Here is a 230,686-nt window from a genome sequence, read left to right as displayed (position 1 = left end):
GCGGTACGTGGTTTCCGAGTTCGGTGCCATCCACGCGGTTTCGCCAAAGGGGTAATAGCCTTCCTGGCTGATCATGACGGCGTCTTGACCCAGTTCCATCACGCTGGAACCGAGATGATCTTCGAGGTTGTAACGCATTTGGTCATTGGCGATTTCATCGATTTTTTTCGCTGCCCAATGCAGGCAGCGGGCGTTGCCGAGCGTGATGACGTGCAGTTCTTCACCGTTGTCGCGGGTGCGGATTTCAAGCCCGGGCAGATAGCGCACCTGGTGGAAATGTTCGGCGTTGGCAGCGAAGGTTTCGTGACGTTTGAACACGCGCGTACCCTGGCTGTAACGGTAGTACTCGGCATCATTGGAACCGCCATCGCGCTGGACCAGGATCACGCTTTCCAGCTCATCGCGGGCATTCCAGAGCAGCGGTTGGCCCGGTTGCACGGTCAGTTGATTGCCATGGCGATCGAACAAAGTGTCGAAATCCGGCGGCTCGTCGCCGGTTTTCCAGCGTACCCCGCGATTGCTCTTCAGATCGATGAACATTTGCCGGGTCGAGTTGTTGCCGGCGCGTACGTGACACAGTTCGATCAGGTTGCCACCGTTGTCGTACTGGTAGGTTTGGGTGTAGTTGAGGCGATTGTTCGGGTCGCCCGGTTGCGGCAGGCCGGGAATGTCCGGCGGTGGGGCGTCGTCGTAGCCGGTGGCGCTGGTCAACCGATAGAGCGAGTCGTAGGTAAAGTCGCGTTGGCCATCGATCAACTGATTGGCGAAGTAACGTGGTTGAAAGGCGTGGTCTTCGATGCGGGTGATATTGCCGACGGGATCGTAGAAATATTCGAGGTTCTGTAGCACAGCTCCGGTGTCTTTGCGACTGGACTGAGTGTGCAGACGACTGTCTGCAGGGTCGTACGTCCAGCGACAGAGGACAAGATTACCGGCCTGCTGCTCGATGATCTGGTCGGCGGCGTTGTACTGCGCATCAAGCAACACGGGCTGCCATTGGCTCTGGCCGCTGATCAACAGTTGTACCTGCCGAAGGTGCCCGGCCAGGCCGTAGCGCGAGCGTCGCCGATGGCCGCCGGCGTCGGTCTGCTCGAGCAGCGCGCCGAGCGGGCTGAACGCATGGTGAGTGGTGAACGGCTCACCGTCGTGGAACGTGCGGGTTTCCCGCAGCGGCTGGCCGGTCAGGGAAAAGCTGTCCGTGAGCAACGAACCGGAACGGTCTTTCTGTTCCTGCAACTGGCCGCGACGGTTGTACCCGGCTTCGGCCGAGGCATCGGCGTAAATGAAAACATCGACATCGGGTTGGCCATTTTCCTCGACCGCGACCACCCGCAGCTGCTCATCGAAGCTCGTGCGCCAATGGTTGTCGCGCTGATCCCAGCGTTGCAATGGCTCGCCGGCCAGACCCGGCAGAGTCAGGCGCCAGCCGGCGTCGACGCTGTCGGATTTCAATACCGTGCCGTCCAGCCTGTAAACCGTGGTCAGGCAGGGTGCCGACAAGCGCGAATCCCATTGCTCGTTCAGACGGCCGGCGTAGTCATGCTGCTGACGGGTTACCAGCGCTACGGGGCTGTCGGCCGTCACACTGCGCAAGTACCCGACCTGCCGCACTGGCAAGCCACGCGCATCGCTTACCGCCAGCGCAGGTGTACGGCGATGCACGTTGGCAATCATGGCTGCGATGCCTTGGTTGGCGATGACGGCTCGGCGGTGTCGTTGAAGTCTTCGCTGGTGTGATACCAAGGGTGGTACGTCTCTCGGGAAAAGTCGCCCTTGGCATTGACCATTCCGACCTGCCGGCTCTTGACGTCATAGCGAAGCTGATCGTGATGACTCTGTGTGCGCAGGGACTGATCGTTGACGTAGGTATAGGTGTTGGCGAAAAACGCGCGGTACTGACGAACGGGCAAGCCTTTGTTGTTGTATTCGACCCGCTCGCTGATGCGCCAGCGCGGGTTGGCATCGACCACTTTGATCTGGCCATCCTCGACGATCAGCGAGCCGTCGGCGTCCACGGCATACGCCTTGCCCGGGTCGACCAATTGCTGGGTTTGCAGAGCCCGGCCAAAACCGTCGACGCAGGCTTTGGTGATCTGGATCTGCGCATCCACCTCGTCATCAGGGTAGCGGTCGGCACTGAGGATCACACTGTGCACCGGTTCGCGACGCACTGTTGCGATGGCGTCTTGCAGCGCCTGTTCATCAGGCGTCAAGGCGCCGCTGCGCCGGGTCAGTTGGCGGCGTGTACTGGCCCTGATGTGGCCGCTGGGCAGCAGATAACCCTGAGCGATCCATGCCAGGGTGGCGCGGGTGTCGTTGGCCATCTGCCCCATCCAGCTGAACAGATCCTTGCGCAGGGTACTCGCGGCTTTTTGCACGGCATCGGTCGGGTTGGCAATTGCCGTAGCCGGGCTCCGGTCCTCCGGAAGTCTGTATTCGCTCAGTGGCCTGAAACCCGCTTCCCTGTTGTTCTCTGAGCCAAAAAAACTGGTGGCCAAGGGCTGATTGGAGGGTTCATACAACGCCTGATGAGTGTTCAGGTTGGCATCGATGATTTTCAGCGGTTGCAGCGCGTGGTAGTCGTACTCGATGCAGGTGGTACAGCCATCCGGCAGTTCCACGAGGGTGACAGCCAGCGCATACGCGTCGTATACGGCGTGAGTGAAGCCATGGCTGAGGGTCTCGCGATAGCGGCGCACCTTGTAGAAACCGTCGAGGCCGGCGTATTCGGCGTAGCCGAAATTCGCCGACCACAGGTCATGCTCCGTGCTGCCCAAGGGATTTATCCAGAACAGAAACGGCATGGGCAGATAGCCGATCTTCTTCAGTTCGTCGCGCACGTTGAAAGGCGCAGGCAGCACGCTGTAAGCGTCCAGCGCCGTCTTGTCCAGTTGTGCCACTTCCAGTGGACCGACCAGGGCCTCGAATCCGGCAACGCCGTCGTCCAGCCGTTGGCCATCGGTACTCAAGTAGCGCTGTACAGACTGCGTGGTCAGCACCCGTTCAGCGTTCCAGTGCGCCGAATCCTCATGTGCCTTCAGGCACTCATAGGACACTTGCGCGGCTTCAAGCCCGGTGGGCAGGGTGCCTTTGGGCAAGACCAGTGCATTGCCACGCTGTTGATAGGGCAAACCAAGACGCCAATGCTGCGGATCCTTGTCCAGATCGATGAACACAGAACGGCTTTCATTGAGGTAGAACGACCGTTGTGCCGGGTCATGGGCGTCGCACCACCACTGCCGTTGATCAAGATCGTCGAACGGTGGCGTATCGGTTTCGGTGAGCCGCCGGGCGTAGCTCACTGAGATTGAATGCGTCGGTTGGCCGTAAGTGTTGTAGCGCAGGACCACATCGTTGCGACACATGGGGTCATCGACGAAACCGTCGTACTGGTAGCTGATCCTTTCCACCGCCAGCGGCAGCAAGACTGCGGCGGCATAGACGCCTTGCTCGCGCACTTGACGCACCCGATAACGCATTTCTTCGACCGTATAAGGCGTGGTGATCCGCGGAACATCCTCGCCAGTATCGGCATAGGTCTCGATGCGCGTGACCGAGCCGACCAGCGCCCGGCAGATCTGGTAGCGAGTGTCGGCGTCAGAAGAATCCAGCTCTTCCTCGCAATCGTCCGCCTCGTGATATCGGCTGAACAGCGTATCGCCCAGTGGCACCGAATGTGCGTCGTGATTGAAATAGTCGTCACGCGACCGGTCCATCGATTGCCCGGTATGAAACCAGGTGAAGACCCGCATCGGCTCGCTGAAGCCTTCTCCCTCATCGTTGCTGGCGCTCTCACTGTCGGTTTGCTGCAGCAAGCCGAAACCGCGGAACTCGCGCTCAACGCGGTCGTAAAAACCCTCGCACCAGGTGAAGCGCTGCGTCAGGCAGTTGCCGGTGATTTCATCCAGTTGCTGCTGTTTTTTGACCACCGCCACCGGGAACGGCAGATGGCAAGCCGGAAAGCGTCTAAGGCTTGGCAAGCGGCGTTTTTCATCCAGCCATTCCTGCGCCGAGCTGCGGTAGACCACGCTGGCACTGCAACCCATGTTGTTGTTACTGCTGGTCAACAGATACGGCTTGGCCGAAACGAAATCGTAGCGCCAATGCTGCGGCTGCATGTGCGTCACCGTCAGGATCAGACTGGCGCAGCCCAGGCCTTGCAGGTCGGCGAAACTCACCTGACAGAGGCGATCGTAGCGCACGCCTTCGGGCCACGGCACGCTGATCGGTATTTGCTCCAGACCATTGCCGCCGCGATTCAGGTAGATCTCGAAGGATTCTGACATCAGATAAATCAGCGATGCGGCACCGGAACCGTCGAGATCGGCCAGACGTACGCGGGATGAATCGAATTGCTCGTAGCTGAAAGGCAACGCGCTGATCTTGCGGCCTGTGCCAAACCGGCCGTGGCCCAGGTTCGGCCAGCAGCGGATTTCGTCATGGCGTATCCGGCACAGCTCGGGCATGTCGCTACCCAGCAGGTTGCCCAACAGCACTAGTTCTGTGCGCGAATTGCTGAACAGTGGCAAGCGGTCGTCGTCGGGCTGGTGAAGCACCTCTTCAGGCGCGGCAAAGCCCTGTTCGCGCTCGTTGGCATAGAGCCGCACCGAGTTTGGCCCGATCAATGCCAGGCTTCTCAAACCATCGCCGCTAAAATCGCCGAGTGTCGAGAGGGTTTTGAAAAACTCCGGCGGAAATTTGCTGAAGGGGACGAAGTCGGCAAACTCGCGTTGTTCTGTCAGGGTGCGAAAACCACTGATACCCGGTTGCGCGGTGACCCAGTCGAGCCGACCGTCACCGGTCAGATCGGTCAGCAGTTGCTGTACCGGACGGTTGCGATCGGCGAGCGGAATCTTTTCCAGTGCGGTCCATGGCCCATAGCCGATTTCATCGGTGCCCTTGGTCGCACGCAATGGTTCGCGGTAGTACCAGGCCTGGTCATAACGGCAGAGGAAACCCGGCACACCTTCGCCATAAAGATCCACACACTGGTAAAAACCACCGTCCTCGATACTCGGCTGGACATCGGGTTCGAAGAAGCGCGCCGGGGTTTTATTGATGTCGAAGGGGGCATAGTCGAACTCGACCGGCGGCGTGTTTTCGACAATGCCGCTCGCATCGAATGCCTGATAGTGCGCCGCGCTGATCTGGCTGTAGGCCCACTGCGCGATATTTTGCGGTTGGTGATATTCCAACAGCAGGCGGCGTACCAGTTTCGGTTGGTCGGTCGATTGCTCGGGAAAATGATGAAACAGCAATGCCTGCTGGCAGAGTCTGCGAGTGCCCAGTTCAAAACCCTGACCGTGGGTTGAAAAGCTGTCTGGGCGAACGATCCAGGGTTTGAGGGGGGCACCGTCATATGCCGGAATATCGGTCAGTGACGTGCTGCGTTCGCCGTAATCGAACAGCAGATGAAAGTGCCAGTCCAGTTCGGTCGGATTGTCCGTGGTCCAGCTGTACAGATTGCTGCTGGCCGTGAAGTTGCCGTAGCACACGCGGCGCAGATAGCGCTGGGAGCGGTAGTCATGCAGCGGGTCGGGATCCTGATTATCGGCCTTATATTCGAAACAGATGTGTTCGCCGCGCGCGTTCATGCTTTCGCACAGCAGCCAGGTGGCGATGTGTCCGGGAGCCTCGGGATCGGCGACGCGTGTCGCTTCGGTCTTGCCGTAAAGGTGCAGCGAACCGTCGGCGCCATGGATCAGCCAGAACACCGCTGGATCGGCTTCCCGGGTTTGCCGCTGCCAGCACTCGCGCAAGGCAAAGTCGCTTTCGATATGCGGCCAGTAACGCACCACTCTGTGCGGGCCGATGTCGACGCCGTTGTAGGTGTTTTCTTCACGGAATTTGATTTCACCGTTTTCATCCAGCTCCGGCATCCACACTTCGCCATCGGCACCGACGATCTCGTCGTGATCGGTATAACGTGGCACGCCTTTGTTGGTTCTGCGATTGATCTGACCCACGCCGGCCAGGTGCCAGGAAAGGCCGAATGGACCATTGCCACTCTGACTGCTGTAACTCAGCGAGAACCGAGGATCCCAGCCCCGCCCGGCAGACGTCGGAATCGGCAACTCGAACGAGGCGGCTCCGGTCGGGCCCACAGCGCCCCAACTTTTGCCGATGGTGGCGATCGATGCGCTTTTGGCGATGGAGGGGGTGGTGATGCTCAATTCTTGCTGATCAGGCATGGTCGAATCCATTGCGCACGGGGAGGGCGTGAATGGGCTGACGCTAACAAGAAAGGCATTGAAATGAACCTGTCAGATCTGACAGGTGCGCAAGATCATTTTGTATGCATTGACGGAGTTTTTATCGCGTTCGGTTTGCACAAACAAAAAACGGCCGGATCATCCATGGGATGAACCGGCCGTTTTCATCGAGGCGAAGCGCTTACTGCACTTCTACCGCCAGGCTTTCGCTGATCTTCTGTTGCCAGATCGCAGGGCCGGTGATGTGCACCGACTCACCTTTGCTGTCCACCGCAACGGTGACCGGCATGTCCTTGACCTCGAACTCGTAGATCGCTTCCATGCCCAGTTCGGCAAACGCCAGCACTTTCGACTTCTTGATCGCCTGAGCCACCAGGTAAGCAGCGCCGCCAACGGCCATCAGGTACACGGCTTTGTTGTCCTTGATCGCTTCGATGGCGGTCGGGCCGCGCTCGGATTTACCGATCATGCCCAACAGGCCGGTCTGCTCGAGGATCTGCCGGGTGAACTTGTCCATCCGCGTCGCGGTGGTCGGACCAGCCGGACCAACCACTTCGTCACCGACCGGATCAACCGGGCCGACGTAGTAGATGAAGCGACCTTTCAGATCGACCGGCAGGGTTTCACCCTTGTTGAGCATCTCGACCATGCGCTTGTGCGCGGCGTCGCGACCGGTAAGCATTTTGCCGTTGAGCAGGACGGTTTCGCCCGGCTTCCAGCTCTGCACGTCTTCCGGGGTCAGGGTGTCGAGGTTGACACGGCGAGCCGATGGGCCGGCTTCCCAGACGATTTCCGGGTAGGCGTCCAGCGGTGGCGCTTCCAGCGAGGCCGGGCCGGAGCCGTCGAGCACGAAGTGTGCGTGACGGGTGGCGGCGCAGTTCGGGATCATGCACACCGGCAGCGAGGCTGCGTGGGTCGGGTAGTCCATGATCTTCACGTCGAGCACGGTGGTCAGGCCACCGAGGCCCTGGGCGCCGATGCCCAGCTGGTTGACCTTCTCGAACAGCTCCAGGCGCATTTCTTCGATGCGGTTCTGTGGGCCACGGGCCTTCAGTTCGTGGATGTCGATGGATTCCATCAACACTTCCTTGGCCATGACCGCAGCTTTCTCGGCGGTGCCGCCGATGCCGATGCCGAGCATGCCCGGTGGGCACCAGCCGGCGCCCATGGTCGGAACGGTCTTCAATACCCAGTCAACGATCGAGTCGGACGGGTTGAGCATGGCCATTTTCGACTTGTTCTCGGAACCGCCGCCCTTGGCCGCCACGTCCACTTCCACGGTGTTGCCCGGGACGATGGAGTAGTGAATCACCGCAGGGGTGTTGTCCTTGGTGTTTTTCCGAGCGCCCGCCGGGTCGGCGAGGATCGAGGCACGCAGGACGTTTTCCGGCAGGTTGTAGGCGCGACGTACGCCTTCGTTGATCATGTCGTCCAGGCCCATGGTGGCGCCATCCCAACGTACGTCCATGCCGACGCGCACGAACACGGTGACGATACCGGTGTCCTGGCAGATCGGGCGATGGCCGGTGGCGCACATGCGCGAGTTGATCAGGATCTGCGCCATCGAGTCACGGGCCGCTGGCGATTCTTCGCGCAGGTAGGCTTCGTGCATCGCCTGGATGAAATCCACGGGGTGGTAATAGGAAATGAACTGCAGGGCGTCGGCAACGCTCTGAATCAGGTCGTCTTGCTTGATCACGGTCATGAGTCGCGCTCCTCTAAAAGACGGGAACATTCAATAAGGTGCCTGCGGCTTGGGTGCATCGGTCGGTCGCAAGCACCTTTCAAGGCACGCCGGGGCTGCTGGCGCGACGCTAAAAAGGCGCGGCAGTATAACGCGCCTCGGTGGGGCGTACACGCGCCGGCAGTCATTCGTTGGTCGCATGGGTGGGCGAATATCGGACAGCGGGTTTGCACTTCAAGATTCCCCCCCTCACCCCAGCCCTCTCCCCAGGGGGGCGAGGGGGGAAAGGGAGCCGATCTTCATGCTGTTCAGACCTGTGCTCGACTCAAGAAAGGGAGCCGAACTTCATGCTGTTCAAACCTGAGTTCGACTCGGGAAAGGGGGGGCGATGTTAATGCTGTTCAAATCTGAGTTCGACTCGGTATTTCAGGTCGGCGTATCGCCAACAACCGACTCGGTCAGTCCCCTCTCCCTTTGGGAGAGGGCTAGGGTGAGGGGCTTTTGGCGGTATACGCAGGCCACACTTTTGACGTCAAATTTCGAGCCCGAAAATCGGTGGTCATTTATCGACTACGCCTCTAAAGTGGCAGCCGGTCTGTAGAGTAGGACACTCGGTCAGCCTCTTATCGCACGGTGAGTCAACGATTGACCCATAACGCCATTCAACGTCTTTTGCTCAAACGCTTTGCCCTCGCTGCGGCCACCTATGGATTGGCTTTGCTGCTGCTGTGGCTGGCGTTTTTCACGGGGCATTACGAGCAATCCCTGACTTCTGTGACCGTCGGCAGTGCGCTGGTGGTGATCAGCCAGTCGGTGCTGTTCGCACTGTTCTGGAGTGGGCGCAACCTGCGCTTTGCCGATCCCAGCCTGACCGAAGCGCAGGTGTTGATCGGTCTCGGCTGGCAGACCTGGCTGATCGCCCATCTGGATGAAGCCCGCGGCGCCTTTCTGGTGTTCTACGTGCTGATCCTGCTGTTCGGCCTGTTCCATCTCAGTCGACGGGCGTTCATCCGCTGCGCATTGCTGGTGTTCTTCAGTTTCTGTGCCATCACGCTGTGGGACGGTTACCACTTCCGCTTGCGCGAGCCGGCGCTTGCCGCTTTGCAGGTGTGCATTCTGGCAATGGTGCTGGCGTGGCTGGTGCTTTACGCGCGCTTCGTCCAGGTTTCGCGGCAACGCCAGCGCCAGCGCCGGTTTGCCTTGCAGGCGCATCAGGACACTCTGCGCGGGATGATGCGGCAGCTGGAAGATCTGGTCGCCACCGATGAATTGACCGGGTTGTTCAATCGTCGGCATTTCCTGCGTCTGGCTACGCGAGAGCTGAATGAAATGGACGACGATGTCGTGCACGGTCTGGCGCTGATCGACCTCGATCATTTCAAACGCATCAACGACCTGCACGGCCATGCCGCCGGCGATCAGGTGTTGCAGGCCTTCGCCGGCGTTGCCCAGGCGTGTCTGCGCGACGGCGATGTGCTGGCGCGATATGGTGGTGAGGAATTCGTTGTGTTGTTGCCCGATTGCGACGCCGAACGGCTGACTGCTTGCTGTGAACGTCTGCGTATTGCCTTTACTGACGTTGAACTGGTCGGCCTGAATGTGCGCAACCTCAGCCTGTCGGCCGGCATGACGCTGTTGGCGTTGGGCGATGATCTGGACGACGCCTTGCAGCGCGCTGATCAGGCCTTGTATCGGGCCAAGCGTGACGGGCGCAATCGTTGTGCGGCCGCGTGGGAGAACGTCGATGCCTGAACTTCGCGTCGGTGAACGACAATGGTCAGTGGCCGCGGGCTGCAATCTGCTCGATGCCCTCAATCAGAATGGCGTCGCCGTGCCTTACAGTTGCCGCGCCGGCAGTTGCCATGCCTGTCTGGTGCAATGTGTGCAAGGCCTGCCCGCCGACAATCGGCCGGACGCCTTGAGCGCCGAACAGCGTCAGCAAGGCTGGCGCCTGGCCTGTCAGTGTCAGGTCGTCGAAGACTTGCAGGTGCACACCTTCGACCCGATCACCGATGGTCGCCCGGCAGTGGTCGAAGCGCTGGACTGGCTCAGCGACAGCGTCCTGCGCTTGCGTCTGACCCCGCAACGGCCGTTGCGCTACAGCGCCGGGCAACATCTGGTGTTGTGGATCGGGCACATTGCGCGGCCGTATTCGCTGGCGAGTCTGCCGGAAGAAGACCGCTTTCTCGAATTCCATCTCGATTGCCGCCAGCCTGGTGAATTCAGCGATGGCGCACGAAAATTGCAGATCGGCGATCCGATCCGTCTCGGCGAACTGCGCGGCGGTGCTTTGCATTACGATCCCGACTGGCACAGTCGCCCCGTGTGGCTGCTGGCCGCTGGCACCGGTCTGGGCCCTTTGTTCGGCGTGCTGCGCGAAGCCTTGCGCCAGGATCACCAAGGCCTGATCCGCGTCATTCACGTGGCTCATGACGATCGCGAGCACTATCTGGCCAAACCCCTGGCGGCATTGGCTGCGCAGCGGGAAAACCTCAGTGTCGAGCTGTGGACGGCGGCCGAGTCAGCCGCCGCTTTGGCGCAACTGCGCCTTGTCTCCCGGCAAACCCTGGCCTTAGTCTGCGGTTCGACGGCCAGCGTCGACGCCTTCGCCCGGCGTCTGTACCTGGCCGGATTGCCGCGCAATCAACTGCTGGCCGACGTGTTCCTGTCCCGTGGTTGAGCGCTGATATTTCAGACGCGAGACACATCATGACCGAAGCCATCCTGCTGGAACGCGAACGCGGTTTGCTGACCCTGCGCTTGAACCGCCCGGACAAGAAAAACGCCCTGACCCGTGCCATGTACAGCCGCCTCGCCGAGGCGCTGAAACAGGCCGATGGCGACCCGGCGATCAACGCCGTGCTGATTACCGGCAGCGCCGAATGCTTCACCGCCGGCAACGACATCGCCGACTTCATCCAGCAACCGCCGAGTGACCTCGACAGCCCGGTGTTTCATTTCATGCTCAACCTGCTTGAGTGCCGCAAACCGGTGATTGCCGCTGTAGCCGGCGCGGCGGTGGGCATTGGCACCACATTGTTGCTGCACTGCGATCTGGTTTATGTGGCCCGCGATGCGCGGTTGCGTATGCCATTCGTCAACCTGGGTTTGTGCCCGGAGTTCGGCTCCAGCCTGATCCTTCCACGTTTGCTTGGGCGGGCCAAAGCGGCAGAGTTGTTGTTACTGGGCGAAGGCTTCAGCGGTGAACAGGCGGCGCAGTGGGGGATTGCGACCGAAGCATTGGGTAGCGGCGCTGCGGCGCTAAGCAAGGCGCGGGAAATGGCGCTGCGTTTCGATGAACTGCCGGCCGAAGCGGTGCGTATCAGCAAGCAATTGATGCGAGCGCCGGATCGCGAGTTGATTCGTAAGGTGATCGAGGAGGAGGGCGCATTGTTCACCCAGCGCCTTCGTTCGCCAGAAGCAATGGTGGCGTTGACCGGATTTATCAAACGACATTGAGATTGTCGCTGACTGTGCCGGCCTCTTCGCGAGCAAGCTCGCTCCCACATTGGAATGCGTTCCCTGTGGGAGCGAGCTTGCTCGCGAAGAGGCCGGATCAATCGGCACATTTTCCAGAGCAGAAAACAAAAAGCCCCGGCACTCACATGCCGGGGCTCTTGTTTTTCAGCGCGTCACTCAGACCTGCGGGTCGCCCACGTGCAGGATCTTCATGCCGTTGGTGCCGCCGGTGGTGTGGTAGCTGTCGCCCTTGGTCAGGATGACCCAGTCGCCTTTTTCCACAACGCCGCGTTTGGTCAGCTCGTCGATGGCCTTCTGGCTGACTTCGTGCGGTTCCAGCGAAGCCGGATCGAACGGAATGGTGTACACGCCACGGAACATTGCCGCGCGGGCCCGGGCTTCGCGGTGCGGGGTGAAGGCGTAGATCGGCACCGAGGAGCGGATACGCGACATGATCAGCGGAGTGAAGCCACTTTCGGTCAGTGCGATGATCGCTTTGACGCCCGGGAAGTGGTTGGCGGTGTACATGGTCGCCAGCGCGATGCTTTCGTCGCAACGGCTGAATTCCTTGCCGATACGGTGGCTGGAGGTCTTGCCGGTCGGGTGCTTCTCGGCGCCGACGCAGATGCGCGCCATTGCCTGCACGGCCTCCAGCGGGTACAGACCAGCGGCGGATTCGGCGGACAGCATCACGGCGTCGGTGTAGTCGAGTACGGCGTTGGCTACGTCGGACACTTCAGCGCGGGTCGGCATCGGATTCTGGATCATCGACTCCATCATCTGGGTCGCGACGATCACCGCCTTGTTGTGGCGGCGTGCGTGCAGAATGATTTTCTTCTGAATGCCGACCAGTTCGGCGTCGCCGATTTCCACACCGAGGTCACCACGGGCAACCATCACCGCGTCGGATGCCTTGATCAGGCCGTCGAGGGTTTCGTCGTCCGCTACGGCTTCAGCGCGTTCGATCTTCGCCACCAGCCAGGCAGTGCCGCCGGCTTCGTCGCGCAGTTGACGGGCGTATTCCATGTCGGCAGCGTCACGCGGGAAGGACACCGCGAGGTAGTCGACTTCCATTTCTGCAGCGAGCTTGATGTCGGCCTTGTCTTTTTCAGTCAGGGCCGGCGCGGTCAGGCCGCCACCGCGACGGTTGATGCCTTTGTGGTCGGACAGCGGGCCGCCGATGGTCACGGTGCAATGCAATTCTGTTGCGGTGGCGGTATCCACGCGCATTACCACGCGGCCGTCGTCGAGCAGCAGCTCGTCGCCCACGCCGCAGTCCTTGACCAGATCCGGGTAGTCGATGCCGACCACTTGCTGGTTGCCTTCGGTCAACGGATGGCTGGTGGAGAAGGTGAACTTGTCACCGATCTTCAGCTCGATCTTCTTGTTGGCGAATTTGGCGATACGGATTTTCGGGCCTTGCAGGTCGCCGAGCAGGGCGACGAAACGGCCGTGCTTGGCGGCGAGGTCACGCACCAGCTTCGCGCGAGCCTTGTGCTCGTCGGGGGTGCCGTGGGAGAAGTTCAGACGGGCAACGTCCAGACCAGCCAGAATCAGCTGTTCAAGAACTTCCGGCGAGTTACTGGCCGGGCCAAGGGTAGCGACGATTTTGGTACGACGGACGGACATGCAAAGACTCCTGAGTTCAAGCGCTAGCGAAGGCTACTATGCTCTTGGGGTGTAGTCATTGTTCGTTTGCACTACTTATCGTTTTCTTTATTGAACGCAGCGTTTTTCAATTCGACGTTCCAGGCAATACACCGTTCATCGGAACTGGTATTTCTTACAGGTGTCACCCGGTTTTCCTGTCGGTATAAAAAATCGCATCTCGCCAATGGTTGGCGAGGTGAAGAGGCTGCCGACATGACCGTAAAAAAAGACGCATCTGAAGCACTCGAGCCACCAGTGATTACTTCACCGCAAAATGGGGATAGACCAGGTGCAAGGTTTGTCGTGAAGGGGACCGCTACTCCTGGCAGTACCGTGCGCGCTTACAGCACCAAGGATTCTTTGAGTCCGCTTTTCAGTCAAGATGTTGGCCCTGGTAACAACTGGTCGAGTTTGATAGACCTGCGGCAGTTCGGATTCTACGTTGTCGAGGTTGCACCCAACGGCGAAGTCTCGCCACGTTCACCCGTCGTCACAATCCATCTCGCGTCCGAGCTGTCCGCGCCGCACAACGATGCCGTTGAATCCTGACGACTCGATTCACTGCAGCGTGCAAGGCGGCATTGAAGATTTCCAGTCGCGGGTCGATAAAGAGCACAAGACAGGAGAACCCCCATGCGATTGTTGCCCATTGCCGCCCTTGCCCTCAGCGTCCTCGCCGTTTCGGGCTGCACCCGTTGGTCGATGAACCACCATTTGAACAACGCCTACAGCGCCTACGATCGTGGCAACTGCGAGCAGGTCATGCTCGAACTGTCCAAGGTCGAACGCGCCAGCCGTGCCCGCCCGTACGTGTGGCCGGAAGTGTCGATGATGCGCGGCCAGTGCCTGGAACGGCAGAAAATGTTTGTCGACGCGGCGCAGACCTATCAGTTCATCATCGCCTCGTACCCGAACAGCGAATACGCCTATCGCGCCCGTGCCCGTCTGGAAACCTTGCAGAGCCTGGGCCATTACCCGACGCGCAGTGCCGCTGCCGTGGTGCGCCCGACCCGTTTCTGATGACAGTTGTCATACAAAATCTGGCCGTGTGTACAAGCTGAGCTATAGTCGAATAACCCGGATTCGGCACCGCGTTCTGAATCCGGAGCAACACCTGCGACTGGCAGTTGTAAGGTGACGGCGACGTAGCGACCGTCACACCGGAAGCGGGGAGAGCGAGCCTGCGATGCAGGCACGTTCCGAAGCAAGGTGCGGCTCTGTGACGGAGCCTTGCATGGCGAACTGCGCATGTTTACCGAACGGATCGAACGGCATCAGTTGCCGTATTTCCTCAGAGTGTTCAACAGCGTCACCGAAAAGCCCATCGGTTTTCTCGGCAACCTCTCCGAAGACGGGCTGATGCTCATCAGCCAATTGCCCATGATGGTCGGCGTGGACTTTCAGTTACGCCTGAAAATCCCCGCCAGCGATGGCTGCCAACAGGTGATCGACTTCACCGCGTGCTGCGTGTGGTGCCATGAAGACGCCACGCCGCTGCACTACGACGCCGGCTTCGTCCTGCAACGCGCCCCGCCGGAATTTGGGCAGCTGGTGCAGGCGTTGCAGCGTTATTTCAGTTTTCAGCCGTTGCCGGCTTCGGCCTGATTCAAACTGTCAGACGTTTCGCGTGCACTCGCTTCACCTTCGATCTATGACGTGCAGGTATCCGTAGGAGCAGCTTTGTGTTCCGGGCCAAGGGTGCTAGCCGGCAGGCGGTGGTCTGCCGCTTTTGGAAGAATTACCGTTGGTCGGGACTGTCAGGTTTTACAGGTGCCCGCATTGTGAGAGCAGCCGTAGTCTGAGCAATCGTCATTTTTTGGAAAATGACTGCCGACTGTGGAGCGCGACAGATGACATCTGACGAAGAAAAGGATATCGGACACAAGCCAGAGTTTAAAAAGGATGAACTCCGGCCGTCAGTGTCAGACGCGGGTTCATTATCTAACGCTGGGAATATCGAATCGGGTGGCCATGAACTCCGTAAGCCGGATACGGTACAGGTCGTTAAACCGGATAACCTTGCTTGGGTCGAGAAGTCATTCAATTTGCGTTTTATATTGCCGATGGTTGATGGGGTTCATCAAGTCTGGATATATGTCCATGTTGTTAATGAATGGGCGTATGAATTGTCCGGTGAATGGTTTAACGCTGAGGGGTTTCATGATTGGGAGATTTCTTCAACTTTGTCTGGGATCGCTCAACTGAGTATTCGATGGAGGTATGGATCCGAGTTTTCAGACTACACCACTCGAAATTATTTCATTACTTCCGAACCTATAGCTGAAAATATTCAAGGAACCGTGTTGAGCGGGTCGGGTGGTGAGCTTGGCGAATGCGTTCCGGTACTCGTCGATGGAGACGATACTACTGTTATCGGTCAGAAATTTTCTGGCGGTGGGAACTGGAGAGTCAATGTTTCCCAGAATTTACCTATCGGCTATATAAACGTCTTTATTCGGCAATCCGTTAGTCACAATGCTCAAAATCATTCTAGAGACGGGAAGACCAAAAGGATCCTTAATCTCACTGTGCCAAAGCTGACTTCACCCTCTGTCAATGAGACCGTGGGGGCGGGGACGTTATTGTTTAAAGGTACTGGGCATCCTGGCTTGACTCTTCAGATTGTCAGGGCAGATAACCACTCTGTAATTTTGAGTGATCCGCTTGAAACGACGACGGTGTTGTGGGAGATGCCTAGGGTGATGTCGGATATCAACAGCGGTGAATTGAGCGTAAAAGTCAAATATCAGCACCTCGCTATTGGGGTTGGTTACACCGATCCCAGTACCTTTATGGTTGTTGGTTGGCCGCGCATCCCGAAACCTGTATTTGCGCAAGATCAGTCATTTGTTCTTGAGGGCGATAACGGTCTGCGCGATGCAACGATTGTAGTGTACCTGGACCTGACAACTTCCCTGGTGGGAGTGGGCAGGGTGTCGAACGTTAACGGTAGTTGGAGCGTGTCTGTCGCCGAGTTGCCGCCGGGGCCGGTCAGCCTGGTGGCTGAACAGGTTTTTCAAAACGTCCCTTCCGGTCGCGGCGAGCCGCGTGCTTTCCGGATCCGCCCTCCACAACTGGAAATACCTGAGGTCGTCTTTCTCCCTGATACGACTGTGAAGTTCTCCGGCAACGGCCATTTCGATCAAAACCTCAGGACCGAAATCCAGTTCTCTGCCAGCGACGGCTCGCTGCCTTTGCCTCCCAACGTCCGCGTCAATGCCCAAGGCCAGTGGGAAACTGCCCCCGTTGTCTGGCCTCTGGGCAGCTACGATGTGACGGTGATTCAAAAGATCGCCGACAACGCCAATGGCTGGATCGAATCGCAGCCTCTCGAGTTCAAAGTCCACAACGACATGCCGGATATCACCGAGGCGAGCTACACCGAGGAGTATCTACCCGTCTTCAGCGGCAAAGGTTACACAGGCGCCACCGTCTCGCTCAGGTTTCCCGATACAACCGAGGCTGCACGAAGTGTAGTGGTCGCGAATGGCCAATGGTCGACTCCGGCATTGGTGGAGTGGGGGCCAACCAAAACGCGGGAAGTGCGCATTACACAGCATCTGGGAAATCATCCTTCGCAACGTCCTTTCATCCTGGACGTCACGATTCCACCGCTGGCGCCAGGCCTGGATGATCCTTCCGGGGAGGGGCTGGAGCCGATTTTCAGTGGCACTTGTTGGTCTGGAGCGGTGGTAAAGCTCCGGTTCAGCGACGACGGCTTGGACTACGAAGCGGATGTGCAGGGTGAGCGCTGGGCATTTCAGCGAACCAAAGCATTTGAACCTGGAGTCCTCCACCGCGTCACCGTTACCCAGATCGTTGTCGATCTCCCTTCAGTGCCGGCATCGAAAACCTTCACTGTCCACAGAGTCATGTTGCAACCGCTCATCGTCGCGCCGGTATCCGGCACAGAAGTGGGGTACGACGTCACCATTGAAGGTGATAACGGCATGCAGGGCGCGATGATGCAATTGCATGACAGCCAGATGGGAAGAGCGCTGGGTGCTCCGCTCGAATTGCTTGAGGAGGGGAAATGGTCGATCGAACTACGCGATCTGGAGCTGAGGCCTTACTTCCTCCACGCGCAACAGATACTTAACGGGCAAGAGTCGACCAACAGCGCTGTGCACGAACTCAAGGTGGTGGTGCCGCCGCCTCGATTCACGACGCCGATCCCTGGCGGGAAAGCGCCGCGCACCTCGAAGATTGCTGGCACTGGCCGACCTGGCGCGCGGGTGGAGGTCTGGCTGGAAGGCGCTACTGAGCCACTGCTGACGGATATTGAGGTGAACGCGTCAGACAACTGGGAAGCCGAAGTGAGTTTGCCGGTGGGAATCACAACCATCTGGGCTTTTCAAACCTTCGTCCACAATGGCACTCCACAACGCTCTCAGCCCAATGAGCGTTTGCGTTACAAGGTCGTGCCGGCGGCTCCGTTTATCGAAACCCCGACTGCCGATGACCATGTCGGCCGACGGGTCGTGGTGTCGGGTTTCGCGACGCCCGGCGACACCGTGACCGTGACGCTGGGTAGCGACCAGGCAAGCGCCGAGGTGCGGGAAAACCGGACGTGGTCGGTAACGCTGAAGCCTGGGCAAAACGAAGGCAATCATGAGCTGGAAGTTGTGGCGGCTTACGAAGGGTTTGAATCCGATAGCGCGAAACGCACGGTTCAGCTGGCAACTTATCTGCCCACCATTGAGATACCCGCGCCGGGACGCTGGGTCAGCAACCCGGTGCTGTTTGCCGGCACGGGCCGTCAAGGTGTCGGTGTTCTGGTCGACCCGTTCAACCCGGACAAGACATGGGCAGCGTCGATTCAGGTCGACTCTGACTGGCAAGGCCTGTCTGACCAAGCGCTACCGTTGGGTGGCAACTGGTGCCGTTTCAAGCTGCAACCAAGCGATAGCGATCCGCTGGGTTCCGACTGGATCGCCAGTGAGCGGTTTGAAATCGAATCAGCACCGACGGATAAATCACGCTTGTAAATTTCCGATGAACGGGCATTAAACCTGTCACTTCTGACAGTTGGCGGCTGCTGCGTTCAAGCGCTAAATCCTTATGGAAAGCTAGGTCCGCCTGACAAGACAGTCAGGCGGACCGGGCCCGTTATCGACTCAAGGAATGTGACCATGGCTGATTCACTCCGTCCCGCTGCGCAGTTGTTCATTCAGCTGTTTGGTCAGCAAACGTCCACTGCGCAAAACCGGCTTTCGAAACTCTGGAGTTACGTTGAGGAGGGGGGGATCGTTTTTCCCACTGGTCGAAAAGGGTATTCCGTTGCTGGTCGGCGAGTACGGACTTGAGCAGGAAGAGGCGCGACGCTTTTTGCGCCGGGCCAACAGCCTGGCGAGCTATGTGCGGCGTCGGTTTATTGAACATCCTGTGAAGAGGGACAACGCCGGGTCGACAGGACCGTCCAGTGGTTTGATGTCGCTCGTTGATGACGGGCCGCAACTGGAGCGAATATTCGATCTGCAATTGAGAGCCAAGTGCCCCTCGGATTCTCTGGAGTCCATGTTCGGGCCTTCGGCGTATCTGGTCTTCTTGTATCGCTTGATTCGCGACTTGATCGAATCCGTTGGTGACGACAGCAAGCTGCCGTTGCATGAGCGTCGCACGGATTTGATGACGTTGACGGTCGACAGTAAAGCGGTGAACGCGCCGGAGTCATCAGTCGACGTGATCGTACGCGTGCTACAGGCGTTCATCGCTGCGAACACGGTGGTTCCAATTGAACAGGCATTGATCACAGCACGCTATCCCAACGGTCTGCCGTATTACCAGCATTGGGTCACGGTTGATGGGGTTGCGGGTTTCAGCGGACGATCAGTGGGGGATTTTGCCAACATCGTTGACGGCAAATTCCCCAACTTCTTGCACTCCGCGCCCCTGACCAGGCTTGCCGCTGCTGCTCTGGCGCATGCCTCTCGGCTGGGCCCTTACCAGCAGCGGCTGCTTACTGAGGAATACACATATCCCGAAGATATGCATCAGTTCTATCTGGAGAACTTTGGCACAGAAGACACTGAGTATCTGAATCTCAATCAGATATTTTATCTGGCTCAACGTACGAATCTTGTTGCCGAGGAGATTACAAGTCTTTTTTCGGTCGGGGACTACGCGCCGCGACGTTCGGCCAATGTGAAATACTCCAGTGAGCCCGATGTCCCGGAAGGCGGCCGATCCGGCTCGGTTTACATCAATGATAATGCTCACCCCGCTATCGGTATCACCACGCAGTCAGGGAAAAATTTTCATCGGATAATCGTTAATCCCAATACCCCAAGAGGCTTGAATACATTTGATCGACTCAACCGCAAGTTGCGCCTGGACAAATGGCTGAATCTGTCCCCTGAGCAGACTGACGCTCTGTTGGTGGCAGCAATCAGGGCGCAAGCGCGTGGAGCCGAAAAGCCTGAGGTGTGGGCGATTTCGGTCAACGTGATCCATGCATTGGGTCTGTTTCAGCGACTGCGTGAACGCTACAACTGCACGGCAGCGGATTTCGCCGTGTTTCTCGATGAACTGTCACTGTACGGTCGCGGTGATGCCCTGTCGCAGTTCGATCAGGTCTTCAACAATCAGGACAATTATCGCGAGCCGCTGAGACTCGACGGCACACCGTTTGCGCTGATACCGACATCAGACCAAGACAATCTGACGGTCAGCCAGCTATGCAGTGGTTTGGGGATCGATCTTCAGACTTACCACTACCTGGCGCTGGCCATAGCCCAGGCTCATGATCTTACCGATAATCTGGTGCGCAGTTCGGCGGTCATCTCCAGTTTTTACCGTTTGGTAAAACTGCCCCGGCTGTTGAATATCACGCCGGTCGAAGGCGTGTTGATGCTCAGTGTGCTGGGGGGAGAAACCTGGCTCAAAGGGCTGGCTGGCAAGCCGCGTATTGTCGACGTGGCGGTTGATGACAGCCGCATTGACGTCACGTCTGGCGATCCGGGTGTGCTGAGCCTGATCGAAGCCATGCAGGCCTGCGTGCAATGGTGCGAGCAAAGCAACATGTCGGTGCTGTGGATGTTGCAGCACGTGAGTGCACCACTGCGTCTGAGCGATTTCTCCCAGCAGGACCAGCAGTTCTTCGACAAGATCGGCACCCTCCTGCCCAGCGCGCGGTTATCCAATAATTCTTTTCTCGTAGCCGGTATTCCGCCGGCCGGAGAAAGCGACTGGCTGGATTTACTGTCGATTGACAGTGAGGAGCTGGCGCCGGTTGTCGATGCCAATGGCCTGATACTGGCCACTGCCATGACGCCGGAGGATTATTCGGCCTTTGCCCGCGAGAAGCTCGAATGGGCCGTCAGGAACGGCCTGGACATTGAGGAAGCCCAGGTCAGCGTCTTGGCCGAGATCATGCTCACCGTTCTTCTGCAGGCCAGAGACGCTCAAGTGTCGCTGGTCAGGGAGTCGCTGGCAGTCTACGCCGGCATCGAGGGCGAATTGGCCGTTCTGGTGCTGAACTGGGTCGATGCTTCGGTGTACCAACTGTTGCGCCAAGTGTATGACCGCACTGACCTCGAACCGCCAGCGACGCAGCGCAGGCGCGACGAACCTTCAGATCCTTTACTCGAATTGCTGGCTGTTGTGCGCCAGCGCGCCGAAGTCGTTTCAATGCTGGGTTTGAGTGCGGCCCTGCTCCGGGATTATCTGGATTATGGATATGAGGCGTGGGTCGACCAAAGCATCATCATCATCGATCCCTCTCAAAAATATGTGTTCTCGGTGCGCGTACTTTACGCGATGACCACGCTGACCCGCGCGTTCAGCATGAGTGCACAGCCGGAACAGAAATTGCTGGACTATCTGCGTCAGGTCCATTCGCTTCCTGCCCGACCCAGCGAGGATGCATTGCGGGTGGTGCAGCAGGCAGCAGCCATCAAACTGGCTGAATTCTTTGCCTGGAGCGCGCAGGAAGTCAGCGAATGTGTTCGCCATATCGATCCTGAAACCCAAGTGTTGAAAACCCTGGAACAACTGGATCTGCTGATACGCGTTTACCAGTTGTCGATGCAGACCGGTATGGATGCCCGGACCATTTTGCGGATCGGTACCTTGCCGGAGACAACCGATGCCAGCGAGGCCTATGCCCAGGCAGCTGAACTGGCTTTGCTCAGTCAGACCCAGACGCGTGTGCCTGTCGTGCAAGCACCGGGCGAACTGAAGCAGTTGGTCAGGATGACTTGCGCAGTAGAACCGACGGAAGTCTTCGCTAGTAAAAAAGATGAGAAAGCGATCATTACGATGACGCTCACCGACGCCCGAGGCGCAGCGTTGAAAGGCATCGCTGTTGATTGGCACTCCGAGCTAGGGACCATCAGATCAGGCATCACCGATCCCGACGGAGTCCTCACGGCTGAGTATTTTCCGGGCACAGTCCTGGGCACGGACAGCCTTTATTTTTCCCTGAGCCTGCTCGAGCCTGAGTGGGCAGTGAGCATCGACGTCATCGCCCACGCCGAGAGCATGAATTTCCCGACCGGGCTTATGTCTCCGGTGCCAACGGAGGTCGTGCCGCTTGGTCAGGAAATCACACTCTACGCCACGATGGTGGACCAGTACGGAAACCTTGGGGCCAACATGCTGGTGGACTGGGCCTGGGAGGTAGAAACAGATCCCGAAGAAAGGCCAACGATCCGTCCGGCACAGGGTTTCACCAATCAGCAAGGTCAAACCACGGTTTATATCACCAGCGATTTCAGCGGTGAATTCGAAGTCGGTATACGCAGCCTGGCAAGCGGCTTGGGGACACTCTTCGAACCCATCAGGTTTGGGGTGACGCAAGGCCGCAGCCACTCGCTTGAACAAGCGTCAACGCCTTCCGCCAGTGACTCGGGAACCTCTTCCACGGAGCAAGGATCATGACATCGAACAACATTGGCCTGTTGCAGGAAAAACGTCGTACCGCGTTGCTTGAGTATTGCATCGGGCAAGTAAAGGCGGAGCGTTACCCGCCTTTGCGGACCCCGGAGGACGTGTTCGAATTGCTGCGCATCGACCCGTTGGACAGTGCTCGTGTGCAGACGTCGGGGGTTGCCGAAGCGATCAGTTGTGCGCAGCAATATATCAGTGCGGTGTACAACAAAATGGAGCCCGGTTTCGAAAACCACGAGTTTCCCTCTGAGCAGCTGGAAAACTGGGCGCTGTACAACAACTACTCGGACTGGGCCGCAGTGCAGATGATCGCGCTCTACCCGGAAAACTACATCAATCCGTTCGTCCGTCAGCGTAAGACGGATCTGTTCAAGGCCCTTGAAAACAACCTCAACCAGGCCCGTTTGAACAGCGATTCGGTTCAAGCCGCGCTACAGGATTACTTGCAAGCCTTCGAACAGATCTGCGATCTGGATGTTGTCAGTGGCTACATGGACGGCACGACCCCGGAGCGCGCCGATTATTACTTTGTCGGGCGTCAGCGGGTGCCGCCGTTCCAGTACTTCTGGCGCAAGGCGCAAATCGAGATCACGCCCACGTGTGTGGCCGTCAACCCGGCGGCGTGGAGTGAATGGAAAGCGGTGGATATTCAACCTGCCGGGCGGGTGCTGGACATGCGTCCGGTGGTCTGGAATGGCCGGCTGTGTCTGGTCTGGGCGGAGTGGCGGGACAAGGTCGGCGAGATCATCAAAGCCGTCCCCGCGGATCCCTCAAAGGACGACAGATCCCGATTCGTGCCCCATCAGCTGGATATCAATGTGGCCTTCATGAGGCAGAACGGCCAGTGGTCGGCGCCTTTGAATTTACACCATGGCGAGTTTGATGAGGATCTTTCTGCGGGTGCCTGGCTGATTGCAACCGTGTGGGTCGACTCTCAGAATCCCAAAGGCAAGCTCGGGGTATTGCTGGACAATGATAAAACCGGCACAGCTGCCTTGAACGAGACTGCGATCATCGATGTGCTGATGCGCCCCGTTGTTGAAGACGGTGGTACCTGGCTGGAGCTGGCCAAGAATGAGCGATTTGTTTCTGCCTTGACGGTTCAGCACCCCTTGGGTCTTGAGGTTACTGTGGTCCCAAGTGAGTCACCGTCAGGCTCCATGGCAGCTTTTCTGGGGCTGAACGTCTTCGCCATGCGATCGGGTAATAATGATGTGCTGACGGTTGAGGGTTTTTGCCGGCCCACAGGTTTGTCAGAGCAGAATACAAACTTTACCTTGCAGTTGGAAAATCCCGCCAATGGCGACCCAGCGCCGGTGACGCGTGCGGTGTCGACAGCCGGCGGTTGGACAATGAATTTTTTGGGTACCTTCACTCGACCAAAGGGGATGTGGAGCAACGTCAGGTTCACTCTAAAGAACGATACTGACGGCTTTGGCGGTAAACAGTTTGCCCTGACGATTGTCGATCTTCCGTATTTCCGCGCGCCAACGCTGCTTAAAAACACCACGGATGCCGCCCAGTTCCTCGACTTTCAACTCGGTGATGACTGGGCGTTGCGCTACGTTCGGCTCAATTCGCTGTTCGGCCCCGAGTTGGTCACGCGCTCCACTGCCTCTCCAGCGACGCTGATTAATTTGGACTCCCAGCATCTGCCAGAGCCGCCGCCCACCAATGTTGATTTCGAGGAGCGCAACGGCGCTTTCGACGGTGCCAACGGGCTGTTTTTCTGGGAGCTGTTTTTCCATCTGCCGCATTTGATCGCGACACGCTTGCGTGATGAAGAGCGGTTTGCCGAAGCCCAGACGTGGTTGCATTTCATTTTCGATCCCCGGGCCCCTGCCGATAGCAACTCGGTACCCGAGAAACCACGTTTCTGGCGCTGCCGCCCCTTGATCAACGATCTGGGGCATGCCGGTTGTGAAGCCGCAGCGCCCGCCGACCCGGATGCGATTGGATATTCGGCGCCTGTGCATTTGAGGCTGCTGATGTTCATCGAATATGTGAAGAACCTCATGGCCTGGGGGGACTGGCATTACCGCCAACTGACCCGCGAAAGCCTGGTGGCGGCAAAGCTGTGCTATGTACAAGCGGGATCATTGATGGGCAAACCGCCTCTGACTCAAACGGTGAACTTGTGGCAGACCGCGACGCTGGAGAACCTTCTGGCCCAAAGTTGCACGCGTACGGCACTGGAAGCTTTCGAGCAGACATTGAATTACAGCCTGGCAGATGTTCCGGGCGGCTCCGATACGGCTCCCATGCTGGGCATGTTGGGGTGTCCGCCGTTCAGGGCACCCATCAATGATGAGTTGCTCGCGCGGTTCAACGAGCCGCAGTACCGCATGAACAACTTGCGCAACAATTTGACCATTGATGGCAAGCCCATGCTCCTGCCGTTGTTCAACCCACCGACTGACCCGAACCAATTGCTGCGCGCTCTGGCCGCAGGTGGTGTCGGTGGCGCCAGACCGATGGGCGGACGGCTGGTGGTGATTGCGTTTCGCTGGCGCACGATCTTCGAGGTTGCCTTGCGTGCGGTGCAGGCCTTGCAGGATTACGGCAGCCAGGTACTCAATCTGCTTGAGCGGCGTGATCGTGCCGAGCAGGAAGAGCTGCAGCAAAACCATCTGGTGGAGTTGGGTAACTACGCCAAAACCATGCAGGAGCAATCCATCGCTCAGTTGGAGGCGAGCATGACGGCGCTTGAGCAGAGCCGGACAGTGGCTCGGGAACGGGCTGCTGCTTACGCAGCTCGCTATGACGAAAACGTGTCGGCTGTCGAATATCAGGTCATGGCAAACCTGGACCAGTCCAAAGAGCTGGCGCTGACTGCCAAAATCCTCAAACCGGTAGGCGCGGCCTTGGCGGCCGCGCCCAATATCTTCGGTATGGCGAACGGCGGGTTTCGTATCGACAAAGTTACCGATGCCATCTGCTTTGGCCTGGAGATAGCTTCGTCGATGCTGCAAATCGATGCCGACAAGCAAGCTACCACCGAAGGCTATCGCCGTCGCCGCAATGAATGGGGGCTGCAACGCGATCAGGCGCTGGCAGAAATTGCGGCCATCGATGCGCAAATCGTCGCGCAGAACCATGCGATTGATGCGGCCAGAACCAACCTCGCGCAAACGCTACGAGCTAACGCTCAGGCGTTGACGATGTACAACTATCTGAAAAAACGCGCGACCAATGCCGAATTGTTCGGCTGGATGCTGGGCCAGCTCAAGGCCTTGCACTATCAGGCTTACGACGCAGTAGTCAGTCTGTGCCTTAGCGCACAAGCGGCGATGAGCGCCGAAACCGGCGATTACGACTCACATATTCCCTTGCCGCAGGTCTGGCAGGATCAACGCCACGGTTTGACTGCTGGCGAGCATCTGCGCGCGTACCTGCTGCGTATGGAACGTGAGTACTTGCAACGCACCGAGCGGCGTCTGGAACTGGTGAAAACCATCTCGTTGCGTCGCCTGTTCAATGACGCAACTGACCCTCAGGGCGTTGGTAGTTGGGAGGCTGCATTGGCGCAATTGCAGACGAACGGCTCGCTGGAATTCAAACTCACCCAACTGCTGTTCGATCGGGACTATCCGGGACATTTCTGCCGGCAGATCAGTTCGGTGGAAGTCGACTTGCCAGTGCTGACGGGGCCTTTCGAGGACGTGCGCGCGACCTTGCTGCAGGTCGGCAGCATGACCGCCAGCCGGGCTTCGGTGCAGTCAGTGCAGTACTTGCACAATCCTGGTCCTGGGGTAGTGGCCCCTTCTGATGTGCTGTTCAACTTGCGTCCGGGCCAGCAGATCGCCCTGTCGGTGGGTATTGCCGACAACGGCATGGAGGCGGCGAAGCCAGACGAAGGTTTGCTCTATCCATTTGAAAATACCGGTGTGGTGTCCGCCTGGGAGCTGAAATGGCCATGGCATAAAGAACCGCCGCAGGAGGCCACGCTGCGCTCGATGAACGATTTCATTTTGCGCATTCGCTACACGTGCAAGAGCGGAGATCAGTCGTTTACCGATTCGGTGAAGGAGTTGGTCAATGCAGCACAAGAGGGCCTGGCCGGCAAGGGCAAGGGAGTGCGCAGTCATGAATAATCCTATCGTTCAGGTGAATGAAAACCTGGTGTGCAACGGTGATTTCGAAGAAAGGTTCGATTGTTGGGCAAAAACGGGGGCGGTTGCCATAGGCCTGGCGTATTACGACAACACGCCTGTCAAGCACATCAAAGCGCCGAAGGGCGCGGGTGTCACGCAGGACGTCACACTTCCCAGAGATCCTGATAGCAATGGTGCTTATTGGCTGAGTTTTCTTTGGGAAAGCAGTTTCAGCCAATCAGGCTGGGTGAGGATTTCTCAGGGAGAAATCGAGCATTACCGCATCGAACTCAAACCCGTGGGTAAACCTGATCAGGCACAACAGCGCGAGGGTTTCGGATCAGGGCCAGAGAGGCGTTTCAGTCCGACCCTGCATGAAGTGGAACTGACATCGGACATCTCAAGCTCAAAGCCGCTGCGCATCGAAATATACAGCTCGACAGAGTCTTCAAGTCCATTTGGCGAACTCTGGGTTACGCGCGTCAAAGTCGAGTTGAAACTCGCGCCACTTGAGTTGCAGGAAGTTGAGCTGGACGGCATGTCGTTCCCGCCCTTGCGCAAAATGTACCTGTGTCAGGGCGCCAGCAGGGGCGGAGCTTTTGGCAGCGACGCATTGATCACACCCCACGTACTCGGTTTTGTACCTGTGCCGGATAACCCTTGGGACGGCACCCCGGTTGCATTGAGCATCGACAATAACCCGCAGGGCGCGATTGTCGCGACGCCTGCTTGGGACACCCCGCAATCGCTGGATGTGCCATGGACGCTCGATTGCCCGTTAATCGATGATCAGGACTACGAATTCACCCTGAGCTTGCGCAACCGTTACACCGCGCAGGCCTACGAGATCCCCGTATCGCTGGGGCATCATCGACTGATTTTTCGTGAGGTGGTCGAGGCCGCTTACTACCCGTTGATTGAGCAAAGTGTCCGTTTGGGTGTGCAAGTAGCGTCGTATTACACCGGCCAGCCATTTGCCGGGCTTACGGTGAACTGGGCGACCGCCGAGCACGGGGTGTTGGCGGCCACCGTTACTGATGAACAAGGTTGGGCTTACTTCGATTATGAGGCGAAGGCAGCAGGGGACTTCGTTATTGAAGCCTCTGTGGTCAGCCTTTATTACGAGCAGGGTGTGTGGACTCAGACGTTTGACGTACTGGTACTGGGCGAGGATCCGTGGGCACGGTTGACTGTCCGTGAAAACAACGAAATCAGGGACTGGATTGATAACAGTTATCCGAACCGGGGTTCTACCCATTTCATTGATGTAATGCTGGCGGCCAACAGTCGTCTGCGAGGCAGCGACTTCTATCTGCATTGGCACGGTGACAAGCCTGGGCAACTGGGTGTCGTGGTCAGTCCGCCACTGGAAACATCGGTGCCCATGCCGATCGATGGAGGGGGCACTGCATCCTGGACGCTGAACTGCGAAGACCGGCGCGACGGGATATTCGAGTTGTCACTGGTCTGCTCGAAGCTGTTGTTGCCGTCGCCCAGAAAACGTATGTCGCTGGCGCGCAACAGGATCAGGATCAAAGAGGTGCGTCAGGCCGAGAATAGTCCGGTGGTGGAGGAACACGAAAGTGCGTACCTGCGCTTGCAAGTGGTGCATGTTACTGATCAGGGCGACGGCGAACCGGTGATCGGTGCGCTGGTCGAGTGGCAAATGGCCGAAAGCGTCGTGCAGAGCCAAACGGGAAGCGGTGGTTGGGGGAGCCTGAAGTTTTACACCAGAGAACACGGGATTCATGCGATCACCGCGGCGGTGCGAGCGCATGAATCGGCCGAGTCGCATGAGTGCGAATTTAGCGTGACCGCGATTGCCAGGAGTTCATGGAAAGACAAAGTCAACATCACGTTTGATCGCGGCTACATCGACAATGTTTGGGGGCTTTTCTGCCGACGAGGCCAATCCCATTCCCTGCAGGTCACGGCGCTTGCCGACAGTCCTCTTATCGGCCAGGAAATCACGTTGGCATGGGGCATTGACGACCCAGGCATCGGGCTGGTGGTGAGTGAACTTGGCGAGCCCAGGGTATTGCGGGCAGATGAACCGCTGATCTGGACCCTGAGCTCTGAGTTCATAACGAGCCGCAGCAGTATGTTCGGACTCCGGTTGTTGACCGATTCACTTGAGGATCGGGAGTTGCTCGGTCGCTTGATATCACCGGATATTTACGATGAGTTCACGCTCGTTCTGGATCAAATGCGCACCGACAAAGGTCAGTCGCTGTATCCCTGCATTGGCGCTGTGCACCGATATATTTTCAGAACGAATGCGTTGAGCCCAATGGTGGGTATTCACATGGAACTGAACTGGTACGGCAGCACGGCGGAAGAGCTGGGAATCGTGCGTAATCCTCCAGAGAAAAGCACCAATTATATTGATGAAAGTGGCATGACCTGGACACTGGATTGTTCAGCTAGCCGTGGGGCCGGGGAGTTCGGTCTACGATTCTTGACTGGGGCTGGCGCGATTGATGTCACCAGAATGCACTTGGGCCACAACAAACTCAGCATTGAAACCGTACGTGAGTCTGCCGTTTTCCCGATCGTGGGTCAGGACCCAGCATGGATGTGGGCGAAAGTACGTTCGGATTTCTCGGAAGCTGCCATGGTTCAAGTGCCAACGCAGTGGAAGGTGGATGGTCATTCTGAAGAACATGTGACTGCTGACGATGGCTGGGCAGGCTTTGCGTATGGGGCAACCACAGGCGGATCGGCAATGGTTGAAGTGTCGGTCACCAGTCCGTATGACAATGCTACAGATACACGATCGATGGAGATCTGTTCGCTGGCCGACGATCCGTGGGCTCGATTGCAGTTCAGTATGGACAACGGACCTGCACAGCCTTTCGGCCAGGACACTGGTTTTGCGCGTCGCAAACTGACCCATAGAATCGATGTAACTGCCCCGCAAGACACCTTCTTGTCCGGTCGAAAGTTGACGTTGGGTATGGTCGGCGCAGGGCCTGAGGCACTCGGCATTCGTTTTACTCAGCCCGTACTCGGTTTGCCAAGAGTTTTCAGCCGCGAGGCGGGATTCACCGATTCCTTCATGGTCGATGACCAGCGTAACGGCAGTTTCGGCTTGTTTCTGGCCTGCGAAAGCCTGGCTCGATGGTCACCTGTCAATGCAATGTCGGTGGGCGAAGGCGCCCAAGTGGTGAAAATCGCCGAGCGTTCGCGGGTTAGCGAGACGCTGTACTGGGGCGAGGCTGTGTCCGAGCAGATCACCGTTGTTTCGGCCATCAGTGGCAGGCCGATGGCGGGGATGAACGTTGTCTGGCGCAGTGCGGATCTTGGCGAGGTGACGACGACCACCAACTTCTATGGCGAGGCGCGGATCCGCTTTGTGCCCAAGGCGCCCGGAGCGGCGCAACTGACCGCGACGGTGGGGGACACGCAGTATTCGGAATCGATTTCGTTGCCGTATTTCCTGCATGAACCTCGACAGATCAAGGAACTGTTCAGCGATGATCTGACCGGTTATCCGGGGCAAGAAATTTCAGCTCAGGCTTTGGTGGTTTCAGCCAATACCGGCGAGCCTTTGGCTAATGTCGAAGTGATGTGGGAATACAACAACACATCTTTACCGGCAACACTGACGGGTACCGATGGGATGGCAACGGTGCGCTTTGTCTTGGGCACTGCAGGTGAGGCAGCGTTGTGGGCGTCGGTAAAGGGCGGCTTGGCTGGCTGGGATGTGGAAACGCTGCGGTTGACTGTCACTGAACGCCCTGCAGTTGTGAAGTCCGTCGTCGCTGCGCCGAATCCGGCTTTCGTGAACGACTGGGTAACCATGACTGCGTTGATCGTAGACAAGGCTTCTGGAGAACCGATGCCGAAAAGGAAAATTCTTGTCTCCATTAACGGCAGGCCATTCATTGATTACAGTACAAATGGCAACGGTAAATACGAAACCTCTTGGAGGGTGATGGATCTGTCGGAAACCGTTTCCCTTGACGTCAAAGTCGAGAATCCTGACGGTACCTCGAGCAGCGGATCTGTGCACGTGCGGATCGAGAGATGATCAAAGCGCCGCACTTCTTTTCCAACTGAGATACCGCGTCACCAGTTCGGCCCCCAGTTCTGCGGGCCGGACATCCACCACCGGAACGCCATGAGCGCTCAACCGCTCATGGAGTTCTGCCCGCTCATTCAGGTAACTCACCGTGCCGCAGTAAGCCAGCGCTTCGGGCAGCGTTTGCACCGTGGTCTGGCGTAACGTGTCCAGCGCTTCTTCGCGCAGACTGGCCACCAACACCCGATGTTGTGCGCTCAGGCGTTTGACCGCGCTCAGCAGTTCCTCATCGTCCTCATCGCGCAGGTTGGTTACCAGCACCACCAAGGCCCGGCGCTTCTGTCGCGTCAGCAGTTGATTGGCGGCGGCCTGATAATCGGCAGGGCGCTGCGTGCTGTCGAGGTCATAAACCGTGTTGAGCAGCACGTTCAATTGGCCGCTGCCTTTGACCGGCGCGAGATGGCGTGGGTGTTCGCTAGCGAAGGTACTCAAACCCACCGCATCGCCCTGACGCAAGGCTACATAACTGAGCAACAGGCAGGCATTGAGCGCGTGGTCGAAGTGCGACAGTTCATCGTCCTGGCTGCGCATGCGTCGGCCACAGTCGAGCAGGAATATGATCTGCTGATCGCGCTCGTCCTGATATTCACGGGCAATCGGTGAGCGCTGGCGCGCGGTGGCTTTCCAGTCGATCTGGCGCAGGCTGTCGCCTTCTCGAAACTCGCGCAATTGATGGAATTCCAGGCCCTGACCGCGCCGTTGCCGTTGGCGCACGCCGAGCTGGCTGAGCCAATTGTCCACCGCCAGCAACTCACCGCCGTAGAGCCGGGCGAAGTCGGGGTAGACGCGGGTCTGGTCGCTGACCCTGAGCAAGCGTTTGCCTGACCATAATCCCAAGGGGCTGGGCAGGTTGACTTCGCAGTGGGCGAAGCTGAAATGTCCGCGTTTCAGTGGGCGCAGACGGTAGCCGAGCAGGCTGCGCTGGCCGGGTTGCAATTCAATCGACAGCGGCAGGTTTTCGAAGCTCAGGCCTTCTGGCGGGTGGTCGAAGAGTCGAATGTGCATCGGCTCGCTGAAGTCGTGTTCGACTTCCGGGCGCACCTCACTCCATCGGCCGAGCGCCAGACTGCCGGGCATCTGCCGGGTGATGCGCGGTGTTGGCAAACGGTGCAGACGCAACGCATCCAGCGCCGCCAGAGCCAGCAGCGCGAGCAGCAAACCCCAGTTGATCGATATCAGGCTCGCCGGAGTGTCGATCAGCAGTGCGCGCAACGTGCCCAGCACAATGCCGATGAGCAGCAGCAAGGCCAGCCAGATCAACAGCAGGCGCGAGGGTTTCACAGGCGCGGCGCCGGAACTTGGTCGAGTAATTGTGCGAGCACTTGATCGACCTGCAGGCCTTCGATGTCCAGCTCCGGCGCGATGCGTACGCGGTGGCGCAGCACGGCCAGCGCGCAGCCCTTGATGTCGTCGGGAATCACGAACTCGCCGCCACGCAACAAGGCGCGGGCACGGGCGCAACGCACCAGAGCAATCGAGGCGCGCGGCCCGGCGCCGAGGGTCAGCCCCGGCCAGGTGCGCGTGGCGCGCGCCAGGCGCACGGCGTAATCGAGAACCTGATCGTCCAGTGGCAAATCACTGGCAATCCGTTGCAGGGCTTGCACATCCTTGGCCTGCAACACGGTGCGCAGCGGTTGCACATCGAGCATGTCGGCGCGGGTCGAGCGGCAGACCTGGCGCACCATGTTCAGCTCCTGATCGGCGTCGGGGTAGTCCATGCGCACCTTGAGCATGAACCGGTCGAGCTCGGCTTCCGGCAGGGGATAAGTGCCTTCCTGTTCGATCGGGTTCTGCGTGGCGAGGACCATGAACGGTTGCGCGATCGGCAGGGCGCGACCCTCGAGCGTGACCTGGCGCTCCTGCATCGCTTCGAGCAAGGCGGCCTGGGTTTTCGCCGGGGCGCGGTTGATCTCGTCGGCCAGCAGCAGATTGGTGAACAGCGGGCCTTTGCGCAGCTTGAACTGCTCGGTTTGCAGGTCGTACACGGCATGGCCGGTGACGTCGCTGGGCATCAGGTCCGGGGTGAATTGAATCCGCGCAAACTCGCCGCCGAAACAACGGGCCAATGCGCGCACCAGCAGGGTTTTGCCCAGTCCCGGCACGCCTTCGAGCAGCACGTGACCGCCGGCGATAAGCGCCGTCAGCACGTCATCGATCACCTGGTTCTGGCCGATCAACGCTTTTTGCAATTCGCCACGTACTGCTTGCGCCAACTGGCTGGCACGCTGGCGTTGCTGGGCGGCGTGGCTGGCGCTGCCGGGCTCGATCTGTTCAGTCATAGCGTGTTCCTCAAAGTTTGCAGGTGGGCGACCTGGCGGCAGAAATCGGCGTTGGACAGGCGCCGATCCGGCACCGGGCTCAGGGCCTGGCTGATGGCGCGGGTGGGTTGTCGGGTCAGGCGTGACAATGCCAGCCACTGTTCGGCAACGTTCAATTGGTCAAAGCCGGGGTGACGGCGACGGGCACGGCGCAGAACGTCCTGTTGCAGTGCTTGCAGCAACGCCTGCTGGCCGTTGTGGCGCAACAGGAAATCGGCGCTGGCGCGCAGGTGTTCCTGCAATTGCCGGCGTCCACTCGGGGCGGGTAATTGCAGTGGGCCGTGACGTACGCCGACGTGCCAGAGCCACAGGCCGATCAACGCGAGCAAAGCGACGATGGCTTGCGGGAAGTAGCGCCAGAGCAAGGTCAGCAGGCCATCGTGCTCGGTGTTGTAGATCAACGTGACGTCGGTGTCGGCGCTCAAATACCAGAGCAGCCAGGCGTTGTCGTATTGGCTGATGGTCTTGTTCTTCCACAACTCGGCGTCGGTGACCACGGTGATCGTGCCCAGGCTGTAGGGCAACTGCATCATGTGCGTGGCCTTGGCGCTGTTGGCCCAGGCTTGCGCCAGATTCTGCGGGTCGTCGAGGTGGAAGTCGGTGTCGAAGCCAGCGTAGGCCGGTGCGTCTTCGTCTTCCAGATAAAGTCTGGTCAGTTGCGGGAAGCGCTCTGGTTCAGTGTCTGCGGGTAAGTCTTTCAGATCCTTGCTCAGGGATTGATGCAGTTGCACGCGATCGAGCAACAGATCGTTGCTTTGTTTGCTCTGCTCATCCCACAGCGACTCGGCGACGAACACCAGTCGCCCACCGGCCCGGGTCCAGTTCAACACTTGGTCAACCTGACGCGGGGTCATGCGTGAGCGGTCGTTGAACAACAGCAACGTGTGGCTGCGTGGGTCAATTTCCGGGAGTACCGCGAGGCTTTCGGCATGGCTGACGTTGAGCCCGCGTTCACGTAAAAACAGCTCGGCGGCCAGATACGGATTGGCTTGCGCGGCGGGCGAGGGGCCGTGATCGACTTCTTCCTGATAAGGCGTGGCGTTGAGGTAGAGGAACACGCTCAGCGTGCCGATTAACAGGGCTATCAACGCAGCCACCCACCACAGTGTCCGGCGACTCAACGGGCGGCTCCGGGACCAAACAAGGCGCGCCAGCCATCGCACAGCTCCTGCTTCAGGGAAGCTGCCGGGACGCGATGCCCATAGGCCATGTTCTGCCAATGGGTGGTCAGGCTGCGGCTGAAGGCGAGTAGTTCCGGGCGTTGCAATTGTTCAACGTGCGCGAGTACCTGAAGTTCGGTATCGGCGGGTTTCAGGGTCATGTCGAAGTCGTCGAGCAGATGGCTGAGCAGCCCTCGATACAGCAGGCCCAGCGCTGCACGGGGTTGGCTTTGCCAGAGGTGTTCGGCGCTGCCTGCAATGTCGTCAGGCAAGGTGTCGCGGTTCAAGTCCAGACCGAAGGCTTGTTGCGGCAGCGCGCGTTTCGGTTTGGCAGGCAGTCTCGGACGGCGGCTGACGAACGCTTGGAGATAGTCGCGATAACGCCAGATCAGCCAGCCGAACGCAGCAATCACCGTGCCCCACAACAGCACTTCAATAATCTTCGCCAGTCCATTCAAGTGTTGCCCGTCGAGCCAGTCCAGCAGGGTTTTCAGCCACTGTGGCGCTTCACCCGGCTTCTGCGCTTCGGCAGGTTTCGCCGGGTCGTCGCCAAAGCGATAGCGGGTGACGACTTCCTTGTTCTTGAACGGCGGCTGTTCAAGCAATGCCTTGATGCTGTCCCGTGAGGCCTGGCTGGTGAGTGGTTGATTCAACAAACGCGGTGCCTGCGGACTGTCATCAGGCTCGGCCGCCCACGCCGAAGGCACATTCGGCAGCACCAGAAAGACCGCCAGCAGCACTCCCAATACACCGTTGTTCAGGCGCTGTCGCAAGCGGCGAAACACCAGTTCGATATCCCATGCTTCCAGTTGTGTGCGCCGGTTCAGATAAAGGCTGAACCCGCAGGCGACATAGATCGGCTCCCACACCACCAGCACCAGCGCGTAGAAAGCATTGGTCAGGTGTTCGAGCCAGTGCCAGTCTTGATCCGCCGCGAGAATCAGTGACTGCCAGCTCCAATCCGTTTCGATTTGCTCCGGAAGCAACATATAGAACAGCACCATCAAGCCGATCCACAGCGCGGATTCCAGGTGCACGCCAATGATGGTCAGCCACTGCGCGGCGCCAGCGTTGCGTTGCAGGAGCACGTGCAAGCGTTGTTGCCTGGCGCTGCCATCGAGGCCTTCGAGTTGCACCACCGGCAGCAGAAAACTGCGGCTGAAACTCAGGCGGCGCCAAGTCAGGCTGGCCAGCAGTTGCGGTTTGAGCAGGCGCGGCCATTCGCGCAGAGCTTGCTTGAGTGTCGGCGTTTCGCCAAACAGCGCTTTCGACAGGATGTACAGCGGCAGACGTTCGTACGCCGGTTTCAGCCACCAGAAGATAAACACCGCCAGCGACGGCGAGTCCCATAGCAACAGGCTGAGCAAAGCGAACAGCGGCAGGGTGACGATCGCCCAACTGGTCATCAGCAGACGCCGATGTTGCTGGCTCATCAGCACGCCGAGGTCCATGGCTTCCCAGGTCGTGCGCGGGCGGATCACCACGGTGGCGTCACTCAGGCGCATGGCGGGTCCTTCCGGCGAACAACAGATAGACCGCGACCAACGTCCAAAGCCCGGCGCCGACCAGATACTTGGTCAGTGGTGTGACGCTGGTTTTCGACGACCAATAAGCTTCGATAAACGCGGCAATCAACAGGAACAACATCACCCCGCAGACCAGCAACACGCTTTTGCGTGCGGCGCGTTTCAGCGCTTCGCTGCGGGTCAGCCGCCCGGGTGCGATCAACGCCCAGCCGAGTTCCAGGCCGGCGGCCCCGGCGAGGGCGATGGCGCTGAGTTCAAAGGCGCCGTGGGCGATGACGAATGACCAGAAAGTCTGGCCGAAACCGATCTCGCTGAGATGCCCGGCGACCGCGCCGATGACCATGCCGTTGTAGAACAGAAAGAACGCACTGCCGACGCCTAGCAACAAGCCACTGGCGAAAGTCTGAAAGGCAATGCCGATGTTGTGCATCACGTAGTAACCGAACATTACCCAGTCTTCGCTGGCCGCACGTTCGGCGGGGCGTCCGAGGTGGCCGGCGACCGGGTCGTACATGCCTTGCATCTCGCGCACCTGATCGGCAGGGATCAGGTTGTAGACCAGTTCGGGAAATACATACACCAACACGCCGACGCCGATCAGACTGCCGAAGAACAGCAGGCTGGCGACCAGCACAAACGGCCATTCGGCACGGACCAGGCGGGGGAAGTCGGCGAGGATGAAACTCAGCAGATTGGCGCCGAGTCGACTGCGGTGACGGTAAAGCTGTTGATGTCCGCGCAGCACTTGTTGTTGCAGCGAATCAATGAGGAAACTGCTGTAGCCGCGATCCTGCGCCAACGCCAGATGCTGGCAAAGCCGGCGGTAGGCTTTGGGGAAACCGGCGACTTGCGAGGTCTCCTTGCCGCGCTCAAGGCGTTCAAGGGCTAGCGCAAAACGCTCCCATTCGGCCTTGTGCCGCGTTTCGAAAAGACTTTGCTTCATGTCGGACCCAACAAGCCGCGAGCGATGCCATTGAGTTCAGCCACAGCCTTGGGCGCAGAAATGTGCAATGGCTGGGCGAGCAGGGCTGCCAGTTCATTGACCCGTGCAGGCGATAATTCTCTTTGGCGCTCGGCAAAGCCCAGCACGGCGCGTTGTTCGGCGAGTGTCAGGGGCACCGGTGAGCGTCGAGGTTCGGCTTCAGGCAGTTGCGGACGACTGAGCGGGCGTTCGCTGTAGACCACCAATGTGCCGGCGGCGATGTCGCCAAGGCGTTTGAAGGTCGGGTGTTGCAGGCAACTGAGGGTGCCGAGGAAGTAGCCGAAGGGCAGCAGATCGACAAAACGCAGCAGATTGCGCAGCAACGAGGCCGACCAGCCAACCGGGGTGCCGTCATCGTGCACCACGCGCAACCCCATCCATTGTTTACCCGGCGAGCGGCCCTGACGCAGCACTTCGAACAGCACCATGTACCACCAACTGATCGCAAACAGCAGTAGCGAGCCGAGGCCGATGCCGAGCTTGCCGAGAAACGCCAGGGCGATGAACAGCACCCCCATGATCACGCCGCGCAGGGCCAGATCGATCGCAAAGGCTACGGCACGCACCATTAACCCGGCGGGACGCAACGGCAGGTCGATGCCTTCCGGCGTTTCGACCTGATGCCGCGTATCCAGCGGCGGGGCCAGCGGTGCTTTCCTTGGCGGTGCTGTGGTCTCGAGCATGGGCTACCCGGTGTTCGCCTGTTCGGGGTGCAAGTGAGGTCGATGCTAGCAGCCTCTCGGGGGAAAACGACATAACTATGTATTGCACATCGTGAAGTCCGAAGTGTTTGAATGACGCGAGGCTGGCCGCGAGCGCGGTCGAGCGCCTAGACTTTGCCGATCTTCAGTTCAGGAACCGCCCGTGACTTCAATCTTCTGGTACGACTACGAAACCACTGGCATCAATCCGCGTAACGACCGCCCGTTGCAGGTGGCCGGGATCCGCACCGACCATGCGCTCAACGAAATCGACGAGCCGGTCAATCTTTATTGCCAGCCCAGCGAAGACATACTGCCGCATCCGGCGGCTTGCGCGATTACCGGCATCACCCCGAGCCAGCTCGCCGAAAAGGGCTTGAGCGAAGCTGATTTCATGACGCGGGTGCATGCCCAGCTGGCGGCCCCCGGCACCTGTGGCGCCGGTTACAACACCCTGCGTTTCGACGACGAGATGACCCGTTACAGCCTGTATCGCAATTTTTTCGACCCGTACGCCCGGGAGTGGCAGGGCGGCAACAGCCGTTGGGATCTGATTGATGTGGTGCGCGCTGCTTATGCGCTGCGTCCCGACGGACTGGTCTGGCCGAGCGATGACGAAGGTCGGGTGACGCTCAAGCTAGAACGCCTGACCGCCGCGAACAATATCGATCATGGCCACGCCCACGAAGCCTTGTCAGACGTTCGCGCCACCATCGCATTGGCCCGGCTGATCCGCGAGAAACAGCCAAAACTGTATGACTGGCTGTTCCAGTTGCGCAGCAAGCAAAAGGTCATGGATCAGATTCGTCTGCTGCAGCCACTGGTGCATATTTCCGGGCGTTTCTCGGCCGCGCGCAGTTATGTCGGTGTGGTGCTGCCATTAGCCTGGCATCCAAAAAACCGTAACGCCTTGATCGTCTGCGATCTGCACCTCGACCCGCAGGGGTTGCTCGATCTGGACGCGCAGACCCTGCGCCAGCGTTTGTACACGCGTCGTGATGATTTGCTGGAAGGTGAGTTGCCGGTGCCGCTCAAGCTGATTCACATCAACCGTTGTCCGGTGGTGGCGCCGCTTGCGGTTTTGCGCGCGCAGGATCAGCAACGTCTGGGGCTGGACATGGCGCTTTATCAACAGCGAGCACTGCGGCTAACTGACGCACAGCAAGTTTGGAAAGATAAAGTTGCAGAGATTTATGTCAGCGAAGATTTCATTCCGAGCGAGGATCCGGAACAACAGTTGTACGACGGATTTATCGGTGACCGTGACCGACGTCTATGTGAGCAAGTGAGGAGCGCTGACCCGGCACAACTAGCGCAAGAGCAATGGCCTTTCGATGACGAACGTTTGCCTGAATTACTCTTTCGATATCGCGCACGCAACTTTCCCGAGACGTTGAATTTCGAAGAGCAAGAACGCTGGAGAATATTCTGTCAGCAGCGTTTGTCCACGCCTGAGTGCGGCGCACCGAATACCTTGAAATCTTTTACCGAGGCGGCCGAGCAATGGTCGATTAATGCCACGCCGATGCAGAGTGAGGTGCTCAATGAATGGCAGAATTATGTCCAGGCATTGCGCAAACGTTTGAATCTTTGAAATCGAACATGACCGGGCTTAAATCCCGGGCATAAAAAAACGCCAGCATTCGCTGGCGTTTGTTTTTTCGCGGATCGCTCTGCGAAGACGTTGCGGCTTAGCCCAGCAGGGTAGCCCAGCCTTCAACCACGTCACCGCCCCACTTGGCTTTCCACTCTTTCAGAGTTTTGTGGTTGCCACCTTTGGTTTCGATGACTTCGCCGTTGTGCGGGTTTTTGTATTGTTTAACTTTGCGAGCACGCTTGGTGCCGGTAGTTTTTACTGCGCCGCCGCGTACTGCTTTGGTTTTAGCTTCCGGATCCAGCAGCGCGATAATGTCACGCAGGGATTTGGAGTATTCGCCCATCAGGGTGCGCAGTTTGCCTTCGAATTCCAGCTCGGCTTGCAGTTTGTCGTCTTGGGACAGGTTCTTCAAACGGGCTTGCAGCTCTTTGATGGCTTCTTCGGTGGCGCGATATTCGTTGATCAAGGACATGATTACTACCTTAGTAGAGTGCGGGATGGCAGGGGGACAGTGCCGCAATAATAGTCAGGCTGTTTCATCAAGTAAACATTTAACCGGGGTTTTTATTTAAATTAGTTACGAGAAACTGCTCTCTATTGAATATTCAGTTAAATAGTGTGATCGAGTCATCACAGATATTCACAGTTGTCTGATCAAGCGATCCCGCAGGATCAGCACCAGTCTGTCGGTTACTCATCAAGAATCCGTAGCACTGAGCCTGGCGCCTCCCGTTGCTGATCAATACTGCAGTTTTCCTGCGCAGCCGCTAGAATGGCGGCCTTTGCGAAGTTCTGGAGTTTCCCCCTCATGCGCACTTTTCGGCTGGTGATATCTTGCCCGGACCGCGTTGGCATTGTTGCCAAAGTCAGTAATTTTCTGGCAGCCCACAACGGCTGGATCACCGAAGCGAGCCACCACTCGGACAACCAGGTGGGCTGGTTCTTCATGCGTCACGAAATTCGTGCCGATTCGCTGCCTTTCGGTATTGAAGTGCTGCGCGAGAAGTTTGCGCCGATCGCCGAAGAGTTCTCGATGGACTGGCGCATCACCGACACCGAGCAGAAAAAACGCGTTGTGCTGATGGCCAGCCGCGAATCGCACTGTCTCGCGGACTTGCTGCACCGCTGGCACAGCGATGAACTGGACTGCGAAATCTCCTGCGTGATTTCCAACCACGACGACCTGCGCAGCATGGTCGAGTGGCACGGCATTCCTTATTACCACGTCCCGGTCAATCCGCAGGACAAGCAACCGGCCTTCGACGAAGTGTCGCGTCTGGTCAAACAGCACGATGCCGAAGTGGTGGTCCTGGCGCGTTACATGCAGATCCTGCCGCCAGACATGTGCCGCGAATACGCGCACAAGGTCATCAACATTCACCACAGCTTCCTGCCGTCGTTCGTGGGTGCCAAGCCGTATCACCAGGCGTCGCTGCGTGGCGTGAAGCTGATCGGCGCGACCTGTCACTACGTGACCGAAGAGCTGGACGCTGGCCCGATCATCGAGCAGGACGTGGTGCGTGTCAGCCACAGTGACAGTATCGAAGACATGGTGCGTTTCGGTCGTGATGTCGAGAAAATGGTCCTGGCTCGTGGCCTGCGTTATCACCTCGAAGACCGCGTGCTGGTGCACGGCAACAAGACTGTGGTGTTCTGATCTCAACCCCACAGGCTTGAAAAACCAAGGGTCTGGGCGTTCAATCGTCCAGACCCTTTTTCATTTCAGCTGTGAGGAAAAGCCATGACCGATCCACTGGACAAAGCCACTTCCAAAGCGCCGGCGACGTTGGGCGAAGGGTGTTTGAGTCGATATGATCCCGAGGACATGAGCCCGGAGGATGGCACCGAGTTTCCCGGCGCTGCGGAGTTGTGGGAACAATTGCAAGAGAAGTCCGACGACAACAAAGACGATGCCTGAGGCGCGATCATTTAGGCGCAGCCAAAGGCACGGGGTGCGACCGGACGATCAAGCCTGCCCCACCTTCATCAGTTTCCTCAACAGCGGTCGGCCCAGCATCAACAAAAACACCGGCCCCCCGACCAGCAGATAAAAGTAATACGTCACCACCCGCCAAATCAGAATCGCCGCCGCTGCAGTGGATTTCCCCACCATCGGCGCCAGCAACGCTGCCGACGTCAACTCCGCCGCCCCCGCGCCGCCCGGCAGCAGGCTGAATTGCCCGGCGCCCAGCGAAAGCATCTGCACCAGAAAACTCCACGCCCACTGCAAGTCCGCGCCCAGGCCGCGTAGCGCCAGATACAGCACGCTGTAGCGCAGCAACCAATGCACACACGTCAGGGCGAATACTTTTATCAATGTTTGCCAGGGCAACTTCAATGTATCGGTAAACGCCGCGAGAAAATGCAGCAACTTGCGCGCCCAGCGACGGCGGGTAATGGCCTTGACGTTCATCCTTGCCAGCAGGCGACCGCTCAGGCGAATCAGGGTGCGGTGATAGCGCGCGACCAGCACACAACTGAATAAACCGCCGAACAGCGAAATCGCACTGACGGTCAGCAACCACTCGAGGCGATCGCTGAGGTGCTGGAACAGCGCATAAATCAAAATGCCGCTGAGGGCGCAGAGAAAGAACAGCAAATCGCTGAGCTGATCCATGGCAAACACCGCGCTGCCCCGCGCCGGCCGCACGCCGGAGCGGGCCAACAGGGCCATGATCGTCAACGGCCCGCCGCTGCCACCGGGAGTCGCGCAGTAGGCGAATTCGGCGGCCATCACTACACCAAGGCTTTGCAGCGGCGTGACGCGCTCGCGCTGATCACCGAGTAGCAGGCGCAGACGCAAGGTATTGATGCCCCAGCAAAGCAGGATCATGCCGAACATGATCAACAGCCAGTGCAGCGGGAAACTCTGCAGCCGCGCCCAGGTGTCGCCGCCACCCAGCACAACCGGAATCAGCACCGCCGCGAGCAGGCCGATCAGCAAGAGAATGCCGCGACTCATGCGGCGCTTCCCAGTTGACCGCGCTGTTGGGCGAGCCAGTGGATTTTGGTCATCGGTACGCGTCCTTCGCTCAGCAGTCGTTCAAGGGTGTGCAGCCAGTAATCACGGGAAAAACCGTGGCGCATGTCCACGGGATGCAAGCCTAGACGAATCACCGACGCCCGACGCCAACGCTGTTGACGCTGCTCGCTGACAATCTTCGACAGGCCCCTTCGCCAAGCGCTGCGAGCGCTCCAGACCAGACCCGGCGCATCGATCGCGGTGAAATCCGGCAACCGATACAGATGCTGCGGATCGCTGGTGTAGCACAGGGGCAGATCGCGCAGGGCCTGGCGGGTGCCGTCGCTCATCAACCACGCCGGGGCAACGAAACCGTGCAGCGGCCAGTCGTGGCGCTGGAAGACTTCGATGCCGGTGCGCAGGCGGGCGAGGGCGGTTTCCCGGGACAAACGGTAAAACTCGCCTTCATGGGTGTAAACGCGGCGCATGAACCAGTCGTGAGGCGTCGTCGGGCCAGGCGCCTGGTCGTCGTGGAAATAACCGTGCAACGCCAACTCATCGCCACGGGCGACGCGCTCATCGAGCCGTCGGCAAAATGCCGGGTGATCGTCGAGGGCGTTGTGCCGGTGGAAATTCGGAACGACCAGCCACGTGATCGGTACGTTGCCCAAGGCGTCGACGGCCTCGACAAACGGCTGGTAATCCGCCCACGTCGACGGAGCGACGTCGTGCAGCACCAGCAAGACGGCGCGGTCGTTCATCGATTCAACCATTGGCCACCTTGGGCAGCGTATGTCCGAGTACGGCGTGATAGTGGCCCAACAAACTGTCGACCACCGTATCCCACGCATAGTGGGTTTCGACATGCTGGCGCGCCAGTGTGCCAAGTTTGCTACCGCCGCGACTGAACAGTTCGCGCACGGCATTGGCCATTGCTTGCGGGTTGTTCGGTGCGCACAGGAGGCCGCAGGAATCAGTGACGATCTCTTCGAAAGCCCCGGCGGCAACGGCCACCACGGGAATGCCGCAGGCCATGGCTTCGAGGATCACCAGGCCGAAGGTTTCCTGGTCGCCGGCATGCAGCAAGGCATCCGCACTGGCCATCAACTGCGCGACGCGTGGCGCGGGGCAGAATTCGTCGATCACACTGACGTTTTCCGGCACCGCGGTGGGCATCGACGAACCGACCAGTAGCAGGTGATAGCGCGGGCCGAGGCGTTGCATGCATTTGAGCAATACCGGCAGGTTTTTCTCTTTCGAGCCGCGTCCGGCAAAAATCAGCAGCCGGGTGTCTTCGGCGATGCCCAGTTCTGCACGCAGTTGCGGGTCGCGGGCTTTGGGGTGAAAGGTCTGCAGGTCGACGCCCAGCGGTTGCACGAACACATTGCGTACACCGAGGCCGCTGAGCTTGTCGGCCATGATCTGACTGGGTGCCAGAACCCGATCGAAGTTGCCGTAAAGCCTGGTGACATACGCCTCGATATTCGGTGTGACCCAATGGCCCATGCGATTGCCGATCAGCAAGGGCAGATCGGAGTGATAGAAACCGATTACCGGCACATCCAGCTGTCGTCGCGCATCAAGGGCGGCCCAGGCGGTCAGATAAGGGTCGCCGACTTCGATCAGATCGGGCTGTAAATCCTGCAGGACATTTCGCCATGGCGCGAGGCGAAGGGGGAATCGATAGCCTTTGCCGAAGGGCAGGGCGGGGGCGGGAACCGTGTAAACGCCGTCGTGTTCGCCGAAATGGGCACCGGGAATCAGCAGGCTGTGGCGGGTGCCGGATTTGACTCCGAGCCGGCGGTGTTTGGCATCCAGATAAGTACGCACGCCGCCGCTGGCCGGGGCGTAGAACATGGTGATGTCGGCGATATGCACGGTGATCAACCCTCCGTTGCGTAGTTCTCCCTTGGTTGACCTTTATCAAGAATAGATGTTCGGTCGGGATTGCGCGGTGGAGCTGAAGAGCGCCCTCACCCTAACCCTCTCCCGGAGGGAGAGGGGACTGACCGAAGTGGATGTTGGAGTTACACCGACTTGAGAGACCTGAGTCGAACTCAGGTCTGGAAAATCCCCCGATCGGCTTCCTTTCCCCCTCGCCCCTCTGGGGGAGAGGGCTGGGGTGAGGGGTAGGCTTTTGATCTCAGATGCGGAAACTGCCAACCAGTTGTTTCAGACGCGAAGCCTGCTGCTCCAGGTCCGAACACGCGCGCAACGTCGCCTGCAAGTTCTCCACGCCTTCCTGGTTCAGCGTGTTGATCTCGGTGATATCGACGTTGATCGACTCCACCACTGCCGTCTGCTCTTCGGTCGCGGTGGCCACCGACTGGTTCATCCCGTCGATCTCGCCAATGCGCTGGGTCACGCTGTTCAAGCGCTCCCCGGCAAGGTTGGCAATCTCGACGCTGTCCTGGCTGTGACGCTGACTGTCGCTCATGGTGCTCACCGACTCACGGGCGCCGACTTGCAGCTCCTCGATCATGGTCTGCACCTGTTGCGCCGATTCCTGGGTGCGGTGCGCCAGATTGCGCACTTCATCCGCCACCACGGCAAAACCCCGGCCGGCTTCACCGGCACGTGCCGCTTCAATGGCCGCGTTGAGCGCCAACAGGTTGGTCTGTTGGGAAATGCTGGTGATCACTTCGAGAATCTGGCCGATGTTCACGGTTTTGCTATTCAGCGACTCGATGTTGCTGCTCGACGCGCTGAGCATGCTCGACAGTTGATTCATCGCCTTGATGCTGCGATCCACCACTTGCTGGCCGTCTTCAGCCAGACCGCGCGCGTCGCTGGCCTGATTCGAAGCCTGGGCGGCGTTGCGGGCGATTTCCTGCGCCGCGGCACCGAGCTGGTTGATCGCCGCGGCGACACTGCTGGTGCGCGAGGCTTGCTGATCAGAGTTGTACATCGACGAGTTCGATGCCGCGACCACGCGCAGGGCGACTTCGTTAACCTGGCCGGTGGCCGACGACACTTCGCGGATCGAGCCGTGAATGCGCTCGACGAAACGGTTGAATGCGGTACCGAGCACGCCAAATTCATCGTTATTGACGATGGTCAGGCGTTTGGTCAGGTCGCCTTCGCCATCGGCGATGTCCTCCATGGCGCGGGTCATCACGTGCAGCGGCTGGATCAGAATACGGATCAGCATGCCGAGCAGGGCAATGATGATTGCCACGGCAATCACGGTCGCGATCACTGCCGAGGTGCGGAATTCGCTGAGCATCGCAAAGGCCTGATCCTTGTCCACCGACAGGCCGATGTACCAGTTCACCGACGGCAGGCCTTTGATCGGCGCGAAGGTGACGATGCGGGTCTTGCCGTCGACGTTGACTTCGCTGAAGTCGCTGCTGATGCGCGGGGTGTCCTGCGGATAGGCTTCCTTCAGTGATTTCATCACCAACGCCTTGTCCGGGTGCACGAGGATCTTGCCGTCGGCGCTGACCAGGAACACATAACCCATGCCGTCGAAATCCCGGGCGGCGAGGGTGTCGACCAGCGATTGCAGGCTCAGGTCGCCGCCAACCACACCCACACTCTGGCCGGCCTTTTTCGAGGCAGTGGCGATGGAAATGATCAACTGGCCGGTAGCGGCGTCGATGTACGGTTCGGTCAGGGTTGAGGTGCTGCTGCCCTCGGCACCTTTATACCAAGCGCGCACGCGCGGATCGAAACCGTCGGGCATCTTGGTGTCCGGACGGATGGTGAAGTGCCCGGTGGCATCGCCCAGGTAGGTCGCCATGAACGTCGAGGTCAGGCTTTTCTGTTCCAACAGACTGGCGACGTTGGCGGGCTCGGGGTTGATGGCGATGTTTTGGGCGGCGTTCTCGATCAGTAGAATGCGGCCGCTGAGCCAGGTCTGGATATTGCCGGCAGTGACCTCGCCCATCTCGTTGAGATAGTTGTTCAGGTCATCGCGGATCGCGTTGCGCTGCAACCAGTCGTTGTACAAGGTAAACGAGGCGAAGGCGGCGATGACGATGAGGGCGGCGGCAAGCAAAATTTTATGGCTGAAGCGCAGATTTTTGTTCATGGCTTGGGGTTCCGCTAAGGTCTTAATGTCCAGGGCGTGCTTTTATAGAAGCGCGCAAAATGGGCAAGGGTGAAAACAAGCTGATATTTCCGTCTCTCCTTAGGGAAATGTCCGGCCTGACTTGTGGTCGGGTCTCTCACTCTTCTTTATCGGCCATGCAGAATCAAAGATTAACCATTGGGTGACAAAATGCCTGACTCCTCGCAACTCGTAATCGGCGCCGACCTCGCAGGCCAACAGATCGCTCAGGCCATGCGCCTGGCCAACCGCCACGGACTGGTCGCCGGCGCCACCGGTACCGGTAAAACCGTCACCTTGCAGCGTTTGGCCGAGGCGTTCAGCGACGCCGGGGTCGCGGTATTTGCCGCTGACATAAAGGGTGATCTGTGTGGCCTCGGTGCGGCGGGCAATCCGCAGGGCAAGGTGGCCGAGCGCATTGCCGGGATGCCGTGGCTCAACCACAAGCCGCAGGCCTATCCGGTGACCTTGTGGGACATCCACGGCGAGTCCGGTCATCCGTTGCGCACCACGTTGAGCGAAATGGGTCCGTTGCTGATCGGAAGCCTGCTGGAACTGACCGATAGCCAGCAATCGGCGCTTTACGCCGCCTTCAAGGTGGCCGATCGCGAGGGCCTGTTGCTGCTGGACTTGAAGGATCTGAAAGCGCTGCTCAATCACCTCAAGGAAAACCCGCAGCTGTTGGGCGAAGACGCGGCGCTGATGACCACAGGTTCCAGTCAGGCGCTGTTGCGTCGCTTGGCGACGCTGGAGCAGCAGGGCGCCGAAGCCTTGTTCGGCGAACCGGCACTGCAACTTGAAGACATTCTGCAACCGACCGCCGATGGTCGCGGGCGCATTCATTTGCTCGATGCCAGCCGACTGGTACACGAGGCGCCGAAGGTCTATGCGACATTCCTGTTGTGGCTGCTGGCTGAACTGTTCGAGCAATTGCCCGAGCGCGGCGATGCCGACAAACCGCTGCTGGCGCTGTTTTTTGATGAGGCGCACTTGTTGTTCGGCGATACACCGAAGGCCTTGCAGGAGCGACTTGAGCAAGTGGTACGGCTGATCCGTTCCAAAGGCGTTGGCGTGTACTTCGTTACGCAATCGCCGGCGGACTTGCCCGATGACGTGCTGGCGCAACTTGGCTTACGCATTCAACACGGTTTGCGCGCCTTTACCGCCAAAGAGCAGAAATCCCTGCGCGCGGTGGCGGACGGCTTCCGACCGAATCCGGCGTTCGACAGCTTGTCGGTGTTGACTGAACTGGGAATTGGCGAGGCCTTGGTCGGCACGCTGACCGAGAAAGGCACGCCGGAAATGGTGCAGCGCGTACTGGTCGCACCGCCGCAGTCGCGGATCGGGCCGTTGACCGAAACCGAACGCACGCTGTTGATTGCGGGCTCGCCGTTCAAGGGCCGCTATGACAAGCCGATCGATCGTGAGTCGGCGTATGAAATTCTGATGGGGCGTAAAGGGCTGGCGCCGGAGGCTGAAGCGCCAGCGGCTTCACAAGAGCCGAGTCTGGCGGACAGGGCTGGAGAGTTCCTGGGTACGGCAGCAGGGCAGGCCTTGAAGTCAGCCATGCGTCAGGCTGCCAATAACCTCGGCAAACAACTGGTACGCGGCTTGATGGGCTCTTTACTCGGTGGCAGCAAACGCCGCTGAAACCTGTGGGAGCGAGCTTGCTCGCGAAGGCGCCGTGTCAGGCAACACATAGGTTGAATGACAGTCCGCATTCGCGAGCAAGCTCGCTCCCACAGGGAATTTGTCAGGTCTTGGCTTTGGCGTGCGCCGCCAGTCGTTCCAGTGCCGCGCGCAAACCCGGATCAGTGATCCCGTCCGCCGTGGCCTGAATCGTCGCCGCTGCATCCGTCGACAAATCCATCGTGTGTCCGGCCGCTCCGCGTTGAACGGTCGGCGGCTGCACCTTGAACAGAATCCGCGTCAAACTGGCGAACTCATCAAACATCTGCAGTTGCCTCTGCAAGCGTTTTTGCTGATAGCGCAGACGTGTGGCCCAATGGCCATCGGTGACAATCAGCAACAGACTGCCCTCACGCCACGACGCTACATGGCAATGTTCACGGGCGGCGGGTTGCAGTTGGCTTTCGAGCAGACGCTGCAAATGCCCCAGTCGTTGGGCATGGCCGAGGATGGCTTTGAGCGGCTTGGCTTCGCGCAGGAGAACGGCGGGTGCTCTGGCCGTAAGAGGGCGAAATGCCATGATCGAACACCTGAAGTAACAGAAACGCCATGGTAGCAGAAAGGCCGAAATCACTCGCCCATTGCTTTTGCCCTCGCTTTGCCCATTAAATCAACGACTAACTTCTGCCTTGTATGACTTGAAGTTGAGCAAAACGCCCCTATTTTAAGTGAGCCCCGTCAAAGCGCAGTGCCAGCATCGTGGAACATCGCCACTTTCCTCACTTCCGTTTCCGGGTAGAATGCTCGTTCGCATGCGGCCATGAGGGCTGCACGGGCGACGCTCACGGGGCCGCCCTCCATCCCTTTAGTGTGGAAGATCCTGCCGATATGTTTGCGCCTTTGTTAAAGAAACTTTTTGGAAGCAAGAACGAGCGTGAAGTCAAACGCATGCTCAAGACGGTGCAGCTCGTCAATGCCTTCGAAGAGCAAATGGTGGCCCTTTCGGACGATCAATTGCGCGCCAAGACCGCTGAGTTCAAGGCCCGCATCGCCAAAGGGGAAACCCTCGACAAGCTGTTGCCAGAAGCCTTTGCGGTCGCCCGCGAAGCCGGCAAGCGCATCATGGGTATGCGCCACTTCGACGTACAGCTCGTCGGTGGCATGACCTTGCACGAAGGCAAGATCGCCGAAATGCGCACCGGTGAGGGTAAAACCCTCGTAGCGACCCTGGGTGTTTACCTCAACGCATTGTCCGGCAAGGGCGTGCACGTTGTGACGGTGAACGACTACCTGGCGCGTCGTGACGCCAACTGGATGCGCCCGCTGTATGAATTCCTCGGCCTGACCGTCGGCGTCGTGACGCCGTTCCAGCCGCCGGAAGAGAAGCGTCTGGCCTACGCCGCCGACATCACCTACGGCACCAACAACGAATTCGGTTTCGACTACCTGCGCGACAACATGGCGTTCAGCATGGAAGAAAAATTCCAGCGCGAACTCAACTTTGCCGTGATCGACGAAGTCGACTCCATCCTCATCGACGAAGCGCGTACCCCGCTGATCATTTCCGGTCAGGCCGAGGACAGCTCCAAGCTGTACATGGAGATCAATAAACTGATCCCGCAGCTGGAACTGCACGTTGAAGAAGTCGAAGGCGAAGTCACCAAGGCTGGCCACTACACCGTTGACGAGAAGACCCGTCAGGTTGAACTCAACGAAGCCGGTCACCAGTTCATCGAAGACATGCTCACCCGCGTCGGCCTGCTGGCTGAAGGCGAGAGCCTGTACTCGGCACACAATTTGGGCCTGCTGACCCACGTGTATGCCGGTCTGCGTGCGCACAAGCTGTTCAATCGCAACATTGAATACATCGTGCAGGATGGTCAGGTCGTACTGGTCGACGAACACACCGGTCGTACCATGCCGGGTCGTCGTTTGTCCGAAGGCCTGCACCAGGCCATCGAAGCCAAGGAAGGCCTGAACATTCAGGCCGAGAGCCAGACGCTGGCCTCGACCACCTTCCAGAACTACTTCCGTCTGTACACCAAGCTGTCCGGCATGACCGGTACCGCCGACACCGAAGCGTTCGAATTCCACCAGATCTATGGTCTGGAAGTCATGGTCATTCCGCCGAACAAACCGTTGGCGCGTAAAGACTTCAACGACCTGGTGTTCCTGACCGCCGAAGAGAAGTACGCGGCCATTGTTGCGGACATCAAGGAAAGCATGGCGGCCGGCCGTCCGGTGCTGGTGGGTACTGCCACCATCGAAACCTCCGAGCACATGTCCGCATTGCTCGTGAAGGAAGGCATCGAACACAAGGTTCTTAACGCCAAGTTCCACGAAAAAGAAGCCGAGATCATCGCGCAGGCCGGTCGTCCGGGCGCCCTGACTATCGCCACCAACATGGCCGGTCGTGGTACCGACATCCTGTTGGGCGGCAACTGGGAAGTTGAAGTCGCGTCGCTGGAAGACCCGACCCCTGAGCAGATTGCCCAGATCAAGGCCGACTGGCAGAAGCGCCACCAGCAAGTGCTGGAATCCGGCGGTTTGCAGGTGATTGCCTCCGAGCGTCACGAATCCCGTCGTATCGACAACCAGCTGCGTGGCCGTGCCGGCCGTCAGGGTGACGCCGGTTCCAGCCGCTTTTACCTGTCGCTGGAAGACAGCCTGATGCGCATCTTCGCTTCTGATCGAGTGAAGAACTTCATGAAAGCCCTGGGCATGCAGCCGGGCGAAGCGATCGAACACCGCATGGTGACCAACGCGATCGAGAAGGCGCAGCGCAAGGTTGAAGGCCGCAACTTCGATATCCGTAAGCAACTGCTCGAGTTCGATGACGTCAACAACGAACAGCGTAAAGTGATCTATCACATGCGTAACACGTTGCTGGCCGCCGACAACATCGGTGAAACCATCGCCGATTTCCGTCAGGACGTGCTCAACGCCACCGTCAGCGCGCACATTCCGCCGCAATCGCTGCCAGAGCAGTGGGACGTGGCCGGTCTGGAAGCCTCGATTGCCAGCGACTTCGGCGTGACACTGCCGATCCAGCAGTGGCTCGACGAAGACGATCACCTGTACGAAGAAACCCTGCGCGAGAAGCTCATGACCGAGCTGATGGCGGCGTACAACGAGAAAGAAGACCAGGCCGGTGCCGACGCACTGCGCTCGTTCGAGAAGCAAATCGTACTGCGCGTGCTGGACGACCTGTGGAAAGACCACCTGTCGACCATGGATCACCTGCGTCACGGTATCCACCTGCGTGGTTACGCGCAGAAGAACCCGAAGCAGGAATACAAGCGCGAGTCGTTCACGCTGTTCTCCGAACTGCTCGACTCGATCAAGCGCGACTCGATCCGTGTGCTGTCGCACGTTCAGGTGCGCCGCGAAGATCCGGAAGCCGAAGAGCAACGTCTGCGTCAGGAAGCCGAAGCACTGGCCGCCCGCATGCAGTTCGAACACGCCGAGGCCCCCGGTCTGGAGCAACCGGAAGTACTGGGTGAAGAGGTCGATGTGGCCCTCGCCACCGCGCCGGTTCGCAACGAGCAGAAGCTGGGCCGCAACGAGCTGTGCTACTGCGGTTCGGGCAAGAAATTCAAGCATTGCCACGGGCAGATCCAGTAAACCCCGTTTCAACTGCTGAAATACCCGCGCCGCGACCGGCTCCTGCCGTCGCGGCGTTTTGCCATTTAAACCACCGTCGCTGCGAGTGACGGTGCTGACATCATTGAGTAAGGAGCGCATTCATGGCTGTTGGTCTTGGTCCTTTGCCAACGTTGCACCCGGTTGCCGGTTTTGAACTCGGTATCGCCTCGGCCGGCATCAAGCGCCCCGGGCGCAAAGATGTCGTTGTGATGCGTTGCGCCGAAGGCTCGACCGTGGCGGGCGTGTTCACCTTGAACGCATTTTGCGCGGCTCCGGTGATCCTGGCGAAAAAACGCGTGCAGAACGCCGTGCGTTATCTGCTGACCAACACTGGCAACGCCAACGCTGGCACCGGTGAGCCGGGCCTGGCCGCCGCTGAACGTACCACTGCCAAATTGGCCGAGTTGACTGGCGTTGATGCCAGCCAGATTCTGCCGTACTCCACCGGTGTGATCGGCGAGCCGCTGCCGGTCGAGAAGATCGAAGGCGCGCTGCAAGCCGCACTGGATGATCTGTCGGAAAACAACTGGGAAGCCGCTGCCACCGGGATCATGACCACCGACACCCTGCCGAAGGGCGCCAGCCGCCAGTTCGAGCACGACGGCGTGACCATCACCGTGACCGGCATCAGCAAAGGCGCGGGCATGATCCGTCCGAACATGGCGACCATGCTCGGTTACATCGCCACTGACGCCAAAGTCTCCCGCGACGTCCTGCACAGCTTGATGCTCGATGGTGCGAACAAGTCGTTCAACCGCATCACCATCGACGGCGACACTTCGACCAACGACTGCTGCATGCTGATTGCCACCGGCAAGGCTGCACTGCCGGAAATCACCCGTGCCGAAGGCGAGCTGTTTGCCAAACTCAAGCTAGCGGTGTTCGAAGTGTGCATGGACGTGGCCCAGGCCATCGTGCGTGACGGCGAAGGCGCGACCAAGTTTGTCACCGTGGAAGTGAATGGCGGCGGCAACCATCAGGAGTGCCTGGACGTTGGCTACACCGTGGCGCACTCGCCGCTGATCAAGACCGCGCTGTTTGCCTCCGACCCGAACTGGGGCCGTATCCTCGCCGCCGTCGGCCGCGCCGGCGTGCCGGATCTGGATGTAAGCAAGATCGACGTGTTCCTCGGCGACGTGTGCATTGCCAGCCGTGGCGCCCGTGCGGCGACCTACACTGAAGCCCAGGGCTCGGCGGTGATGCAGCAGGAAGAAATCACCATCCGTATCGAGCTGGGTCGCGGCGATTGCAGCGAAACCATCTGGACCACTGACCTGTCGCATGAATACGTGAAGATCAACGCTGAATACCGCACTTGATCTAAAAGGTGGGGGCGGGCTGTCGGCCTCTTCGCGAGCAAGCTCGCTCCCACAGTGGTTTCGGCCGTTCACACATGCTGTGTACACCCAAGAACCTGTGGGAGCGAGCTTGCTCGCGAAAGCGATGGTTCAGACTCGACAAGTTTAGAAGCTTCCTCTGACGAAAAGGCGCCACACCCATGTCCCTGCACCTGATCATCGGCGACAAACTGCTTTCCTCCTGGTCCCTGCGCGCCGCCCTGGCCGTTGAACTGACCGGCGCACCCTACAGCGAAGAACTGATCAAACTCGGCAAGCCCGACACCCGCGCGCTGCTGCTCAAGCACTCGCCGACCGCCAAGGTCCCGCTGCTGCAAACCTCGCGCGGCACCATCGCTGACTCCTTAGCCATCGCCGAGTACCTCGCCGAGCAGTTTCCGTCCGAGCAACTCTGGCCGACAGATATATTCGCCCGTGCCCAGGCGCGATCCGCCTGCGCCCAAATGCACAGCGGCTTTTTCGCCATGCGCAATCATATGCCCTTCAACCTCAATCATGACGCGCCGCTGAACCCGGTGCCGCCAGAAGTGAAGGTCGACATCGAACGCATGCTCGCACTGTGGGCCGAATGCCGCGTCGCCGCGACCGAGAGCGGGCCTTACCTGTTCGGTCGGGTGAGTCTGGCCGATGCCTTCTTCGCGCCGATTGCCGTGCGTTTGCGCACCTATCAGGTGACGCTGCCGGCCGCCGACGAAGCCTATGTTGAAACCGTCTACCAATGGCCCGCCTTCAAGGCATGGCAGAAGGCTGGACTGGAGGAGTTGAATCCGTGAAACGTGTACACGTCGCCGCTGCGGTCATTCGTGACAACAGTGGCAAAATCCTCATCGCCCGCCGCGCCGACACCCAGCATCAGGGTGGTCTGTGGGAGTTTCCCGGCGGCAAGGTCGAGGCCGACGAGTCGGTCGAAAGCGCACTGGCCCGTGAGCTGCACGAAGAGTTGGGCATAGTAGTTAGCTCAGCCCGCCCGCTGATCAAAGTGCGTCACGATTACCCCGACAAACAGGTATTGCTGGATGTCTGGGAAGTCTCGGCCTTCACCGGCGAACCGCACGGTGCCGAAGGGCAGCCGTTGGCCTGGGTCACGGCGAAGGAACTGGCGAGCTACGAATTCCCGGCCGCCAACCAGCCGATCGTTGCCGCCGCGCGTTTGCCTGCGGAGTACTTGATTACGCCGGAGGAACTGGAAGCGCCGGCGTTGCTGCGCGGTATCCAGAAGGCGATTGCCGGCGGGGTCAAACTGATCCAGCTGCGCGCACCGAACGGCTATGACCCCAAGTATCGCGATCTGGCAGTCGATGCGGCCGGGCTGTGTGCGGGCAAGGCGCAACTGATGATCAAGGGGCCGTTCGAATGGCTCGGTGATTTCCCCTCTGCCGGTTGGCACATCACCTCAGCACAGCTGCGCAAATACGCGGCGGCGGGGCGCCCGTTACCAGCGGAACGCTGGCTCGCGGCGTCGTGCCACAACGCTGAAGAACTGGCGTTGGCCGAGCAGATGGGCGTGGATTTCGTCACGCTGTCGCCAGTGCAGCCGACCTTGACCCACCCGGATGCACAGCCGTTGGGCTGGGAGCAGGCTGAGGCGTTGATCGAAGGCTTCAGCAAGCCGGTGTTTCTGTTGGGCGGGGTTGGCCCGGCGGAGCGCGAAAAAGCCTGGGGCGTGGGTGCGCAAGGCGTGGCGGGGATTCGCGCGTTCTGGCCTGATTCTCTGTAAAGGCTGCTGACCTCTTCGCGAGCAAGCTCGCTCCCACAGTTGATCGAATTTCGTCAGTTGGAATGCAATCAAATGTGGGAGTGAGCTTGCTCGCGAAGGCGGCCTGTGAGGCACTACTTTTCTGCAGGCTTTGCCGCCGGCTGCCAGAGAATCTCCGCAACCCCCTGCCGCCGCGCAATCAACCGCGCCGCGACAAACAGCAAATCCGACAACCGATTGATATACGCCAACCCAACCCCGGCCAATGGTTCCAGCGCATTCAAATGCTGACAACGCCGCTCGGCACTCCTGGCCAGACTCCGGCACACATGCGCCTGCGCAATCAGCATCGACCCACCCGGAAGAATGAAATTCTCCAGCGGCCCCAACTCCTCATTCCACACATCGATCGCCGTTTCCAGGCGTTCGATTTCCGCCGCATTCAGCGCCTGATACGCCGGCATGGCCAGCTCGCCACCGAGATCAAACAAGCGATGCTGACAAGGCGCCAACACCTCGATCAGTTCATTCAGTCCCGGATAGGTCTCGCGTTCGGCTATCAGCCCCGCCAGCAACACGCCGACCTGACTGTTCAGCGTATCGACCTCGCCAATGGCCTCGACGCGTGGATGGTCCTTGGGGACGCGGCGGCCATCGCCCAGGCCGGTTTCACCTTTGTCGCCGGTGCGGGTGTAGATTTTCGACAGGCGAAAGCCCATGGGTTACCTCGATAATGGATTGGTTTCGGCAGCAAGGGGCAGTGGTTGCGTCAGCGGCAGGCGCAAGGTGAAACACGTGCCCTGGCCCGGTGCTGACTGCACCTCCATCTGCCCTTTGTGATTGTTGGTGATGATGAAGTAAGACACCGACAAGCCAAGCCCGGTGCCCTGGCCGATTTCCTTGGTGGTGAAGAACGGCTCGAAGGTGCGTTTGCGCACGCTCTCGCTCATGCCGATGCCGTTATCCTCGACCTGAATTTCGGCCCACGGCGGATTAAGCCTGGTGCGCAGAATGATTCGCCCCGGCTCGCTGTCGTCTTCGCGCTGGTGAATAGCCTGTGCAGCGTTTTTCAACAGGTTGAGCAGCACTTGCTCGAGTTCGTTGGCGGTGCCCGGTACCGGGCCGAGCGCCGGGTCGAACTGACGGATGATCGCCTGGCCCTTGAAGTCGAAGCCGATGGCCAGGTCGAAGTCGTTGCCGGCGATTTCCACGGCTTGATCGATCAGTGCCGGCAGATCGCACGGCGCCATTTGCCGGGTACTGCGGCGGCTGAAGCTGAGCATGTGGGTGACGATTTTCGCAGCGCGAGCGCCGGCCTGTTGAATGCCATCGAGCAGTTGCGGCACTTCGCGACCTTGCAGATAGCGGTTCACCGTGTCCAGTTCAATGCCCAGTTGCTCGGCGGTTTCGAGGTTCTTCGGCAGGTCGGCGGACAGGCGTCGACGGATGTTCTGCACGTTGTGCAGGATCGCACCCAGCGGGTTGTTGATTTCGTGGGCCATGCCGGCGGCGAGGCCACCGACCGAGAGCATTTTTTCCGACTGCACCATCATTTCTTCCAGCGACAGACGCTGGGTGATGTCGTCGATGCGGATCACCACACCACGCCCAGCGCCACCCATCAATGGATAGAAGGTCAGCGCGTAATGCTTCGGTTCTTCATCCTTGAACCAGGTTACCCGCTCGATTTTCGCTACGGTGTGCTGCTCGACAGTCTGCTTGAGTTGCGGCAGAAATGGCTTGAGCGGTTCGAAGGCAAGAAAGATCGGCTGGTTAAGTGCTTCGTCCAGCCGAGTGCCGGAAAGGGCGCTGGCCTCCTGATTCCACTGGGTGACGTAGAGCTGCTCGTCGAGGGCGATCAGTGCCGAGGGCATTGAGTCGATGATGCTGTTGAGGTAGTTCTGGAAACCGGTGAGTTTCTTTTCGATCTTGCTGCGCACCTGCACTTCCAGTTCCAGTTTGCGATTGGTGTGGCGGGTTTCCTCAGCCAGGCCCTGAGCCTGATCGTAAGCCGCTTGTGAGTCGTCGCGGGCGCGCTTGAGTTGCTGTTCGCGGGCTTCGATGCGCGAGAGCATGGTGTTGAACGCCTCGGCGAGGCTGCCGATCTCGTCATGATTGCCGCGCGAGGCGCGCAGGGCGTAGTTTTCTTCGCGGGTGACCTGGCGCGACAATTCCTCAAGCTGATGAATCGGCCGGGTGATCAGGCGTTTGATCTGCCGGGCAATCACCAGCCACAGCAGCACGCTGAAAATCAGGATACCGAGGCTCGCGGTCAGCGTGCCAGTGTAGAACGCCATCGGCAGCTCGCTGCTGGCCACCAGCAACAGATGGCCTGGCGCGGTGCCGGGGCGGGGCAGGGTGATCAACTGGTTGCTGCGAAACTCGGTCAGTTGCCACGCTTCGATGTGCCGATAGCGTTCTGGCAGGCTGAGTTTGTCGCCGCGCTGGACTTGCGCCAGCCGTTCGCCCTTGCCGTCATAAAGGGCGGCGGCGCGCAGCGGTGAGTAACTGTCGAGTTCCTTGAGCAGACGCTCGGCGCTTTGCGGTGATTGCAGCGCTTCGCTGACCAGGCTCGGGTTGGAAATCAGTCGGCCGATGGTCTGCAAGGCCTGTGGTGCCATGCTTTCCTGAGAGATGTAATAGGCGGCACTGATAAATGTCAGGTTGGCGACCAGCAATACAGTGGTCAACAGCACCAGGAGGGCGGCCAGCAGTTTCTGGCCGACCGGCAGGTTTTCGAGACGCTGGCGCAATGGCATCAGGTTTATCGCAACAAAGGAACAAGTGGCCAGCGTAGCCGCTGCTCAGTCGCTGGGCAATCCGAGGCTGTGCAGATGAGCGACCAGTCGTTGCTGCAATCGATTGAGGTGCGGCAGGTTCAACTGGTGGCGCGTGGCGACTTTGCAGGCGTGGCCCAACAGATAGCTGATTTCGGTGCGGCGCTGGTTGGCGACGTCCTGATACATCGACGAGTAATTGGCAGCCGTAGCGTGGATCACCCGTTCGACTTCCTGTTGCAGGTTGTCGGCGGCGGCGGGTTGGCCGCAGCGCTCGAGCAATTCGGCGAGTTCGGCGCACAGGGTGGCGACTTCGCAATGGTGCTCCTGCAAGCCACCGTTGCGGCAATGGTGCAGCACGGTCAGCGGATTGATCGCGCAGTTGAGCGCCAGTTTGCGCCACAACCGCGTAAGGATATCGGTGCTCCATTCGTGGGGGATCTTTGCCGCGTCCAGATCGTCCAGCCAGATCGGCGCGACCGGATGGCCCGCGTCGCCCAGCCAAGTGAATCCGTGACCGGCGAACACCACACGCCAGTCGCCATCGCGAAAGGCACCCTCGGTGCTTGAAGCGCTGATGCAGCGTGCCAGCGGCACACGGTTGGCGACGGCGTCCTGACTGCCGAGGCCGTTTTGCAGGAGGATCAGTTCGGCGTCCGCAGTCAGCCGTGGGGCGAGGCGGGCGACGGCGCTTTCGGCGTCGTAGGCTTTGCAGGCCACCAGCAAACGGCGGATCGGCTCGGGGCTGTCGGGTGTTTCCCCGGGCACGGCATAGGTGCTGGCCTGACCTTGTTCGACCAGCGTCAATCCGCCCACGGCTTCATAGCTGCGCAAGCGCTTGGCGTCACGCACGATCAGCCGGACCGGCAGGCCGGCCCGCGCCAGACGCGTGGCCCACAATGTGCCGAGGCTGCCGGCGCCAAGAACGTGCCAGGGGGTGGCCATCAGTTTTTTGCTCGATTGCGTACAGGCATGTGCGGCTCGCCGTGTCGGTGGGAAAAGACCCGTTATAATGAGCCCGATTTTAACCGCAAGCCAAGCGCGCTCCATCCATATCGAGCGCGCCTTTTTATTGGAGAGATTACATGCCGTCGTTCGACGTGGTATCCGAACTGGACAAACACGAACTCACCAACGCGGTCGAGAACGCCGTGAAGGAACTCGATCGTCGTTATGACCTGAAAGGCAAAGGCAGCTTCGAGTTCAAGGAAAAGGACCTCACCGTCAGCCTGACTGCTGAAGCCGGGTTCCAGCTGGAAGCGATGATCGAAATCCTCAAGCTGGCGCTGGTCAAGCGCAAGATCGACGTGCAGTGCCTTGAGGTCAAGGACGCTTACGCATCGGGCAAACTGATGAAGCAGGACGCGGTACTCAAGGAAGGCATCGACAAGGAACTGGCGAAGAAAATCGTCGGCCACATCAAGGACGCCAAACTGAAAGTGCAGGCCGCCATTCAAGGCGAGCAGGTACGCGTGACCGGCAAGAAGCGTGATGACCTGCAAGAGGCCATCGCTGCCCTGCGGGCCAAGGAATTCGGCATGCCCCTGCAGTTCAACAACTTCCGCGACTAAGCTCGGTCAGATGATCTGTGGGAGCGAGCCTGCTCGCGAAGGCGGTGTGTCAGTCAACTCATTGCTGAATGACACGGCGCCTTCGCGAGCAGGCTCGCTCCCACATTGTTTTGTGTACACCCGGCGGGTTTCTGCCGCTTATTTTTCGCGTGCCGAATGGCCGGAAATCAGGAGATAGAACATGGATTTGAATGCTGAGGTGGACAACCTGGTCAAGGCATCCCAGGCGTGGATTCCGATGATCATGGAATACGGCAGCCGCGTGCTGCTGGCAGTGATCACGCTGGCCATCGGCTGGTGGCTGATCAACAAGGTCACGCAAAAACTCGGTGGTCTGCTGGCCCTGCGTAATGCCGATCTGGCGCTGCAAGGCTTTATCAGCAGCCTGGCGAACATCATTCTCAAAGTGCTGCTGATTGTCAGCGTCGCTTCGATGATCGGCGTTGAAACTACCTCCTTCGTTGCTGCGATCGGTGCGGCCGGTCTGGCAATCGGCTTGGCGTTGCAGGGCAGTCTGGCGAACTTCGCCGGTGGCGTGCTGATTCTGCTGTTCCGTCCGTTCCGTATCGGTGACTGGATCGAAGCGCAAGGCGTATCGGGTACGGTCGACAGCATCCAGATTTTCCACACCGTACTGCGTACTGGCGACAACAAAACCATCATCGTACCGAACGGCAACCTGTCGAACGGCATCATCACCAACACCAACCGTCAGCCGACTCGCAAGGTCGTGTTTGATGTCGGCGTTGATTACGAAGCCGATCTGCAGAAGGCCCGTCAGGTGCTGCTGGATCTGGCCAAGGATGAGCGTGTGTTGCAGGATCCTGCACCTCAGGCCGTGATTTCGACATTGGGCGACAGTTCGATCACTGTTTCCCTGCGTGTGTGGGTGAAAACTGCAGACTACTGGGACGTGATGTTCATGTTTAACGAACAGTCGCGTGACCGTTTAAAAACTGCCGGCATTGATATTCCTTTTCCACAACGGGTGATTCGCGTGGTACAGGAATCGGCAACACAATGATAGGTTGCTAATTAAATGCCTGACTTGTTGGTCAGGCATTTATTACAAGTGACAGATAACAAAAAAGGCCCATCCGAAGATGGGCCTTTTTCATTCAACCAAACTAACCACTGACGATTACAAGATGTTCAGTGGGTATTCGGTGATCAGACGGAACTCTTTGATATCGCCTTCGCCTTGGTCAGCGTTGGCAGTGTGCCAGGCTTGACGAATGCGGAAGGACAGGTCTTTAGCCGGGCCAGACTGAACAACATACTTGGCTTCGAAGTTGGTTTCGTGGTGTTTGCCATCTTCACCGTACAGCGGAGCGCCAGTGCTGGTGCGGTATTGGCTGTTTGCAGCCAGACCGGTACCGTCAATGTCCCAACCTTTAACGTAACGAACCATGAAGCTCAGGCCTGGAACGCCGTACTCGGCCATTTTCAGGTCGTAACGGGCTTGCACGGATTTCTCGCCAGGACCGTTGAAGTCAGAGTACTGGATGGAGTTGGCGAGGAAGATCGAGTCGCCACCACGGTTGTTTTTACCCACACCGACGTAGTCGAACGGGGTATCGCCGTTGACCTTCTGGAAGGCCAGGGTGAAGGTGTGTGCTTTCAGGAACGACAGCGCGGTTGCCAGGGAGAAGGCAGTGTTGCTGATGTCACCCGCCAGCTTGTCACCGGTGTCGGTGGTGCGGTAGATGTTGAAGTCAGTGTTCAGCGAAGTGTCGCCACCGAATGGAGTGGTGAGGTTCACGTTGGCGTAGTACTGGTTCCAGATGTCTTCCAGTTTGGCGCCGTAGAGCGATGCGCTCAGGTTTTCGGTGATGCCGTATTTGCCACCGAAATAGTCGATGGTCTTGGCTTCCTGGCCTGCGTAGTTAGCGTACAGGCCGCCATCACGGGCGTTTTTGTCCTGGCTGGTCGCCGAGTAGAAGTGACCGGCTTCGAGGTCAAGGTCTTTGACTTCGCTGCTCTGCAGCTGGAAGCCGCTGGCAGATTGAGGAATGACGCGGGAACCACCGACAGCGAACACTGGAGCTGTGCTTGGCTGTTGGTCACCGATTTTCAATTCGGTTTTGGAGATGCGGAATTTAACGGCAGCACCGGCTTTACCTTGGCTGTCGTTAACGTCGTGAGCATAGCCGTTAGCCTTCAGAGTGTCGCTGCGGCTCATGTTGCCAGTGCCGGAAGTGCCGTCACCGCCATCCAGTTTGATCGCCAGGTAACCGAATGCATCGATACCTACGCCGACAGTACCTTGGGTGTAACCGGAGGTGAAATTACCCAGAAAGCCTTGGGTCCAGTCTTTCTGATCATGGCCACCGTCTTTATTGTCGCGGTTGAAGTAGTAGTTCTTCAACGTCTCGGTGAGTTTCGCGTCTTCAACAAAACCTTTGGCTTCTGCCTGGTCACTAACAAACGGGGCGGCCGTAGCCACTTGAGTACTGGCGGCTGCAGCAACTGCCAGTGCGATCATGCTCCACTTCATCACGCGCATCGTGATTTGCTCCTTTGGTTTTAGAAGAGTACTGCCGTCCCACCTGTTTTATTATCTGGGCGGCTCTTTCTTTTTGTGTCGGCGCAAACTTATATCACGCCGACAATGTTGGCGATACTTGCTATTCCAACCTTTCAGCTTCTTTACGACGGTGTCGCAAATGGCGTGGTGGATGTCGCAAATTCACAGTACCGACGCAGCCGGACTGACAACTTTCTCGCTGTTTATGGGCCTTTTTGCATCGGTAAAAAAGAGTCCCTGGCAAAACACTTGAATCTCCATCGGGCAACCCTGCCACTGTTTTTATGGGGCTTAAGGCATCCACTTCCGGTGGTGCGCTTATAGTCCATATAGGTACGAATGCAACAAGCGTGCACAAACCGCAATTTCGTTGCGGTTATTTTTCTGAACACCCGCCTGCGCTTGTGAAAACCTTGTGAAAGCTGGGCTTCAAGCCTGATTTTTTCTGTGCTTGACGCCATTCCTCCTATGGTGTTGCCACACCGAGAAACGCGCGTGACAACCAAAAACGTTACCGGTTCACCCCGCCAGTGAGTATTTGGCGGATGCCCGACGCAGTGAGCGTAGACGCACTGTGCGGTTTTGGTGCAAAAATATTTACAGCTGTTCTGAATTCATACAGCTTGCAGGGGCATGACGCTGCACGTCTCTGCTGATTCTGGTCATTTTTTTGCGCTGAACGTCGATGTTGGTTCCGTGCTGGTGCGTCGAGCTCGCAAATGTCACATCTCGGGGCGTTGGCAGGGCTGCGGGGTTCAGCGTCGTCGTGAAGGCTGGCGCATTCGCAGGTATGCTGCCGTCCTGTCGCTTGGTGCGCTGTCCATCGGGATGGCCGCTAAGCTGAATAATGATCAGCCGGGAGTACGCGCAGTGTTTGCTTTAGATTCACGACTTCAACAGGACACGCTGACGATCGGTGATTTCCCTCTCTGCCGACTGCTGTTGTCCAATGATGCCAATTACCCTTGGTTCATTCTGGTGCCTCGTCGGGACGATATCAGTGAGTTGTTTCAGTTGGATGTCGCCGATCAACAGCAGTTTTGGCAGGAAACCACCGCGCTGGCTGAGCTGCTCAAGGATCTGTTCGATGCCGACAAAATGAACGTCGCGACCTTGGGTAACGTTGTCAGTCAGATGCACATGCATGTGATTGTGCGCAAACGTGACGACGCAGCCTGGCCCGCGCCGGTCTGGGGCAAACACCCGGCCAAGCCTTACAGTACAGAGCAGGTCGCTGCCATTCGCGAACGGTTGCGACTGGTGTTGACCGAGCATTTCAGCTTTGTGGAGGACTGAGTCATGAATCTGGAAGAACGTGTTACCGATCTGGAAAGTCGTCTGGCGTTTCAGGATGACACCATTCAGTCGTTGAACGACGTGCTGGTGGCGCAGCAGCGCGTGGTCGAGCGCCTGCAATTGCAGATGGCGGCGCTGCTCAAGCGTCAGGAAGAGATGGTCGGCCAGTTCGAGTCCTTCGAGGATGAGGCGCCACCGCCACATTACTGAGGCAGGCACTTTTCATCAGGCGTAAAAAAACCGCGAACAGCACGCTGCTCGCGGTTTTTTTATGCCTGGATCAGCGTCGCGGCAGCGCGGCGATCACGTCCTCGGCTTGCAGGCCTTTGTCCCGGTTCATTACCGAGAACTCCACGCGCTGGCCTTCGACCAGGACGCGGTGACCTTCGCCACGGATCGCGCGAAAGTGCACGAAGATATCATCGCCGGAATCCCGGGAGATAAAGCCGAAGCCTTTGGAGGTGTTGAACCACTTGACGGTACCGGTATCACGATTGGTCATGTCATAGCTGGTTGGAGCAGCAGCCGGTGAAGAACGATAGAAGCTGACGGCCAGGTGCAGGACCACGGCAACCAGCGCGATCACCAGAGTGAACAGCACGGCTGGCTGACCGGCGATGACGGGCATCGGGGCGATCAGGGTCAAGGTTTGCAGGACGACGGTCAGTACCAGCAGCGCGCTGACCAGGTTTTGCAGATGCTGACGAGGGCCTTTGTTCCAGAAAGGAATCACTGGAGCAATCACCAGGTTCAGCAGGCCGAAAAAGGCCAGGTAAAGTGCATCGGGTTGTTGCAGGTAGGGAACGGCTTCGGATTTCAAGCTGGGTATGAACGACAGCAGCAAAGCCGCTGCGCCCATTAGCAGGTGGACGATTTTCAACATTTTGATTGGCTCACGTTTATGACGGCTCACAAGGAAGAGCTGAAGGCGCACGGTTCGCTTCGGAACAAAATAAGAGGCGGTGGACACGTTCACGGCATCAGCCTATGCGCAACGCCCCGAAAAATGGGGCATGGCGACACACTGCCTATTTAACAGCAAAGCCTGCGGCTACTCAAATCAGCCCGGCCAGCGGCATGCGTCGGTCGATTTGTCGCAGCACCTGCGCCCGATCCGGGCTGCGGGGTGTCGGTAGGCTTGCTAGAGTGGGTCTGCACCTGTTGGATGAATTCAATCGCCGTTAGGGGGTAAATATGGCAATCGATATCGGTATCAGTGAAGAAGATCGCAAATCCATCGTCGAAGGCTTGTCGCGTCTGCTGTCGGACACCTACGTGCTGTATCTGAAAACCCACAACTTCCACTGGAACGTCACCGGCCCGATGTTTCGTACGCTGCATTTGATGTTCGAAGAGCAATACAACGAGCTGGCGCTGGCCGTGGACTCGATCGCCGAGCGTATTCGCGCATTGGGCTTTCCGGCGCCGGGCGCCTATGCCACGTACGCGCGCCTTTCTTCTATCAAGGAAGAGGTGGGCGTGCCGAGTGCCGAAGACATGATCAAACAGTTGGTCGATGGTCAGGAAGCCGTGACCCGCACGGCACGTGGCATCTTCCCACTGCTCGACAAGGTCAGCGATGAACCGACCGCAGACCTGCTGACCCAGCGCATGCAGGTTCACGAAAAAACGGCGTGGATGCTGCGCTCGCTGCTGGAAGCGTAATCCCCCGAGCGCGCGGGCCCGCCAGCGGTGCTCGTGCGCTGTCCGCAATCCTACCTGTGTCGTTGGCTTATCCTACGGAGTCGGTCAATAAGTCGTCTGGCTATAACTTTGTGTCTGCGCTTTTATGAAAGCCACAGGATGTGACTTTTCAAACAAGCAGAGATGGCAAAGGAGTGTCACTGATATGGCAGAGGGAGACAGGCGAGGCGACAGGATTGTCGGCTTGCCCCATGAGTTGAAAGTTGATCCGTTCGTCAGCGAGTTCGACATGGCACTGGTTCAGCCATCGTCACGATCCGTGCGTCTGAACGGTTATGCGACCTGCCTGCGGCTGGAGCGGGTCTACTGGAACATCCTCGGCAATATGGCCGCAGATAACTGCTGTTCGATCAGCTCGTTGTTGTCCCACGTTGACCGCGAAGTGCATCTGCGTCACGGCGGGGTGAGAAATTTCAGCGCGCTGGTGCGGGTGGTGTGCGTCATGAACGGCGTCAAGCAGGCAGCAACTGCCGAATCGCTCTGAAACGGCGGTTGCAAACGAGGTCTCGGCCTGTGCAGTCTTACGGCTGCACAGGCCGCATTTAATCGATATAATCCCGCTCTTTCGCCGCAAAGCCCTGCGCGCGGTGGCAATCTGATCGCCGAGACACCCCCATGCCGATGTACGATTACCAATGTGCTTCCTGTGGTCATCAGTTGGAAGCCATTCAAAAGATCAGCGATGCACCGCTGGTCGACTGCCCTGCCTGCCAGGCGCCAGAGCTCAAGAAACAGCTGTCCATGCCAGGCTTCCGCCTCAGCGGCAGCGGTTGGTACGAAACCGATTTCAAGACCGGGACCAAGAAGAATCTGGCCGGTGGCGACAAATCTGACTAGGGTTCAACCCCAGGTTGAACGACACGCGTGAGTTTCCGCATTGCTTTGAAAGCAACGGGATCTCCACCGAATATCGAATGACGAGAAGCGAACCATTATCATGATGCGCAGCCACTATTGCGGCCAACTGAACGAAAGCCTGGAAGGCCAGGAAATTACCCTTTGCGGATGGGTTCACCGTCGCCGCGACCACGGCGGGGTGATTTTCCTCGATATCCGTGATCGTGACGGTCTGGCCCAAGTGGTATTCGATCCGGATCGCGCCGAGAGCTTCGCCGCTGCCGATCGCGTGCGCAGCGAGTACGTCGTGAAGATCACCGGCAAGGTGCGTCTGCGTCCGGCCGGTGCGACCAACGCCAACATGGCGTCGGGCATGATCGAAGTGCTGGGTTATGAACTGGAAGTGCTGAACGAGTCGGAAACTCCGCCGTTCCCGCTGAACGAGTTCTCCGACGTGGGTGAAGAAACCCGTCTGCGTTATCGTTTCCTCGACCTGCGTCGTCCGGAAATGGCCGAGAAGCTGCGTCTGCGCTCGCGCATGACCACCAGCATCCGTCGCTTCCTCGACGAGAACGGCTTCCTCGACGTTGAAACGCCTATCCTGACCCGTGCCACCCCTGAAGGTGCGCGTGACTATCTGGTGCCAAGCCGTACCCACGCCGGTTCGTTCTTCGCCCTGCCGCAATCGCCACAGCTGTTCAAGCAACTGCTGATGGTTGCCGGTTTCGACCGTTATTACCAGATCGCCAAGTGCTTCCGCGACGAAGACCTGCGTGCTGACCGTCAGCCTGAATTCACCCAGATCGACATCGAGACCAGCTTCCTCGATGAAAAAGAGATCATGGGCCTGACCGAAGAAATGATCCGCAACCTGTTCAAGGAAGTGCTGGGTCTGGAATTCGGCGATTTCCCGCACATGACTTTCGAAGAAGCCATGCGCCGCTACGGTTCCGACAAGCCAGACCTGCGTAACCCGCTGGAACTGGTCGACGTTGCCGATCAACTGAAAGAAGTTGAATTCAAGGTGTTCAGCGGCCCGGCCAACGATCCGAAATGCCGTATCGCCGCACTGCGCGTTCCAGGCGGGGCGAGCATGCCACGCAAGCAGATCGACGATTACACCAAGTTCGTCGGCATCTACGGTGCCAAGGGCCTGGCGTACATCAAGGTCAACGAGCGCGCTGCCGGTGTTGACGGTCTGCAATCGCCGATCGTGAAAAACATCCCTGAAGACAAGCTCAACGTGATCCTCGATCGCGTTGGCGCAGTCGATGGCGACATCGTGTTCTTCGGCGCCGACAAGGCCAAGATCGTCAGCGAAGCCTTGGGCGCACTGCGCATCAAGCTCGGTCACGACCTCAAGCTGCTGACCTGCGAGTGGGCGCCAATGTGGGTCGTCGACTTCCCGATGTTCGAAGAAAACGACGACGGCAGCTTCTCCGCGTTGCACCACCCGTTCACCGCGCCGAAATGCTCTCCTGAAGAGCTGGAAGCCAACCCGGCTGGCGCTCTGTCCCGCGCCTACGACATGGTATTGAACGGCACCGAGCTGGGTGGCGGTTCGATCCGTATCCACCGCAAGGAAATGCAGCAGGCGGTGTTCCGTCTGCTGGGTATCAATGAAGCGGAACAGGAAGAGAAGTTCGGCTTCCTGCTCGACGCGCTGAAGTACGGTGCTCCGCCGCACGGTGGTCTGGCCTTCGGTCTGGACCGTCTGGTGATGCTGATGACCGGCGCCCAGTCGATCCGTGAAGTGATCGCCTTCCCGAAAACCCAGAGTGCTGCCGACGTCATGACGCAAGCGCCGGGTGTGGTGGATGCCAAGGCACTGCGCGAGCTGCACATTCGTTTGCGCGAAACGCCAAAGGCTGAGTAAGACGGGCCTGAAGGCGCATCTTCGGATGCGCCTTTTTTCTTTCTATAGAGAGCAGGTCGAGATTTTTTTGTTTGCTGGCCGCTGCATGAGCAGGGCGGGCAACGTTTCAAAGAGAATTCGGAGCGAGTTATGGCAGGTCATTCCAAGTGGGCGAACATCAAGCACCGCAAAGAACGTCAGGATGCCAAGAGAGGCAAGATCTTCACCAAGTGGATCCGCGAACTGACCGTTGCGGCCCGTCAGGGCGGCGGTGATCCGGGTTCCAACCCGCGTCTGCGTCTGGCCCTGGACAAGGCGCTGAGCGCGAACATGAGCCGTGACATCATCGACCGTGCCGTGGCGCGCGGCGCTGGTGCCACCGAAGCGGATAATGTTGAAGAGCTGACCTACGAAGGTTACGGCCCGGGCGGTGTGGCGGTGATGGTCGAGTGTATGACCGACAACCGCAACCGTACCGCCGCAGCTGTGCGCCATGCGTTCAGCAAGTGCGGGGGTAACCTCGGCACCGACGGTTCGGTAGCTTACTTGTTCGAGCGCAAAGGCCAGATCAGCTTCGCGCCGGGCGTTGATGAGGACGCACTGACCGAAGCGGCGCTGGAAGCCGATGCCGATGACGTGGTCAGCCACGAAGATGGTTCGATCGATGTGTTCACTTCGTTCACCAGTTTCTATGCCGTGCGTAACGCGCTGGAAGCCGCTGGATTCAAGGGCGATGACGCGGAAATCGTCATGCAGCCGACCACCAGCGCCGAACTGGATCTGGAAGGCGCTGAAAAGGTGCTGAAGCTGATCGACATGCTTGAGGATCTGGATGACGTGCAGAACGTTTATTCCAACGCGGATATTCCGGAAGACGTGGCCGCTCAGCTCGGTTAAGAGTGGCTACGATTCAATGTGGGAGCGAGCCTGCTCGCGAAGGCGGATTTTCAGGCAACATCGTTGCTGATGATGAAACCGCTTTCGCGAGCAGGCTCGCTCCCACATTTGTTATGGGTTGATTTGAAAATCGTGCTTTTACCGAATCTGCAGGCGTTATGACTTTAATTCTTGGTATCGACCCCGGTTCGCGCATCACCGGTTACGGGATTGTTCGCGATACCGGGCGTGGCGGCTGTATCTATGTGGCCTCGGGCTGCATCCGTACCGGTGCGGGCGAGTTGCATGAGCGCCTGCAAATCGTCTATCGCGGTGTACGCGAGATCATCCAGACCTACGGACCGGTGACCATGGGCATCGAAAAGGTGTTTATGGCGAAAAACGCCGATTCGGCGCTGAAACTCGGTCAGGCTCGCGGCGCTGCAATCGTGGCTGGCGCTGAAGAGAGTCTGGAGATCGCAGAGTACACGGCCACTCAGGTCAAGCAGGCTGTAGTCGGCACCGGCGCCGCCAATAAAGAACAAGTGCAGATGATGGTCATGCACATGCTCAAACTGACCAGCAAACCGCAAATCGATGCCTCGGACGCCCTGGCCATTGCCATTTGTCACGCACATACGCGCTCCAGTCTGCTGCCGCACGGTCTGGGAACGGCACGCAGTCGTGGCGGGCGCCTGCGTCTCTGATAGCATCAGCATCAATTTTCCTGAAAGCGGTTTTTGGCGCCTGGGTCGTCGGCCCGAAATCCGCCTTTCGACAGTCGCCAGCCCACGGCTGGCCAACGCTCAAGGATCTGAAACGTGATTGGACGCTTGCGCGGCACCCTGGCTGAGAAACAGCCGCCGCACCTGATTCTGGATGTAAACGGCCTCGGGTATGAGCTGGAAGTGCCCATGACCACCCTTTACCGCCTGCCGTCGGTCGGTGAACCGCTGACCTTGCACACGCATTTGGTCGTACGCGAAGACGCGCAATTACTCTATGGTTTTGCCGGCAAGCGTGAGCGAGACTTTTTTCGCGAGTTGATCCGTCTCAATGGTGTCGGGCCAAAATTGGCCCTGGCCTTGATGTCGAGTCTGGAAGTCGACGAGTTGATCCGCTGCGTGCAGTCTCAGGACACCTCGGCGTTGACCAAGGTGCCGGGTGTCGGCAAGAAAACCGCTGAGCGTCTGCTGGTCGAACTCAAGGATCGCTTCAAGGCCTGGGAAACTACGCCGGCCATGTTCGCGCTGGTACCGAACCAGCCGGATGGCCCGGCACAGGTCAACACCGCCGAGAACGATGCGGTCAGCGCGCTGATTTCTCTGGGCTACAAGCCGCAGGAAGCGAGCAAGGCGATTACCGCCATCAAGGACAAGAATTTGAGCAGTGAAGACCTGATCCGCCGCGCCCTGAAGGGAATGATTTAAGTGATTGAAGCTGATCGTCTGATCACCGCCGCGCACAGCCCGCGCGAGCGCGAAGAAGTCCAGGACCGCGCCATTCGCCCGGTCAGCCTGGCCGACTACATCGGCCAGCCGACCGTGCGCGAGCAGATGGAGCTGTTCATCCAGGCCGCCCGTGGCCGAAGCGAATCCCTCGACCACACGCTGATCTTCGGCCCGCCGGGTCTGGGCAAGACCACGCTGGCCAACATCATCGCTCAGGAAATGGGCGTATCGATCAAGAGCACTTCCGGGCCGGTGCTTGAGCGTCCGGGTGATCTGGCGGCGTTGCTGACCAATCTTGAGCCGCACGATGTGTTGTTCATCGACGAAATCCATCGTCTGTCGCCGATCGTTGAAGAAGTGCTGTACCCGGCGATGGAGGATTTCCAGCTCGACATCATGATTGGCGAAGGGCCGGCAGCGCGTTCGATCAAGCTCGATCTGCCGCCATTCACCCTGGTCGGCGCGACGACTCGCGCCGGCATGCTGACTAACCCGTTGCGTGACCGCTTCGGTATCGTCCAGCGTCTGGAGTTCTACAGCACGGCTGATCTGGCGACGATTGTCAGCCGTTCCGCGGCCATCCTCGGTCTGCCGCTGGATCCGGAAGGCTCGTTCGAAATCGCGCGCCGCGCCCGGGGCACGCCGCGGATCGCCAACCGTCTACTGCGCCGTGTGCGCGACTTCGCTGAAGTGCGCGCCAAGGGCCATATCACCAAAGCGGTGGCGGACCTGGCTTTGAACCTGCTGGATGTCGACGAACACGGTTTCGATCATCAGGATCGCCGCCTGCTATTGACCATGATCGAGAAGTTCGATGGCGGCCCCGTCGGTATCGACAGCCTCGCTGCTGCAATCAGCGAAGAGCGCCACACGATTGAAGATGTGCTGGAGCCGTATCTGATCCAGCAGGGTTACATCATGCGCACTCCACGGGGCAGGGTGGTGACGCGCCATGCGTACCTGCACTTTGGTTTAAACATCCCGTCACGAATGGGTGAAATGCCCGTGGCAGACGAGTTTCTCGATGCCGTGGACGATTGATACACATTTTTTGTCGATTTATTCAGGGTTTGTACGGTCATAGGACGGTACTTTTGCGGTAAAGCCCTGAAACCATGAAAAACAGTTGCCTGGCCGGATTGGCAACCTGAGGAGTAAGCACTAGAGTATGCGCGCGCAAAACGGGCTTGAGTCGTTCGCACATCGTTGTCGCGTTTATTACGAGGACACCGATGCGGGCGGCATCGTGTATTACGTTAATTACCTCAAGTTTATGGAACGGGCTCGAACCGAGCGGCTTCGCGATCTGGGCTTTGCCCAATCGCAGCTGGCAGGGGAGGACCTGTTGTTTGTCGTGCACTCCAGCGAAGCGCGTTACCACGCGCCGGCGCGACTGGACGACGAACTGCTGGTAAGCGCTGAAGTAATCGAATTGAACCGTGCCAGCCTGCGCTTCAAACAGCAGGTCAGGCGGGCAACGGATAATGTGCTGCTCTGTGAAGGGCAGTTTCTGGTGGCCTGTGTGCGCACTAACAGTTTGAAACCCCGGGCCCTTCCCGAAGACTTGCGTGCGGCCTTCGCCGACGCGGTCGGCCCGGGTACACACTCAAAGCAGGAGATAAAGCGTGGAAGCTAACGTCGTCGACCATTCCTCCATGTGGAGCCTGGTCAGCAATGCCAGCATCGTGGTGCAGTTGGTAATGTTGACCCTGGTGGCCGCATCGGTGACCTCATGGATCATGATCTTTCAGCGCAGCAATCTGCTGCGTGCCGGTCGACGTGCCCTGGAGAGCTTCGAAGAGCGCTTCTGGTCGGGTATCGACCTGTCCAAGCTGTACCGTCAGGCGGGCAGCAACCCGGATCCGGATTCTGGCGTGGAGCAGATCTTCCGTGCCGGCTTCAAGGAGTTCTCCCGTCTGCGTCAGCAGCCAGGTGTCGACCCTGAAGCGGTCATGGAAGGTGTGGCCCGTGCCATGCGCGTCGCCATTTCCCGCGAAGAAGAGAAACTCGAGCAGAGCCTGCCATTCCTCGCCACCGTCGGTTCGGTCAGCCCGTACATCGGTCTGTTCGGTACCGTGTGGGGCATCATGAACTCCTTCCGCGGGCTGGCCAGCGCCCAGCAAGCAACCCTGGCCACTGTGGCCCCGGGTATCGCCGAAGCCCTGATCGCCACCGCGATCGGTCTGTTCGCCGCGATCCCTGCGGTTATCGCTTACAACCGTTTCGCCGCTCGCAGCGAAACCTTGCTGGGCCGTTACTACACCTTCGCCGATGAATTCCAGGCGATCCTGCACCGCAAAGTGCACACCAGCGAAGAATAAGCAGGTAATTTCCAATGGCTTTAATCGCTCGAGCTCGCAAAAAGCGCAAGCCGGTTGCCGAGATGAACGTGGTGCCTTACATCGACGTGATGTTGGTGCTGCTGGTTATCTTCATGGTGACCGCGCCGATGCTCAATCAGGGCGTGAAAGTTGATCTGCCCAAGGTTTCCAGCGAAGCCTTGCCGCAGGACAACAACACTCAGGTCCTGACCATTTCGATCAAGGCTGACAAGACCTACTACTGGAACCTTGGCAGCGAAGTCGATACCGAGAAGCAACAGGACAGGGCCATGACTCTGCCGCAAATGACCGACGCGGTGACCAAGATCATTCGTGCCGGCACTGAAGGCGGCAAGCGTACCCAGGTCTTCATCCGCGGTGACAAGACCGTCGACTACGGTTCCGTCATGGGCGCCATGGGCGGGTTGCAGAAAGCCGGGGTCGGTAATGTTGGTTTGATTACCGAGGCCCCCTGATGCAGCAACAGCGAGAGCCGTCCGCCTCGGAAAGCTACTTCTGGCCTAGTGTTCTGGCAATTGTCCTGCACGTGCTGGTGTTCGGCATGCTGTTCGTCAGTTTTGCCTTTACACCAGAGCTGCCGCCGGCCAAACCGATTGTCCAGGCGACCCTCTACCAGCTGAAATCGAAAAGTCAGGCAACCACCCAGACCAATCAGAAGATTGCGGGTGAGGCGAAGAAATCCGCCGCGCGCCAGACCGAAGTCGAGCAGATGGAGCAGAAGAAGGTCGAGCAGGAAGAGATCAAGGCCGCTGCGGAACAAAAGAAAGAAGAAGCGGCTCAAAAAGCCGAGGAAGCCAAGAAGGCCGACGAGTCGAAGAAAGCAGACGAGGCGAAAAAGGCTGACGAAGCCAAAAAAGCCGACGAAGCCAAGAAGACCGCCGAAGCCAAGAAGGCTGAAGAGAAAAAATTGGCTGATATAGCCAAGAAGAAATCTGAAGAAGAAGCGAAAAAGGCTGCTGAAGAAGAGGCCAAGAAAGCCGCTGCTGAAGAAGCCAAGAAAAAGATCGTCGAAGACGCGAAGAAGAAAGCCGCCGAAGACGCCAAGAAGAAAGCTGAAGCTGAAGAGGCGAAGAAGAAAATCGCCGACGAAGCGAAGAAGAAAGCTGCTGCCGATGCTGCGAAGAAGAAAGCGCAGGATGCGGCACGTAAATCGACTGAAGACAAAAAGGCTCAGGCCTTGGCCGATTTGCTTTCCGATACGCCGCAGCGCCAGCAGGCCTTGGCCGATGAGCAGGGTGACGAAGTCGCGGGCAGTTTCGATGACCTGATTCGTGCGCGAGCGGCAGAAGGTTGGGCCCGTCCACCTTCGGCACGCAAAGGCATGACAGTTGTGCTGCAGATCGGCATGTTGCCGGACGGTACGGTGACTTCGGTCAGCGTGGCCAAGTCCAGTGGCGATGGTCCGTTCGATGCGTCGGCAGTCGCGGCAGTGAAGAATATTGGACGTTTGACAGAAATGCAGGGAATGAAGCCGAGCGATTTCGCTCCGTATCGTTCATTCAAGATGACATTCACACCTGAGGATCTAGCCTTGTGAGAAACCTTCTTCGAGGAATGCTGGTCGTGATCTGCTGCATGGCAGGGATCGCGATGGCGGATGAAAAGAACATTCTGGTTACCAGCGGCAGCGATCGGGCTACTCCGATCGCCGTTGTACCATTCGGCATGCAGGGCGGTGCCGTGCTGCCGGACGACATGGCAGAAATCATTGGTAACGATTTGCGCAACTCGGGCTACTACTCGCCGATTCCAAAGCAAAACATGATCAGCCAGCCAAGCCAGCCGAGCGAAATCATCTTCCGTGACTGGAAGGCGGTGGGTGCTCAATACATGATGGTCGGCAGCATTGCGCCAGCCGGCGGTCGCCTGCAGGTGCAGTGGGCACTGTTCAACGTGGCCACCGAACAGAAAGTGGCTGACGGCAGTGTTTCCGGCACCACCGAGCAACTGCGTGACATGGCGCACTTCATCTCCGACCAGTCGTTCCAGAAACTGACCGGTATTGAAGGTGCGTTCTCGACGCGTCTGCTGTACGTGACGGCTGAGCGCTTCTCCGAGAAGAACACCCGTTACACCCTGCAGCGTTCGGACTACGACGGTGCTCGCGCCGTGACCTTGCTGCAATCGCGTGAGCCAATCCTGTCGCCGCGTTTTGCACCAGATGGCAAGCGCATCGCCTACGTGTCGTTCGAGCAGAAGCGCCCACGCATCTTCATGCAGAACATCGACACCGGTCGCCGCGAGCAGATTACCAACTTCGAAGGTCTGAACGGCGCGCCAGCCTGGTCGCCGAACGGTGATCGTCTCGCGTTCGTACTGTCCAAGGACGGTAACCCGGACATCTACGTGATGAATCTGGCTTCGCGCCAGATCACCCGCGTAACCGCAGGCCCGGGCATCAACACCGAACCGTACTGGGGCAAGGATGGCTCGACCATCTACTTCACTTCGGACCGCGGCGGCAAGCCACAGATCTACAAAACCAGCGCCAGTGGCGGTGGTGCCGAGCGTGTGACGTTTGTAGGTAATTACAACGCCAACCCGAAACTTTCGGCTGATGAAAAGACTTTGGTGATGATCCATCGTCAGGATGGCTTCACCAATTTCAAGGTGGCAGCTCAGGATCTGCAGCGAGGGAGTGTAAAGATCCTCACTGATAGCACTCTGGACGAGTCACCTACTGTTGCGCCCAACGGCACCATGGTAATCTACGCCACCCGCCAACAGGGCCGGGGAGTCTTGATGCTCGTGTCCATTAATGGACGCGTTAGGCTCCCGCTTCCTACCGCTCAAGGCGAAGTCAGAGAACCGTCCTGGTCCCCTTACCTGAAGTGAGCGGGCGCTACACGTTTTACTTAACACACTGGGGTTCATTAGGAGTTTCACGATGGAAATGCTGAAGTTTGGTAAATTTGCTGCGCTGGCTCTGGCCATGGCTGTAGCTGTAGGTTGCTCGTCCAAAGGCGGCGACAACGCCGGTGAAGGCGCTGTTGATCCAAACGCTGGTTACGGCGCAAACACTGGTGCCGTTGACGGTTCCCTGAGCGAAGAAGCTGCTCTGCGCGCAATCACCACCTTCTACTTCGAATACGACAGCTCGGACCTGAAGCCAGAAGCCATGCGCGCTCTGGACGTTCACGCCAAAGACCTGAAAGCAAACGGCGCTCGCGTTGTTCTGGAAGGCAACACCGACGAACGTGGTACTCGTGAGTACAACATGGCACTGGGCGAGCGTCGTGCGAAAGCCGTTCAGCGCTACCTGGTACTGCAAGGTGTTTCCCCAGCTCAGCTGGAACTGGTTTCCTACGGCGAAGAGCGTCCAGTTGCTACCGGCAACGATGAGCAGTCCTGGGCTCAAAACCGTCGCGTCGAACTGCGTAAGTAATTCGATATGCGAACGTGCCGTCGTGCTGTAACTGTTCTGGCTCTCAGTCTCGCGCCGCTTGCGGCGTGGGCTGCGGTTCCTGTGGTCGATGACAACTCCGGTTATAACAATAGCGGGAGCAGTTATCCGCCTGCAGGTTACGGTACGAACGGCGCCTATGCCGGGGGAGCGGCTTCGGCCCCTGCCTCGGCACAAGGCATGCTGTTCAACCAATTGCAACAGATGCAGGATCAGATTTCTCGCCAGCAAGGCGTGATCGAAGAACTGCAGAATCAGGTTGCGCGCATGAAGCAGGAATCCCTGGAGCGATACCAGGATCTTGATCGGCGCATAGGATCCGGCGTTGCACCTGCCGCGACTCCTGAGAATTCTTCTGCCGGTGGCGACGCAAGTGCTGCTGCCGGTGCTGCCGCTGGCGCCGGGGCTGCTGCCCAGGCACCTGCTGCAAGCAGCGAACCGGGTGATCCGGCCAAGGAAAAGCTGTATTACGATGCCGCTTTCGACCTGATCAAAGCCAAGGATTTCGACAAGGCCAGCCAGGCTTTTGCCGCTTTCCTGCGCAAATACCCGAACAGCCAATACGCGGGCAACGCCCAGTACTGGTTGGGCGAAGTCAATCTGGCCAAAGGCGATCTGCAAGGTGCAGGTCAGGCTTTCGCCAAGGTTTCGCAGCTGTATCCAAAGCACGCTAAAGTGCCGGACTCGCTGTACAAGCTGGCTGACGTAGAGCGCCGCCTTGGTCATACCGACAAGGTCAAAGGCATTCTGCAGCAGGTGGTGGCCCAATATCCGGGTACCTCCGCCGCTCAGTTGGCTCAACGTGATCTGCAACGCATGTAAGGTCGTGTTACCCGTTTAGAAGAAACCCGCGCTTGTCGCGGGTTTTTTCGTTAGAATTCACGCCCTTTTTCTGAAACACGCTTCTTGCGGTCTACGCGTTGGCGGGATTGCCTGAAGTGCCTGACGGAGGCGGACAGCCTGTTTAGCTGTTACGCCCGTGGCGACTATGCAAGACACATTGAGAATCACCGAAGTTTTCTACTCGTTGCAGGGGGAAACGCGGACCGCCGGGCTGCCCACGGTTTTTGTGCGCCTGACCGGTTGTCCTTTGCGTTGCCAATACTGCGACAGCGCCTATGCGTTCAGTGGCGGCACCATCCGCACCCTCGACGACATCCTCGAGCAAGTGGCCGGATTTCGTCCGCGCTACGTCTGTGTCACCGGCGGTGAGCCGCTGGCGCAGCCGAACGCCATTCCTTTGCTCAAGCAGTTGTGTGACGCCGGTTACGAGGTTTCGCTGGAAACCAGTGGCGCACTCGACATTTCGGCCGTCGATCCGCGCGTCAGTCGGGTTGTCGATCTGAAAACGCCGGACTCGAAAGAAGCCCATCGCAACCGTTACGAGAACATCGAACTGCTGAGCCCCAACGATCAGGTGAAGTTTGTCATCTGTTCGCGGGAAGACTATGACTGGGCCGTGTCCAAGCTGATCCAGTACGGTCTTGAACGGCGTGCCGGTGAAGTGCTGTTCTCCCCAAGTCACCATGACCTCAATGCTCGGGATCTGGCGGACTGGGTGGTGGCTGACAACCTGCCGGTGCGGTTGCAATTGCAGTTGCATAAATATCTATGGAATGACGAGCCGGGGCGCTGAGATGACCGAACAACTGAACACCACCGAAAAACGTGCGGTCATTCTGCTGTCCGGCGGCCTCGATTCGGCCACCGTCGTGGCCATGGCTCGCGCCGAAGGCTACAGCTGCTACACCATGAGTTTCGATTACGGTCAGCGCTCGCACGCTGAATTGCACGCCGCTGCCCGCGTCGCCCGCGACTTGGGTGTGGTTGAGCACAAAGTAATCGGCCTCAACCTGAATGGTATGGGCGGCTCGGCACTGACCGACAGCAGCATCGATATTCCGGAGGAGCTGGGCGAAGGCATTCCGGTGACTTACGTGCCGGCGCGTAACACGGTGTTCCTTTCGCTGGCGTTGGGCTGGGCAGAAGTGCTGGGTGCGCGTGACATATTTATTGGTGTCAACGCCGTGGACTATTCCGGTTACCCGGATTGCCGTCCGGAGTTCATCGAGTCGTTCGAGCGCATGGCCAATCTGGCGACCAAGGCCGGCGTTGAAGGCAATGGCTTCCGCATTCAGGCGCCACTGCAGAACCTGAGCAAGGCGCAAATCGTTCAGGCGGGCGTGAAGCTCGGCGTTGATTATGGCCTCACCGTTTCCTGCTATCAGGCCGACGATGACGGCCGCGCGTGCGGTAAATGCGACAGCTGCCGCCTGCGCGCAGAAGGCTTTGCGGCCGCTGGTGTGGACGATCCAACAGCTTATTTTTGATTATTTTCAAAAAGGTGTTGAATAGTCCTTAAAAATCAGTATTATACGCGCCACCACACAGCGGGTCGTTAGCTCAGTTGGTAGAGCAGTTGGCTTTTAACCAATTGGTCGTAGGTTCGAATCCCACACGACCCACCATATTTGGCGGTTTAGAAAATCCGGAAGGCCCACGAAAGTGAGGATTTCCGGGTTTTTTTTGCCTGCAATTTCGCTATGCGTTATTTCACCGCCCGCAGCGCTGACGCAGGTCAGAATCATCTTTTGTATCAACGGGATATTCTGTAGCCTTGCGCAGCTTCAATGCTGTCCGTGCCTGATAATACTCACTCTCCCGGCGGTACCCTCAAGCGGTCCGGAGCCGGGTGTATACTCGACTTTCGCGCGAACGCGCCTGCAGGTCTTGCGAACATGACGCAGATTTCCGAACGCCTTCTGGTTCAAGCCCACCTCGATGCCAAACAGCCCAAACCGCTGACCGCTGAGGAAGAGGCTTATTACCGTTCCGCCATTGCCGCCGAGCTCAAGGCTCAGGACGCGGTGCTGGTGGCCCACTTTTATTGCGATCCGGTAATTCAGGCCTTGGCTGAAGAAACCGGCGGTTGCGTCTCCGATTCCCTGGAAATGGCTCGCTTCGGCAATGCTCACCCGGCCAAAACCGTGGTGGTCGCCGGCGTGAAGTTCATGGGCGAGACCGCGAAGATTCTCAACCCGGAAAAACGCGTGCTGATGCCGACCCTCGAAGCGACGTGCTCGCTGGACCTGGGTTGCCCGGTCGACGAGTTCTCGGCGTTCTGCGATCAGCACCCGGAGCGCACGGTGGTGGTCTATGCCAACACCTCCGCAGCCGTTAAGGCTCGAGCTGATTGGGTGGTGACTTCGAGTTGCGCGCTGGAGATCGTCGAAAGCCTGATGGACAACGGCGAGACCATCATCTGGGGGCCGGACAAGCATCTGGGCACTTACATCCAGCGCAAGACCGGCGCGGACATGCTGCTGTGGGACGGTGCCTGCATCGTTCACGAAGAGTTCAAGTCCAAGCAGCTTGAAGACATGAAAGCGTTGTACCCGGACGCTGCGATTCTGGTGCACCCGGAGTCGCCCACGTCGGTGATCGAGCTGGCGGACGCGGTGGGTTCCACCAGCCAGTTGATCGCTGCCGCGCAATCGCTGCCGAACAAGACCCTGATCGTTGCGACCGACCGTGGCATCTTCTACAAGATGCAGCAGCTGTGTCCGGACAAGGTCTTCATCGAGGCGCCAACCGCCGGTAACGGCGCGGCGTGCCGCAGTTGCGCACATTGCCCGTGGATGGCCATGAACACCCTTGAGCGCACGCTCAAGAGCTTGAAGGAAGGGACCAACGAGATCTTTGTTGATCCGGCGTTGATTCCACAGGCGATCCGGCCGTTGAAGCGCATGCTCGATTTCACTCAGGCGGCGCGGATGAAGCTGGCCGGTAACGCCTAAGCTCTAAAGGCATTACACAAAACCTGTGGGAGCGAGCTTGCTCGCGAAAGCGGTGTATCAGTCACCAATAGAATCGACTGATACGACGCCTTCGCGAGCAAGCTCGCTCCCACAGTGGTTTTTGGCGTCTGGAAGTTATTTGGTCTTTTTCGGGATCCGCACCACGCGGGTGTCGGAATAGATGTCATGCCACGTGCGCTTCTGCTTGTCGTACAGCGACCAGAGGAATCCCAACCCCACGCACAGCCACGACGCAATCGACACCATAAACCGCAACAACGCCTGCCACAGGCTGATCGCCGTGCCATTGGCGTTCTGCACACGAATACCCCACACCTGCATGCCCAGCGTCTGCCCGCCGTGGGTCCAGAACTTGGCAAAGAATGCGAACAGCACCAACACCAGCACGGTCGAGTAGAGCGGATCACCGTCGAGCTTGCCGGCATCGGTCATCACTCGCAGGCGCTCTTCACCAATGATCGCTGCCTGAATCATCTTGTAGATGCCACCCGTGACGATCAGCAGGGCGGTGCATAGCAGAAAATCATAGAACATCGCCGCCAGACGCCGGCCTAGACCAACGGCGGGAAAATCGCCCTGTGGGGTGAGCAGGTTTTTCGACATGGCAGCCTCTGGACGCAAAATGAAGCGCCATTTTACGGATTCGCGCACACAAAAAAGCCCCTGATATCAACATCAGGGGCTTTTTCGTAACAGAAAATCAGGCTTCTGCTTGTACTTCGTCAGCCTGCATGCCTTTCTGGCCCTGCACAGCAACGAAGGTCACTTTCTGGCCTTCTTTCAGGCTTTTGAAGCCGTTGCCCTGAATGGCGCGGAAATGCACGAACAGATCCGGACCGCTTTCTGGAGTGATAAAACCAAAACCTTTCTCGTCGTTAAACCACTTGACGGTACCGCTCTGACGTGTGGACATTTCTTATTTCCTTTGACGCAAAAATTAATGACAGTCTCTTTCTCATGAAAGAGTACTGGGGCTGGTTGCAGGAGAGTAAGAAGACGTCGAACGGGATGTAGCTAACTTGTAGGCTACTGCCCAGGTCACGATTCCAAGCTGACCCATGCAAACACAGTGGAGAAACTCTACGCCAACTACGGGAGAAAAAACAAGCCCTGCGAAGCCCCCGGTTTTACTGAGCTTGAGCAAGTTAATCCTCTCGCTAGTGCGGGCTTAGACGATTAACCTGTTCAATTGTTTTCGATCGTTATAAGCAAAGTTCATATTCGAATCAGTTGATAGAAAATGCACTTTTTTGTGGCGATTGCGTTACACATTAGTGCACGCATAACGCAATCGCGTTACTTATAGAAACAGTCAATCAACCGCGATAGTAGCGTTGTGGAACAAATGGCATTTTGCTTACAAGCATTTGCACCTTTTTCCCACGAACAATGGCCCAAACCGGTGTGTCGAGGGTGACATATGCGCTGTCGAGGTAACCCATCGCCAACGGCCCGCCCAAGGTCGGACCGAAACCACCGCTGCACACGCTGCCGATGATTTCGCCGGCTTCGTTGACGATTTCTGCGCCTTCACGCACGGGGGTGCGCTCCTGCGGTAGCAGGCCGACGCGTTTGCGTGCCACGCCATTCTGTTGTTGAGCGAAAACATTCTCCGCGCCCGGGAAACCGCCGGCCCGCGCGCCATCAGCGCGACGTGGCTTGGAGATCGCCCATAACAGGCTGGCTTCGATCGGCGTGGTCTCGATGTTCATGTCGTGGCCGTAGAGGCACAGACCGGCTTCCAGACGCAGCGAGTCGCGAGCGCCGAGGCCAATGGCCTGGACTTCCGGTTCGGCGAGCAGGGCGCGGGCAAGTTTTTCCGCATCTGCAGCTGGTACGGAGATTTCGAAACCGTCTTCACCGGTGTAACCCGAACGGCTGACAAAGCAGTCGACGCCGAGCAGATTGACACGGGCGAACTGCATAAAAGTCATTTTTTCAACGGGTGGTGCCAGCCGCGCCAGCACGGTCACCGCCGCCGGACCTTGCAATGCCAGCAGAGCGCGTTCTTCGAACAGCGCCGTAATGGTGCACTGATCGCCGATGTGTTTTTGCAGGTGGGCCAGGTCCTGATCCTTGCACGCGGCGTTGACCACCAGGAACAATTCGTCATTACCGAGGTTGGCCACCATCAGGTCGTCGAGAATGCCGCCGTTGTCGTTGGTGAACATCGCGTAACGCTGCATGCCCACCGGCAGGTCGATGATGTCTACCGGCACCAGGCTTTCCAGGGCTTTGGCGGCGTTGGCACCAGTCAGGCGGATCTGGCCCATGTGCGAGACATCGAACAGTCCGGCCTGCTCACGGGTGTGCTGGTGTTCTTTCATCACACCGAGTGGGTATTGCACCGGCATGTCGTAGCCGGCGAACGGCACCATGCGAGCGCCGAGTTCGATGTGCAGAGCGTGCAGCGGGGTTTTCGACAGTTGTTCGGTGGACATGCGTGGCTCCTTGAAAATTAGAGTTTGGCGGTAAGAGGCAAGATCAAGATCAAAAGCCCCTCACCCCAGCCCTCTCCCAGAGGGAGAGGGAGTTAGGTACGTTTATCTCCCGGAGGGGAGAGGGGGCTAATTACGTTTCTCTCCCTGGGGGAGAGGTGGTCAATTTCGTTTGGCTGGTTTCATGGTCAGCATTCGATAATGTTGACCGCCAGACCGCCGCGGGCGGTCTCTTTGTATTTGCTTTTCATGTCGGCACCGGTCTGGCGCATGGTGCGGATGACTTTGTCGAGGGAGACGAAATGCTGGCCGTCGCCTCGCATGGCCATGCGCACTGCGTTGATGGCTTTCACCGAACCCATGGCATTGCGCTCGATGCACGGCACTTGCACCAGTCCGCCAATCGGGTCGCAGGTCAGGCCGAGGTTGTGCTCCATACCGATTTCCGCAGCGTTCTCGACTTGCTGCACGCTGCCACCGAGCACTTCGCACAACGCACCGGCCGCCATCGAACAGGCCACGCCGACTTCACCCTGACAACCGACTTCGGCGCCCGAGATCGAGGCATTTTCTTTGTAGAGAATGCCAATGGCCGCAGCGGTCAGCAGAAACCGTACGACGCCGTCGTCATTCGCGCCGGGGATAAAACGCATGTAGTAATGCAGCACCGCCGGAATAATCCCCGCCGCGCCGTTGGTGGGCGCGGTGACTACGCGGCCACCGTTGGCGTTTTCTTCGTTGACCGCCAAAGCGTAGAGGTTGACCCAGTCGAGCACCGACAACGGATCGCGCAACGCCGATTCCGGGTTCTTGCACAGTTGCCGATGCAACGCTGCCGCACGGCGTTTGACCTTCAAGCCGCCGGGCAAAATACCTTCGTTACGGCAGCCCGCAGCGACGCAGTCCTGCATCACCTGCCAGATTTTCAACAGGCCGGCGCGGGTTTCTGCCTCCGGGCGCCAGGCACTTTCGTTGGTCAGCATCACCTGGCTGATCGACAGACCATAGGTGGCGCAATGACCGAGCAGGTCCTTGGCGCTTTTGAACGGGAAGGTCAGCGGCGTGGCGTCTTCGACGATGCGGTCGGCACCGGCCGCGTCCTCGTCGACCACGAAACCACCGCCAACCGAGTAGTACTCGCGGCTGCGGATCTGAATCCCCGCCGCATCGAAGGCGCGGAAGATCATGCCGTTGGGGTGATAGGCCAACGGCTTGCGGATCATCGCCAAGTGTTCTTTCTCGTTGAACGCAATGCTGTGTTCGCCGAGCAGGTTCAGTCGTCCGTTGCCGCGAATTTCTTGCAGGCGTGCGGCGACGGTTTCGGTATCAACGGTGTCCGGGTGTTCGCCTTCGAGGCCGAGCAGCACGGCTTTGTCGCTGCCGTGACCTTTACCAGTGGCGCCGAGGGAACCGTACAGCTCAACGCGAACGCTGGCGGTGGTGGTCAGCAGGTTTTCACGGCGCAAACCTTCGACGAAACGCGCGGCTGCGCGCATCGGGCCGACGGTGTGGGAACTGGAGGGGCCGATGCCAATCTTGAACAGGTCGAACACGCTTAACGACATGAGGGGTTCTCCGGTTTCTTGTTATAGGAATTGGCGAAACATCAGGCTTGTAGCAATTCCCTGTGGGAGCGAGCTTGCTCGCGAAGACGGAGTGTCAGTCACCACCAATGTTTGCTGACCTACCGCATTCGCGAGCAAGCTCGCTCCCACAGGGTTTTGCGTTGTTCTGGAGAAAGGGGCAGGCAAACCCGCCCCTTATTCTTTTAAGCGTAGCTTTCGATCGACGGGCAGGCGCAGACCAGGTTGCGATCGCCGAAAACGTTGTCGACACGACCGACCGGTGGCCAGTATTTGCCTTCGATCAGCGACGCGACCGGGTACACGGCTTGCTCGCGGCTGTACGGGTGAGTCCACTCGCCAACCAGCTCTGCCGCCGTGTGCGGAGCGTTTTTCAGCGGGTTGTCGTCCTTGTCCAGCGTGCCGTTTTCCACCGCGCGGATTTCTTCGCGGATGCGGATCATGGCGTCGCAGAAGCGATCCAGTTCTTCTTTGGATTCGCTTTCGGTCGGCTCGATCATCAGCGTGCCCGCGACCGGGAACGACATGGTCGGCGCGTGGAAGCCGAAGTCGATCAGGCGCTTGGCGACGTCATCGACGCTGATGCCGCTGCTGTCTTTCAATGGACGCAGATCCAGAATGCATTCGTGCGCCACCAGACCGTTGCTGCCGGTGTACAGCACTGGGTAGTGCTCTTCGAGGCGACGGGAAATGTAGTTGGCATTGAGGATCGCCAGCTGCGATGCACGCTTCAGGCCTGCGCCGCCCATCATGCGAATGTACATCCAGGTGATCGGCAAAATACTTGCGCTGCCGAACGGTGCTGCACAGACCGCGCCTTCCTTGCGTTCCATCTGGCCGTGGCCCGGCAGGAACGGGGTCAGGTGCGATTTCACGCCAATCGGGCCAACGCCCGGGCCGCCACCGCCGTGCGGAATGCAGAAGGTTTTGTGCAGGTTCAGGTGCGAGACGTCGCCGCCGAACTTGCCCGGTGCACAGAGGCCAACCATCGCGTTCATGTTGGCGCCGTCGATGTACACCTGGCCGCCGTTGTCATGAATGATCCCGCAGATTTCGCGGATGCCTTCTTCGAACACGCCGTGGGTCGACGGGTAAGTGATCATCAGCGCGGCGAGGTGGTCGCGGTGTTCAATGGCTTTGGCGCGGAGGTCTTCGATGTCGACGTTGCCACGGGCATCGCAGGCAGTCACGACGACGCGCATGCCAGCCATGTTGGCGGTGGCCGGGTTGGTGCCGTGGGCGGACGACGGAATCAGGCAGATGTCGCGGCGCTCATCGCCACGGCTCTGGTGATATGCACGAATCGCCAGCAGGCCAGCGTACTCACCTTGCGAACCGGCGTTTGGTTGCAGCGAGATCGCGTCGTAACCGGTCGCGGCACAGAGCATCGCTTCCAGCTCAAAGGTCAGTTGCTGGTAACCGGCGCTTTGCGCGGCTGGAGCGAACGGGTGCAGCGCGCCGAACTCAGCCCAGGTCACCGGGATCATTTCGCTGGCAGCGTTGAGTTTCATGGTGCACGAACCCAGCGGGATCATGGTGCGATCCAGGGCCAGATCCTTGTCCGCCAGTTTGCGCAGGTAGCGCATCAGCTCGGTTTCCGAGTGATAACGGTTGAACACCGGGTGGCTGAGGATCGGCGACTGACGTACCAGCGATGCTGGGATGGTGCTCTGCACCGAGACGGCGAGAGCAGCGAAATCCGGCAGAGTCTTGCCGTCGGCGAACAGGCCCCACAGGGTTTCGATGTCAGCTTGGGTGGTGGTTTCGTCGACCGACAGGCCAAGACGCTGAGCGTCGATCACGCGCAGGTTGATCTGCTGAGCGTGGGCCTTGTCGTGCAGCGCGGCGGTGTTTGCGCCGGTGGCGACGGTCAGGGTGTCGAAGAAACTGGCTTGTTCGACGTTAGCGCCCAGCGCGGTCAGGCCTTTGGCCAGAATCGCGGTCAGGTGATGCACGCGGTTGGCGATCTGCGCGAGGCCTTTCGGGCCGTGGTAGACGGCGTACATGCTGGCGATGTTGGCCAGCAGCACTTGTGCGGTGCAGATGTTCGACGTGGCCTTCTCGCGGCGGATGTGTTGCTCGCGGGTCTGCATCGCCAGGCGCAGCGCCGGCTTGCCGAAACGGTCAACCGAGACACCGACCAGACGGCCCGGCATGTCGCGCTTGAACGCATCTTTGGTGGAGAAGTAAGCGGCGTGCGGGCCACCAAAGCCCAGCGGCACGCCGAAGCGTTGTGCCGAACCGATGGCGACGTCCGCGCCGAACTCGCCCGGGGCGGTCAGCAGCGTCAGGGCCAGCAGGTCGGCAGCCACGGCGACCAGAGCGTTGGCGGCGTGGAAGCGCTCGGTCAGTTCGCGGTAGTCGAACACATCACCGTTGCTGGCCGGGTATTGCAGCAGCGCGCCGAAGAACGGCGTCACGTCAGTCAGTTCACGCTCATCGCCAACAACCACTTCGATGCCCAGCGGCTCGGCACGAGTGCGCAGCACGTCAAGGGTTTGCGGGTGGCTGTGGATCGAGGCGAAGAACTGGTGGCTGCCCTTGTTCTTGCTCAGGCGTTTGCAGAAGGTCATGGCTTCGGCAGCGGCGGTGGCTTCGTCGAGCAAGGATGCGTTGGCAATCGGCAGACCGGTGAGGTCGCTGATCATCGTCTGGAAGTTCAGCAGCGCTTCGAGACGACCTTGGGAAATTTCTGGCTGGTACGGCGTGTACGCGGTGTACCAGGCCGGGTTTTCCAGGAGGTTGCGCAGGATCGGCGACGGCGTGTGGCAGTTGTAGTAGCCCTGGCCGATGTAGGTCTTGAACAACTGATTCTTTCCGGCGATCGATTTGATCATCGCCAGGGCATCGGCTTCGCTGAGGCCGTCGTCCATGCCGAGCACGCTGGTGCCCTTGATGCTTTCCGGAATGACGCTGGCGCTCAGGGCTTCAAGCGAGTCGAAGCCGAGGCTGTTGAGCATGGCTTGCTCGTCACCGGCGCGCGGGCCGATGTGATGGGCGATGAATTCGTTGGCGGTGCCAAGGTTTACTTGAGTCATGTCGGTGTTCCTCAGGCTTCGGCTTGGGCTTTGATCAGACGGTCGTACGCGTCCTGATCGAGCAATTTGGCCACGGCCGATGCGTCGGCAGGCTGGAAGCGGAAGAACCAGCCTTCGCCCAGCGGATCTTCGTTGACCAGTTCCGGGGCGTCTTCCAGCGCCGGGTTGACTTCCAGTACGTCGCCGTCGAGGGGCATGTACACGCCGCTGGCGGCTTTCACCGATTCCACGGTGGCGGCTTCAGCGCCTTTTTCGTAAGCCTGCAGCTCAGGCAGTTGCACGAACACCACGTCGCCCAGGGCGTTCTGCGCGAAAGCGGTGATGCCGACAGTAACGCTGCCGTCAGCTTCGGTGCGCAGCCATTCGTGATCTTCAGTAAAACGCAACTCGCTCATGGAAACTCCTCAGGGGGCCAGACTCGTCTGGTGGACGCGGTGGAATAGTCGGGCGCGAAGGCCCTTATTTATGAAGGGCTGATTAGCAAGAATGTGGCCAATGTTGATTTATCGTTATAAATCAATGAGTTGTGTTGTTTTTGTATGTGGCGCGTACTGACGTGTGTAGCGAAATCGCTACAGCATGGGGCGAGGATAAAAGCTGAACGGGATCAAAGCCTTGCACAGCGGTGATCGGAGGAGGGTGTAGCGATATCGTTCCGCTGTAGCGCTTTCAGTACAGCTGGAGGTCGTTTTTGAACGGATTTCGAATGCGCCACAAATAAATGTAGGAGTGAGCCTGCTCGCGATAGCGGTCTGTCAGACGTCGCAAATGTTGAATGTCAAACCGCTATCGCGAGCAGGCTCACTCCTACAGGGGATTTGTGGTTTTTCAGGGTTTGTTGGGAATGCCGTATTTGCGCAGGCGATGGGCAATGGCCGTGTGCGAAGTTTGCAGGCGGCTGGCCAGTTGGCGGGTCGAGGGGTAGCTGACGTAGAGTTTTTCCAGCAGCGATCGCTCGAACGCTTCGACCGCTTGTTCGAGGCTGTCGACATCGCTGTCAGCCTGACGCGCCACCGAGGTGCCAGCAATATCGAGATCGCCAATATCCACCAGACTGCTCTCGCAAATCGCCGCCGCGCGGAAGATCACGTTCTGCAATTGCCGTACATTGCCCGGCCAGCGATTGCCGAGCAGCGCCGGGTAGGTCCCCGGAGCGAGGCGGCACACCGGGCGCTGGATCTGCGCGCAGGCCTGCTGCATGAAATACCGCGCCAGCAGCAGGATGTCCTGCCCGCGTTCGCGCAGCGGCGGCACTTCAACGTTGAGCACGTTGAGACGATAGAACAGGTCTTCGCGGAACAAGCCTTCGCTGACCATTTTTTCCAGATCGCGGTGGGTCGCGCTGAGGATGCGCACGTTGACCTTCACTTCGCGATCACCGCCCACGCGGCGGAAGCTGCCGTCGTTCAAGAAACGCAGCAGCTTGGCCTGCAAGTACGGCGACATCTCGCCGATCTCATCGAGGAATACCGTGCCTTGGTTGGCCAGTTCCATCAGTCCGGGTTTACCGCCGCGCGCCGCGCCGGTGAAGGCGCCGGGGGCGTAGCCGAACAGCTCGCTTTCGGCGAGGTTCTCCGGTAGGGCTGCGCAGTTGAGGGCCAGAAACGGTGCACTGTGTCGCGCGCTGATGGCGTGGCAGGCGCGGGCGACCAGTTCTTTACCGGTGCCGGTTTCGCCTTGAATCAACAGCGGTGCATCAAGAGCGGCGACTCTTTGCGCGCGGGCCTTGAGGGTGCGGATTGCCGGAGATTCGCCGAGCAGCGCGTCGAAACCTTCGGCGTGGTCGTGGTGCAGCGCCGAAAGTTGTTCGCCGATGCGGTTTGGTTGATACAAGGTCAGCAGGGCGCCGGCGTCGGTGATCGGCGTGGCGTCGAGCAACAGGGTCTGGCCGTTGACGGTGATCTCGCGCAGCGGCAGACGGAAGCCATGTTCGAGCAAGGTGTCGAGCAGCGCGGGATCATTGAACAGTTCCGCGACACTCTCGCCGGCCGGTTCGCGACCGTACAGCGCGATCAACGCCGGGTTGGCCAGCAGCACCTTGCCGGCACTGTCGAGAGCGAGCACCGGGTCGGTCATCGCCGCCAGCAACGCGTCGAGCTGCAAATGCCGACGCTGGCCGGGGAGGATGTCGACCACGGTCACAGCCTCTACACCGAGCACGCGGAACAGCGCATCTTTGAGCTCTTCGAGCACTTGCGGGCTGAGGGTCGGAGCATCGATATAGACGTTGGGCGGGATCATCTCCACCGCATCCAGATTGAGATTGCGCCCACCGAGGATAGCCAGGACTTCCTGGGTGATGCCGACGCGGTCGATGAAGCTGACGTGGATACGCATGGGGCGGTTCAGTGATCTGCAGAGCGGAGGGTGGCAGTATGCCTTGGGCTTGGAGAGAGGTGAAAGCAAAAGCACCCTCATCGGAAACGCCGCCCGCCCAGCCCTCTCCCGGAGGGAGAGGGAGCCGACCGAGGTGTCTGAGGTTTGACATCGACCTGAAAGAACCAGTCGATTATGGATTCGGTAAAGCAAGGTCAGGTCGGTGTAACTCTAGAGCATCCCCCAATCAGTTCCCTCTCCCTCCGGGAGAGGGCTAGGGTGAGGGGCTTTTGCGGGTTACTCGAAATGCTCAAGATTGACCGGATCCCCGGATTGCATATTCAACTTCTGCCGAATGTCTTCAAACATCAGATCGTAATGCTTGTGCACCGAACCGATCTGGCTGTGAGCCTTGGGAATCCCGTACTTCTCGGCGATCCGGGTCACGTCACGGGCGAAGTTGTAAGCCTCTTCCTTGGGCAGGAAAAACGTTTCCTTCATGTCCTTGCCCTGCATGTTGCCATGCAGGGTGAACTGTATCCCTTTGCCTTTTTTCGGATCGCTGAGCACTTCATAGTCGAGGTGCACGTTGTAACTGACGTCATCCGGCGTCAACGCATGCCGCTCGATGTGCAGGCGACCGGGTTCGAATTGGGCCATGGTTTTCTCCTTTCAAGGCATGGGAGAAGGGCAGACCCTCGGTCTGCCCCCGGAGTTTCTAATTATCGGTAAGTGATGCCCGGCTTCGCCGTGGTCACGCGAGTACCGGCAGTGCCCTGGACAATCGCTTCGATGTCCGCCAGCGAACCGATCACCGCAACCTTGCCAGTATGGCGCGCAAATTCGCAGGCTGCCTGCACCTTCGGCCCCATCGAGCCGGCGGCGAAGCCGAGGCGCTCCAGCTCATCCGGATGCGCTTCGGCAATGGCTTTTTGCGTTGGTTTGCCGTAATCGATGAACGCCGCGTTGACGTCCGTGGCGATCACCAGCAAGTCGGCTTCCAGTTGCTCGGCGAGCAGCGACGAGCACAGGTCCTTGTCGATCACCGCCTCGATACCCTTGAGGTTACGGTTCTCGTCGTACATGGTCGGAATCCCGCCGCCACCGGCGCAAATCACGATGCTGCCCTTGTCCAGCAGCCACTTGATCGGGCGGATTTCGAAGATGCGTTTTGGCCGTGGACTGGCGACCACGCGGCGGAATTTGTCGCCGTCCGGGGCAATCGCCCAGCCTTTTTCGGCGGCGAGTTTTTCCGCTTCGGCCTTGTCGTAGACCGGGCCGATGGGTTTGGTCGGGTTCTGGAAGGCCGGATCCTTGGCGTCGACTTCCACCTGGGTCAACAAGGTGGCGAACGGCACTTCGAAATCGAGCAGATTGCCCAGTTCCTGTTCGATGATGTAGCCGATCATGCCTTCGGTTTCGGCACCGAGCACGTCCAGCGGGTAAGGGGTGACGGAGGTGTAGGCCGCCGCTTGCAGCGACAACAGGCCGACTTGCGGGCCATTGCCGTGGGCGATGACCAGTTGGTTGCCGGGATGGATCTTGGCGATTTGCTCGGTGGCGATGCGGATGTTGGCGCGCTGATTGTCAGCGGTCATCGGTTCACCACGGCGGAGCAGGGCGTTACCGCCCAGCGCTACGACGATACGCATAATGCATGTCCTTTTCGTGTTGATCGTTCCCACGCTCTGCGTGGGAATGCCGCCACGGACGCTCCGCGTCCGCTGTGACGCAGAGCGTCACGGGATACATTCCCACGCAGGAGCGTGGGAACGATCATGGATCAGCAGTGGTTACAGATCAGCCAGGGTCGAGACCAGAATCGCCTTGATCGTGTGCATGCGGTTTTCCGCTTGCTCGAAGGCGATGCAGGCTGGCGACTCGAACACGTCGTCGGTCACTTCGATGCCGTTTTTCAGGTGCGGATACTGCTCGGCGATCTGTTTGCCGACCTTGGTATCACTGTTGTGGAACGCCGGCAGGCAGTGCATGAACTTGGTGCGCGGGTTGCCGCTGGCTTTCATCAGTTCGGCGTTGACCTGATACGGCAGCAGTTGCTGGATACGCTCGGCCCAGGCTTCCACCGGCTCGCCCATCGATACCCAAACGTCGGTGTGGATGAAGTCGACGCCTTTGACCGCCGCTTTCGGGTCTTCAGTCAGGGTGATACGTGCGCCACTTTCTTCGGCATATTTGTGGCAACGCTCGACCAGATCATCCAGTGGCCACAGGGCTTTCGGTGCACAGATGCGCACGTCCATGCCGAGTTTGGCGCCGACCAGCAGCAGTGAGTTGCCCATGTTGTTGCGCGCATCGCCGAGGTAGGCGTAGCTGATTTCGTGGATCGGCTTGTCGGCGTGTTCACGCATGGTCAGCACGTCGGCGATCATTTGCGTCGGGTGGTACTCGTCAGTCAGGCCGTTGAACACCGGCACACCGGCGAACTTGGCCAGCTCTTCGACAATTTCCTGTTTGAAGCCACGGTATTCGATGGCGTCGTACATGCGCCCCAGCACGCGGGCGGTGTCTTTCATGCTTTCTTTGTGGCCGATCTGCGACGAGTTCGGGTCGATGTAGGTTACGTTAGCGCCTTGGTCATAGGCCGCCACTTCGAACGCGCAACGGGTACGGGTCGAGGTTTTTTCGAAGATCAGGGCGATGTTGTTGCCCTTCAGGTGTTGTTGCTCGGTGCCGGTGTATTTCGCGCGTTTGAGGTCGCGGGACAGGTCGAGCAGGTAACGCAGCTCACGTGGGGTGTGGTGTTCGAGGCTGAGCAGGTTACGGTTGTGGATGTTGAACGCCATGATGATTCTCCTTGGATTCGGTAATCGGCCCGGCGGCTACGGGGTGTGTGCGGCCGGGGAGATGGTCGTTTAGTAATCGATCGGGTCGCGGATGATCGGGCAGGTCATGCAGTGGCCACCGCCACGGCCTCGGCCCAGTTCACCGGCGCTGATGGTGATGACTTCCACGCCGGCCTTGCGCAGCAGGGTGTTGGTGTAGGTGTTGCGGTCGTAGCCGATGACCACGCCCGGTTCCACGGCCACCACGTTGTTGCCGTCGTCCCATTGCTCGCGTTCGGCGGCGAAGCTGTTGCCGCCGGTTTCCACCACGCGCAGCTTCGGCAGGTTGAGGGCTTTGGCCACGGTGTCGAGGAAGGTGCCTTCTTCGCGGCGGATGTCGATGCCGCCCTGTTTGCTTTCGTCAGGGCGCAGGGTGAAGGCGACGATCTGGTTCACCACTTCCGGGAAAATTGTCACCAGGTCGCGGTCGCAGAAGCTGAACACGGTGTCCAGGTGCATCGCCGCGCGGGACTTCGGCAGGCCGGCGACGATGACTTTTTCCACGGCTTTGTTCTTGAACAGGTTCAGCGCCAGTTGGCCGATGGCCTGGCGGGATGAGCGTTCGCCCATACCGATCAACACCACGCCGTTACCGATCGGCATCACGTCGCCGCCCTCAAGGGTAGAGCTGCCGTGATCCTTGTCCGGGTCGCCGTACCAGATCTCGAAATCGGCATTGGTGAACTGCGGGTGGAATTTGTAGATGGCGGTGGTCAGCAGGGTTTCCTGACGGCGCGCTGGCCAGTACATCGGGTTCAGCGTCACGCCGCCGTAGATCCAGCAGGTGGTGTCGCGGGTGAACTGAGTGTTCGGCAGCGGCGGCAGAATGAAGCTCGAATGGCCGAGAAAGTCGCGGTACATTTCGATGATCTTGCCGCCGAAGCTGTCCGGCAGATCATCGGCCGACACGCCACCGATGAGGAATTCGGCGATGTGCCGTGGCTCCAGGCTTTTCAGCCAGGATTTGACTTCGTTGATCAGGCCCAGGCCCACCGAATCGGCAGTGACCTTGCGCTCGAGAATCCAGTCCAGCGCCTCCGGGATGGCGACGATGTCGGTCAGCAGGTTGTGCATTTCCAGCACGTCGATGCCGCGCTCGCGCATCTTGGTGACGAAGTCGAAGTGGTCGCGCTTGGCCTGGGCCACCCACAGCACGTCGTCGAACAGCAGTTCATCGCAGTTGTTCGGGGTCAGCCGCTGATGGGCCAGACCTGGGGAGCACACCATGACTTTGCGCAGTTTGCCGGCTTCGGAATGGACGCCGTACTTAACTTTTTCCGTGGTCATTTCAGATCCTCCAGATAACAAAACAATCAGGGGTTACAGAGTCAGGAAGCCGTCGTAGAGACCGTAGGCCGCCACCAGGGCACCCACGACCACTGCGGCGAAAATCAGCTTCTCGACGTTAGTGAAAACCGGTTGTTTGAGTTCCAGCTTGGCCTTGGCGAACAGGATCGCGCCGGGGGCATAGAGCAGGGCTGAGAGCAGCAGGTACTTGATCCCGCCGGCGTACAGCAGCCAGACCGCATAGATCAGCGCGATGCCGCCGATGATCAGATCCTTGCGCCGCTCGGCCGCGAAGCCTTCGTAGCTTTCGCCGCGCACCGCCAGCAGCAGGGCATAGGCCGCCGACCACAGGTACGGCACCAGAATCATCGAAGTGGCGAGGTAGATCAGCGACAGGTAAGTACTGGCCGAGAACAGCGTGATGATCAGGAAAATCTGCACCATCGCGTTGGTCAGCCACAGCGCGTTGACCGGTACGTGGTTGGCGTTTTCCTTGCGCAGGAACTCCGGCATGGTGTGGTCTTTGGCAGCGGCGAACATGATCTCCGCACACAGCAGCACCCACGACAGCAGCGCCCCCAGCAGCGAGATGATCAGACCGACGCTGATCAGCACCGCGCCCCAGTGACCGACCACATGCTCGAGTACGGCGGCCATCGACGGGTTCTGCAGTTTCGCCAGTTCCGGTTGGGTCATGATGCCCAGCGACAGCACGTTCACCAGCACCAGAAACAGCAGCACGGTAATGAAGCCGATCACGGTGGCCTTACCCACGTCGGAGCGTTTTTCGGCGCGGGCGGAGAAGATGCTCGCGCCCTCGATACCGATGAACACCCACACGGTGACCAGCATCATGTTGCGCACCTGGTTCATCACACTGCCCAGATCCGGATTTTTGATGCCCCAGATGTCGGCGGTGAAGATGTCCAGTTTGAAGGCGAACACCGCAATCAGTACGAACAGCAGCAGCGGTACGACCTTGGCGACCGTGGTCACCAGGTTGATGAACGCCGCTTCCTTGATCCCGCGCAGCACCAGAAAGTGCACGGCCCACAGCAGCACCGAGGCGCCAATCACCGCAGCAACGGTGTTGCCCTCACCGAAAACCGGAAAGAAATAGCCGAGAGTGCTGAACAGCAGAACGAAGTAACCGACGTTACCCAGCCAGGCGCTGATCCAGTAACCCCAAGCGGACGAGAAACCCATGTAATCGCCAAATCCGGCCTTGGCGTAGGCGTAGACACCACCGTCCAGGTCAGGTTTGCGATTGGCGAGGGTTTGAAAGACAAAAGCGAGGGTGAGCATGCCGACAGCGGTGATGGCCCAACCGATAAGTACCGCACCGACGTCGGCGCTGGCGGCCATGTTTTGAGGCAAGGAGAATATCCCGCCACCGATCATTGAACCGACTACCAATGCAACCAGTGCACCTAGTCGTAGTTTTCCGGGAGCTTCAGACATTTGCATGACTCCATTGCAGGAGAGAAGAGATCACAGCGTAGTTCTGTTGTCTGTTCAAACAGCTGACGTAGATCAGTGCATGGTCACATTCCATTGTTAATGAATGACTTAGGCTTCGGCTGAAGGCATAAAGCTCCTGCCCGCAAGGCCCGTCCTAGAGGCGTTGTGGCTACATCTTTGGGAATGGCTATTATTACTTTCGAATTATCACGCTAGTTCTTTTTCAGCTTTTGGCAAATTTTCTGTCTCTGTTTTCAGTACAGAATTGAATTATCGGGATCAGCGCACAAAACCGACTTAGCGTGCTAGGGCGTTAGCGTCATCGGCTATATATAAATGGGCGTTAATTGGCGTTACTTGATAAACGTCATCTACCTTTATCCGTTTAGTTAATCGTCTTTAAAACCAAATTCTCACCACACATTCAAAGGGAAACTGAAATGTCGCAACCGACGCAAAAGCTGCGATTAGGCGCGTTGATCGCCCTGGTGGTGGGTTCGATGATTGGCGGGGGGATTTTCTCGCTGCCGCAGAACATGGCGGCGCGCGCCGATGCCGGGGCGATTCTGATCGGTTGGGGGATTACCGCGATCGGCATGCTGACTCTGGCGTTCGTCTTTCAGACCCTGGCCAATCGCAAGCCGGAACTGGACTCGGGCGTCTATTCCTACGCCAAGGCCGGGTTTGGCGACTACATGGGTTTCTCGTCCGCCTGGGGTTACTGGATCAGTGCGTGGCTGGGCAACGTCGGTTATTTCGTGCTGCTGTTCAGCACCCTCGGCTATTTCTTTCCGGTGTTTGGCCAAGGCAATACGCCGATCGCTATTGGCTGCGCGTCGGTGCTGCTGTGGGCCGTGCATTTTTTGGTGATGCGCGGGATCAAGGAGGCGGCGCTGATCAATCAACTTACCACGGTGGCCAAAGTCGTACCGCTAATCATGTTCATCGTTATCGCGGCGGTGGCGTTCAAGGCTGACATTTTTACCCGCGACATCTGGGGCACCAGCAACCCGAATTTCGGCGGGGTAATGGATCAGGTGCGCAACATGATGCTGGTCACCGTGTTCGTGTTCATCGGCATCGAAGGTGCCAGTGTGTACTCGGCGCGGGCGGAGAAACGCAGCGACGTCGGCCGCGCCACGGTGATCGGTTTTATCGGCGTGCTGGCGCTGCTGGTGCTGGTCAACGTGCTGTCGCTGGGGATCATGAGCCAGCCGGAATTGGCCAATCTGCAGAACCCGTCGCTGGCGGCGGTGCTCGAGCACATCGTCGGGCCGTGGGGTGCGTTGCTGATCAGCATTGGCCTGGCGATTTCACTGCTCGGTGCGTTGTTGTCGTGGGCGCTGCTGTGTGCGGAGATTCTCTTCGCCACGGCGAAGGACAAGACCATGCCGGCGTTTCTGAAAAAGGAAAACAAGAATCACGTCCCGGTCAATGCGTTGTGGCTGACCAACGTGATGATCCAGATCTTCCTGTTGATCACGCTGTTTTCGGCGGGCACTTACACCAGTCTGATTTATCTGGCGTCGTCGATGATTCTGGTGCCGTACTTGTGGTCGGCGGCGTACGCGGTTCTGCTCAGCGGGCGTGGCGAAACCTACGAACATGCCTCGGCCGAGCGCACCAAGGATCTGCTGATCGGTGGCATTGCCCTCGGTTACGCGGTGTGGTTGTTGTATGCCGGTGGGGTGAAGTATTTGCTGCTGTCGGCGCTGTTGTATGCGCCAGGGGTGATTTTGTTTGCCAAGGCCAAGCGTGAGGCGGGCGAGCCGTTGTTCACTCATGTCGAGAAAGGCATTTTCACCTGCGTGATCATCGGCGCGGGGCTGGCGGCGTATGGGTTGTACAGCGGTGTGTTGTCGTTGTGAGGTTGGCGCTTGCGAATGCGCTGCCGTATGACTGGGACGCGATGCTGGGGTTTCTCGCGGCACGGGCGGTGGTCGGGATGGAGGTCGTGGTCGATGGTGTGTATTCACGCAGCATCGGTTTGAACGGGCTTCATGGCACGGTTTCAATTTGGCCTGAGGCAGGGAATGCCTTGGCCGTTGAGCTGGATTTTCCTGATCCGTTGGTGGTGCCCGAGATCGTTGTCAGGTTGCGGCGGATGTTTGATCTGGATGCGGATCTGGCGGTGATGCATGCGCATCTGGCGAATGATCCGTTGCTGGCGCGGTTGATTGCCGAGCGGCCGGGATTACGGATTCCCGGGGCGTGGGATGGCTTGGAGTTGGCGTTTCGCGCGGTGCTCGGGCAGCAGATTACCGTGGTTGCGGCGATTCGCCTGGCGGGGAAACTGGTGGCGCAATATGGCGCGCCGCTGGATTCGGGCGTGCCGGGGCTGACTCACGTGTTTCCCGAGGTGGGCGTGTTGGCGGCGGCAGATCTGGCAACGCTGGGCATGCCGAAAAGTCGCGGGCGGACGCTGTCGGGTGTGGCGCAGGCGTTGCTCGATGAGCCTTCATTGTTTGAACCTAATCGCGAGGGTGGCGTGGCGCGGTTGTTGGCGTTGCACGGGATTGGCGAGTGGACGGCGCAGTACATTGCGTTGCGGCAGTTGCGGGATATGGATGGGTTTCCGACCGGCGATGTCGGGTTGTTGCGGGCACTGGAAGTGCTGGAAGGCGAGCGGCCGACAGCGCGGGAATTGTCGTTACGTGCTGAGGCGTGGCGGCCGTATCGGGGGTACGCGGCGCAACTGTTGTGGACATCTTTGAGCCGGGCAGATTGATCATCATCGCTCGGCTTGAAATTGCAGCCCTCACCCCAGCCCTCTCCCGGAGGGAGAGGGGGCCGACCGAGGTGTCTTGCGCTGTCCATCGACCTGAAAGCCCGAGTCGATTATGGATTCAGCGCCAATCGTACAAGTCGGTGAGTCTCTTCAATATCCCCCAATCAGTTCCTCTCCCGGAGGGAGAGTGGGCCGACCGAGGTGTGTTGCGCTATACATCGACCTGCAAGACCGAGTCGATTATGGATTCAGCGGCAATCGTTCAAGTCGGTGAATCTCTCGAATATCCCCCAATCAGTCCCTTTTGCCTGAGGGATAGGGGGCCGACCGTGGTGTCTTGCGCTGCCCATCGAGTTGAAAGACCGAGTTGATCAGGGATTCACCGATATTCGTTCAAGTCGGTGAATCTCTCGAATATCCCCCAATCGGTCCCCTCTCCCTCTGGGAGAGGGTTAGGGTGAGGGGCTTTTAATTCCACCGTGGATGATGCGAACCCAGTTCTGTAGCCGGCAACGCCCACTGAATCGGTGTGCCGCTGATCTTCACCGGTACCTGCAAGCGATGCGCCGGGCCCCACGGGGTCTGTTCCAGAAATGAGCCCTGATCCCGCTCATCTTCCGCCCGCAATACCTCACTCGTACCCGGCCCAGATTCAATCAACAACTTCGCCGTCCGCGCCAGCGACAACCGCGCCGAGCCACCGCGACCCGTGTTCAAACGCTCGGTCAACAGGCGGAGCGCACTCGCCGCCAGCAAATACCCGGTCGCATGATCCAGCGCCTGCACCGGCAACGGCGTCGGTTTGTCTGCCTGCTGCCAGCGCTGCCCGGCCTCGGCGATGCCGCTGCTCATCTGCACCAGACTGTCGAAACCTCGACGGTTCTGCCACGGGCCGCTCCAGCCGTAGGCGTTGAGGCCGGCGTCGATCAGGCCCGGCGCGAGCTGGCGACGGCGCTCAACGCCGAAACCAAGATTCTCCAGCGCATCGGCGCGGTAACCGTGCAGCAGAATGTCAGCGTCTTTCAACAATCCTTCGAACACCGCACGATCAACCGGATCATGCAGGTTCAGCCGCGCGCAACGTTTGCCGAGGGTCATTTCCGGAACGACACCAGGCTCATTCCAGGTCGGGGAATCGATGCGCAACACGTTGGCGCCAAGGCCTGCGAGAAAACGGCTGGCGGAGGGGCCGGCGAGCACGCGTGTCAGATCCAGCACCTTGATTCCCGCCAACGGTTGCGCCACCGAGCCTTGCCACGCTGGGTTGTTCTCATCCGACGAATCCAGGAAATGCACCAACGGTTCGGCATTCACCGCCAGCCCCTGCGGATGCGTCTGCCACTGCGTCCAACTGCGCATCTCGGCCGCGCAGCCCTTGGCCTCGACCACCGCTTGCTCCAGATCCGTACTCGCCCATTGCGCGACTTTGGCAGCCATCGCTCCACGGTCGGCGCAGGCACCGAGCACTCGTTCAGCGGCGGCGCGGTGATGCGGGGCATTGGTGTGCAGACGGATCCAGCCGTCGCGGGTCTGATAGTCGCCAGCGACGGGATCCCACAGTGGCGGGACTTGCCAGCCGATGGGACGGATTGATGTGGCGAACCAGAACGAGGCCAATCGACGATCGACTTCAACGTCAGGTCGCTGACCGGTCTGCTGCCGGAGCAATTCGCTGACAGCCTGACCGGTCGTGGCGATGCTGGCGCAGGCCAGGTCGGTGACGGCGAATGCCGAAGGCAGGGCGCCCTGTGCGGTGAAGGGAATCGGCGTGTGCGGCAAGCCGAGTGCGGCTTGAATGGACGTGAGCAGATCAGTCATCGAAGGCCCTCCGGAAGAGAGGGCGATGATAGTGCAAAACAATCTCGAGTCAGATGAAAACGCCAGCGGGTGAACACTCACCACTGTGGGAGCGAGCTTGCTCGCGAAGAGGTCATCACATTCAACATCATCATTGAATGGCAGACCGCATTCGCGAGCAAGCTCGCTCCCACAGGGTTCAACGGTGTGGCTTAGACGCGGAACTGATCCATCAATTTCATCTGCTGACTGGCCAGGGCATTGAGCTGACTGCTGATCGCCGCCGACTCAGTGGCTTGTCCGGTCAGCGTCTCGGTGACGGTGCGAATCGCCGAGACATTGCGATTGACCTCTTCGGCCACCGCACTTTGCTGCTCGGCCGCACTGGCAATCTGCAGGTTCATGTCACTGATCACCGTCACCGCGTCGCTGATCTTGCCCAGTGCATCGACCGCCTGACGAATCTGCCCGGCGTTGTTGTGCGCCTGGGTCTGGCTCGAATGCATGGTCGCGACCACGCCACGCGTTCCCGTCTGAATGCGCTCGATCACGATGCGAATTTCTTCCACCGAATCCTGCGTACGTTTGGCCAGGTTGCGCACCTCGTCGGCAACCACCGCGAAACCACGACCGCTCTCACCGGCACGGGCCGCTTCGATCGCTGCGTTGAGGGCGAGCAGGTTGGTCTGTTCGGCGATGCTGCGGATCACTTCCAGCACCGAGCCGATCTGCTCGCTGTTGACTGCTAACGCTTCAACTTCGGTCACGGCTTTGCTGACTTCGTCGGCCAGTTGATTGATGTCGCGGGTGCTGCGCTCGATGATCGACATGCCATCCCTGGCCGACTGGTCGGCACCTTTCGCGGCATTGGCCGCGTTGGAGGCGCTGTTGGCGACGTCGTGGGCGGTGGCGCTCATTTCGTTTGACGCGGTGGCGACCTGGTCGATCTCGCGGAATTGCACCTGCATGCCTTCACTGGTCTGGCGGGCGATCTCCGAAGACTGGTCGGCGGTGCCGCGTGCTTCGGTGATGCTCTGTTTGATCTGTGCGATGGTCGGTTGCAGCTTGTCGAGGAAGCGGTTGAACCAGTTCACCAGTTCGCCCAGTTCATCTTTTTTGCTGTAGTTCAGCCGCTGAGTCAGATCGCCTTCGCCGCTGGCGATGTTCTTCAGCATTTCGGCGACGCTGTTGATCGGCCGGGTGACGCCGGACGCGGTCAGCCAGATAAGCAGCAGGCCAACCAGACCGGCGACCACGGCAACCAGCAGCGCAGTGATCACACCGGTTTCCTGAGCATTGTCGAGTACCGCTTGCAGCTTGACCGAGTCGGCCAGCAGCACTTGTTTCGGCAGGTCGATGACCACGCCCCAAGCGCGCGAGTTGCCAATCGGATCGACTGGGTAAACGGCGCGAATCAGGTCGCCCTGTTCAAGAATCTTCGGTGTGCCGGAGGTCAGCAGTTGCAGCACATCCTTGCCATCGGCGCCGAGGGTGTCGCTGATTTTCTTGCCGACCTTGGTCGCATCGGAACTGTCGGCGCCGAGCACGCCACTGCCAGAGACGATCAGCATATGCCCGGCGTTGTTGAACAGGTTGCGCTGGGAATCCACGGCCGCCGCTTGCAGGGCGTCGAGGGCGATGTCGACACCGACCACGCCGATGGCTTTGCCGTCGACAATCAACGGCACGGAAATGGTCGTCATGAGCATTTCCTTGCCACCGACAGTGTCGGCATAAGGATCGAGCAGGCAGGTGCGCTTGTTGTCGCGAGGGCAGGTGTACCAACTGTTGTAGGGCGTGCCACTGACGCTGAGGGTGGTTTTGGTCAGGTCTTCTTCGACCATGATGGTGTTCAGCGAGGCACCGGCGGCGCGACTCCAGTAAGTCGCGAAACGCCCGGCTTCGTTGGATTGGCGGGCGGCGTCGTTGACGAACTCGCTGTCCTTGCCGTCGAGGCCGTTGGGTTCAAAGGCGAGCCAGATGCCGAGCACTTTGTCGTTGCGCTCAAAAGCGGTTTTCAGGCTCAGGTTCAACTCTTCACGCAAGGCGCCGGCGTCCAGCGAACGCTTGGCGGCCATGACACGCATGTCCTTGATCTGATCCGCTACGGCAGTGATCACCGTCAGGCTTTCGCCGAAGGTTTTCTGCACCCGCACCGCTTGTTCGGCGGCTTTGGCTTGCAACAGATTCTGCACACTGGCGGTGAGCAACTGGTTACTGGAGTTGCTGACCAGTTCGTCGTTCTGATTGGTCTGGTAAATGTTCATGCCGACGATCAGCGCGACCACACCGAGCAGGCACAGGCCGGAGAGCAGGACGATTTTCAGGCGAATGGACAGAGCGTCGAACATGGGGCGATCTCGCGAATGAATAAACGGGTGGCATTCGGGCAGGAGCTACCCGGTTCGCCAAATCCATTCAGCGCCATTCAATGCTCATCGGCGCGGGAGCAGAGGGCATGAGTCGCGTGCCGACGAACGGTCAGCGCTAAACGTTTGCGCAGGGGAAAGTGCTGAAAAGGGGATTAATTACAGGGATGTTTCAGTGTGAAGACGGGTCAGTGCAGACCCGAATGGATTCCGGGCGCGACCAGATCCACAGATTGCCCAGGCTCATTCCGGCAATCGCCAGATAAACCGGCCAGCCGTGATCGAGCATCACCAGCATCAACGTGGCGCACAGCAACATGCTTACCGTGGCGCTGACCTTGGCCTTGCGCGCGATGATCTTGCCGTTGCGCCAGTTGCTGAGGATCGGCCCGAACAGCCGGTGGTTTTCCAGCCAGGCACTCAGGCGCGGCGAGCTGCGGGTTGCGGCCCGGGCGGCGAGAAGGATGAACTCGGTGGTCGGCAGGCCGGGCACGACGATGGCGATCAGGCCGATGCCGAGGCTGACGTAGGCCAAGAGGCCGAACAGCACGCGGGCGAGTTTCGAGGAGGCGGGTTGCGGCATGGGCTCGGGATTGCTGTGAGGCGAGATGGGGATTCTACAGACTTGCGCTGTTCCCATGTGGGAGCGAGCTTGCTCGCGAAAGCGGTAGGTCAGTCACATCAGTGTTGAATGTGCCGCCGTCTTCGCGAGCAAGCTCGCTCCCACAGGGTTTTGTGGTGTTTTGGGGATCAGGCCATTTCGGCTTCGGTGGCGTAAGCCTGTTCCAGCAACACGGTGAAGCGGTTGAACGCGTCGATCGCGCCTTGTTCGACTTCGGCTTCTTCTTCGGCAGTGAACTGCAGCGAGTCGAGGGTGCGCACAAAGCTCTTCCAGCCCTCGGCACGGCCACCTTCAGGCTCGCCGAGGTGACGGGCGCCAAAGGTTTCGCTCAGCTCCAGCGCCACGGCGCGTTTGATCAGGAGCGCCGCACCGAGCTTCGAACCTTCGGAGACAAAGAGCCAGCCCAGTGCGCGAGCCTTGCTCGGGTTTTTCACCGCGCCCGCCACCGGTGTCGGCACTTCAGTGTCGAGATCGGCGAGGTCAGCCTTGGCCGCTTCGGCGCGGCAACGGGCCGGCAGATCCGGGACGATGGCGGTCAGTTCGGCGTCGTTGTAGAGGTCGACCAGTTCCGATTGAAAGAGGTACTGCGCGACGACAAAACGGGCGAAGTTGGTGCGGGTCTCGAACGGCGCGTGTGCCTTCACCAATGCATCGAGTTTGCTGTGCGGTTCATTGGTGATCTGATTCAAGCGTTGCGAACGCAGGGCTTTTTCCGAAGTGGTCATGACATGTCCTTGATAAAAGAGGCGCTTGATAACGAGACGAACAAGGCGACGTGCAAGCGTAAAAAAACCTCACGGCGTGGTGCCTGAACACGCGCCGTGAGGTTCGCCGGATCAGATGTCCCAGATCAGATTGATCGCGAAGTTGCGGCCCGGTTGGGTCAGTCGATCAAGGTTGGCCGGCTGTGTCACCGAAGCTTCGCCGACGCTGTCGTAACCGCGCACGTCATCCCACAGCCAGTATTTCTTGTCGGTCAGGTTGTAGATGCCGCCGCTGACGGTGACGTCGTCGGTGACTTTGTAATACCCGGCCAGATCAAGAATGCCGAAGCCCGGGGTTTTGAACTGGCTGCTGACGCCATCCGGCGACTTGAAGTTGCTGTCGTCGACGCGATCCTTTTTCTTCACCACGGTCCAGCTCAGCAGGCCGCCGTAGTTGTCCTGGTCGTAACCCAGACCGAACACGCCGGTCAGCGGGTTGACGCTGTTGATCGGCTCGCCGTTGTCGTTGTTGCGACCGTAGGCGTAGGCAATCGAGCCTTGGGTGTAGAGGCCTTGCGGCGCGCCAAACGCATCCAGGTTCAGGCGACCTTTGACTTCCGCACCCTTGATGGTGGCGTGCTTGATGTTGGCCGACTGGAAGGTCAGCTCGTTGCGTCCCGGGGTCACAGCGTCTTCGTTGATGAAGTCGCGATACTTGTTATAGAACACCGCCACGTCGAACGAGCCGTGTTCGAAGTTGCCGCGCAGACCGGTTTCGTAGCTTTTGCTTTTTTCCGGTTCGAGGTCCGGGTTCGGCGCCACGCTGTAGCCGGTGGTAGTGTTTTCGAAGCGGCCGTACAGGGCTTTCGCGGTCGGGGTGCGGAAGCCTTCAGCGTACTGACCGTACCAGGTGTAGTTCTCGGTCAGGGCGTAGGTCAGGCCGAATTTCGGCGAGACTTTGTGCCAGGTTTTGTTCTCGTCGCTGACTGTGCCTTGGCCATCCGCTGCCACGGTGTTAAGGAACTCCTGGGTGATGTGCGGCTTGAGCTGGGTGTAGTCGTAGCGCAGGCCCGGCAGGAAGGTCCAGTTGTTCCAGCTGATCTGATCCTGAGCGAACACGCTGTAGGTGTTGATGGTCGGGTCCGGGAAGTCGGTGGCTTTGGCCAACACGTCAGCGGTGCTGGTCGCACCGATGGCGCTGCAGCCGCGACCGACGGCCAGGCAAGTGCCGTCACCGCTGCGCGAACCGGTGACCTTCTGTTGCTTGAGGGTGGTGCCGTAAGTCAGTACGTGATCGGTGTTTCCAATGGCGAACGCCTTGTCCAGTTGGGCATCGAAGACCCATTGTTTCTCTTCGTAAATGGTGTCGCGAGTACGCAGCACCTTACGGGTGATCGGGTAGTAGAACTCGGTGGTGCTCTGGTCGGTCTTGGCGATCTGGTGGTTGAGGCTCCACTTCACGTTGTCGACCAGCAGGCTGTCGAGGGCGAACGAGTGCTCGATGCCGAAACGCTCACGGGTGATGGTGTCGTTGCCGGTGCGCCACTGGTACATGCCGCCGGGCAGCACGCTGTCGGGGATGGTCGGGGCGCCGTTGAAGTACGGCCCGCCGTAAGCACTCTTCTGATCGGTGTCGCGATCATCCTTGTACTTTTCGTAGGTCAGGCCCAGACGCGAATCGTCGTTGTAGTTCCAGCCGATCTTGGCCAGCACGTTGTAGGCGTTGACGTCTTCCGGGTTGGCGGCGGTGCGTTCCAGACCGGTGCCGTTGTTGCTGCCGTAGGAATCGGTCTCGTGACCGTCGCGCTGGCTGTAGTGCAGCAAGCCGTCGAACTGGTCGGCACGGCCGGCGACGGTGGCGGACTTCAGCCAGCTGTCATCGGCGGAGCTGTAACCGGTTTTCAGGCGCGCACCGACGTCTTTGCCCGGCTTGATGATGTCGTCGGCATCAAGGGTGTAGTAGCTGACGGCGCCGCCGATGGCGTTGCTGCCGTACAGCACCGAGGCCGGGCCACGGAGAATTTCCACGCGTTTGACGATTTCCGGGTCAACGTAATTGCGCTGGGTCTTGGCGTACGGACCGTTGAAAAAACCATCCGGGACTTCGACGCCATCCACCTGAGTCAGGATGCGGTCGCCGTCGATGCCGCGAATGTTATAGCCGCTGATGCCGCCGCGGGTGCCGGCGCCGCCGACGGAAACACCCGGTTCGTAGCGGACCAGATCCTTGATGGTGTTGACGTTGTTGCGGTCCAGATCCTGACGGGTCTGCACGGTGACAGTGGCCGGCACGCTGTTGACCGACTGCTCCTGACGGGTGGCGCTGATGGTCACCTGATCCAGATTGAGCGTGCCGCTGGCGTTGCGCTTTTCCAGCACGACATTGTTGTTGCTGATTTTGCGGAAGCTCAGGTTGGTCCCCACCAACAGACGCTCGAGGGCTTTTTCCGGTGGCAGCGAGCCACGCACGCCCGGTGACGACACGCCCTGACCCAATTCTGCCGGCAAGCCAACCTGCCAACCGGTCACGGCGGTGAAGGCATTGAGCGCCGACACCAGCGGCTGCTGGCCGATGGCGAACGAGTAATCGCCCATGTTGCGCGACGGTTGTTCGGTCGCAGCCATCAGCGGCGCAGCACCGGCCATCAGGATGGCAGCGGTCAGCAGCGACAGCAGGCGGGAAGGGGAGGAGGTCTGGCGGGTAAGGCGTGAGGACATCGATAGCGCTCCGTGTCGCACGAATCTTTATAGGGGCTGATTGGCTTCGCGTGTTGCGAATCAATTGCATTGGCTATAACGAGACGTACTGACGTTGGCTATCGAGTAAAAATAATTCTCATTTAGTTCAGGATGACCAAGGCGGGGAATTCTTTCAGTTGCGCCGAGGTGATGTGCGCGAGGGAACGGACCACGTCGAGCGGCTGGTCGAGTCGGTAATTGCCGGTTACGGCGACGTCGGCCAACTGCTCGTTGGTGTTGATGATCCAGCCCGGATAGTAGCGGCGCAACTCGGCCAGCACCTGATTCAGCGGGCAGTTCTCGAACACCAGTCGGCCTTGGACCCGGGCCAGGTCCGTGTTGGCATCGAGTTTGGCCGGGCGGTCGAAACCGTTGGGGCCGATGCGGATGCTTTCGCCGGCAGTCAGACGCACGCGGGCGTCGTTGTGCGTGGCGCGCAAATCGACGTCGCCGCGCTGCACATTGACCTGCGCGACGCCATCGAGATAACGCACGGCGAACGCGGTATCGCGCACGCTGGCGGTGACCGGGCCGGCATCGATTTCCAGCGGTTGACTGCGGCCGCTGGCGATCTCGAAAAACGCTTCGCCCTGAAACAACCGGGCAACACGCTGTTGATCGTTGATGGTGCTGGAGAATGCCGAATTGGTATTGAGCAGGACTTTCGAGCCGTCCTCCAGTTGCAGACGCTGGCGCTCGCCAACCACCGTGAGGTGATCGGCCTGAAGGCGCATCGGCAAATTGCTGAAACTGAACAAACCGAGGATCAGCACGGCGGCAGTGGCCAGTGGTTTCCAGTGCGGACGCAGACGCTTGAGAAAAGTGACCTTCGCAGGTTTGGCCGCCAGGCTTTGCGCGCACTGTGCGACTTGCGGGCCATCCCAGATCGCCTGGGCCTTGGCGAACGCTTCGGCATTCAACGGATCGGCCGCCAGCCAGGCATGAAATTGCCGGGTCTGCTCCTCGTCCGGGCTGCCGAGCACGATGAGCCAGTCCAGAGCCTGGTCCATTGCGTTGGCAGCGTCCTGCACCGAATCCGGCGAAGGCGAGCGGTGGGTGTCCGTCACGGTGTTTCCTCGGCAGTGTCTGCGCACGGCTGTTTTTTTAAGTGAAGCGTAAAAGTCGGGCAAGGGTAACAAAGCCCGATGATCCGTGCAGTCGATCCTGGCACTTACAGAAAAGGCCTACGACCTCAGTCGCCATTCAGACGCTCGGCGACGCCGATGCAAATGCTCATGATCAGCTTCAGTTCCTTTTGCACGGTGCTGAGGGAAACGTTCAGTTCATCGGCGATTTCCTGATAACTGTTTCCGTGCAAACGGCTGAGGATGAAAATCTGTTGCTGGCGGGGGCTGAGTTGACTGAGGCTCACGTTCAGGCGCTCCAGCATCTGTTCGGCGTGGGCGGCGTCTTCGGCGCTGCTGGCAGGGGCGGCGACGCTGTGCACGACATCCTGCGGCACATCATCGACCATGGTTCGCGAATGGATCTTGCGCGCACGCAAGTGATCCAGCGCCAGATTGCGTGCGGTCTGGAAGACAAAAGGTTCGAGGTGATCGATGGCCCGCTCGCTCAACGCCCGCGTCACGCGCAGGTAGGTCTCCTGCAACAGGTCTTCAGCGGTGCTGTGATTGTTGACCATCCGTTCCAGCGTACGCAGCAGTGAAGTGCGCTGGGTGAGGAAGACGTGGTTGAAGCGCGATTGACTCACGGGAGGACCTGATCGATTTCAAGCGAATGATAATGCTTATCATCTAGTCGAATGGTCAAGTGTTGATTTCAAATTGAAATCGAAACCCTGTGGGAGCGAGCTTGCTCGCGAAGGCGTCGTGTCAGCCAATTCAACTAGCGACTGACCCACCGCTTTCGCGAGCAAGCTCGCTCCCACAGGGATAGGGGGATTACTTGAGATTACTCGGCGTTACACAACGCCAGGCAGTTATCCAGCATGCGGTTGGAGAAGCCCCACTCGTTGTCATACCAGGCCAGCACTTTCAGCAGTTTGCCGCTGGACTTGGTGTGGTTGGCGTCGAAGATCGACGACAGCGGATTGTGGTTGAAGTCGCTGGACACCAGCGGCAGGGTGTTGAAGCCGAGAATCTTCGAATGTTGGCTCGCAGCTTTCATCAGCGCGTTGACTTCCTCGGCGCTGGCTTCTTTTTTCAGCTGCACGGTCAGGTCCACCAGCGACACATTGATCACCGGCACGCGCACGGCCATGCCGGTCAGTTTGCCCGCCAGTTCTGGCAGCACCAGGCCCACTGCTTCAGCAGCGCCGGTCTTGCTCGGGATCATGTTCTGCGTGGCCGAGCGCGCGCGGTACGGGTCGGTGTGATAGACGTCAGTGAGGTTCTGATCGTTGGTGTAGGCGTGAATGGTGGTCATCAGACCGCTTTCGATCCCCAGCTCGCGGTGCAGCACTTGCGCCACTGGCGCCAGGCAGTTGGTGGTGCACGAAGCGTTGGAGATGATCTGGTGCGACTGGCGCAGAATGTCGTGGTTCACACCATATACAACCGTGGCGTCGGCACCTTTGGCCGGCGCCGAGATGATCACTTTGCGCGCGCCGGCAGTAATATGCGCGGCCGCTTTGGCGCGATCGGTAAAGAGACCGGTGCATTCGAACACCACATCAATCTTTTCCGCCGCCCATGGCAATTCGGCCGGGTTGCGAATCGCGCTGACCGCAATGCGGTCGCCGTTGACGGTCAGACTTTCGTTGTCATGCTCGACCTGAGCGTCGAACGTGCCGTGAACGGTGTCGTATTTGAGCAGATGAGCATTGATCGAGCTGTCGCCCAGATCATTGATGGCGACGATCTGCAGATCCTGTCGATAGCCTTGGGTATACAGTGCGCGCAGGACATTACGGCCGATGCGGCCAAAACCATTGATTGCGATTCGAAGAGTCATGGAACAGCGCCGCCGTCGTTTTGTTGTTGGAATTACAAGATTATTCGCATAAAAATAGAAAACAAGCCTTTTTAGTGGCAATATTTTGTTTTATCTACAACGAGTGACCTGAATCAACTGGTCCGAATGGTCAAAAAAGCCGTCTGTCATTCCAACAACAACGGCGTTTGATCAGCATAGACAATCAGGTCGCCACATCCGTTAGCCTGGAGTTCTACACATGCATCCCCGCGTCCTTGAGGTCACCGAACGGCTTATCGCCCGCAGCCGCGCCACGCGTCAGGCTTACCTTGCACTGATTCGCGGCGCCGCCACCGACGGGCCGATGCGCGGCAAGCTGCAATGCGCCAACTTCGCCCACGGCGTGGCCGGTTGCGGCAGCGAAGACAAGCACAGCCTGCGGATGATGAACTCGGCGAACATCGCCATTGTTTCTTCGTATAACGACATGCTCTCGGCGCACCAGCCGTACGAAGTGTTCCCGGAACAAATCAAGAATGCCCTGCGCGAAATCGGCTCGGTCGGCCAGTTCGCTGGCGGTACGCCGGCGATGTGCGACGGTGTGACCCAAGGCGAGCCGGGCATGGAACTGAGCCTGCCGAGTCGCGAAGTGATCGCCATGTCGACCGCCGTGGCGCTGTCGCACAACATGTTCGACGGCGCACTGATGCTCGGCATCTGCGACAAGATCGTGCCGGGCCTGATGATGGGGTCGCTGCGTTTCGGTCACCTGCCGACGATTTTCGTCCCGGGTGGGCCGATGGTCTCGGGGATTTCCAACAAGGAAAAAGCCGACGTGCGGCAGAAGTACGCCGAAGGCAAAGCCACCCGCGAAGAGCTGCTGGAATCGGAGATGAAGTCCTACCACAGCCCGAGTACCTGCACCTTCTACGGCACCGCCAACACCAACCAGTTGCTGATGGAAGTCATGGGCCTGCACTTGCCGGGCGCCTCTTTCGTCAACCCGAACACGCCGCTGCGTGATGCGCTGACCCGTGAAGCCGCGCACCAAGTGACGCGTCTGACCAAACAAAATGGCAACTTCATGCCGATCGGTGAAATCGTCGACGAGAAGTCGCTGGTCAACTCGATTGTTGCGCTGCACGCCACCGGCGGCTCGACCAACCACACCCTGCACATGCCGGCCATCGCCATGGCGGCGGGCATTCAACTGACCTGGCAGGACATGGCCGACCTCTCCGAAGTCGTGCCGACCCTGAGCCACGTTTACCCGAACGGCAAAGCCGACATCAATCACTTCCAGGCGGCTGGCGGCATGTCGTTCCTGATCCGCGAACTGCTCGGCGCCGGCCTGCTGCACGAAGACGTCAACACCGTGCTCGGCCACGGCTTGAGCCAGTACACCAAAGAGCCGTTCCTCGATAACGGCCAGTTGGTATGGCGCGAAGGCCCGACGGACAGCCTCGACGAAAACATCCTGCGTCCAGTGGCGCGTGCGTTCTCGGCGGAGGGTGGTCTGCGCGTAATGGAGGGCAACCTCGGTCGCGGTGTGATGAAGGTTTCTGCGGTCGCGTTGGAAAACCAGATCGTCGAAGCGCCAGCCATGGTGTTCCAGGATCAGCAGGACTTGGCCGATGCATTCAAGGCCGGTTTGCTGGAGAAGGATTTTGTCGCCGTGATGCGCTTCCAGGGCCCGCGTTCCAATGGCATGCCGGAACTGCACAAGATGACGCCGTTCCTCGGTGTGCTGCAGGATCGCGGCTTCAAAGTCGCGCTGGTGACCGACGGGCGGATGTCCGGTGCCTCGGGGAAAATCCCCGCAGCGATTCACGTCAGCCCGGAAGCTTATGTCGGTGGCGCTTTGGCGCGCGTGCAAGAGGGCGATATCATCCGCGTCGATGGCGTCAAAGGCACCTTGGAACTGAAGGTCGACGCCGCCGAATTTGCAGCGCGCGAACCCGCCAAAGGCCTGTTGGGCAACAACATCGGCAGCGGGCGCGAACTGTTTGGCTTCATGCGCATGGCCTTCAGCTCGGCGGAGCAGGGCGCCAGCGCCTTCACTTCTGCCCTGGAGACGCTTAATTGAAACTGGCTTTGGTCGGTGATATCGGAGGCACCAACGCGCGGTTTGCGTTGTGGAAAAACCAGCAACTGGAATCGGTTCAGGTGCTGGCCACGGCCGACCATGCCAGCCCGGAAGAGGCAATCAGCCTCTATCTGAGCGGGCTCGGTCTGGCGCCTGGTTCGATCGGTTCGGTGTGCTTGTCCGTGGCAGGTCCGGTCAGTGGTGATGAATTCAAATTCACCAACAATCACTGGCGCTTGAGTCGCACAGCGTTCTGCAAAACCTTGCAGGTCGAGCAGTTGTTGCTGGTGAACGACTTCTCGGCGATGGCGCTGGGCATGACCCGTTTGCAGCCCGGCGAATTCCGCGTGGTCTGCGAGGGCGCGCCGGAGCCGTTGCGCCCGGCGGTGGTGATCGGCCCGGGCACTGGCCTTGGCGTCGGCACCTTGCTCGATCTTGGCGAGGGCCGTTTCGCGGCGTTGCCGGGCGAGGGCGGGCATGTTGATCTGCCGTTGAGCAGCCCGCGTGAAACGCAGCTGTGGCAGCACATCCACAACGAAATCGGCCATGTCAGCGCGGAAACTGCGTTGAGCGGCGGCGGTTTGCCACGGGTTTACCGGGCGATCTGTGCGGTGGATGGGCACGAGCCAACGCTTGATACCCCGGAAGCGATCACGGCGGCCGGTCTTGCGGGTGATCCGATTGCCCTGGAAGTGCTGGAGCAGTTCTGCTGCTGGCTCGGCCGTGTGGCCGGCAACAACGTGCTGACTACCGGGGGCCGAGGTGGGGTTTACATCGTTGGTGGTGTCATTCCCCGGTTTGCCGATTTCTTCCTCGAAAGCGGTTTTGCCCGCAGCTTTGCTGACAAAGGCTGCATGAGCGATTACTTCAAAGGCATCCCGGTGTGGCTGGTGACAGCGCCGTATTCCGGACTGATGGGCGCGGGTGTGGCTCTGGAACAGGCAGGCTGAAGCGTGAGATCGTTCCCATGCTCCGCGTGGGAATGCAGCCCGTGACGCTCCGCGTCACTGGACGCGGAGCGTCCCCAGAGGCATTCCCACGCAGAGCGTGGGAACGATCAGCGTGGGAACGATCGGTTCATCAGGCATAATCCGCCCCAATTCCAACAACAAGGATGCCTTCGAAGTGAGCTCAGTCAACAAGTCGATATTGTTGGTCGATGACGACCAGGAAATACGCGAGTTGCTGGAAACCTACCTGACCCGCGCCGGGTTTCAGGTACGGGCCACCGCCGACGGTGCCAGTTTCCGTCAGGCCCTCAACGAGGCGCCGAGCGATCTGGTGATCCTCGATGTCATGCTGCCCGACGAAGACGGCTTCAGCCTGTGCCGTTGGGTGCGTCAGCATCCGCGTCAGGCGCAGGTGCCGATCATCATGCTCACCGCCAGTTCCGACGAAGCCGACCGCGTGATCGGTCTGGAACTTGGCGCCGACGACTACCTAGGCAAACCCTTCAGCCCCCGCGAACTGCAAGCGCGCATCAAGGCGTTGCTGCGGCGTGCGCAATTTGGACAGGAGCGCAGTGGCAGCGACGTGCTGGCCTTTGACGAGTGGCGGCTGGACATGGTCAGCCATCGCCTGTTTCACACCGATGGCGAAGAAGTAATTCTCTCCGGTGCCGACTTCGCCCTGCTGAAACTGTTCCTCGATCACCCGCAGGAAATCCTCGACCGCGACACCATCGGCAACGCCACCCGTGGTCGCGATTTGATGCCGCTCGATCGCATCGTCGACATGGCCGTCAGCCGTTTGCGCCAACGCCTGCGCGACACGGAAAAACCGCCACGGCTGATTCGTACCGTGCGCGGCAGTGGCTACCAACTGGCAGCCAACGTGGTTGCCGGCAATGGTCACTGAGTCGCTGCGCAAATTCGCCGCCAAAGTGCCGATGCCGCGCTCGCTGCTCGGGCGGATGTTGCTGCTGACGTTGCTCGCGGTGCTGTTCGCGCAGACCTTGTCGAGCGTGATCTGGGTCTCGCAACTGCGCGCTACGCAGCTCGAAGGCCTGGTCACCAGCGCCCGCAGCCTCGCCCATTCGATGACCGCCAGCGTCAGTTACTTCCGCTCGTTGCCGGTGGCTTATCGGCCGTTGGTGCTCGATCAATTGCGCAGCATGGGCGGCACGCGATTCGTGGTGACGCTCAACGACAAGCCACTGGGCATGGATGTGCTGCCGGTGACGCCGCGTAAAGCGGCGGTGATGAAAGCGGTCGACGAAGTGCTGCGTCAGACGCTCGGCAATGACACGGATATTTCGGTGACCTTTGTCAGCCCCGAAGATCTGCGGATTTTCAACGCCGGGCTGAAGCTTGATGAGCTGCCGCGCTCTTGGGCGCATTACGCGTTGACTCTGGAACCGGTGAACCCACCCGTGCTGGTCACGCAGATTCAAATGGCCCCGGGCGAATGGCTGTACATCGCCTCGCTGTTGCCGGAGCCGTACACCAGTCTTGAAGAGCAAGGCCTGCCCTCGCAGCAGGTGTGGTTCATCGTTCTCACCAGCGGATTCTTGCTGCTGTTCATCGGCCTGCTGGTGCATTGGCAGAGCCGGCCGCTCAAGCGTCTGGCGCGGGCGGCGCGGGATTTGTCGCTGGGTGCCGACGTCGAGCCAGTGGCCGAGGGCGGCGGCAGTGAAGTGGTGGAAGTGGGCCGCGCCTTCAACACCATGCGCGAGCGCATCAGCCGTTACCTGACCGAGCGCAGCCAGTTGTTCAGCGCGATCTCCCATGACCTGCGCACGCCGATTACCCGATTGCGCTTGCGCGTCGAATTGCTTGAAGACGAACAGCTGCAGGCCAAGTTCGGCCGTGATCTGGATGAGTTGGAACTGCTGGTCAAAGGCGCGCTGCAATGTGTGAAGGACACCGACATCCACGAGAACATCGAGCCGGTGGACTTGAACCACGTGCTCGACTGTCTGGTGGAGCCGTATCTGGCGCCGCACGGCAATGGCCGCGTGACGCAGCAGGGCAAGGCGCTGGCGGCTTATCCGGGCAAACCGCTGGCGTTGAAGCGCTGCATCGGTAACCTGATCGACAATGCGTTGAAGTACGGGCAAAACGCGCATTTGCACATCGACGACGATGAGCGCGCGTTTGTTCTGCACGTCGACGATGAAGGGCCGGGTGTTCCAGAGCAGCGGCTGGAGCAAGTGTTCGAACCGCACTTCCGTCTGGCGGGGCAGCAGCAGGGTTATGGCTTGGGGTTGGGCATCGCGCGCAATATTGCCCACAGCCATGGTGGGGAAGTGACGCTGCAGAATCTGCGTGAGGGTGGGTTGCGGGTGACCCTGCAATTGCCGCGTTCGGCGGATTGAGTCAAAGGCTTTCCCTCACCCTAGCCCTCTCCCAGGGGGAGAGGGGACCGATCGCGTTGTTCATTCGAATTGCGCCGACCTGATGCATTGAGTCGATTATGGATTCGGTACAGCTCTTTCAGGTCGGCGCAACTCTTCAGCATTCTGCGATCGGCCCCCTCTCCCTACGGGCGGTCCGACGTTTCGGGAGGGCTGGGGTGAGGGTCGCTCTTTGTCACCGCTCAGTGACAAACCCCGCCCCCTTCGTTACAAGACCTCCCCAGCCCGTTGTTTAGACTCCCCCGCAGTCATAACAACAAAAAAGGCCACCCATGGATCTCTTCCACCCAGGCTTCAGCAGTTGGCTGAACGCCCCTGCCCATCAGCAATGGCTCGCCGGCGAAGGCCTGCGCCTGCTGGATTTCGCCAAGGCATCGAAACTGCCTGAAGGCTTCGGCAACCTCGACGAACGCGGCCGTCTGCCAGCGAACGCACAAGCCGAAACCATGAACACCGCGCGCATGACCCACAGCTTCGCCATGGCCCACATTCAGGGTTTGCCGGGTTTTGCCGAACTAATCGATCACGGCATTGCTGCCTTGCGCGGGCCGTTGCGTGATGCCCTGCACGGTGGCTGGTTTGCGGTCGCCGAACACCGCGATGACAACACCGGCAAGAACGCCTATCTGCATGCCTTCGTTGCGCTTGCGGCCAGCTCTGCGGTGGTCGCACAACGTCCTGGCGCCCAGGCGTTGCTGGATGACGCCGTCGACATCATCGACACGTATTTCTGGAGCGAAGAAGAGGGCGCCATGCGCGAATTCTTCAATCGCGACTGGAGCGAAGAAGAAGCCTATCGCGGCGCCAACAGCAACATGCACGCGACCGAAGCGTTCCTTGCGCTGGCCGATGTCACTGAAGATCCGCGCTGGTTGATTCGCGCGCAACGCATCGTCGAACGCGTTATTCACGGGCACGCCGCCGCCAACGGTTACATGGTCATCGAGCACTTCGACCGCGACTGGCAGCCACTACGCGAATACAACCACGACAATCCCGCCGACGGCTTCCGCCCTTACGGCACCACGCCGGGCCACGGTTTCGAATGGGCGCGGCTGCTGCTGCACCTCGAAGCGGCGCGGGTGCAAGCCGGCATGCTCACGCCCGGTTGGCTCGCCACCGATGCGCAAAAACTGTTCGAGAACAATTGCCGCAACGGTTGGGATGTCGATGGTCTGCCGGGCATCGTCTACACCCTCGACTGGGACAACAAAGCCGTCGTTCGCCATCGCCTGCATTGGACGCACGCCGAGGCCAGTGCCGCTGCCAGCGCCTTGCTCAAACGCACCGGCGATGCGCAATACGAAACCTGGTACCGGCTGTTCTGGGAATTCTGCGAAGTGAATTTCATCGACCGTTGCAACGGTAGCTGGCATCACGAACTCAACCCGCAAAACCTGCCAAGTGCCGATATCTGGCCGGGCAAACCCGATCTGTATCACGCCTGGCAAGCCGTGCTGATCCCTCGTCTACCCTTGTCACCGAGTATGGCAACGGCTCTGGCGCAGTTGTCCCAGAGCGTTGTCATGTGACCAATCATGTAACTATGTAGTGACATTCGCGCGTCCCTTCGTTACCTGCGAAGGGAAACGTCCTGTTTAAACTCCTGTGCAGCGCAAGCACCAGACTTGCATGCATAACAACAAGAAAGGTACATCTCAGATGAATGCGATTTCTCGCCTCGCTACTGTCATTTCTGTCGCCTCCCTGTTCCCGCTCGCAATTCTGCCTCTCAGTGTTTCCGCTGCCGAATCCAAAGGTTCGGTCGAAGTCGTGCACTGGTGGACGTCCGGTGGCGAAAAAGCTGCCGTTGATGTGCTCAAGGCCCAAGTCGAAAAAGACGGTTTCACCTGGAAAGACGGCGCTGTCGCCGGTGGTGGCGGTGCAACGGCCATGACCGTGCTGAAAAGCCGCGCAGTCGCCGGCAACCCGCCTGGCGTTGCCCAGATCAAAGGCCCGGACATCCAGGAATGGGCGTCGACCGGTCTGCTCGACACTGACGTGTTGAAAGACGTCGCCAAGTCGGAAAAGTGGGACAGCCTGCTCGACAAGAAAGTCTCCGATACCGTGAAGTACGACGGTGATTACGTGGCCGTGCCGGTGAACATTCACCGTGTGAACTGGCTGTGGATCAACCCGGAAGTGTTCAAGAAAGCCGGGATCACCAAGAACCCGACCACCCTCGAAGAATTCTATGCCGCTGGCGACAAGCTGAAGGCTGCGGGCTTCATCCCGCTGGCCCACGGCGGTCAGCCTTGGCAGGACAGCACCGTGTTCGAAGCCGTGGTGCTTTCGGTCATGGGTGTCGATGGTTACAAGAAAGCCCTGGTTGATCTGGACAACGCCGCGCTGACCGGCCCGGAAATGGTCAAGGCACTGACCGAGCTGAAGAAAGTCGCGACCTACATGGACGCTGACGGCAAAGGTCAGGACTGGAACCTCGGAAGCGGCCAAGGTCATCAACGGCAAGGCCGGCATGCAGATCATGGGTGACTGGGCCAAGTCCGAATGGACCGCCGCCAAGAAAGTCGCCGGCAAGGATTACGAGTGCGTAGCCTTCCCGGGCACCGACAAGGCGTTCACCTACAACATCGACTCGCTGGCCGTGTTCAAGCAGAAGGACGCAGGCACTGCGGCCGGTCAGCAGGACATCGCCAAAGTCGTGCTGGGTGAAAACTTCCAGAAAGTCTTCAGCATCAACAAAGGCTCGATCCCGGTACGCAACGACATGTTGAACAACATGGACAAGCTCGGTTTCGACTCCTGCGCACAGACTGCTGCCAAAGACTTCCTGGCGGACGCCAAGTCCGGCGGCCTGCAGCCAAGCATGGCGCACAACATGGCGACCACGCTGGCGGTGCAAGGCGCGTTCTTTGATGTGGTGACCAACTACATCAACGACCCGAAAGCCGACCCGGCCGACACCGCCAAGAAACTGGGCGCAGCGATCAAGTCGTCCAAATAAGCGTCGGTAGCGCAGGCTTCTCCTGTGGGAGCGAGCCTGCTCGCGAAGGCGTCGTGTCAGTTGCTCCATCCGTCGACTGACACACCGTTTTCGCGAGCAGGCTCGCTCCCACAAGGGATCTCACTGTAGTTTTTATTCCCTGTACTGGATTTCCCCATGAGTTCTGTTGCTGTGTTCAGCAAGGCCTCGCCGTTCGATGCATTGCAACGCTGGCTACCCAAACTGGTGCTGGCGCCGAGCATGTTCATCGTGCTGGTGGGCTTCTATGGCTACATCCTGTGGACGTTCGTGCTGTCGTTCACCACCTCGACGTTCCTGCCCAACTACAAATGGGCCGGTCTGGCGCAATACGCGCGGTTGTTCGACAACGATCGCTGGTGGGTCGCGAGCAAGAACCTCGCAGTGTTCGGCGGCATGTTCATCGGTATTACCTTGGTGATTGGCGTGTTGCTGGCGGTGTTCCTCGACCAGCGCATCCGTCGCGAAGGCTTTATCCGCACCATTTACCTGTACCCGATGGCGCTCTCGATGATCGTTACCGGTACCGCCTGGAAATGGCTGCTCAACCCGGGCATGGGCCTGGACAAATTATTGCGTGACTGGGGCTGGGAAGGCTTCCGTCTGGACTGGCTGATCGACCCGGATCGCGTGGTTTACTGCCTGGTGATCGCCGCTGTCTGGCAAGCCTCGGGCTTCATCATGGCGATGTTCCTCGCCGGCCTGCGTGGCGTTGATCAATCGATTATCCGCGCTGCACAGATCGATGGCGCGAGCATGCCGACGATCTACTGGAAAGTGGTGCTGCCAAGCCTGCGTCCGGTGTTCTTCAGTGCAGTGATGATTCTGGCGCACATCGCGATCAAGAGCTTCGACCTGGTCGCGGCGATGACCGCTGGTGGCCCGGGTTATTCCTCCGACCTGCCGGCGATGTTCATGTATTCCTTCACCTTCAGTCGCGGCCAAATGGGCATGGGCTCGGCCAGTGCGATTCTGATGCTCGGTGCGATCCTCGCGATCATCGTGCCTTACCTGTATTCCGAGCTGAGGACCAAGCGCAATGACTAGTCTCGCCGCCAAACCTGCTATCAGCCTGAGTCGCATCGCGATCTACGCGGTGCTGATCCTCGCCGTACTGCTTTATCTGGTGCCGCTGGTGGTCATGTTGCTGACCAGCTTCAAGACCCCGGAAGACATCAGCACCGGCAACCTGCTGAGCTGGCCGACCGTGGTCAGCGGCATTGGCTGGGTCAAGGCCTGGGCCACGGTTGACGGTTACTTCTGGAATTCGATCAAGATCACCGTTCCGGCCGTAATCATCTCCACCGCCATCGGTGCATTGAACGGTTATGTGCTGTCGTTCTGGCGCTTCCGTGGTTCGCAGTTGTTCTTCGGTCTGCTGTTGTTCGGCTGCTTCCTGCCGTTCCAGACCGTGTTGCTGCCGGCCTCGTTCACCCTCGGCAAGATGGGCCTGGCGAGCACCACCACCGGTCTGGTGTTTATCCACGTGGTTTACGGTCTGGCGTTCACCACGCTGTTCTTCCGTAACTATTACGTGAGCATTCCGGATGCGCTGGTGAAAGCCGCACGCCTCGACGGCGCAGGTTTCTTCACGATTTTCCGCCGCATCATTCTGCCGATGTCGACGCCGATCATCATGGTCTGCCTGATCTGGCAGTTCACCCAGATCTGGAACGACTTCCTGTTCGGTGTGGTGTTCTCCAGCGGTGATTCGCAACCGATCACGGTGGCGCTGAACAACCTGGTCAACACCAGCACCGGCGCCAAGGAATACAACGTTGATATGGCAGCGGCGATGATCGCCGGCCTGCCGACCCTGCTGGTCTATGTGGTCGCAGGCAAGTATTTCGTGCGCGGGCTGACAGCCGGCGCAGTCAAGGGGTAATCATGGCAACGCTCGAACTTCGCAACGTCAACAAGACCTACGGTGCCGGCCTGCCGGACACCCTGAAGAACATCGAACTGTCGATCAAGGACGGTGAATTCCTGATCCTCGTCGGCCCGTCGGGCTGCGGCAAGTCGACCCTGATGAACTGCATCGCCGGTCTGGAAACCATCACCGGCGGCGCGATCATGATCGGCGATCAGGACGTCAGCGGCATGAGCCCGAAGGATCGCGACATCGCCATGGTGTTCCAGTCCTACGCGCTGTACCCGACCATGAGCGTGCGCGAGAACATTGAGTTCGGTCTGAAGATCCGCAAGATGCCGCAGTCGGCGATCGACGAAGAAGTCGCGCGCGTGGCCAAGCTGTTGCAGATCGAACACCTGCTCAATCGCAAGCCGGGTCAGCTCTCCGGTGGTCAGCAACAGCGTGTGGCGATGGGCCGTGCACTGGCACGTCGACCGAAGATTTATCTGTTCGACGAACCGCTGTCCAACCTCGACGCCAAGCTGCGCGTCGAGATGCGCACCGAAATGAAACTGATGCACCAGCGCCTGAAAACCACCACGGTCTACGTGACCCACGACCAGATCGAAGCAATGACCCTGGGCGACAAGGTGGCGGTGATGAAGGACGGCATCATTCAGCAGTTCGGCACGCCAAAAGAGATCTATAACGACCCGGCCAACCTGTTCGTGGCGAGCTTCATCGGTTCGCCGCCGATGAACTTCATTCCGCTGCGCCTGCAGCGCAAGGACGGTCGTCTGCTGGCGCTGCTCGACAGCGGGCAGGCGCGTTGCGAGTTACCGATGAGCATGCAGGACGCCGGGCTCGAAGATCGCGAAGTGATCCTCGGTCTGCGTCCTGAACAGATCGTTTTGGCGAACGGCGAGGGCAATGGCCTGCCGAGCATTCGCGCCGAAGTACAGGTGACCGAGCCGACCGGTCCGGACACCCTGGTGTTCGTCAACCTCAATGACACCAAAGTCTGCTGCCGTCTGGCGCCGGATGTGGCACCGCAGGTGGGCGAGAACCTGACACTGCAATTCGATCCATCGAAAGTGCTGTTGTTTGATGCCAACACCGGTGAGCGCCTCGGCACTGCCGGTCAACCACAGACCGATGCGCGGTCTGCGAACGTCGCCCAGTTCAAGGGGCGCTGAGGAACAAATGTGGGAGCGAGCCTGCTCGCGAAAGCGGTCTGACATCCAGCATTGATGTCGCCTGTTACACCGCATTCGCGAGCAGGCTCGCTCCCACAAAGGAGCACGCGGTGGATTGCCTGTAATCCATCGCACTTTATGTAAACCGCGTTAGATAAAAACAGTTAATAACAATAAAGACGAGGATGTAGGGATGAAAAAGAAACACGTCAATGCCCGGTTGATCTGCCAAGTGTCGGCTGCGGCGGCCTTGGTGCTGGCCGGTAACGCCATGGCGGCGGATGCCTTCAGTTCCGATTCGAAATGGATGACCGGCGACTGGGGTGGCGAGCGTACCAAGCTGATCGAGCAGGGTATCGACATCAAGGCTGACTACGTTGGGGAAGTCGGTGGCAACCTGCACGGTGGCTACAACGACGACAAGACTGCGCGTTACGCTGACCAGTTCGGTCTGGGCGTGGCACTCGATCTGCAAAAGCTGTGGGGCTGGGATAACACTCAGGCGAAGATCCAGCTGACCAACCGTAACGGTTACAACATCTCCAACGACCGCGTTGGCGATCCGCGTGCCGGCACCTTGAGTTCGTCGCAAGAAGTTTACGGCCGTGGCCACATGGTGCGTCTGACCCAGTTGTGGATTCAGCACCAGTTCTTCGACAACAAACTCGACGTCAAGGCCGGTTACTTCGGTGAAGGCGAAGACTTCAACACCTTCCCGTGCGACTTCCAGAACCTGGCGTTCTGCGGCTCGCAAGTAGGTAACTGGGCGACCAACATCTGGTACAACTGGCCGGTCAGCCAGGCCGCGATCCGTGTGAAGTACAACATCAACGACGAGCTCTACGCGCAGATCGGTGCGTACAACCAGAACCCGTCGCAGTTGGAACACGGCAACGGCTTCAAGCTCAGTGGCAGCGGCACCAAAGGTACCGTTCTTCCGGTCGAGCTGGTCTGGTCGCCGAAGGTCAACAGCCTGCCAGGCGAATACCGTGTGGGTTACTACAAGAGCACGGCCGATGCCGACGACGTTCGTGAAGACGTCAACGGTTTCGACGCGGCAACCACGCGCGACGCTTACAAAACCCACAGCAGCAAAAGCGGCTACTGGTTCGTGGCGCAACAGCAACTCACCAGCCATAACGGTGATGCTTCTCGCGGTCTGAACATTGCTGCCAACGCCACGTTCCACGACAAGGACACCAACTTCATCGACAACTACCAGTCGGTGATGTTTGTCTACAAAGGCCCGTTCGACGCGCGTCCGAAGGATGACGTCGGTATCGGCGCGGCGCGTATCCACGTCAATGATGACGTGAAGAAAAACGCCGAACTGCTAAACGCTTCCAACGGTGTTTCGGACTACGACAATCCGGTGTTCTCGCCAATTCGTGAAACCGAATACAACTACGAGATCAACTACGGCTTCCACGTCACCAACTGGCTGACCGTACGTCCTAACCTGCAATACATCACTCACCCGGGTGGTGTGGATGAAGTGGACAACGCTTTGGTCGCTGGCCTGAAAATTCAGTCTACGTTCTAACGCGTCTGCGATAAGCTCCTCTCTATGTGCGCATATTTGCGGACAGCCAAGGCTGTCCGCTTTTTTTTGAGGGGCGGCAATCCCCGTAACAGATGAATTCGGAACCGTGGCAAATGCATGAGCATCCGCTACAACGCTTCTTCAAATCCCTGCGTGAACAACCGGTGTTCGCCTGGGAGCGCTATCAGATGCGCGACGTGTTGGTGATCGATCATCCGCTGTGTCAGGCGGTGTTCAGTCGTCAGGGCGCACAGTTGCTGCACTTTCAGCCGCGTGGGCAAAAGCCGTGGTTGTGGTGCGCGGCGAAGTGGCCGCACGTGGGTGCCATTCGCGGTGGCGTGCCGGTGTGCTGGCCGTGGTATGGCCGTCATCCCAGCGAAAACGCCTGGCCATCGCATGGTTGGGCGCGCTTGCTCGACTGGAAGCTGCTCGACAGCAGCAGCGCCGAAGATGGCGTGCGCCTGCATTGGCAATTGCAGCTGTGCGACTGGCAGGTCGACCTGCACGCGCATTTGGGCGAGCGCATGGAATTACGCCTGAGCACCGAGCATCAGGACGACATGCCATGCCAGTTGAGCCAGGCTTTGCACGCTTACTGGCGTATTGGCGATGTCGGTGAGATAGCGCTGTCTGGGCTTGAAGGGGCGCAGGGCTATGACCAGTTGAACCGGCAGATTTGTCAGCAGGAAGGCGAGTTGCGAGTGGATGGCGGCTGTCAGCGGGTGTTCCAGCATGACGGTGAATTGCAGCTGAAAGATCACGCCTGGCAGCGCGAGTTGTGCATTGATACCGGTGACAGTGCGGATACGGTGGTCTGGCATCCGGGCGCGCGGCCGTTGTTGGGCGTGACGTGGGATGAGATTTCGGAGTTTGTCTGCGTGGAAGCGGCGGCGGGTGGGACTGACAGCCTGCATTTAGCGCCGGGGGAGAAGGCGCATTTGAGTTTGCAGGCGTGGGCGGCGGCTTGAGTGTGTCAAGTACACCGCTACCCTCACCCTAGCCCTCTCCCAGAGGGAGAGGGGACTGATTGCGGGATATTGGAGAGTTTCACCGAAATGAAAGATCGGCTGTGAATCCATAATCGACTCGGTCTCTCAGGTCGATGCATGACGGAAGACACGTCGGTCGGCCCCCTCTCCCTCCGGGAGAGGGCTGGGGTGAGGGTGCTTTTGATCTTTAGTTGAATTCATCCCCAACCGGATACCGGCTCGCATTCAAGCTCTCTTTGATCTTGCGCAAATGCGGCTGGAAATCCACGCCACGACGCAAGGTCATCCCCGTCGCCAACACATCCAGCACGGTCAACTGAATGATCCGCGATGTCATCGGCATATAGATGTCAGTGTCTTCCGGCAACGGAATATTCAGGCTCAAGGTACTCGCCTTGGCCAGCGGCGAATTCTCCGCCGTCAAACCCAACACCGAAGCGCCGTTCTCCCGAGCAATGCGCGCCACTTCCACCAGTTCACGCGTACGCCCGGTGTAGGAAATGATCACGAACAACTCACCGGTGTGCGCCACCGAAGCAATCATTCGCTGCATCAACACATCAGCGTGCGCGGTGACGGCGAGGTTGAAGCGGAAGAACTTGTGCTGCGCATCCAGTGCCACCGGTGCCGAGGCGCCGAGGCCGAAGAAGTGGATCTGCCGCGCCTGAATCAACAGGTCGACGGCGCGGCTGATCAGGTTCGGGTCCAGTGCCTGACAAGCACTGTCCAGCGAGGCGATGGCGCTGCCGAAAATCTTTTGCGTGTACGCCTCGGGATTGTCGTCGGCCTCGACCGCGCGGCTGACATACGCCGCGCCACTGGCCAGACTCTGCGCCAGTTGCAGTTTGAGTTCGGGATAGCCGCTGACACCGAACGAACGGCAGAAACGGTTGACCGTCGGTTCGCTCACTGAGGCTGCCTGGGCGAGGGCGGCGATGCTGAAGCGGGTGGCCTGCTGCGGGTTGAGCAGGATCACCTCGGCGACTTTGCGTTCGGCCTTGTTCAGGTCTTCAAGGCGACTCTGGATCTGTTCCAGTAAATTTCGCACGCGGTCCATATGGAATTCCTAATTCACCTGCGCAAAGGTGCGCCGGGCTATGCAAATTGGGCCTTTGATATGGCCCGTAACGGTGGCCTATCCTACTGATGGCTCCGACCGACCACCACTCGGAATCTGTATTTTGCGAAAATGTTGTGGTTATTACTACATTTTCCCTTGAGTGATGCCTTGAAAAAAGGTATTTGTAGCTTAACTTGATAAAAGAACAAACATCATGCCTTCGATTACGGTTGAACCGTGCACCTTTGCCTTGTTCGGCGCGCTTGGCGATCTGGCCCTGCGCAAGCTGTTTCCTGCCCTTTATCACCTCGATGGCGCCGATCTGTTGCACGAGGACACGCGCATCATCGCGTTGGCCCGTGAAGAAGGTTCCGAGCAACAGCACATGGCGTTCATCGCCGCCGAACTGCGTCGTTATGTGGGCAAAGAGCTGGACGAGGCCGTCGCCGAGCGTTTTCTCGCACGCCTGACCTACCTGCACGTCGACTTCCTCAAATCCGAAGATTACGTGGCGCTGGCCGAACTGGCTGGCAGCACGCAACGCATGATTGCCTACTTCGCCACCCCTGCGGCGGTGTACGGCGCGATCTGCGAAAACCTGGCGAAAGTCGGTCTGGCAGAAAATACCCGCGTGGTACTGGAAAAGCCGATCGGCTCCGACCTCGAATCCTCGCGCAAGGTTAACGACGCCGTGGCGCAGTTCTTCCCGGAGAACCGTACCTACCGCATCGACCACTACCTGGGCAAAGAAACCGTTCAGAACCTGATCGCCCTGCGTTTCGCCAACAGCCTGTTCGAAACCCAGTGGAACCAGAATTACATCTCCCACGTGGAAATCACCGTGGCCGAGAAGGTTGGCATCGAAGGCCGCTGGGGCTACTTCGACAAGGCCGGCCAACTGCGCGACATGATCCAGAATCACCTGTTGCAGTTGCTGTGCCTGATTGCCATGGACCCGCCGGCCGACCTGTCCGCCGACAGCATCCGCGACGAAAAGGTAAAAGTGCTCAAGGCCCTGGCGCCGATCAGCCCGGAAGGCCTCACCACCCAAGTAGTGCGTGGTCAGTACATTGCCGGCCACAGCGAAGGCAAATCCGTACCGGGTTACCTCGAAGAACCGAATTCCAATACCCAGAGCGACACCGAAACCTTCGTCGCTTTGCGTGCCGATATCCGCAACTGGCGCTGGGCCGGCGTGCCGTTCTACCTGCGTACCGGCAAACGCATGCCGCAAAAACTGTCGCAGATCGTCATCCACTTCAAGGAACCGTCGCACTACATCTTCGCCCCTGAGCAGCGCCTGCAGATCAGCAACAAACTGATCATTCGCCTGCAACCGGACGAAGGCATTTCCTTGCGCGTGATGACCAAAGAGCAGGGCCTGGACAAAGGCATGCAACTGCGCAGCGGCCCGCTGCAACTGAATTTCTCCGACACCTGGCGTAGCGCGCGGATCCCCGATGCCTACGAGCGGTTGTTGCTGGAAGTGATGAACGGCAATCAGAACCTGTTTGTCCGTAAAGATGAAATCGAAGCCGCGTGGAAGTGGTGTGACCAACTGATCGCCGGGTGGAAAAAATCCGGTGACGCGCCCAAGCCGTATGCGGCGGGGTCGTGGGGGCCGATGAGCTCCATTGCATTGATCACGCGGGACGGGAGGTCGTGGTATGGCGATATCTGATGTGCAACTGCCTGCGGGCGTGAATGCCCACGAATTCAAAAGCCCGGTGTTGTTGGCCGAAGGTCTGGCGCTGAACGTGGCCAAGCAATTGAGCGAAGCCATTGCTGCACGCGGCAACGCGGTGCTGGTGGTGTCTGGCGGTCGTAGCCCGGTGGCGTTTTTCCAGCACCTGGCCAAGCAAGAACTGGACTGGTCGAAGGTCGTCGTGACCCTCGCCGACGAGCGCTGGGTACCGGTTGAACATGCCGACAGTAATGCCGGTCTGCTCAAGCAGTATCTGCTCAAAGGCCCGGCGGCCAAGGCGCAGTTCCTCAGCCTGTATAGCGGGGCGGCCAACGTCGAGCAGGCTGCTGAACAGGCTGATCGCTTGCTTGCCGAATTGCCGCCGATTGACGTGCTGGTATTGGGCATGGGTGATGACGGCCACACCGCGTCGCTGTTCCCCGACAGCCCGAACCTCGCCGAAGCGCTGCAGGCTGATGGCACGCGCCGTTGCTGGCCGATGCTGGCGCCAAGCGTGCCGCGTCAACGCCTGACCATGAGCCGTGCGCTGCTGGCCTCGGCCAAACACAAGATTCTGTCGATTTCCGGTCAGTCGAAACTGACCACCCTGAATGCCGCACTGGCATCCGACGTCGCCGCCATGCCGGTGCGCGCGTTTCTGCAACCTACGTTAGAGATTTACTGGTGCCCATGAGCCAAGGAACAGCCGCTATGACAACCCCATCCCCGACCGTTTCCATGGCGGACAAAGTTGCCCTGATCGACAGCCTCTGCGCCAAGGCGCGGATCCTGCCGGTGATCACCATCGCTCGCGAACAGGACGTGCTGCCACTGGCTGACGCTCTGGCTGCCGGTGGCCTCACCGCGCTGGAAGTGACCCTGCGTTCGCAGTTTGGCCTCAAGGCCATCCAGATCCTGCGCGACCAGCGTCCGGAATTGATGACCGGTGCCGGCACCGTGCTCGATCGCAACATGCTCGCGGCTGCCGAAGCCGCTGGCTCGCAGTTCATCGTCACCCCGGGCATCACCCGTGACCTGCTCGAAGCCAGTGTCGACAGCCCGATTCCGCTGTTGCCGGGCATCAGCAACGCCTCCGGCATCATGGAAGGCTACGGTCTGGGTTATCGCCGCTTCAAGCTGTTCCCGGCTGAAGTCAGCGGTGGCGTGGCGGCAATCAAAGCCCTCGGCGGTCCGTTCGGCGAAGTGAAATTCTGCCCGACTGGCGGCGTCGGCCCGGCCAACATCAAGAGCTACATGGCGCTGAAAAACGTCATGTGCGTGGGCGGTAGCTGGATGCTGGATCCGGAGTGGATCAAGAACGGCGACTGGGCCCGTATTCAGGAATGCACCGCCGAAGCACTGGCGCTGCTGGACTGATTGTTACCAGACACTTCGTTGTGTGTTCTACGGCTTTACGGTGCGCTTGGTCGGTGCACCGTTTTTTTTGCCTTGAAGAAAGTGTCAGGACATCACGCGATACATAGTTACCGCACAGCCGCGTTTGCGTGGCGCTAATCTGCGTTCATCTTACGGAAGAGAGAACGCCTCATGGACGACCATCAATCTTTAGCTTTATCAGTCAACGCTCTGCACCCGCGGCAGTTGCCCGTGGTTGGCAGTTTCGATTGGCACAACAGCCAGGGCAAGGTGCGCAACATCAGCGCGGGCATCGAAGGCTTGCCTCTTCTATTGCGGCTGGCCCTGGTCGATGCCATGACCGGCGAGCCGGTCAGTGGCGCCGTGGTCCGCATCGAGCAGCACATTGGCACCGACACACTGTGCGGCAGTCAGTCGACCGACAGTAAAGGCATCGTTCGTTTCACCAGCCTTTACCCGGATCGGCAAACTGCCTTTTCATGCATCGCTCTGAGCGTCGCCATCGCCAATGACGATCAACAGCCGCAGCTGTACCAAGAGGCCTGGGCGGGGCGCCTGCATCTGCCCTGTGCCTGCAATTGCACAGCCACTGATAACGATGCCGTTCGGCTGGCGTTGCGGCCGATCACAGACGATGGCCCGGAGGACGGCTACTTCGGCAACCTGACGATCGGCGTCGACACCTTTGCACTGTCATCGCAGATCGGCGTGGCGGGCTATGACAAATACCTGATCACGGTGTTTTAGCGCAGCTCGTTCAGCGCCCGCACCAGTAACTGCATGTCGGCAGCGGTGGTGGTCAGCCCCGGTGTAATGCGGATGCTCGGCCCGCTGGCTGCGCCATGGCGCACCACGGTGAACAGGTTGTAGTCGTTGAGCAGATGTTCGGCCATCGCCTGTTGATCGTCGTGCCGAGTGAAGCGCATGGATGTGATGCCGCAATACAGCCGAGGGTCGTCTGGCGTCATCACTTCGATGCCCGGCAAGTGCCGCACCGCGCTGACCCAGAGGTTGCGCAGATAATTGAGGCGAGCGCCCTTGGCTGGTGCGCCGCCGAGGGAACGGTGCTCTTCGAACACCAGCGGCAAAGTCATCAGCGCCGGAATGTTGGGCGTGCTGTACGAAGTGCGCGCACGGATGTCATTGCCCGGGTAATGCATTTCACCCATGTCCGGATCAATGTCGGCCAGGCGGTGTGGCGCGATATAGAGGAAGCCGAGGGTGAGCGGTGCGCCGATCCATTTGTGCAGGTTGTATCCGGCGAAAGCGATGCCGAGGGCATCAAGATCGAACTCGATCTGACCGAGTGCATGGGCGCCGTCGAGGATGACATCGACGCCATGCTCTTTGGCCAGCGCGGCGATGGCTTGCACTGGCATGACCAGACCGGTGCGGTGAGTGACGTGAGTCAGGGCCATCAGCTTGATTTGCGGATGACCGACGAAGGCTTCGCGGTAAGTCTCCACCAGGCTGTCGTAGCTCGCCGGGTGCGCGTGAGCAATCTCGATCACCTCGGCGCCGCGCTGCCTGGCGAGCCAGCGCATGGCGCCTTTGACCGTGTCGTATTCCAGATCGCTGATCAGCACCTGATCGCCCGGTTGCAAGCGGTTGTAGTTGCGAATCAGCGACTGCAGACCTTCGGTGGCATTGCGGGTGAACGCCACACTCTGCGCACGCACGCCAATCAACTCGGCCAGTTGTGCGCGGATATCGAGGTTGTCGTGCTGCTCGAAACGCTGGCGCACGTACACCGAGTTGCTGGTGTTGATCAGCTCGATGTTGCGCTGGTATTCCTCGATCACCGTGCGCGACATGCGCCCGAAATAACCGTTTTCCAGGTTCACGGGACCGGGTTGAACGTCGTAGCGATCGGCGAACGTTCGCCAAAAGGCTTCGTCACGGGCGCGGCGGGTGTTATCGGGCATGGTCGGCTGACTCTAGAGAGGAGGGCGCTTCAGTGGCGCGGGGCAGGTTTGCCGTGTTTGGCGCGCAGCGGTTCGAGCAGGTCCGAGAGGCCGTTATGGTCGATCTCCTGCATCAGCGCGAGCAGGCCACCGAGTTCGCCGTGCGGGAAACCTTCGCGGGCGAACCAGTTCAGGTACGGGCCTGGCAGGTCGGCAATGATCCGGCCTTTGTATTTACCGAAGGGCATTTCGCGGGTGATCAGCAGTTCGAGTTTTTCGGGATTCATCAGTGAGATCGTCTGGCTTCAAATCAGCTTGGAAAATACAGGCATTCTGCATGCAGGCCAAATGACAGATCATGCAAATAACCGTGATACAGATAGTTCACTTATCTTTAACTGGCTGATTTATAAGTGTTTTTTAAAAATAAAAAAGCTGGCATGCACACTGCAATATCCCTTGCATCTTCAACCAATCGCAAGGAATTGAAAAATGACCGACATGAATAAAGAAGCCATCTCTGTACTCAATGACCTGATTGAAACCAGCAAGGACGGTCAGGAAGGGTTCAAGACTTGCGCTGAAGACATCAAGCACCCAGAACTGAAAACCCTGTTTGTAACTCGCTCCGCTGATTGCGCCACCGCTGCAGCAGAACTGCAAGCCGAAGTTCGCAAGCTGGGCGGCGATCCGGAAACTTCCACCAGCGTCAGCGGTGACCTGCACCGTCGCTGGGTCGACGTCAAAGCCATGTTCACCGGCAAAGACGAAGAGGCTGTACTGAACGAAGCAGAGCGCGGTGAAGACCATGCGCTGAAGGCTTACAAAGAAGCCCTCGAGAAAATCAGCAAGCATAATCTGGTGGGTATTCGTGATCTGGTTGAACGCCAATACCACGGCGTACAACGCAACCACGACCAGGTGAAAGCCCTGCGTAACCAGGCTCGCGCTCGTTCGTAAGCGTTTGCCGGTTGTAAAAAAAACGCCAGCTAGTCTGGCGTTTTTTTATGTCTGGGGGAAAGCCAAAGCAAGAGCCCCTCACCCTAGCCCTCTCCCGGAGGGAGAGGGATCGTGGTGTTCTTTCGAGGTACGCCGACCTGAAATATCCAGTCGAACTCAAGATCTGAAAACCACGGAGATCGGCTCCCTTTCCCCCTCGCCCCCTTGGGGGAGAGGGCTGGGGTGAGGGGGAAAAGCTTTTCCTGACACCCCACCAATCAATCAGCCAATGCTGATCGCCGGCAGTGTTGGCAGTGTTACGGTCTGCTGCTTACGCGGCGCCAGAATCTCAGCCTCGCCATCCACCACCAGCTCATCACGCTGGTTGAACACACGAGTGGCAATGCGCACGCGAAACTTCGGCAGCTTCTCGAGAATTTCCAGGCGCACGGTCAGCGTGTCACCGATCTTCACCGGTTTCTGAAAGCTCATCTGCTGACCGATATAAATAGTGCCCGGCCCAGGCAATTCACAGGCAACGGCAGCACTGATCAACGCACCGCTGAACATGCCGTGAGCGATACGCTCCTTGAACATGCTGGCGGCAGCGAACTCGGCGTCCAAGTGCACCGGGTTGTGGTCGCCCGACATCGCGGCGAACAGCTGGATGTCGCGCTCTTCGACGGTCTTGCTGTAGCTGGCGGTCTGGCCGACTTCGAGGGCTTCGTAAGGGATGTTGGTAACCTGGGTCATCGGTCTCGATTCCTGTGACGGATTCAGTGAATCCACAAAAAATTATTCGCTGCGATGAGGGCGCGGATGGCTCAAGGCCTGATCGATCCAGGCCAGCACATCAGCGATCACTTCGTCGCGGTTGGTTTCGTTGAACAATTCGTGTCGTGCCTGCGGGTAGATCTTCAGTTGCAGGTGCTGGCTGCCGGCGGTGCGCAAGGCATTGGCCAGATCTGTCAGACGCTTGCCTTCACTCACCGGATCACATTCGCCGCCGATTACCAGCAGTGGCAGGCCCGGGTCGATCTGCGCGAGATTGGACGCTTTGCTGATCTGCTGCAAGCCGCCGAGCAGGTCGATCCACAGTTGATTGGTGCAGCGAAAGCCACACAGTGGGTCGTTGGCGTACAGGTCGACCTCGGCCGGGTCGCGGCTCAGCCAGTCGAACGGTGTGCGCGCCGGTTTGAACTTGTTATTGAACGAGCCGAACGACAGCCACTCGATCAGCGCACTGCGACCCTTGCCACCCTGACGCAGTTTTTCCAGGCGAGCGATCTGCCGCGCAGCGCGGTACAGCGCAACGGGCTGAAAGTTGGAACCACTGAGAATCGCTCCATGCAGGCTGGCGCTGTGATGCAGCAAATAACCTTGGGCGATATAGCTGCCCATGCTGTGTCCCAGCAGGATGATCGGCACGCCGGGGTGCTGCTGGCCGATGTGCTGATTGAGGCTGGCCAGATCGCCGAGCACTTTGCACCAGCCGTCGTTATCGGCGAAGTGGCCGAGGGTACCGTGATTGGCGGTTTTGCCATGTCCGCGCAAATCCGGCGCGTACACGCCATATCCTTTGTCGCAAAACGTGTCGGCCAGTCGCGCGTAGCGGCCGCTGTGTTCGGCCATGCCATGGGCCAGCAGGATTACCGCTTTCAACGGCGCCGCCGGCAGCCATTGATTGACGAACAGGCGGCTGCGGTCACTCGCGTCCAGCCATAGGGTGTCGTGGATCATGGCGATTCCTTTGCTCAAAGTCGGATCATTGTATAGCGCGTCTGATCAGCCCACGCCACGGCAGGAAGATTCACACGATCAATGACGGCTTTGGCCATATTTGCCTCAATGGCCATAACTGCTAGTGTCCGTGAAGCTCCGCTTTTTCAGAAATGACAGAAAGCGGCCCGGATCGGCTCAGGTAAAGAGGACAAGAACAATGCAACCTGATTTCTGGAACGACAAGCGCCCGGCCGGCGTACCGCTGGACATCGACATGGGTGAGTTCAAGTCGGTGATCGAGGTGTTCGAGCGTTCCTGCAAGAAGTTCGCTGATCGCCCGGCGTTCAGCAATATGGGGATCACCCTGACTTACGCTGAACTTGAGCGGCAGAGCGCCGCCTTCGCCGGTTACCTGCAGGCGCATACCGATCTGGTTCCGGGCGATCGCATCGCCGTGCAGATGCCCAACATCCTGCATTACCCGATTGCCGTGTTCGGTGCACTGCGTGCCGGGCTGATCGTGGTCAACACCAACCCGCTGTATACCGCACGGGAGATGCGCCACCAGTTCAAGGATTCCGGCGCGCGGGCGCTGGTGTACCTGAACATGTTCGGCCAGAAGGTCCAGGAAGTGCTGGCCGATACCGACATTCAGTACCTGATCGAAGCGAAGATGGGCGACCTGATGCCCACCGCCAAGGGCTGGCTGGTCAACACCGTGGTCAGCAAAGTGAAGAAAATGGTCCCGGCGTATTCGTTGCCGCAGGCGATCTCCTTCAAGAGCGCACTGCGCATGGGGCGCGGCACTGGGGATCAAGCCGCTGAAGGTCAGCCTCGACGACATCGCCGTGCTGCAATACACCGGTGGCACCACCGGGCTGGCGAAAGGTGCGATGCTCACCCATGGCAATCTGGTGGCGAACATGCAGCAAGTGCGCGCCTGCCTGGCGCAGCTCGGCCCGGACGGCCAGCCGCTGCTGCGCGAAGGCCAGGAAGTGATGATCGCGCCGCTGCCGCTGTATCACATCTATGCCTTCACCGCGAACTGCATGTGCATGATGGTTTCCGGCAACCACAACGTGCTGATCACCAACCCGCGCGATATTGCCGGCTTCATCAAGGAGCTGAAGAACTGGCGCTTCTCCGCGCTGTTGGGCCTGAACACCTTGTTCGTGGCGCTGATGGATCACCCGGATTTCAAGACCCTCGATTTCTCCAGCCTGAAACTCACCAACTCCGGCGGTACCGCGCTGGTCAAAGCCACCGCCGAGCGCTGGGAACAGATGACCGGTTGCCGCATCACCGAGGGTTACGGCCTGACCGAAACCTCACCAGTGGCCTGCACCAACCCGTACGGCGACCAGTCGCGGCTGGGCACGGTCGGCTTGCCGGTGCCGGGCACGTTGCTCAAAGTCATCAACGATGACGGTGTCGAACAGCCGATGGGCGAGCGCGGCGAGTTGTGCATCAAGGGCCCGCAGATCATGAAAGGTTATTGGCACAAGCCTGAAGCCACTGCTGAAGTGCTGGATGCCGAGGGCTGGTTCAAGTCCGGTGACATCGCGGTGATCGATCCGGACGGTTTCGTGCGCATCGTCGATCGCAAGAAGGACATGATCATCGTCTCCGGTTTCAACGTTTATCCGAATGAAATCGAAGATGTGGTCATGGCCCATCCGAAAGTGGCCAACTGCGCGGTGATCGGCGTACCGGACGAGCGTTCGGGCGAGGCGGTGAAGCTGTTTGTGGTGGCGCGGGAAACCGGGGTCAGCCTCGAAGAGCTCAAGGCCTACTGCAAAGAGAATTTCACCGCGTACAAAGTGCCGAAACACATTGTGTTGCGTGAGTCATTGCCGATGACGCCTGTCGGGAAAATTCTGCGGCGTGAGTTGCGCGATATCGCGTAAAAGTCAAAAACACAAAGATCGCAGCCTTCGGCAGCTCCTACCTTGGAATGCATTTCCTGTAGGAGCCTGCCGAAGGCTGCGATCTTTTGCTTTAAGTCCCCGAAAACCGGGGCTTCAAAGGTGTTCTAGGATTTTTGCTCTAAAATGACTGCTAGGTAGTCTTGAGTCATGATAATGACTGTAGGGGCCGCTTTTGGCTCTAGTCGACCCTTGGCAAAGCTGCTACTCTCGGCGCGCTTTGTGACTTCTCGGCCTGTATAAAAGCCAGATTCACCAATACCAAACACACACCAATAATAATCGCATCAAATGCGGTGAAGAATTCGCGTTGCTGAGGAGTGGGCTTCCATGATCGAAGACTTTTGGAAGGATAAATACCCGGCTGGAATTGCTGCCGACATCAATCCGGACGAGTATCCGAACATTCAGGCAGTGTTGAAGCAATCCTGCCAACGCTTCGCCAACAAACCGGCTTTCAGCAACCTGGGCAAGACAATCACTTACGGTGAATTGTACGAATTGTCCGGTGCGTTTGCCGCGTATCTGCAACAGCATACCGATTTGCAGCCCGGCGATCGAATCGCCGTGCAACTGCCCAACGTTCTGCAGTACCCGGTGGCCGTCTTCGGTGCGATTCGCGCCGGGCTGATCGTGGTTAACACCAACCCGCTGTACACCGCGCGGGAAATGGAACACCAATTCAACGACTCCGGCGCCAAAGCCCTTGTTTGCCTGGCGAACATGGCGCATCTGGCTGAAACCGTGGTGCCGAAAACCGGCGTCAAACACGTCATCGTCACTGAAGTCGCCGACCTGCTGCCACCGATCAAGCGCCTGCTGATCAACAGTGTCATCAAGTACGTGAAGAAAATGGTCCCGGCCTATCACTTGCCAAAAGCCGTCAAGTTCAACGACGTGCTGAGCAAGGGCCAGGGCCAACCGGTGGCCGAAGCCAATCCCGACAGCGGCGACGTTGCGGTGCTGCAATACACCGGCGGCACCACCGGCGTGGCCAAAGGCGCGATGCTGACCCATCGCAACCTCGTCGCCAACATGCTGCAGTGCAAGGCGCTGATGGGTTCCAACCTCAACGAAGGTTGCGAGATCCTGATCACGCCGCTACCGCTGTACCACATCTATGCGTTCACCTTTCATTGCATGGCGATGATGCTGATCGGCAACCACAACATCCTCATCAGCAACCCGCGCGACCTGCCGGCGATGGTCAAGGAACTGTCGAAGTGGAAGTTCAGCGGTTTCGTCGGCCTCAACACGCTGTTCGTCGCGCTGTGCAACAACGAAGGTTTCCGCAAGCTGGATTTCTCGGCGCTGAAAGTTACGTTGTCCGGCGGCATGGCCTTGCAACTGGCCGCTGCCGAGCGCTGGAAAGCGGTCACCGGTTGCGCCATCTGCGAAGGTTACGGCATGACCGAAACCAGCCCGGTGGCCACGGTCAACCCGATCCAGAACATCCAGATCGGCACCATCGGTATTCCGGTGCCATCGACCCTGTGCAAAGTCATCGATGATGCCGGTGTCGAGCAGCCGCTGGGTGAAATCGGCGAACTGTGCGTCAAGGGCCCGCAAGTGATGAAGGGTTACTGGCAGCGTCAGGAAGCCACCGATGAAATGCTCGACAGCGAAGGCTGGCTGAAGACCGGTGACATCGCGCTGATCCAGCCGGACGGCTACATGCGCATCGTTGATCGCAAGAAAGACATGATTCTGGTCTCCGGTTTCAACGTCTACCCGAACGAACTGGAAGACGTGCTGGCGACCCTGCCGGGTGTGTTGCAGTGCGCGGCCATCGGCGTGCCGGACGAGAAGTCGGGCGAGGCTATCAAGATTTTCATCGTCGCCAAACCGGGTGTCACGCTGACCAAGGAAACCGTGATGGAGCACATGCGCGCCAACGTCACGGGTTACAAGGTGCCGCGTTCGGTGGAGTTCCGCGATGCGTTGCCGACCACCAACGTCGGCAAGATCCTGCGCCGCGAGTTGCGTGATGAAGAGCTGAAGAAAATCAAGGCCAGGTCCGCCGCCTAAAACACCAAGCCCCGCAGATGCGGGGCTTTTTGTTGGGTGCGGGGCAGGGCTTGGATTTCGCGTTGAGCCTACCCCTCACCCCAGCCCTCTCCCGAGGGAGAGGGAGCCGAACGGGGGCTGTTCAGAACCTGAGTTCGACTCGATATCTCAAGTCGGGCGTACCTCGTCCAGACACCTCGGTCAGTCCGTCGCCCAAGGAGAAAGGGAGCAGATCTTCACGCTGTTCAGAACCCGAATTCGACTCGATATCTCAGGTCGGTGCAGCTCATCCAGACACCTCGGTCAGTTCCCTCTCCCAATGGGTAAGGGAGCAGATCTTCATGCTGTTCAGAACCTGAGTTCGACTCGATATCTCAGGTCGGTGCAGCTCATCCAGACACCTCGGTCAGTTCCCTCTCCCAATGGGTAAGGGAGCAGATCTTCATGCTGTTCAGAACCTGAGTTCGACTCGATATCTCAGGTCGGTGCAGCTCATCCAGACACCTCGGTCAGTTCCCTCTCCCTTGGGAGAGGGCTAGGGTGAGGGGAAGGGGGGCTGCACAAATCCTACTGACGAAACGGCGCGAAATTCACGTTAGTCCCCGCCGGACGCATGTCCTGCAGATACGAATCCTTGTCCGCACTCAGTTCCAGGCTCAACGCCGCCTTGCGCTTGCCTTCGTTGCGAATCACCAGCCCCTCCAGCTTTTCACGCAGAAACACTGTCGGCACTTTCAGGTGCAGCAATTCGTCAGTGGCCGGTGTGTGCATCAGCAGGTGAATCCACTCGTACTGACCGATGGCCAGACGCGACACCGGCAGGTCGAACCACCAGATGTTGCGGTTACGGTTCAGTTCGGCGAAGTGGCAGTTGTTGGTGCCGAGCACGGCGCCGCCCAGTTCCTTGTTGCGACGGGCAATGGCCTGCGTTTTATCGAGTTTCATAACATTCCTGCGGGATCGGTTCCTGGCGCTTGACGCCCATATGTTGCGCATTCTCGGGGCTACGCACGCAAACATAAAGCCCAACCTGCACGCCGCGACGAAATGAGCCGCTGAAAATAAATGAAACTTGGCGCAAATCCGGCCAGTCAATCATTACGTACTGACTTTTCCCTCTTAATGCACCAAGGAGAAACACCATGAGTAGCACAGGCGATAAAGTAAAAGGCATGGCTAATGAAGCGGTCGGCAACGTCAAGCAAGGCGTCGGTAAAGCCACCGACAACACCAAGCTGCAAGCCGAAGGCAAACTGCAAGAGAAAAAAGGCGAGGCCCAGCAAGCGGTCGGTAAAGCCAAGGACGCCATCAAGAAAGGTGTCGACAAGGCGTAATTCAGCCTTGAACGAAATACATGAACGGCCATCCAAGGATGGCCGTTTTTGTGTCAAAAGCCTGCAGCAACCCGACGAGGTTCGCCAAACAGGCTACCGTGATGTAAAAAACGGCCCCTGAGTCGCCACGACTTCAACCTGTATTGCGGCGAAAGGAGACGCGAATGATTTTTCCGGACATGAAAGGTCTGCCCCTGCACCGGGTGATGGTGCGCACGGTCACTGAATTCGTCGACGACGAGATGTCGACCTATGCCTCGGCACTGGCCTACCAGATGCTGTTCTCGCTGTTCCCGTTCATTCTGTTCCTGATCGCCCTGATCGGTTTCCTGCACCTGCCGGACTTTTTCTCCTGGCTGCGCCTGCAATCGGAACTGGTCCTGCCACCGCAGGCGCTGGAGCAGGTCAACCCGGTGATCGACCAGTTGCAGCAGTCCAAGGGTGGCCTGCTTTCCGTCGGTATTGTTATCGCCCTGTACACCGCCTCCGCTGGCGTGCGCTTGATGATGAGCGCGATGAACGCCGCGTATGACGTGGTCGAAGGCCGACCGATCTGGAAGCGTTTTCCACTGTCGATTGTCTACACCGTCGGCATTGCCGGCATGCTCCTGGTGGCCGCCGCGCTGATGGTGCTCGGGCCGCAGGTGATGGGCTGGATCGCCGCGCAGGTGGGGCTGGAAGACTTCATCGTCACCGTGTGGACCATCGCGCGTTGGCCGGTGATCGTGATTCTGATGATGGTCGCGGTGGCACTGATCTACTACGTCATGCCTGACGTCAAACAGGAATTCCGCTTCATCACCCCCGGTTCGGTATTGGCCGTGGTGGTGTGGATCATCGCCTCGTTGGGTTTCGCCTTCTACGTGAAGACCTTCGCCAACTACAACGCGATGTATGGCAGCATCGGGGCGATCATCGTGCTGTTGCTGTACTTCTACATTTCCGCTGCGGTGCTGTTGCTCGGCGCCGAGATGAATGCGGTGATCGAGCACATGTCCAGCGAGGGCAAGGATGCGGGTGAGAAAGTCCCCGGCGAACTCGATGAACATCCCAAACAACACGTCTCGGGCACTGGGCCGCGATCATTCGCTCAAGCCGGACACTGACGAAGTCTGATCATGATCCGTGAAATTCTGAAAATGGGCGACGAGCGCCTGCTGCGCATTGCCCCGCCCGTGCCGGTCGAGATGTTCGACAGCCCCGAGCTGTGGCAACTGATCGACGATATGTTCCAGACCATGGAAAGCGTCGGTGGCGTTGGCCTGGCGGCGCCGCAGATCGGTGTCGATCTGCAACTGGTGATCTTTGGTTTCGAACACAGCGAACGTTACCCGGACGCTGAAGCGGTGCCGCAGACGATCCTGATCAATCCGCTGATCACGCCGTTGAGTCCGTTGATGGAGGAGGGCTTCGAAGGGTGTCTGTCGGTGCCGGGTTTGCGTGGTGCGGTGGATCGTTATCAGCAGATTCGCTATGAAGGGTTTGATCCGAAGGGCGAGCCGATTGTGCGTATCGCGTCAGGTTTCCACGCCCGCGTTGTGCAGCACGAATGCGATCACCTGATCGGCCGGTTGTACCCGTCGCGGATCACCGATTTCAGCAAGTTCGGTTTTACCGAAGTGATGTTCCCTGATCTTGATCCCACAGCTGACGATTGATCCTGCAAACACCACATCCCTTGTGGGAGCGAGCTTGCTCGCGAATGCGGTAGATCAGTGACGTCTTCATTGACTGACACTCCGCCTTCGCGAGCAAGCTCGCTCCAACAGGTTTTGCATTGCACATCAGGATCGTGAGGGGGCCAGCTCCATCGCAATCATCGGCTTGCTCCGCGCATACCGGCTCAAGCGCTCCGCCATCGCCTGGGGCAGGGCCGGGTCGAACGTGAACCCGCGTCGCTCATAAAAACCGCGCAAATCCGGATGGCAGAACAGCCACACCGGCTCGCTCACATCCTGCACCGCCGCTGCAATCAGCTTTGCGGCAACGCCCTGTTCACGACACCCCGGATCAACGAACAACCCGGTCAACCAATGCCCGCCGGACACTGGCCGCAAGCACAACGCGCCCACAATCTCTCCGCGCCGCGCCACCCATAACTGTGCCTCGCGAACCGCTTTCATCGAGGACTGGTGGCTGCGGTAAAACTTGTTCATCAACGGCCATAACGACTCGTCGAGCAGGCTGTATTGGGTGTCGGGCATGGGATCGGACTGTCGGCGTGAAAAGCGCCGATTATAAAAGAACGCACGGCTCTGGATAGGTGTATACCTGACCTCACATCCCCTGTGAGTGGAGTACGCATCATGTCCAAAGGTATGGATTCAAAGAAAGCCGCGAAGAAGAAACCGGCCAAGACCGCGATTGAAAAACGCGCGGAGAAGAAAGCCAAGAAAGTCGACATCTTCGGTCACTGATCACGCCTTTCGGGAGCCCGGTTCTCGGGCTCCTGCCTGCATCCGAAAATAATCTGCAAGATTGCACTGCGTCGTTGCACAGAAGGGGACGATCCCCGTTCCGAGCAACGCCATGCCCCATTACTTCGACGCCGCCCATCGTCAGCAGGTCGAAACCCTGCGCCAACGTTTCACCGCCCGTACCGAGTGGCCGACCTGGCTGTTGCTGATTGGCGTCTATGGCGGTTGGTATGCCATTGTTCTCAATAGTCACTGGCTGGGCCGTGCCTTGAGCACCTTGGTGCTGATTCCGCTGTTGTTTTTGTAGTGCTGCACCTTTTGCCTTCGCGAGCAGGCTCGCTCCCACAGGAGAAACGCATTCCAATGTGGGAGCGAGCTTGCTCGCGAAAGCGTCCGCTCCGGCAGCATTTCTCCTCGTGCTGAACCGATTCTTGTGCAAAAAGTGCCAGATACTGGCCGACTAGTGGCCTTGCGCAAGACTTCGTGCTGGCTATGCTATCTGTAACTAACTATGTCGACCGTCATGTCAAAACTTGGCTGAAATGCAGGGTTAGTCCGTGAATTCATGCTGCCAGAGTGCGCAACCCAAGGCACCGACACTGAACCAACAAGGAGCGTCGCTTACATGGAAGTTCTTCAACGCGTTAGGGCTGGCCCGCGTGCGGGCTATCAAGAGAAGGATGTCTTGATTAGAGCGTCGCTGCATGGACGCTCCGATTGATCATCATTTATCACCTGACAACTTCCTCCCGTGGAGGAATGCGTGTGCCTGTTCTGTGGAACGTAGTGGTGGATCGTGAAAGAACTGAACTTTCATCAAATCAAAAGTCCGCGCGGAAGGTGATACAACCATGTTCAACCTACATCACAAGGCTGACCTGCAGGAAATCGAGCGCTTCAGCTGCGCCCTGACCGAGGCCAATGCCAAGTTGGCCGCGATCAGCCGTTCGATGGCCATGATCGAGTTCAGCCCTGACGGCATCGTTCTCGATGCCAATGAAAACTTCTGCAAGACCATGGGCTACAGCGCCGATGAAGTGCGTGGCAAACATCATCGGGTGTTTTGTGAAGAGGCTTTCTATCGCAGCGAGGAGTACGCCAAATTGTGGCGTGACCTGGCGCGCGGTGAGCCGATCAGCGGCACTTTCCTGCGCTTGAACAAGGCCGGCAGGGAAGTCTGGCTCGAAGCCAGTTACATGCCGGTATATGGCCCGGACAAACAGGTCCAGAGCGTGATCAAAGTGGCCGCCGACATCACCGCTCGGGTTAATAAAGAACATGAAGAAGAAAGCATGCTGGCAGCGATCAGCCGCTCCATGGCGGTGATCGAGTTCACTCCGGAAGGCAATGTCATCGCCGCCAACGACAACTTCCTCAAGACCATGCAGTACTCGCTCAACGAAATCGTCGGCCATCATCACAGCCTGTTCTGCCATCGCGCCGAAGCCGAGTCCTCGCAGTACAAGGCATTCTGGGCCTCGCTCAACCGCGGCGAATATCACTCGCACCGTTTCGAGCGCAAGAACAAGTCGGGGCAGATGGTTTATCTCGAAGCCTCGTACAACCCGTTATTCGATGCCAAAGGCCGCTTGTACAAAGTGGTCAAGTTCGCCAGCGACATCACCCATCAGATGACCACGTTGCAGAACGCTGCCGAATCGGCCCACAGCACCTCGGTACAAAACGACGCCTGCGCGCAAAAAGGCTCACAGGTCGTGCAGCAAACCGTGCAGATCATTCAGGACATCTCCCGCGACCTCAACGAAGCGGCGGCGAGTATCGATGCGGTGAGCAAGCAATCGGACATCATCGGCACCATCGTCCAGACCATTCGCGGCATTGCCGACCAGACCAACTTGCTGGCGCTCAATGCCGCCATCGAAGCGGCGCGAGCCGGTGAACATGGACGCGGGTTTGCCGTCGTTGCGGATGAAGTGCGCAGCCTGGCGGCGCGAACCAGTCAGGCTACCTTGGAAATTGTCGAGGTAGTGCGCAAGAACCATGACCTGTCGCTGAGTGCGGTGTCGAGTATGCAGTCGAGCCTGAGCCGCACCGGGCTAGGTGTGGAGCTGGCGAATGAAGCGGGGGAGGTAATTCTGGAGATTCAGCAGGGATCGCGGCATGTGGTGGATGCTATCAGTCAGTTCAATGAGACGTTGCAGTTGAATTGAAGATGCCAAATAACAGCCCTTCGAAATGAGGGGCTGTTATCTGTAGGCATCAAGAAGACAGACGACCTATTTTCGCAAATTGAAGTTTCCACGGACGTCTGCGAATTGGCTGTTGTCCAGCGATCTGGCGGTGAACTTGAAACTGCCCTTTACGGTGCCATTAACCAAATCTACTTCATCGATTGTGACCGAACCGCCCTCAGAAATTGAATCCCAGGAAGCACCCTGAAAGTTTTTCGGGTTGTAGTTGCCACCGACGGCTCCTTTTTCGAAGGCGTAAGTCTTGTTTGCCTCGATTTTTTTAGCGATATAGATATCAATCCCCTGAGCGGTGAGGACTTCACTCGCCCACCCGGCTATGTATGAATGGTCAGAACTTAAATCCATTACGAGCCGGCTGGTAGCAACCAGCACTTCGCCATTGCCGTTCTCATTCACGTATAGGGCAAAGTGTCCGCTGGCGTTGATAGCTGCATTTTTCATTTTATTGGTCATGACTTTCTTCCTTGTCGATAGTAGGTGGGAGCACGTCGACGCTAGGACGCGCTCGAGGTCATACTTCGGCAAGCAGAATCCGCTGTCTACTGTCAGAAATTACAGGTAAAGGGGCTGATTACCGGTTAACCGATGAAAGGCGCAAAGCCCCAAACGGAAAAAAAGGCCCTCGTGGGGCCTTCTTTCAATGTTATGAAACTTAGAGCGCAGCGAGAAACTTGCCCGCCTGCTTGTCGCTGTCCTTCACATCGTTGTCTTTTTCCGCCTGCGCCAACTTCATTTTGTCCTGCAAGCGCTCGGCGATCTCTTTGCCGATGGCCAGTTGTTTCTCCGGCGGCATGGCTTTGATGTCGTCTTCGGTCAGCCCCATGGACTGCAGGATACTGTCGCGCAGACGCTGTTCCGGCGTCTTGCTCATGTAGTCCTTGAACTCGTCAGTGGCGGATGCCGCCGAGGCTGTGGTGGCGTCGGTCGATTGCAGGTTCACGCGGGTCTTGGCGAACGCTTCGTCGACGTTATCGCTGATGCGTGTGGCTTCGCTGACTTGCTGGGTGGCGATCTGTGTGGCCGAGTCCTGCACCTTGGCAGTGGCTTCGGCGGTTTGCGCCTGGGGCTGGTTTTGCAGGGTTTGCAGCATTGCGCCGTGCAGACCACCTTGCAGACCGGCTGCGGCGATGGACGTCGCATCGTCATTCAACGCTTTGGGCAGGTGAATGATTTGCTGTTGTTTGGCACTGATCAACATGACGTGTAGACCTGTAGGTAATTGCTGACTCGCGTATCGGAGCAATTACCGTGCCTTTTGAATAAATCCTTTTATTTCAACAGCTTGATCATCAGTCAGGTATTCGTGGCGGTCATCCCTTGCCGATAAGCGGCAGAGGATGACCGTTGTCCATCAGCGATGAGCGATGTTTTCCAGCGCCAGATTGCGCGTGCGCGGGCCGAACCAGCCGATGGTCAGCATCACGATCAGCATGCTGCTGACGATAAACGCCAATACCCCCGGCGTACCGAAATTGTCGAGAAACAAGCCGATCAACAAGCTGCTGAACACTGTCGACAAGCGACTGAACGAATAACAGAAACCCACGGCGCGCGCGCGGATGTTGGTCGGGAACAATTCGCTCTGGTACGAGTGATAGCTGAAACTCAGCCAGGCGTTGCAGAAAGTGATCATCACCCCGCAGAAGATCAGCCCGAATGCGCTGGTCTGCAGGGCGAACAAGGTGCCGAAGGTCATCGCGCCGAGGGCCGAACCGACGATCTGCCATTTGTTCTCGAAGCGGTTGGCGAACTTGACGAACAGCAGCGGCCCGAGCGGGTAGGCGAGGGTGATGATGAAGGCGTACATCAAACTGTGAGTGACGCTGACGCCCTGACCGGACAGCAGCGCCGGCAGCCAGTTGCCGAAACCGAAGAAACCGATTGCCTGGAAGATGTGGAAGACGATCAGCATCAACGCGCGGCGACGATACGGCGGCTGCCAGATATCGGCAAAACGGCCCTTGCCTTCGACGTCGACGGGCACGGCTTCGGGGGCGTCCAGCGGTTTGCCGTAGTCCTTCTGGCAACGGGTTTCAATGTGGTCGAGAATCCGGTTGGCTTCCTCAAAGCGGCCATGCTGCGCGAGCCAGCGCGGCGATTCCGGCAGCCGTTTGCGCAGCCACCAGATAAACAGCGCAAACACCGCGCTGGCCAGCACCACCCAGCGCCAGCCGGAGACACCGAACGGCGCTTGCGGCACCAGCCACCACGACATCAATGCCACCGCCGGCACCGACAGGAACTGCACGAAAAACGCGAAGGCAAAGGCTGAACTGCGCATGCGTTTCGGCACCAGTTCCGAGAGGTAAGCATCAATGGTGACCAGCTCGATGCCCAGGCCAATGCCAACCAGAAAGCGCATGCAGATGATACCCAGCGCCGAACTCTGAATCCCCATCAACACCGTCGCCGCCGTGTACCAGACCAGGGCGAAGGTGAAGATCGCACGGCGGCCGAAACGATCCGCCAATGGGCTGAGCAGACTGGCGCCGAGGAACAGGCCGAGAAACGTTGCCGAGGCAAACGCCGCTTGATCAGAGAAACCGAACACGCCCTGATTGCCAGTGGCAAAGATCCCGTCGCGGATCAGCCCGGGGCTGATGTAAGCGGTCTGGAACAGGTCGTAGAGTTCGAAAAATCCACCGATCGACAGCAGCGCCACCAGCCGCCAGATCGTCGCGACCGCCGGAAGGCGATCGATGCGGGCGGACACCTGAGCGGCGCGGATCGGGTCGATGCCGTCGCTTTGCGCGGTGGCGGGGGCGTGTGCAGTCATGGGCTGGTCCATTTTTTATTGATGGAAAAGCTTAGCCTGCTATCGGAGTTCACGGATTGTGAATATCGGCGGATTAAACAGATAAACCGCTGAATTCTCGCAATATCTGCTTACGAATTAACGATTTATGCCGCAGCCGCCGAATCCGGTAGCGCCGAGGCTGGCAGCCCGAAAATCCGGTCAAACAGCCAATTGAAGGCAAACGTGTAGCAGGGGATGAAAATGATCAGCGCCAGATCCAATAGAAACGCCTGCACCAGACTGATGTTCATCCACCACGCGATCAATGGAATCAGAAACACGATCAGCGTCAGTTGAAAGCCCACCGCATGAGCGATACGGCGTTTCACTGTGCGCGTGCGCGATTGCTGGCGGCTTTCCCAGTGCTCGAACAACGAGGTGTAAATGAAGTTCCAGGTCACGGCGATGGTGGTGATGATCACCGCCAGTGGCCCGGTGCTGCCCGGTGAAGTGCCGGACAACAACGCCAGGCCGAGGGCGGAGAAGGTCATGCCGATCACTTCATAGAGCGACACATAGACCAGTTTGCGTTTGACGCCTTGCATGGGGAGTTGCCTCTTTCTTGCCGTTTGTTGGCCAGCGGGACTGGCGAAGGCGGCAAAAGATAGCTTCAATAGAGCTGACAGAAAAAGTCAGTAGCTTTCAGTTTTCTTGATAGGTGTGCAAAGTGAATTTCAACACTGACAGCATCGAGCTGTTTCTTGCCGTAATCGAACGCGGCTCGTTTTCGGCGGCGGCGCGTGCGCTGGGCAAAGTCCCGTCGGCCGTAAGTATGGGCATCGGCAACCTTGAGGCGGAACTCGGTTATCTGCTGTTCGACCGCAGCCATCGCGAACCACAACCCACGGCAATGGCGCTGTCGCTGGTGCCACACGCGCGGCTGATCGCCGAGCAACTCAAGCAACTGCAAGTGCACGCGGTGGAACTGTCGCTGGGGCTGGAGAGCAAGCTGTCGATCGCCGTGGTCGCGGACATCGACCGGCGCCGTTTGCTGGCGGCGATCAAGCTGATCGCCGAGCGGCATCCGCTGCTCGATATCGAAGTGCTGACCGCGCCGCAGGACGACGTATTGGCGATGCTGCACAGCGGCCGCGTCAGCCTGTGCCTGGCGTTCGCCGGATTGAGCATGAATGTACTGGAGCGTTTTCAGTTTGTCGGCAGCGAACGGATGATCGCCACCCTGGCGGCGGACAGTCCGTTGTTGCAGGGGCAGGATCTGTTTCTCGAGGATCTGGTGCATGTACGGCAAATCATCGTCGCCAGTCGTGACTTGCCAATCAGCGAAACACGGCCGTTGGTGGCGGAGTCGTATTGGCGCACGGACAATCTCGAGACGGCCATGGAAATGGTCGAGGCAGGATTGGGTTGGGGTAATTTCCCGCTGTCGGTGGTGCAGTCGTGGATTGAGTCCGGGCGACTGAAACGGCTGAATTTCCGCAACATCGAAAATGGTCTGGTGATGCCGGTGCATGCGGTATGGCTCAAGAGCCAGCCCTTACAAAAGGGCGCACTGGCTCTGGTTGATCTGCTCAGCCACTAGCGACTGTGGAGATCCAATGTGGGAGCGAGCCTGCTCGCGAAAGCGTCGTGTCAGTCGGCACATGCTTATCTGACACAGCGCTTTCGCGAGCAGGCTCGCTCCCACAGGGATTGTGTTTCAACCTTGAATCTGTGGGAAGTCAGGTGCTTTCGCGAATCTTCAGTTCAAAGCCCATGTCTTCCACCGGACGCGCCACGCTGTTACCGGCCATCAACGTCAGCATCTGCTCCGCCGCGCGCCGCGCCGATCGCTTCACGCGGGGTGTTGATGCTGCTCAGGCGCGGCACCATGTGCTCTGACATCGGCAAGTCGTTGAAACCGAGAATCGCTACCTGCTCAGGAATCTTGATGCCGTTGCGCAGCGCCTCCAGCAACGCACCCTGCGCCAGGTCATCGTTACCGAAGAAGATCGCATCAACGTCCGGATGCGCCGCGAGCAATTGCAAAAACAACTCCCCGCCCAAGCCCACCGATGAAGAACGAGGCGTCAGTACTTCCAGATCCGGGTCGTAACGTCCGGCCTTTTGCAACGCTTTGCGAAAGCCTTCACCGCGCAACAAGGTGCGCTGATCAAGTTGCGCACCGATGTAAGCCAGACGCTTGCGCCCACGCGAAAGCAAATGTTCGGCCGCCGTTTCACCGGCACTCAGTTGCGAGAACCCTACGCAATTCACTCCGGCAGCGCTGTCCAGTTCCATCATGTACACGCAGGGAATGTTGCTCGCCTCGATCATCCGTCGTGAACTTTCCGTGCGATCAAACCCGGTCAGCAAAAATCCACGCGGCTGATAGGCCATGTAGTTGCGCAGCAGGTTTTCTTCTTCATCGCGTGAATAGTGGAAGTTGCCGATCAGCACTTCGAAGCCTTTGGGCGTCAGTACCCGATGAATGGCTTCCAGCGTATCGATGAACAGCAAGTTGGATAACGAAGGCACCAGAACCACCACCGAATGGCTCTGCGCCGAGGCCAATGCGCGGGCGGCAGGGTTGACCACGTAGTTGAGTTCGAGCGCGGCTTTCTGGACTTTTTCCACAAGGTCAGTGGCCACGGTGCTGACACCGCGCAAGGCGCGGGAGGCGGTAATCGGGCTGACACCGGCCAGGCGGGCAACTTCATTCAGGGTGGGACGGCCGGTGGTGCGAGTGTTTTTATCGTTTTTAGGGGAGGTCATCGGGCGGCTTGCCAAACAAAAATCAAGGCACTAAGGTAGCGCTGTCCTGATGCAGCTGTAAATGCGTAAGCGAGGTCCTGCCTGATCTTCGCTTTTTGGCGTTGGGAACAAACCTGCTGCAACCCAAAAAAACGACAAGAAGGCGTCGGCAACTTCTGCCTGTGCACTAGAGTCATAGCTAGCAAAGGTAGCGCTGTCTGCGCGCTGAGGTGTTATATGAGTCATCCCATCACCGCCCTGGTCATCATGGGCGTTGCCGGTTGCGGCAAGACGTGCGTCAGCGAGGCCCTGTGCCAATTGAGCGGCGCCACTGCCATTGAAGGCGATACTTTCCATCCGGCCGCGAACATCGAAAAGATGAGCGCGGGGATCCCCCTGAACGACGACGACCGTGCCGGCTGGCTCGACAGCCTGTGCGATGAACTGCGTCGCGTCGACGCGCTGGGCAAGCGCCCGGTGCTGACCTGCTCGGCCCTTAAACACAGTTATCGCGAAGTGTTGCGCAGCGCCTTGCCGGGCCTGGGTTTCGTGTTTCTTGAATTGACCCCTGAAGTTGCCGCTGAACGTGTGTCCCACCGTCCGGGCCACTTCATGCCCGCGACGTTGATCGAAAGCCAGTTCGCCACCCTCGAATCGCCGAAGGGTGAGCCGTTGACATTGGCGTTGAATGCTTCGATCCACAGCGTTGAAGAACTGGCGTCCCAGGCTCACGTCTGGTGGCAGGCCCACGGTCTGAAACAGGCGGTATGAGTGTGTTGAAAGAGATAGCGCTGTCCTTCCGAGTTCTGTTTAACCCGCTTTAATAACAACAACAATCCAGGAGACACCCCCAATGTTTGGCATGTCCCACGACGCCTACCTGCTGCTCGATGCAGTGGTCACGGTAATCGGCCTGATTATCCTGATCACCAAATTCAAGATTCACCCGTTCATTTCCCTGACCATCGCCGCCGCGTTCCTCGGCCTGACGTCGGGCATGCCGATCGGCACCATCATCAAAGCGTTCCGGGACGGCTTCGGTGGCGTGCTCGGTTTTGTCGGCATCATCCTTGCGCTGGGCACCATGCTCGGCAAAATGATGGCCGAGTCGGGCGGGGCGGATCAGATCGCCCAGACCCTGATCCGGGCGTTCGGCAAAGACAAAGTCCAGTGGGCGATGATGTTCGCCGCATTCCTTGTCGGCATCCCGCTGTTCTTCGAAATCGGCTTCGTGCTGCTGATTCCGTTGGTGTTCATCGTTGCGCGCCGCACCGGCGTGTCGATCATCAAGATCGGTATCCCGCTGCTCGCCGGTCTGTCCGCCGTGCACGGTCTGGTGCCACCGCACCCGGGCCCGCTGCTGGCCATCGGCGTGTTTGGCGCTGACATCGGCAAGACCATTCTCTACGGTCTGATCGTTGCGCTGCCGACCGCGATCATTGCCGGTCCGATCTTCGGTACGTTTATCGCCAAGCACATTCCGGGTCACCCGAATCAGGAACTGGTCGATCAACTGGCCCGCGAAAACGACGACTCGGCCAAGCTGCCGAGCTTCACCATCACCCTGATTACCGTGCTGTTGCCGGTGTTCCTGATGCTGCTGAAAACCTTCGCTGACGTGGCGCTGCCGGACGGCCACTTCTTCCGCACCTGGATGGACATGATCGGTCACCCGATCTCGGCGCTGCTGCTGGCGTTGCTGCTGTCGCTGTACACCTTCGGGCACAAGCAGGGCATCGGTTCCCAACAGATGCTCAAGTGGCTCGACGCGAGCCTGGCGCCAACCGCCGCGATCATCCTGATCATCGGTGCTGGCGGTGGTTTCAAGCAGATGCTGGTGACCAGCGGCGTGGGCGACGTGATCGGCCACATGGCGGTCAGCGCACAGATCTCGCCGATCCTGCTGGCGTGGCTGGTGGCAGCGGTGATTCGTATCGCGACCGGTTCGGCAACTGTGGCGACCATCACGGGCGCGGGCATTGTCGTGCCGGTGGTGGGGATGATTCCGGGCGTTAACCGTGAGCTGCTGGTGCTGGCCACCGGCGCCGGTTCGCTGATCCTGTCCCACGTGAACGACGCCGGTTTCTGGTTGGTGAAGCAGTACTTCAACATGACCGTGGCCGAGACGTTCAAGACCTGGACGGCAATGGAAACCATCCTGTCCATCGTTGCGTTGGGCTTTATCCTGCTGTTGTCGCTGTTCGTTTAAGCGACTTCACGCAGGCACAAAAAAACCGCAGCGATGCGGTTTTTTTGTGGGTGATCGTTCCCACGCTCTGCGTGGGAATGCAGCCCGGGACGCTCTGCGTCCCAAAGCGGACGCAGAGCGTCCATTGAGGCATTCCCACGCGGAGCGTGGGAACGATCAGAGGCGGGTCAGTTATTTGGTAACTAACCCATCCGCCCGGAACATCCCGCGAATCCCGCGCACCGCCTGACGAATGCGGTCCTGGTTTTCGATCAGCGCAAAGCGCACGTGATCGTCGCCATACTCACCAAAACCCACCCCCGGCGAGACGCAGACCTTGGCCTCGGCCAGCAGTTTCTTGGCAAACTCCAGCGAACCCAGATGCGCGTACTGCTCAGGAATCTTCGCCCAGACGTACATCGACGCCTTCGGATTCTCAACCATCCAGCCCAGTTCATGCAGGCCTTTGACCAGCACGTTGCGGCGCTGGCGATACTGCTCGGCGATGTCGCGCACACACTGCTGATCGCCTTCCAGAGCGGCAATCGCCGCGACTTGCAGCGGGGTGAAGGTGCCGTAGTCGTGGTAGCTCTTGATCCGCGCCAGAGCGTTGACCAGTTCCGGATTACCGACCATGAAACCGATGCGCCAGCCGGCCATGTTGTAGCTCTTGGACAGGGTGAAAAACTCCACAGCAATGTCCTTGGCGCCCGGCACTTGCATGATCGACGGGGCTTTCCAGCCGTCGTAGACGATGTCGGCGTACGCCAGATCGTGAATCACCAGCACGTCGTACTGCTTGGCGAGGGCGATCACCCGTTCGAAGAAGTCCAGTTCCACGCACTGCGCGGTCGGATTCGATGGGAAGCCGAGGATCATCATTTTCGGTTTCGGAATCGAACCGCGAATGGCCCGTTCCAGTTCGTCGAAGAAGTCCACGCCTGGCACCAGCGGCACCGAACGCACCTGGGCACCGGCAATCACCGCACCGTAGATGTGAATCGGGTAGCTCGGATTGGGCACCAATACGGTGTCGCCCTGATCCAGGGTTGCCAGCATCAAATGCGCCAGGCCTTCCTTGGAACCGATGGTGACAATGGCTTCGCTTTCCGGGTCGATGTCGACCTCGTAGCGTTGCTTGTACCAGTTGGAAATCGCCCGGCGCAGGCGCGGAATCCCCTTGGATGTGGAGTAACCGTGGGTGTCTTCGCGTTGGGCAACCTGGACGAGTTTTTCGACAATATGCGGCGGCGTGGCGCCGTCGGGGTTGCCCATGCTCAGGTCGATGATGTCTTCACCACGACGCCTGGCAGCCATTTTCAGCTCGGCGGTGATGTTGAAAACATAAGGGGGGAGTCGATCTATGCGCGCAAAGCGGCGCGGCGAACCTTGTTCAGCCATTGTTGCCTCGGATAACGTAAGCGCCCGGAACCGTCCGAGCGACGCTGGTCACTGCGGTGACCTGTGGCGGAAGATAAGGGCTGTGATGGCATACTGTCCAGCGCGTTTTTCAAACATATTTGCCCAAGGAAATCGGTAGATGGAATTCACCAGCGGCTTCTTGCTGAGCCTTTCGCTGTGCCTGGATATCGGCGTAGCCAACATCGCCATGATCACCCTGGCGATGCAGCGTGGTTACTTTCAGGGCTTTGCGTTGGGCCTCGGCACCTGTGTTGGCGACCTGATTTATGCGGTGCTGGCGTTGGCTGGAATGACGGTTTTGCTGCAATACGAAACCGTGCGCTGGGTGTTGTGGATTGGTGGTTCGGCGCTGCTGATCTACTTTGCGGCGAAGATGATTTACTCGGCGATCCATCACGAAGCGCTGCTGGCCGAGACCGCTGAGGTGGGGCAGAACTCCCATCGCAAGGAATTCTTCCGGGGGATTTTTCTCGCCATGTCGTCGCCGAGCGCGATTCTCTGGTTCGCGGCGGTGGGCGGCACCTTGATTGCGCGTTCCGGTGGTGGCGGTCCTTTGAGTTCGGCGCTGTTCCTCGGTGGGTTCCTCTGCGCCGGACTGCTGTGGTCGGCGGGTTTGTGCTTCGCTGCGAGCCATGGTGGCAAGCTGTTGGGCGATAAGCTATTGCGCTATTCCTACCTGGCATCTGCAGCGATCTTCTGCTATTTCGCGGTCTACGTGATCGTATCTGGTTACAACGAATTTGTCGGTTCGGGCGCCGTCGAGCAGTTGCACGCGCTGTAACCGTGCGATTTGGATCGGGCTTTCTATACTCCCAGCCGAACCCCTTTTTTTGTTCCAGGAGTCGAGTCATGGATGAGCAAAAACGCGTCGAAGTGGCTGAACCTCGCTTCGAACATGGACACTTCTTGCTGATTGCAGGTTTTCGCGGTCGATTTACCCAAGACACAGCCAAGGACATTCCGGCGCTGTGGGAAAAATTCTTGCCGCACCTGGGAAAGATCCAGGGGCAAAAGAACGAAGTGACCTACGGTGTCTGCAGCAATTTCGACGGCAAGGGCGGCTTCGATTACATCGCCGGGGTGGAAATCAGCAAGCTCGATGACCTCGACCAGAAGGTCTACCAGTGGGTCGAAGTGCTGCCTCGGCAATACGCGGTGTTCGAGCACAAAGGACCGCTCGAACAGCTGCCGCAAACCCTGCAATACATCTACAAGACCTGGCTGCCGACCTCTCATTACGTGGAGCTCAACGCCCCGGAGCTGGAGCGTTACAGCGCGGATTTCAATCCGAAGCTGCACACTGGCAAACTGGAAATCTGCGTGCCGGTCGATACCAAAGGCTGAACCAACAGACATGAGGCGGATCACTGATCCGCCTCATGGTTTTCAACCGCGTTTACCTTTGCCCAACCGTCGCGCCCGCAACAGGTCGATGCCGAGAGTGATAAAGCCGAACGTACTGATGCCCAACACCATCAACAGGCCGATTTCAACGCTGCTCATAAACGGTTTCCCCCAAGGGTGATCAGAGACACACCTGAGAAATAGCCCGCCGCGAACCCGAAGAAAAGCACTTATACGCAGGCTTTACGCCGCCCTTGCGCATCGATATGCAGACCTTATTCCTTTATGCTTTCGGCACTTTCTTCTGCCGATTTCCGAGCCGCCATGAACACCGTTATCCGCAACGTCACCGCCGCCGACCTGGACCGCTGCTACGCCATCGAAACCGTTGCCTACGAAGGTGACGAAGCGGCCACCCGCGAGAAGATCGCCACGCGCATTGCCACTTGGCCGGAAGGTTTTGTCGTTGCCGAGGTGGACGGTGAGGTCGCAGGCTTCGTCAACTCCGGCGCGGCGTTTGATGTGCAGATGTCGGACGAGGCGTTCAAGGAACTGATCGGCCACGACCCGAAAGGGCCAAACGTGGTGATCATGTCGGTGGTGGTGCACCCGGATTATCAGGGGCAGGGTTTGGCCAAACGTTTGATGGGCGAGTTCATTGAACGTATGCGCGGGATGGATAAGGCGACCATTCATTTGATGTGCAAGGAAAAGCATATCCCGTTGTATGCCGGGTTTGGCTTTGCCTACATCAAACCGTCTGAGTCCGACCACGGCGGCATGGCGTGGCACGAGATGATCCTTACCCTCTAAAACCAGCCCGATACTGATCGTTCCCACGCTCCGCGTGGGAATGCCTCCTGTGACGCTCTGCGTCACGACTTTGGGACGCAGAGCGTCCCCAGCTGCATTCCCACGCAGAGCGTGGGAACGATCATTTACGGGAGTGTCAGTAGAGGGTGTCGGTTACGCGTTTCGGCGCTTCGCGGTCGTAGGTATCAGCGTCGAACTTGCCGTCATTCAGACGTTTGTGGAAGGCGCCAGCAGAGGGCAGGGCCGAGCGCGGCAGATGGGTTTCCGGGTTCCACGCATCCGAGCGGACGAAGGCTTTCGAGCAATGAAAGAACGCCGCTTCCACCGTCACCAGCAACACGGTCTTCGCCGGTTTGCCGTTCACCGCAAAGCTTTCCAGCAACTGCGGCTCAGCACTAATCACCGCCGTACCATTGACCCGCAACGTCTCGCCAATCCCCGGAATAATGAACAACAACGACACCCGCGAATCGTGCAGCACATTGCGCAGGGTATCGATGCGGTTGTTACCTGGGCGATCGGGCAACGCCAGCGTGCGTTCGTCAATGATCCGCACAAACCCGGCTTTGTCACCGCGCGGCGAATTATCCAGGCCATCGGCGCTCACCGAGCTGACAATCACTAGCGGCGACAGGCGCACCATTGCCTGATAATCCTCGTTGAGAAAACCGATCTGCTTGCGCACTGCCCGCTCGTGGGGCAGTCCGTAAATCGCTTCCAGTGCTTCGATTGAGTCGATCATCGTGCTTCCCTCGATGACTTAGAAAACCAGGCCCATGCGCCGTTCGTAACCGATCCGGCCCTTGTACGCTTCGCCGCTGTCGACGTAGCCGTGCTTGGCGTACAGCGCGATGGCCGCGTCGTTATCCGCGTCCACCGACAATTCCAGCCCCTTGATCTCCGGCCACGCCTGACGTGCAACTTCGGGCAACGCTTGCAGACACGCCTTGCCGTAACCCTTGCCCTGAGCGCGGCGATCGACCTGCAACGCATGCAGGGTGGCGCTGTGTTCATCGGCCCAGGCCGGCAACACTGGCGGGCGCTTGAGCAACAGAAACGCCACGGGTACTTCATCCGCCAGCAGCGCAAAACCCTTCACACCCGGTCCGGGTTTCGACAGCAGGGTGTGCAAAGCCCCATGGATATCGCCGGAGAACTTGATCTGCTCGGCATGGATTTCAATCGCCTCGACTTGCTCACGCTGCAAGGTGTTAAGGCTGTCGTACGGCACGAGTTGGGCTGACACGGGAATTTCCTTTTTCCTACAAAGATGAGGCTCGGATTCTAGCGATTTTGTCTTCTGCGGAAATTTTTTGTTTCGCCTGTCGATCAGCTCAAGTGCCGAACGACTAAGGGTGTCTTCACAACAAAAACACGGAGAACACCATGAGCGCACAAACCGAGATCCAGACTCTGATCAACACCTACCGCGAAGCCGTCATGAAAAAGGACGTGGAGAAAGTCATGGCGTTGTACGCCGACGACATCGTCTCTTTCGACGCGATCAAGGCCCTGCAATTCAAGGGTAAAGCCGCCTACCGCGCGCACTGGGTCGAGTGCATGGAAATGTGCCCCGGCCCGCACGTTTTCGAGTTCCACGAAATCGCCATCGAAAGCGCGGACAGCATCGCCTTCGCCCACTGGGTGGCCAACTGCGGCGGCACCAATGACAAGGGCGAAACCCAGAGCTGCTGGATGCGCGTCACCGCTTGCTATCGGCAGGTTGGCGGGACATGGAAAATCGTCCACGAACACTGGTCGGCGCCGTTCGATCCGATGAGTGGCGCGACCCTGTTCGATGTGACTCCCTGATCTTCAGCCATAGTTGAACCGTCCGATTCAGGAGAACGCCATGAAGTATTTATGCCTGGTCTATAGCGATGAGCGCCTGCTGCATTCGTCGCCCGACAGCCCGGAAGACGCCGAGTGCTGGGCCTACGCCGAGTCGATTCAGGGCAGCGGGCGGATGGTTGCCGCCGAGGCGCTGGAGTCGGTGCAGACCGCCACCACGGTGCGAATGCGCAACGGCAAACTGTCGATCACCGACGGCCCGTTCGCCGAAACCAAGGAGCAATTGGCCGGTTTCTACCTGATTGACGCCAAGGACCTCAACGAAGCGATTCAGGTTGCCGGCAATATTCCGGCCGCGCGGGTGGGCAGCGTTGAAGTACGACCGGTGCGGCAATTGAATGTCTGAGGTCAAGGCGCGGGTCGAGCAGGTCTACCGCGAAGAATCGCGGCGGATCCTGGCGACGCTGATTCGCTTGCTGGGTGATTTCGACCTCGCCGAAGAAGCCTTGCACGAGGCGTTCTTCGTCGCGGTCGAACGCTGGCAGCGCGACGGCGTGCCGGATAATCCGCGCACCTGGCTGGTGTCTACCGGGCGCTTCAAGGCCATCGATGTGTTGCGCAGGCGTGCGCGGTTCAAGGCTTCGCAGCCGCTGTTGCTGGCGCAACTGGAAGAACTGGAACAGGCCGACTGGAGTGGCGAAGACGTGGAAGACGATCGCCTGCGGCTGATCTTCACCTGCTGCCACCCGGCGCTGGCGGCGGATGCGCAAGTGCCGCTGACCTTGCGCGAAGTCTGCGACCTGACCACCGAGGAAATCGCCCGCGCCTTTCTCTCCGCGCCGGCAGCGATTGCCCAGCGCATCGTGCGCGCCAAAGCGAAGATTCGTGACGCGAAAATTCCCTATCAAGTACCGAGCCTGAGCGAACTGCCCGAGCGCCTCGATAGCGTGTTGCGGGTGATTTATCTGGTGTTCAACGAAGGGTATTCGGCGTCGTGCGGGGCCGAGTTGATCCGTGAAGATCTGACCCGCGAGGCGATACGGCTTGGCCGACTGTTGATGGAATTGCTACCGGAGCCGGAGGTGATGGGGCTGCTGGCGATGATGCTGTTGCACGAGTCGCGACGGTCGGCGCGCACTTCGCCGAGTGGTGAACTGGTGCTACTGGATGATCAGGACCGTTCACTGTGGGATGCCGGGTTGATTGCTGAGGGATGTGCGTTGGTCGAGCGTGGGCTGACCACGCGGCGCTTTGGGCCATATTGTTTGCAGGCGGCGATTGCGGCGGTTCATGCTGAGGCGCCGTCGGCGGGGGAGACGGATTGGGAGCAGATCGTTGGTTTGTATGACGTGCTGTTGCGTGCGGTGCCTTCGCCGGTGATCGAGTTGAACCGGGCAGTGGCGGTGGCCAAGCGGGATGGGGCGCTGAACGGTTTGAATCTGATTGAAGGGATTTTGGGACGCGGCGAGTTGCAGGATTACCACTTGGCGCATTCGGCGCGGGCGGAGTTTTGTCGGCAGTTGGGTAGGCTGGAGGAAGCGCGGGCTGCGTATCTGCGGGCCTTGGAGCTGACCCGGCAAGAGCCGGAGCGGCGTTTTATCGAAGGGCGGCTCATGGCGCTGGAATGGCCCTCACCCTAGCCCTCTCCCAAAGGGAGAGGGGACTGATTGGGGGATATTGGAGAATTTCACCGACTTGAACGATCGGTATTGAATCCAGAATCGAGGTGTATACCGTAGCTATACATCCATAATCGACTCGGTCTTTCAGGTCGATGTCTGACGCAAGACACCTCGGTCGGCCCCCTCTCCCTCCGGGAGAGGGCTGGGGTGAGGGGCTTTTGGCTTCATGCCGGCTAGCGATTAGGCGCGCCGCTATTCCAGCATCTTGCTCAACAACCAGCTCCCCGCCGGCCCCGGCGGATACAGCCGCGACCACAACGCATCAACAAACACCGGCTTAGGCCAGCCGCGCACCTTCAACTCCACCAACAAATCATTGCCAAAACGCTGCGCCAGCCAACGCGGCAACGGCGCCCAGCCAAAACCTTTCTCGGCCATTTCCAGCAACATCAGATAACTCGGTGCCGACCACACCCGACCTTTGCCGCGACTGTCGTAAGGATTGACGATGGTCGCCAGGCGCAATTCACGGTGCTGTTCCAGGACGTGTTGATCAACGTGATCAAGCTTGGCCAGCGCGTGATCGCGATTGACGAACAAGGCGATTTCCGTGCGCTCGGCCACCGTCGACGTTGCCAGGTCCGGTGGGTAGTTCTCTTGCATCTCGGCGAAGGCCAGATGCGCACGACCGCGCTGCACCAGTTCGATCAGGTCATCGCATTCGGCGATCAGGCATTCCAGCTCCAGATCCGGATAACGCTGCTCAAACCCGACCAGCGCCGCTTCAAAACGGTACGACTGATAAGTGTCGGAAATCGCCACGGTCAGCTTCGGCTCGACGCCTTGGGACAACTGCCGCGCAGTCATTTCCAGACGACTGCTGGCCGCCAGAATCGCCTCGGCGCGTTGCAGCATCACATGCCCGGCCGGGGTCAGCGCCGGTTTGCGGCTGCTGCGATCGAACAACTGCAGATCCAGATCGATCTCAAGGCTGGCCACCGCCGCGCTGATGGTCGACTGACTGCGCCCCAGTTTGCGCGCCGCTGCCGAAAACGAGCCTTGGGTCGCCGCCTGGACAAACGCCAACAGCACTTCCTGCGAGATCATCAACTATCGCCTTGATCGATGGTTATTGGTTATGAAGTATCGGTATCAAGATAGATCATGGCAACCCTCTTCACTCAAGGAGTCAGGCCATGACTGCCCACAAATCGATCACTGAACGTATTTTCCAGGCCGTTGGTTTCGAACTGCTGGCCATCCTGATCTGCACCCCGTTGCTGGCGTGGATCATGCAAAAACCGATGCTTGAAATGGGCGCGGTGACCGTGTTGATCGCGTTGCTGGCGCTGGGCTGGAACGTGGTGTTCAACCGTTTCTTCGACCGGATGCTGGAACGCATGAACGTCGCGCACAACGCTTGGATACGTGTGGTGCACGCGCTGCTGTTCGAAGGCGGCTTGATCGTGATGGGCGTGCCGCTGATTGCCTGGTGGCTGTCGGTCAGCCTGTGGCAGGCGTTTTTGCTCGACATCGGCGTGTTGCTGTTTTTCCTGCCGTACACCTATGTTTATCACTGGGGTTATGACGTGGTACGTGAGCGCTTCATGACCCGTAACGCTTGCCAGAACTAACCTCGATCCCCCTGTAGGAACTGCCGAAGGCTGCGATCTTTTTGATTTTGTTTTTAAAGACAAGATCAAAAGATCGCAGCCTTCGGCAGCTCCCTACCAGGGAAAGCATTTCAGCGTTGGTTAGAGGAACATGCCGCCGGATGCCTCGACCCGCTGACCATTGATCCACTGCGCACCCGGCGACAGCAACAACGCCAATGCCCCGCCAATGTCATCCGGCTGCCCGGCACGGCCCAATGCGGTGTTGCTGGCGACCATTGCATTCAGCGCCGAGTTGTCTCTTACGGCGCCACCGCCGAAGTCAGTTTCGATGGCGCCCGGGGCGAGAATGTTCACGCCGATCTGCCGGGCCCCCAGCTCTTTGGCCTGATAACGGGTCAGCACTTCCATCGCGCCTTTCATTGCCGCATAGGCGCCGTAACCCGGCAGACTGAAACGGGTCAGGCCGCTGGAAATATTGATGATCCGCCCGCCATCGTTGATCAGCGGCAGCAACTGCTGGGTCAGGAAGAATGGCCCTTTCAACTGAATGTTCATCAGCAAATCAAACTGCTCCGGGGTGGTCTCGGCAAACAACGCATGCACGCCGATCCCGGCATTGTTGATCAGGAAATCAAAACGCTGACGGTCAAACGTCTGCTGCAACGCCTGCTCAACACGTGTACCGAAATCGGCAAAGCTTTCGCTGCGGCCGACGTCCAGTTGCAGCATCACGGCTTTCGCGCCGAGTGCCTGCAGTTCGGTTACCAGCGCCTGGGCTTCATCGGCGCGGCTGTTGTAGGTGCCGATGATGTCGATGCCCTGAGCGGCGAGGTGCAGGGCGGCGTTTTTGCCCAAGCCGCGACTGGCGCCGGTGATCAATGCGATTTTGCGATTCATGGAGGCTTCCTCGATTGCGGTGAGTGGTGATGGACTCAGTTTATTTGTCCGCCAAGGGGTGATAAACAGGTTGAAAACGGAATCACTGATCGGCTCAGCCGAACAATCCATGGGTGCCTTATGAACAAACTGGAACTGCTGCGCACCTTCGTCCGGGTCAGCGAACTGTCGAGTTTTACCCTCGCGGGCGAGAGCCTTGGCTTGCCGCGCTCGACCGTGTCCGAACATGTGCAAGCGCTGGAAACCCTGCTTGGCACGCGTCTGCTGCAACGCACCACACGCAAGGTGCAGGCGACGCAGGACGGCTTGGTGTTGTACGAGCGCAGCAAGGATCTGCTCTCGCACATGGACGAGATCGAGGGCTTGTTCCGCCAGGACGAGGCGTCGCTGACCGGGCGCATTCGGGTCGACATGCCGAACATTCTCGCGCGGCGTCTGATCATGCCGCGCCTGCCGCGATTCATGGAGCGTCATCCGAACCTGGAGCTGGAAATCAGCAGCACCGATCGCCGCGTGGACTTGCTTAGCGAAGGGTTCGATTGCGTGGTGAGGATTGGCGCGCAGCCGGATCAATCGGTGGTCGCGCGACATCTCGGTGACTTCCCCATGGTCAACTGCGCCAGCCCCGCCTACCTTGAGCGCTACGGTGTGCCGCAAACCCTTGAGGATCTGGCGCAGCATCGACTGGTGCATTACGTCGGCGTGCTCGGTTCGCGTTCGGAAGGTTTTGTGTACGAGGAGGGCGGTCAGGTTAAACACTTGCCGATGGCTGGCAGCATTACGGTCAACAGCACTGACGCTTACGAGTCGGCGTGCCTGGGCGGTTTTGGTCTGACGCAGGTGCCGCGCACCGGCATGCAACCGCATCTGGAAAACGGCGAACTGGTCACCGTGCTGCCGCAATTCACCGCGCCGGCGATGGGGATTTCATTGTTGTATGCGCGGCAACGGCATTTGCCGTTGCGGGTGCGAGTGTTTATGGATTGGCTGGGCGATCTGATTCGCTCCGCGCTCTGAACCTGAATACAAAACCAATGTGGGAGCGAGCTTGCTCGCGAAGACGGCGTGTCAGTCAATTCAGAGTTGACTGATCCACCGCTTTCGCGAGCAAGCTCGCTCCCACAAGGAGAATTGTGCGAATTAGAAGATCTGGGTGAACAGCCAGTAGAGGCTGCCTGACAGCAGAATGGCGGCGGGGAGTGTCAGCACCCACGCCATCAACAGATTGCGGATGGTCTTCATCTGCAACCCGCCACCGTTGGCGACCATGGTCCCGGCTACCCCTGAAGACAACACATGGGTCGTCGACACCGGCAAACCAAACATGTCCGCCGCGCCGATGGTGAGCATGGCCACGGTTTCCGCCGACGCACCCTGCGCATATGTCAGGTGGGTCTTGCCGATCTTCTCGCCGACCGTCACCACAATCCGCTTCCAGCCGACCATGGTGCCCAACCCGAGCGCGATGGCCACGGCGATCTTCACCCACAGCGGAATAAACCGTGTGGCGTTGTCGATCTGTTGCTTGAACAGTTGCAGTTTGCTGCTGGTGTCGGCGTCGAAATTGCCGACCTTGTTCTTGTCCATCAGGCGAATGCTTTCGCTGGCCAGGTACATGTCGTTACGCACGTTGCCCATGGCTTCGGCCGGGACTTTCGCCAGCGAGCCGTAGCCTTTGACTTCTTCACCGATGTGCCCAGTGAGGGCGGCGAGGGCGGGGATCAGTTGCGGCGTGGCGTCCTTGCTGCGCACGTAATCGGAGAGCACCGCACGCGGATCGGCCGGCGTCGGCAGCGGGGCATTTTTCACCAGCGCTTGCTGGGTGACTTGCGCCACGGCGGCAAACTGCAGCGATTGTTCTTCGGGCATGGTGCGGTTCAAGGCGTAGGCCATCGGCAATGTGCCGACCAGAATCAGCATGATCAGGCCCATGCCTTTCTGGCCGTCATTGGAGCCGTGGGCGAAGGACACGCCGGTGCAGGTCAGAATCAGCAAACCGCGAATCCACCACGGCGGCGGGGTGTTGCCTTTAGGGGCCTTGTACAGCGCGCGATTCTTCACGAATGCACGCAGCGCCAGCAGCAACAGCGCCGCGCAGCCGAACCCCACCAGTGGCGACAGGAGCAAGGCGTAACCGATCTTGGTCGCCTGCGCCCAATCGACACCGCTTGTGCCGTCGCGGCCGTGCATCAAGGCATTGGCCACGCCGACGCCGATGATCGAACCGATCAGCGTGTGCGAAGACGATGCCGGCAAACCGAGCCACCAGGTGCCGAGGTTCCACAGGATCGCCGCGATCAGCAGGGCGAAAATCATCGAGAAACCGGCAGACGAACCGACCTGCAGAATCAACTCCACCGGCAGCAACGCGATGATGCCGAACGCCACCGCGCCGCTCGAAAGCAACACGCCGAGAAAGTTGAAGAACCCCGACCAGACCACTGCCACATTCGGCGGCAGCGAGTGGGTGTAAATCACCGTCGCGACGGCGTTGGCGGTGTCGTGGAAACCGTTGACGAACTCGAAACCCAAGGCAATCAGCAGCGCCACACCGAGCAGCAGGAACGGCGTCCACGTGGTGACTACCGTGCCGAGTTCGTGCATGTCGTGCATCAGGCTGTAGGCGGTGAACAGCATCCCCATCGCCAGTACCGCGAAAAAGATCACGTAGGTGAACGGGCCGGTTTTCTTGTCGAGGGCTGGCCTGCCGCTGGCGGCGGACGCAGGGCTGGCGGTCAGGGAGGGAGTAGCCATGAGCGGACAATCCTGAGCGAGGGAAGGAATGTCGCCCATGATCGTTGCAGAATGTTACAGAGAAACTGCGCCATGTCAGTGTTTGGGGTTTTAGCTCCACCGCTGATCCGAAGACTGAAGAAGATCCCTGTGGGAGCGAGCTTGCTCGCGAAAGCGGTGTGTCATCCGACAATGATGGAGCCTGACACTCCGTCTTCGCGAGCAAGCTCGCTCCCACATTGGGCCTGCGGTGGCAATGCGTTTTGTGGTCAGTAATCGCCTCTTTTACGAAACGCCCAACGCCCGGCAATCACGGTAAACGTCGCCACCAGTGCAACCAGAATCCAGAACCCTTCCGGATCTTGCGACAACGGCACCCCGCCCACATTCATTCCGAAAAAACCGGCAATTATGTTGATCGGCAGCGCCAGTACCGTCACCACGGTCAGGGTGAAAAGCGTGCGGTTGCTCTGTTCGTTGAGGTTGGCGGCGATCTCTTCCTGCAACAGTTTGATCCGCTCACCCAGCGCAGTGAGGTCGTTGATGATCAGCGCAAACTCCTCGGTGGATTTGCGCAGCTCCTTGACGTCCTCCTTTTGCAACCAGGGCGGCGGCCGGTTGAGCAAACGCAGCAGCGAACCCGGCTCCAGCGCCAGCAGCCGTTGCAGCCGCACCAGCACGCGGCGATTGGCACCGAGTTCGGCACGGTTGGTCGACAGCCGCGAGGAGAGCAATTCGTCCTCGACCTGATCGACGCTCATGCTGGTCTTGCGCACGATCTGCGTGAGTACTTCGCCCTGATCGCGCAGCAGATGCACGAGCAATTCCGAGGGCGAACGAAAACGCTCGCCGGCCTTCACCGACGAGCGCAATTTATCCACCGAGTGCAGCGGTTGCAGACGCGCACTGACGATCAGTTTGCTGCGCACACAGACCCACAGCGTCGACACGTCCGAGGAGACCATGCTGCTGAGGTTGAACACCACATCGTTGACCACCGCCAGCAACGCCGAGTCGACATGCTCGATGCGCGTCGACCGCGAACCTTCGTGCAACGCTTCGAAAAACTCCTCGGGCAATTGCAGATGACTTTTCATCCAGCGCTCGCACGCCGCGTGCGCCAGATTGAGGTGCAGCCAAAGGAATTCGCCCGTGTCGTTATCGTCCTGCAAACAGCGCAACGCTGTCGCCGAGTCGACTTCGCGGCCACGTTCGCCGGGCAGGAAACGAAAGCCGTAGAGCAGGCCAAACAGATCGGGATCGCGATGGCTGATATCGAGGCTGTGGTTCATGAAGGCTCGCTGCGAGGAGGGTGCGTCGGTCGCGCAAATGGCAGGTTCACTGAGCCGCATCATCGCAATGTCAGATGACGTTTGTGTGACAGCAAAATGACGTCAAATCAGCAGCTTACCGGTGGTCGGGATTTCTTCAAGAAACGCTCTGGTGCGCCGATCACGCTTGGGTTACGTTGCGCGCGCTTGGCCATGAGCCAAGGCGTGCCGACAGGGATGTCCGGCAAAATTTCACGCCTTACCGGGCGTGCCTCATCCTTGTCCTGAGTGTCTTTCGATGCTGCAAAAATCCCTGAGAGCGCAAATTCTCGCCCTGCTGAGCGGCAGCCTGCTGGCGATGCTGTTGATCGCCCTGGCCTGTTTTCACTTTCTGTCCAACGGCGTGCAGAGTTACAGCCAGTTGATCGCCGGTCCCTTGCACACTTCGCAATTGATCGACGAGGCCAACCTGCAATTCAAGGTGCAGGTGCAGGAATGGAAAAACGTTCTGCTGCGCGGTAAGCAACCGGCGGATCTGGCTAAATATTGGGGGCAGTTCGAGGACCGTCAGCGCGATGTGCAGAACATTCTCGGTGAACTGGCCAGCCAGAAAGGCATCGAGCCGAGCCTGAAAAACCGCATCGAACGTCTGCGTGAAGAACATCGTCTGCTCGGCGCTGCCTACCAGAAGGGCCGCGATGCCTACGTGGCTGCCGGTGGTGATCCGACGGCTGGTGATGCGGCGGTCAAAGGCGTCGACCGCGCCGCCAGCGATCAGATGAGCGAGCTGGTCGCCGAGTTGCGCAAGCAAGGCACCGCGCAGTCGGCGCTGATCAGTGCCGAGGCTGATCGCACCGTGTGGCTGGGGCTGCTGGTGATGCTCGCGTCGGGTCTGCTGATCGGCTTGTTGAGCCTGTGGCTGGTCAACCGTAACCTGGTCGAACCGATTCGCAAACTGATCGATTACGTGACCCAGTTGAGTCGCGGCAAACTCGCCGAGCGCGTGGTCAGCGACCGCCAGGATGAGCTGGGCAACCTCGCCGCCGCCGCCAACACCTTGCGCGATTTCCTCGCCGAAACCTTCACCCGTTTGCAACGCAGCGCCAGCGATCTGGATAGCGCCAGTGGCGAGTTGAATGCGATCGCCACGACCATGGCCGGCGGCACCAACGAACAATTCAATCGCACCGATCAAGTGGCCACGGCGATGAACGAAATGTCCGCCACCGCCCAGGAAGTGGCGCGTCACGCCGCTGATGCTGCGCGTGCGGCCGACGATGCCGACCAGTCCGCCCAGCAGGGTGAAAAGGTCATGCAGAGCACCATCCACTCGATCACCCAGATGCGCGGCGAAATCGCCAATACCGCCACGGTGATCCGTCGTCTGGAAGCCGACAGCGGCCGCATCGGCAAAGTGCTGGAAGTGATTCGCGGCATCGCCGAACAGACCAACCTATTGGCATTGAACGCGGCCATCGAAGCGGCGCGCGCCGGTGAGGCCGGGCGTGGTTTTGCCGTGGTCGCCGATGAAGTGCGCAACCTCGCACAACGCACCGCCGAGTCGATCATCGAGATCAACCAGATCATCCAGAGCGTGCAGACCGGCGCGGTGGACGCGGCGCAAGCCATCGACAGCGGCCAGACGCGCAGTGATGAAAGCGTCGAGCAGGTGACCCAGGCCGGCGCGATGCTGGAGCGCATCACCCACGCGGTGGAGGCGATCCGCGACATGAACCGTCAGATTGCTACCGCCGCCGAAGAGCAGACCTCGGTGGCCGAGGACATCTCGCGCAACCTCACCGAGATCACCTCGATCGCCAGCACCAACCTCGACAACGTGCAGCGCACCGAAAGCGCGAGTCAGAACCTGCACAGTCTGTCGGGGGAGCTGAACGAAGTCACCGCGCGTCTGAGTGCCTGACGCAAACGACCGTGTACCGGTTCGGATACCGAGTCGGTACACAGTCGATCTCAAATTGAGGCGGCCGTGGTCGATGACCGGTTATCTATAACCGGCATTGGAGTATTTCCATGGTCAGCATCACTTCTGTTTCGATCAATCAGACTCTCAGCTCACCCACCAGCAAAACGTCGATTAGCGACGTTGCTGACGACACGTCTACCTCAGCAACCGCCAGCACGGGCGCGACTGCCGATAGCGGTAAAGTCGCCGCCGGTGGGGGGGCCGCTCCGGCGGGTGACAGCAGCTCCAGCAGCAGTGAAGAATCGGATTCGGTGAAAGAACTGCGCAAGCAGATTGCCGAGTTGCAGAAGCAATTGCAGGAGGAGCAGCAAGCGCTGCAAGCGGCCCAGGCGAAGCAGGAAAGTTCGGATGCCAAAACCGCCGAAGTAGCTGCCGCACAAGCGCAGATCACCGCCACCTCGGCCTCCCTGTCGACCGCCACAGCTTCATTGTTGCAGGCGTTGCAGGACTCCGACTCGAGCACTTCGGGGTCGTTGGTCAGCACCTCGGTGTGATGCCTTTTCCCCTTACCCTAGCCCTCTCCCGGAGGGAGAGGGGACTGACCGTGGTGATTATGCGAGCTACGCCGACCTGAGATTTCGAGGCGCACTCAGGCCTTGAATAGCCCCCGATCGGCTCCCTTTCCCCTCACCCTAGCCCTCTCCCAGAGGGAGAGGGGACTGACCGGGGTGATTATTTGCGTTACGCCGACCTGAAACATCGAGTCGAACTCAGGTCTTGAATAACCCCCCGATCGGCTCCCTTTCCCCCTCGCCCCCTTGGGGGCGGTCCGACGTTTCGGGAGGGCTGGGGTGAGGGGGAGAAAATCTCACTGACAACACATCAACCGGGCCAAACACCAGACACAAAAAAGCCGCACGATCTCTCAATCGTGCGGCTTGCTTTATACGCGGTATCAAGTGTCTTGCTTGTTGCTCAACACCTTGCCAGTGGTCGCATCAAAGTCCACATCGAACTCTTTGCCATCAGCAGTTTTCAATTCAACTTCATACTCATAACCGTTGAAGTGGTTATCCAGGTCCGTGTCAGTAATAGTCGCACCCGGATGCAGTTTCAGCGCTTCGGCATTCATCGATTCCAGCGACTTGATCTTGCCTTCCTTGACCAGTTGCGGGATCTGGTCGACGCGGACATCAGCCAGGGCCACGCCAGCAGTGAGGGTCAGGGCAGTGGCGGTAAACAGGGCAGTCAAAGTTTTCATCGGTTCATTCCTTGGGTGACTCGTTTAAGTGGCCTCAGGTTAACCAGCGCAACTTAACTCACCCTTAAAACCCTGCACCCAAACAAAACGGGCAAGCCATGCACCTGCACAGAACCTGTGAGAGCGTGGCTTGCCCGTGATGAAGGCGCCTGGATTTCAGATCAGAAACCGTTGTTCTTCAACACCTGATCAACCGTGCCAGCCGCCGGGCGTTTGTAGAACTTCAACAATTCGCTGGCGCGGTTGGTGAAGATGCCGTCGACACCGGCCGCCATGACTTTCTCGAAGTCCACCGGCTCATCAACGGTGTAGACGTGCACCAGCATGCCCTGATCGTGGGTGTATTGGTTCATCCACGGTTGCACCAGATCCGAATAGCTCTGATCGCCGCCCTTGGTCAGCTTCGCCGACGGGCCGGTACCGATGGCACCTTGCGACTTGGCGTAGTCCACCCATTGCTTGAATTCGGCTTCGGACTTCGGCTCTTGTTTGCCGTAGAAAACGTTTTTGTCTTTCTCGCCGGACTCGGCAAAGGTCACTTTCGATTTCGGCTCGATGCTGCCTTCGCCGACCCACAGCAGGAGGATCTTCGGCACTTGCGGCATTTCTTTTTCCAGCAGGGCGAGGCTGTTCTTCTCGAACGTCTGCAGGATCACCTTGCCTTTGCCCTGACCCACACCCAGCGCGCTTTTCGCCAGCTTCGAACCGGCCGGGCTCAGCCAGCCGCGATCCTGCAGTTTTTCCTTGAGGTCTTTCTCGATCCCGGGAAACAGCTGCGGCTCTTTGGTCTCGATGTACAGGCCCGGCTTGTGTTGCGGATTGGCCTGGGCAATGTCGATGATTTCATCGAGGGTGAGAATTTTCAGCCCGGCATAAGTCGGGCGCGCGCGGTCGGGGTAGGCCTTGTTGTACCAGCTGCCGGCGTCGAGGCTTTTCAGTTCGGCCATGGTGAAGGCGTTGGCCGGGCTGTCCTTGCGATCCGGGAACTTGGTCGCGACGTCGGTTGTACGTTGCAGATTGTTGTCGTGCAGGGCGAACAGCACGCCGTCCTTGCTGCGCTGCAGGTCCATTTCCAGGTAATCGGCGCCGAGGTCGCGGGCCAGTTTGTAGGACGCTGCGGTGGATTCCGGTGCATCGAAGGACGCGCCACGGTGAGCAATCACGGCCGGGTGCGGGATGCCGTTGGCGGCAGCGATCGCTTTCGGGTCGGTTTGGCTGGCAGCGTGTGCCTGACCAAGACCGAGCAGCAGGCTCAGGACCAGAGCGCTTTTGGTGAAAGTGGCGGGCATGTTCGAGTTCCTTTCGCAGGGCATTTTCAAAGACGTACCTTTTAACAACTGAATCGATTGCGTGCTATCGCAGGACCGACATAAACGTATTAAAAGCGATTTTTCCTGCACTTTTGTGGCGCGGTTTGCAGTACGCTTGCCCTCGGCAGACGTCCCGGCAGAGGGCGGGCCGCTCCGTTGCCCTGCGTGTAAACCATCGATCATTTTTCGTGAGGTTTACCATGCGCATCACCTCCCAACTCATCTGCCAGGCTGCCGACGATCTCAAGGGTTTTGTCGGCCTCAACCGCAAGACCGGTCAATACATCGTGCGTTTCAGCGAAGATTCGTTCGGCATGGACGTGGCGGATGACGGCATTATTCCTGTGAATGAATTCGTCTGGGCGCCGGCGACGGCGCAGACCATGACCCTTAAACGCGAGTTGATTCAGTTGTTGCTGGATCAGAACATCGATGAGCGGATCAACATTACCGAGCCGTTGCGCGTTTATATGAGCAGGGTTGAAGTGCCGGAGATTGTCGCGGTACGGAGTCTGGTTCGGGGCTGAGATTATCTGTGACAGTGCGGGCCTCTTCGCGAGCAAGCTCGCTCCCACATTGGATCTGCGTCGATCACAAATCCATTGTGGGAGCGAGCTTGCTCGCGAAGGCGGCCGAAAGTATGACCCTGCAATTACTGGCTGAACCGATACTCACGCTCAACCCGGCACACCCGCGTATGAAACGCCGAATACCACTGCAAACGCCCGCGCTCCTGAATCAGCCGATGCTCAGGGTTCTGTCGCCACGCCAGAATCGCCGCTTCGCTCTGCCAATACGACACCGTAATCCCGACGCCATCCACGCCGCGAACCGACTCCACCCCGAGAAATCCCGGCTGTTCACGCACTAACAATTCCATGCGTTCAGCCGCCTCGGCATAGCCGTTGTCACCCTCGGTGCGGGTCGAGGTAAAAATCACCGCAAAGCAGGACGCCATCAACGTGCCTCCGCACAAGCTTCGACAAACGCGCGCACCAGCGGCGGCATCTGCCCTTTTAGTAGCGCGGTACGCTCCGGTTGAAACAACGTCGCGACAAAGAACCGCTGATCCTTGAGTTCAATCGCGCGTAAATCCCCTGACGAATCATGCCCCACCGCCTGTAGCCGATCGCCCAACAGTTGCTGTTCGAACAGCGGATTAACACCGAAGCGGCAGCGATAACCTTCACGAATCTCAGGCGTTTCGTACGCCTTGGCGATCAACGAGCCGGGCACCAAGTGAATGCTGTCCACCGCTTCGACCAGCGAACAGGTCAACGGCGTGAGTACCGCGCGTTCTGAGTCGGGTGATGTTTCACCATGTTCCGCATCCATCCAGCCCAACACATTGCGGGAAAATTCCAGCACCGCATGCTGAAAACCGCCGCAGGTGCCGAGGAAAGGGCGCTGCTGTTCGCGGGCAAAACGGATCGCCCGAAGTGCGCCGGCTTCACTTTTGTAAGGGCTGGCGGGTACGCACCAGAAACCGTCGAACCGCTCGAGCGGCGTATCGGCGTGGATCTGCTCGGTGGGCAACCATTCGAATTGCACGTTGCGATTGAGGTGTTCGGCGACCAGGCCGAGGGCGACGGGAATGGCTTGGTGGGCGGTGACTTGCGGGTCGTAATCGCCAATCAGGGCGATACGGATGGCGCTGTCTTCCATGGGGGTTCCCTGCGCTTGTTGATTGATGGCACTCACTATAGATTGGCGTTCACGCACTCAACATTGGCGTTTGCCCAAGTGATCAATGCAGCCACGCACTATCAGCTCGACTACCCCGACCTCGCCCTGATTCTGGCCTTGGTGCGTGGCGGCTCCCTGGCCCGCGCCTCGCAGCTGTTGAAGGTCGATGTGTCGACGGTATTCCGCGCCGTGCGCCGTCTCGAAGCCGCACTCGGCCAGCAATTGTTCGAAAAAAGCCGTGCCGGTTACCTGCCGACGAACCTCGCGCAGACGCTGGCCGAGCAAGCTGAACGCGCCGAACAGGCATTGGAAGCCGCACGTATCGGCGTGGAGCAGGGCGGCGAAGTGGTCAGCGGCACGGTGCGTCTGACCTGCACCGATTCGGTGTTGCAGGGTTTGCTGCTGCCGGCGCTGGCGCAGTTCATGCCCAATTATCCGGCGTTGACCATCGAACTGAGCACCTCCAACGACTTCGCCAACCTCAGTCGCCGTGATGCCGACATTGCTCTGCGCCTGACGCGGACACCGCCCGAGCATCTGGTCGGACGGCAACTGGCGACGATTTCCTACCGCGTCTGCGCCAGTTCGCGCTATCTGCAAAATGTCGATGCTTCGGATCTGACGGCGTTGACCTGGATCGCCCCGGATGACTTTTTGCCCGATCATCCGACTGTCGCCTGGCGTCGTCAGCACCTACCCGGTGTCACCCCGGGCTATCGCTGCAACAGCATGTTGTCAGTCACGGAGCTGGTTCGCGCAGGACTCGGTGTGGCGGCATTACCGGACTTCCTCATCACCGAGGGTGTGCAGGCGTTGAGCGAGCCGCTGCATGGTTACGACACCGCGTTGTGGTTGCTGACCCGCGCGGATTGCCGAGCCTTGCGCTCGGTGGTGACGTTGTTCGATGAACTCGGGCGGGTACTGCGTTTGCCGTGATCAGCGCTGCGGGTTCTGGCGCATATGATCGTGCAGTTCGCTGGTCAGACTGGCGATGCGTTCGGTGAGGTTTTTGGTCATCTCGGTGAGGCGGGTGTTCTGCTCCAGCAGCTCAAGCAGTTGCGCGGTGTTCTTCGCCGCTTGGGCCTGACGCTCGGTATTGGCCTGTGCCAACGCTTCACGGTGTAGCGCATCGGCATCGGCTTGTGCCTTGTCTCGGGCGGCCTGACGGGTTTGTGCCAGCAGAATCAGCGGTGCGGCATAGGCGGCCTGGAGGCTGAACGCGAGGTTGAGCAGGATGAACGGGTAAACGTCGAATTGCGTCACGCCCGACACGTTGAGGCCGATCCACACCGCGACGATCACGGTTTGCGCACCGAGAAACAGCGGCGTGCCGAAGAACCGCGCGAACGCCTCGGCGCGCAGCGCAAACCTGTCGTTGCCGAAGGTGGTGTTGAGGTGGGCGTGGGGGCGGTGGAAGCGCAGGTGGTCGACGGGAGCTGTTTCAGGCACTGCGGGTTTTTCAGTGGTCATGGTGCACTCGGCAGGGCATGGGACGTGTAGTCACTATAGCCCTGCGTTGTGGCGGCCGGCCCCTTCGCGAGCAAGCTCGCTCCCACAGGTATCCGGGATGTTCACAAACATTGTGATCGAATTAGTCCCTGTGGGAGCGAGCTTGCTCGCGAAGGTCGCGCCTCGGTCTACTGACCCTGCATCGATTACCCCGGCACCCGCTCATTGGCAAACATGCTCACCGCATCCACCGCCTCACTGGCACCATCACGAATCTGCAGAATCACCGTCCCCGCCTGATTCGCCAATTCGACGCCTTCAGCCGCACGGCCCCGGGTGCCTTCCATGCTCTTGATGGCCTGACGGGTTTCGCTCTGGATCAAACCGATCATGGTGGATATCTCCGCCGTCGAGCCGCTGGTACGCCCCGCCAGCAGGCGCACCTCGTCGGCAACCACGGCAAACCCGCGGCCCTGTTCACCGGCGCGGGCGGCTTCAATTGCAGCGTTGAGCGCCAGCAGATTGGTCTGGTCGGCAATCGAGCGGATGGTGTTGACGATGGCGGTGATCTGCTCGGAGCGTTCCCCCAGTTGCGCAATCAGCGTTGAAGACTGGGCGATGTCTTCGGCGATTTCGCGCATTTCGCTGGCGGCTTGCTGGATCACCTGCGTACCTTGCTCGGCGACTTTTCGCGTCGCTACCGAGATGTGATACGCCGCGCTGGCACTGCGTGCGTCCTGTTCGTGTTGTTCGACGCGCGCGGTCACATCGGAGGCGAACTTCACCACTTTGCACAAGCGCCCGGCAGCGTCGTAGACCGGGTTGTAGTTGGCTTCCAGCCACACCGTTTGCCCGCGTTTATCCACGCGTTCGAACTGCCCCTGGAAAAGTTCGCCCTGATTCAAGCGCCGCCAGAAATCCTCATAAGCGCTGCTGTTGACCAGCGCCGGCGTGCAGAACAAACGGTGATGTTTACCTTTCAGCTCGGCGAGGGTGTAACCCATGCGCGTCAGAAAATTCTGATTGGCCGTGAGAATACTGCCGTCGAGGTTGAATTCGATGACCGCCATGGCCCGGTCGATCGCCTGCAACTTGGCGTTGGCTTCGCTTTCCTGCTGCACCTTGGCGGTCACGTCCATGGCGTACTTGACCACTTTCACCACCCGTCCCGAAGCATCCTTGATCGGGTTGTAGCTGGCTTCCAGCCAGATCGGCTGGCCCTTGCCGTCGACCCGTTCAAATGTACCGGACTGAAACTGGCCGTTTTTCAGACGTGACCACAGATCAGTGTATTGAGCACTGCGCCCGAATTCTGGCGTGCAAAAACGCCGATGGGGCTGGCCGATCGCTTGTTCGGCGGTGTAACCCATGGTCTTGAGAAAGTTGTCGTTGGCGCGCAGCACCACGCCATCGAGGTCGAACTCGATGACCGCCATCGAGCGATTGATCGCATCGAGCAGGCCCGTTTGTTCGGTGAGGGTGCGCTGAAGATCGTCGACGACGGCTTTGTGGCGATTAAAGAACATGTTCGCAGTACTCAGGAAGTGGGGAAGATCGAGGATTCAGTCCCTATTTCCGCGCCGGCAGACCGAATGCGCGGACGGCATTCGGCAATGACTGCTCAATACCAGTATTCCTTAGCTGGCAGATGGCTACTTATACAAAACTTCATAAACTTGTACAAGGAAGTAATTATTTGTAATTTTGTATAACTTTTTAGGCGTCGACGTTGTCTGTCGCGGTCCTGGTCAAGGCCACACTGATGGTATTGCGGCCCGTGTGTTTAGCGATGTAGAGCGCTTTGTCGGCATCGTCCAGCCAGTCCAGTGCATCCTTGTACAAGTATTGATAGCGCGCCAAACCGATACTCAGGCCCACTCGCAACTCTCGCACCTGCGGATGACGGTACTGCTGCAATGCCTCGCGCAATTGCTCCATCAGGGCCTCGGCCTTGTGCAGGGGCAGTGTCGGCAGGATCACGCAGAACTCGTCACCGCCGTAGCGCCCGGCCAATTCGTACTGGTCCAGCAGGCGTTTGAGCTCCTGACTCAATTGCCGCAGTACCTCATCGCCGACGATGTGCCCAAAGCTGTCGTTGATCTCCTTGAAATGGTCGATGTCGATCAACGCCAGAGTGGCTTGGGTGTTGTGTTGGCGGCACTGCTGAAATTTCAGGTGCAGCAGGTCTTTCCAGGCCCCGTGATTGAGCAGGCCGGTGAGGCTGTCGGTGCGGCTCAGGGCACTCAGTGCGCGTTTGTGTTGGGAGAGTTTGATCGCCAGGTGATAACACACCATGCCCAGCGCCAGCGGATAAAGAGTAAGCATCGGCAGGCAGGCCCAGACTTGCGTTTGGGTCATCGTCAGGCTGAATTTGCCACCGAAAATCGCCCAGCCCAGCAGTACACCGGCGAGTTGCGCGAGGGCGCCGAACACGAACAGACGTTGGCCGCCGGCGGCAACGTTGTTCATGGTCATCATCGACAGGATGGTCACGGTGGTCAGCGGGTTGAACTGAAAGCACGCCGCCCAGAAACCGCCGAACATCGAGTCGTATAACAAATTGCGGCGTTCAGCCTGATACGGGAACGCCGAGCGCGTGGATATCTGGTAAGCCAAGTGCGGCCAGGCGAAACCGTTAAACAACAACAGCGCCCACAGCCAGTCGGGCATGTTCAGCGGATACAACGCCGCAGCGACGCTGAAGAATCCCACGCCCAAGCCAATGGCTCTGGGCAGATAAATACGTCTGGCGAATGACAAGCCTTTGCCGCGTTGGTTTTCCATGATGCCCTGCGCGAAATTCATCCTGAAATACTTTGCAGTATTTTCTCAGGCTAACCGTTCGTCGGTCGATTGTCGGACATTGTCATTTATTCCAACGGGAATAATCAGTGTCCTTCCGAGCCATTTAGTCGATGGTTCGCGCAGGAGAGGGGCGATTTAGAGCTGATAGTGGGCCAGAAACATCTGCAGCGCCGATTCGGCGACACTGTTCTGCATATCGACATCGAGGGCGGCTCGGCCCATAGACATCTGCGGCCAGAAAGCGAAGGTCTTGAGCAAGCCTTGTACTTGCTGTGCGGCGAATTCCGGATCGACCGGTTTCAGTCGGCCGTCAGCCTGCGCGGCGCGAATCCACACGGTCAGACCTTCCTCGCGCTTGCCCATGCGCTCGACCATGTTCTGCGCGCGCTCCGGCGAGTGAATGGTGGCGGCAATTGCCACACGGGCCAGGGTCAGGAAATTCTCGTCAGCCATCAACTGCATTTTGGCCTGGAGCATCGGCCGTAATTGCTCGCGCAAGGGCTGATCGCGGTTATAGACGACGGATTGCTCTGCGCTGATTCGTGCCCACAACTGGTTGAGAATTTCGGCGAACAACTCTTCTTTGCTGGGGAAATGGTTGTACACCGTGCGCTTCGACACACCGGCGGTGGCCGCGATTTTGTCCATGCTGGTGATCTCGAAACCGTTGGCACGGAATTCGGTAATCGCCGCTTGAATAATGGCTTCGCGTTTACGGTCGGTGAGGCGTTGTGGAGCTGTCATAAGTACGCTTCGGCAGTGAAAGGGTGAAATTACACTTGGCAGTTTACTTGTCATCCGCTTTGATGCAACCTAGAAACTACACCGCCCAGTGTAATGTTGCGTTAATCCTCGCAACCTAAAAAACAGACAGTTCGGCCTATGCGTGCAGCTTTGGCCATTTATCGTCCCAACCGTGGAGAAACCGCGAATTGCGCGGTTTTTCTGGAGTCATTCAGTCATGGCCAATCCAGTTTTGATCCCGGATAACACATCCACGCCTGAAGCCTCTCGACAGGCTCAAGGCCTGTTTCGTAATCATGCGCCGGTGCAACGCGAAGGCCTGCGCAAAATGCTGCGGATCATGTGGAACATGATTTTCCACAAACCGCGCAACACCCGGCCCGCTGCGCCTATCCCGGTGCAAGCATTGACTCGGGAAGAGCTGCTGGCAGCGCCCAATCACAGCGTCTATCGCCTCGGTCACTCGACCTTGCTGCTGAAACTGCGCGACAAATTCTTCATCACCGACCCGGTCTTCGCCGAGCGCGCATCACCAGTGCAGTGGGCCGGGCCGAAACGCTTCCACCAGCCGCCGATCAGCATCGACCAGTTGCCGCCGATCGAAGCGGTGATTCTGTCGCACAACCACTACGACCACCTCGATTACCAGGCCGTGCTCAGACTGGCCGCCAAGACCAACCTGTTCCTCACGCCACTGGGCGTCGGCGACACCCTGATCAAATGGGGCATCGATGCCAGCAAAGTCCGTCAGTACGATTGGTGGCAGGGCGCCGAGATTGCCGGCATCCGCTTCGTTGCTACACCGTCGCAGCATTTTTCCGGCCGTGGCCTGTTCGATGGCAACAGCTCCCTGTGGGCATCCTGGGTAATGATCGACGGCGACACGCGGATCTTCTTCAGCGGCGACAGCGGCTACTTCGACGGCTTCAAACGCATCGGCGAACAGTTCGGCCCGTTCGACCTGACCCTGATGGAAACCGGCGCCTACAACGTCGAATGGCCACACGTGCACATGCAGCCGGAAGAAACCTTGCAAGCGCACATCGACCTCAAGGGTCGCTGGCTCTTCCCGATCCACAACGGCACCTTCGACCTGGCGATGCACGCCTGGCACGAACCGTTCGACCGGATTCTGGCACTGGCGTGGGAACGCAGTGTTTCAATTACCACGCCGCAGATGGGGGAGGCGTTCAATATCGCTCAACCGCAACGCGGGGAGGCGTGGTGGTTGGCGGTTGAAGGGGAGAGTGAGGGTGTGGTGCAGAGCGCTTGATCAGGTGAAGACGGTTCGCGCCTAAGGGGGCGAACCGGTTGCTCCAGAAACAAGCCCTGAAATCTTGATGTTGTAATCGGCCATCGTAGTAACGGGTACCTCCCGGAATTTTCCACGAAGGATTTGCTGGAGATTCTCCAGAGGTATTCCCAGTCTTTGTGCGGCTTCAGATTCGCTTATGTCGGTGGACGCGATAAGCGAGATCAATTTTGTGGCGTACTCGGACTTGATCAGCATCTCGCTTGCACGCTCAAGCTCTAAATCTTGATAAACATTGCCTGTGCTTTCTTCGATCTCGCTCATGTTTTTATCCTTACTCAGCCATCGCAAAATCCCCACGCCCCATCGCTTCCGACGAAACGCTCTGAAAACTCGCACTACGCCCCGGCGCAAACCCCGGAAAGAACACCAACCCCTGCGCCTCGAACCGGTAAGCCAACGCCAGTCGCGCCGTATCCGCTACATCCTGCTGCGCTTCAAAGCGTTGAATGTCTTCAACCGAAATCTCAGCCTCCCGCGATAGCTGTTCCACGCTCCAGCCCAGCATCGCTCGGGCCTGGACGCAGTGCGTCGGGGTAAACTGGAAAAGGGCAATGCGTTCGAGGATGTGGTTCATCGCAAGAGAGGCCATGGTGTGCTCCGGGCTCAAGAGTGCTGATTGAAAATGTACTGTGTTTTTGTACAGTTGTTTTCGGCCGGGATCAAACGCATTTTTTGATTTGCCCTAATTCGCCGCCTCCAACCAGACGGACGGTGCCTGCCCGAGGATCCGCCGGAACATCGTCGAGAACGCCGCCGGGCTCTCATAACCGAAGTCCAGCGCGATGCGCGTCACCGCTTCGCCCGAAGCCAAACGTGCCAGCGCCAGGACCACGCAGGCCTGCTGCCGCCATTGTCTGAAGCTCAGCCCGGTTTGTTGGCGAAACAGTCTGTTGAAGGTGCGCAAGCTTATGTGTAACTGGTCAGCCCATACCTGTGGTGATTGGTGGGCGTACGGCTGATGCAGAAAGTTCTGACACAGAGACAGGAGTTTTCCGTCAGGCGGCAGCGGAATGTGCAACGGCAGCGGCGCACTGCGCGTCAATTCGTGCAGCAACAGATCGATCAATACGCCATCTCGCCCGTTAAGGTCATAGACCTGCGGCACCTCCACCGCCTCCATCAGCAAATGCCGCATCAACGGCGACACACTGATCACCTGGCAACGTTCCCCCAAATCCACTGCACCCGGTTCGATGTACAAGCTGCGAGTGCTGACCCCAAGCATCAGCACCTCGTGCGCCACCCCCGGCGGAATCCACACCGCTCGCTGCGGCGGCACCACCCAGTTGCCGTCATGGGTGCTGACCTGCATCACCCCGGTCGCGCCGTACAACAATTGCGCCCGACGATGCGTGTGAAAAGGCAGCAAGTGACCGTGGGAATAATCCGTACCGATCGCCACCACCGCGCGCGGCGTGTCATCCAGCAGATTGATCGAAACATTGCGCATCAGGCGTTTCCCGGCGGTTGGCGTAAACGCAAACATTATTGGCTGACTTGCTGAAGCAGGCCAAGCGATGCCGCTCTATCGTCGACCGTTCTCCCACCACGGATGCCTCGACATGTTCTATTTATTACTGACTCTCTTCGGCTGCCTGACCGGCATCACCGCCGTCCTGTTCGGCTTCGGCGGCGGCTTCGTCGTGGTGCCGCTGCTGTATCGCCTGCTCACCGCCAGCCACGGCGCCGACGACCCGATCGGCCAATCGGCGATGCACATCGCTGTCGCCACCTCGACCTGCGTGATGATCGTCAACGCCCTGATCGCCACCGACAAACACCGTCGCGCCGGCAATCTCATCCGCCATTACCTGTGGCCGTTGGGTGGGTTCATCGGAGTGGGTGCGGTGGTGGGTGCAATAGCGGCGGTGTGGGTCAACGGCGAAGTGATTCGCTATGCGTTCATCGGTTACCTCGGCGTGACCATTGTCGACTGCCTGCTGCGACGTGGCTTTCTCACTCAGAACCCAGATGTCATCCCACGCCGACTTGGCGCTACGGAAACTTCCGCAGGTGGTGTAGGCATCGGCGCCATCGCGACGTTTCTCGGTGTAGGAGGAAGCGTCATGACCGTGCCGCTGTTGCGCCGCTGTGGACTGAGCATGTCGCAAGCGACGTCCATGGCCAATCCGTTGAGTGTGCCGGTGGCATTGGCCGGGACGCTGACGTACATGGCGTTAGCAGGGTTCAGTCAGGCTGACCTGGGCGCGTGGTTTGTCGGGTATGTGGATCTGCTCGCCTTTGCGGTGCTGACGGTTGGCTCACTCATCGGGATACGCTTGGCCGCGCCATGGATTGGGCGAATCCCGGATCGGGTGCATGCCAGGGTCTATATCGGGTTGCTGATTATTGTGCTGCTGTGCATTTCGCTTAAATGAATCATTGCCAGGTTACAGCGGAAGAAATCAAAATCGGTAATTGAGCGCCATACTCCAGCAACTACCAGAGAACCCGGATGTTGATCTTCAATTGCACCGAAGCCGCCAGTAAGTTTTTCAGCCGTGTTCACAAAGGCAAAGTGATCACTCCGGTGGACGCTAAACCCCCGACCGCAGTTATCGAAGATGATCAACCGGGCAGCTCCAACGAGCAGTGGCTCGTGCACGCAATCACCGTCCAACGCAAACACGTGTTGCTCGTCATCCATGTGCAAACCCGCTATTGCATGATCCTCGCCGATGCCAAAAAGGCCGATGCTGAAGGGTTTGTCGCAGGATTTGTCGAACGCTGGCGCGAAGGCTTGCTACGCGACGCGATCAACCATGATTTCATGCAATGGGCTGACGCGGGAATCCTGTCGGATCGTTTTGACGAAGCCTGCGCAGAACATCGTTTCTATCGTCGCAGCCATCGCGGTGCACAACAGCACATTGAGCAGATCGCCTGGTTTTTTCAGGACTGTGCCGCCGAGTGGGGTTGTTTACCGCAGGGCGAACGCGCGGCCATCGGGTTCGATGCGCAGATGAACAGTCGACTCAGAAACAGCAAAGGGCGCAAGGATTACTTCAGGCCAGATGAAGAAATGATCGCCCACTGGTTGCGCCAATATTGCGCTGTCGATGAGTCTGGCATTCAGGCTGCACTGGAGCGACGCAAACAGGCAGAGCGGAAGATCGAGGCGTTTCAGAGTGAACTGCAATAGCCTGAAAGTCACTGCGGGCCTCGCATCCCTGATTTGTTCTCTCCATAATCCCCCCGAATTTATCTGCGCCGGCCCTCAAGTGCCGGTGCGGCCTCCGCCTCTTTCAAGGAACGATCAATGCTCAAGGGACTGATGCGCCTGGCAACCTGCGCCGCTGTGCTGTTCTCTACGTTGTCCAGCGCGCATGCCGAAGATAACCGGCTGGTATTCACCGGTACGTTGGGCAAAATGCCGATCGTGTTCGAAGTCGACACCAGTGATCCGGAGCAAGTCACCGGTCGCTACTTCTATGAGAAATTTCACCGCGATCTAGAACTTAATGGCACCTATAAAAATGACGTCTTGCTGCTCACAGAGGGCAGCAATCGTATGGACCCGGACAAGCCATTACCGACCCTCAAACTGAAACCTATTGAGGCCGGCTGGAAGGGCGAATGGCAAAACGCTAAAGGCAAAAAACTGCCCGTGCTCGTTACCGATACGCCACTTCCCGAAGTTCCGGCGAATGCATTGCCCTACATCGCCAAGTTGCCCAAGAGCGAGCCCTACGAATATCTGCGGCTTCAGGGATTGAAACTCAAACCTGGTAAAAAGCAGGACTTCATGGGCTACTCCCTGCAATGGTGGGAAGAGCCTGATACCAAGATGTCCATGTTCAGCATCGAATCCGGGATGCCAAAAGAAGATCTGCAACGGGTTAACCAGCAATTGCTCGGGCGCTTGTGGGACGAGGCCATCAGTTACTACGGTTGCCAGTTGCGAGGTCGCGGTTACGCCGAATTCCTCCAGGATGTCACCCCGACATTTATCTCGCCCAGCGTCATCAGCCTGAACATCTCCACCAGCTACGACTGCGGCGGTGCGCACCCAGACTTCGGCGATTCACCGCTCAACATCGATGTGAAAACCGGCCATCCGTTGTCGCTCGAAGACGTGCTCTGGGTGGGCGAGGGTCAGCCAATCCTTCACGCTGATCGTTACAGAGGCGGTGACAAACCTCTGACCGAGACCGAAGACGCAGCGCGCTCAAAGTACCAAAGCGAAGTCTTCAAGCCGTGGCTGATCAAACAACTCACCGCGCTGTATCCGGATGAAATGAAGAAACCGGCAGGCGGAGATGAAGACAGTTGCGACTTCACCAATGAAGATAACTGGAGCTATTCCAACTGGCACTTCACCGAAAAAGGTTTGTACATCGGCGCGTATTTCGCCCGCGTCGAGCGAGCCTGCGATTCACCCGACTGGTCGATCCTGCCGTACTCGTTGATCAAACAACACCCCGGCGCCGTCAAACTGCAACTGCCCCAAGGCTAACCATCACTCCAGACCCGGCGCTTCGCGAATAATGAAGTGATCCAGGTTCTCGATATTGGCATTGAAGACCTCGAAAGGCTTTTCGGGGTTCTTCTTGCCGGGCACCTGCTTCAACTCCGGCGTCACCCCATAGAAGAAACAGAACAACGCCTTGTCGCTATCCACCGCGTGCTTGATCTCCTCCAGAAACGCCTTGCGCTTGCGGTAGTTGTCGATCAGCTTCTTGTTCAGATAAACACTGACCGGATACGGCTTCTTCTTACTGTCCTCGGGCTTCTTGAACCAGACCTTGTCCTCGAAATCGATACGAAAACTGGCACTGTGGAAGTCCTCGATCTTCTTGATCCGCCCCCAGTAAATCAGCCCCTTGTTGTCCGTCAGATACTCGATCTTCTTGAAGAACGAACTGTACGGCGCCGTATGCTCGCCGACCTTCAACGGCATCCGCTTGAGCAACTCCTTGTCCGCGAAGTTGGAAACAAAACACTCCACCGGATGCGCAAACACACTGGTCTTGTCCGGCGCCGACTCACGACCCGCCGACTCTTTACCACTCTCCGCCGCCACCCGCACCGGATCATCGCGCAACACATCCGCCGCCCCCGCTGGCGCGACAGGCTTGCGCACATACTCACGGCGGGTCAGCAACAACTCCGAAGGGAAGTGCTCCTCACGCCCGTCATCCACCTCGCCATCCGCCGTCTCAACGCCAGACGCTGAAGCCTTCAAACTCACATACGGACAACCCGCCACATGCTGCGTAGTGGGCAGATTCTTGAAGTGCGGCGTGCGCACGTAATTCACGTTCTTGGCGTTGAACGTACCCAACTCGTTGGAAGCCTCGAACGCCGAACGACAGGCATCGTTGGGGCACTGGAAGTGTTCCTTCGCAGAGTCAAACGCCACCGTCTCATCGAAATTGAGATCGCGAACATCATAGATCGACAACTTGTCGTCGAGGCTGAGGCAGTAGGCGAGATCGAATTTCATGGTGGGGCTCGGATCCTTGAGTGGGGGAGGGGTATTAATAGCGGGAGGCGGCGCGGGTTGCACTGATTGTTTTCAGGATGATGCGGGATTTGTGGGAGGCAGCCTGCTGGCGATTCTCGGCATCAGTCAGATTTCAATCCTCCCACCGCCATCGCAGGCCACACATCACCCTGTGGCGAGGGAGCTTGCTCCCGCTGGGGTGCGGAGCAGCCCCATGCATTTTGAGGCACAAAAAAACCGCTGCGTGATAACTCAAGCAGCGGACTCTGAAACCATTAGCCTCCACGCAACAATCGCGAAGCCCTACGCCACCAGGATTCCTGCCGATTGAACGGATCCTCCGCCAACAAACAAGGCATGTCCCGCAAACGAATCCACGGCTCGTCCTGCCAGTGCAACGTACTCAGCGACATATGCGGCCAGCTCAAAACACTCAACGTCGGACGCTCAACCGAGCGCGCCGGACGAGCATCACGCAGAGCAGGTATAACCTGATGCGTCAGCCATTCACGAAGCTGCCGATGCTCAGGACAGTAGTGATAGATCAGCAGTGCATACACACCGGACTCACTCACCATCATGTGGTCCTCAGCCTCGCTATAAGTCTCCACGCGCATCATCTGCTGCTGATCAGCGTCGAGTTTACGCAATTGGCGCTCATCAAGATGTTTGCCCATCAACCGGCCCAGCTCATGGACACAGAACCACGCTTGATTCTCCACCAGAAGGGCATGCAGGTGTGTTTTGTTGCGGGTAAATCGAGTCGGTAGCAGTGGTTCAGACATGGCGGGCCTCCGGGTCGGAAGCGACGAGGGCGTTCTACGGGTACAGCGATTCACCTTCATCATGAAGGTTGGATAGTCAGGCATTTCCATTTACCTCTGGCTGCTTTCTTAGGGCATTCGTTAGGGTGTCGGGAGCTAAGAAACCCACCAGAGACGGGCCGGACATATTCCCCTTTCGGGTCTTGTATTCGCCCACTCCCGACATAACGGGATTTTTCGCAGACGTAGAGAAACCGCAGACGAAAAAAAGCCGCATGACTGTCGGGTGCGGAGGACCGCTCTGGTTTGTAGAGTTTCTTAGGCTCGGAGCTGAGGGTAGGGGCATCAGGGATGGTCGTCAACCAGCGACTTTTCCTACTGGTCCTGAGGCGAAAGGAAACCTGGACAAAGATGCGGAGTAAATTATGCTGTGTTTATATCCAGTGTTTGATCGCCATCGAATCCCGCAGCTCCCACATCCGTGTAGCCATGACTCATCTCACGGAATCCAGGAAATTTCATTTACTTTGAAGTTTTGCGGGCTAGAATGGTGACCATTCGTCACAGCTTTGACCCAGAGGAATTTCGGGCTCATGAATCTTTTTGAAACACCGTCTTTTGAATCCTTGAGCGAAAGAACCTCGGGTTCGTACGAGCCTGATACACATCCCGTGACTGACCTAGCGCTGCTGCACAAGCTCTTGGAGATCTACGACCAAGGGCAACTGGCCGAAATTCTCAACGACGTAAGCCCGAGCCACTGGTGCCGCGAAACTATCAATCGCTGGATCAAGGGAAAGGCCTCGCCGAAGCTCTCCCATATTGAGTTCACTCGTCTCAAGGATCTGCTACCTAAGCGCTTGAACCACAAACCTTCATTCACCTTTATCGATCTCTTTGCCGGCATTGGCGGCATCAGGAAAGGGTTTGAAGCCATCGGTGGCGAGTGCCTGTTCACGTCCGAATGGAACAAGTACGCGGTCAAGACCTACAAGGCCAACCACTTCTGCGATCCGGTTCGTCACCGCTTCAATCTCGACATCCGCTCGGTCACGCTTTCGGACAAGCCCGAAATCAGCGACGAAGAAGCGTACACGAACATTGATCGCGAAATTCCTGATCACGACGTCCTGTTGGCAGGTTTCCCATGCCAGCCGTTCTCGCTTGCAGGTGTTTCCAAGAAGAACTCTCTGGGGCGTAAGCACGGTTTCGAATGTGAGACCCAAGGCACCCTGTTCTTCGACGTAGCGCGGATTATTGCCGCGAAACGCCCGGCTGCATTCTTGCTTGAAAACGTAAAAAACCTGAAAAGCCATGACAAGGGCAATACGTTCCGGATCATCTGCGAAGCGTTGGATGAACTGGGCTACGAGGTTGCAGATGTAAATGCGCCAAAGGGATCAGATCCCAAGGTCATAGATGCTAAGCACTTTGTGCCGCAGCATCGTGAGCGAATCGTGCTGGTCGGCTTTCGCCGTGATCTCAATGTTCACCAAGGATTCACTCTGCGCGATATCAGCAAGCACATACCGAAGCAGCGACCTAGCTTCGGTGATCTGCTTGATAAGGATGTGGATGAAAAATACATCCTCACGCCTAAGCTTTGGGATTATCTCTATCGCTACGCTGCCAAGCATCGCGAGAAGGGCAACGGTTTTGGCTTTGGTTTGACCGGGCCAAACGACGTGGCCCGTACCCTGTCGGCGAGATATCACAAAGACGGTTCGGAAATCCTGGTCGACCGTGGGTTTGTGGAAACCTTGGACTTCAATGGCGAACTAAATCAGCTTCATCGTCCGCGCAGACTGACTCCCCATGAGTGCTCGCGCCTCATGGGATTCGACAAGCCAGGCGAGAGCAAATTTGTAATTCCTGTTTCCGATACCCAAGCATATCGTCAATTCGGTAACTCAGTAGCGGTGCCGGTTTTTGAAGCCGTTGCTCGTCTGATGAGGGAGCGTATTTTGGCGGCGAGGGAAAAAACAGGTGATGCAGAGAGACCACAGCTTGAGTTTGCGTTACCTGACTGAGGGGAAGTGATGAGTTCCAACCTTAGAATCGGCGCAGAGGCGCGCCAGCACTGCTAGAGACATTAGAAAGCTAAAATCCAACCAAGGAATTGAGCTAATGATGACATTTGGGGGTGAGTTTTGGTTGATGTCGTGGATGTAGCTACACGCTCCAGAATGATGTCGGGCATTCAAGATAAAAATACGCAGCCAGAGATTTTAATCCGTAAAGCATTGCATTCGCGTGGTTTTCGCTTTCGTTTGCACGTTAAACACCTTCCCGGTAAACCTGATCTGGTTTTACCGAAATACAAAGCAGCGGTATTTGTACACGGCTGCTTTTGGCATGGACACACCTGTCGATATTTCAAAATTCCCCAGACACGACCTCATTTTTGGCTAGAGAAAATAGGTAAAAATCAGATCAGAGACAGATCTCAGGAAGTCGCCCTAATGGGTAGAGGGTGGAGGGTGCTCGTCGTTTGGGAGTGCGCGGTTAGGTCAATGAAGAGAGAGAAAACTCTTTTATTGATTGACCTAATAGAGGAGTGGCTGATAAACGGTAATGAATATTCACAGATAGACGAAAACGTATGTTCAGCGACCGCATTAGCGATTACTTCGAAGGTGTAGCTGCCAAATATTTGAGCGCTGTGGATGCAGATCCCGGACGTTCTCATCAGCACGAAATCGGTGGTCTCCCTGCCGCAGGATTCAAGCATTATCTAGGCACTCCAGCTAAGAGTGAGGAGTACCGATTTAGGGCTAAACAGATTTATTTCACTGATGAGTCTGTTGCGCCGGATATCAGCGAGGGTATGGTTACTTGGTATGATTGTCGTCGAAAACAACCTCATAGAAGTGCTGAATTTCGGCTCTATTACAATACGAGCGCGGTAACTGAGTTGCTTCAAGAGGGAGATTTTCTTCTTTTGGCAAAAATGCGTGATGGTTCATTATTGATGATTTTCACGCCAGCAGGTAGCACGATTGAAAGCCAGCTACGGCTCCTGTTCGGATTAAATTATGTAGACGAAAGTTTTACCGCAGGTACGTTGGACTCAGTGCAATTGCTCTTGCCGTTACGACTAATGTTGGAAGACTTGGGGATTGAAGTCAGTCGAATCGAAACGGGCGATGATATTTGGCTTGAAAAGCTTGTTGGTTTATTTGGTGGAAATGCTTTTCCAGCAACCTCCGCATTTTCAGCATATGCACGAAAATCAATTGAGGATATGGTTGCTCCTATTAGTAATCCTGATCAAACCATCCTTGACTGGATGGAGCATGAAGAAAAGCTTTTTCGTATTTATGAGCGGCATTTGGTTCAAGAGCGCCTTCGTAGTGGATTCGGAAAGAAAGGTGATGATGTAGATGAGTTCATCAGTTTTTCTTTGAGCGTGCAAAATCGTCGTAAATCGAGGGTAGGCCACGCATTTGAAGGGCATTTGGACGAAATCTTCCGGTTGCACGGTTTACGCTTCCAACAGGGACGAGGTAAAGGTTTAACGACTGAAAATAACTCTAGGCCTGATTTTATTTTCCCCGGATTCGCTGAATACCATGATTTTGAGTTTCCAGCTGAGAAGCTATTTATGCTGGGAGCAAAGACGACGTGTAAAGATCGTTGGCGCCAAGTTTTGAGTGAGGCTCACAGGATTCCCCACAAGCACTTGGTTACGATGGAGGCAGCTATTAGCGAAAGTCAGACGTTGGAAATGCAATCTCATGGTTTGCAACTTGTAGTACCAGAAAAAATACAGGCGACCTATTCGGGCTCTCAGAGAAGTTGGTTGATGGCACTCGAGAGCTTTATCACCCTGACGAAAGGTCTTGGGTAACCGTACTTCCATTAACCTATTTAGGTCGCCACCCAAATCCGCCAGATGGTATCCATCAATTCGATCGGCGCCCAATTTTTTGCCCCCAACCTTGCCAATTTCCCCTTGTTTACGGTGAGATCGAGTGAGAGACTGGCCAAAATAAAGGTGTCACTTTGCCAGCAAAGGAAGGCCGCGAATGTTGGAGTTGCAAGGGGAGGGGGATAGCCGGCTGAGTTCTACCCCGGCAGTTTTATGGACCACCGAGCAAAATGAAGTCATCAGTGCTGGTGTCGAAAAACGATTGCTAGTCGATGCGGGCCCTGGCACCGGCAAGACGGCTACAGCTTGTGCGAGGATTGCTTGGCTAATCAATTCCGGCGGCCTTGAGGCTTCGGAAATCTGGCTCGTCAGCTTCACTCGCACCGCAGTACGTGAGTTACGAGATAGAATTGCCTCATACCTGATAGATCCGGGAGCCATCTCCAGCTTACGGATTGCGACAATCGACACTCATGCGTGGGCGATTAACTCAGGTTTTGATGCGACAGCATCACTCAGCGGTAGCTTTGATGACAATATTCAGAGTGTTATAGAACTCATCAAGAATCACGAAGGTGTGTTTGAATATTTGGGCTCGGTGCGTCATCTTATTGTAGATGAAGCGCAAGACGTCGTAGGTCTACGTTGCGAATTATTGCTTGAACTTATTCATGCTCTACCGCAGATGTCTGGAGTAACTGTTTTTTCAGATGAGGCGCAGTCGATTTACGGGTTTGCTGAGGAAAGTTCGACCGGCTCGGTAGAAGGTAGCTTGCCTGAGCGAATCAATGAATACATGCCTGATTTCAAATGCTTCGAGCTCACGGAAATTCACCGCACTAACGATCCAATACTTCTCGATATTTTCCATAGAGGAAGGGCTCTTGTACGTGATCTTAGTTGTACCGGTGCTTTTCGTCTGGGCGGCGTTAAGGATCTTGTTAGTTCGATAAATCATGAGTCAGTAGGGCTTTATAGAGAAGATATCCGCAAACTACCTGAAGGGCGAGATGACACTTTTCTGCTCTTTCGCCGACGAGGTGAAGTGCTTGATGCATCTGGTTACCTCTCGCCCCTTCCTCATCGCTTGCGGATGTCTGGATTGCCGATTTCAATCCATAGCTGGATTGCTGTTCTTTTTTGGGATTGGACGCAGCCTGAAATGGATAAGGAATGCTTTGAAAAACTATGGCGTGAACGATTGCCTCTGAACGGATCCGAGGATAGTGGCAAAGCGTGGTCGACCTTGGTTCAAGCATTTGGGCGATCAGAAGGTCGTATTTCTGTAACCCGAATGATCGTGCGACTAGCTAGCGCTTCACCGCCGTATGAGTTCACGACACCAGAGTTTGGCTTCAAAGGTCCTGTAATCGGAACTATTCATGGGGCAAAAGGGCGAGAGGCAGACGAGGTGAGGCTTTATATTGCTCCACAGTCTGTTGATGGAACTGAAGATGAGAAATTGGGCGAGGAAGCTAGAATTCTTTTCGTTGGTGCTACGAGGGCGAAATCGAAACTTCGTGTCGGTCAAGCAGCCTCTAAAGCCATTTCTCGACGGCTTAATTCATCTGGACGTGCATATACGCCCTATCCATTCGCCAGGGGCAAAAAGTGTGCACGTGCTGCTGTAGAGCTTGGACGAATCAAAGATATTGATGCGGCAGGCCTTGTCGGGATTTCTTTATTCGACACGCAGGCCGAAGCATTAGCCGCTCAGGCGCAAGTGCTGGGGTTATACGGCGACATGACAGTAGCGCAGGCTAAATCATCTAATGGTAAGACGGGCTGGCGGTTCCGTTTAGTCAAGGATGGCACTGATGACACCATTTGCTTTCTAGGTACCGGTTTAACTCGTGATCTCCTTGATGTCGCAAAGAAAGTTAATGAGCTCGTACACCTTGGCAAGCTACGAGGGCCAAGTGTATTGAATCACCTCAAGATTTTTGGCGTGCGAACAATGGTGCTCGCACCTGACGACCCTGCGCGAGAGTTTTTGCATTCGCCTTGGCGAGACTCCGGAATCATCGCAGTGCCGATGGTAGTGGGGTATCCCTTCGCTTTCTTCCGTTAAGGAGATTAGGAATGAATCCTTTAGAGGTTAGAGGAACAATCATTAAACGTCTTAATGAGGACCTTGTTGGTCCTCATAGTGAAAGTGATGTGCTTGAGGGGGTGCGAGTTCGTCCCTCAGATGTTTATTTGACAGGAATTCTTTGGCCGTTCGGCGACAGGATGCACGCAGCTGATGACGACGGTAGTGAAGCTGATGATGATGCCGATGATAGTCCTTCAACTTCTTCGCTTGTTGGACAGCAGCGACCCTGCAGTATGGGCATTTCCTTTTGCGTCCAGCAGCTTGTAGGTGACAGTCCAATCGATCTTTCCATTCGTTTCGCCACCTACTCTCATGAGTTGCTGCCTATCGAACAGGGACAGCCAGCCAAAACTCGCTGGACTCGAAAGCCGTTCTGCATTGAATTCAAAGGGTTCGTGCTGCCAGTAAATGGCCAGCGCGTGCAGCTACTAAAAGCAGAAGGCCTTTCTGTAAAAGTGGAAATACACGTTCGAACGCGATCAAGTCAGAGCGGTCGGCTCGTAACTATCACCCTGATCAACAGAAGTCCCGTATCTGAAGGTGACCGCAACGATGCGGAGAGTTTGATGCTCTTCCAAACCCAGCTTCATATCGAACCGACTTCCACTACGCTCATAGTGCCACGCCCTGCTAGACCCTCGGCGAACGACGAAGATGAAGAAGTCGGGAGGCTGCTATACCGTAATGAGCCAGAGTTTGCGACTGGACACCAATGTTCTGCTTCTTGGCAAGCAGCAGCAGGAATCGCTTCATCTATTGCAACTGAATGGATACCCAGTGTCGCTGTGACAGCATTCAGAGAGGATGGGGACGATGTTTTTCTGCCTTTGGTGAAAGCGGGCGCCTTCGATGCGCAGTCTCTCGCTACTTTGGATGAGGCTGAGGTTTTACGTCGTCTAATGTTACTTCCTGCTGCCTATGGCGATTGGATAATACAAAGAGAGTCCGAGATTGAAACGTTGCCCGATGAGCTTCAACCGGTCGCGAGGCGCAATCTATTAACTTGTCGGCACGTGCAAGAACGTATTACAGCAGGCGTAAAGGCGATGGACGGCAACAGACGCCTACTTCAGTCTTTCCAGCTTGCTAATGCCGCCATGGCTCTCCAGCACACATGGAAGGATTCAAAAAAGGCGCGACCTCTCTGCTGGAGACCCTTCCAGCTTGGTTTTGTTCTGCTAGCCGCTGAGTCTACCTGTTCGGGAGAGGCCCTTGATCGGGAGATTCTTGATCTGTTGTGGTTTCCTACAGGCGGCGGCAAAACGGAAGCATACCTGGCATTGATTGCAATGCTGGCTTTCCACCGAAGGTCGGGTCATGAAACTCCTGATAATGGGGCCGGAAATGCAGCTGTAATGCGATACACGCTTCGATTGCTAACAGCACAACAGTTCGAACGGGCGACTGCCCTCATTCTCGCGTGCGAGCTAGTACGCCGCGGGATGGCGCCAAACAAGCTGTTCACAGGTAAAGTGGGTAATCTCCCATTTTCTATTGGTCTCTGGGTCGGCGGTGACGCAACGCCAAACACATTTGCTGATGCCATGGCAAACCAAGGCAATAAAGGGGGGGCGACGGCTGAGCAGATCGACGAGTGTCCGTGTTGCCAAGGCAAGGTACGCTGGTACTACGATAAGTTGCTGGAGTCTGTCACACCATACTGTGAGAGTGTTACCTGCCTTTTAGGTTGCAACTTTGGTCATTGGCCTGTGTTTACCGTAGATAGTGATATCTATCGCGAGCGGCCGACGTTGCTGGTGGGTACCATAGACAAGTTCGCGCTTCTCACTACCAAGGAGGACGTTGGTAAGCTATTCGGGTTCGGCACGGATCAATCGACAGACCTTATAATTCAGGACGAGCTTCATCTCATTTCAGGCCCACTTGGGACTATTGCGGGCGTCTATGAAACAGCGTTTGACTGGCTTCTGCGCAAGAATGATAGGCGTCCTAAAATTATTGGCTCTACCGCGACTATTCGCAGAGCGTCAGAGCAGGTAAGGGCCTTGTTTGATCGGCAAAGTTGCCAGTTCCCCCCACCAGGGTTGGACTACGATGACTCCGGTTTCGCGGTGCGGGATCGGGAAAAAGCACCTAGAGTATATCTGGGAGTAACAACCGCGGGCCGATCAGCAAAATTTGCACTTCAAGCAACAGCAGGTTCATTGCTTCAATCCGCGGGAAGCAATATTGGCATTTCTGATGCAGAGCGCGACGGCTACTCCACTCTTCTTGCATATTTTAACTCGCTGCGTGAGCTTGGTGGTGCAATCGTGCAGATGCTCGATGACGTACCCGACTCAATTCAATTGTATTCAGGGCGGAGAGGTGAAACTCAACGTAAAGCCTCTCCCCCTCGTGAGCTGACCTCTCGAGTAACTCAGAAAGAAATCATCGAGATACTGAGTGAGCTGAAGATCGAGGCGGGAAAATTAGGCTCTGTGGACGTGGTAATGGCTACGAATATGGTGAGCGTTGGTGTCGATGTCTCTCGTTTAGGGATGATGTTGATGAATGGTCAGCCAAAGACTCGTTCTGAGTATATTCAGGCAACCAGTCGCGTTGGGAGGAATGTGTTTCCAGGTTTGGTCATTGCGGTATTGAACTCCGCAAAGCCGAGGGATCGCTCGCACTATGAAACATTTTATGGATGGCATGCATCTCTTTATCGAGATGTCGAAGCGACAAGTGTCACACCCTTTGCTTCTAGGGCGCGAGATCGAGCTTTGCATGCTGCGCTTGTCGCCATGATTCGACATGGTGCTGTTTGTATGATTAAGCGACCAGACCTCAGTCGTGCTCCGGACGACCTTCTTGCATCAGTAGTCGAGGAGATTGAGAGACGGGTTGAGTCAATAGACAGCAGAGAAAAAACAGCTTGTTCTATTGAGATAGACGAAAGGTTGCGCGACTGGGAGGCGCGAGCTCCTCTGTCATATAACAACGCTCACCAACCTAGCAAATCATTACTTATTTCGGCAGATCTTAATGCTCAAAGAAGAGCTAGTGGGCGTTTGCCAACAGTTGCTTGGCCGACAATGAATAATATGAGAAGCGTCGAGGCGACTACTCGCTTTCGGATGGCAGAAGTGCTTACTTCCGGTTCAAGCGAGCGACTACGTGAGACCGAGAAAAACCCGAATGACAGCTCAAGTGTGACGCCGGCTCCAAGATGGAGAAAGAACAATGACTGATAATATGGTTGGAGATCTACGTCGTAGTGCCGTCGTGATGACCTATGCGCCGGGCTCAGTAGTTGATATGCGTGCTGAGAAGGCCCCCGTATCTGGCGTCAGTGCGGGTCTCGAGGAGTGGGACAAAAAAGCGCCGCTTATAGGCAATTTGAAGTATCAGAAGATTATCGAGAGAAGACTTTGTAAAAAGCTTGGGAAAAAATACTTCCGGTTACCACCCGTACTCGACAAGGATGCCAAACTGGCAAACGGAATGCCCGACCCCGCGTCACTTGTAATTCGTCGATTCCCGGAATGGCTTCAGTGCCCGCAGTGCGAGTTTCTTAGGCCTGCTTCGAAATGGAGCAAAGAGCCGGGTAAGGCTTATCGTTACTGTGCGAGTTGCTCTGCTGGCCGGGCAGGTGGTGAAAAAATTTTTGCCATTCCAGTCCGTTTTGTAGCTGCTTGCACATCAGGCCACCTCGAAGAGTTTCCGTGGAATTGGTGGGTGAGCCATAAATCTGGCTGTGTGGCCCGAGACAAGCTAAAGCTATCATCCACGGGGCCCGGTCTTGCGGGCCTTATGTTGGCGTGCCCGGAATGCAAACAGATACGATCGCTTGATGGCGCCTTTGGAAAGCGCGCACTTTCGGGACTAATGTGCAAGGGTGGCCGACCATGGCTGCGGAGCAACGATCCGTTATGTCTGTGCAGCGGAGAAAGCGGTACATTCCGGGCTATGCAGCGCGGAGCTTCCAACCTTTATTACCCCGTAATGGAGTCGGCGTTGGACATACCGCCGTGGACGCGCACACTAGAGCGCATTCTCGGTGATTACTGGGATACCTTGCTGGACATCATCGACTATGAAGGAAGAGTTGATTACATTAAAAAATCGCAGCATCTTAGTAGGGTAATAGAGCGAGAGAAAATAGCTGCAGAGGAGTTGGCGCGCAAGTTTGATGAAATGTCCGAAAACTCAAAAAACTTGCGTACGGACAACTTGCTCGTCGACGAATATATGGTGTTTTCGGGTTCCATGGAGGAGAACGATCAGGAGTTCGAGTTACACAGAGAGTCGGTTCCCGAGGTGTTGAAACCATACATCGCGAAGGTCATGCGTGTTGCTAGACTTCGAGAGGTTCGCGTGGTTCGTGGATTCACTAGAATAAACGCTCCATTTGACCCTAACGGGGGGCAGGTTGCCCCTATTTCCAACGGAATGATGGACTGGTTGCCGGCAATAGAAGTTCGCGGGGAAGGTATTTTTATCCAGTTTAACTTGGATGAGTTGGAAAAGTGGGAGGTGCGGAAGCAAGTAACTGATCGGGTTGCACCGGCAAATGCTTCGTGGCACGCGGACTGGCATAATCGCGGGACAAACGAGCCGATACCTTTCGATGCGTCTCCGCGTTTGTTAATGGTTCATGCATTTGCTCATGCGCTAATACGCCAGCTTACCGTAGAGTGTGGCTACTCCACCGCTTCCCTCCGAGAGCGGCTTTATGTCAGCGAAGGATCCAGCAGTATGGCGGGACTGTTGATCTATACCGCCACTTCTGATTCCGACGGTACTCTTGGCGGGCTTCAACGGCGTGCAGGTGCTGATTTGTTGGAATCTACAGTTATTGGTGCATTACGGTCGTCCCAATGGTGCTCTTCGGACCCACTTTGTATCGCGGGCGAGATAGGCTCAACTGAAACTCACTCAATTGCATCATGTCACGCTTGTATGCTTCTCCCGGAGACCTCCTGTGAGCATCACAATCGATTTCTTGATCGCGCGTTGCTGACGGGATCTGAGGGAGATGATTCCGTTGGATTTTTTGCGGCACTATTACCTTGAGGAAATTTTATGGCTGTAATGTGGCCAAGAGTACTGCCTGAGTGGGTTATGCAGGATCCCCGACGTTCGGCTGAGCGTGAGGTTTATTGCCAGTTACAACTCGTGTTAAATGAAGACTGGACTGTTTATTATTCGCGACCTTGGTGGGGGATCACCCCGAGGGGAGGGGAAATTGATGGTGAGGCAGATTTTGTTGTTGTGCATCCTGGCCTAGGTGTTTTGTTCATTGAGGTCAAAGGAGGGGGCATTGAATATGACTCGAAAAGCGACACTTGGTTTTCAACCGACCGAAATGGTGTGCGTCACCGAATAAAGGATCCTATTCAGCAGGCTATGTCTTCAAAACACAGACTTCTTGATAAATTCAAGAGTGCTAAAGGATGGCCAAATCATCGTGTAAGGCTCAGGCATGGTGTAATTTTTCCGCACTGTGAATCAAAAACGGGTGGACAGATAGGTCCGTACGAACGCCAGTTGATCTGCTGTGCTACAGAATTTCGCGACTCCCTCGCAATCTGGATCAATACTCGGCTTACGTCATACGTCTCGGAGGGTCGTGACATAGAATCGGGTCCCGGGCTCGTAGGCGTTAAAGCAATTGATTCAGCAATTGCAGCACCGGTGAGGCTCTCGGTTCCTCTACATCGTCAGCTTCAGTCAGAGATATCCCAACAAGATGAGTTGCTGACTGGCGCGCAGCTTTCGGCTGTCCATTCTATTGAAGCTTTTCCGCGTACTGTTGTTGAGGGCGGAGCTGGCACCGGAAAAACCGTGATCGCCTGTGAGTTGGCTATTCGATACGCACAAGCGGGAAGAGCCGTTTTGCTTTGTTGTATGAGCGAAGCTTTAGCAAGAACACTAAAGCAACGAGTCGGTTTCTACGATGGGCTAGATGTTTTAACGCTCGCTGAATTGGAGAGAGTTGCTGGTAGGGAGGGAGGTCAAAAGTGGAGCGCTGTGATTGTCGATGAAGGGCAAGATGTTGGTTGGGAGTTATGGGACTGCATTGAAGCTTGTCTTGAGCCAAAGAGTGGAGTTCTGCGTGTCCTTTTTGATTCTAACCAAGCGGTCTATAGAGCACGAGATGACCTCGAAACTCGATTGCAAGCTACTTGTTTTCCTCTCCGGCTCAATCTGCGTAATACTCAGTCGATTGCTACGGTAACGGAGAAGCTTTATCGCGGTCCATTGATTGGTTGCGCCGGCCCCTTTGGCCAGCCTGTTTCAATTTTGGAAGTCCAACCCACAGCCTCAAATGACGAGGTTGCCCGAATCGTTGTAACTCTAATTAAGAATGAGCACGTTCTTCCTGCTGATATAGCTGTACTTACGCCCGACGAAAAGATAACTAAAACTTTAAGATCAACGCTGATGACAGCTCGGACTAAAGTGTGTGATGCGATGTCGCGCGATCCTGGTTGTGTGGTTGTTGACACAATTGCTCGTTTCAAGGGGCTTGAGGCGGCTGTGGTGGTTTTAGTTGTAAACCGAGTTGCCGCTGCCAGCAATGAACTTAGCTATGTAGGGGTGTCCAGAGCGCGTGTGCTTTTGTTTGTTGTCGGATCATTTGCTGGAACCCTACTTGCCAAGGCAATGAAGGGAGGTCTACCGACCGAGGCAGCAGAGTAAACGCAAAACAAAGGCTTAATTTGTTTCCTGCTATTGATTTTAGTGGTTTGGCGTGTTGCGCGAGCAAATTACGAAGGACACACCCTTGAGCATAGTTTGTGGTCTCTGCTAATAGGTGGCGCGCATCTTCTAAAAAAAAGCCCTGAATATGCCAGGGCTTTTTGGTTTTGCGATTTGTCTATTCAGGGCAATCAATCCCAGCTCAACGCCCCACCAGTCTGATACTCAATCACACGAGTCTCAAAGAAATTCTTCTCTTTCTTCAAGTCCATAATCTCGCTCATCCAAGGGAACGGGTTAGTCGTCCCTGGATACTCTTCCTTCAAACCAATCTGGCTCAAACGACGGTTAGCGATGAACTTCAGGTAGTCCTCCATCATCGCCGCGTTCATGCCCAGTACGCCGCGAGGCATGGTGTCACGCGCGTATTCAATCTCCAGCTGCGTACCCTGCAGAATCATCTGGGTCGCTTCTTCTTTCATCTCGGCATCCCACAAGTGTGGGTTTTCGATTTTGATCTGGTTGATCACGTCGATGCCGAAGTTCAGGTGCATGGATTCGTCGCGCAGGATGTATTGGAACTGCTCGGCGACGCCGGTCATTTTGTTGCGGCGGCCCATGGAGAGGATCTGGGTGAAGCCGCAGTAGAAGAAGATGCCTTCCAGAACGCAGTAGTAGGCGATCAGGTTGCGCAGCAACTCTTTGTCGGTTTCGACGGTGCCGGTTTCGAACTTCGGATCGGAGATCGAACGGGTGTATTTCAGGCCCCAGGTGGCTTTTTTCGCGACCGATGGGATCTCGTGGTACATGTTGAAGATCTCGCCTTCATCCATGGCCAGCGATTCGATGCAGTACTGGTAGGCGTGGGTGTGGATCGCCTCTTCGAAGGCCTGGCGCAGGATGTACTGGCGGCATTCCGGGTTGGTGATCAGGCGGTACACGGCCAGGACCAGGTTGTTGGCAACCAGGGAGTCGGCGGTGGAGAAGAAGCCGAGGTTGCGCATGACGATGCGACGCTCGTCGTCGGTCAGGCCTTCCGGGTTTTTCCAGAGGGCGATGTCGGCGGTCATGTTGACTTCTTGCGGCATCCAGTGGTTTGCGCAACCGTCCAGGTACTTCTGCCAGGCCCAGTCGTACTTGAATGGCACGAGTTGGTTGAGGTCGGCGCGGCAGTTGATCATGCGCTTTTCGTCAACGGCGACACGGGCGGAGGCGCCTTCGAGTTCGGCGAGGCCTTCGGCAACGTCGAGGGAGTTCAGTGCAGCCTTGGCGCGGGCGACAGCGGCCGAGTCGTCGGCGGTCACGGCGCGGGCTTCCAGCGCGGCGGCGCCGCCGGCGTTGTCCAGGCGGTCCATGTTGGCTTCGCTAGCGTGGCCGGCGTTGGCGCCTTTCACTGCTGCTACTTCACTGTCTTCTTTGTCGAATTCGTCCCAGCTCAGCATGACGTGTCGTCTCCTGCGTGAGGGCCTGTGCCCGTGTGAAACCTGATTGGTTGGTTTTTCACACGGTCGTACAGACCGCGTTGGATGTCGTTTTTTGCAGCGATGCACGCAGGCAAATAAACAGAAATTTTGACGGGTTCCGAGAGCCTCTGATGGGCGCAATCAGCGTTGAACGCTGCTGCGGGGCTTCAGAATGGCTTTTGCTCCCTGTAAGGGAATATTGCTGACCCGTATGGGGCGGCATTATAGGGAAAAAAACACGGCTGTGCTGAGGCGAATCCGCGCATGGAGCGGTCGAGGAGGGCGGATATTCGATGAGAGTGAGGGTTTACAGGGCTTTGCCGGGGATAGATTTTTTTTCGTAAAAATCTCGCCATTGTGAATTTGCTCAAAAAACGAACAAAAAAAGCCGATTTTTACTACATCTAGTGTTTTGCAAGCATTTTTGCCGGCTTCAAACACAACTGAGCCCGACCGAAGTCGGGCTGGAATCGACCCTCAATGAAGCGCTGAGAGATCCAATTCGGTGCAGTCTCGAATCATCAATTGGTGCAGCCGTTGCCCATGATGCTGTAGCGCAGGATGTGACGCTGACCTTTGGAGTCGTCGTATTCCATTTTGGCTGGAACCACTTCGCAGACATTCGGAACTTCGCTCATGGAAACAACTTTGGCGATGTCCAGGTGAGTCGAGTAAGTGTATTCCTCAACAACCGGTTGTTGCTGCGCGACATCAGTCGGGACCTCATCTGCCATGGCGGTTGCGCACAGACTGCTGAGGGCCAGAACCAATAAAGCTTTCATTTCAGATTTACCTTTTTGAGGTCGAGTGGGGTCACGCAACCTTTTTAGGGTTGCGTGTGGAACTTCATCGTTTGCAGTTATTACTTGAGAGCTGGATTAACGGCCTTCGTGGGGGCTGTATCGTTGTTAATCGCGTTTGCCTTGTTGGCGAGGTGGATTTTAGGGAGATGGGGCGGGGGTAAACAGAGCGGGTTTTGATAAACACCTTTGGCAGATTTGGTAACAATCCCTTGAGATGGGGATTGATAACCGGGTGTTTTGTCTGTGGGACCGAGTTGTCTGAATCGCTTGCAGGCAAGCTCCCACAGGGTTGTGGGGTGTCTGAATAAATGGCGTGGGGCCTGCGTTTGGGGTATCTGGATGTTTTGTAGGGGCTTGTTACTACCATCGTCGAATGGTTCTATGGCCCCCGCCCCGTTACAACAGGGTCATACAAAAACAACTATTACACCGAGGTAGGAAAGATGAGTGCGGCTTCTCTGTATCCCGTTCGTCCCGAGGTTCTGGCTAACACGCTGACTGACGAGGCGACCTACAAAGCCATGTACCAGCAGTCGGTCGTCAACCCTGACGGCTTCTGGCGCGAGCAAGCCAAGCGTCTCGACTGGATCAAGCCTTTCACCACGGTGAAACAGACGTCGTTCGACGATCACCATGTCGACATCAAGTGGTTCGCCGACGGCACCCTGAACGTTTCCTACAACTGCCTCGACCGTCATCTGGCCGAGCGCGGCGATCAAGTCGCGATCATCTGGGAAGGCGACGATCCTTCCGAGAGCCGCAACATCACCTACCGCGAACTGCACGAGCAAGTCTGCAAGCTCGCCAACGCCCTGCGTGGTCAGGACGTGCACCGCGGCGACGTGGTGACCATTTATATGCCGATGATTCCCGAAGCCGTGGTCGCCATGCTGGCCTGCACCCGGATCGGCGCGATTCACTCGGTGGTGTTCGGTGGATTCTCGCCGGAAGCCCTGGCCGGTCGCATCATCGACTGCAAATCGAAAGTGGTGATCACCGCTGACGAAGGTATCCGCGCCGGCAAGAAGATTTCCCTCAAGGCCAACGTCGACGATGCGCTGACCAACCCGGAAACCAGCAGCATCCAGAAAGTCATCGTGTGCAAGCGCACCGGTGGCGACATCAAGTGGAACCAGCATCGCGACATCTGGTACGAAGACCTGATGAAAGTGGCGGGCACCGTCTGCGCGCCGAAAGAGATGGGTGCCGAAGAAGCGCTGTTCATCCTTTATACCTCCGGTTCGACCGGCAAACCGAAGGGCGTGCAGCACACCACTGGCGGTTATCTGCTGTATGCGGCGATGACCCACGAGCGCGTGTTCGACTACCGTCCGGGCGAAGTCTACTGGTGCACCGCCGACGTCGGCTGGGTCACCGGCCACAGCTACATCGTCTACGGCCCGCTGGCCAATGGCGCGACCACGCTGCTGTTCGAAGGCGTGCCGAACTACCCGGACATCACCCGGGTGGCTAAGATCGTCGACAAGCACAAGGTCAATATCCTCTACACCGCACCAACCGCGATTCGCGCGATGATGGCTTCGGGTCAGGCCGCCGTTGAAGGTGCGGATGGCAGCAGCCTGCGCCTGCTCGGTTCGGTCGGCGAGCCGATCAACCCGGAAGCCTGGGATTGGTACTACAAGAATGTCGGCAAGTCGCGTTGCCCGATCGTCGATACCTGGTGGCAGACCGAAACGGGCGGCAACATGATGAGCCCGTTGCCGGGTGCCCACGCGCTGAAGCCGGGTTCGGCAGCACGTCCGTTCTTTGGTGTGGTGCCGGCGCTGGTCGACAACCTCGGTAACATCATCGAGGGCGAGGCCGAAGGCAATCTGGTGATTCTCGATTCGTGGCCAGGTCAGGCACGTACGCTGTATGGCGATCACGATCGTTTCGTCGATACCTACTTCAAGACCTTCCGTGGCATGTACTTCACCGGTGACGGCGCGCGTCGTGATGCCGATGGCTACTACTGGATCACCGGACGTGTCGATGACGTGCTCAACGTCTCCGGCCACCGCATGGGCACGGCGGAGATCGAGAGCGCGATGGTTGCGCATCCGAAAGTTGCCGAGGCGGCTGTTGTGGGTGTGCCGCATGACATCAAGGGGCAAGGCATTTATGTCTATGTCACGTTGAAGAATGGCGAGGAGCCGACCGAGCAGTTGCGTCTGGAGTTGAAGAACTGGGTGCGCAAGGAGATCGGGCCGATTGCTTCGCCGGACGTGATTCAGTGGGCACCGGGGCTACCGAAGACGCGTTCGGGCAAGATCATGCGCCGCATTCTGCGCAAGATTGCGACGGCGGAATATGACGGGTTGGGGGATATCTCCACGTTGGCGGATCCGGGTGTGGTGCAGCATTTGATTGATACGCACAAGACGATGAATGTTGCTTAAGTAGCAGGTCTGAAAAGAAGAAAGCCCCGTCCGGTGTATGCCGTGCGGGGCTTTTTTGTGTCTGGAGGTTTTGTGGTGGCTGAACCGGCTTCATTGATCGTTCCCACGCTCTGCGTGGGAATGCAGCAAGGGACGCTCTGCGTCCCAGAAGCCGACGCAGAGCGTCAAGGGAGGCATTCCCACGCAGAGCGTGGGAACGATCAGCGACTCAACCAATAATTATCGATCTACCCCGTAAGACATTTCCCACTGTTACCCAACACCTTCCTCGTAACCGAATGTGTAACCGCCCGCCCCGCGACGGGGCAAAGGGAAACGCATTGCCCCGTTTTAGAGCCTCGAAACCCCCGGTGAAAAATAAGACACAACGCTGCGCTTGCCGGATTAGAAGGGTTTGCGAATAATAGGCCCGCAATTTGCAGCATAGATCGGTTCACTGTCTTTCGCTCTTGCATGAAATTGCAAGGCTGTCAATGTGCTCAAGTCGCTTTCTCTGTGCATCTGTAATTAGTTGTCGCATTGAAGAAATATCGGCTTCGGGCCTGTCGTTAGAATGCCGATCACTCGCTCATCGTGGCTGACGTTGAAATCTCCGACGGTTTCAATGGGAAATTTCCCACCGATGCAGCAACCGATTTCCCGATTCACCCATTCGCATATTGGGCTGTCGCTCACTCTGCCGTTTTTGCCCTTTACCGATGGAGTCCCAAGATGAAGAAACTTGTGCTGCTTGGCGCCCTGGCACTGTCCGTGCTGTCGATGAACGCCTTCGCTGACGAAAAACCTCTGAAGATCGGTATCGAAGCGGCTTACCCTCCGTTCGCTTCGAAAGCACCGGACGGCAGCATCGTCGGTTTCGACTACGACATCGGCAACGCTCTGTGCGAGCAGATGCAGGTCAAGTGTGTTTGGGTCGAGCAAGAGTTCGACGGTCTGATCCCGGCACTGAAAGTGCGCAAGATCGACGCGATCCTGTCGTCCATGTCGATCACTGAAGACCGCAAGAAGTCGGTCGACTTCACCAACAAGTACTACAACACTCCGGCACGTCTGGTCATGAAGGCCGGTACTCAGGTCGGCGAAGGTCTGGCTGAGCTGAAGGGCAAGAACATCGGCGTACAGCGTGGTTCGATCCACGAGCGTTTCGCCCGCGAAGTCCTCGCCCCGCTGGGTGCCGAGATCAAGCCGTACGGTTCGCAGAACGAAATCTACCTCGACGTGGCCGCCGGTCGCCTCGACGGCACCGTGGCTGACGCCACCCTGTTGCAAGACGGCTTCCTCAACACCGACGCCGGCAAAGGCTTTGCGTTCGCCGGCCCGGCGTTCACCGACGTCAAATACTTCGGCGACGGCGTAGGCATCGCAGTGCGTAAGGGCGATGCCCTGAAAGACAAGATCAACGCGGCCATCGCGGCCATCCGCGAAAACGGTAAATACAAAGCAATCCAGGACAAGTACTTCGCCTTCGATATCTACGGCAAGTAACACGTCTCTGCGACAAGTCCGAAATGGCGCAAGCAACAGGATCTCTGCGGTTTGCGCCATTTTTTCATCCCAACTTTCGAGGACCTGAATCATGTTGAAAGGCTACGGGGCTGTCATCCTCGATGGCGCATGGCTGACGCTTCAGCTCGCCTTGTCGTCCATGGCTCTGGCCATCGTTCTCGGGCTGATCGGTGTCGCGTTACGCCTGTCGCCGGTGCGCTGGCTGGCGTGGCTGGGCGATCTGTATTCCACGGTGATCCGCGGGATTCCTGATCTGGTGCTGATCCTGCTGATTTTTTACGGCGGTCAGGACTTGCTCAACCGCGTCGCACCGATGCTCGGCTATGACGATTACATCGACCTGAACCCGCTGGCCGCCGGTATCGGCACCCTCGGTTTCATCTTCGGTGCGTACCTGTCGGAAACCTTCCGCGGCGCGTTCATGGCCATTCCGAAAGGTCAGGCTGAAGCGGGCATGGCGTACGGCATGAGCAGTTTTCAGGTGTTCTTCCGGGTGATGGTGCCGCAGATGATTCGCCTGGCGATTCCGGGCTTCACCAACAACTGGCTGGTACTCACCAAGGCGACCGCGCTGATTTCCGTGGTCGGTCTGCAAGACATGATGTTCAAGGCCAAGCAGGCGGCAGATGCCACCCGCGAGCCTTTCACCTTCTTCCTCGCAGTGGCGGCGATGTACCTGGTGATCACCAGTGTTTCGTTGCTGGCATTGCGTCACCTTGAGAAGCGCTACTCGGTAGGCGTAAGGGCGGCTGATCTATGATCTTCGACTACAACGTCATTTGGGAGGCCATGCCGCTGTACCTCGGCGGCCTGCTGACCACCCTCAAATTGCTCGCGCTGTCGCTGTTTTTCGGTCTGCTCGCGGCTTTGCCGCTGGGACTGATGCGCGTCTCGAAGAACCCAGTCGTCAACGGCGCCGCGTGGCTTTACACCTACGTGATCCGTGGCACGCCGATGCTGGTGCAACTGTTCCTGATCTACTACGGTTTGGCGCAGTTCGAAGCAGTACGCGAAAGCTTCTTGTGGCCGTGGCTGTCCAGCGCAACGTTCTGTGCGTGCCTGGCCTTCGCGGTCAACACCAGCGCCTACACCGCCGAGATTATTGCCGGCAGCCTCAAGGCCACGCCGAACGGTGAGATCGAAGCGGCCAAGGCCATGGGCATGTCGCGCTTCAAACTGTACAAGCGCATTCTGCTGCCGTCGGCCTTGCGCCGGGCACTGCCGCAGTACAGCAACGAAGTGATCATGATGCTGCAGACCACCAGTCTGGCCTCCATCGTCACCCTGATCGACATCACTGGCGCGGCGCGCACGGTCAACGCGCAGTTCTATCTGCCGTTCGAGGCGTACATCACCGCTGGCGTGTTCTACCTGTGCCTGACGTTCATTCTGGTCAAACTGTTCAAACTGGCCGAGCGTCGCTGGTTGAGCTACCTGGCCCCGCGGAAGCACTGATATGGAACGCATCGACCACGTATTGCCGTGGAGCCACCTGGGCAGCGAGCGCAAGATTTCCGTGTTCCGTTTCGGACGCGGCGAGCGCAAGGCCTACATTCAGGCCAGCCTGCACGCTGACGAATTGCCAGGCATGCGCACCGCTTGGGAGCTGAAAAAGCGCCTCGGCGAACTCGAAGCCAAAGGCTTGCTCAACGGTGTCATCGAACTGGTGCCGGTCGCCAACCCCTTGGGTCTCGGGCAATTGCTGCAAGGCAATCACCAGGGCCGCTTCGAGGCCGGCAGTGGCAAGAATTTCAATCGTGATTTCGTCGAACTGAGCGCGCCGGTTGCGGCCGCTTTGGCTGACAGCCTCGGTGATGATCCGCACGCCAATGTGCGTCTGATCCGTCAGGCGATGGCCGACCACTTGGCCGCATTGCCGGAGGCGAGCAGCCAGTTGCAAGGCATGCAGCGAGTTTTGCTAAGCCATGCCTGCACCGCTGATGTGGTGCTGGACTTGCACTGCGATGCCGAAGCCGCGCTGCACATGTACGCGTTGCCGCAGCACTGGCCGCAGTGGCGCTCACTGGCCGCGCATCTGAATGTGAAGGTCGGATTGCTGGCGGAAGATTCCGGCGGCAGTTCGTTCGATGAAGCCTGTTCGCTGCCGTGGCTGCGTCTGTCGCGGCAGTTCCCCGATGCGCAGATTCCGCTGGCGTGTCTGGCGACCACGATTGAGCTGGGCGGTCAGGCCGACACCGGTCGCGCTGAAGCCTGCGCCTATGCTGAAGGCATTCTCGCCTTCCTCGCCGAGCAGGGTTTGATCACTGGCGAGTGGCCGAACCCAGCACACGAAGCCTGTGAAGGCATGCCGTTCGAAGGCACCGAGTTGCTGTTCGCGCCGCATCCGGGCGTCGTAAGTTTTCTGCGCAAGCCCGGCGAGTGGGTCGAGGCGGGCGACGAGATTTTTGAAGTGATTGATCCTCTGTCCGATCGGGTCAGCACGGTGTGTGCTGGTACCTCCGGGGTGCTGTTTGCCATTGAACGGCTGCGTTATGCCCAACCCGGTTTCTGGCTGGCCAAGGTGGCGGGGCGCGAAGCGCTGCGTCACGGGCGCTTGCTCAACGACTGACTGACTGTTTTTGTGAGAACCGACCGCATGTACAAACTTGAAGTCCAAGACCTGCATAAACGCTATGGCAGTCACGAAGTGCTCAAGGGCGTGTCCCTGAAAGCGGCAGCCGGCGATGTGATCAGCATCATCGGCTCCAGTGGCTCCGGCAAAAGTACTTTCCTGCGCTGCATCAACCTGCTCGAGCAGCCGCACGCGGGCAAGATTCTGCTCAACAACGAAGAGCTGAAACTGGTGGCGAACAAGGACGGCGCGCTGAAAGCCGCTGATCCGAAACAGCTGCAACGCATGCGTTCGCGCCTGTCGATGGTGTTCCAGCATTTCAACCTGTGGTCGCACATGACTGCTATTGAAAACATCATGGAAGCGCCGGTGCACGTACTGGGCGTACCCAAGTACGAAGCCCGCGAGAAAGCCGAGTACTACCTGAACAAGGTCGGTGTGGCCCATCGTAAAGACGCGTTCCCGGGGCACATGTCCGGTGGCGAGCAGCAGCGTGTGGCGATCGCCCGTGCGCTGGCGATGGAACCTGAGGTGATGCTGTTCGACGAACCGACTTCAGCCCTCGACCCGGAGTTGGTGGGAGACGTGCTGAAAGTCATGCAAGCGCTGGCTCAGGAAGGTCGCACCATGGTCGTGGTCACGCACGAAATGGGCTTTGCCCGTGAAGTGTCGAACCAGTTGGTGTTCCTGCACAAAGGTGTTGTTGAAGAAAGCGGCAACCCGCGTGAAGTGCTGGTGAATCCGCAATCGGAACGTTTGCAGCAATTCCTCTCGGGCAGCCTCAAGTAATCGCTGCCGTTATGCACCAGATTAGGTCATGCTTCGCGACCTAGAGACTGACCAAAATCCCCTGTGGGAGCGAGCTTGCTCGCGAAAGCGGTAGTTCAGATAGCAACGATGTTGACTGATACACCGCCTTCGCGAGCAAGCTCGCTCCCACAATGGATCTCTGTCAGCCTCATGATTTGTGTTCATTTACGGGCTAGCATTGGCCCATGCCTTCATCACTGTTCTTCGTTTCGGATCGCCCGCCCATGACTGCCCATCGAATTGGTTTCCTGATTTGGCCCAGCACTAAAGCGTTGACGCTGGCGCTGGCGGAGGAAGCCTTGCGTGTTGCTCAGCGTGTGCACCCGGAGGTGGTTTACGAGCTGTCGTTCCTGCAGGCGGAAGCCGTGACCGCAGCGGCGGCCGAAGGCGCCTGGCAATTGCCCGGTGAAGCCTGGACCGGCAAACTCGAAAACTTCCAGAAACTGTTCCTGCTCGCTGACGAGCCGCCGACCACATTGGCGCCGGCACTGAGCAGTGCGCTCAAGCAATTGGTACGTGCGGGTACGGTCATCGGCGGTCTGTCGGCCGGTGTCTATCCGTTGGCGCAACTGGGGTTGCTCGACGGTTATCGTGCTGCCGTGCACTGGCGCTGGCAGGACGATTTCGCCGAGCGTTTCCCTAAAGTCATTGCCACCAGTCATCTGTTCGACTGGGATCGCGACCGCCTGACCGCGTGTGGCGGCATGTCCGTGCTCGATCTGTTGCTGGCGGTATTGGCTCGCGATCACGGTGCAGAGTTGGCCGGAGCGGTTTCGGAAGAACTGGTCGTTGAACGCATTCGCGAGGGCGGCGAGCGTCAGCGCATCCCGTTGCAGAACCGTCTCGGCTCCAGCCATCCGAAGCTCACCCAAGCGGTGTTGCTGATGGAAGCCAACATCGAAGAACCGCTGACCACCGACGAAATCGCCCAGCATGTGTGCGTGTCCCGTCGCCAGTTGGAGCGGATCTTCAAGCAATACCTCAACCGTGTGCCGAGCCAGTACTACCTGGAGCTGCGCCTGAACAAAGCCCGGCAGATGTTGATGCAGACCAGCAAGTCGATCATCCAGATCGGCCTGTCCTGTGGCTTCTCCTCAGGGCCGCATTTCTCCAGCGCCTATCGCAATTTCTTCGGTGCCACGCCGCGGGAAGATCGCAACCAGCGGCGCAGCAGCAGCCCGTTCGAGTTGTCGTCAGTGCCGCCAGAACGTGGCTGACGGCGGGTCAGCTATGCCTTGTCGATGGTAATGGTCGCTCCTCGCCATCGGAAAAATCCGAATCCACGAAGTCGTCAAGTTCGCGCCGGACCCCCGTCATCCATCTTTCGTTCATTTTCTCGTTAAACGCCGTGGTGTATCTGTCCAGGCGTTGCTGACTTTCCGGGTGAAGGGGGTTGTCGTCGAAGTTGTATTCGGTCACCGCGTCGCCGGGCTGTAAAGGAAACTCGCCTGGCAACTCGGTAATCGCGTTCCCGGACAAGTCCGCGCTCGTCAATTGAGGCAGCTCGAACAGACCGTCAGGCACCTTGCTCAAGGCGCAATTGCCGAGACGCAGATTGTCCAACTGCGGGAGATGCCTCAGGTCTGGAACAATGTTGAGCGGATTGTTGCTCAGGTCCACGGAACTCAGGTTTTTCCAGCCTGCGAAGGCCTCTGCAGCCGGTTCAGTCAGGGTGATTCCACAGTCGGGCAGATGCAGGCTGCGCAGCCTGTCCATAGCGAAGATCGGGGCGGGAATCTCGCCCAACGGAAATTTGCGGATGTAGACGTCTTTGAGCTTCGGGAAAAGCTCCAGCAGACGATCAACCCGACGCGGGGCGGACGCTTTGGTGGTCAGATTCAACTTTTCAATGTGTTCAAAGCGCGCAGTCAGCGGCGGCAGCTCACCGGTAAACGACAACTCGCAGTAAACCGCTGGATCTGTCAGGAACGTGGGCGTTAGGCGCAGTTCCTTCTCCAGGTTGAGCCTGAAGGTTTGGCGATTAAGTTTTTCCGTGGCTGCAGCGTCGTTCCCAAGTGGCATCTGCGTTACAGGATCGCTGGGAGGCTCATTTGCCCAGGTGTCCAGGCGGTCGAGGAGGCCGGCCAGGTCGGTTTTGCGGCGCATCAGCTCAAGACGTCCATCGGCCAGCGTACCCGGAAGGCTGTAGATAAGATCGTTGGCGTCGAAGCCGGACAGCGATGGGTAAAGACTTTGAGCCAGTTCGATGTCGTCCTGTCGAGCGGGGATACCAAAGTTGTCGGCCTTGGCCTGGAAAGCGGCTTTGACTCGTTCTCTGGAAGCCTCTGACAACGGGTTGATACCCAGTTCCATGCCGCGACCGGAATAACGCGTCAGTTCCGCCGGTAGTTCGATGATGTTGTTGTCGTTCAGCAACGCCGCTTCCAGATGCGGCAGTTGTTCCAGCCCGACAGGCACACTATCGATCCCGGTGTTGATCAGATCGATGAACGTCAGGTTTTGCAGTGTCGATACATCGGGCGTGGCCTGCAATGTGTTGCTGTACAAGTCCAGCGATTTCAATCGGGTCAGCGTGGACAGGATCGCTTGTCCGTCAGGATCCAGAGTGATCTGGCACTTGCTCAGCATCAACGTTTCAAGCGATGGCAGACCTTGCAGTGCTTGAGGTATGCGGCCGAGGGCGAAGTCCAGCAGTTCCAGCCCCTGCAATCCGCTGAAGCTTTTGAGAAACCCCCGGAAACCTTCAGCCCTGGATTGCCCTGAAGTTTGAGATGCCTGATGTGAGTGAAATCGGTGCTCAGCTCCGGTAACTCACCGGTAAACGCCGGCTTGGCATCGAAGGTGTTGAGCCGTAGTGCTGAATTGTCGTTACGCCGGCCGCGCCAGAGTTGCTCAAGCTCGTCGCTGAACTCTTGTCTGGCGGCGAGTTCTGTGGCTCTTTCCTGCGCAGTCCATGGCAGTTCAGTCAACGGATTGTTGATCGGCAGACGCTCACGCCACGCGTTGAGATCTCCCATCATTCGGGCGATTTCTGCCTCCCAACTGAGCAGTTGAGTCGTGCCGGCCAGCAATGTCCCGGGCAGGCGATAAATCATGTTGATGGCCGCGTTGTCACCCAGTCGCGGGAACAGTCTTTGCGCCATGGCAATGTCAGCCGATGCCGGTTTGACCCGGAAGTGGCGTCCCTGTGTGGCGTAGTAGCGCTTGATGCGCTCGCGAGCATTCAAGGACAGCGGATTATCGTTCAGATATACGCCGTCGGCCTGATCGGAACTCAAGCTGAAAATCGCGTCCGGCAGCTCGGTGATGTTGTTGTTATTGAGATGGAGAATTTCAAGTGCCGGATGTTCGGCGATACCCTTGGGCACGCTGCTGATATCGGTATGGGCAAGTGAAACGCTCGTCAGGTCTGGCAAGGCGTTCAAATCAGGTGCGATTGTCAGCGGGTTGTGGCTCAGATCGAGCAACTGCAGCTTGGACATGGCACCGAGCAGTTGCTGCCCTTCAGGCGTGAGTGTCAGCGCGCAGTCAGTCAGTTTGAGCGCTTTGAGATCCTTGAGGCGCCCGACGAATGAGGGGATGTCATCGAGCGCGAAGGCTTTCAGTTCCAGCGCCTGAAGATTCGGGAACAAGGCAGCAAACGACTCGATGCCTGTGGTCGTTGCATTGCCTGCAAGCTTGGGGCTTGTCACGTGATCGAAATTCACAGTCAGGCGTGGCAGTTCGCCGAAGAACTTCAGGTCAGTTGCAAAAGACGCGGTGCGCGCGCCGGTGTCAATTGACCTTTCACGCCAGAAATCCTCCATGAGCTCCTTGAAGGCGGAACGCGCGTCTTGTTGCACCAGACGCTCGCCTTCGCTAAGCACCTGACCTGTAACCGGGTGCGCTGATGGCGTTTCCAGGCCCCAGAGCGCCAGATCCTCGCGCATTTGTTGCAGCTCCGCTCTCCAGCGCACGAGTTGTTTTCGACCGCCGGCCAGGTCGCCAGGCAAGTCGTAGATCATCTCGCTGGCCTCTTGGGCGTTCAGATCGGGAAACAACTGCCGGGCGAGGGCAACGTCTTGCTCGTCAGCCAGTACGTCAAAGTCGTTTCGATGGCTGCGGAAGTAGTTCTTGATCTGGTCGCGGGAGGCTGCCGATAGCGGGTTGTCGGCCAGGTCAATGCCGTAACTGCGATCGGCGGGAAGGTCGAACAGCGCGTCAGGCAGTTGCGTGATGCGGTTCCCCGCAAGCACCACGGTTCGAAACCCCGGATGGCTGGTCAATCCTTCAGGCACGACGGTCAGCCCGCAGTTGGACAGGTCGAGATCGTCCAGTTGGGGCAGCAGGTTCAGGTCGGGGAACGTCCCCAGCGGATTGTTACTCAAGTTCAGCGAGTCGAGGCTGTCGAGTGAAAGCAGCACAGCCTGATTTTCCGGGGTCATGACCACGCCACAATTTTTCAGCTCCAGGTCGGTCAGTCGAGGCAGTTTTACTTCGCCAAGCGCAAGCGGCTCCAGTTCGAAGCCGTTCATTTTCAGCTCGGCCAGGTTCGGGAAGCACTCGACGAAGCGCAGGGCGTTGGTGATATTGGCGTTGCCGGTGAGGTCCAGCCGGGTAACGTGCTCGAAACCGGCGTTGAGCGTCGGCATATCCCCCGTGAACGTTGCCGTTGCCCTGAGTACTTTGAGGCGGTAGTAGCCGGGCGGGCTGCGCCAGAGCTGCTCGATCTGTTGCGCAAAGGATCGCCTGGCGTCCAGTTCGCGGGTTTGTGCTTCAAGGGGCAGACGTTCGCCAGTCTCAGGGTCAAGGACGGCGGCCTGGTTGGTCCATTGATTGAGTTCGAGGTTCAGGGCGCCGAGTTCATCTTCCCAGCGCGACAACTGTGCACCGAATTCGGCCAACGGCCCGGGCAGTCGGTACAACATCTGTGTAGCTTTTTCAGCATCAAGGGCTGGGAACAAGGCGATCGTGCGCTGCAGATCTTCCTGCACAGGCCGTACACCGAAGTACTTTCCGGTGTGCTCGAAGAACACTTTCACCCGTTCGCGAGAGGCCGCACTCAACGGGTTGTCAGCAAAGGTGTAACCGTCGCTGAGGGAGCTGGGCAGGTTGAAAAACCTTTCCGGTATCCGGGTGATGCGGTTGCGATCGAATTGCGCCGAGATCAGGCGTGGATGATCCAGCAAGTCGTCGGGCACCGTGTAAATACCGGTATTCGACAGATTGACGTAACGCAATGCAGGCATCGAGTGCAGGTCCGGCGGCAAGCCCAGCGCGTTGCCTTCCAGATCGAGCAGGGTGAGTTGCGGCATAGAGGCGAACACCGACTCGGTGACCGTTGTCAGGCTGACTCGGCAATCGCGTAATCTCAATTCGCGCAGCGAGCGCATCGAGGTCAGCGCTTGTGGCAGGCTTGGCAGATTGAGGTTGCGCGCATCCAGAATCTGCAACTGACTGAAAGACTGCAAAAAGCGCTCGACCGAGGTGGTCATGGGGCTGCCATCAATGCCGAGCGAAGTGATATGACTGAAATCGCTCGAGAGGACGGGCAAGTCGCCGATGATGGCGTGCTTCAGCAGCACGGCGTGCCCAGCGGCGCCCTGTTGATCGTAGTGCGTGACGTTCTCCCGTCGCCAGCTTTTGAGTAATTCGTCCCTGAGCAACCTGCGGTTCTGGATTTCGGCGCGCCTCTCCAGCTGCGTTAGCGCCGTACCGGTTTCGGGGTGAATGGCGGGCGGATTGTTGGCCCAGACATGCAGTTCGTTCTGCAATTGCAGGTAGTCATTTTGTAAGCGAAGTATCTCTGCGCGCGGGCCAGCGGGACTGCGCAGCATGCTTTCGACGAGATAACCCACCTCACGGTTCGACATTCGCGGATAGAGCACCCGGATGTCTTCTTCGAGTGTGCGCGGTTGGGTACTGGGGCGCGGCGGACGTGGTGGAGCTGGGGGATAACCATCGGTCCCCAGCAGCCGCAGCGTGTCGACGGCCGACGGTTGGGTCGGCGTATCGCCGATCACCTGACGCAACTCGTTGCGCTCAAGCGTACGTTCGCGAATGGTCGCCTTCAGCGCCTGGCCCTGGCCAATCCGGATGTCGAGGTTCTGGCGCTCGCTGTCGGGTAATGCGTACAACAGGCTGGAATAAAAATCGCTGAACGAATGCAGCTGCTGCCCACGATCGTCGTAAGGTTGATATTGGCCATCGTCGCGGCGAACCAGAACCTTGTGTGCGGCTGCATCTTCACGGCCGATGGTGTCCAGTAGCGGGCCCTCGTAGCGCCTGTCCCGGATCTCGATGCGTACATCGCCGCTCCAGCCCGGCAACAATTTGAGGCTGTGCAGCGCCAGAGAGTCGGAGTCGGAATTGCTCACCGAGTCCAGCTCCAGGCCTTCATAGGCACGGGTAACGCGCACCTCCTGACTGGCCATCTGCATGAGTGCCTGCTGGCGCGCGGGCAATTGTCCTTCGCTGATCTGCAACAGTTCGCTGCCGGTCGCGGTATCGAGCAGTTCGCGGGTGATGCTGGCCGGCAGTTCGGGAGGGTGGGCCTTGAGTCGTGCCGCCAGCGGATCATCGAGGTGCTGAAGGGCCTGATAACGCGCCTCGAACAGCGCGCTTCTGTTGCGTTTGGCGAGATCGGCCACTTGCTTGCGCAGGTTCTGGCTGCGTACCTCGACGGACTGCGTCGGTCCCGCAAAGGGTTCGTTCAACAAGGCTTTGATCTGCGTCTCGTCGAGGCTATAGAGCAGGGTTTTAAGCACGTCGTCACCGAGCAGTCTGTCCTGGCGCAGTTCGGTCACGGGCAGGCTTGCGTCCGCAGACGATTGCCACAGCTGCTGCCCTTGTCGATCGAGCAGACGCAGGCACTTATCGCTTGGCCAACGCCCGTATTCACTGAGCACCTGCAGCTGTGTGACCGGATCAGCGCGCAAAAACTCTTCGGCGACATTGCTGTCGAGCTGATCGATGAAGCGTTGCAACTGCTGATCAATCTTGAAGCGCTGGATACTGTCGGCAAGCAAAGGCGGGACTTTTTCCTGATTGACGTGCATTTTGCGCAAAGCGTCTTCGCTGGTTCCGCTGATCCGCAAGACGGTTTCGCGCTCGTTCGGCGACAGGCTCTCGACGGAAGAACCGATACGGCGCAGAACCGTCTCGCCATCCCATTCCAGCGGTTGCTCGAGTTCAGTGTGCCAGGCGCCTTCGCCATTGTGGCGCACCACCGGTTGGTAAGCGTCAGGGCGGCTCGGGTGTTCGATGCGGTACTGCCCCGGCACCAGGCTTTCTTTTACTGCAAAGTGGGCATCCTCCAAGGGCAGCAGGCGCTTGCCCTGATGCGTGTGCAAACCCAGCGCATCGGGTTGCGAATCTGCCGTTGGAGCCTGCGGGTGCTTGTAGCGTTCGAGATCCGGCTCCCAATAGCGGGTCTTGCCACTGGCCAGTTTTACCGGTTTGAAGCGGTCGATGAACGCCACGACTTCCTTGGGCAAAATCTTGCGGAACTCGGCCGCGCCAATCTTGCCGCCCACGGCGAACAGGCCCAACTGGATCATCGATTCCACGGTGCCCATCAAGTGTTCCAAGGCTTCAGTCGTTCGCCCCTGCGCCCACTCGATGACGCCTTCGAACGCTTCATCGAGCATTTGATAGGCCATGTACGCCATCATGGCTTCACCCAGCACCGGCACGAACGGTGCAACGATCAGCGCGGCGGTCTGCACGATGGTGGAGATGATGTTGCTCACCGAGTCCCAGAAGGCCCAGCGCGCTTTCTGGTCGACCACCGCGGTGGGTACGGCGATCACCCGTGCGTCATTGAAGATCTTGTTCAGTTTCGCGTGATGGATGTGTTGCCAGAGATCGTCGTGGAACGCGGTCAGCGTGGTTTGCAGATCCGGGCGCTCGACAGCGGTGTCGCGCCATGCGGGCAGCGAGCTGCCGGACTCGGGCGGGTGCCACATGATCTGGCTCAAGCGGCTATTGAGGGTACTGAAGAAAACACCTCGATGTTCGTGGTTCACGAATCGGCTGAAAAACTGCTGGTAGTCTTTCGAGCGCAACTGGCGGGTCAGTTCGGCGACCAGGTCGTAGGTCGAGGCGTATTCCTTGAAAGGGTGCTCGGGATCATCGGGGACATAAGCCACCACCCGTGCCGGGTCTCGCGAGGCGTACAGGTCGGGGGCAAACACGACGATACCGGTCAGCGGTGCGCACAGCATCCCCATGTCATGGCACAACACCGCTGCCCCGCTGATGTACAGGCCCTTCATGCCGTCGAGCACGGCATCGATCAAGCGAAAATAGCTTTCCGACACATCGCGGTTCATCCGCGCCCACTGCAGGGCGGCTTTCATCGCGGCTTTCTGGCTGTCATCGATTTTGTTGCGCAGTACGGTGGCCACCATTGGATCGCTATAGCCGAGGTTGTCTTCGAGATGGGCCTTGTATCGCGCGCCGATGTCCAGCCTTCGGCACAACCGGGTGAAAGCGGCGATGCTCATTTTTGCCTTGATCGCCGGCAGGGGACTGAACTGGCCGCTGACGGTGGGACGAGTGACGAAGGTCGAGTCAGCTTCGAAGGCGTCGTGATGGGTTTCCGATTCCTCGAAGTTGTGCAGCGCGGCCTCCAGTAACGACACGGTCCAGGCGCGCGTACCGGTGCGGATCGGAAACCACGGAGTGGTTGCGGGGATGTACAGGCGCACGAAGGTGTTGCGCACATCCAGGTCCAGGCCGAACCGGTTTTTCAGTTCTTGCTGGAGCAAGGGCTCGGCAAAGGTGCTGGCGTCCTGCAAGTGTTCCAGGCTTTGATCGACCTTGCTTTGCGCGGCCCATTGCGTGGCGTTGAGGCTATTCATCTGCTGATGTTGCTCGGCAGGTGCCGACTGGAGAGTGAGGGACAGGCGCGGCAGGCTGTTCGTGAGTGCCAGGCGGCGAGTCGGTGTCGCGGCGCCGAGCCAATCGGGCAAGGCATTTTTCAGTGGCAGGTAATGATCGTCTGGATGCAGCGCGTTGTTCGCGGCGGTCGAGGCTGTCGGAGGGTGTCGCTGAGTCAGGTGCATGGGCCATTCCTTGGCGTTGAAAAGAACGCGCAGCAAATCAGGAACCGGCCACCCTTGTGCGGTACATATTTATATCTTTGTCGCAGGGTTGAGTTGGTATTCTCTGCAGCCTGCCGCAAATCGACGGTGCCAGTTAAACTGCGCCTTTGCGACGCTATATGTCGCATTGCCGTAAACCCGGGAAAATCCGGGGTTTGCGCTATAAGAAGTTGTCGCTTGGCGACAAGGCCGGGCTGAAAACTGTCCTTACAATCCTCACCAAGCTCGCCAGTTTCAGGCGAGTGTTCCTCTTCAGGAGACTCCGATGTCCGTTGAGCACGCTGCGGTACAACGCGCCGATTTCGACCAGGTAATGGTTCCCAACTACGCGCCTGCCGCTTTCATTCCGGTGCGTGGCGCCGGTTCCCGCGTCTGGGATCAGGCCGGCCGCGAGCTGATCGACTTCGCCGGCGGGATTGCCGTTAACGTATTGGGCCATGCGCACCCGGCGCTGGTCGGTGCACTGACCGAACAGGCGAACAAGCTGTGGCACGTGTCCAACGTGTTCACCAACGAACCAGCCCTGCGCCTGGCGCACAAGCTGATCGATGCCACGTTCGCCGAGCGCGTGTTCTTCTGCAACTCGGGCGCTGAAGCCAACGAGGCCGCGTTCAAGCTGGCCCGTCGCGTTGCGTTCGACCGTTTCGGCACTGAGAAGTACGAAATCATTGCGGCGCTGAACAGCTTCCACGGTCGTACCCTGTTCACCGTCAACGTCGGTGGCCAGTCGAAGTACTCCGACGGTTTCGGCCCGAAAATCACCGGCATCACCCACGTGCCTTACAACGACCTGGCCGCGCTGAAAGCCGCCGTTTCCGACAAGACCTGCGCGGTCGTGCTGGAACCGATCCAGGGCGAGGGCGGCGTACTGCCGGCCGAACTGGCTTACCTGCAAGGTGCCCGCGAACTGTGCGACGCGAACAACGCGCTGCTGGTGTTCGACGAAGTGCAGACCGGCATGGGCCGCAGCGGCAAGCTGTTCGCTTACCAGCATTACGGCGTGACCCCGGACATCCTGACCAGCGCCAAGAGCCTGGGCGGCGGTTTCCCGATCGCCGCGATGCTGACCACCGAAGCGCTGGCCAAACATCTGGTCGTCGGCACTCACGGCACCACCTACGGCGGCAACCCGCTGGCGTGTGCGGTCGCTGAAGCGGTAATCGACGTGATCAACACCCCTGAAGTGCTGAACGGCGTGAACGCCAAGCACGACAAGTTCAAGGCGCGCCTTGAGCAGATCGGCGAGAAATACGGCCTGTTCACTCAGGTGCGTGGTCTCGGTCTGCTGATCGGTTGCGTGCTGAGCGATGCCTGGAAAGGCAAGGCCAAAGACATCTTCAACGCCGCTGAAAAAGAAGGCCTGATGATTCTGCAAGCCGGCCCGGACGTGATCCGTTTCGCCCCGAGCCTGGTGGTGGAAGACGCCGATATCGATGCTGGCCTGGACCGCTTCGAACGCGCTGCTGCTGCACTGACGCAAGCCTGATAGACCCTTCGGCGCCTGGAGTTTTTCAGGCGTCGAACCCAATTTTTGATGCCGGTGAGATTCATTGTGGGAGCGAGCTTGCTCGCGAAGAGGGAGTTTCAGTCGCCATCTATGCTGACTGGTACACCGCTTTCGCGAGCAAGCTCGCTCCCACAGTGTCCGGTGTTTTTTTCTGTGAATTTATAAGAGAAAGGAGTGACACCATGCTGGTGATGCGCCCCGCGCAAATGGCTGATCTGGGCGAGGTACAGCGTCTGGCTGCGGACAGCCCGATTGGTGTCACTTCCTTGCCGGATGACGTGGAACGTCTGAGCGACAAGATCGCCGCGAGCGAAGCCTCGTTTGCCGCCGAAGTGAGCTTCAATGGCGAGGAGAGCTATTTCTTCGTCCTCGAAGACACCGCCACCGGCAAGCTGGTCGGCTGCTCGGCGATTGTTGCTTCGGCCGGTTACTCGGAGCCGTTCTACAGCTTCCGCAACGAGACCTTCGTCCACGCCTCCCGCGAGCTGAAGATCCACAACAAGATCCACGTGCTTTCGCAGTGCCACGACCTGACTGGCAACAGCTTGCTGACCAGTTTCTACGTGCAGCGCGAGCTGGTCGGTTCGCCGTGGTCCGAGCTCAACTCCCGTGGCCGTCTGCTGTTCGTCGCCAGCCACCCTGAGCGTTTCGCCGATTCGGTGGTGACCGAGATCGTCGGTTACAGCGATGAGAACGGCGACTCGCCATTCTGGGATGCCATCGGTCGCAATTTCTTCGACCTCAATTACGCCGAAGCCGAACGCCTCTGCGGGCTGAAAAGCCGTACGTTCCTCGCCGAGCTGATGCCGCATTACCCGATCTACGTACCGCTGCTGCCGGATTCCGCCCAAGAGGCGATGGGCGAGGTGCACCCGCGTGCGCAGATCACCTTCGACATCCTGATGCGCGAAGGCTTCGAGACCGATCACTACATCGACATTTTCGACGGTGGCCCGACCCTGCATGCACGTGTGTCGGGGATCCGTTCGATCGCTCAGAGCCGAGTGGTGCCGGTGAAGATCGGCGAGCCGGTGAAAGGTGCCGGGCGCCAGTATCTGGTGGCTAACGCGCAGTTGCAGGATTACCGCGCGGTGTTGCTGGAGCTGGATTACGCACCGGGCAAACCGGTGACTCTGGATCTGGAAGCGGCCGAAGCCCTGGGCGTCGGTGAAGGTGCCAGCGTGCGCCTGGTGGCGGTTTAACGCCTTAGCGAGTTTCACGGGTGGCGAAGGCGGCCCGTTTGAGGAGATAGCATGATTGTTCGTCCCGTACGCAGCAGCGATTTATCCGCTCTGATCGACCTGGCCCGCAGCACCGGCACCGGCCTGACCACGTTGCCGGCCAACGAAGAACGTCTGGCCCACCGGGTCGGCTGGGCCGAGAAGACCTTTCGCGGCGAAGCTGGCCGTGGCGACGCGGACTACCTGTTCGTGCTCGAAGACGACGATGGCCGCGTGGTAGGGATTTCCGCCATTGCTGGCGCCGTTGGTCTGCGTGAGCCGTGGTACAACTTCCGTGTCGGTCTGACCGTCAGCGCTTCGCAAGAGCTGAACATCTATCGCGAGATCCCGACGCTGTTTCTGGCCAACGATCTGACCGGCAATTCCGAGCTGTGCTCGCTGTTCCTGCATGCCGATTACCGCAACGGTCTGAACGGTCGCATGCTGTCGAAGGCGCGGATGCTGTTCATCGCGGAATTCCCTGAGCTGTTCGGCAACAAGATCATCGCCGAAATGCGCGGTGTGTCCGATGACGCCGGCCGTTCGCCGTTCTGGGAAAGTCTCGGTCGTCACTTCTTCAAGATGGAATTCAGCCAGGCCGATTACCTGACCGGTGTCGGCAACAAGGCGTTCATTGCTGAGCTGATGCCGAAATTCCCGCTGTACACCTGCTTCCTCTCCGAAGGCGCACGTAACGTCATCGGTCAGGTGCACCCGGACACCGAGCCCGCCTTGGCGATGCTCAAGAGCGAAGGTTTCAGCTACCAGGGTTACGTCGACATCTTCGACGCAGGTCCGGCCATCGAATGCGAAACCGGCAAGATCCGCGCAGTGCGTGACTGTGAAGCGCTGGTGCTCGCCGTTGGCACGCCGGGCGAAGACGCCACGCCGTTCATCATCCATAACCGCAAACGCGAAGACTGCCGCATCACCGCTGCGCCGGCGCGTCTGGCTGCCGGCACTCTGGTGGTCGATCCGCAGACCGCCAAACGTCTTCAACTCAACGCTGGCGATCAAGTGCGCGCCGTGGCGTTGTCCGCTGCACGGGAGTCGAAATAATGAATTCGCTATACATCGCAGGTGAGTGGCTGGCCGGCCAGGGCGAAGCCTTTCAATCGCTGAACCCGGTGACCCAGCAAGTGCTGTGGTCGGGGGAGGGTGCCACGGCTGCGCAGGTTGAGTCGGCTGTGCAAGCTGCGCGTCAGGCGTTTCCAGGCTGGGCACGTCGTACGCTGGAAGAGCGCATCACTGTGCTTGAGGCTTTTGCCGCGTCGTTGAAAAACCACGCTGACGAACTGGCTCGCACCATTGGTGAAGAGACCGGCAAACCACTGTGGGAATCGGCGACCGAAGTGACCAGTATGGTCAACAAAATTGCCATCTCGGTGCAGAGCTACCGTGAACGTACCGGCGAGAAGAGCGGCCCGTTGGGCGACGCCACCGCCGTACTGCGCCACAAGCCGCACGGCGTGGTCGCGGTGTTCGGTCCTTACAATTTCCCCGGGCACTTGCCGAACGGCCATATCGTTCCGGCGCTGCTGGCCGGCAACAGCGTATTGTTCAAGCCCAGCGAACTGACCCCGAAAGTCGCCGAGCTGACGGTCAAGTGCTGGATCGAGGCCGGTCTGCCGGCGGGCGTGTTGAACCTGTTGCAAGGTGCGCGCGAAACCGGCATCGCGCTGGCGGCGAACCCAGGCATCGACGGCCTGTTCTTCACCGGTTCGAGCCGCACAGGCAACCATCTGCACCAGCAGTTTGCCGGGCGTCCGGACAAGATTCTGGCGCTGGAAATGGGTGGCAATAACCCGCTGGTGGTGGATCAGGTCGCGGATCTGGATGCGGCGGTTTACACGATCATTCAGTCGGCGTTCATCTCTGCCGGTCAGCGTTGCACCTGTGCACGCCGTCTGCTGGTGCCGCAAGGCGCGTGGGGCGACAGTCTGCTCAAGCGTCTGGTGGAAGTCAGTGCGAGCATTGAGGTCGGTGCATTCGATCAGCAACCAGCGCCATTCATGGGCTCGGTGATTTCCCTCGGCGCGGCGAAAGCGCTGATGGATGCTCAAGAACATCTGTTGGCCAATGGCGCCGTATCGCTGCTGGCAATGACGCAGCCGCAGGCCCAAGCCGCGCTGCTGACTCCGGGCATTCTCGATGTGAGCGCTGTTGCCGATCGCCCGGACGAAGAACTGTTCGGCCCGTTGCTGCAAGTAATCCGCTACACCGATTTCGAAGCGGCGATCGCTGAAGCCAACGACACTGCTTACGGCCTGGCCGCAGGTCTGTTGTCGGATTCTGAAGCGCGTTATCAGCAGTTCTGGCTGGAAAGCCGCGCCGGTATCGTCAACTGGAACAAACAGCTGACCGGCGCTGCGAGCAGCGCGCCGTTTGGTGGTGTCGGCGCTTCGGGCAACCACCGCGCCAGCGCCTATTACGCGGCGGATTACTGCGCGTACCCGGTGGCCTCGCTGGAAACCCCAAGCCTGGTGTTGCCTGCTGCCCTGACGCCTGGCGTGAAAATGGCGTGATGCCCATTCGCGAGCAGGCTCGCTCCCACAGATTCAGTGGTGTTCACACATTTTGTGTTCAACATAAATCCTGTGGGAGCGAGCTTGCTCGCGAAGGCCGCGCCTCGGTCTAAAAGAATAGTTACTGAAGCCTATAACAACAGATTCTCGTGGAGCCTCGCTGATGAAATCCTATGAAGTCAATTTTGACGGTCTAGTGGGGCCGACCCATAACTACGGTGGTCTGTCCTACGGTAACGTTGCTTCCCAGAGCAACAGCCAGCAGTCTTCGAACCCGAAGGAAGCGGCGCTGCAAGGTCTGGCGAAGATGAAAGCGCTGATGGAAATGGGCTTTCAGCAAGGCGTGCTCGCACCGCAGGAGCGTCCGGACGTGGCCGCTCTGCGCCGTCTGGGCTTCAGCGGTACCGACGCGCAGGTGATCGAGCGCGCCGCCAAAGAGGCGATGCCGCTGCTGGTCGCCAGTTGTTCCGCGTCGAGCATGTGGGTGGCTAACGCCGCGACTGTCAGCCCGAGTGCCGACACCGCAGACGGTCGCGTGCATTTCACCGCAGCCAACCTCAACTGCAAATACCACCGCAGCATCGAGCACCCGACCACCAGCCGCGTGCTCGGCGCGATGTTCGCCAATCAGCAGCACTTCGCCCATCACGCCGCGTTGCCGGCAGTGGCGCAGTTCGGCGACGAAGGTGCGGCCAACCACACACGTTTCTGCCGCGAATATGGCGAAGCGGGCGTCGAGTTTTTCGTATTCGGTCGCAGTGCCTTCGACAATCGCTACCCGGCGCCGCAGAAATACCCGGCGCGCCAGACCCTCGAAGCCTCGCAAGCCGTTGCGCGTCTGCACGGTCTGCGTGACGAAGGCGTGGTTTACGCGCAGCAGAACCCGAACGTGATCGATCAGGGCGTGTTCCACAACGACGTGATCGCCGTCGGTAACGGTGAAGTGCTGTTCTATCACGAGGACGCGTTCCTCGAGACCGATCAGATGCTGGCCGAACTGCAAAGCAAGCTCGCCAAAGTCGGGGGCAACTTCCAGTCCGTGTGTGTGCCGCGTTCGGCAGTCACCGTGGATGATGCGGTGCGTTCCTACCTGTTCAACAGCCAGTTGCTCTCGCGTCCTGATGGCTCGATGTTGCTGATCGTGCCGCAAGAGTGCCAGGCCAACGAGCGCGTCTGGGCGTATCTGCAAAGTCTGACCAGCTCCGGCGGCCTGATCCGCGAAGTGAAAGTCTTCGATCTCAAGCAAAGCATGCAGAACGGTGGTGGCCCGGCGTGCCTGCGACTGCGCGTCGCGCTTAACGAAACCGAACTGGCGGCGGTCAACCCAGGGGTTATCATGACGCCACCGTTGTACGGTTCGTTGACTGCATGGGTTGAAAAGCACTACCGCGACCGCCTGAGCGAAACCGATCTGGCGGACCCGCAATTGCTGCTTGAATGCCGGACGGCACTGGATGAACTGACGCAAATCCTTAAACTGGGCGCGGTTTATCCATTCCAGATCAATTGATGGCCGGCGCGTCGTCTGAACGCGGCGCGCGGCTTGTCTCCCCAAGAGAGTAAAAACATGAGCGATTCCCTGCAGCTGATCCTTGAAGACACCGACGGCACGCAACTGCAAACCTCGTGCACCCGCGTCGCGGTCATGTGGCAAGGCAAAGAGCTGTGGATCCAGCAGGACGGCCGTGGCCAACTGCTGATCGGCGTGGACGTTGAAGAAGGTGACGCCGAGTACGCCAACCTGCTGCTGCGCCCATTGGCGACTAATCTGGTAAGTCTGCAACTGGAAATGGAACCGGCTGACGTCGGCGACGACGAAGACCACGTGCACGGCCCGGATTGCAACCACGATCACTAAGGAAACCGCTCTATGCTCGCCCTCGGCAAACTGCTTGAACTGACCCTCGCCGGCCGTGAACCGGCGGAGAAGACTCAACTGACTGTCGAAGGCGTGCGTATGCGCTGGTTGAGCGAAGGTGCGCTGGAAGTCCGACCACCCGAAGCACGCGACAATGGCCTGGACCTGCTGCTGTCGGCAGGTATTCACGGCAACGAAACAGCGCCGATCGAGTTGCTTGACCGGCTGCTGCACGACATCGCCCGCGGCGATCTGAAGCCGCGCGCACGCATTCTGTTCCTGTTCGGCAACCCGGAAGCGATTCGCAAGGGCGAGCGTTTCGTCGAGCAGGACGTCAATCGGCTGTTCAACGGCCGTCATGAACAAAGCAGTGGCAGCGAAGCGCTGCGTGCCTGTGAGCTGGAACGTCTGGCGGCGAGTTTCTTCAGTCAGCCGGATCGCCAGCGTCTGCACTATGACCTGCACACGGCGATTCGCGGTTCGAAGATCGAACAGTTCGCGCTGTATCCGTGGAAGGAAGGTCGCCAGCATTCGCGTCTGGAGCTGGCACGTCTGCGTGCTGCCGGGATGGAAGCGGTGCTGTTGCAGAACAAACCGTCGATCGTCTTCAGCTCGTACACCTACGACAAGCTCGGTGCCGAGGCTTTCACGCTGGAACTGGGCAAGGCGCGGCCGTTCGGGCAGAACGACGGGGTCAATGTGTCGCTGCTGGAAACCCGTCTGCAGCAGATCATTGAAGGCAACGAGCCGGAGATGGCGGAGCAGGGGCTGGACGGTTTGCAGCTGTTCAGCGTCGCCCGGGAAATCATCAAGCACAGCGATGCATTCCGTCTGAACCTGCCGCAGGACATCGAAAACTTTTCAGAGTTGGAGATGGGCTATGTGTTGGCCGAAGATCTGGCCAATACCCGTTGGGTCATTGAGGAAGAGGGAGCACGTATCATCTTTCCCAATCCCAAGGTCAAGAACGGCTTGCGCGCGGGCATCCTGATCGTCCCGACCACCGACGAAAACCTCGCCTGACCTCAATCGCAAGGTCTACACAGAACCACTGTGGGAGCGAGCTTGCTCGCGAATGCAATCGGGCATTCAACATTTAAGTTGGCTGTCAATCCGCTTTCGCGAGCAAGCTCGCTCCCACAGGGGAATGAGTGAGACCAGAGATCTCACTCATCGTGTTTAGACCGCTACAGCATGCGGCTCGGTGCGGCGCAGTGCGCGAACCTTGCGCAGCGTATCGGCGCAAGTCCGTGCCGCTTCCTGGCCCTTGTGTACAAAGTGCTCAAAGAAGAATTTCTGATGCTCGTCACCGGCATGGAAGTGATGCGGCGTCAGGGATACCGAGAACACCGGCACTTCAGTTTCCAGCTGCACTTGCATCAGGCCGCTGACCACCGACTGAGCGACGAACTCGTGACGGTAGATGCCGCCGTCCACGACCAGGGCTGCGGCGACGATGCCGGCATAACGACCGGTCTTGGCCAGCAACTTGGCGTGCAGAGGCATTTCAAAAGCGCCGCCGACTTCGAAGATGTCGATGTCCGATTCCTGATAACCCAAGGCAAGCATTTCGGCGACGAAGCCTTTACGGCTCTGGTCGACGATTTCCTTGTGCCAGCAGGCCTGAATGAACGCGACGCGCTCGCCGTGAGGGTGTTTGCTTTTGCTGTCGATAGCGGTGGGTTGCATGTTCTGACTCCTGTTTGTGTGAAAAACAGGGCGTTATGAATCGAAAGGGATTCAAGGGTGCGCACACGCACAACATCGCGCGGACGGCCCTTTGGCGTTAATCCCGTTCTCTCTTCATCCGGACTATGACCGTCGGCCCCGGAATCACACCGGGTCTGCTGACCTTGCCATCGCGCACAACCGAAGCTGTGTTCGTCGCCAAGCGCTCGCGGGCTATGCGCATTGCGCGCAATTACCGCCGGTGGGGAATTGCACCCCGCCCTGAGAACGTTTTTGCCGCCCTTTCTCGGGCGGCGCAGCGTTTTTAACACAGATTGTGGCTGTGTGCATTGCGCCTTTCTGATGATTGCCATCGAATTTTCTGGCGGTTCGAAATGACTTTTCCTTGCGCAAGGGTTGATTAATCCGAGCGATGACCGCAGTAATTCAACTTCGTAAAGGGATTTCCCCTGCTGATTAGAGGCCAGGTTCATGAGCGTTATTGATCTTCGCAGCGACACCGTCACCCAACCGACTCCCGCCATGCTCGATGCGATGACCGCAGCGGACACCGGTGATGACGTTTACGGCGAAGATCCGACGGTCAATCGTCTCGAGGCCCAATTGGCCCAACGCTTGGGTTTTGCCGCCGCTTTATTTGTGCCGACCGGCACCATGAGCAACCTGCTGGGGTTGATGGCGCACTGTGAGCGCGGCGACGAATACATCGTTGGCCAGCAGGCGCACACCTACAAATACGAGGGCGGTGGCGCGGCGGTGCTGGGCTCGATCCAGCCGCAGCCGCTGGAAGTGCAGGCCGACGGTTCGCTGGATCTGGATCAGGTCGCGGCGGCGATCAAGCCTGACGACTTCCATTTCGCTCGGACTCGTTTGCTGGCGCTGGAAAACACCATGCAGGGCAAAGTGCTGCCGCTGGAGTACCTGGCCCGCGCACGCCGCTTCACTCAGGATAAAGGCTTGCAACTGCACCTCGACGGCGCGCGTCTTTACAACGCGGCAGTCAAGCTGGGCGTCGATGCCCGGGAAATCACTCAGTACTTTGATTCGGTGTCGGTGTGCCTGTCCAAAGGCCTTGGCGCGCCGGTGGGCTCAGTGCTGTGTGGCTCTGAGCAGTTGATCGGCAAGGCTCGTCGCTTGCGCAAAATGGTCGGCGGCGGCATGCGTCAGGCTGGGCTGCTGGCAGCGGCGGGGCTGTATGCTCTGGACCACAATGTTGATCGTCTGGCAGACGACCATGCCAACGCACAGTTACTGGCCGAGGGCTTGCGTGAAGCAGGTTTCATCGTCGAACCGGTGCAAACCAACATGGTTTATGTGCAAATGGGTGAAAAAGCTGAAGCGATCAAGGCCTTTGCCGCCGAGCGCGGGATCAAGTTGAGCGCTGCCGCGCGTCTGCGCATGGTCACGCACATGGACGTCAATCGCTCGCAAATCGAGCAAGTGATCGCGACATTCGTCGAGTTTTCGCGCAAGTGACAGCGTTAGCCGTCCAATTGACCGTTTCTATCGTATAAACACGCTGTACCCCGCGCGTAGGGCCGATATAATGCGGCCCTTTGCCGTCGCTTCGTCTGTTGACGTTTCGAACAGGCCTTTGGCCGCAGCCTCCGTGGAAGAACCTAATGAAAAGCGCAGAAATCCGTGAAGCCTTCCTTCGCTTCTTCGAAGAGCAAGGCCACACCCGTGTAGCCTCCAGCTCTTTGATTCCGGGCAACGACCCAACCCTGCTGTTCACTAACGCGGGGATGAACCAGTTCAAGGACTGCTTCCTGGGCCAGGAAAAACGTGCGTACACCCGCGCGACCAGCAGCCAGAAATGCGTGCGTGCCGGTGGCAAGAACAGCGACCTGGAAAACGTCGGTTATACCGCTCGTCACCACACATTTTTCGAAATGCTCGGTAATTTCAGCTTCGGCGACTATTTCAAGCACGACGCGATTACCTTTGCCTGGACTTTCCTGACCGGCGTTCTGAAACTGCCGAAGGAAAAACTCTGGGTCACTGTCTACGCCTCCGACGACGAAGCGTATGACATCTGGACCAAAGAAATCGGTGTGCCGGTCGAGCGCATGATCCGCATCGGCGACAACAAAGGCGCGCCTTACGCCTCCGACAACTTCTGGACCATGGGCGATACCGGCCCGTGCGGCCCATGCACCGAGATTTTCTACGATCACGGCGACCACATCTGGGGCGGCCCACCGGGCTCGCCGGAAGAAGACGGCGACCGTTACATCGAGATCTGGAACAACGTGTTCATGCAGTTCAACCGCACCGCCGATGGCGTGTTGCATCCGTTGCCAGCGCCGTCGGTCGACACCGGCATGGGCCTGGAGCGGATCAGTGCGGTGATGCAGCACGTCAATTCCAACTACGACATTGACCTGTTCAAGAACCTGCTGAAGGCCTCGGCTGAAGCCATCGGTTGCGAAAATGGCGATCAGTCGTCGCTCAAGGTTGTTTCCGACCATATCCGTTCGTGCGGCTTCCTGATTGCTGACGGCGTGCTGCCGTCCAACGAAGGTCGCGGTTATGTGCTGCGCCGGATCATCCGTCGCGCCTGCCGTCACGGTAACAAACTGGGCGCCACCGGCAGCTTCTTCTACAAGATCGTCGCGGCGCTGGTCGCCGAGATGGGCGAAGCGTTCCCGGAACTGAAGAAGCAGCAGAGCAACATCGAACGTGTGCTCAAGGCTGAGGAGGAGCAGTTCTCCAAAACGCTGGAGCACGGCCTGAAGATCCTCGAGCAGGATCTGCTGGAACTCAAAGGCACCGTGGTGCCGGGCGACGTGGTGTTCAAACTCTACGACACCTACGGTTTCCCGATGGACCTGACCGCCGACATCGCCCGTGAGCGCAGCCTGACGGTCGACGAAGCCGGTTTCGAGCGTGAGATGGAAGCCCAGCGTGTTCGTGCGCGTTCGGCCAGCTCGTTCGGTCTGGATTACAACACTCTGGTCAAGGTTGATGTCGCCACCGAGTTTACCGGCTACAAAGACACCAGCGGTTCGGCAAAAATTGTCGCTATCTATAAAGATGGCCAGTCGGTCGACGTCTTGAACGAAGGCGAAGAGGCGGTGATCGTTCTGAATCAGACGCCGTTCTACGCTGAATCCGGCGGCCAGATCGGCGACTGCGGTTTCCTGCAGGCAGGTAACGCGCGTTTCGACGTACGTGACACCACCAAGACCGGCGGCGCATTCCTGCACCACGGCGTGCTGGATTCGGGCAGCCTGACCATTGGCGCTCCGGTGGAAACTCACGTCGACGCCGAAGTGCGTCACGCCACTTCGCTGAACCACTCGGCCACGCACTTGCTGCACGCTGCATTGCGTCAGGTCTTGGGCGAGCACGTTCAGCAGAAAGGTTCGTTGGTGGATAGCCAGCGTCTGCGTTTCGACTTCAGTCACTTTGAAGCGATCAAGCCGGAACAGATCAAAGCGCTGGAAGATATCGTCAACGCGGAGATCCGTAAGAACTCCGCGGTTGAAACCGAAGAAACCGACATCGAAACCGCGAAGAACAAAGGCGCCATGGCGCTGTTCGGCGAGAAGTATGGCGACAACGTGCGCGTGCTGAGCATGGGCGGCGATTTCTCCGTCGAGCTGTGTGGCGGTATCCACGCCAACCGTACCGGCGACATCGGCCTGCTGAAAATCATCAGCGAAGGCGGTGTGGCTTCGGGTGTGCGTCGTATCGAGGCAGTCACTGGTGCTGCGGCACTGGCCTACTTGAACGCGGCAGAAGAACAACTCAAGGAAGCGGCCAGCCTGGTCAAGGGCAGCCGCGACAACCTGATCGACAAGCTGTCGGCCGTGCTGGAGCGCAACCGCCAACTGGAGAAGCAGCTGGAGCAGTTGCAGGCCAAGGCTGCCAGCGCCGCGGGCGACGATCTGTCGAACTCGGCAGTGGACGTCAAGGGTGTGAAGGTTCTGGCCGCACGTCTGGATGGTCAGGACGGCAAGGCGCTGCTGGCGCTGGTTGATCAGCTGAAAAACAAACTCGGCCGCGCAGTGATCCTGCTCGGCAGTGTCCATGAGGAAAAGGTCGTACTGGTTGCAGGCGTAACCAAGGACCTGACTGGCCAACTCAAAGCCGGTGATTTGATGAAGCAGGCTGCTGCGGCAGTGGGCGGGAAGGGCGGTGGTCGTCCGGACATGGCGCAGGGCGGCGGTATCGACGCCGGCGCACTGGATGGCGCACTGGCGCTGACCGTTCCATTCGTCGAGCAGGGTTTATAAGGCAGTCCGCCCGGCCCGCAGTCTAGTGGCGGGCCCGGCGGCTGTTCGAGTGATTATTGGGCGCCCTTCATGGGCAGAGGCGGCTTTGAAATGGCTTTGATCGTACAGAAATTTGGAGGCACCTCGGTCGGTACTGTCGAGAGAATCGAGCAGGTCGCCGACAAGGTTAAGAAATTCCGCGATGCCGGCGATGACCTGGTGGTTGTGCTGTCTGCAATGAGCGGCGAAACCAACCGTCTGATCGATCTGGCCAAACAAATCAGTGGCGACACTCAACCGGTTCCGCGTGAACTGGATGTGATCGTTTCCACTGGTGAGCAGGTGACGATTGCCCTGTTGGCCATGGCGCTGATCAAGCGCGGCGTGCCGGCGGTGTCGTACACCGGTAATCAGGTGCGGATCCTGACGGACAGTGCGCACAATAAAGCGCGTATCTTGCAGATTGATGACCAGAAGATTCGTGGTGATCTGAAAGCCGGTCGCGTTGTCGTTGTCGCCGGTTTCCAGGGTGTCGACGAGCACGGCAACATCACCACTCTCGGTCGTGGCGGTTCCGACACCACCGGTGTGGCACTGGCTGCCGCGTTGAAGGCTGACGAGTGCCAGATCTACACCGACGTTGACGGTGTTTACACCACCGACCCACGTGTTGTGCCAGTCGCTCAGCGTCTGGACAAGATTACCTTTGAAGAGATGCTGGAAATGGCCAGCCTCGGTTCCAAGGTGTTGCAGATCCGTGCGGTGGAATTCGCCGGCAAGTACAACGTTCCGCTGCGCGTACTGCACAGCTTCAAGGAGGGTCCGGGCACCCTCATTACTATTGATGAAGAGGAAACCATGGAACAGCCGATCATTTCCGGCATCGCTTTCAACCGCGATGAAGCCAAGCTGACCATCCGTGGCGTGCCAGACACCCCGGGCGTGGCGTTCAAGATTCTCGGCCCGATCAGTGCCGCGAACATCGAAGTCGACATGATCGTGCAGAACGTCGCGCACGATAACACCACCGACTTCACCTTCACCGTGCACCGCAACGACTACCAGGCCGCACAGACCGTGCTGGAAAACACCGCTCGCGAGATCGGTGCCCGTGAAGTGGTTGGCGACACCAAGATTGCCAAGGTATCGATCGTCGGCGTCGGCATGCGTTCTCACGCAGGTGTGGCCAGCCGCATGTTCGAATCCCTGGCGAAAGAAAGCATCAACATCCAGATGATCTCGACCTCGGAAATCAAGGTTTCCGTGGTGATTGAAGAGAAGTACCTGGAACTGGCCGTGCGCGCCCTGCACACGGCTTTCGAACTGGATGCTCCGGCCCGTCAGGGCGAGTAATTCCGTTTCTTGAAGGGCGCGGTCTGACCGCGCCCTTTATTTTTTGAATGGCGCGAGCCCTGAACTGTTCTTTTGCTCGCGCTGGTCAATACTCAGGCATGTAGGGCTACGATCGCTCCGGTTGTAGGTCGGGTGCCTTTTTTTTGCAGACTGTTGTCCCTGAACTGAATTGCGTGAGGAGAAAGGTATGCTGATTCTGACTCGTCGGTGCGCAGAAAGCCTGATTATCGGTGATGGCGAAATCACCGTGACCGTGCTCGGCGTTAAAGGAAACCAAGTGCGTATCGGCGTCAACGCCCCGAAAGAGGTTGCCGTGCACCGTGAGGAAATTTACCTGCGTATAAAGAAAGAGAAGGACGAAGAACCAAGCCATTAATTTTTATCGATTTTTATGTTTGCAAACGGGGAAAAGGTTGGTTAAGATACGCCCCGTGTTGCGGAGAGCTGGCCGAGTGGCCGAAGGCGCTCCCCTGCTAAGGGAGTACACCTCAAAAGGGTGTCGGGGGTTCGAATCCCCCGTTCTCCGCCATTATTTGCTTAGTACGTTGTAATCTGGCTTTTTCTGTAAGTTGTTGAAATTAATAGAAAAAGTGGTTGGAATAGAGATTAGACGGGCTATAATGCGGCGCAACAAATGCACTCGTAGCTCAGCTGGATAGAGTACTCGGCTACGAACCGAGCGGTCACAGGTTCGAATCCTGTCGAGTGCACCATTTAAGAGTCAGTTACAGCAATGTAAATGACTCGGCTTCAACCAGGTGTGATCTGGTCTAACAAACACAAATGCACTCGTAGCTCAGCTGGATAGAGTACTCGGCTACGAACCGAGCGGTCACAGGTTCGAATCCTGTCGAGTGCACCATTTAAGAGTTAGTTGCAGCAATGTGAATAACTTGGTTTCAGCCAGTTGTGGTCTGGTCTAAAAACACAAATGCACTCGTAGCTCAGCTGGATAGAGTACTCGGCTACGAACCGAGCGGTCACAGGTTCGAATCCTGTCGAGTGCACCATATACCAAAAAGCCCGCGTTTAACGCGGGCTTTTTTGCTGTCCGGGATTTGGCTTTTGCTTTCACGCATCCTCGTTCGTCAAAATCAATTTGAGCCGAACGTCCTCGCTTGAGGTCGTATCGATAGCTCGTCGTCGATGTTCGGATATTTACCTTGTCCGGTTTACCTAGCGCGCTCTCGACATCTTGTTGGCTCATGCCGGCAATGACACGGCGATTGATGATCGCTTCGCGACGTTGCCTGGCGTCGATCAGGTTTCCGCATCTGTCTTCAGCGTGACCAACAATCCCCAGTGCTCGAGTTTTTGTTGTCATCCCGGATATTTTCTCATGGTTGTGTTCCGGCATCACCGCCACGACTGATCCGGGGGAATAGGGGTGAACTTCCTGTGCTGAGCGCCGCTCGCCGTGCGCACAACTCATCGAGGTGAAGGTGATGCTGCCATCATCGGCTTCGCAACGATGCAGTGTGAGGGCGGCTCCGCCAGGCGGCACGCAAAGCAGGCTGGCGAGTACAAGGTGAGATGTTTTCAAGGGCATTCGACGTCCTCCATGACGATCTATGCTCAAGGGTAGTCGCTACATTTTTCAGTGCCGGTGTGTTTTCTTTTCAGAATGAGTCGTCGCATAGCAAGGATCAGGACAGTGCTCAGGTTTGTTTCGCAAGCGCTTGTTTCGCCCGCGATTTTTTAACGTTTTAAACCGTCATGCGGTGTATCATTGCGCCCGTCAGCCCCGCCGGGGCTTATGGAAAAATTCCATGGACTTACCCAGTAGTTACTCAGTACCCCGTTTCACCAATCATGAATTGACTGATTGATTCTTCCGGCGTGCCCCGCTGCTGGGAGTGGAGTTCGCCTATGTCTGAAATCGAAGTAAAGAAAACGCAAGAAAGCCTGCAGGATCGCCTGGCTCAGGTCGTCGAGCTGCTGCAGCGTCAACGGGTCGTTGAAGACCTGACTCATCGCCAGGAAGGCGCGCATCACGATCGCGTCGAAAATCTGGTTCACCGGCAAAATCTCGTCGAGCTGCAACGCAAGCTCGATGATCTGCACTCTGCCGACGTCGCCTATATCCTTGAAGCCTTGCCGCTGGACGACCGTCTGACGCTTTGGCAATTGGTCAAGGCTGATCGCGACGGCGACATTCTTCTCGAAGTATCCGACTCCGTTCGTGAAACGCTGATCGCCGACATGGACGATCACGAGCTCCTGGCCGCTGCCAAGGACATGGATGCAGACGAACTTGCTGACCTGGCTTCCGAGCTGCCGCGAGACGTCGTCCATGAGCTGATGGAGAGCCTGGATAATCAGCAGCGTGAGCGCGTGCGTTCGGCCTTGTCCTACGACGAGGAGCAGGTTGGTGCGCTGATGGACTTCGAGATGGTGACTATCCGTGAGGATGTCAGTCTCGAAGTCGTTCTGCGCTATCTGCGTCGCCTTAAAGAGCTTCCGGGCCATACCGATAAACTGTTCGTGGTCGATTACGACGGTGTGCTCAAAGGTGTGCTGCCGATCAAGCGCCTTTTGGTTAATGATCCGGACAAGCAAGTAGCCGAGGTGATGGCTAGCGACCCGGTGAGTTTTCACCCGGACGAAGATGCCTACGACGCCGCACAGGCGTTCGAACGTTACGACTTGATCTCGGCTCCGGTCGTCGACAAGAACGGTAAGTTGATCGGTCGTCTGACCATCGATGAAATGGTCGACCTGATTCGTGAAGAAAGCGAGAACGAAGTCCTCAACATGGCGGGTCTGCGTGAGGAGGAAGACATCTTCGCGTCGGTCTGGAAGTCGCTTCGTAACCGTTGGGCATGGCTGGCGATCAACTTGATCACTGCGTTTGTTGCATCGCGGGTGATCGGTCTGTTCGAGGGCTCGATCGAGAAACTGGTGGCGCTCGCTGCACTGATGCCGATCGTGGCGGGCATTGGCGGCAATTCCGGTAACCAGACGATCACCATGATCGTTCGCGCCATGGCGCTCGATCAGGTAAGCACCGGCAATACTTCGCGCCTGATGCGCAAGGAATTGGCCGTAGGCTTGATCAATGGCCTTGTCTGGGGCGGTGTGATTGGTGTCGTTGCTTATCTTCTTTACGGAAGTTGGTCGTTGGGTGTGGTGATGACCGCGGCAATGACACTCAACCTGTTGCTGGCCGCATTGATGGGGGTATTGATCCCTATGACCTTGGCGAAGATGGGTCGAGATCCAGCGATGGGGGCTAGCGTGATGATTACTGCGATGACCGACAGCGGTGGTTTCTTCATCTTCCTCGGGCTGGCGACAATATTCCTGCTCTGATCAGCTACAGCGAAACAGCCCGCCTATCTGGCGGGCTTTTTTTTGCCTGGGAAAACTCAAAATCCGCGCAAAAAAAAGCCAGCAATTATGCTGGCTTGAGATGTTCGTTATGGCTCAGGACGCGTCTGCTGCCATTTCGGCGTCATGGGCAATCAAGGACACCAAGGCGTTCTGCTGACGGTGAGACAGCTGGCGGAAACGTTGCAACAGCTCGCGCTCGTGCAACGACAGCTCCGGGCTGTCCAGGCGCATGCTCAGCTCTTCGCCCAGTGCACCTTCCTGAATAAGACTCTGCTCAAGGCGCGCAATGATCTCGGAGTTCATGCTGCGATGATGATTGCGAGCCACCTCGGCAATGCGTTCACGCATTCCGTCTGGCAGACGTACGACGAACTTGTCAGCCGTACGGCTGGAATAAATTGCCTGTTTCAATGGGCGCATATATTTAACCGGTTAGTTCAGGGGAGCGGTTCTCGGGATTGGCCGCAGGATGTGTGGTAGGACAAGCATCCGCGCCAAATGGTTCAACCTGAATTGTTAAGAGGCCCGCATCATGCCTCAAAATTGCCAGATCATTGGCGTCAATTCTGTGACAAATATTGAGCTGGGTAAAGGCGTAATGCCAGCACCAATTATCAGAAATGCGGACTGGTTAGAAATCTTCACCTCTGTCCGCATCCTTGTCCGCTTCCTGCTGCACATCAATTGATGTCCGAGGGCATCAGAACGTGCATGCTATGCGGGTTCTGCATCCTTGTTCCTTACCTGTACAGGATAGTGGCAAATTGCCGATTTACTAGTGGCATACACCTGCTGGAGGGCGTTTTCAGGATGGATGGCAAGCTAATTTACTTGATGGGGCCGTCCGGGTCAGGCAAGGACAGTTTGATCGAGGCTGCGCGAGCCCCCTTACGTGCATTGAACTGTGAGGTGATGCGTCGGGTGATCACGCGATCTGCCGAATCGGTGGGGGAGGATGCTGTTGGGGTGACACCGGATGAGTTTGAGCGGCGTGAGCGCGCCGGCGAATTTTCATTGGCCTGGCGTGCCAATGGTCTCGCCTACGGGATTCCAGTGGAAATGGATCAATGGCTGAATGCTGGACTGCATGTATTGGTCAATGGTTCGCGGGCCAATCTGCGTCAAGCAATGCAGCGCTATCCAGCGCTGCTGCCAGTCTTGCTGACAGTTCGGGATGAGGTGTTGCGAGAGCGTCTGCTCAAGCGTGGTCGAGAAACGCTCGAGCAAATTGACGCAAGACTGGATCGCAATGTGTTGTTCAAGGATAGGCGGTCAAGTGATGAGCCGGTAAATGTCATTGATAATTCCGGGGAGCTGGCGGAGGCCGTCAGTGATCTTTTGCGTCTGATCAGGCTCAGCGTAAAACCGGATCAAATTTGATCTTTCTTCCCGCAGCCAGCGCCAGCACAAATAGCGTGGCAAAAATGGCGCAGCCAATCAGGGGCAGGGTGATTTCAGCGCCCTCGAACAGCGATAAATGCACAACGCCACTCAATAGAGCGAGGATCAGAAATCCCGCAGCTGACTTGGACATGTTTTACTCCTGAAGATGATTCAAAAAACCAGATGTTCGGAGGTCAGTGCTGGTCGCACCTGCTCAGAGTTACTGACGGCCTGTGGGGTAGAGGTGTCCTGATCGTTCAGCACCGCCAGTTGGGGTGCTTTTTGTACCTGCAAGTAATGCGGCATGCGCTGGGCCAATGGCTTCTGTGTTGCATGCTCGGGCACAAACTGGAAGCTCACCAAAACCGCAAGAGCAATTGCATTTGCAAGCAAAAGGGTGGTGTTCATGGGTGTAGCTCCGAATGTTCTTCGATAGAACAGACAAAGCAGCCGTCGTGCCAACAGTTTAACCTCTGTTAAGTCCTTTAAAAACAAGCATTTGAGCGGGTTTTTCGAGTTTTGCAGGTTGCAATCTGCAATAATGGCTTTTCAGTGAGCATGCAAAATGCACGGTAATTCTTCCCGCAGCATTGCAGGGCGCTTGCCTACACTTAAAAAGCCCAACGGACGACATGACAAATCGGGGTTCGGTGGTTAACATGCACGCCGTCCGTCATGCAGCGTCTGCTGCGACAAAGCGTGTGTCTCAGTAGCTCAATTGGATAGAGCATCCCCCTCCTAAGGGGAAGGTTGGCAGTTCGAACCTGCCCTGGGACACCATCTATTGTTGAAACTCCCCTCCTTTAATGCTCGATGGTCTTGAAGCGCTCAATCAGCAGGCGTGGCAAGGCCTAGTCGTAATTTGTATGCGCTTTCTCTTGGAGGGCTTTCTGGTTGAGTTCGAATCAGGCATGGGAGTTGTGTCTATATAGAGGGAGCTTTTTCGCCTGCTTTGA

At 58.3% G+C, this 230,686-nt stretch carries 185 protein-coding genes, 6 tRNA genes, 13 pseudogenes and 1 riboswitch (1 of these 205 running past the window's edge); of the genes and pseudogenes, 120 read left to right on the top strand and 84 right to left on the bottom strand.

Annotated elements, in window-relative coordinates:
* The 3 genes from AB4O11_RS02050 to AB4O11_RS02040 form a co-directional block, all read right to left on the bottom strand.
* A protein-coding gene (locus AB4O11_RS02050) for an RHS repeat-associated core domain-containing protein (protein WP_460129993.1) crosses the window boundary here: on the bottom strand, positions 1-1,674 show its 5' portion. Its footprint begins 1,116 nt before the window's first position; only the first 1,674 of its 2,790 coding nucleotides appear in the window; it begins with the start codon at positions 1,672-1,674; the stop codon falls past the left edge of the window.
* A complete protein-coding gene (locus AB4O11_RS02045; RefSeq protein WP_460129991.1) occupies positions 1,671-6,191 on the bottom strand; it encodes a SpvB/TcaC N-terminal domain-containing protein in 4,521 nt (1,506 codons plus the stop codon). Before AB4O11_RS02045 ends, AB4O11_RS02050 begins: the two co-directional genes overlap by 4 nt.
* 202 nt (positions 6,192-6,393) lie before the next feature.
* Positions 6,394-7,917 (bottom strand): fumarate hydratase, encoded by a 1,524-nt coding sequence (locus AB4O11_RS02040; RefSeq protein WP_007916251.1) that lies wholly within the window; start codon positions 7,915-7,917, stop codon positions 6,394-6,396.
* A gap of 624 nt (positions 7,918-8,541) precedes the next feature.
* On the opposite strand from AB4O11_RS02040, the gene AB4O11_RS02035 reads away from it, so the two are divergent.
* The 3 genes from AB4O11_RS02035 to AB4O11_RS02025 are packed head-to-tail and all read left to right on the top strand — an operon-like array spanning position 8,542 to position 11,355.
* The gene (locus AB4O11_RS02035) at positions 8,542-9,648 is read left to right on the top strand and encodes a GGDEF domain-containing protein (protein WP_414926984.1); all 1,107 of its coding nucleotides are present in this window, start codon (positions 8,542-8,544) and stop codon (positions 9,646-9,648) included.
* Positions 9,641-10,576: an iron-sulfur-binding ferredoxin reductase gene (locus AB4O11_RS02030; RefSeq protein ID WP_460129989.1), complete on the top strand. Its 936-nt coding sequence runs from the start codon at positions 9,641-9,643 to the stop codon at positions 10,574-10,576. The genes AB4O11_RS02035 and AB4O11_RS02030 overlap by 8 nt, the downstream gene beginning before the upstream one ends.
* Before the next feature lie 29 nt (positions 10,577-10,605).
* Entirely contained in the window at positions 10,606-11,355 is a 750-nt protein-coding gene (locus tag AB4O11_RS02025; protein ID WP_460129987.1) for an enoyl-CoA hydratase-related protein, read from the top strand.
* Between the two features lie 177 nt (positions 11,356-11,532).
* Here AB4O11_RS02025 and pyk read toward each other — a convergent pair whose 3' ends face one another.
* Positions 11,533-12,984, bottom strand: a complete 1,452-nt coding sequence (gene pyk / locus AB4O11_RS02020; protein WP_460129985.1) for a pyruvate kinase — start codon at positions 12,982-12,984, stop codon at positions 11,533-11,535.
* A 234-nt stretch (positions 12,985-13,218) separates the two neighbouring features.
* Between pyk and AB4O11_RS02015 the strand changes: the two genes are divergently transcribed.
* The 7 genes from AB4O11_RS02015 to AB4O11_RS01985 all read left to right on the top strand — a co-directional run bounded on the left by AB4O11_RS02015 (position 13,219) and on the right by AB4O11_RS01985 (position 30,021).
* On the top strand, positions 13,219-13,554 hold the full coding sequence (locus AB4O11_RS02015; protein ID WP_460129983.1) for a hypothetical protein: 336 nt from the start codon (positions 13,219-13,221) through the stop codon (positions 13,552-13,554).
* Positions 13,555-13,638: 84 nt separating this feature from the next.
* Complete coding sequence (locus AB4O11_RS02010) at positions 13,639-14,025, top strand: tetratricopeptide repeat protein (protein ID WP_093430516.1); 387 nt, start codon at positions 13,639-13,641, stop codon at positions 14,023-14,025.
* 228 nt (positions 14,026-14,253) lie between these two features.
* Positions 14,254-14,610: a PilZ domain-containing protein gene (locus tag AB4O11_RS02005; protein ID WP_460129981.1), complete on the top strand. Its 357-nt coding sequence runs from the start codon at positions 14,254-14,256 to the stop codon at positions 14,608-14,610.
* A 245-nt stretch (positions 14,611-14,855) separates the two neighbouring features.
* On the top strand, positions 14,856-17,993 hold the full coding sequence (locus AB4O11_RS02000; RefSeq protein ID WP_460129979.1) for a hypothetical protein: 3,138 nt from the start codon (positions 14,856-14,858) through the stop codon (positions 17,991-17,993).
* 292 nt (positions 17,994-18,285) lie between these two features.
* Positions 18,286-21,885 carry a Tc toxin subunit A gene (locus AB4O11_RS01995; RefSeq protein ID WP_460129977.1) on the top strand — a complete coding sequence of 1,200 codons (3,600 nt, stop codon included), beginning with the start codon at positions 18,286-18,288 and terminating at the stop codon, positions 21,883-21,885.
* On the top strand, positions 21,882-25,988 hold the full coding sequence (locus tag AB4O11_RS01990; RefSeq protein ID WP_460129975.1) for a Tc toxin subunit A-related protein: 4,107 nt from the start codon (positions 21,882-21,884) through the stop codon (positions 25,986-25,988). Before AB4O11_RS01995 ends, AB4O11_RS01990 begins: the two co-directional genes overlap by 4 nt.
* A complete protein-coding gene (locus AB4O11_RS01985; RefSeq protein WP_460129973.1) occupies positions 25,981-30,021 on the top strand; it encodes an Ig-like domain-containing protein in 4,041 nt (1,346 codons plus the stop codon). Before AB4O11_RS01990 ends, AB4O11_RS01985 begins: the two co-directional genes overlap by 8 nt.
* On the opposite strand, the gene AB4O11_RS01980 is transcribed toward AB4O11_RS01985, so the two are convergent.
* The 6 genes from AB4O11_RS01980 to AB4O11_RS01955 are packed head-to-tail and all read right to left on the bottom strand — an operon-like array spanning position 30,022 to position 36,741.
* Positions 30,022-31,353, bottom strand: coding sequence for a DUF58 domain-containing protein (locus tag AB4O11_RS01980; protein WP_460129971.1), 1,332 nt, complete (start codon positions 31,351-31,353; stop codon positions 30,022-30,024). It lies immediately after the preceding gene.
* Positions 31,350-32,351, bottom strand: coding sequence for an AAA family ATPase (locus AB4O11_RS01975; protein WP_095048231.1), 1,002 nt, complete (start codon positions 32,349-32,351; stop codon positions 31,350-31,352). The genes AB4O11_RS01980 and AB4O11_RS01975 overlap by 4 nt, the downstream gene beginning before the upstream one ends.
* Positions 32,348-33,511 (bottom strand): DUF4350 domain-containing protein, encoded by a 1,164-nt coding sequence (locus AB4O11_RS01970; RefSeq protein ID WP_460129969.1) that lies wholly within the window; start codon positions 33,509-33,511, stop codon positions 32,348-32,350. Before AB4O11_RS01970 ends, AB4O11_RS01975 begins: the two co-directional genes overlap by 4 nt.
* The gene (locus AB4O11_RS01965) at positions 33,508-35,055 is read right to left on the bottom strand and encodes a DUF4129 domain-containing protein (protein WP_257355988.1); all 1,548 of its coding nucleotides are present in this window, start codon (positions 35,053-35,055) and stop codon (positions 33,508-33,510) included. The genes AB4O11_RS01970 and AB4O11_RS01965 overlap by 4 nt, the downstream gene beginning before the upstream one ends.
* Positions 35,042-36,019 (bottom strand): stage II sporulation protein M, encoded by a 978-nt coding sequence (locus AB4O11_RS01960; protein WP_460092052.1) that lies wholly within the window; start codon positions 36,017-36,019, stop codon positions 35,042-35,044. The genes AB4O11_RS01965 and AB4O11_RS01960 overlap by 14 nt, the downstream gene beginning before the upstream one ends.
* Entirely contained in the window at positions 36,016-36,741 is a 726-nt protein-coding gene (locus AB4O11_RS01955) for an RDD family protein (protein ID WP_460092050.1), read from the bottom strand. Before AB4O11_RS01955 ends, AB4O11_RS01960 begins: the two co-directional genes overlap by 4 nt.
* A gap of 181 nt (positions 36,742-36,922) precedes the next feature.
* On the opposite strand from AB4O11_RS01955, the gene sbcB reads away from it, so the two are divergent.
* Positions 36,923-38,353 carry an exodeoxyribonuclease I gene (sbcB, locus tag AB4O11_RS01950; protein ID WP_093430507.1) on the top strand — a complete coding sequence of 477 codons (1,431 nt, stop codon included), beginning with the start codon at positions 36,923-36,925 and terminating at the stop codon, positions 38,351-38,353.
* Between the two features lie 97 nt (positions 38,354-38,450).
* Here the strand turns inward: sbcB and mvaT are convergent, their stop codons facing one another.
* On the bottom strand, positions 38,451-38,828 hold the full coding sequence (gene mvaT / locus AB4O11_RS01945) for a histone-like nucleoid-structuring protein MvaT (RefSeq protein ID WP_007912775.1): 378 nt from the start codon (positions 38,826-38,828) through the stop codon (positions 38,451-38,453).
* 336 nt (positions 38,829-39,164) lie between these two features.
* Here mvaT and purU point away from each other — a divergent pair, with 336 nt between their 5' ends.
* Both purU and AB4O11_RS01935 read left to right on the top strand, forming a co-directional pair.
* Positions 39,165-40,013 (top strand): formyltetrahydrofolate deformylase, encoded by an 849-nt coding sequence (purU, locus tag AB4O11_RS01940; protein WP_007912774.1) that lies wholly within the window; start codon positions 39,165-39,167, stop codon positions 40,011-40,013.
* A gap of 84 nt (positions 40,014-40,097) precedes the next feature.
* On the top strand, positions 40,098-40,274 hold the full coding sequence (locus AB4O11_RS01935; RefSeq protein ID WP_175559560.1) for a hypothetical protein: 177 nt from the start codon (positions 40,098-40,100) through the stop codon (positions 40,272-40,274).
* Between the two features lie 48 nt (positions 40,275-40,322).
* On the opposite strand, the gene AB4O11_RS01930 is transcribed toward AB4O11_RS01935, so the two are convergent.
* The 5 genes and pseudogenes from AB4O11_RS01930 to AB4O11_RS01910 all read right to left on the bottom strand — a co-directional run.
* Entirely contained in the window at positions 40,323-41,318 is a 996-nt protein-coding gene (locus AB4O11_RS01930; protein ID WP_099757019.1) for a lysylphosphatidylglycerol synthase transmembrane domain-containing protein, read from the bottom strand.
* A complete protein-coding gene (locus tag AB4O11_RS01925; RefSeq protein ID WP_460129966.1) occupies positions 41,315-42,091 on the bottom strand; it encodes a DUF2334 domain-containing protein in 777 nt (258 codons plus the stop codon). The genes AB4O11_RS01930 and AB4O11_RS01925 overlap by 4 nt, the downstream gene beginning before the upstream one ends.
* Positions 42,084-43,196, bottom strand: coding sequence for a glycosyltransferase family 4 protein (locus tag AB4O11_RS01920; protein ID WP_460129964.1), 1,113 nt, complete (start codon positions 43,194-43,196; stop codon positions 42,084-42,086). Before AB4O11_RS01920 ends, AB4O11_RS01925 begins: the two co-directional genes overlap by 8 nt.
* 265 nt (positions 43,197-43,461) lie before the next feature.
* Entirely contained in the window at positions 43,462-44,226 is a 765-nt protein-coding gene (locus AB4O11_RS01915; protein ID WP_371043227.1) for a methyl-accepting chemotaxis protein, read from the bottom strand.
* Between the two features lie 141 nt (positions 44,227-44,367).
* A pseudogene (locus AB4O11_RS01910) lies at positions 44,368-45,207 on the bottom strand (HAMP domain-containing protein); the annotation flags it as partial.
* Positions 45,208-45,540: 333 nt separating this feature from the next.
* Here AB4O11_RS01910 and AB4O11_RS01905 point away from each other — a divergent pair.
* Both AB4O11_RS01905 and AB4O11_RS01900 read left to right on the top strand, forming a co-directional pair.
* Entirely contained in the window at positions 45,541-47,019 is a 1,479-nt protein-coding gene (locus tag AB4O11_RS01905) for a helicase HerA-like domain-containing protein (protein ID WP_099759346.1), read from the top strand.
* Positions 47,016-47,114 (top strand): annotated as a pseudogene (locus tag AB4O11_RS01900) (metal ABC transporter ATP-binding protein); the annotation flags it as partial. The gene AB4O11_RS01905 and the pseudogene AB4O11_RS01900, both read left to right, overlap by 4 nt.
* A gap of 8 nt (positions 47,115-47,122) precedes the next feature.
* On the opposite strand, the gene AB4O11_RS01895 reads toward AB4O11_RS01900, so the two are convergent.
* Entirely contained in the window at positions 47,123-47,578 is a 456-nt protein-coding gene (locus AB4O11_RS01895; protein ID WP_038366691.1) for a DUF721 domain-containing protein, read from the bottom strand.
* A gap of 308 nt (positions 47,579-47,886) precedes the next feature.
* Here AB4O11_RS01895 and secA point away from each other — a divergent pair, with 308 nt between their 5' ends.
* From secA to AB4O11_RS01875, 4 genes are all read left to right on the top strand, one after another.
* The gene (secA, locus tag AB4O11_RS01890) at positions 47,887-50,622 is read left to right on the top strand and encodes a preprotein translocase subunit SecA (RefSeq protein ID WP_093430502.1); all 2,736 of its coding nucleotides are present in this window, start codon (positions 47,887-47,889) and stop codon (positions 50,620-50,622) included.
* Positions 50,623-50,744: 122 nt separating this feature from the next.
* On the top strand, positions 50,745-51,962 hold the full coding sequence (gene argJ / locus AB4O11_RS01885) for a bifunctional glutamate N-acetyltransferase/amino-acid acetyltransferase ArgJ (protein ID WP_186623873.1): 1,218 nt from the start codon (positions 50,745-50,747) through the stop codon (positions 51,960-51,962).
* 179 nt (positions 51,963-52,141) lie between these two features.
* Positions 52,142-52,774, top strand: coding sequence for a glutathione S-transferase family protein (locus AB4O11_RS01880; protein ID WP_414926969.1), 633 nt, complete (start codon positions 52,142-52,144; stop codon positions 52,772-52,774).
* Positions 52,771-53,718 (top strand): Nudix family hydrolase, encoded by a 948-nt coding sequence (locus AB4O11_RS01875; RefSeq protein WP_460129961.1) that lies wholly within the window; start codon positions 52,771-52,773, stop codon positions 53,716-53,718. Before AB4O11_RS01880 ends, AB4O11_RS01875 begins: the two co-directional genes overlap by 4 nt.
* 113 nt (positions 53,719-53,831) lie before the next feature.
* Here AB4O11_RS01875 and AB4O11_RS01870 read toward each other — a convergent pair whose 3' ends face one another.
* From AB4O11_RS01870 to AB4O11_RS01860, 3 genes are read right to left on the bottom strand one after another with little or no spacing between them, the layout of a single operon-like run.
* On the bottom strand, positions 53,832-54,416 hold the full coding sequence (locus tag AB4O11_RS01870; RefSeq protein ID WP_460129959.1) for a cob(I)yrinic acid a,c-diamide adenosyltransferase: 585 nt from the start codon (positions 54,414-54,416) through the stop codon (positions 53,832-53,834).
* Between the two features lie 3 nt (positions 54,417-54,419).
* Positions 54,420-56,456 (bottom strand): sensor histidine kinase, encoded by a 2,037-nt coding sequence (locus AB4O11_RS01865; protein WP_099757013.1) that lies wholly within the window; start codon positions 56,454-56,456, stop codon positions 54,420-54,422.
* 45 nt (positions 56,457-56,501) lie between these two features.
* Positions 56,502-57,419, bottom strand: a complete 918-nt coding sequence (locus AB4O11_RS01860; protein WP_460092036.1) for a putative 2-dehydropantoate 2-reductase — start codon at positions 57,417-57,419, stop codon at positions 56,502-56,504.
* Positions 57,420-57,559: 140 nt separating this feature from the next.
* Here AB4O11_RS01860 and AB4O11_RS01855 point away from each other — a divergent pair, with 140 nt between their 5' ends.
* Entirely contained in the window at positions 57,560-58,045 is a 486-nt protein-coding gene (locus tag AB4O11_RS01855) for a YajQ family cyclic di-GMP-binding protein (protein ID WP_007912755.1), read from the top strand.
* A gap of 181 nt (positions 58,046-58,226) precedes the next feature.
* Positions 58,227-59,069, top strand: coding sequence for a mechanosensitive ion channel family protein (locus AB4O11_RS01850; protein WP_034153426.1), 843 nt, complete (start codon positions 58,227-58,229; stop codon positions 59,067-59,069).
* Between the two features lie 117 nt (positions 59,070-59,186).
* On the opposite strand, the gene AB4O11_RS01845 is transcribed toward AB4O11_RS01850, so the two are convergent.
* Positions 59,187-60,551 carry an OprD family porin gene (locus AB4O11_RS01845; protein WP_460092035.1) on the bottom strand — a complete coding sequence of 455 codons (1,365 nt, stop codon included), beginning with the start codon at positions 60,549-60,551 and terminating at the stop codon, positions 59,187-59,189.
* A gap of 891 nt (positions 60,552-61,442) precedes the next feature.
* Between AB4O11_RS01845 and AB4O11_RS01840 the strand changes: the two genes are divergently transcribed.
* Both AB4O11_RS01840 and AB4O11_RS01835 read left to right on the top strand, forming a co-directional pair.
* Positions 61,443-61,868 carry an HIT domain-containing protein gene (locus AB4O11_RS01840; protein ID WP_093430702.1) on the top strand — a complete coding sequence of 142 codons (426 nt, stop codon included), beginning with the start codon at positions 61,443-61,445 and terminating at the stop codon, positions 61,866-61,868.
* Between the two features lie 3 nt (positions 61,869-61,871).
* Positions 61,872-62,078, top strand: coding sequence for a SlyX family protein (locus AB4O11_RS01835; RefSeq protein WP_093430493.1), 207 nt, complete (start codon positions 61,872-61,874; stop codon positions 62,076-62,078).
* A 70-nt stretch (positions 62,079-62,148) separates the two neighbouring features.
* Here the strand turns inward: AB4O11_RS01835 and AB4O11_RS01830 are convergent, their stop codons facing one another.
* Positions 62,149-62,751: a cold-shock protein gene (locus AB4O11_RS01830; RefSeq protein WP_007912746.1), complete on the bottom strand. Its 603-nt coding sequence runs from the start codon at positions 62,749-62,751 to the stop codon at positions 62,149-62,151.
* Positions 62,752-63,062: 311 nt separating this feature from the next.
* Here AB4O11_RS01830 and AB4O11_RS01825 point away from each other — a divergent pair, with 311 nt between their 5' ends.
* From AB4O11_RS01825 to nadA, 19 genes are all read left to right on the top strand, one after another.
* A complete protein-coding gene (locus AB4O11_RS01825) occupies positions 63,063-63,533 on the top strand; it encodes a Dps family protein (protein ID WP_038366640.1) in 471 nt (156 codons plus the stop codon).
* Between the two features lie 184 nt (positions 63,534-63,717).
* Positions 63,718-64,056 (top strand): ribbon-helix-helix domain-containing protein, encoded by a 339-nt coding sequence (locus AB4O11_RS01820; protein WP_093430492.1) that lies wholly within the window; start codon positions 63,718-63,720, stop codon positions 64,054-64,056.
* Positions 64,057-64,187: 131 nt separating this feature from the next.
* Entirely contained in the window at positions 64,188-64,409 is a 222-nt protein-coding gene (locus AB4O11_RS01815) for an FmdB family zinc ribbon protein (RefSeq protein ID WP_093430491.1), read from the top strand.
* A gap of 100 nt (positions 64,410-64,509) precedes the next feature.
* On the top strand, positions 64,510-66,285 hold the full coding sequence (aspS, locus tag AB4O11_RS01810) for an aspartate--tRNA ligase (RefSeq protein ID WP_093430490.1): 1,776 nt from the start codon (positions 64,510-64,512) through the stop codon (positions 66,283-66,285).
* Between the two features lie 129 nt (positions 66,286-66,414).
* Complete coding sequence (locus AB4O11_RS01805) at positions 66,415-67,161, top strand: YebC/PmpR family DNA-binding transcriptional regulator (RefSeq protein WP_007912738.1); 747 nt, start codon at positions 66,415-66,417, stop codon at positions 67,159-67,161.
* A 158-nt stretch (positions 67,162-67,319) separates the two neighbouring features.
* Complete coding sequence (gene ruvC / locus AB4O11_RS01800) at positions 67,320-67,847, top strand: crossover junction endodeoxyribonuclease RuvC (protein WP_007951206.1); 528 nt, start codon at positions 67,320-67,322, stop codon at positions 67,845-67,847.
* Between the two features lie 114 nt (positions 67,848-67,961).
* On the top strand, positions 67,962-68,570 hold the full coding sequence (gene ruvA / locus AB4O11_RS01795) for a Holliday junction branch migration protein RuvA (RefSeq protein WP_460129955.1): 609 nt from the start codon (positions 67,962-67,964) through the stop codon (positions 68,568-68,570).
* The gene (ruvB, locus tag AB4O11_RS01790) at positions 68,571-69,632 is read left to right on the top strand and encodes a Holliday junction branch migration DNA helicase RuvB (protein ID WP_007912736.1); all 1,062 of its coding nucleotides are present in this window, start codon (positions 68,571-68,573) and stop codon (positions 69,630-69,632) included.
* A gap of 127 nt (positions 69,633-69,759) precedes the next feature.
* On the top strand, positions 69,760-70,227 hold the full coding sequence (gene ybgC / locus AB4O11_RS01785) for a tol-pal system-associated acyl-CoA thioesterase (protein ID WP_460129953.1): 468 nt from the start codon (positions 69,760-69,762) through the stop codon (positions 70,225-70,227).
* The gene (gene tolQ, locus AB4O11_RS01780; protein ID WP_008080223.1) at positions 70,217-70,912 is read left to right on the top strand and encodes a protein TolQ; all 696 of its coding nucleotides are present in this window, start codon (positions 70,217-70,219) and stop codon (positions 70,910-70,912) included. Before ybgC ends, tolQ begins: the two co-directional genes overlap by 11 nt.
* Positions 70,913-70,935: 23 nt before the next feature.
* A complete protein-coding gene (gene tolR / locus AB4O11_RS01775) occupies positions 70,936-71,388 on the top strand; it encodes a protein TolR (RefSeq protein WP_161806672.1) in 453 nt (150 codons plus the stop codon).
* Complete coding sequence (gene tolA, locus AB4O11_RS01770; protein ID WP_093430487.1) at positions 71,388-72,470, top strand: cell envelope integrity protein TolA; 1,083 nt, start codon at positions 71,388-71,390, stop codon at positions 72,468-72,470. The genes tolR and tolA overlap by 1 nt, the downstream gene beginning before the upstream one ends.
* 17 nt (positions 72,471-72,487) lie before the next feature.
* Positions 72,488-73,768, top strand: coding sequence for a Tol-Pal system beta propeller repeat protein TolB (tolB, locus tag AB4O11_RS01765; RefSeq protein ID WP_016983828.1), 1,281 nt, complete (start codon positions 72,488-72,490; stop codon positions 73,766-73,768).
* A 52-nt stretch (positions 73,769-73,820) separates the two neighbouring features.
* Entirely contained in the window at positions 73,821-74,318 is a 498-nt protein-coding gene (gene pal, locus AB4O11_RS01760; RefSeq protein ID WP_003178634.1) for a peptidoglycan-associated lipoprotein Pal, read from the top strand.
* Positions 74,319-74,324: 6 nt separating this feature from the next.
* Positions 74,325-75,158, top strand: a complete 834-nt coding sequence (gene ybgF / locus AB4O11_RS01755) for a tol-pal system protein YbgF (RefSeq protein WP_007912724.1) — start codon at positions 74,325-74,327, stop codon at positions 75,156-75,158.
* 166 nt (positions 75,159-75,324) lie between these two features.
* Positions 75,325-75,972 carry a 7-carboxy-7-deazaguanine synthase QueE gene (queE, locus tag AB4O11_RS01750; protein WP_093430486.1) on the top strand — a complete coding sequence of 216 codons (648 nt, stop codon included), beginning with the start codon at positions 75,325-75,327 and terminating at the stop codon, positions 75,970-75,972.
* Between the two features lies 1 nt (position 75,973).
* Positions 75,974-76,666 (top strand): 7-cyano-7-deazaguanine synthase QueC, encoded by a 693-nt coding sequence (gene queC / locus AB4O11_RS01745; protein ID WP_099757008.1) that lies wholly within the window; start codon positions 75,974-75,976, stop codon positions 76,664-76,666.
* 62 nt (positions 76,667-76,728) lie between these two features.
* Positions 76,729-76,804: transfer RNA gene (locus tag AB4O11_RS01740), tRNA-Lys, on the top strand.
* Positions 76,805-77,074: 270 nt separating this feature from the next.
* Positions 77,075-78,133 carry a quinolinate synthase NadA gene (nadA, locus tag AB4O11_RS01735; protein WP_016773509.1) on the top strand — a complete coding sequence of 353 codons (1,059 nt, stop codon included), beginning with the start codon at positions 77,075-77,077 and terminating at the stop codon, positions 78,131-78,133.
* Positions 78,134-78,268: 135 nt separating this feature from the next.
* Here nadA and AB4O11_RS01730 read toward each other — a convergent pair whose 3' ends face one another.
* The 12 genes from AB4O11_RS01730 to arcD (AB4O11_RS01675) form a co-directional block, all read right to left on the bottom strand.
* Complete coding sequence (locus AB4O11_RS01730) at positions 78,269-78,757, bottom strand: RDD family protein (RefSeq protein ID WP_093430484.1); 489 nt, start codon at positions 78,755-78,757, stop codon at positions 78,269-78,271.
* Between the two features lie 97 nt (positions 78,758-78,854).
* Positions 78,855-79,067: a cold-shock protein gene (locus tag AB4O11_RS01725; RefSeq protein ID WP_003227496.1), complete on the bottom strand. Its 213-nt coding sequence runs from the start codon at positions 79,065-79,067 to the stop codon at positions 78,855-78,857.
* 403 nt (positions 79,068-79,470) lie between these two features.
* A complete protein-coding gene (gcvT, locus tag AB4O11_RS01720) occupies positions 79,471-80,595 on the bottom strand; it encodes a glycine cleavage system aminomethyltransferase GcvT (RefSeq protein ID WP_460129950.1) in 1,125 nt (374 codons plus the stop codon).
* A 185-nt stretch (positions 80,596-80,780) separates the two neighbouring features.
* The gene (locus AB4O11_RS01715) at positions 80,781-82,157 is read right to left on the bottom strand and encodes an L-serine ammonia-lyase (protein WP_093430482.1); all 1,377 of its coding nucleotides are present in this window, start codon (positions 82,155-82,157) and stop codon (positions 80,781-80,783) included.
* 203 nt (positions 82,158-82,360) lie between these two features.
* Entirely contained in the window at positions 82,361-85,213 is a 2,853-nt protein-coding gene (gcvP, locus tag AB4O11_RS01710; protein ID WP_460129948.1) for an aminomethyl-transferring glycine dehydrogenase, read from the bottom strand.
* A gap of 11 nt (positions 85,214-85,224) precedes the next feature.
* On the bottom strand, positions 85,225-85,608 hold the full coding sequence (gene gcvH / locus AB4O11_RS01705; protein WP_099757005.1) for a glycine cleavage system protein GcvH: 384 nt from the start codon (positions 85,606-85,608) through the stop codon (positions 85,225-85,227).
* Positions 85,609-86,041: 433 nt separating this feature from the next.
* Positions 86,042-87,550, bottom strand: coding sequence for a sigma-54-dependent transcriptional regulator (locus tag AB4O11_RS01700; RefSeq protein WP_447786843.1), 1,509 nt, complete (start codon positions 87,548-87,550; stop codon positions 86,042-86,044).
* Positions 87,551-87,826: 276 nt separating this feature from the next.
* Positions 87,827-88,189, bottom strand: a complete 363-nt coding sequence (locus AB4O11_RS01695) for a DUF5064 family protein (RefSeq protein ID WP_093430478.1) — start codon at positions 88,187-88,189, stop codon at positions 87,827-87,829.
* Between the two features lie 62 nt (positions 88,190-88,251).
* Positions 88,252-89,181: a carbamate kinase gene (gene arcC, locus AB4O11_RS01690; RefSeq protein WP_034153407.1), complete on the bottom strand. Its 930-nt coding sequence runs from the start codon at positions 89,179-89,181 to the stop codon at positions 88,252-88,254.
* Positions 89,182-89,322: 141 nt separating this feature from the next.
* Positions 89,323-90,333, bottom strand: coding sequence for an ornithine carbamoyltransferase (locus tag AB4O11_RS01685; protein WP_008086805.1), 1,011 nt, complete (start codon positions 90,331-90,333; stop codon positions 89,323-89,325).
* A 69-nt stretch (positions 90,334-90,402) separates the two neighbouring features.
* Entirely contained in the window at positions 90,403-91,659 is a 1,257-nt protein-coding gene (gene arcA / locus AB4O11_RS01680) for an arginine deiminase (RefSeq protein WP_116255073.1), read from the bottom strand.
* 33 nt (positions 91,660-91,692) lie between these two features.
* Positions 91,693-93,120 carry an arginine-ornithine antiporter gene (arcD, locus tag AB4O11_RS01675; RefSeq protein WP_460129946.1) on the bottom strand — a complete coding sequence of 476 codons (1,428 nt, stop codon included), beginning with the start codon at positions 93,118-93,120 and terminating at the stop codon, positions 91,693-91,695.
* 440 nt (positions 93,121-93,560) lie between these two features.
* On the opposite strand from arcD (AB4O11_RS01675), the gene arcD (AB4O11_RS01670) reads away from it, so the two are divergent.
* Complete coding sequence (gene arcD / locus AB4O11_RS01670) at positions 93,561-94,988, top strand: arginine-ornithine antiporter (protein ID WP_460129944.1); 1,428 nt, start codon at positions 93,561-93,563, stop codon at positions 94,986-94,988.
* Entirely contained in the window at positions 94,985-95,848 is an 864-nt protein-coding gene (locus tag AB4O11_RS01665; RefSeq protein ID WP_460129942.1) for a DNA-3-methyladenine glycosylase family protein, read from the top strand. The genes arcD (AB4O11_RS01670) and AB4O11_RS01665 overlap by 4 nt, the downstream gene beginning before the upstream one ends.
* 468 nt (positions 95,849-96,316) lie before the next feature.
* On the opposite strand, the gene AB4O11_RS01660 is transcribed toward AB4O11_RS01665, so the two are convergent.
* From AB4O11_RS01660 to gap, 9 genes and pseudogenes are all read right to left on the bottom strand, one after another.
* Positions 96,317-97,666, bottom strand: a complete 1,350-nt coding sequence (locus AB4O11_RS01660) for a CoA transferase (RefSeq protein ID WP_460129940.1) — start codon at positions 97,664-97,666, stop codon at positions 96,317-96,319.
* Between the two features lie 191 nt (positions 97,667-97,857).
* Positions 97,858-98,385, bottom strand: a pseudogene (locus AB4O11_RS01655) (methyl-accepting chemotaxis protein); the annotation flags it as partial.
* A 378-nt stretch (positions 98,386-98,763) separates the two neighbouring features.
* Positions 98,764-99,723: pseudogene (locus AB4O11_RS01650) on the bottom strand (methyl-accepting chemotaxis protein); the annotation flags it as partial.
* Positions 99,724-100,186: 463 nt separating this feature from the next.
* Positions 100,187-100,597, bottom strand: a complete 411-nt coding sequence (locus AB4O11_RS01645) for a YbaN family protein (RefSeq protein ID WP_460129938.1) — start codon at positions 100,595-100,597, stop codon at positions 100,187-100,189.
* Between the two features lie 167 nt (positions 100,598-100,764).
* Positions 100,765-101,361, bottom strand: coding sequence for a biliverdin-producing heme oxygenase (locus tag AB4O11_RS01640; RefSeq protein ID WP_460129936.1), 597 nt, complete (start codon positions 101,359-101,361; stop codon positions 100,765-100,767).
* 111 nt (positions 101,362-101,472) lie between these two features.
* Positions 101,473-104,058, bottom strand: a complete 2,586-nt coding sequence (locus AB4O11_RS01635) for a TonB-dependent receptor (RefSeq protein ID WP_460129934.1) — start codon at positions 104,056-104,058, stop codon at positions 101,473-101,475.
* Positions 104,059-104,180: 122 nt separating this feature from the next.
* A complete protein-coding gene (locus AB4O11_RS01630; RefSeq protein ID WP_460129932.1) occupies positions 104,181-105,146 on the bottom strand; it encodes a FecR family protein in 966 nt (321 codons plus the stop codon).
* Between the two features lie 125 nt (positions 105,147-105,271).
* Entirely contained in the window at positions 105,272-105,790 is a 519-nt protein-coding gene (locus tag AB4O11_RS01625; RefSeq protein ID WP_093430467.1) for an RNA polymerase sigma factor, read from the bottom strand.
* A gap of 200 nt (positions 105,791-105,990) precedes the next feature.
* Complete coding sequence (gap, locus tag AB4O11_RS01620) at positions 105,991-106,992, bottom strand: type I glyceraldehyde-3-phosphate dehydrogenase (protein WP_034153396.1); 1,002 nt, start codon at positions 106,990-106,992, stop codon at positions 105,991-105,993.
* A gap of 220 nt (positions 106,993-107,212) precedes the next feature.
* Between gap and edd the strand changes: the two genes are divergently transcribed.
* The 11 genes and pseudogenes from edd to AB4O11_RS01565 all read left to right on the top strand — a co-directional run bounded on the left by edd (position 107,213) and on the right by AB4O11_RS01565 (position 120,936).
* Positions 107,213-109,039, top strand: coding sequence for a phosphogluconate dehydratase (gene edd, locus AB4O11_RS01615; protein ID WP_460129930.1), 1,827 nt, complete (start codon positions 107,213-107,215; stop codon positions 109,037-109,039).
* Positions 109,036-109,989 (top strand): glucokinase, encoded by a 954-nt coding sequence (locus tag AB4O11_RS01610; protein ID WP_460129928.1) that lies wholly within the window; start codon positions 109,036-109,038, stop codon positions 109,987-109,989. Before edd ends, AB4O11_RS01610 begins: the two co-directional genes overlap by 4 nt.
* Positions 109,990-110,164: 175 nt before the next feature.
* Positions 110,165-110,896 (top strand): response regulator, encoded by a 732-nt coding sequence (locus AB4O11_RS01605; RefSeq protein ID WP_003227460.1) that lies wholly within the window; start codon positions 110,165-110,167, stop codon positions 110,894-110,896.
* Positions 110,886-112,355, top strand: coding sequence for an ATP-binding protein (locus AB4O11_RS01600; RefSeq protein ID WP_099756994.1), 1,470 nt, complete (start codon positions 110,886-110,888; stop codon positions 112,353-112,355). The genes AB4O11_RS01605 and AB4O11_RS01600 overlap by 11 nt, the downstream gene beginning before the upstream one ends.
* 311 nt (positions 112,356-112,666) lie before the next feature.
* Complete coding sequence (locus tag AB4O11_RS01595; protein ID WP_460129926.1) at positions 112,667-113,926, top strand: D-mannose isomerase; 1,260 nt, start codon at positions 112,667-112,669, stop codon at positions 113,924-113,926.
* A 130-nt stretch (positions 113,927-114,056) separates the two neighbouring features.
* Positions 114,057-115,359: pseudogene (locus AB4O11_RS01590) on the top strand (ABC transporter substrate-binding protein).
* A gap of 156 nt (positions 115,360-115,515) precedes the next feature.
* Positions 115,516-116,424 carry a carbohydrate ABC transporter permease gene (locus tag AB4O11_RS01585; RefSeq protein WP_007917874.1) on the top strand — a complete coding sequence of 303 codons (909 nt, stop codon included), beginning with the start codon at positions 115,516-115,518 and terminating at the stop codon, positions 116,422-116,424.
* Positions 116,417-117,262: a carbohydrate ABC transporter permease gene (locus AB4O11_RS01580; protein WP_007917872.1), complete on the top strand. Its 846-nt coding sequence runs from the start codon at positions 116,417-116,419 to the stop codon at positions 117,260-117,262. The genes AB4O11_RS01585 and AB4O11_RS01580 overlap by 8 nt, the downstream gene beginning before the upstream one ends.
* Positions 117,263-117,264: 2 nt before the next feature.
* Positions 117,265-118,425, top strand: a complete 1,161-nt coding sequence (locus AB4O11_RS01575; protein WP_038369188.1) for an ABC transporter ATP-binding protein — start codon at positions 117,265-117,267, stop codon at positions 118,423-118,425.
* Between the two features lie 193 nt (positions 118,426-118,618).
* Positions 118,619-119,968 (top strand): carbohydrate porin, encoded by a 1,350-nt coding sequence (locus AB4O11_RS01570; RefSeq protein WP_460129924.1) that lies wholly within the window; start codon positions 118,619-118,621, stop codon positions 119,966-119,968.
* Positions 119,969-120,081: 113 nt separating this feature from the next.
* Positions 120,082-120,936 carry a D-hexose-6-phosphate mutarotase gene (locus tag AB4O11_RS01565; RefSeq protein WP_093430701.1) on the top strand — a complete coding sequence of 285 codons (855 nt, stop codon included), beginning with the start codon at positions 120,082-120,084 and terminating at the stop codon, positions 120,934-120,936.
* A gap of 208 nt (positions 120,937-121,144) precedes the next feature.
* Here the strand turns inward: AB4O11_RS01565 and AB4O11_RS01560 are convergent, their stop codons facing one another.
* Positions 121,145-122,005: a MurR/RpiR family transcriptional regulator gene (locus AB4O11_RS01560; RefSeq protein WP_171057240.1), complete on the bottom strand. Its 861-nt coding sequence runs from the start codon at positions 122,003-122,005 to the stop codon at positions 121,145-121,147.
* 226 nt (positions 122,006-122,231) lie between these two features.
* On the opposite strand from AB4O11_RS01560, the gene zwf reads away from it, so the two are divergent.
* From zwf to AB4O11_RS01540, 4 genes are all read left to right on the top strand, one after another.
* Entirely contained in the window at positions 122,232-123,698 is a 1,467-nt protein-coding gene (gene zwf / locus AB4O11_RS01555) for a glucose-6-phosphate dehydrogenase (RefSeq protein ID WP_064119140.1), read from the top strand.
* Entirely contained in the window at positions 123,685-124,395 is a 711-nt protein-coding gene (gene pgl, locus AB4O11_RS01550; protein ID WP_460129922.1) for a 6-phosphogluconolactonase, read from the top strand. The genes zwf and pgl overlap by 14 nt, the downstream gene beginning before the upstream one ends.
* Positions 124,396-124,412: 17 nt before the next feature.
* Complete coding sequence (locus AB4O11_RS01545) at positions 124,413-125,078, top strand: bifunctional 4-hydroxy-2-oxoglutarate aldolase/2-dehydro-3-deoxy-phosphogluconate aldolase (protein WP_008082815.1); 666 nt, start codon at positions 124,413-124,415, stop codon at positions 125,076-125,078.
* 171 nt (positions 125,079-125,249) lie between these two features.
* Entirely contained in the window at positions 125,250-125,825 is a 576-nt protein-coding gene (locus AB4O11_RS01540) for a peptidase associated/transthyretin-like domain-containing protein (protein WP_099756992.1), read from the top strand.
* Here the strand turns inward: AB4O11_RS01540 and AB4O11_RS01535 are convergent.
* Together AB4O11_RS01535 and AB4O11_RS01530 are read right to left on the bottom strand one after the other, a co-directional pair.
* Complete coding sequence (locus AB4O11_RS01535) at positions 125,822-127,003, bottom strand: aminotransferase class V-fold PLP-dependent enzyme (RefSeq protein WP_093430459.1); 1,182 nt, start codon at positions 127,001-127,003, stop codon at positions 125,822-125,824. The two genes, AB4O11_RS01540 and AB4O11_RS01535, sit on opposite strands and share 4 nt — an antisense overlap.
* 29 nt (positions 127,004-127,032) lie before the next feature.
* On the bottom strand, positions 127,033-127,269 hold the full coding sequence (locus AB4O11_RS01530) for a DUF3820 family protein (protein ID WP_003227425.1): 237 nt from the start codon (positions 127,267-127,269) through the stop codon (positions 127,033-127,035).
* Positions 127,270-127,474: 205 nt separating this feature from the next.
* Between AB4O11_RS01530 and AB4O11_RS01525 the strand changes: the two genes are divergently transcribed.
* Complete coding sequence (locus AB4O11_RS01525) at positions 127,475-127,942, top strand: ferritin-like domain-containing protein (protein ID WP_016983691.1); 468 nt, start codon at positions 127,475-127,477, stop codon at positions 127,940-127,942.
* 261 nt (positions 127,943-128,203) lie between these two features.
* On the opposite strand, the gene AB4O11_RS01520 is transcribed toward AB4O11_RS01525, so the two are convergent.
* Positions 128,204-128,674 (bottom strand): MaoC family dehydratase, encoded by a 471-nt coding sequence (locus AB4O11_RS01520; RefSeq protein WP_003227420.1) that lies wholly within the window; start codon positions 128,672-128,674, stop codon positions 128,204-128,206.
* Positions 128,675-128,716: 42 nt separating this feature from the next.
* Positions 128,717-129,661, bottom strand: coding sequence for an alpha/beta hydrolase (locus tag AB4O11_RS01515; RefSeq protein ID WP_093430458.1), 945 nt, complete (start codon positions 129,659-129,661; stop codon positions 128,717-128,719).
* A gap of 199 nt (positions 129,662-129,860) precedes the next feature.
* Between AB4O11_RS01515 and fadD2 the strand changes: the two are divergent.
* Positions 129,861-131,550: pseudogene (fadD2, locus tag AB4O11_RS01510) on the top strand (long-chain-fatty-acid--CoA ligase FadD2).
* A gap of 348 nt (positions 131,551-131,898) precedes the next feature.
* Complete coding sequence (gene fadD1 / locus AB4O11_RS01505; protein WP_093430456.1) at positions 131,899-133,596, top strand: long-chain-fatty-acid--CoA ligase FadD1; 1,698 nt, start codon at positions 131,899-131,901, stop codon at positions 133,594-133,596.
* Positions 133,597-134,142: 546 nt separating this feature from the next.
* On the opposite strand, the gene AB4O11_RS01500 is transcribed toward fadD1, so the two are convergent.
* The gene (locus AB4O11_RS01500) at positions 134,143-134,520 is read right to left on the bottom strand and encodes a hypothetical protein (protein ID WP_007917843.1); all 378 of its coding nucleotides are present in this window, start codon (positions 134,518-134,520) and stop codon (positions 134,143-134,145) included.
* A 197-nt stretch (positions 134,521-134,717) separates the two neighbouring features.
* Here AB4O11_RS01500 and AB4O11_RS01495 point away from each other — a divergent pair, with 197 nt between their 5' ends.
* The 3 genes and pseudogenes from AB4O11_RS01495 (at position 134,718) to def (ending at position 136,567) form a co-directional block, all read left to right on the top strand.
* On the top strand, positions 134,718-134,909 hold the full coding sequence (locus AB4O11_RS01495) for a CsbD family protein (protein WP_027612573.1): 192 nt from the start codon (positions 134,718-134,720) through the stop codon (positions 134,907-134,909).
* A gap of 164 nt (positions 134,910-135,073) precedes the next feature.
* Positions 135,074-136,025 (top strand): annotated as a pseudogene (locus AB4O11_RS01490) (YihY/virulence factor BrkB family protein).
* 2 nt (positions 136,026-136,027) lie between these two features.
* Positions 136,028-136,567 (top strand): peptide deformylase, encoded by a 540-nt coding sequence (gene def, locus AB4O11_RS01485; protein WP_093430454.1) that lies wholly within the window; start codon positions 136,028-136,030, stop codon positions 136,565-136,567.
* Between the two features lie 126 nt (positions 136,568-136,693).
* Here the strand turns inward: def and AB4O11_RS01480 are convergent, their stop codons facing one another.
* Positions 136,694-137,113, bottom strand: coding sequence for a GNAT family N-acetyltransferase (locus AB4O11_RS01480; RefSeq protein ID WP_460091992.1), 420 nt, complete (start codon positions 137,111-137,113; stop codon positions 136,694-136,696).
* Between the two features lie 325 nt (positions 137,114-137,438).
* Here AB4O11_RS01480 and AB4O11_RS01475 point away from each other — a divergent pair.
* The 3 genes and pseudogenes from AB4O11_RS01475 to AB4O11_RS01465 form a co-directional block, all read left to right on the top strand.
* Positions 137,439-137,630: pseudogene (locus tag AB4O11_RS01475) on the top strand (fatty acid desaturase); the annotation flags it as partial.
* 547 nt (positions 137,631-138,177) lie between these two features.
* Positions 138,178-138,906 (top strand): annotated as a pseudogene (locus AB4O11_RS01470) (PAS domain-containing protein); the annotation flags it as partial.
* Between the two features lie 51 nt (positions 138,907-138,957).
* Positions 138,958-139,497, top strand: coding sequence for a methyl-accepting chemotaxis protein (locus tag AB4O11_RS01465; protein WP_225919999.1), 540 nt, complete (start codon positions 138,958-138,960; stop codon positions 139,495-139,497).
* Between the two features lie 66 nt (positions 139,498-139,563).
* Here AB4O11_RS01465 and AB4O11_RS01460 read toward each other — a convergent pair whose 3' ends face one another.
* From AB4O11_RS01460 to AB4O11_RS01445, 4 genes are all read right to left on the bottom strand, one after another.
* Positions 139,564-139,992, bottom strand: coding sequence for a hypothetical protein (locus AB4O11_RS01460; RefSeq protein ID WP_460091991.1), 429 nt, complete (start codon positions 139,990-139,992; stop codon positions 139,564-139,566).
* 199 nt (positions 139,993-140,191) lie between these two features.
* The gene (locus AB4O11_RS01455) at positions 140,192-140,737 is read right to left on the bottom strand and encodes a hypothetical protein (protein WP_460091989.1); all 546 of its coding nucleotides are present in this window, start codon (positions 140,735-140,737) and stop codon (positions 140,192-140,194) included.
* A 153-nt stretch (positions 140,738-140,890) separates the two neighbouring features.
* Complete coding sequence (locus tag AB4O11_RS01450) at positions 140,891-142,315, bottom strand: MFS transporter (protein WP_460091987.1); 1,425 nt, start codon at positions 142,313-142,315, stop codon at positions 140,891-140,893.
* A gap of 125 nt (positions 142,316-142,440) precedes the next feature.
* On the bottom strand, positions 142,441-142,881 hold the full coding sequence (locus tag AB4O11_RS01445; RefSeq protein WP_034153370.1) for a PACE efflux transporter: 441 nt from the start codon (positions 142,879-142,881) through the stop codon (positions 142,441-142,443).
* A gap of 122 nt (positions 142,882-143,003) precedes the next feature.
* Between AB4O11_RS01445 and AB4O11_RS01440 the strand changes: the two genes are divergently transcribed.
* Positions 143,004-143,876, top strand: a complete 873-nt coding sequence (locus AB4O11_RS01440) for a LysR family transcriptional regulator (protein ID WP_460129917.1) — start codon at positions 143,004-143,006, stop codon at positions 143,874-143,876.
* Between the two features lie 139 nt (positions 143,877-144,015).
* Here the strand turns inward: AB4O11_RS01440 and gntR are convergent.
* Positions 144,016-145,048, bottom strand: a pseudogene (gene gntR / locus AB4O11_RS01435) (HTH-type transcriptional regulator GntR).
* 216 nt (positions 145,049-145,264) lie between these two features.
* Between gntR and AB4O11_RS01430 the strand changes: the two are divergent.
* Positions 145,265-145,798, top strand: a complete 534-nt coding sequence (locus AB4O11_RS01430; RefSeq protein WP_095048167.1) for a gluconokinase — start codon at positions 145,265-145,267, stop codon at positions 145,796-145,798.
* Between the two features lie 82 nt (positions 145,799-145,880).
* Positions 145,881-147,236, top strand: coding sequence for a GntP family permease (locus AB4O11_RS01425; protein ID WP_460129915.1), 1,356 nt, complete (start codon positions 145,881-145,883; stop codon positions 147,234-147,236).
* Positions 147,237-147,407: 171 nt separating this feature from the next.
* Here the strand turns inward: AB4O11_RS01425 and alaC are convergent, their stop codons facing one another.
* Positions 147,408-148,616: an alanine transaminase gene (alaC, locus tag AB4O11_RS01420; RefSeq protein ID WP_430947631.1), complete on the bottom strand. Its 1,209-nt coding sequence runs from the start codon at positions 148,614-148,616 to the stop codon at positions 147,408-147,410.
* 139 nt (positions 148,617-148,755) lie between these two features.
* On the opposite strand from alaC, the gene AB4O11_RS01415 reads away from it, so the two are divergent.
* The 3 genes from AB4O11_RS01415 (at position 148,756) to AB4O11_RS01405 (ending at position 150,794) form a co-directional block, all read left to right on the top strand.
* Positions 148,756-149,418 (top strand): LysE family translocator, encoded by a 663-nt coding sequence (locus AB4O11_RS01415; RefSeq protein ID WP_041479200.1) that lies wholly within the window; start codon positions 148,756-148,758, stop codon positions 149,416-149,418.
* Between the two features lie 68 nt (positions 149,419-149,486).
* Positions 149,487-149,981, top strand: coding sequence for a GyrI-like domain-containing protein (locus tag AB4O11_RS01410; protein WP_460129913.1), 495 nt, complete (start codon positions 149,487-149,489; stop codon positions 149,979-149,981).
* 324 nt (positions 149,982-150,305) lie between these two features.
* Positions 150,306-150,794 carry a GNAT family N-acetyltransferase gene (locus AB4O11_RS01405; RefSeq protein WP_093430440.1) on the top strand — a complete coding sequence of 163 codons (489 nt, stop codon included), beginning with the start codon at positions 150,306-150,308 and terminating at the stop codon, positions 150,792-150,794.
* 136 nt (positions 150,795-150,930) lie between these two features.
* On the opposite strand, the gene AB4O11_RS01400 is transcribed toward AB4O11_RS01405, so the two are convergent.
* Together AB4O11_RS01400 and AB4O11_RS01395 are read right to left on the bottom strand one after the other, a co-directional pair.
* The gene (locus AB4O11_RS01400; protein ID WP_460129911.1) at positions 150,931-151,536 is read right to left on the bottom strand and encodes a pyridoxamine 5'-phosphate oxidase family protein; all 606 of its coding nucleotides are present in this window, start codon (positions 151,534-151,536) and stop codon (positions 150,931-150,933) included.
* An 18-nt stretch (positions 151,537-151,554) separates the two neighbouring features.
* Positions 151,555-152,040 carry a GNAT family N-acetyltransferase gene (locus AB4O11_RS01395; protein WP_460129909.1) on the bottom strand — a complete coding sequence of 162 codons (486 nt, stop codon included), beginning with the start codon at positions 152,038-152,040 and terminating at the stop codon, positions 151,555-151,557.
* Between the two features lie 140 nt (positions 152,041-152,180).
* Here AB4O11_RS01395 and AB4O11_RS01390 point away from each other — a divergent pair, with 140 nt between their 5' ends.
* The 3 genes from AB4O11_RS01390 to AB4O11_RS01380 are packed head-to-tail and all read left to right on the top strand — an operon-like array spanning position 152,181 to position 154,225.
* On the top strand, positions 152,181-152,606 hold the full coding sequence (locus tag AB4O11_RS01390) for a YybH family protein (protein ID WP_460129907.1): 426 nt from the start codon (positions 152,181-152,183) through the stop codon (positions 152,604-152,606).
* A gap of 40 nt (positions 152,607-152,646) precedes the next feature.
* The gene (locus AB4O11_RS01385) at positions 152,647-152,991 is read left to right on the top strand and encodes a YciI family protein (protein WP_008081988.1); all 345 of its coding nucleotides are present in this window, start codon (positions 152,647-152,649) and stop codon (positions 152,989-152,991) included.
* A complete protein-coding gene (locus tag AB4O11_RS01380) occupies positions 152,984-154,225 on the top strand; it encodes an RNA polymerase sigma factor (protein WP_460129905.1) in 1,242 nt (413 codons plus the stop codon). Before AB4O11_RS01385 ends, AB4O11_RS01380 begins: the two co-directional genes overlap by 8 nt.
* 234 nt (positions 154,226-154,459) lie before the next feature.
* Here the strand turns inward: AB4O11_RS01380 and AB4O11_RS01375 are convergent, their stop codons facing one another.
* Positions 154,460-155,314 carry a LysR family transcriptional regulator gene (locus tag AB4O11_RS01375; protein ID WP_460129903.1) on the bottom strand — a complete coding sequence of 285 codons (855 nt, stop codon included), beginning with the start codon at positions 155,312-155,314 and terminating at the stop codon, positions 154,460-154,462.
* A gap of 89 nt (positions 155,315-155,403) precedes the next feature.
* Between AB4O11_RS01375 and AB4O11_RS01370 the strand changes: the two genes are divergently transcribed.
* Complete coding sequence (locus AB4O11_RS01370) at positions 155,404-155,841, top strand: multidrug/biocide efflux PACE transporter (RefSeq protein WP_186625354.1); 438 nt, start codon at positions 155,404-155,406, stop codon at positions 155,839-155,841.
* A gap of 120 nt (positions 155,842-155,961) precedes the next feature.
* Here AB4O11_RS01370 and AB4O11_RS01365 read toward each other — a convergent pair whose 3' ends face one another.
* The gene (locus AB4O11_RS01365) at positions 155,962-156,720 is read right to left on the bottom strand and encodes an SDR family NAD(P)-dependent oxidoreductase (protein WP_460129901.1); all 759 of its coding nucleotides are present in this window, start codon (positions 156,718-156,720) and stop codon (positions 155,962-155,964) included.
* Positions 156,721-156,840: 120 nt separating this feature from the next.
* Here AB4O11_RS01365 and AB4O11_RS01360 point away from each other — a divergent pair, with 120 nt between their 5' ends.
* Positions 156,841-157,737, top strand: coding sequence for a LysR family transcriptional regulator (locus AB4O11_RS01360; RefSeq protein WP_460129899.1), 897 nt, complete (start codon positions 156,841-156,843; stop codon positions 157,735-157,737).
* Positions 157,738-157,860: 123 nt separating this feature from the next.
* On the opposite strand, the gene AB4O11_RS01355 is transcribed toward AB4O11_RS01360, so the two are convergent.
* Both AB4O11_RS01355 and AB4O11_RS01350 read right to left on the bottom strand, forming a co-directional pair.
* Positions 157,861-159,474 carry an inorganic phosphate transporter gene (locus tag AB4O11_RS01355; RefSeq protein ID WP_194933664.1) on the bottom strand — a complete coding sequence of 538 codons (1,614 nt, stop codon included), beginning with the start codon at positions 159,472-159,474 and terminating at the stop codon, positions 157,861-157,863.
* A gap of 248 nt (positions 159,475-159,722) precedes the next feature.
* Positions 159,723-160,745 (bottom strand): transporter, encoded by a 1,023-nt coding sequence (locus AB4O11_RS01350; protein WP_099756971.1) that lies wholly within the window; start codon positions 160,743-160,745, stop codon positions 159,723-159,725.
* A gap of 277 nt (positions 160,746-161,022) precedes the next feature.
* Here AB4O11_RS01350 and AB4O11_RS01345 point away from each other — a divergent pair.
* The 3 genes and pseudogenes from AB4O11_RS01345 to AB4O11_RS01335 form a co-directional block, all read left to right on the top strand.
* A pseudogene (locus tag AB4O11_RS01345) lies at positions 161,023-161,712 on the top strand (methyl-accepting chemotaxis protein); the annotation flags it as partial.
* A 165-nt stretch (positions 161,713-161,877) separates the two neighbouring features.
* Positions 161,878-162,645, top strand: coding sequence for a methyl-accepting chemotaxis protein (locus AB4O11_RS01340; RefSeq protein WP_414927069.1), 768 nt, complete (start codon positions 161,878-161,880; stop codon positions 162,643-162,645).
* Between the two features lie 110 nt (positions 162,646-162,755).
* A complete protein-coding gene (locus AB4O11_RS01335) occupies positions 162,756-163,202 on the top strand; it encodes a hypothetical protein (protein ID WP_460129897.1) in 447 nt (148 codons plus the stop codon).
* 401 nt (positions 163,203-163,603) lie between these two features.
* On the opposite strand, the gene AB4O11_RS01330 is transcribed toward AB4O11_RS01335, so the two are convergent.
* Together AB4O11_RS01330 and AB4O11_RS01325 are read right to left on the bottom strand one after the other, a co-directional pair.
* Positions 163,604-163,909, bottom strand: a complete 306-nt coding sequence (locus AB4O11_RS01330) for a PepSY domain-containing protein (RefSeq protein ID WP_460129895.1) — start codon at positions 163,907-163,909, stop codon at positions 163,604-163,606.
* 161 nt (positions 163,910-164,070) lie between these two features.
* Entirely contained in the window at positions 164,071-165,198 is a 1,128-nt protein-coding gene (locus AB4O11_RS01325; RefSeq protein ID WP_460129893.1) for a glycerophosphodiester phosphodiesterase, read from the bottom strand.
* A gap of 221 nt (positions 165,199-165,419) precedes the next feature.
* On the opposite strand from AB4O11_RS01325, the gene AB4O11_RS01320 reads away from it, so the two are divergent.
* The gene (locus AB4O11_RS01320; protein WP_093430425.1) at positions 165,420-165,746 is read left to right on the top strand and encodes a DUF2025 family protein; all 327 of its coding nucleotides are present in this window, start codon (positions 165,420-165,422) and stop codon (positions 165,744-165,746) included.
* Positions 165,747-165,871: 125 nt separating this feature from the next.
* Here the strand turns inward: AB4O11_RS01320 and AB4O11_RS01315 are convergent, their stop codons facing one another.
* Positions 165,872-166,177, bottom strand: coding sequence for an antibiotic biosynthesis monooxygenase family protein (locus AB4O11_RS01315; RefSeq protein WP_460129891.1), 306 nt, complete (start codon positions 166,175-166,177; stop codon positions 165,872-165,874).
* Entirely contained in the window at positions 166,177-166,884 is a 708-nt protein-coding gene (locus tag AB4O11_RS01310) for a CTP synthase C-terminal region-related (seleno)protein (RefSeq protein WP_460129889.1), read from the bottom strand. Before AB4O11_RS01310 ends, AB4O11_RS01315 begins: the two co-directional genes overlap by 1 nt.
* 15 nt (positions 166,885-166,899) lie before the next feature.
* Between AB4O11_RS01310 and AB4O11_RS01305 the strand changes: the two genes are divergently transcribed.
* A complete protein-coding gene (locus AB4O11_RS01305; protein WP_116255045.1) occupies positions 166,900-167,841 on the top strand; it encodes a LysR family transcriptional regulator in 942 nt (313 codons plus the stop codon).
* Here AB4O11_RS01305 and AB4O11_RS01300 read toward each other — a convergent pair whose 3' ends face one another.
* The 5 genes and pseudogenes from AB4O11_RS01300 to AB4O11_RS01280 all read right to left on the bottom strand — a co-directional run bounded on the left by AB4O11_RS01300 (position 167,842) and on the right by AB4O11_RS01280 (position 171,903).
* On the bottom strand, positions 167,842-168,375 hold the full coding sequence (locus AB4O11_RS01300) for a DUF1003 domain-containing protein (protein WP_257355952.1): 534 nt from the start codon (positions 168,373-168,375) through the stop codon (positions 167,842-167,844).
* 185 nt (positions 168,376-168,560) lie between these two features.
* Positions 168,561-168,998 (bottom strand): annotated as a pseudogene (locus AB4O11_RS01295) (methyl-accepting chemotaxis protein); the annotation flags it as partial.
* Between the two features lie 156 nt (positions 168,999-169,154).
* Positions 169,155-169,790, bottom strand: a pseudogene (locus tag AB4O11_RS01290) (PAS domain-containing protein); the annotation flags it as partial.
* Between the two features lie 280 nt (positions 169,791-170,070).
* A complete protein-coding gene (locus AB4O11_RS01285; RefSeq protein WP_460092260.1) occupies positions 170,071-171,138 on the bottom strand; it encodes a diguanylate cyclase in 1,068 nt (355 codons plus the stop codon).
* Positions 171,139-171,294: 156 nt separating this feature from the next.
* On the bottom strand, positions 171,295-171,903 hold the full coding sequence (locus AB4O11_RS01280; RefSeq protein WP_257355950.1) for a TetR/AcrR family transcriptional regulator: 609 nt from the start codon (positions 171,901-171,903) through the stop codon (positions 171,295-171,297).
* A 217-nt stretch (positions 171,904-172,120) separates the two neighbouring features.
* Between AB4O11_RS01280 and AB4O11_RS01275 the strand changes: the two genes are divergently transcribed.
* Positions 172,121-173,176, top strand: a complete 1,056-nt coding sequence (locus tag AB4O11_RS01275; protein ID WP_460129886.1) for an MBL fold metallo-hydrolase — start codon at positions 172,121-172,123, stop codon at positions 173,174-173,176.
* Between the two features lie 21 nt (positions 173,177-173,197).
* Here AB4O11_RS01275 and AB4O11_RS01270 read toward each other — a convergent pair whose 3' ends face one another.
* From AB4O11_RS01270 to AB4O11_RS01260, 3 genes are all read right to left on the bottom strand, one after another.
* Positions 173,198-173,479: a helix-turn-helix domain-containing protein gene (locus AB4O11_RS01270; RefSeq protein WP_257355949.1), complete on the bottom strand. Its 282-nt coding sequence runs from the start codon at positions 173,477-173,479 to the stop codon at positions 173,198-173,200.
* Between the two features lie 10 nt (positions 173,480-173,489).
* Complete coding sequence (locus AB4O11_RS01265; RefSeq protein ID WP_460129885.1) at positions 173,490-173,807, bottom strand: helix-turn-helix domain-containing protein; 318 nt, start codon at positions 173,805-173,807, stop codon at positions 173,490-173,492.
* Positions 173,808-173,900: 93 nt separating this feature from the next.
* On the bottom strand, positions 173,901-174,668 hold the full coding sequence (locus AB4O11_RS01260) for an AraC family transcriptional regulator (protein WP_460129883.1): 768 nt from the start codon (positions 174,666-174,668) through the stop codon (positions 173,901-173,903).
* A 112-nt stretch (positions 174,669-174,780) separates the two neighbouring features.
* Between AB4O11_RS01260 and AB4O11_RS01255 the strand changes: the two genes are divergently transcribed.
* From AB4O11_RS01255 to AB4O11_RS01245, 3 genes are all read left to right on the top strand, one after another.
* On the top strand, positions 174,781-175,596 hold the full coding sequence (locus tag AB4O11_RS01255) for a sulfite exporter TauE/SafE family protein (protein ID WP_460129881.1): 816 nt from the start codon (positions 174,781-174,783) through the stop codon (positions 175,594-175,596).
* Positions 175,597-175,673: 77 nt separating this feature from the next.
* Positions 175,674-176,360, top strand: a complete 687-nt coding sequence (locus AB4O11_RS01250) for a DUF6933 domain-containing protein (RefSeq protein WP_460091966.1) — start codon at positions 175,674-175,676, stop codon at positions 176,358-176,360.
* Between the two features lie 117 nt (positions 176,361-176,477).
* On the top strand, positions 176,478-177,674 hold the full coding sequence (locus AB4O11_RS01245) for a hypothetical protein (protein ID WP_460129879.1): 1,197 nt from the start codon (positions 176,478-176,480) through the stop codon (positions 177,672-177,674).
* A gap of 3 nt (positions 177,675-177,677) precedes the next feature.
* On the opposite strand, the gene AB4O11_RS01240 is transcribed toward AB4O11_RS01245, so the two are convergent.
* The gene (locus tag AB4O11_RS01240; RefSeq protein ID WP_460096660.1) at positions 177,678-178,664 is read right to left on the bottom strand and encodes a hypothetical protein; all 987 of its coding nucleotides are present in this window, start codon (positions 178,662-178,664) and stop codon (positions 177,678-177,680) included.
* 275 nt (positions 178,665-178,939) lie between these two features.
* Positions 178,940-179,449 (bottom strand): BRO-N domain-containing protein, encoded by a 510-nt coding sequence (locus tag AB4O11_RS01235; protein WP_460129877.1) that lies wholly within the window; start codon positions 179,447-179,449, stop codon positions 178,940-178,942.
* Between the two features lie 572 nt (positions 179,450-180,021).
* Here AB4O11_RS01235 and dcm point away from each other — a divergent pair.
* From dcm to AB4O11_RS01200, 7 genes are all read left to right on the top strand, one after another.
* Positions 180,022-181,458, top strand: coding sequence for a DNA (cytosine-5-)-methyltransferase (gene dcm / locus AB4O11_RS01230; RefSeq protein ID WP_460129875.1), 1,437 nt, complete (start codon positions 180,022-180,024; stop codon positions 181,456-181,458).
* A gap of 156 nt (positions 181,459-181,614) precedes the next feature.
* Positions 181,615-182,070 (top strand): very short patch repair endonuclease, encoded by a 456-nt coding sequence (locus tag AB4O11_RS01225; RefSeq protein ID WP_460131025.1) that lies wholly within the window; start codon positions 181,615-181,617, stop codon positions 182,068-182,070.
* Positions 182,031-183,278, top strand: coding sequence for a type II restriction endonuclease (locus tag AB4O11_RS01220; protein ID WP_460129873.1), 1,248 nt, complete (start codon positions 182,031-182,033; stop codon positions 183,276-183,278). The genes AB4O11_RS01225 and AB4O11_RS01220 overlap by 40 nt, the downstream gene beginning before the upstream one ends.
* A gap of 178 nt (positions 183,279-183,456) precedes the next feature.
* A complete protein-coding gene (locus tag AB4O11_RS01215; RefSeq protein ID WP_460129871.1) occupies positions 183,457-185,370 on the top strand; it encodes a UvrD-helicase domain-containing protein in 1,914 nt (637 codons plus the stop codon).
* Positions 185,371-185,381: 11 nt separating this feature from the next.
* Positions 185,382-188,588: a helicase-related protein gene (locus AB4O11_RS01210; protein WP_460129869.1), complete on the top strand. Its 3,207-nt coding sequence runs from the start codon at positions 185,382-185,384 to the stop codon at positions 188,586-188,588.
* Entirely contained in the window at positions 188,581-190,413 is a 1,833-nt protein-coding gene (gene drmB, locus AB4O11_RS01205) for a DrmB family protein (RefSeq protein ID WP_460129867.1), read from the top strand. The genes AB4O11_RS01210 and drmB overlap by 8 nt, the downstream gene beginning before the upstream one ends.
* A 9-nt stretch (positions 190,414-190,422) precedes the next feature.
* Positions 190,423-192,042: a nuclease-related domain-containing DEAD/DEAH box helicase gene (locus AB4O11_RS01200; RefSeq protein WP_460129865.1), complete on the top strand. Its 1,620-nt coding sequence runs from the start codon at positions 190,423-190,425 to the stop codon at positions 192,040-192,042.
* Between the two features lie 191 nt (positions 192,043-192,233).
* Here AB4O11_RS01200 and AB4O11_RS01195 read toward each other — a convergent pair whose 3' ends face one another.
* Positions 192,234-193,484: a ribonucleotide-diphosphate reductase subunit beta gene (locus tag AB4O11_RS01195; RefSeq protein WP_093430406.1), complete on the bottom strand. Its 1,251-nt coding sequence runs from the start codon at positions 193,482-193,484 to the stop codon at positions 192,234-192,236.
* Between the two features lie 542 nt (positions 193,485-194,026).
* Positions 194,027-194,287, bottom strand: coding sequence for a DUF2790 domain-containing protein (locus AB4O11_RS01190; RefSeq protein WP_093430405.1), 261 nt, complete (start codon positions 194,285-194,287; stop codon positions 194,027-194,029).
* A gap of 464 nt (positions 194,288-194,751) precedes the next feature.
* Between AB4O11_RS01190 and acs the strand changes: the two genes are divergently transcribed.
* The 7 genes from acs to argR all read left to right on the top strand — a co-directional run bounded on the left by acs (position 194,752) and on the right by argR (position 202,812).
* On the top strand, positions 194,752-196,707 hold the full coding sequence (gene acs / locus AB4O11_RS01185) for an acetate--CoA ligase (protein WP_007912698.1): 1,956 nt from the start codon (positions 194,752-194,754) through the stop codon (positions 196,705-196,707).
* Positions 196,708-197,418: 711 nt separating this feature from the next.
* The gene (locus tag AB4O11_RS01180) at positions 197,419-198,192 is read left to right on the top strand and encodes an ABC transporter substrate-binding protein (protein WP_460129863.1); all 774 of its coding nucleotides are present in this window, start codon (positions 197,419-197,421) and stop codon (positions 198,190-198,192) included.
* Between the two features lie 91 nt (positions 198,193-198,283).
* Positions 198,284-198,973 carry an ABC transporter permease gene (locus tag AB4O11_RS01175; protein ID WP_016773583.1) on the top strand — a complete coding sequence of 230 codons (690 nt, stop codon included), beginning with the start codon at positions 198,284-198,286 and terminating at the stop codon, positions 198,971-198,973.
* Positions 198,970-199,668 carry an ABC transporter permease gene (locus AB4O11_RS01170; RefSeq protein WP_007912703.1) on the top strand — a complete coding sequence of 233 codons (699 nt, stop codon included), beginning with the start codon at positions 198,970-198,972 and terminating at the stop codon, positions 199,666-199,668. Before AB4O11_RS01175 ends, AB4O11_RS01170 begins: the two co-directional genes overlap by 4 nt.
* A gap of 1 nt (position 199,669) precedes the next feature.
* Positions 199,670-200,782: a M14 family metallopeptidase gene (locus tag AB4O11_RS01165; protein WP_257355936.1), complete on the top strand. Its 1,113-nt coding sequence runs from the start codon at positions 199,670-199,672 to the stop codon at positions 200,780-200,782.
* A 27-nt stretch (positions 200,783-200,809) separates the two neighbouring features.
* Complete coding sequence (locus AB4O11_RS01160) at positions 200,810-201,574, top strand: ABC transporter ATP-binding protein (RefSeq protein ID WP_007912705.1); 765 nt, start codon at positions 200,810-200,812, stop codon at positions 201,572-201,574.
* Positions 201,575-201,819: 245 nt separating this feature from the next.
* Positions 201,820-202,812, top strand: a complete 993-nt coding sequence (gene argR / locus AB4O11_RS01155) for a transcriptional regulator ArgR (protein ID WP_176471324.1) — start codon at positions 201,820-201,822, stop codon at positions 202,810-202,812.
* Between the two features lie 7 nt (positions 202,813-202,819).
* Here the strand turns inward: argR and AB4O11_RS01150 are convergent, their stop codons facing one another.
* Positions 202,820-204,184 (bottom strand): leucine-rich repeat domain-containing protein, encoded by a 1,365-nt coding sequence (locus tag AB4O11_RS01150; RefSeq protein WP_460129861.1) that lies wholly within the window; start codon positions 204,182-204,184, stop codon positions 202,820-202,822.
* Positions 204,184-210,603: a dermonecrotic toxin domain-containing protein gene (locus tag AB4O11_RS01145; protein WP_460129859.1), complete on the bottom strand. Its 6,420-nt coding sequence runs from the start codon at positions 210,601-210,603 to the stop codon at positions 204,184-204,186. Before AB4O11_RS01145 ends, AB4O11_RS01150 begins: the two co-directional genes overlap by 1 nt.
* A 304-nt stretch (positions 210,604-210,907) precedes the next feature.
* Between AB4O11_RS01145 and AB4O11_RS01140 the strand changes: the two genes are divergently transcribed.
* The 7 genes from AB4O11_RS01140 (at position 210,908) to astE (ending at position 218,775) form a co-directional block, all read left to right on the top strand.
* Positions 210,908-212,128, top strand: coding sequence for an aspartate aminotransferase family protein (locus tag AB4O11_RS01140; protein WP_008077923.1), 1,221 nt, complete (start codon positions 210,908-210,910; stop codon positions 212,126-212,128).
* Between the two features lie 203 nt (positions 212,129-212,331).
* Entirely contained in the window at positions 212,332-213,351 is a 1,020-nt protein-coding gene (gene aruF / locus AB4O11_RS01135) for an arginine/ornithine succinyltransferase subunit alpha (RefSeq protein WP_460129856.1), read from the top strand.
* A 51-nt stretch (positions 213,352-213,402) separates the two neighbouring features.
* The gene (astA, locus tag AB4O11_RS01130; RefSeq protein WP_460129854.1) at positions 213,403-214,428 is read left to right on the top strand and encodes an arginine N-succinyltransferase; all 1,026 of its coding nucleotides are present in this window, start codon (positions 213,403-213,405) and stop codon (positions 214,426-214,428) included.
* A complete protein-coding gene (gene astD, locus AB4O11_RS01125; protein ID WP_460131023.1) occupies positions 214,425-215,894 on the top strand; it encodes a succinylglutamate-semialdehyde dehydrogenase in 1,470 nt (489 codons plus the stop codon). The genes astA and astD overlap by 4 nt, the downstream gene beginning before the upstream one ends.
* A 163-nt stretch (positions 215,895-216,057) precedes the next feature.
* Positions 216,058-217,404 carry an N-succinylarginine dihydrolase gene (gene astB, locus AB4O11_RS01120; RefSeq protein WP_093430395.1) on the top strand — a complete coding sequence of 449 codons (1,347 nt, stop codon included), beginning with the start codon at positions 216,058-216,060 and terminating at the stop codon, positions 217,402-217,404.
* Positions 217,405-217,461: 57 nt separating this feature from the next.
* Entirely contained in the window at positions 217,462-217,752 is a 291-nt protein-coding gene (locus AB4O11_RS01115; protein WP_016983958.1) for a hypothetical protein, read from the top strand.
* 12 nt (positions 217,753-217,764) lie between these two features.
* A complete protein-coding gene (gene astE, locus AB4O11_RS01110; protein WP_460091955.1) occupies positions 217,765-218,775 on the top strand; it encodes a succinylglutamate desuccinylase in 1,011 nt (336 codons plus the stop codon).
* Positions 218,776-218,931: 156 nt separating this feature from the next.
* On the opposite strand, the gene AB4O11_RS01105 is transcribed toward astE, so the two are convergent.
* Positions 218,932-219,441, bottom strand: coding sequence for a 6,7-dimethyl-8-ribityllumazine synthase (locus AB4O11_RS01105; protein ID WP_093430389.1), 510 nt, complete (start codon positions 219,439-219,441; stop codon positions 218,932-218,934).
* Between the two features lie 101 nt (positions 219,442-219,542).
* Positions 219,543-219,714, bottom strand: a riboswitch (FMN riboswitch).
* A 198-nt stretch (positions 219,715-219,912) separates the two neighbouring features.
* Between AB4O11_RS01105 and ltaE the strand changes: the two genes are divergently transcribed.
* The 9 genes from ltaE (at position 219,913) to mgtE (ending at position 228,326) form a co-directional block, all read left to right on the top strand.
* Positions 219,913-220,917, top strand: a complete 1,005-nt coding sequence (gene ltaE / locus AB4O11_RS01100; protein WP_116255029.1) for a low-specificity L-threonine aldolase — start codon at positions 219,913-219,915, stop codon at positions 220,915-220,917.
* A 146-nt stretch (positions 220,918-221,063) separates the two neighbouring features.
* Complete coding sequence (alaS, locus tag AB4O11_RS01095) at positions 221,064-223,682, top strand: alanine--tRNA ligase (protein WP_186625023.1); 2,619 nt, start codon at positions 221,064-221,066, stop codon at positions 223,680-223,682.
* A gap of 90 nt (positions 223,683-223,772) precedes the next feature.
* Positions 223,773-225,014 carry an aspartate kinase gene (locus tag AB4O11_RS01090; RefSeq protein WP_007919332.1) on the top strand — a complete coding sequence of 414 codons (1,242 nt, stop codon included), beginning with the start codon at positions 223,773-223,775 and terminating at the stop codon, positions 225,012-225,014.
* 187 nt (positions 225,015-225,201) lie between these two features.
* Positions 225,202-225,390 carry a carbon storage regulator CsrA gene (gene csrA, locus AB4O11_RS01085; protein WP_002554426.1) on the top strand — a complete coding sequence of 63 codons (189 nt, stop codon included), beginning with the start codon at positions 225,202-225,204 and terminating at the stop codon, positions 225,388-225,390.
* Between the two features lie 62 nt (positions 225,391-225,452).
* Positions 225,453-225,543 (top strand) — tRNA-Ser (locus tag AB4O11_RS01080).
* A gap of 107 nt (positions 225,544-225,650) precedes the next feature.
* A tRNA-Arg gene (locus AB4O11_RS01075) sits at positions 225,651-225,727 on the top strand.
* Positions 225,728-225,799: 72 nt separating this feature from the next.
* Positions 225,800-225,876: transfer RNA gene (locus tag AB4O11_RS01070), tRNA-Arg, on the top strand.
* A 71-nt stretch (positions 225,877-225,947) separates the two neighbouring features.
* A tRNA-Arg gene (locus tag AB4O11_RS01065) sits at positions 225,948-226,024 on the top strand.
* 859 nt (positions 226,025-226,883) lie between these two features.
* Entirely contained in the window at positions 226,884-228,326 is a 1,443-nt protein-coding gene (gene mgtE / locus AB4O11_RS01060; RefSeq protein ID WP_007919330.1) for a magnesium transporter, read from the top strand.
* Positions 228,327-228,440: 114 nt separating this feature from the next.
* Here mgtE and AB4O11_RS01055 read toward each other — a convergent pair whose 3' ends face one another.
* Entirely contained in the window at positions 228,441-228,767 is a 327-nt protein-coding gene (locus AB4O11_RS01055) for an Arc family DNA-binding protein (protein WP_003178899.1), read from the bottom strand.
* A 390-nt stretch (positions 228,768-229,157) separates the two neighbouring features.
* On the opposite strand from AB4O11_RS01055, the gene phnN reads away from it, so the two are divergent.
* On the top strand, positions 229,158-229,727 hold the full coding sequence (gene phnN / locus AB4O11_RS01050) for a phosphonate metabolism protein/1,5-bisphosphokinase (PRPP-forming) PhnN (RefSeq protein WP_414926935.1): 570 nt from the start codon (positions 229,158-229,160) through the stop codon (positions 229,725-229,727).
* On the opposite strand, the gene AB4O11_RS01045 is transcribed toward phnN, so the two are convergent.
* Together AB4O11_RS01045 and AB4O11_RS01040 are read right to left on the bottom strand one after the other, a co-directional pair.
* Positions 229,702-229,881, bottom strand: a complete 180-nt coding sequence (locus tag AB4O11_RS01045; protein WP_095048111.1) for a PA3371 family protein — start codon at positions 229,879-229,881, stop codon at positions 229,702-229,704. The two genes, phnN and AB4O11_RS01045, sit on opposite strands and share 26 nt — an antisense overlap.
* A 20-nt stretch (positions 229,882-229,901) precedes the next feature.
* On the bottom strand, positions 229,902-230,138 hold the full coding sequence (locus AB4O11_RS01040; RefSeq protein WP_093430377.1) for a hypothetical protein: 237 nt from the start codon (positions 230,136-230,138) through the stop codon (positions 229,902-229,904).
* 295 nt (positions 230,139-230,433) lie between these two features.
* Here AB4O11_RS01040 and AB4O11_RS01035 point away from each other — a divergent pair.
* A tRNA-Arg gene (locus AB4O11_RS01035) sits at positions 230,434-230,510 on the top strand.
* The last annotated feature ends 176 nt before the right edge of the window (positions 230,511-230,686 follow it).

It is taken from the genome of Pseudomonas sp. H1_D05 (assembly GCF_054682705.1).
This window is presented reverse-complemented; position numbering and strand designations above follow the sequence as displayed.

Bases quoted from the DNA above. Each gene is read 5' to 3' on its own strand.
- AB4O11_RS01190 (WP_093430405.1), bottom strand. From the start codon at position 194,287: ATGAAAGCTTTATTGGTTCTGGCCCTCAGCAGTCTGTGCGCAACCGCC.
- AB4O11_RS01595 (WP_460129926.1), top strand. From the start codon at position 112,667: ATGGATCTCTTCCACCCAGGCTTCAGCAGTTGGCTGAACGCCCCTGCC.
- ltaE (WP_116255029.1), top strand. From the start codon at position 219,913: ATGAGCGTTATTGATCTTCGCAGCGACACCGTCACCCAACCGACTCCC.
- AB4O11_RS01115 (WP_016983958.1), top strand. From the start codon at position 217,462: ATGAGCGATTCCCTGCAGCTGATCCTTGAAGACACCGACGGCACGCAA.
- astE (WP_460091955.1), top strand. From the start codon at position 217,765: ATGCTCGCCCTCGGCAAACTGCTTGAACTGACCCTCGCCGGCCGTGAA.
- pal (WP_003178634.1), top strand. From the start codon at position 73,821: ATGGAAATGCTGAAGTTTGGTAAATTTGCTGCGCTGGCTCTGGCCATG.
- AB4O11_RS01540 (WP_099756992.1), top strand. From the start codon at position 125,250: ATGGACGACCATCAATCTTTAGCTTTATCAGTCAACGCTCTGCACCCG.
- gap (WP_034153396.1), bottom strand. From the start codon at position 106,992: ATGACTCTTCGAATCGCAATCAATGGTTTTGGCCGCATCGGCCGTAAT.
- AB4O11_RS01635 (WP_460129934.1), bottom strand. From the start codon at position 104,058: ATGTCCTCACGCCTTACCCGCCAGACCTCCTCCCCTTCCCGCCTGCTG.
- AB4O11_RS01255 (WP_460129881.1), top strand. From the start codon at position 174,781: ATGTTCTATTTATTACTGACTCTCTTCGGCTGCCTGACCGGCATCACC.
- AB4O11_RS01860 (WP_460092036.1), bottom strand. From the start codon at position 57,419: ATGGCCACCCCCTGGCACGTTCTTGGCGCCGGCAGCCTCGGCACATTG.
- queE (WP_093430486.1), top strand. From the start codon at position 75,325: ATGCAAGACACATTGAGAATCACCGAAGTTTTCTACTCGTTGCAGGGG.
- tolB (WP_016983828.1), top strand. From the start codon at position 72,488: ATGCTGGTCGTGATCTGCTGCATGGCAGGGATCGCGATGGCGGATGAA.
- arcC (WP_034153407.1), bottom strand. From the start codon at position 89,181: ATGCGTATCGTCGTAGCGCTGGGCGGTAACGCCCTGCTCCGCCGTGGT.
- AB4O11_RS02045 (WP_460129991.1), bottom strand. From the start codon at position 6,191: ATGCCTGATCAGCAAGAATTGAGCATCACCACCCCCTCCATCGCCAAA.
- AB4O11_RS02030 (WP_460129989.1), top strand. From the start codon at position 9,641: ATGCCTGAACTTCGCGTCGGTGAACGACAATGGTCAGTGGCCGCGGGC.
- AB4O11_RS01640 (WP_460129936.1), bottom strand. From the start codon at position 101,361: ATGACCACTTCGGAAAAAGCCCTGCGTTCGCAACGCTTGAATCAGATC.
- AB4O11_RS01515 (WP_093430458.1), bottom strand. From the start codon at position 129,661: ATGATCCACGACACCCTATGGCTGGACGCGAGTGACCGCAGCCGCCTG.
- AB4O11_RS01170 (WP_007912703.1), top strand. From the start codon at position 198,970: ATGATCTTCGACTACAACGTCATTTGGGAGGCCATGCCGCTGTACCTC.
- AB4O11_RS01285 (WP_460092260.1), bottom strand. From the start codon at position 171,138: ATGGAAAACCAACGCGGCAAAGGCTTGTCATTCGCCAGACGTATTTAT.
- argJ (WP_186623873.1), top strand. From the start codon at position 50,745: ATGGCTGTTGGTCTTGGTCCTTTGCCAACGTTGCACCCGGTTGCCGGT.
- AB4O11_RS01925 (WP_460129966.1), bottom strand. From the start codon at position 42,091: ATGGTTGAATCGATGAACGACCGCGCCGTCTTGCTGGTGCTGCACGAC.
- arcD (WP_460129944.1), top strand. From the start codon at position 93,561: ATGTCGCAACCGACGCAAAAGCTGCGATTAGGCGCGTTGATCGCCCTG.
- AB4O11_RS01870 (WP_460129959.1), bottom strand. From the start codon at position 54,416: ATGGGCTTTCGCCTGTCGAAAATCTACACCCGCACCGGCGACAAAGGT.
- AB4O11_RS01575 (WP_038369188.1), top strand. From the start codon at position 117,265: ATGGCAACGCTCGAACTTCGCAACGTCAACAAGACCTACGGTGCCGGC.
- AB4O11_RS01600 (WP_099756994.1), top strand. From the start codon at position 110,886: ATGGTCACTGAGTCGCTGCGCAAATTCGCCGCCAAAGTGCCGATGCCG.
- aspS (WP_093430490.1), top strand. From the start codon at position 64,510: ATGATGCGCAGCCACTATTGCGGCCAACTGAACGAAAGCCTGGAAGGC.
- AB4O11_RS01105 (WP_093430389.1), bottom strand. From the start codon at position 219,441: ATGCAACCCACCGCTATCGACAGCAAAAGCAAACACCCTCACGGCGAG.
- AB4O11_RS01825 (WP_038366640.1), top strand. From the start codon at position 63,063: ATGGCAATCGATATCGGTATCAGTGAAGAAGATCGCAAATCCATCGTC.
- tolA (WP_093430487.1), top strand. From the start codon at position 71,388: ATGCAGCAACAGCGAGAGCCGTCCGCCTCGGAAAGCTACTTCTGGCCT.
- AB4O11_RS01195 (WP_093430406.1), bottom strand. From the start codon at position 193,484: ATGCTGAGCTGGGACGAATTCGACAAAGAAGACAGTGAAGTAGCAGCA.
- ruvC (WP_007951206.1), top strand. From the start codon at position 67,320: ATGACTTTAATTCTTGGTATCGACCCCGGTTCGCGCATCACCGGTTAC.
- purU (WP_007912774.1), top strand. From the start codon at position 39,165: ATGCGCACTTTTCGGCTGGTGATATCTTGCCCGGACCGCGTTGGCATT.
- AB4O11_RS01820 (WP_093430492.1), top strand. From the start codon at position 63,718: ATGGCAGAGGGAGACAGGCGAGGCGACAGGATTGTCGGCTTGCCCCAT.
- AB4O11_RS01805 (WP_007912738.1), top strand. From the start codon at position 66,415: ATGGCAGGTCATTCCAAGTGGGCGAACATCAAGCACCGCAAAGAACGT.
- AB4O11_RS01385 (WP_008081988.1), top strand. From the start codon at position 152,647: ATGAAGTATTTATGCCTGGTCTATAGCGATGAGCGCCTGCTGCATTCG.
- AB4O11_RS01165 (WP_257355936.1), top strand. From the start codon at position 199,670: ATGGAACGCATCGACCACGTATTGCCGTGGAGCCACCTGGGCAGCGAG.
- AB4O11_RS01370 (WP_186625354.1), top strand. From the start codon at position 155,404: ATGACTGCCCACAAATCGATCACTGAACGTATTTTCCAGGCCGTTGGT.
- AB4O11_RS01535 (WP_093430459.1), bottom strand. From the start codon at position 127,003: ATGCCCGATAACACCCGCCGCGCCCGTGACGAAGCCTTTTGGCGAACG.
- AB4O11_RS01815 (WP_093430491.1), top strand. From the start codon at position 64,188: ATGCCGATGTACGATTACCAATGTGCTTCCTGTGGTCATCAGTTGGAA.
- csrA (WP_002554426.1), top strand. From the start codon at position 225,202: ATGCTGATTCTGACTCGTCGGTGCGCAGAAAGCCTGATTATCGGTGAT.
- AB4O11_RS01275 (WP_460129886.1), top strand. From the start codon at position 172,121: ATGGCCAATCCAGTTTTGATCCCGGATAACACATCCACGCCTGAAGCC.
- AB4O11_RS02015 (WP_460129983.1), top strand. From the start codon at position 13,219: ATGACCGTAAAAAAAGACGCATCTGAAGCACTCGAGCCACCAGTGATT.
- AB4O11_RS01040 (WP_093430377.1), bottom strand. From the start codon at position 230,138: ATGAACACCACCCTTTTGCTTGCAAATGCAATTGCTCTTGCGGTTTTG.
- edd (WP_460129930.1), top strand. From the start codon at position 107,213: ATGCATCCCCGCGTCCTTGAGGTCACCGAACGGCTTATCGCCCGCAGC.
- AB4O11_RS01845 (WP_460092035.1), bottom strand. From the start codon at position 60,551: ATGCGCGTGATGAAGTGGAGCATGATCGCACTGGCAGTTGCTGCAGCC.
- AB4O11_RS01730 (WP_093430484.1), bottom strand. From the start codon at position 78,757: ATGTCGAAAAACCTGCTCACCCCACAGGGCGATTTTCCCGCCGTTGGT.
- acs (WP_007912698.1), top strand. From the start codon at position 194,752: ATGAGTGCGGCTTCTCTGTATCCCGTTCGTCCCGAGGTTCTGGCTAAC.
- astA (WP_460129854.1), top strand. From the start codon at position 213,403: ATGATTGTTCGTCCCGTACGCAGCAGCGATTTATCCGCTCTGATCGAC.
- AB4O11_RS01325 (WP_460129893.1), bottom strand. From the start codon at position 165,198: ATGCCCGCCACTTTCACCAAAAGCGCTCTGGTCCTGAGCCTGCTGCTC.
- AB4O11_RS01905 (WP_099759346.1), top strand. From the start codon at position 45,541: ATGCCTGACTCCTCGCAACTCGTAATCGGCGCCGACCTCGCAGGCCAA.
- AB4O11_RS01985 (WP_460129973.1), top strand. From the start codon at position 25,981: ATGAATAATCCTATCGTTCAGGTGAATGAAAACCTGGTGTGCAACGGT.
- AB4O11_RS01400 (WP_460129911.1), bottom strand. From the start codon at position 151,536: ATGATCGACTCAATCGAAGCACTGGAAGCGATTTACGGACTGCCCCAC.
- AB4O11_RS01390 (WP_460129907.1), top strand. From the start codon at position 152,181: ATGAGCGCACAAACCGAGATCCAGACTCTGATCAACACCTACCGCGAA.
- aruF (WP_460129856.1), top strand. From the start codon at position 212,332: ATGCTGGTGATGCGCCCCGCGCAAATGGCTGATCTGGGCGAGGTACAG.
- AB4O11_RS01210 (WP_460129869.1), top strand. From the start codon at position 185,382: ATGAATCCTTTAGAGGTTAGAGGAACAATCATTAAACGTCTTAATGAG.
- AB4O11_RS01340 (WP_414927069.1), top strand. From the start codon at position 161,878: ATGGCCGGCGGCACCAACGAACAATTCAATCGCACCGATCAAGTGGCC.
- AB4O11_RS01090 (WP_007919332.1), top strand. From the start codon at position 223,773: ATGGCTTTGATCGTACAGAAATTTGGAGGCACCTCGGTCGGTACTGTC.
- AB4O11_RS01975 (WP_095048231.1), bottom strand. From the start codon at position 32,351: ATGACTGAACAGATCGAGCCCGGCAGCGCCAGCCACGCCGCCCAGCAA.
- AB4O11_RS01360 (WP_460129899.1), top strand. From the start codon at position 156,841: ATGAACAAACTGGAACTGCTGCGCACCTTCGTCCGGGTCAGCGAACTG.
- AB4O11_RS01715 (WP_093430482.1), bottom strand. From the start codon at position 82,157: ATGTCGTTAAGCGTGTTCGACCTGTTCAAGATTGGCATCGGCCCCTCC.
- def (WP_093430454.1), top strand. From the start codon at position 136,028: ATGATCCGTGAAATTCTGAAAATGGGCGACGAGCGCCTGCTGCGCATT.
- dcm (WP_460129875.1), top strand. From the start codon at position 180,022: ATGAATCTTTTTGAAACACCGTCTTTTGAATCCTTGAGCGAAAGAACC.
- AB4O11_RS01880 (WP_414926969.1), top strand. From the start codon at position 52,142: ATGTCCCTGCACCTGATCATCGGCGACAAACTGCTTTCCTCCTGGTCC.
- AB4O11_RS02000 (WP_460129979.1), top strand. From the start codon at position 14,856: ATGACATCTGACGAAGAAAAGGATATCGGACACAAGCCAGAGTTTAAA.
- AB4O11_RS01525 (WP_016983691.1), top strand. From the start codon at position 127,475: ATGACCGACATGAATAAAGAAGCCATCTCTGTACTCAATGACCTGATT.
- AB4O11_RS01990 (WP_460129975.1), top strand. From the start codon at position 21,882: ATGACATCGAACAACATTGGCCTGTTGCAGGAAAAACGTCGTACCGCG.
- AB4O11_RS01045 (WP_095048111.1), bottom strand. From the start codon at position 229,881: ATGTCCAAGTCAGCTGCGGGATTTCTGATCCTCGCTCTATTGAGTGGC.
- queC (WP_099757008.1), top strand. From the start codon at position 75,974: ATGACCGAACAACTGAACACCACCGAAAAACGTGCGGTCATTCTGCTG.
- mgtE (WP_007919330.1), top strand. From the start codon at position 226,884: ATGTCTGAAATCGAAGTAAAGAAAACGCAAGAAAGCCTGCAGGATCGC.
- AB4O11_RS01930 (WP_099757019.1), bottom strand. From the start codon at position 41,318: ATGAGTCGCGGCATTCTCTTGCTGATCGGCCTGCTCGCGGCGGTGCTG.
- pyk (WP_460129985.1), bottom strand. From the start codon at position 12,984: ATGTCCGTCCGTCGTACCAAAATCGTCGCTACCCTTGGCCCGGCCAGT.
- ybgC (WP_460129953.1), top strand. From the start codon at position 69,760: ATGCGCGCGCAAAACGGGCTTGAGTCGTTCGCACATCGTTGTCGCGTT.
- AB4O11_RS01445 (WP_034153370.1), bottom strand. From the start codon at position 142,881: ATGCAAGGCGTCAAACGCAAACTGGTCTATGTGTCGCTCTATGAAGTG.
- AB4O11_RS01225 (WP_460131025.1), top strand. From the start codon at position 181,615: ATGATGTCGGGCATTCAAGATAAAAATACGCAGCCAGAGATTTTAATC.
- AB4O11_RS01830 (WP_007912746.1), bottom strand. From the start codon at position 62,751: ATGTTGAAAATCGTCCACCTGCTAATGGGCGCAGCGGCTTTGCTGCTG.
- AB4O11_RS01350 (WP_099756971.1), bottom strand. From the start codon at position 160,745: ATGAACCACAGCCTCGATATCAGCCATCGCGATCCCGATCTGTTTGGC.
- AB4O11_RS01175 (WP_016773583.1), top strand. From the start codon at position 198,284: ATGTTGAAAGGCTACGGGGCTGTCATCCTCGATGGCGCATGGCTGACG.
- AB4O11_RS01455 (WP_460091989.1), bottom strand. From the start codon at position 140,737: ATGTTGATCAGTGCCAAACAACAGCAAATCATTCACCTGCCCAAAGCG.
- AB4O11_RS01310 (WP_460129889.1), bottom strand. From the start codon at position 166,884: ATGGAAGACAGCGCCATCCGTATCGCCCTGATTGGCGATTACGACCCG.
- gcvP (WP_460129948.1), bottom strand. From the start codon at position 85,213: ATGACTCAAGTAAACCTTGGCACCGCCAACGAATTCATCGCCCATCAC.
- AB4O11_RS02040 (WP_007916251.1), bottom strand. From the start codon at position 7,917: ATGACCGTGATCAAGCAAGACGACCTGATTCAGAGCGTTGCCGACGCC.
- AB4O11_RS01315 (WP_460129891.1), bottom strand. From the start codon at position 166,177: ATGGCGTCCTGCTTTGCGGTGATTTTTACCTCGACCCGCACCGAGGGT.
- AB4O11_RS01685 (WP_008086805.1), bottom strand. From the start codon at position 90,333: ATGGCGTTCAACATCCACAACCGTAACCTGCTCAGCCTCGAACACCAC.
- drmB (WP_460129867.1), top strand. From the start codon at position 188,581: ATGACTGATAATATGGTTGGAGATCTACGTCGTAGTGCCGTCGTGATG.
- alaC (WP_430947631.1), bottom strand. From the start codon at position 148,616: ATGGCTGAACAAGGTTCGCCGCGCCGCTTTGCGCGCATAGATCGACTC.
- arcA (WP_116255073.1), bottom strand. From the start codon at position 91,659: ATGACCACGGAAAAAGTTAAGTACGGCGTCCATTCCGAAGCCGGCAAA.
- AB4O11_RS01150 (WP_460129861.1), bottom strand. From the start codon at position 204,184: ATGCTGAGCAAGTGCCAGATCACTCTGGATCCTGACGGACAAGCGATC.
- AB4O11_RS01415 (WP_041479200.1), top strand. From the start codon at position 148,756: ATGGAATTCACCAGCGGCTTCTTGCTGAGCCTTTCGCTGTGCCTGGAT.
- AB4O11_RS01250 (WP_460091966.1), top strand. From the start codon at position 175,674: ATGTTGATCTTCAATTGCACCGAAGCCGCCAGTAAGTTTTTCAGCCGT.
- AB4O11_RS01265 (WP_460129885.1), bottom strand. From the start codon at position 173,807: ATGGCCTCTCTTGCGATGAACCACATCCTCGAACGCATTGCCCTTTTC.
- AB4O11_RS01220 (WP_460129873.1), top strand. From the start codon at position 182,031: ATGTTCAGCGACCGCATTAGCGATTACTTCGAAGGTGTAGCTGCCAAA.
- AB4O11_RS01425 (WP_460129915.1), top strand. From the start codon at position 145,881: ATGTTTGGCATGTCCCACGACGCCTACCTGCTGCTCGATGCAGTGGTC.
- AB4O11_RS01320 (WP_093430425.1), top strand. From the start codon at position 165,420: ATGCGCATCACCTCCCAACTCATCTGCCAGGCTGCCGACGATCTCAAG.
- AB4O11_RS01580 (WP_007917872.1), top strand. From the start codon at position 116,417: ATGACTAGTCTCGCCGCCAAACCTGCTATCAGCCTGAGTCGCATCGCG.
- AB4O11_RS01935 (WP_175559560.1), top strand. From the start codon at position 40,098: ATGACCGATCCACTGGACAAAGCCACTTCCAAAGCGCCGGCGACGTTG.
- AB4O11_RS01365 (WP_460129901.1), bottom strand. From the start codon at position 156,720: ATGAATCGCAAAATCGCATTGATCACCGGCGCCAGTCGCGGCTTGGGC.
- AB4O11_RS01335 (WP_460129897.1), top strand. From the start codon at position 162,756: ATGGTCAGCATCACTTCTGTTTCGATCAATCAGACTCTCAGCTCACCC.
- nadA (WP_016773509.1), top strand. From the start codon at position 77,075: ATGACGCAGATTTCCGAACGCCTTCTGGTTCAAGCCCACCTCGATGCC.
- astB (WP_093430395.1), top strand. From the start codon at position 216,058: ATGAAATCCTATGAAGTCAATTTTGACGGTCTAGTGGGGCCGACCCAT.
- AB4O11_RS01530 (WP_003227425.1), bottom strand. From the start codon at position 127,269: ATGAATCCCGAAAAACTCGAACTGCTGATCACCCGCGAAATGCCCTTC.
- AB4O11_RS01355 (WP_194933664.1), bottom strand. From the start codon at position 159,474: ATGGCTACTCCCTCCCTGACCGCCAGCCCTGCGTCCGCCGCCAGCGGC.
- AB4O11_RS01865 (WP_099757013.1), bottom strand. From the start codon at position 56,456: ATGCCATTGCGCCAGCGTCTCGAAAACCTGCCGGTCGGCCAGAAACTG.
- AB4O11_RS01270 (WP_257355949.1), bottom strand. From the start codon at position 173,479: ATGAGCGAGATCGAAGAAAGCACAGGCAATGTTTATCAAGATTTAGAG.
- AB4O11_RS01460 (WP_460091991.1), bottom strand. From the start codon at position 139,992: ATGACCAATAAAATGAAAAATGCAGCTATCAACGCCAGCGGACACTTT.
- alaS (WP_186625023.1), top strand. From the start codon at position 221,064: ATGAAAAGCGCAGAAATCCGTGAAGCCTTCCTTCGCTTCTTCGAAGAG.
- AB4O11_RS01520 (WP_003227420.1), bottom strand. From the start codon at position 128,674: ATGACCCAGGTTACCAACATCCCTTACGAAGCCCTCGAAGTCGGCCAG.
- AB4O11_RS01215 (WP_460129871.1), top strand. From the start codon at position 183,457: ATGTTGGAGTTGCAAGGGGAGGGGGATAGCCGGCTGAGTTCTACCCCG.
- AB4O11_RS01235 (WP_460129877.1), bottom strand. From the start codon at position 179,449: ATGTCTGAACCACTGCTACCGACTCGATTTACCCGCAACAAAACACAC.
- AB4O11_RS01585 (WP_007917874.1), top strand. From the start codon at position 115,516: ATGAGTTCTGTTGCTGTGTTCAGCAAGGCCTCGCCGTTCGATGCATTG.
- AB4O11_RS01895 (WP_038366691.1), bottom strand. From the start codon at position 47,578: ATGGCATTTCGCCCTCTTACGGCCAGAGCACCCGCCGTTCTCCTGCGC.
- fadD1 (WP_093430456.1), top strand. From the start codon at position 131,899: ATGATCGAAGACTTTTGGAAGGATAAATACCCGGCTGGAATTGCTGCC.
- mvaT (WP_007912775.1), bottom strand. From the start codon at position 38,828: ATGTCCTTGATCAACGAATATCGCGCCACCGAAGAAGCCATCAAAGAG.
- AB4O11_RS01465 (WP_225919999.1), top strand. From the start codon at position 138,958: ATGACCACGTTGCAGAACGCTGCCGAATCGGCCCACAGCACCTCGGTA.
- AB4O11_RS01145 (WP_460129859.1), bottom strand. From the start codon at position 210,603: ATGCACCTGACTCAGCGACACCCTCCGACAGCCTCGACCGCCGCGAAC.
- AB4O11_RS01915 (WP_371043227.1), bottom strand. From the start codon at position 44,226: ATGTACAACTCTGATCAGCAAGCCTCGCGCACCAGCAGTGTCGCCGCG.
- AB4O11_RS01430 (WP_095048167.1), top strand. From the start codon at position 145,265: ATGAGTCATCCCATCACCGCCCTGGTCATCATGGGCGTTGCCGGTTGC.
- AB4O11_RS01660 (WP_460129940.1), bottom strand. From the start codon at position 97,666: ATGACTGATCTGCTCACGTCCATTCAAGCCGCACTCGGCTTGCCGCAC.
- AB4O11_RS01300 (WP_257355952.1), bottom strand. From the start codon at position 168,375: ATGACCACTGAAAAACCCGCAGTGCCTGAAACAGCTCCCGTCGACCAC.
- AB4O11_RS01140 (WP_008077923.1), top strand. From the start codon at position 210,908: ATGTCCGTTGAGCACGCTGCGGTACAACGCGCCGATTTCGACCAGGTA.
- AB4O11_RS01450 (WP_460091987.1), bottom strand. From the start codon at position 142,315: ATGACTGCACACGCCCCCGCCACCGCGCAAAGCGACGGCATCGACCCG.
- AB4O11_RS01570 (WP_460129924.1), top strand. From the start codon at position 118,619: ATGAAAAAGAAACACGTCAATGCCCGGTTGATCTGCCAAGTGTCGGCT.
- AB4O11_RS01500 (WP_007917843.1), bottom strand. From the start codon at position 134,520: ATGAAACTCGATAAAACGCAGGCCATTGCCCGTCGCAACAAGGAACTG.
- AB4O11_RS01280 (WP_257355950.1), bottom strand. From the start codon at position 171,903: ATGACAGCTCCACAACGCCTCACCGACCGTAAACGCGAAGCCATTATT.
- AB4O11_RS01375 (WP_460129903.1), bottom strand. From the start codon at position 155,314: ATGATCTCGCAGGAAGTGCTGTTGGCGTTTGTCCAGGCGGCGACCCAA.
- AB4O11_RS02005 (WP_460129981.1), top strand. From the start codon at position 14,254: ATGTTTACCGAACGGATCGAACGGCATCAGTTGCCGTATTTCCTCAGA.
- gcvT (WP_460129950.1), bottom strand. From the start codon at position 80,595: ATGTCCACCGAACAACTGTCGAAAACCCCGCTGCACGCTCTGCACATC.
- AB4O11_RS01835 (WP_093430493.1), top strand. From the start codon at position 61,872: ATGAATCTGGAAGAACGTGTTACCGATCTGGAAAGTCGTCTGGCGTTT.
- AB4O11_RS01955 (WP_460092050.1), bottom strand. From the start codon at position 36,741: ATGCTCGAGACCACAGCACCGCCAAGGAAAGCACCGCTGGCCCCGCCG.
- AB4O11_RS02025 (WP_460129987.1), top strand. From the start codon at position 10,606: ATGACCGAAGCCATCCTGCTGGAACGCGAACGCGGTTTGCTGACCCTG.
- ybgF (WP_007912724.1), top strand. From the start codon at position 74,325: ATGCGAACGTGCCGTCGTGCTGTAACTGTTCTGGCTCTCAGTCTCGCG.
- AB4O11_RS01330 (WP_460129895.1), bottom strand. From the start codon at position 163,909: ATGAAAACTTTGACTGCCCTGTTTACCGCCACTGCCCTGACCCTCACT.
- AB4O11_RS01545 (WP_008082815.1), top strand. From the start codon at position 124,413: ATGACAACCCCATCCCCGACCGTTTCCATGGCGGACAAAGTTGCCCTG.
- AB4O11_RS01480 (WP_460091992.1), bottom strand. From the start codon at position 137,113: ATGCCCGACACCCAATACAGCCTGCTCGACGAGTCGTTATGGCCGTTG.
- pgl (WP_460129922.1), top strand. From the start codon at position 123,685: ATGGCGATATCTGATGTGCAACTGCCTGCGGGCGTGAATGCCCACGAA.
- AB4O11_RS01180 (WP_460129863.1), top strand. From the start codon at position 197,419: ATGAAGAAACTTGTGCTGCTTGGCGCCCTGGCACTGTCCGTGCTGTCG.
- AB4O11_RS01960 (WP_460092052.1), bottom strand. From the start codon at position 36,019: ATGAAGCAAAGTCTTTTCGAAACGCGGCACAAGGCCGAATGGGAGCGT.
- zwf (WP_064119140.1), top strand. From the start codon at position 122,232: ATGCCTTCGATTACGGTTGAACCGTGCACCTTTGCCTTGTTCGGCGCG.
- AB4O11_RS01405 (WP_093430440.1), top strand. From the start codon at position 150,306: ATGAACACCGTTATCCGCAACGTCACCGCCGCCGACCTGGACCGCTGC.
- AB4O11_RS01965 (WP_257355988.1), bottom strand. From the start codon at position 35,055: ATGCGCCTGAGTGACGCCACCGTGGTGATCCGCCCGCGCACGACCTGG.
- AB4O11_RS01410 (WP_460129913.1), top strand. From the start codon at position 149,487: ATGGATGAGCAAAAACGCGTCGAAGTGGCTGAACCTCGCTTCGAACAT.
- AB4O11_RS01725 (WP_003227496.1), bottom strand. From the start codon at position 79,067: ATGTCCACACGTCAGAGCGGTACCGTCAAGTGGTTTAACGACGAGAAA.
- AB4O11_RS01240 (WP_460096660.1), bottom strand. From the start codon at position 178,664: ATGAAATTCGATCTCGCCTACTGCCTCAGCCTCGACGACAAGTTGTCG.
- arcD (WP_460129946.1), bottom strand. From the start codon at position 93,120: ATGTCTGAAGCTCCCGGAAAACTACGACTAGGTGCACTGGTTGCATTG.
- secA (WP_093430502.1), top strand. From the start codon at position 47,887: ATGTTTGCGCCTTTGTTAAAGAAACTTTTTGGAAGCAAGAACGAGCGT.
- AB4O11_RS01695 (WP_093430478.1), bottom strand. From the start codon at position 88,189: ATGGCCCAATTCGAACCCGGTCGCCTGCACATCGAGCGGCATGCGTTG.
- AB4O11_RS01855 (WP_007912755.1), top strand. From the start codon at position 57,560: ATGCCGTCGTTCGACGTGGTATCCGAACTGGACAAACACGAACTCACC.
- AB4O11_RS01380 (WP_460129905.1), top strand. From the start codon at position 152,984: ATGTCTGAGGTCAAGGCGCGGGTCGAGCAGGTCTACCGCGAAGAATCG.
- AB4O11_RS01495 (WP_027612573.1), top strand. From the start codon at position 134,718: ATGAGTAGCACAGGCGATAAAGTAAAAGGCATGGCTAATGAAGCGGTC.
- AB4O11_RS01850 (WP_034153426.1), top strand. From the start codon at position 58,227: ATGGATTTGAATGCTGAGGTGGACAACCTGGTCAAGGCATCCCAGGCG.
- AB4O11_RS02010 (WP_093430516.1), top strand. From the start codon at position 13,639: ATGCGATTGTTGCCCATTGCCGCCCTTGCCCTCAGCGTCCTCGCCGTT.
- AB4O11_RS01700 (WP_447786843.1), bottom strand. From the start codon at position 87,550: ATGCGTATCCACGTCAGCTTCATCGACCGCGTCGGCATCACCCAGGAA.
- AB4O11_RS01565 (WP_093430701.1), top strand. From the start codon at position 120,082: ATGCATGAGCATCCGCTACAACGCTTCTTCAAATCCCTGCGTGAACAA.
- AB4O11_RS01160 (WP_007912705.1), top strand. From the start codon at position 200,810: ATGTACAAACTTGAAGTCCAAGACCTGCATAAACGCTATGGCAGTCAC.
- phnN (WP_414926935.1), top strand. From the start codon at position 229,158: ATGGATGGCAAGCTAATTTACTTGATGGGGCCGTCCGGGTCAGGCAAG.
- AB4O11_RS01055 (WP_003178899.1), bottom strand. From the start codon at position 228,767: ATGCGCCCATTGAAACAGGCAATTTATTCCAGCCGTACGGCTGACAAG.
- gcvH (WP_099757005.1), bottom strand. From the start codon at position 85,608: ATGAGCGAGTTGCGTTTTACTGAAGATCACGAATGGCTGCGCACCGAA.
- argR (WP_176471324.1), top strand. From the start codon at position 201,820: ATGACTGCCCATCGAATTGGTTTCCTGATTTGGCCCAGCACTAAAGCG.
- AB4O11_RS01645 (WP_460129938.1), bottom strand. From the start codon at position 100,597: ATGCCGCAACCCGCCTCCTCGAAACTCGCCCGCGTGCTGTTCGGCCTC.
- AB4O11_RS01200 (WP_460129865.1), top strand. From the start codon at position 190,423: ATGGCTGTAATGTGGCCAAGAGTACTGCCTGAGTGGGTTATGCAGGAT.
- AB4O11_RS01260 (WP_460129883.1), bottom strand. From the start codon at position 174,668: ATGCGCAATGTTTCGATCAATCTGCTGGATGACACGCCGCGCGCGGTG.
- AB4O11_RS01245 (WP_460129879.1), top strand. From the start codon at position 176,478: ATGCTCAAGGGACTGATGCGCCTGGCAACCTGCGCCGCTGTGCTGTTC.